The 230,686-nt window shown below is 56.9% G+C and carries 175 protein-coding genes, 5 tRNA genes and 1 other RNA gene (1 of these 181 cut by a window edge); 66 read left to right on the top strand and 115 right to left on the bottom strand.

The genetic code is table 11. The features are described from left to right. Positions 1-13 precede the first annotated feature (13 nt). Positions 14-1,462 carry a C69 family dipeptidase gene (locus HMPREF1121_RS05315; RefSeq protein WP_044115130.1) on the top strand — a complete coding sequence of 483 codons (1,449 nt, stop codon included), beginning with the start codon at positions 14-16 and terminating at the stop codon, positions 1,460-1,462. A gap of 85 nt (positions 1,463-1,547) precedes the next feature. Here HMPREF1121_RS05315 and HMPREF1121_RS05310 read toward each other — a convergent pair whose 3' ends face one another. After that, entirely contained in the window at positions 1,548-2,231 is a 684-nt protein-coding gene (locus tag HMPREF1121_RS05310; protein ID WP_044115129.1) for a pimeloyl-ACP methyl esterase BioG family protein, read from the bottom strand. Between the two features lie 3 nt (positions 2,232-2,234). Beyond that, positions 2,235-2,678, bottom strand: a complete 444-nt coding sequence (locus tag HMPREF1121_RS05305) for a DUF695 domain-containing protein (protein ID WP_044115128.1) — start codon at positions 2,676-2,678, stop codon at positions 2,235-2,237. A 612-nt stretch (positions 2,679-3,290) separates the two neighbouring features. On the opposite strand from HMPREF1121_RS05305, the gene HMPREF1121_RS05300 reads away from it, so the two are divergent. The 3 genes from HMPREF1121_RS05300 to HMPREF1121_RS05290 all read left to right on the top strand — a co-directional run bounded on the left by HMPREF1121_RS05300 (position 3,291) and on the right by HMPREF1121_RS05290 (position 6,785). After that, on the top strand, positions 3,291-3,878 hold the full coding sequence (locus tag HMPREF1121_RS05300) for a hypothetical protein (protein WP_156946055.1): 588 nt from the start codon (positions 3,291-3,293) through the stop codon (positions 3,876-3,878). Positions 3,879-4,151: 273 nt separating this feature from the next. Next, positions 4,152-5,534, top strand: a complete 1,383-nt coding sequence (locus tag HMPREF1121_RS05295; RefSeq protein WP_044115126.1) for a DEAD/DEAH box helicase — start codon at positions 4,152-4,154, stop codon at positions 5,532-5,534. 27 nt (positions 5,535-5,561) lie between these two features. Next, positions 5,562-6,785 (top strand): ROK family transcriptional regulator, encoded by a 1,224-nt coding sequence (locus tag HMPREF1121_RS05290; protein WP_044115125.1) that lies wholly within the window; start codon positions 5,562-5,564, stop codon positions 6,783-6,785. 122 nt (positions 6,786-6,907) lie between these two features. Here HMPREF1121_RS05290 and folE read toward each other — a convergent pair whose 3' ends face one another. The 8 genes from folE to HMPREF1121_RS05250 form a co-directional block, all read right to left on the bottom strand. Continuing rightward, positions 6,908-7,534 (bottom strand): GTP cyclohydrolase I FolE, encoded by a 627-nt coding sequence (gene folE, locus HMPREF1121_RS05285; RefSeq protein ID WP_369793549.1) that lies wholly within the window; start codon positions 7,532-7,534, stop codon positions 6,908-6,910. After that, a complete protein-coding gene (locus tag HMPREF1121_RS05280) occupies positions 7,518-8,054 on the bottom strand; it encodes an SPOR domain-containing protein (protein WP_044115124.1) in 537 nt (178 codons plus the stop codon). The genes folE and HMPREF1121_RS05280 overlap by 17 nt, the downstream gene beginning before the upstream one ends. A gap of 89 nt (positions 8,055-8,143) precedes the next feature. Further along, positions 8,144-8,902 (bottom strand): triose-phosphate isomerase, encoded by a 759-nt coding sequence (gene tpiA, locus HMPREF1121_RS05275; RefSeq protein WP_044115122.1) that lies wholly within the window; start codon positions 8,900-8,902, stop codon positions 8,144-8,146. 20 nt (positions 8,903-8,922) lie between these two features. After that, on the bottom strand, positions 8,923-10,215 hold the full coding sequence (locus HMPREF1121_RS05270; RefSeq protein WP_052353605.1) for a BT_3928 family protein: 1,293 nt from the start codon (positions 10,213-10,215) through the stop codon (positions 8,923-8,925). Next, positions 10,212-10,769: a DUF1599 domain-containing protein gene (locus HMPREF1121_RS05265; protein ID WP_044115120.1), complete on the bottom strand. Its 558-nt coding sequence runs from the start codon at positions 10,767-10,769 to the stop codon at positions 10,212-10,214. The genes HMPREF1121_RS05270 and HMPREF1121_RS05265 overlap by 4 nt, the downstream gene beginning before the upstream one ends. 17 nt (positions 10,770-10,786) lie before the next feature. Continuing rightward, positions 10,787-13,240: an endopeptidase La gene (gene lon / locus HMPREF1121_RS05260; RefSeq protein WP_044115118.1), complete on the bottom strand. Its 2,454-nt coding sequence runs from the start codon at positions 13,238-13,240 to the stop codon at positions 10,787-10,789. Positions 13,241-13,310: 70 nt separating this feature from the next. Continuing rightward, complete coding sequence (locus HMPREF1121_RS05255) at positions 13,311-13,817, bottom strand: gliding motility-associated lipoprotein GldH (RefSeq protein WP_009432599.1); 507 nt, start codon at positions 13,815-13,817, stop codon at positions 13,311-13,313. Next, positions 13,818-15,140, bottom strand: a complete 1,323-nt coding sequence (locus tag HMPREF1121_RS05250) for a PSP1 domain-containing protein (protein ID WP_232223738.1) — start codon at positions 15,138-15,140, stop codon at positions 13,818-13,820. Between the two features lie 930 nt (positions 15,141-16,070). On the opposite strand from HMPREF1121_RS05250, the gene HMPREF1121_RS05245 reads away from it, so the two are divergent. From HMPREF1121_RS05245 to HMPREF1121_RS05200, 10 genes are all read left to right on the top strand, one after another. Further along, complete coding sequence (locus tag HMPREF1121_RS05245; RefSeq protein ID WP_044115117.1) at positions 16,071-16,649, top strand: outer membrane beta-barrel protein; 579 nt, start codon at positions 16,071-16,073, stop codon at positions 16,647-16,649. 221 nt (positions 16,650-16,870) lie between these two features. Then, the gene (locus HMPREF1121_RS05240) at positions 16,871-17,449 is read left to right on the top strand and encodes an outer membrane beta-barrel protein (RefSeq protein WP_044115116.1); all 579 of its coding nucleotides are present in this window, start codon (positions 16,871-16,873) and stop codon (positions 17,447-17,449) included. Positions 17,450-17,566: 117 nt separating this feature from the next. Continuing rightward, positions 17,567-18,652, top strand: coding sequence for a phosphotransferase enzyme family protein (locus tag HMPREF1121_RS05235; RefSeq protein WP_044115114.1), 1,086 nt, complete (start codon positions 17,567-17,569; stop codon positions 18,650-18,652). 179 nt (positions 18,653-18,831) lie between these two features. Continuing rightward, positions 18,832-19,521: a tetratricopeptide repeat protein gene (locus tag HMPREF1121_RS05230; RefSeq protein WP_044115113.1), complete on the top strand. Its 690-nt coding sequence runs from the start codon at positions 18,832-18,834 to the stop codon at positions 19,519-19,521. An 18-nt stretch (positions 19,522-19,539) separates the two neighbouring features. Further along, positions 19,540-20,040, top strand: coding sequence for a 6,7-dimethyl-8-ribityllumazine synthase (gene ribH / locus HMPREF1121_RS05225; protein WP_044115112.1), 501 nt, complete (start codon positions 19,540-19,542; stop codon positions 20,038-20,040). Positions 20,041-20,071: 31 nt separating this feature from the next. Then, a tRNA-Tyr gene (locus HMPREF1121_RS05220) sits at positions 20,072-20,154 on the top strand. 21 nt (positions 20,155-20,175) lie between these two features. After that, positions 20,176-20,248, top strand: a tRNA-Gly gene (locus tag HMPREF1121_RS05215). A 144-nt stretch (positions 20,249-20,392) separates the two neighbouring features. Beyond that, a tRNA-Cys gene (locus HMPREF1121_RS05210) sits at positions 20,393-20,463 on the top strand. A 177-nt stretch (positions 20,464-20,640) separates the two neighbouring features. Continuing rightward, a complete protein-coding gene (locus tag HMPREF1121_RS05205; protein ID WP_044115111.1) occupies positions 20,641-23,142 on the top strand; it encodes a DUF4982 domain-containing protein in 2,502 nt (833 codons plus the stop codon). Positions 23,143-23,151: 9 nt separating this feature from the next. After that, complete coding sequence (locus HMPREF1121_RS05200) at positions 23,152-24,411, top strand: THUMP-like domain-containing protein (RefSeq protein WP_044115110.1); 1,260 nt, start codon at positions 23,152-23,154, stop codon at positions 24,409-24,411. A gap of 98 nt (positions 24,412-24,509) precedes the next feature. Here HMPREF1121_RS05200 and nagB read toward each other — a convergent pair whose 3' ends face one another. The 4 genes from nagB to HMPREF1121_RS05180 all read right to left on the bottom strand — a co-directional run bounded on the left by nagB (position 24,510) and on the right by HMPREF1121_RS05180 (position 28,450). Then, the gene (nagB, locus tag HMPREF1121_RS05195; RefSeq protein WP_044115109.1) at positions 24,510-25,295 is read right to left on the bottom strand and encodes a glucosamine-6-phosphate deaminase; all 786 of its coding nucleotides are present in this window, start codon (positions 25,293-25,295) and stop codon (positions 24,510-24,512) included. A gap of 55 nt (positions 25,296-25,350) precedes the next feature. Further along, positions 25,351-26,553, bottom strand: coding sequence for an FprA family A-type flavoprotein (locus tag HMPREF1121_RS05190; RefSeq protein ID WP_044115107.1), 1,203 nt, complete (start codon positions 26,551-26,553; stop codon positions 25,351-25,353). Positions 26,554-26,649: 96 nt separating this feature from the next. Further along, positions 26,650-27,516 carry a prolipoprotein diacylglyceryl transferase gene (gene lgt, locus HMPREF1121_RS05185; RefSeq protein WP_044115105.1) on the bottom strand — a complete coding sequence of 289 codons (867 nt, stop codon included), beginning with the start codon at positions 27,514-27,516 and terminating at the stop codon, positions 26,650-26,652. A gap of 37 nt (positions 27,517-27,553) precedes the next feature. Then, positions 27,554-28,450 carry a diaminopimelate dehydrogenase gene (locus HMPREF1121_RS05180; RefSeq protein WP_044115168.1) on the bottom strand — a complete coding sequence of 299 codons (897 nt, stop codon included), beginning with the start codon at positions 28,448-28,450 and terminating at the stop codon, positions 27,554-27,556. Positions 28,451-29,197: 747 nt separating this feature from the next. Here HMPREF1121_RS05180 and HMPREF1121_RS05175 point away from each other — a divergent pair. The 13 genes from HMPREF1121_RS05175 (at position 29,198) to HMPREF1121_RS05115 (ending at position 45,318) form a co-directional block, all read left to right on the top strand. Further along, entirely contained in the window at positions 29,198-29,887 is a 690-nt protein-coding gene (locus HMPREF1121_RS05175) for a hypothetical protein (RefSeq protein ID WP_044115104.1), read from the top strand. 191 nt (positions 29,888-30,078) lie between these two features. After that, complete coding sequence (gene proS, locus HMPREF1121_RS05170) at positions 30,079-31,557, top strand: proline--tRNA ligase (RefSeq protein WP_044115103.1); 1,479 nt, start codon at positions 30,079-30,081, stop codon at positions 31,555-31,557. Between the two features lie 21 nt (positions 31,558-31,578). Continuing rightward, positions 31,579-32,052 (top strand): preQ(1) synthase, encoded by a 474-nt coding sequence (gene queF / locus HMPREF1121_RS05165; RefSeq protein WP_009432540.1) that lies wholly within the window; start codon positions 31,579-31,581, stop codon positions 32,050-32,052. After that, positions 32,049-32,930: a diacylglycerol/lipid kinase family protein gene (locus HMPREF1121_RS05160; RefSeq protein ID WP_044115102.1), complete on the top strand. Its 882-nt coding sequence runs from the start codon at positions 32,049-32,051 to the stop codon at positions 32,928-32,930. Before queF ends, HMPREF1121_RS05160 begins: the two co-directional genes overlap by 4 nt. Before the next feature lie 21 nt (positions 32,931-32,951). After that, complete coding sequence (locus tag HMPREF1121_RS05155; RefSeq protein WP_044115101.1) at positions 32,952-33,173, top strand: hypothetical protein; 222 nt, start codon at positions 32,952-32,954, stop codon at positions 33,171-33,173. Continuing rightward, positions 33,173-33,622: a nucleoside deaminase gene (locus HMPREF1121_RS05150; RefSeq protein WP_044115100.1), complete on the top strand. Its 450-nt coding sequence runs from the start codon at positions 33,173-33,175 to the stop codon at positions 33,620-33,622. Before HMPREF1121_RS05155 ends, HMPREF1121_RS05150 begins: the two co-directional genes overlap by 1 nt. Positions 33,623-33,800: 178 nt before the next feature. Then, positions 33,801-36,671, top strand: a complete 2,871-nt coding sequence (locus HMPREF1121_RS05145; protein WP_044115098.1) for a M16 family metallopeptidase — start codon at positions 33,801-33,803, stop codon at positions 36,669-36,671. 168 nt (positions 36,672-36,839) lie between these two features. Continuing rightward, positions 36,840-40,310 (top strand): SusC/RagA family TonB-linked outer membrane protein, encoded by a 3,471-nt coding sequence (locus HMPREF1121_RS05140; RefSeq protein WP_052353604.1) that lies wholly within the window; start codon positions 36,840-36,842, stop codon positions 40,308-40,310. Continuing rightward, positions 40,310-41,857, top strand: coding sequence for a RagB/SusD family nutrient uptake outer membrane protein (locus tag HMPREF1121_RS05135; protein WP_044115097.1), 1,548 nt, complete (start codon positions 40,310-40,312; stop codon positions 41,855-41,857). Before HMPREF1121_RS05140 ends, HMPREF1121_RS05135 begins: the two co-directional genes overlap by 1 nt. 22 nt (positions 41,858-41,879) lie before the next feature. After that, positions 41,880-42,587: a hypothetical protein gene (locus HMPREF1121_RS05130; RefSeq protein WP_009432668.1), complete on the top strand. Its 708-nt coding sequence runs from the start codon at positions 41,880-41,882 to the stop codon at positions 42,585-42,587. 14 nt (positions 42,588-42,601) lie between these two features. Continuing rightward, a complete protein-coding gene (locus HMPREF1121_RS05125; protein WP_044115096.1) occupies positions 42,602-43,063 on the top strand; it encodes a hypothetical protein in 462 nt (153 codons plus the stop codon). Positions 43,064-43,075: 12 nt separating this feature from the next. Beyond that, a complete protein-coding gene (locus HMPREF1121_RS05120; RefSeq protein ID WP_044115095.1) occupies positions 43,076-44,389 on the top strand; it encodes a thioredoxin family protein in 1,314 nt (437 codons plus the stop codon). 266 nt (positions 44,390-44,655) lie between these two features. After that, positions 44,656-45,318, top strand: a complete 663-nt coding sequence (locus HMPREF1121_RS05115) for a M15 family metallopeptidase (RefSeq protein WP_044115094.1) — start codon at positions 44,656-44,658, stop codon at positions 45,316-45,318. A gap of 25 nt (positions 45,319-45,343) precedes the next feature. Here the strand turns inward: HMPREF1121_RS05115 and HMPREF1121_RS08665 are convergent, their stop codons facing one another. The 3 genes from HMPREF1121_RS08665 to HMPREF1121_RS05100 form a co-directional block, all read right to left on the bottom strand. Further along, positions 45,344-47,083: a phosphoethanolamine transferase gene (locus tag HMPREF1121_RS08665; protein ID WP_052353603.1), complete on the bottom strand. Its 1,740-nt coding sequence runs from the start codon at positions 47,081-47,083 to the stop codon at positions 45,344-45,346. A gap of 137 nt (positions 47,084-47,220) precedes the next feature. Then, positions 47,221-48,096 carry a deoxyribose-phosphate aldolase gene (gene deoC / locus HMPREF1121_RS05105; protein ID WP_044115093.1) on the bottom strand — a complete coding sequence of 292 codons (876 nt, stop codon included), beginning with the start codon at positions 48,094-48,096 and terminating at the stop codon, positions 47,221-47,223. 13 nt (positions 48,097-48,109) lie between these two features. After that, the gene (locus HMPREF1121_RS05100; protein ID WP_044115092.1) at positions 48,110-48,475 is read right to left on the bottom strand and encodes a nucleotide pyrophosphohydrolase; all 366 of its coding nucleotides are present in this window, start codon (positions 48,473-48,475) and stop codon (positions 48,110-48,112) included. 343 nt (positions 48,476-48,818) lie between these two features. Between HMPREF1121_RS05100 and HMPREF1121_RS05095 the strand changes: the two genes are divergently transcribed. Further along, positions 48,819-49,070, top strand: a complete 252-nt coding sequence (locus HMPREF1121_RS05095) for a hypothetical protein (RefSeq protein ID WP_044115091.1) — start codon at positions 48,819-48,821, stop codon at positions 49,068-49,070. Positions 49,071-49,158: 88 nt separating this feature from the next. On the opposite strand, the gene HMPREF1121_RS05090 is transcribed toward HMPREF1121_RS05095, so the two are convergent. From HMPREF1121_RS05090 to HMPREF1121_RS05080, 3 genes are all read right to left on the bottom strand, one after another. Beyond that, a complete protein-coding gene (locus tag HMPREF1121_RS05090) occupies positions 49,159-50,232 on the bottom strand; it encodes an AAA family ATPase (RefSeq protein ID WP_044115090.1) in 1,074 nt (357 codons plus the stop codon). Positions 50,233-50,328: 96 nt separating this feature from the next. Next, on the bottom strand, positions 50,329-51,207 hold the full coding sequence (locus HMPREF1121_RS05085) for a DNA adenine methylase (RefSeq protein ID WP_044115089.1): 879 nt from the start codon (positions 51,205-51,207) through the stop codon (positions 50,329-50,331). A 4-nt stretch (positions 51,208-51,211) separates the two neighbouring features. Beyond that, positions 51,212-52,576, bottom strand: coding sequence for a hypothetical protein (locus HMPREF1121_RS05080; RefSeq protein WP_044115088.1), 1,365 nt, complete (start codon positions 52,574-52,576; stop codon positions 51,212-51,214). A 567-nt stretch (positions 52,577-53,143) separates the two neighbouring features. Here HMPREF1121_RS05080 and HMPREF1121_RS05075 point away from each other — a divergent pair. After that, on the top strand, positions 53,144-53,764 hold the full coding sequence (locus tag HMPREF1121_RS05075; RefSeq protein WP_044115086.1) for an HU family DNA-binding protein: 621 nt from the start codon (positions 53,144-53,146) through the stop codon (positions 53,762-53,764). 15 nt (positions 53,765-53,779) lie between these two features. Here HMPREF1121_RS05075 and HMPREF1121_RS05070 read toward each other — a convergent pair whose 3' ends face one another. From HMPREF1121_RS05070 to HMPREF1121_RS05015, 13 genes are all read right to left on the bottom strand, one after another. Further along, a complete protein-coding gene (locus tag HMPREF1121_RS05070; RefSeq protein WP_052353602.1) occupies positions 53,780-56,395 on the bottom strand; it encodes a glycoside hydrolase family 2 protein in 2,616 nt (871 codons plus the stop codon). 130 nt (positions 56,396-56,525) lie between these two features. Continuing rightward, positions 56,526-56,935, bottom strand: a transfer-messenger RNA (tmRNA) gene (ssrA, locus tag HMPREF1121_RS08745). A gap of 273 nt (positions 56,936-57,208) precedes the next feature. Further along, complete coding sequence (locus HMPREF1121_RS05065) at positions 57,209-63,016, bottom strand: alpha-2-macroglobulin family protein (RefSeq protein WP_044115084.1); 5,808 nt, start codon at positions 63,014-63,016, stop codon at positions 57,209-57,211. A gap of 659 nt (positions 63,017-63,675) precedes the next feature. After that, on the bottom strand, positions 63,676-66,264 hold the full coding sequence (clpB, locus tag HMPREF1121_RS05060) for an ATP-dependent chaperone ClpB (protein WP_044115082.1): 2,589 nt from the start codon (positions 66,262-66,264) through the stop codon (positions 63,676-63,678). 222 nt (positions 66,265-66,486) lie between these two features. After that, a complete protein-coding gene (sufD, locus tag HMPREF1121_RS05055) occupies positions 66,487-67,704 on the bottom strand; it encodes a Fe-S cluster assembly protein SufD (RefSeq protein WP_044115080.1) in 1,218 nt (405 codons plus the stop codon). A 7-nt stretch (positions 67,705-67,711) separates the two neighbouring features. Continuing rightward, complete coding sequence (sufC, locus tag HMPREF1121_RS05050) at positions 67,712-68,464, bottom strand: Fe-S cluster assembly ATPase SufC (RefSeq protein ID WP_009432640.1); 753 nt, start codon at positions 68,462-68,464, stop codon at positions 67,712-67,714. 33 nt (positions 68,465-68,497) lie between these two features. Then, the gene (gene sufB / locus HMPREF1121_RS05045; protein WP_044115079.1) at positions 68,498-69,943 is read right to left on the bottom strand and encodes a Fe-S cluster assembly protein SufB; all 1,446 of its coding nucleotides are present in this window, start codon (positions 69,941-69,943) and stop codon (positions 68,498-68,500) included. 108 nt (positions 69,944-70,051) lie between these two features. Beyond that, positions 70,052-71,635, bottom strand: a complete 1,584-nt coding sequence (rny, locus tag HMPREF1121_RS05040; protein WP_044115078.1) for a ribonuclease Y — start codon at positions 71,633-71,635, stop codon at positions 70,052-70,054. Positions 71,636-71,682: 47 nt separating this feature from the next. Next, positions 71,683-72,042, bottom strand: a complete 360-nt coding sequence (locus HMPREF1121_RS05035) for a cell division protein ZapA (RefSeq protein WP_044115076.1) — start codon at positions 72,040-72,042, stop codon at positions 71,683-71,685. A 45-nt stretch (positions 72,043-72,087) separates the two neighbouring features. Beyond that, positions 72,088-72,426 carry a hypothetical protein gene (locus HMPREF1121_RS05030; RefSeq protein WP_044115075.1) on the bottom strand — a complete coding sequence of 113 codons (339 nt, stop codon included), beginning with the start codon at positions 72,424-72,426 and terminating at the stop codon, positions 72,088-72,090. Between the two features lie 455 nt (positions 72,427-72,881). After that, on the bottom strand, positions 72,882-74,447 hold the full coding sequence (locus tag HMPREF1121_RS05025; RefSeq protein WP_044115073.1) for a RagB/SusD family nutrient uptake outer membrane protein: 1,566 nt from the start codon (positions 74,445-74,447) through the stop codon (positions 72,882-72,884). 13 nt (positions 74,448-74,460) lie between these two features. Beyond that, positions 74,461-77,451, bottom strand: a complete 2,991-nt coding sequence (locus HMPREF1121_RS05020; RefSeq protein WP_044115071.1) for a SusC/RagA family TonB-linked outer membrane protein — start codon at positions 77,449-77,451, stop codon at positions 74,461-74,463. A 97-nt stretch (positions 77,452-77,548) separates the two neighbouring features. Continuing rightward, positions 77,549-79,678 (bottom strand): glycoside hydrolase family 97 protein, encoded by a 2,130-nt coding sequence (locus HMPREF1121_RS05015; protein ID WP_044115070.1) that lies wholly within the window; start codon positions 79,676-79,678, stop codon positions 77,549-77,551. A 759-nt stretch (positions 79,679-80,437) separates the two neighbouring features. On the opposite strand from HMPREF1121_RS05015, the gene HMPREF1121_RS05010 reads away from it, so the two are divergent. From HMPREF1121_RS05010 to HMPREF1121_RS04965, 11 genes are all read left to right on the top strand, one after another. Then, positions 80,438-81,733, top strand: coding sequence for a histidine-type phosphatase (locus HMPREF1121_RS05010; protein WP_044115069.1), 1,296 nt, complete (start codon positions 80,438-80,440; stop codon positions 81,731-81,733). A gap of 39 nt (positions 81,734-81,772) precedes the next feature. Further along, on the top strand, positions 81,773-82,945 hold the full coding sequence (locus HMPREF1121_RS05005) for a porin (protein ID WP_044115067.1): 1,173 nt from the start codon (positions 81,773-81,775) through the stop codon (positions 82,943-82,945). 386 nt (positions 82,946-83,331) lie between these two features. Continuing rightward, positions 83,332-83,793, top strand: coding sequence for a phospholipase (locus tag HMPREF1121_RS05000; protein WP_156795182.1), 462 nt, complete (start codon positions 83,332-83,334; stop codon positions 83,791-83,793). A 26-nt stretch (positions 83,794-83,819) separates the two neighbouring features. Next, on the top strand, positions 83,820-84,650 hold the full coding sequence (locus HMPREF1121_RS04995) for a metal ABC transporter permease (RefSeq protein WP_044115066.1): 831 nt from the start codon (positions 83,820-83,822) through the stop codon (positions 84,648-84,650). Further along, on the top strand, positions 84,602-87,289 hold the full coding sequence (locus HMPREF1121_RS04990; protein WP_044115065.1) for a type IX secretion system periplasmic lipoprotein PorW/SprE: 2,688 nt from the start codon (positions 84,602-84,604) through the stop codon (positions 87,287-87,289). The genes HMPREF1121_RS04995 and HMPREF1121_RS04990 overlap by 49 nt, the downstream gene beginning before the upstream one ends. Before the next feature lie 388 nt (positions 87,290-87,677). Beyond that, positions 87,678-90,245: a KAP family P-loop NTPase fold protein gene (locus tag HMPREF1121_RS04985; RefSeq protein ID WP_198019161.1), complete on the top strand. Its 2,568-nt coding sequence runs from the start codon at positions 87,678-87,680 to the stop codon at positions 90,243-90,245. 120 nt (positions 90,246-90,365) lie between these two features. Continuing rightward, the gene (locus HMPREF1121_RS04980) at positions 90,366-90,818 is read left to right on the top strand and encodes an NfeD family protein (protein ID WP_044115062.1); all 453 of its coding nucleotides are present in this window, start codon (positions 90,366-90,368) and stop codon (positions 90,816-90,818) included. 24 nt (positions 90,819-90,842) lie between these two features. Next, positions 90,843-91,820 carry an SPFH domain-containing protein gene (locus tag HMPREF1121_RS04975; protein ID WP_198019160.1) on the top strand — a complete coding sequence of 326 codons (978 nt, stop codon included), beginning with the start codon at positions 90,843-90,845 and terminating at the stop codon, positions 91,818-91,820. Positions 91,821-91,947: 127 nt separating this feature from the next. Next, positions 91,948-92,076 carry a hypothetical protein gene (locus HMPREF1121_RS08890; RefSeq protein ID WP_255327144.1) on the top strand — a complete coding sequence of 43 codons (129 nt, stop codon included), beginning with the start codon at positions 91,948-91,950 and terminating at the stop codon, positions 92,074-92,076. A gap of 39 nt (positions 92,077-92,115) precedes the next feature. Further along, complete coding sequence (gene rpe / locus HMPREF1121_RS04970) at positions 92,116-92,784, top strand: ribulose-phosphate 3-epimerase (RefSeq protein ID WP_044115060.1); 669 nt, start codon at positions 92,116-92,118, stop codon at positions 92,782-92,784. Continuing rightward, positions 92,732-94,387 carry a ComEC/Rec2 family competence protein gene (locus HMPREF1121_RS04965; RefSeq protein ID WP_084151963.1) on the top strand — a complete coding sequence of 552 codons (1,656 nt, stop codon included), beginning with the start codon at positions 92,732-92,734 and terminating at the stop codon, positions 94,385-94,387. Before rpe ends, HMPREF1121_RS04965 begins: the two co-directional genes overlap by 53 nt. 74 nt (positions 94,388-94,461) lie before the next feature. Here HMPREF1121_RS04965 and HMPREF1121_RS04960 read toward each other — a convergent pair whose 3' ends face one another. Beyond that, the gene (locus HMPREF1121_RS04960) at positions 94,462-96,195 is read right to left on the bottom strand and encodes a phosphoenolpyruvate carboxykinase (protein ID WP_044115058.1); all 1,734 of its coding nucleotides are present in this window, start codon (positions 96,193-96,195) and stop codon (positions 94,462-94,464) included. Positions 96,196-97,594: 1,399 nt separating this feature from the next. Between HMPREF1121_RS04960 and HMPREF1121_RS04955 the strand changes: the two genes are divergently transcribed. Both HMPREF1121_RS04955 and HMPREF1121_RS04950 read left to right on the top strand, forming a co-directional pair. Continuing rightward, positions 97,595-97,669: transfer RNA gene (locus tag HMPREF1121_RS04955), tRNA-Val, on the top strand. A gap of 47 nt (positions 97,670-97,716) precedes the next feature. Further along, positions 97,717-97,791: transfer RNA gene (locus HMPREF1121_RS04950), tRNA-Val, on the top strand. A 219-nt stretch (positions 97,792-98,010) separates the two neighbouring features. Here HMPREF1121_RS04950 and HMPREF1121_RS04945 read toward each other — a convergent pair. From HMPREF1121_RS04945 to HMPREF1121_RS04825, 24 genes are all read right to left on the bottom strand, one after another. Continuing rightward, positions 98,011-98,556 carry an OmpH/Skp family outer membrane protein gene (locus HMPREF1121_RS04945; RefSeq protein ID WP_044115057.1) on the bottom strand — a complete coding sequence of 182 codons (546 nt, stop codon included), beginning with the start codon at positions 98,554-98,556 and terminating at the stop codon, positions 98,011-98,013. A 41-nt stretch (positions 98,557-98,597) separates the two neighbouring features. Beyond that, positions 98,598-99,110: an OmpH/Skp family outer membrane protein gene (locus HMPREF1121_RS04940; protein WP_044115055.1), complete on the bottom strand. Its 513-nt coding sequence runs from the start codon at positions 99,108-99,110 to the stop codon at positions 98,598-98,600. Positions 99,111-99,186: 76 nt separating this feature from the next. Next, on the bottom strand, positions 99,187-101,907 hold the full coding sequence (locus HMPREF1121_RS04935) for a BamA/OMP85 family outer membrane protein (RefSeq protein ID WP_052353601.1): 2,721 nt from the start codon (positions 101,905-101,907) through the stop codon (positions 99,187-99,189). Positions 101,908-101,948: 41 nt separating this feature from the next. Beyond that, complete coding sequence (locus tag HMPREF1121_RS04930) at positions 101,949-102,704, bottom strand: isoprenyl transferase (RefSeq protein WP_044115053.1); 756 nt, start codon at positions 102,702-102,704, stop codon at positions 101,949-101,951. A 79-nt stretch (positions 102,705-102,783) separates the two neighbouring features. Beyond that, a complete protein-coding gene (locus HMPREF1121_RS04925) occupies positions 102,784-103,476 on the bottom strand; it encodes a DUF6089 family protein (RefSeq protein ID WP_156946052.1) in 693 nt (230 codons plus the stop codon). A 22-nt stretch (positions 103,477-103,498) separates the two neighbouring features. Further along, positions 103,499-104,905, bottom strand: coding sequence for a DUF6242 domain-containing protein (locus HMPREF1121_RS04920; RefSeq protein WP_044115050.1), 1,407 nt, complete (start codon positions 104,903-104,905; stop codon positions 103,499-103,501). Positions 104,906-105,207: 302 nt separating this feature from the next. Further along, positions 105,208-106,761 (bottom strand): hypothetical protein, encoded by a 1,554-nt coding sequence (locus tag HMPREF1121_RS04915; RefSeq protein WP_044115049.1) that lies wholly within the window; start codon positions 106,759-106,761, stop codon positions 105,208-105,210. Between the two features lie 162 nt (positions 106,762-106,923). Continuing rightward, positions 106,924-108,285 (bottom strand): SprT family zinc-dependent metalloprotease, encoded by a 1,362-nt coding sequence (locus HMPREF1121_RS08815; RefSeq protein WP_156946051.1) that lies wholly within the window; start codon positions 108,283-108,285, stop codon positions 106,924-106,926. A 785-nt stretch (positions 108,286-109,070) separates the two neighbouring features. Next, complete coding sequence (locus HMPREF1121_RS04900) at positions 109,071-109,559, bottom strand: S24/S26 family peptidase (RefSeq protein ID WP_044115046.1); 489 nt, start codon at positions 109,557-109,559, stop codon at positions 109,071-109,073. A gap of 1 nt (position 109,560) precedes the next feature. Further along, the gene (locus tag HMPREF1121_RS04895) at positions 109,561-110,451 is read right to left on the bottom strand and encodes a hypothetical protein (protein WP_044115045.1); all 891 of its coding nucleotides are present in this window, start codon (positions 110,449-110,451) and stop codon (positions 109,561-109,563) included. 16 nt (positions 110,452-110,467) lie between these two features. Further along, entirely contained in the window at positions 110,468-111,439 is a 972-nt protein-coding gene (locus tag HMPREF1121_RS04890) for a glycosyltransferase family 2 protein (RefSeq protein ID WP_052353600.1), read from the bottom strand. A gap of 119 nt (positions 111,440-111,558) precedes the next feature. Further along, entirely contained in the window at positions 111,559-113,949 is a 2,391-nt protein-coding gene (locus HMPREF1121_RS04885) for a GumC family protein (RefSeq protein WP_044115043.1), read from the bottom strand. Positions 113,950-113,961: 12 nt separating this feature from the next. Further along, positions 113,962-114,837 (bottom strand): polysaccharide biosynthesis/export family protein, encoded by an 876-nt coding sequence (locus HMPREF1121_RS04880; protein ID WP_156795179.1) that lies wholly within the window; start codon positions 114,835-114,837, stop codon positions 113,962-113,964. Positions 114,838-114,856: 19 nt separating this feature from the next. Further along, complete coding sequence (locus tag HMPREF1121_RS04875; protein ID WP_009432558.1) at positions 114,857-115,453, bottom strand: sugar transferase; 597 nt, start codon at positions 115,451-115,453, stop codon at positions 114,857-114,859. A gap of 8 nt (positions 115,454-115,461) precedes the next feature. After that, positions 115,462-116,583 (bottom strand): glycosyltransferase, encoded by a 1,122-nt coding sequence (locus HMPREF1121_RS04870; RefSeq protein WP_044115041.1) that lies wholly within the window; start codon positions 116,581-116,583, stop codon positions 115,462-115,464. 17 nt (positions 116,584-116,600) lie between these two features. Next, positions 116,601-117,752, bottom strand: a complete 1,152-nt coding sequence (locus tag HMPREF1121_RS04865; RefSeq protein WP_044115039.1) for a glycosyltransferase family 4 protein — start codon at positions 117,750-117,752, stop codon at positions 116,601-116,603. Then, on the bottom strand, positions 117,749-118,894 hold the full coding sequence (locus HMPREF1121_RS04860) for a glycosyltransferase family 4 protein (RefSeq protein WP_044115037.1): 1,146 nt from the start codon (positions 118,892-118,894) through the stop codon (positions 117,749-117,751). The genes HMPREF1121_RS04865 and HMPREF1121_RS04860 overlap by 4 nt, the downstream gene beginning before the upstream one ends. Continuing rightward, on the bottom strand, positions 118,885-120,063 hold the full coding sequence (locus tag HMPREF1121_RS04855) for a hypothetical protein (protein ID WP_232223737.1): 1,179 nt from the start codon (positions 120,061-120,063) through the stop codon (positions 118,885-118,887). The genes HMPREF1121_RS04860 and HMPREF1121_RS04855 overlap by 10 nt, the downstream gene beginning before the upstream one ends. A 113-nt stretch (positions 120,064-120,176) precedes the next feature. Then, on the bottom strand, positions 120,177-121,163 hold the full coding sequence (locus HMPREF1121_RS04850; protein ID WP_044115033.1) for a glycosyltransferase family 2 protein: 987 nt from the start codon (positions 121,161-121,163) through the stop codon (positions 120,177-120,179). 11 nt (positions 121,164-121,174) lie between these two features. Next, positions 121,175-122,044 carry a beta-1,6-N-acetylglucosaminyltransferase gene (locus tag HMPREF1121_RS04845; RefSeq protein WP_044115030.1) on the bottom strand — a complete coding sequence of 290 codons (870 nt, stop codon included), beginning with the start codon at positions 122,042-122,044 and terminating at the stop codon, positions 121,175-121,177. Between the two features lie 165 nt (positions 122,045-122,209). After that, complete coding sequence (locus HMPREF1121_RS04840) at positions 122,210-123,529, bottom strand: OmpA family protein (protein WP_232223736.1); 1,320 nt, start codon at positions 123,527-123,529, stop codon at positions 122,210-122,212. A 327-nt stretch (positions 123,530-123,856) separates the two neighbouring features. Then, complete coding sequence (rnc, locus tag HMPREF1121_RS04835; protein WP_009432610.1) at positions 123,857-124,654, bottom strand: ribonuclease III; 798 nt, start codon at positions 124,652-124,654, stop codon at positions 123,857-123,859. 45 nt (positions 124,655-124,699) lie between these two features. Then, a complete protein-coding gene (fabF, locus tag HMPREF1121_RS04830) occupies positions 124,700-125,956 on the bottom strand; it encodes a beta-ketoacyl-ACP synthase II (protein ID WP_044115026.1) in 1,257 nt (418 codons plus the stop codon). A 32-nt stretch (positions 125,957-125,988) separates the two neighbouring features. Then, positions 125,989-126,225: an acyl carrier protein gene (locus HMPREF1121_RS04825; RefSeq protein WP_009432584.1), complete on the bottom strand. Its 237-nt coding sequence runs from the start codon at positions 126,223-126,225 to the stop codon at positions 125,989-125,991. 165 nt (positions 126,226-126,390) lie between these two features. Here HMPREF1121_RS04825 and purN point away from each other — a divergent pair, with 165 nt between their 5' ends. The 12 genes from purN (at position 126,391) to recG (ending at position 141,868) form a co-directional block, all read left to right on the top strand. Continuing rightward, positions 126,391-126,960 carry a phosphoribosylglycinamide formyltransferase gene (gene purN, locus HMPREF1121_RS04820; protein WP_044115025.1) on the top strand — a complete coding sequence of 190 codons (570 nt, stop codon included), beginning with the start codon at positions 126,391-126,393 and terminating at the stop codon, positions 126,958-126,960. Positions 126,961-127,271: 311 nt separating this feature from the next. Further along, positions 127,272-130,031 (top strand): DNA polymerase I, encoded by a 2,760-nt coding sequence (gene polA / locus HMPREF1121_RS04815; protein WP_044115024.1) that lies wholly within the window; start codon positions 127,272-127,274, stop codon positions 130,029-130,031. 39 nt (positions 130,032-130,070) lie between these two features. Beyond that, positions 130,071-130,877 (top strand): Cof-type HAD-IIB family hydrolase, encoded by an 807-nt coding sequence (locus tag HMPREF1121_RS04810; protein WP_044115023.1) that lies wholly within the window; start codon positions 130,071-130,073, stop codon positions 130,875-130,877. Positions 130,878-131,458: 581 nt separating this feature from the next. Further along, positions 131,459-132,976, top strand: coding sequence for a bifunctional phosphoribosylaminoimidazolecarboxamide formyltransferase/IMP cyclohydrolase (purH, locus tag HMPREF1121_RS04805; protein WP_044115022.1), 1,518 nt, complete (start codon positions 131,459-131,461; stop codon positions 132,974-132,976). 26 nt (positions 132,977-133,002) lie between these two features. Further along, positions 133,003-134,022, top strand: a complete 1,020-nt coding sequence (locus HMPREF1121_RS04800; protein ID WP_044115020.1) for a rod shape-determining protein — start codon at positions 133,003-133,005, stop codon at positions 134,020-134,022. A 21-nt stretch (positions 134,023-134,043) separates the two neighbouring features. Next, the gene (mreC, locus tag HMPREF1121_RS04795; RefSeq protein WP_044115019.1) at positions 134,044-134,913 is read left to right on the top strand and encodes a rod shape-determining protein MreC; all 870 of its coding nucleotides are present in this window, start codon (positions 134,044-134,046) and stop codon (positions 134,911-134,913) included. Then, entirely contained in the window at positions 134,906-135,430 is a 525-nt protein-coding gene (locus tag HMPREF1121_RS04790; RefSeq protein WP_044115018.1) for a hypothetical protein, read from the top strand. Before mreC ends, HMPREF1121_RS04790 begins: the two co-directional genes overlap by 8 nt. Positions 135,431-135,439: 9 nt before the next feature. Then, positions 135,440-137,299: a penicillin-binding protein 2 gene (gene mrdA / locus HMPREF1121_RS04785; protein ID WP_044115016.1), complete on the top strand. Its 1,860-nt coding sequence runs from the start codon at positions 135,440-135,442 to the stop codon at positions 137,297-137,299. Positions 137,300-137,307: 8 nt separating this feature from the next. Then, entirely contained in the window at positions 137,308-138,780 is a 1,473-nt protein-coding gene (gene rodA / locus HMPREF1121_RS04780) for a rod shape-determining protein RodA (protein ID WP_044115015.1), read from the top strand. 80 nt (positions 138,781-138,860) lie between these two features. Next, positions 138,861-139,076, top strand: coding sequence for an exodeoxyribonuclease VII small subunit (gene xseB, locus HMPREF1121_RS04775; RefSeq protein WP_009432559.1), 216 nt, complete (start codon positions 138,861-138,863; stop codon positions 139,074-139,076). Continuing rightward, entirely contained in the window at positions 139,076-139,741 is a 666-nt protein-coding gene (locus HMPREF1121_RS04770) for a 2-C-methyl-D-erythritol 4-phosphate cytidylyltransferase (RefSeq protein WP_044115013.1), read from the top strand. The genes xseB and HMPREF1121_RS04770 overlap by 1 nt, the downstream gene beginning before the upstream one ends. A gap of 27 nt (positions 139,742-139,768) precedes the next feature. Next, positions 139,769-141,868, top strand: coding sequence for an ATP-dependent DNA helicase RecG (gene recG / locus HMPREF1121_RS04765; protein WP_044115012.1), 2,100 nt, complete (start codon positions 139,769-139,771; stop codon positions 141,866-141,868). Here recG and HMPREF1121_RS04760 read toward each other — a convergent pair. Then, the gene (locus HMPREF1121_RS04760; protein ID WP_044115157.1) at positions 141,865-143,031 is read right to left on the bottom strand and encodes a PepSY-associated TM helix domain-containing protein; all 1,167 of its coding nucleotides are present in this window, start codon (positions 143,029-143,031) and stop codon (positions 141,865-141,867) included. The genes recG and HMPREF1121_RS04760 overlap by 4 nt on opposite strands. Before the next feature lie 490 nt (positions 143,032-143,521). On the opposite strand from HMPREF1121_RS04760, the gene HMPREF1121_RS04755 reads away from it, so the two are divergent. Beyond that, positions 143,522-144,742 carry an S-adenosylmethionine:tRNA ribosyltransferase-isomerase gene (locus HMPREF1121_RS04755; RefSeq protein WP_044115011.1) on the top strand — a complete coding sequence of 407 codons (1,221 nt, stop codon included), beginning with the start codon at positions 143,522-143,524 and terminating at the stop codon, positions 144,740-144,742. 101 nt (positions 144,743-144,843) lie between these two features. Here HMPREF1121_RS04755 and HMPREF1121_RS04750 read toward each other — a convergent pair whose 3' ends face one another. The 46 genes from HMPREF1121_RS04750 to HMPREF1121_RS08810 all read right to left on the bottom strand — a co-directional run bounded on the left by HMPREF1121_RS04750 (position 144,844) and on the right by HMPREF1121_RS08810 (position 203,739). Next, on the bottom strand, positions 144,844-146,766 hold the full coding sequence (locus HMPREF1121_RS04750; protein ID WP_044115156.1) for a SusD/RagB family nutrient-binding outer membrane lipoprotein: 1,923 nt from the start codon (positions 146,764-146,766) through the stop codon (positions 144,844-144,846). Positions 146,767-146,785: 19 nt separating this feature from the next. Continuing rightward, the gene (locus HMPREF1121_RS04745) at positions 146,786-149,986 is read right to left on the bottom strand and encodes a SusC/RagA family TonB-linked outer membrane protein (protein WP_044115010.1); all 3,201 of its coding nucleotides are present in this window, start codon (positions 149,984-149,986) and stop codon (positions 146,786-146,788) included. A 478-nt stretch (positions 149,987-150,464) separates the two neighbouring features. Beyond that, on the bottom strand, positions 150,465-152,198 hold the full coding sequence (locus HMPREF1121_RS04740; protein ID WP_044115009.1) for a phosphoethanolamine transferase: 1,734 nt from the start codon (positions 152,196-152,198) through the stop codon (positions 150,465-150,467). Positions 152,199-152,253: 55 nt separating this feature from the next. Beyond that, complete coding sequence (gene rlmH / locus HMPREF1121_RS04735) at positions 152,254-152,727, bottom strand: 23S rRNA (pseudouridine(1915)-N(3))-methyltransferase RlmH (protein ID WP_044115007.1); 474 nt, start codon at positions 152,725-152,727, stop codon at positions 152,254-152,256. 140 nt (positions 152,728-152,867) lie between these two features. Continuing rightward, positions 152,868-153,278 (bottom strand): DUF3127 domain-containing protein, encoded by a 411-nt coding sequence (locus HMPREF1121_RS04730; RefSeq protein WP_009432536.1) that lies wholly within the window; start codon positions 153,276-153,278, stop codon positions 152,868-152,870. A gap of 34 nt (positions 153,279-153,312) precedes the next feature. Then, complete coding sequence (gene trpS / locus HMPREF1121_RS04725) at positions 153,313-154,302, bottom strand: tryptophan--tRNA ligase (RefSeq protein ID WP_009432657.1); 990 nt, start codon at positions 154,300-154,302, stop codon at positions 153,313-153,315. Between the two features lie 125 nt (positions 154,303-154,427). After that, positions 154,428-154,880, bottom strand: a complete 453-nt coding sequence (locus HMPREF1121_RS04720; protein ID WP_044115004.1) for a hypothetical protein — start codon at positions 154,878-154,880, stop codon at positions 154,428-154,430. A gap of 823 nt (positions 154,881-155,703) precedes the next feature. Then, entirely contained in the window at positions 155,704-157,053 is a 1,350-nt protein-coding gene (locus tag HMPREF1121_RS04715; protein WP_044115003.1) for an alpha/beta fold hydrolase, read from the bottom strand. Between the two features lie 36 nt (positions 157,054-157,089). After that, complete coding sequence (locus HMPREF1121_RS04710; protein WP_044115001.1) at positions 157,090-157,998, bottom strand: sodium Bile acid symporter family protein; 909 nt, start codon at positions 157,996-157,998, stop codon at positions 157,090-157,092. 18 nt (positions 157,999-158,016) lie between these two features. Then, the gene (locus tag HMPREF1121_RS04705) at positions 158,017-158,553 is read right to left on the bottom strand and encodes an NUDIX domain-containing protein (RefSeq protein WP_044115000.1); all 537 of its coding nucleotides are present in this window, start codon (positions 158,551-158,553) and stop codon (positions 158,017-158,019) included. A 95-nt stretch (positions 158,554-158,648) separates the two neighbouring features. After that, complete coding sequence (locus HMPREF1121_RS04700; protein WP_044114999.1) at positions 158,649-159,611, bottom strand: ROK family protein; 963 nt, start codon at positions 159,609-159,611, stop codon at positions 158,649-158,651. Positions 159,612-160,238: 627 nt separating this feature from the next. Beyond that, positions 160,239-161,369 (bottom strand): lipid-A-disaccharide synthase, encoded by a 1,131-nt coding sequence (gene lpxB, locus HMPREF1121_RS04695; protein ID WP_044114997.1) that lies wholly within the window; start codon positions 161,367-161,369, stop codon positions 160,239-160,241. A gap of 4 nt (positions 161,370-161,373) precedes the next feature. Further along, the gene (gene surE, locus HMPREF1121_RS04690; RefSeq protein ID WP_044114996.1) at positions 161,374-162,132 is read right to left on the bottom strand and encodes a 5'/3'-nucleotidase SurE; all 759 of its coding nucleotides are present in this window, start codon (positions 162,130-162,132) and stop codon (positions 161,374-161,376) included. Between the two features lie 18 nt (positions 162,133-162,150). Next, on the bottom strand, positions 162,151-162,681 hold the full coding sequence (locus HMPREF1121_RS04685) for a hypothetical protein (protein WP_044114995.1): 531 nt from the start codon (positions 162,679-162,681) through the stop codon (positions 162,151-162,153). A gap of 42 nt (positions 162,682-162,723) precedes the next feature. Next, a complete protein-coding gene (locus tag HMPREF1121_RS04680; RefSeq protein WP_044114994.1) occupies positions 162,724-164,265 on the bottom strand; it encodes a glycine--tRNA ligase in 1,542 nt (513 codons plus the stop codon). Between the two features lie 236 nt (positions 164,266-164,501). Next, positions 164,502-164,879, bottom strand: coding sequence for an ASCH domain-containing protein (locus HMPREF1121_RS08740; RefSeq protein ID WP_084151961.1), 378 nt, complete (start codon positions 164,877-164,879; stop codon positions 164,502-164,504). Next, positions 164,851-165,906, bottom strand: a complete 1,056-nt coding sequence (locus HMPREF1121_RS04675) for an N-acetyltransferase (RefSeq protein WP_044114993.1) — start codon at positions 165,904-165,906, stop codon at positions 164,851-164,853. The genes HMPREF1121_RS08740 and HMPREF1121_RS04675 overlap by 29 nt, the downstream gene beginning before the upstream one ends. 504 nt (positions 165,907-166,410) lie before the next feature. Next, positions 166,411-166,881: a hypothetical protein gene (locus HMPREF1121_RS04670; RefSeq protein WP_044114991.1), complete on the bottom strand. Its 471-nt coding sequence runs from the start codon at positions 166,879-166,881 to the stop codon at positions 166,411-166,413. A gap of 82 nt (positions 166,882-166,963) precedes the next feature. Continuing rightward, on the bottom strand, positions 166,964-167,710 hold the full coding sequence (locus HMPREF1121_RS04665) for a DNA alkylation repair protein (RefSeq protein WP_044114989.1): 747 nt from the start codon (positions 167,708-167,710) through the stop codon (positions 166,964-166,966). A 32-nt stretch (positions 167,711-167,742) separates the two neighbouring features. Next, on the bottom strand, positions 167,743-168,210 hold the full coding sequence (locus HMPREF1121_RS04660; protein WP_044114987.1) for a MoaF-related domain-containing protein: 468 nt from the start codon (positions 168,208-168,210) through the stop codon (positions 167,743-167,745). A 42-nt stretch (positions 168,211-168,252) separates the two neighbouring features. Beyond that, positions 168,253-168,684: a BT0820 family HAD-type phosphatase gene (locus tag HMPREF1121_RS04655; RefSeq protein WP_009432582.1), complete on the bottom strand. Its 432-nt coding sequence runs from the start codon at positions 168,682-168,684 to the stop codon at positions 168,253-168,255. A gap of 29 nt (positions 168,685-168,713) precedes the next feature. Beyond that, positions 168,714-170,192 carry a cell division protein FtsZ gene (gene ftsZ, locus HMPREF1121_RS04650; RefSeq protein ID WP_044114985.1) on the bottom strand — a complete coding sequence of 493 codons (1,479 nt, stop codon included), beginning with the start codon at positions 170,190-170,192 and terminating at the stop codon, positions 168,714-168,716. 27 nt (positions 170,193-170,219) lie between these two features. Further along, positions 170,220-171,710, bottom strand: coding sequence for a cell division protein FtsA (locus HMPREF1121_RS04645; protein WP_044114983.1), 1,491 nt, complete (start codon positions 171,708-171,710; stop codon positions 170,220-170,222). Then, positions 171,707-172,822 (bottom strand): hypothetical protein, encoded by a 1,116-nt coding sequence (locus tag HMPREF1121_RS04640; protein ID WP_044114982.1) that lies wholly within the window; start codon positions 172,820-172,822, stop codon positions 171,707-171,709. Before HMPREF1121_RS04640 ends, HMPREF1121_RS04645 begins: the two co-directional genes overlap by 4 nt. Next, positions 172,819-174,201, bottom strand: a complete 1,383-nt coding sequence (gene murC / locus HMPREF1121_RS04635; RefSeq protein ID WP_044114981.1) for a UDP-N-acetylmuramate--L-alanine ligase — start codon at positions 174,199-174,201, stop codon at positions 172,819-172,821. Before murC ends, HMPREF1121_RS04640 begins: the two co-directional genes overlap by 4 nt. A 227-nt stretch (positions 174,202-174,428) precedes the next feature. Then, the gene (locus HMPREF1121_RS04630; protein WP_044114980.1) at positions 174,429-175,112 is read right to left on the bottom strand and encodes an RloB family protein; all 684 of its coding nucleotides are present in this window, start codon (positions 175,110-175,112) and stop codon (positions 174,429-174,431) included. 3 nt (positions 175,113-175,115) lie between these two features. Continuing rightward, a complete protein-coding gene (locus HMPREF1121_RS04625; protein ID WP_044114979.1) occupies positions 175,116-176,384 on the bottom strand; it encodes an AAA family ATPase in 1,269 nt (422 codons plus the stop codon). 132 nt (positions 176,385-176,516) lie between these two features. Beyond that, the gene (locus HMPREF1121_RS04620) at positions 176,517-177,509 is read right to left on the bottom strand and encodes a DUF4852 domain-containing protein (protein WP_044114978.1); all 993 of its coding nucleotides are present in this window, start codon (positions 177,507-177,509) and stop codon (positions 176,517-176,519) included. A 63-nt stretch (positions 177,510-177,572) separates the two neighbouring features. Beyond that, the gene (locus tag HMPREF1121_RS04615) at positions 177,573-178,199 is read right to left on the bottom strand and encodes an HU family DNA-binding protein (RefSeq protein ID WP_044114977.1); all 627 of its coding nucleotides are present in this window, start codon (positions 178,197-178,199) and stop codon (positions 177,573-177,575) included. A gap of 407 nt (positions 178,200-178,606) precedes the next feature. Beyond that, positions 178,607-181,183 carry an alpha-glucan family phosphorylase gene (glgP, locus tag HMPREF1121_RS04610; protein ID WP_044114976.1) on the bottom strand — a complete coding sequence of 859 codons (2,577 nt, stop codon included), beginning with the start codon at positions 181,181-181,183 and terminating at the stop codon, positions 178,607-178,609. Between the two features lie 157 nt (positions 181,184-181,340). Further along, a complete protein-coding gene (locus HMPREF1121_RS04605; RefSeq protein ID WP_044114975.1) occupies positions 181,341-182,816 on the bottom strand; it encodes a CCA tRNA nucleotidyltransferase in 1,476 nt (491 codons plus the stop codon). Between the two features lie 157 nt (positions 182,817-182,973). Beyond that, positions 182,974-183,561, bottom strand: a complete 588-nt coding sequence (locus HMPREF1121_RS04600) for a sugar O-acetyltransferase (protein WP_044114973.1) — start codon at positions 183,559-183,561, stop codon at positions 182,974-182,976. 100 nt (positions 183,562-183,661) lie between these two features. Further along, positions 183,662-184,117 (bottom strand): D-aminoacyl-tRNA deacylase, encoded by a 456-nt coding sequence (gene dtd, locus HMPREF1121_RS04595; RefSeq protein ID WP_044114972.1) that lies wholly within the window; start codon positions 184,115-184,117, stop codon positions 183,662-183,664. 13 nt (positions 184,118-184,130) lie between these two features. Then, positions 184,131-185,954 carry an excinuclease ABC subunit UvrC gene (gene uvrC, locus HMPREF1121_RS04590; protein WP_044114970.1) on the bottom strand — a complete coding sequence of 608 codons (1,824 nt, stop codon included), beginning with the start codon at positions 185,952-185,954 and terminating at the stop codon, positions 184,131-184,133. Positions 185,955-186,607: 653 nt separating this feature from the next. After that, on the bottom strand, positions 186,608-187,450 hold the full coding sequence (locus tag HMPREF1121_RS04585) for a GLPGLI family protein (RefSeq protein WP_044114968.1): 843 nt from the start codon (positions 187,448-187,450) through the stop codon (positions 186,608-186,610). Positions 187,451-187,483: 33 nt separating this feature from the next. Continuing rightward, complete coding sequence (locus HMPREF1121_RS08660; RefSeq protein WP_052353598.1) at positions 187,484-188,338, bottom strand: GLPGLI family protein; 855 nt, start codon at positions 188,336-188,338, stop codon at positions 187,484-187,486. A 26-nt stretch (positions 188,339-188,364) separates the two neighbouring features. After that, a complete protein-coding gene (locus tag HMPREF1121_RS04575; RefSeq protein ID WP_052353597.1) occupies positions 188,365-191,013 on the bottom strand; it encodes a carboxypeptidase-like regulatory domain-containing protein in 2,649 nt (882 codons plus the stop codon). Positions 191,014-191,049: 36 nt separating this feature from the next. Further along, positions 191,050-191,895 carry a GLPGLI family protein gene (locus HMPREF1121_RS08655; RefSeq protein ID WP_084151959.1) on the bottom strand — a complete coding sequence of 282 codons (846 nt, stop codon included), beginning with the start codon at positions 191,893-191,895 and terminating at the stop codon, positions 191,050-191,052. A gap of 881 nt (positions 191,896-192,776) precedes the next feature. Then, the gene (locus HMPREF1121_RS04565) at positions 192,777-194,063 is read right to left on the bottom strand and encodes a hypothetical protein (RefSeq protein WP_044114965.1); all 1,287 of its coding nucleotides are present in this window, start codon (positions 194,061-194,063) and stop codon (positions 192,777-192,779) included. An 85-nt stretch (positions 194,064-194,148) separates the two neighbouring features. Continuing rightward, positions 194,149-195,648, bottom strand: a complete 1,500-nt coding sequence (locus HMPREF1121_RS04560) for a leucine-rich repeat protein (protein WP_044114963.1) — start codon at positions 195,646-195,648, stop codon at positions 194,149-194,151. Between the two features lie 77 nt (positions 195,649-195,725). Next, a complete protein-coding gene (locus tag HMPREF1121_RS04555) occupies positions 195,726-197,069 on the bottom strand; it encodes a leucine-rich repeat domain-containing protein (RefSeq protein WP_044114960.1) in 1,344 nt (447 codons plus the stop codon). Positions 197,070-197,104: 35 nt separating this feature from the next. Next, entirely contained in the window at positions 197,105-198,475 is a 1,371-nt protein-coding gene (locus tag HMPREF1121_RS04550) for a DUF5074 domain-containing protein (RefSeq protein ID WP_044114959.1), read from the bottom strand. 20 nt (positions 198,476-198,495) lie between these two features. Next, positions 198,496-199,527: a hypothetical protein gene (locus tag HMPREF1121_RS04545; RefSeq protein ID WP_044114958.1), complete on the bottom strand. Its 1,032-nt coding sequence runs from the start codon at positions 199,525-199,527 to the stop codon at positions 198,496-198,498. Positions 199,528-199,537: 10 nt separating this feature from the next. Next, positions 199,538-200,704, bottom strand: coding sequence for a YncE family protein (locus HMPREF1121_RS04540; protein ID WP_044114956.1), 1,167 nt, complete (start codon positions 200,702-200,704; stop codon positions 199,538-199,540). Further along, on the bottom strand, positions 200,701-202,716 hold the full coding sequence (locus tag HMPREF1121_RS04535) for a TonB-dependent receptor (RefSeq protein WP_232223735.1): 2,016 nt from the start codon (positions 202,714-202,716) through the stop codon (positions 200,701-200,703). The genes HMPREF1121_RS04540 and HMPREF1121_RS04535 overlap by 4 nt, the downstream gene beginning before the upstream one ends. Before the next feature lie 447 nt (positions 202,717-203,163). After that, positions 203,164-203,739: a hypothetical protein gene (locus tag HMPREF1121_RS08810; RefSeq protein ID WP_156946050.1), complete on the bottom strand. Its 576-nt coding sequence runs from the start codon at positions 203,737-203,739 to the stop codon at positions 203,164-203,166. A 931-nt stretch (positions 203,740-204,670) separates the two neighbouring features. Between HMPREF1121_RS08810 and HMPREF1121_RS04525 the strand changes: the two genes are divergently transcribed. The 7 genes from HMPREF1121_RS04525 (at position 204,671) to HMPREF1121_RS04495 (ending at position 211,120) form a co-directional block, all read left to right on the top strand. Beyond that, positions 204,671-206,293: a glycogen/starch synthase gene (locus HMPREF1121_RS04525; protein ID WP_044114953.1), complete on the top strand. Its 1,623-nt coding sequence runs from the start codon at positions 204,671-204,673 to the stop codon at positions 206,291-206,293. A 143-nt stretch (positions 206,294-206,436) separates the two neighbouring features. Then, positions 206,437-206,856 carry an RNA-binding S4 domain-containing protein gene (locus tag HMPREF1121_RS04520; protein WP_044114952.1) on the top strand — a complete coding sequence of 140 codons (420 nt, stop codon included), beginning with the start codon at positions 206,437-206,439 and terminating at the stop codon, positions 206,854-206,856. A 41-nt stretch (positions 206,857-206,897) separates the two neighbouring features. After that, positions 206,898-207,164, top strand: coding sequence for a PqqD family protein (locus tag HMPREF1121_RS04515; protein ID WP_044114951.1), 267 nt, complete (start codon positions 206,898-206,900; stop codon positions 207,162-207,164). Further along, positions 207,161-208,303 carry a nucleotidyltransferase family protein gene (locus HMPREF1121_RS04510; protein WP_044114950.1) on the top strand — a complete coding sequence of 381 codons (1,143 nt, stop codon included), beginning with the start codon at positions 207,161-207,163 and terminating at the stop codon, positions 208,301-208,303. Before HMPREF1121_RS04515 ends, HMPREF1121_RS04510 begins: the two co-directional genes overlap by 4 nt. Continuing rightward, positions 208,300-209,910: an ABC transporter ATP-binding protein gene (locus HMPREF1121_RS04505; protein WP_044114949.1), complete on the top strand. Its 1,611-nt coding sequence runs from the start codon at positions 208,300-208,302 to the stop codon at positions 209,908-209,910. Before HMPREF1121_RS04510 ends, HMPREF1121_RS04505 begins: the two co-directional genes overlap by 4 nt. Positions 209,911-209,987: 77 nt before the next feature. Then, positions 209,988-210,317: a metal-sulfur cluster assembly factor gene (locus tag HMPREF1121_RS04500; RefSeq protein ID WP_044114948.1), complete on the top strand. Its 330-nt coding sequence runs from the start codon at positions 209,988-209,990 to the stop codon at positions 210,315-210,317. A gap of 5 nt (positions 210,318-210,322) precedes the next feature. Beyond that, on the top strand, positions 210,323-211,120 hold the full coding sequence (locus tag HMPREF1121_RS04495; RefSeq protein ID WP_044114947.1) for a UDP-2,3-diacylglucosamine diphosphatase: 798 nt from the start codon (positions 210,323-210,325) through the stop codon (positions 211,118-211,120). 121 nt (positions 211,121-211,241) lie between these two features. Here HMPREF1121_RS04495 and HMPREF1121_RS04490 read toward each other — a convergent pair whose 3' ends face one another. Together HMPREF1121_RS04490 and HMPREF1121_RS04485 are read right to left on the bottom strand one after the other, a co-directional pair. Continuing rightward, entirely contained in the window at positions 211,242-212,936 is a 1,695-nt protein-coding gene (locus tag HMPREF1121_RS04490; protein WP_198019159.1) for a hypothetical protein, read from the bottom strand. Positions 212,937-213,486: 550 nt separating this feature from the next. Further along, positions 213,487-214,554 (bottom strand): hypothetical protein, encoded by a 1,068-nt coding sequence (locus HMPREF1121_RS04485; RefSeq protein ID WP_044114946.1) that lies wholly within the window; start codon positions 214,552-214,554, stop codon positions 213,487-213,489. A 906-nt stretch (positions 214,555-215,460) separates the two neighbouring features. Between HMPREF1121_RS04485 and gap the strand changes: the two genes are divergently transcribed. Next, the gene (gene gap, locus HMPREF1121_RS04480; protein WP_044114945.1) at positions 215,461-216,465 is read left to right on the top strand and encodes a type I glyceraldehyde-3-phosphate dehydrogenase; all 1,005 of its coding nucleotides are present in this window, start codon (positions 215,461-215,463) and stop codon (positions 216,463-216,465) included. Between the two features lie 112 nt (positions 216,466-216,577). Beyond that, the gene (locus HMPREF1121_RS08650; protein WP_052353595.1) at positions 216,578-218,059 is read left to right on the top strand and encodes a PepSY domain-containing protein; all 1,482 of its coding nucleotides are present in this window, start codon (positions 216,578-216,580) and stop codon (positions 218,057-218,059) included. Between the two features lie 91 nt (positions 218,060-218,150). Here the strand turns inward: HMPREF1121_RS08650 and HMPREF1121_RS04465 are convergent, their stop codons facing one another. The 8 genes from HMPREF1121_RS04465 to HMPREF1121_RS04430 all read right to left on the bottom strand — a co-directional run bounded on the left by HMPREF1121_RS04465 (position 218,151) and on the right by HMPREF1121_RS04430 (position 228,832). After that, the gene (locus tag HMPREF1121_RS04465; RefSeq protein ID WP_052353594.1) at positions 218,151-220,256 is read right to left on the bottom strand and encodes a TonB-dependent receptor domain-containing protein; all 2,106 of its coding nucleotides are present in this window, start codon (positions 220,254-220,256) and stop codon (positions 218,151-218,153) included. Between the two features lie 15 nt (positions 220,257-220,271). Beyond that, positions 220,272-221,306 carry an ABC transporter ATP-binding protein gene (locus HMPREF1121_RS04460; protein WP_044114942.1) on the bottom strand — a complete coding sequence of 345 codons (1,035 nt, stop codon included), beginning with the start codon at positions 221,304-221,306 and terminating at the stop codon, positions 220,272-220,274. Further along, entirely contained in the window at positions 221,293-222,327 is a 1,035-nt protein-coding gene (locus tag HMPREF1121_RS04455) for a FecCD family ABC transporter permease (RefSeq protein ID WP_044114941.1), read from the bottom strand. Before HMPREF1121_RS04455 ends, HMPREF1121_RS04460 begins: the two co-directional genes overlap by 14 nt. A gap of 3 nt (positions 222,328-222,330) precedes the next feature. Continuing rightward, positions 222,331-223,491: an ABC transporter substrate-binding protein gene (locus tag HMPREF1121_RS04450; RefSeq protein ID WP_044114939.1), complete on the bottom strand. Its 1,161-nt coding sequence runs from the start codon at positions 223,489-223,491 to the stop codon at positions 222,331-222,333. 514 nt (positions 223,492-224,005) lie between these two features. Continuing rightward, a complete protein-coding gene (locus HMPREF1121_RS04445; RefSeq protein WP_044114938.1) occupies positions 224,006-225,106 on the bottom strand; it encodes a hypothetical protein in 1,101 nt (366 codons plus the stop codon). 19 nt (positions 225,107-225,125) lie between these two features. Then, entirely contained in the window at positions 225,126-225,914 is a 789-nt protein-coding gene (locus HMPREF1121_RS04440; protein ID WP_044114936.1) for a hypothetical protein, read from the bottom strand. A 44-nt stretch (positions 225,915-225,958) separates the two neighbouring features. Further along, positions 225,959-228,298, bottom strand: a complete 2,340-nt coding sequence (locus tag HMPREF1121_RS04435; RefSeq protein WP_232223734.1) for a TonB-dependent receptor — start codon at positions 228,296-228,298, stop codon at positions 225,959-225,961. Positions 228,299-228,499: 201 nt separating this feature from the next. Then, a complete protein-coding gene (locus HMPREF1121_RS04430) occupies positions 228,500-228,832 on the bottom strand; it encodes a hypothetical protein (protein WP_044114934.1) in 333 nt (110 codons plus the stop codon). Positions 228,833-229,337: 505 nt separating this feature from the next. On the opposite strand from HMPREF1121_RS04430, the gene HMPREF1121_RS04425 reads away from it, so the two are divergent. Beyond that, a complete protein-coding gene (locus tag HMPREF1121_RS04425) occupies positions 229,338-229,607 on the top strand; it encodes a co-chaperone GroES (RefSeq protein WP_044114932.1) in 270 nt (89 codons plus the stop codon). 38 nt (positions 229,608-229,645) lie between these two features. Next, positions 229,646-230,686 carry the 5' portion of a chaperonin GroEL gene (groL, locus tag HMPREF1121_RS04420; protein ID WP_044114930.1) on the top strand. Its footprint extends 597 nt past the window's final position, so only the first 1,041 of its 1,638 coding nucleotides appear in the window; the start codon lies at positions 229,646-229,648; its stop codon lies beyond the right edge, outside the window.

Below are 230,686 nucleotides of genomic sequence, written 5' to 3'. Positions count from 1 at the left end.
AAAACAAAGAGTCATGAGACAGAAGACCCAACCACAGCAGCTACACACGGACTACCCATCCGAATGTACCACCATCATCGTCGGACGCCAGCACACCTCCGACGGCTCTATGATCGTCGCACGTAGCGAGGACTGGAACGCCGTCCTGGCGAAGAACCTTGAGATCTACGAAGACACCGACCATGGTCCCGAGCGCTTCGTCGCTCTCGACAGCCCCTTCCGCTGCGACCTCCCCAAGCGCGCTCTTGGCTACTCCGCCCTTGCCCCCTACCATCTCCACGGTCACTGGGGAAGCGCTGGCTTCAACAGCGTCGGCGTCGGTATGAGTGCTACCGAAAGTATCTTCAGTAGCGACCGCGCCCTCGAAGCCGACCCCCTCGTACCCGACGGCGTCGCTGAGAACTCCGTCTTCAACATCGTCCTGCCCTACATCCACTCAGCTCGCGAAGGTATCGAACGCCTTGGCTCGCTCATCGAGATGCACGGAGTGGCCGAAGGCTTCGGCGTCGGCTTCGTCGACAGCCACGAGATCTGGTACCTTGAGACCGCCTCGGGACACCGCTGGCTCGCTACCCGCATCCCCGAAGATCAGTACTTCGTCACGGGGAACCAGAGCCGCTTCCGCAAGTACGACCCCAAGGATCACGCGAACTATCTGGCTTCGGATGACCTCATTGAGTTCGCCATCCAGCACGGCTTGTACGATCCCGCCCGTGGTGAGTTCGACTTCCACGAGGCTTACATCCGTGATGTCAAGCTCGACACGACCTACAACTATCCCCGCGTATGGGGTCTGCAGGCACAGCTGAGCCCATCGATCAAGAACGATGTGACGAAGAACACCTTCCCCGTCTTCGCTCAAGCTGCCGAGCCCATCTCCATCAGCCGCCTCAGACAGCTCTTCCGCTTCCACTACGACGGCACGGACCACGACCCCTACCTCCATCAGAACCCCAAGGAGGTTTATCGCCCCGTCTCCATCTTCCGCACCACGCAGACGCACCTCCTGCAGGTACGCCCCGAGCTTCCTCAGGCCATCGGGTGCGTCAACTATGTGGCGCTTGGGATGGCTGACCTCAGCGTCTTCCTCCCCCTCTACGAAGGCATCCGCTCTTACCCCAAGGCCTACACGAAGGGGACGAACGAGTCTTCGCACGAGTCCGCCTACTGGAAGTTCCGCAAGGTCCAGGCCCTCGGCATGGTCGACTACAACCGCTATGCCCCCATCATCAAGAAGGTCTACGCCGACTTCGAAGCCGAGACGGACCAGCGTCAGCGCGAGATGGAAGAGCAGTATCTGGCTATCTACCAGACGCAGCCCCTGCATGCGCGCGACCTCCTGCAAGCCTTCTCCGACCACGTCCTTCGCTCAGCCCTTGAGGTCACTGACCAGCTCATCGAGACGCTCTTCACGCACCTGACGATCGACATCCAGGCCGAATACGAGTTCCACGGCGCTTAGTAGCTGAGGCACGATAAGCGATGAGCCGCCCTCTGCCAGCAGTGCAGAGGGCGGCTCATGCCGTTTATAGGATAAAGGAATTGGGCTACCAGAGCTCCTCCCAGCGGCGGAAGTGGCCGAGGAGGTAGTGCGGCGTCTTGGGGAGGTGCGTGAAAGGCACGCCCTGGATGCGCCAGTAGTTCTCTTGGTTCGTCGGGGGGACGACGCGGTCATCTTCGCCGATGAAGGCTTTGCTCCACAGGCCAAAGGCTGCGGGCTTAGGCAGTGGGCGGGGCTGATCGCGGTCGACGGTGAAGGGGCGGACGAACTCATCATAGAGCGCCTTCGTGGAGCGCTGGCGCACCTCCTCATAGAGGTGGCGGTAGGTCTTACCGCCAAGCATATGCCGGTCGAAGCGCTCACGATTCTCCTCCGTCAGCCCCTCGAGGGTCTTATGGAAGAAGGCTTCGGGGATACCCACAGCGTCATCGACTTGGTAGCCCGTCCCAGCAAGCGCCGTACCCGAGACGACACGACTGCGAAGCTCCTCGTGCTTAGCGAAGAAGCGGTCGGCTGCCCAGATACCCATCGACCAAGCGACGAGGCGGATCTCACGATAGGGCGAGAAGTCGAAGTCCAGCGCATCGGTGCGGTAGTCCCAGAGAAGTAGGAGATCCTGCCCCTCGGGGAGGCCGAGGTGCTCTACGGCGATGGGGCTGAGTGCCCAGCCATTGAAGTAGAGGACGAGGCGATCGGTAGGCTCCGAAGCGGGGCGGAAGAGCTGCTCCATCGCTTAGTCTTCGTCTGAGTCGTCGGTCTCAAGCGCCAGCATCTCGTGGTAGTCGCTCCAGTCGGGGTCCTCTTCGCAGTGGATCTCAAGCGGGAGCGTGGGATAAGGTGCGAGGCATTCATTCAGACGTTCGCCGAAGGAAGGGAGATGGCGCGTGTAGAAGGTCCAGTCCTTCTGCCCACCGCCGGTATAGTTCCCCGTGAGGATGGCGAGCTTATCCTTCTCCATAATGCGGCGGAGCTTGGGCTCGATGTCCTCGATGAGGCGTGCAGTCTCTTCGTCGGGCATCCCATCGGGCTCGGCGGTGTAAGGCCACGCTATATCCACGCGCACACGGAGCTTGCCGCTCTCGAAGAACTGAGTGAGGCCCTTGCGGACGGTCAGGAGGACGATCTCCCCACCCTCGGTATGGCTCACGCTGGTGAACCAGTCATCGGTAAGTATCATATATATATGTAAGTCGTTTCTTCCCCCAAAGGTACGCAATCTCCGCCCCTTAGCCTCCCCAGCCGCCATCATCCCACAACGCCCCTCTCTTCATCACCAAAGCTCCTCCCCGATATGCCCCTCCGAAGTGATACGCAAGCCCTTCGCCTTATCGCAAGTATTCCTCTTATCCAGCGGAGGGAAAAGCATCGTTCTCGTGAAGAAAAAAGCGCCTTCCCGTAGTGGTTTTCCTCTGTCTATGTACGTAGTCTTAAAGACCAGGCACGTAAACCCAAATATCCACGTACGTAGATATTAGAGCCACGTACGTAGTCCAAACTTTTCTACCACTCATCCGCAACTTTTATCCCTACGCGGAGCAACAACCTAATAGAGGTCACGTCACAAAAGCTATACAGCTTTCTTCGCCATACTATATAGCTCTACACGACACACCTATTCCACGGCCATTATTTTGTACATTCGTAGCGGAATACCACATCGGTATATGCTGCTGAGAGTGGTATGATCTTCATCCGACGGGCTCGATACTATGAAGAGCGAGCACGAACGTCATCACCTTCTTAGATAGCCCAGCTGACATTAAATTTTCTTCCTCTTATGCATCGGACAGTGAAGCGAATACTCTGTGGCATTGGGGTAGCACTTGCCATCCTCGTCATCGCAGCAGGCGGCCTCTATCTCACGGGGTACCTCCAAGTCTACGGGCTCACATCAGGCTACCAGTACTTAGACCGCGAAGAGCGCGCAAGGATCGTCTTCTCAAGGAATAAGCTTCGCGCTCTCGACGAGACCCTTGATAGGGTACATCGAGAGGGAAAGATCCTCTGCGTCAATGGTGCCGAGCTCCGAGCTGCACTCGCCTCCAAGCCCAAGGCCTTGGTCTACCTCTTTACCAACGGCTGCACCTCAAGCGCGTGTCTTCCCCTGAGTACCATAGGGGCGTATGCGCATAAGATCGGTGCAGAGCCCTACTATGTAGCTATTGACCTCACGCCTGGACTTCTGAAGCGCACCGAGCCTATTCTAAGTATCGACTACACGCACTACGGGACGAAGTGGCACGACAGCTTCTACGAAGCCTTCGTCAAGGATCTCACGGGGCGCTCGACCGACGAGGAGCACTTCAACTTAGTTCTCTTCGAGAAGGGGCGCATAGTGAGCATCTTTACTACGGAGAAGCTACTCCAGCAACCATAGCTCACTGCTGCTATAAGAGCGGCAAAGGAGGCTTCAACGAAGGAGCTATCGCGGGGTACCTCAATGGGGTGCCCCGCGACGCTTCTATAGGGATAAGGGCCGATCCTTACCCCACATAGAGCGCCCCAATGGCGCTGGCAGAGGGAAGGCACAGCGAAGGACTTTTAGAAATACGGGGCTTTTTCGGGATAATATTTTAGGATAGGGCGTAGACTTATTAAGATATTGGGGGAAAAGCTATATATTTGCTTCTAACTCAACATAGCAGCATCAATGTATTTCGACGAACTAGATCTTGAGGACGAAGTGCTGGATGGGCTCGAAGCGATGAACTTCTTCGAGACCACACCCGTGCAAGAGGCCACCATCCCCCTTCTCCTCGAACGCCGCGACATGATCGCTTGTGCCCAGACGGGTACAGGGAAGACCGCGGCTTATCTCCTGCCCATCATCAACCGACTGAGCCGTGGCGAGGGCGACCCTAAGAAGGTCAATGCCGTCATCATGGCTCCGACCCGTGAGCTCGCCATCCAGATCGAGCAGCAGGTCGAGGGCTTCGCCTACTTCCTCCCCGTCTCCTCAGTAGCTATCTACGGCGGTACGGACGGGATCGCCTGGGAGCAGCAGCGCCGCGGTATGGCTCTCGGGGCGGAGATCGTCATCGCCACACCAGGGCGTCTCCTGGCCCTGATGAACCTCCAGCAGGCAGACCTCTCGGGTGTCTCGTACTTCGTACTCGACGAGGCTGACCGCATGCTCGACATGGGCTTCCAGGAGGACATCATGCAGATCAACAGTGCGCTGCCGAAGGACTGTCAGCGCGTGATGTTCTCGGCGACGATGCCACCGAAGATCAAGAAGTTCGCCCGCACCATCCTGCACAATCCCGCCGAGGTCGAGCTGGCGATCTCCCGCCCGCCCGAGAGCATCGTGCAGTCCGCCTATGTCTGCTATGAGCGCCAGAAGCTGCCCATCCTGACGCAGCTCTTCCGCGAAACACCCCCTACACGCACGATCATCTTCTCCAGCTCCAAGCTCAAGGTCAAGGAGCTCACCGCAGCCCTCTCTCGTCTCAATATCCGCGTCGAGCAGATGCACTCCGACCTGACACAGGAGAAGCGCGAAGAGGTCATGAAGAACTTTAAGTCGGGCAATATCGATCTGCTCGTCGCCACCGACGTCGTGGCGCGCGGTATCGATATCGACAACATCCGCATGGTGATCAACTATGACATCCCCCACGACCCCGAGGACTATGTACACCGCATCGGTCGTACTGCCCGTGGTGGCAACGATGAGGGACTGGCGATCACCTTCGTCAGCGAGAAGGAACAGCCTGGCTTCGGACGCATTGAAGACTTCCTCGAAAAGGAAATCTATAAGATCCCAGTAGATGAGGCCTTCGGCCCCACACCCGCCTACGACCCCAGCCGTCGCCCCGAGCGCGGAGGCCGTGGTGGCTCTTCTCCCCGCGGGGGACAAGGCAACAAGGGCGGTGGTCGCGGACGTGGCCGCAGCTCCCAGCAGGGCCAGCGCCCCGAAGGCAAGACCGACGCCCACAAGGGCGAAGGCGCAGCCCAGGGTGCACGCAAGAAGAAGCGCCCCAACAACCGCCGCAAGTCTCAGGGATCTACGCCACCTAAAGGCGAAGCCTAAATAGCCCACCTCAGTACCAGACTCCACATGACACCCAAACTACTTGACGACCTCAGCCAGGAGACCAAGAAGGGGCTGCACAAGCTCCGTGTGATCAATTACCTGCTGCGCAACAAGACGGCCACGATGACGGACATAGCCAAGGAGCTATACGTCAGCGTCCCCACAGCTTCTAAGATCCTCCAAGACCTCCAAGACGGAGGCTGCATCCAGAGCCAAGGTAAGCTGGAGATCGGCGTCGGGCGCTTCCCCCTACTCTTCGGGCTCAACCCCGACGGGGGCTACTTCATCGGCGTAGACATCAAGCGCTCGGGCATGCACATCGGTCTGATCAACCTGCAGAGCGAGTTGATCTGTGCTGACTACGACCTGCCCTACACGCTCGAGAATACCCCCGAGGCCCTCGAGACGATCTGCCGTGAGATCCGTGGCTTCATCACGCGCCACGGCATCCAGCCCAAGGAGATCCTGAACATCAACGTCAACCTCCCTGGGCGTATCAACCCTGTCACAGGGCACAGCTATAGTCTCTTCAACTTCTTCGGCGACCGTCCCCTCTCCGAGATCCTCAGTAGTAAGCTCGCCCTGCGCGTCTCGATCGACAACGACACGCGCGGCATGGCCTTCGGGGAATTCACTGCGGGCTGCACCAAGGATATGGAGGTCAACTCCGTACTCTACGTGAATATCAGCTGGGGTCTCGGTCTCGGTATCATCCAGGACAAGCAGATCTACTTCGGTAAGTCGGGCTTCTCAGGGGAATTCGGCCATATATCAGTCTTCGACAACCAGATCCTCTGCCACTGCGGTAAGAAGGGTTGCCTCGAGACCGAGGTCAGCGGTCAGGCTATGTGCCGTAAGATCCAGGAGCGCATCCGTGCCGGAGAGAGCTCCATCCTCTCGTCCATCGTCCACTCGGGCCGTGAGCTCCGCATGTCTGACCTCATCAGCGCCTGCGCTCAGGAGGATATGCTCTGCCTGCAGGTCCTCAGCGAGCTGGGCCGTGAGCTCGGTAAGCAGGTAGCGAACCTCATCAACGTCTTCAACCCCGAGCTCGTCATCATCGGTGGTAGCCTGGCCGATGCCTCCGGCTACCTTACCCAGCAGGTCGAGGCCTCGGTACGTATCTATTCAATGAGCGTCGTGACGCGCGATACACAGATCCGCACGGCTACGCTCGGCGACCGCGCTGGGCTCATCGGCGCCTGCATGCTCGCTCGCTCACGCCGCTTCGCAGAGCCCAGTAAGTAAGCCTCCCTCCGCTACACACAGCTAATATAAAAGCGCTCGCCCCAGCGATCCCGTATGGATCGCTAGGGCGAGCGCTTTTAGCGTACCTATATTATATAGGAGATGCTACAGGGACTATACCTTTAGCGGCGGCTGTGCGTGATGAGCTGCATGAATTCCTCACGCGTCTTGGCCTCGCGGAAGGCACCGGTGAAGTCACTGGTCGTGGTGAAGGAATTCTGCTTCTCTACGCCACGCATCTGCATGCACATGTGCTGTGCCTCGATGACGACGATGACACCGAGGGGATTGAGTGCCTCCTGGATGCAGTCCTTGATCTGCGTCGTCAGGCGCTCCTGTACCTGCAGGCGACGAGCGAAGACGTCGACGATGCGGGGGAGCTTCGAGAGCCCCGTGATGTAGCCGTTGGGGATATAGCCGATGTGGACCTTACCGAAGAAGGGCAGCATGTGGTGCTCACAGAGCGAGTAGAAGTCGATATCCTTGACGATAACCATCTGGCGATACTCCTCACGGAACATCGCCGAGCGGAGGATCTCCTTCGGGTCTTTGTGCGCACCAGAGGTGAGGAAGCGCATAGCCTTAGCGACACGCTCGGGTGTCTTCACCAGGCCCTCACGCTCGGGATCTTCGCCCAGCAGGCGAAGGATCTCATGGTAGTGGTGGCGCAGAGCGGCTTCGGTAGCCTCTTCGCTCTCAGGGACGAAGGTCAGGGTCGACGGATCGGGGAGGCTATTCTTCTGAGGCATGGGGTTCGGTGTAGTTGAGGATGCGGACCTTCTCACGGACTACATAGGACTCACGACCCCAAGCGGGCAGAGCGACCATAAGACGAGCGCGAGCCGCGCGAGCCTCTTCCTGTGAGGTGAAGTTACCGACGGTCAGGCGCCAGAAGGGGGCGCGGAAGGTGATGTAGCTACTGAGCGTGGGGGCGACGCGGCGAATAGCTTCGGCACGTGCATAAGCCTCGCTCTTAGCGTTGGGGAGGTTACTATTGAAGACCTGGACACGGTAGCCGTAGAGGATGGAGTAGTTGCCATCACGAGCCAGCACCGAGGAGCCACGGGGAGCGGGAGCGCTACCGATGACACCACGGAGGTCGGGGTCTTGGATGATCGTCACGAAGCCCTCACCGGGATTGATCTGCTCGAGGGCTTCGAGGATATTGCGTGGTCTTAGCTTCTCAGGTGCGGTCTGCGCCGAGAGAGTCGCGGCGAAGGTAAGGCACGTGACGAGGAGCGCAAGCGTGAGCTGAATGCGTCTGAGCATAGGAGTTTCGCTGAGGGGTTGGGGAGCGTGTGAGGAAAGGAGTTAGCCACCCCCTCGCGGGGAAGGGGTGGCTAAAGAGAGAGGGAGCGTTAGTTGAACGCTTCGATGATGGGGAGGAACTTCTCTACGCTGAGTGAAGCGCCACCGATGAGGCCACCGTCGACGTCGGGCTGAGAGAAGAGTTCCTTAGCGTTAGCAGCGTTGCAGCTACCACCGTAGAGGATCGTGCAGTCTTCAGCGACCTGAGCACCGTACTTCTTAGCGATGAGGCTACGGATGTGAGCGTGGATCTCCTGAGCCTGAGCAGAGGAAGCCGTGAGGCCCGTACCGATAGCCCAGACGGGTTCGTAAGCGAGGACGACCTTACCGAAGTCTTCAGCAGAGAGCGAGAATACGGCTTCTTCGAGCTGCTGTTCTACGACGTCGAAGTGCTTGCCAGCTTCGCGCTCTTCCTTGACTTCGCCGATGCAGAAGATAGGAGCGAGGCCTTCAGCGAGAGCAAGACGTACCTTATCCGTGAGGATAGCACCATCTTCGTGGTAGTAAGCACGACGCTCAGAGTGGCCGAGGATGACGTAGCGTGCACCCGTCGAAGCGACCTGTGCAGCAGAGACTTCACCCGTGTAAGCACCTTCAGCCTTATCAGCGCAGTTCTCAGCAGCGATAGCTACGGGGCTACCTTCAGCTTCCTTAGCGATAGATGCGAGGTGGATGAAGGGGGCACCGATGATGACGTCACAGTGGAGGGACTTGCCAGCGAGGGCAGCCTTGAGTTCGCCGATGAAGGAGATCCCTTCGCTGAGGGTCTTGTTCATCTTCCAGTTACCGGCGACGATATTCTTTCTCATTGTTACTTTGATAAAGAGGATTATTTGGTTAAATGTAAACGCTTCTTGATGTGCAGATGGACGGTGAGGTGGAGCTTTCTCGCCCAAAAGCGGAGGAAGGCTAAGAGCTGCAGTGCAGCCCACGCCCAGAGGAGGTAGGTGCGCGTCGCAGAGGGGCCGTGAGGCTGCATCTGGGGCAGACTACGGAGGTAAGTACTGACGCCCTCGACAGAGGGGAAGTCAGCGTAGGCGCGCTTATCGATGATCTTACCGTCACGCAGGACGACGAGCCCTGGCTGTGAGCGAATGATGGTACGTATCGGAGTGGCATCGAGCTGGAGCATCGGATAGGAGGCTCCTGTAAGATAACGCCACTGAGCTATCTCTTCGCTCGTCGAGGCGGTGACGCCATAGAAGGGGTAGCCTAAGCGGCTGGCCTCTTCGTGGAGTTCGCTGATCTCGTCAAGCACGGCTTGGCTCGCCGTACGCCACGAGGGAGAGAGGAGAAGGAGCGTGATCCCCTCAGAGTCGAGGAGCGTCGAGACGGCAGGCTCACCCAGACTATCGATGGGATTGAAGTCGTAGCGAGGCTTGTAGCTTGCCAGGTCTGCTTCCTGGCGCGCCTCGACAAAGGTCCACGTGCTATCGGGGAGTGCCGAGGCTTCGAAAGCCTTCGTCTTGCCGTCCTTCGAGTAGATGTACTTCGTAGCACCGAGGAGCACACGCTGCAGGGAGGCTTCTTCCTTTGCGATGGCCTCACGGAGGTTCGTCCCTACGGCATAGGGGCGGAAGTCAATGTAAGGCAGGTGACGGTAGTTCTCCGCCATGAAGTAGATGATCCCGACGACAGAGAGCACGGCAGGCACCCAGCGCTCACGGCGCGAATAGAGGTGGCGCAGCGCTCGGGCATCACGCAGGACGAGGATGGAGAGCGGGAGGAGAACGACGTTCTTAAGGAAGCTCTCCAGGTGGGTCAGCTGGATCGCATCACCGAAGCAACCGCAGTCAGAGATGGGGTTCGCTATGAGCGTGTAGAGCGTCACGGCCGTCATCACCAGCATGAAGAGCACGGAGAGACGAGCGCAGAACTTGCGGTACACCCCCATAAGCAGGAAAGCCCCGAGCAGGAACTCGGAGCCACACAGCACGAAGGACAGTGCCAGCGTGATCGTCTCGGCACCCGCTGAAGCAGGGCTGAGAATCGGGGTGAGATACTGCGAGATCTTCAGCGCGGTCCCCACGGGATCGACGGCCTTCAGAAGGCCAGAGCCCACGAAGACGAGCCCCACGATGACGCGGGCTACTTCGGCGAGGGTATGACGCAGATTGATCACGCTGCGGGGAGGGTAAGCTTGATGAGGCAGAAGATGGCGTAGTTCACCATATCCATATAGTTAGCTTCGACGCCCTCCGAGACGAAGGTCTCGCCCTGCAGATCCTCGATCTGCTTGGTGCGATGGATCTTCGAGAGGATGAGGTCGGTCATAGAGGTCACCCGCATATTGCGCCACACTTCGCCGTAGTCGTGGTTCTTGGTGAGCATGAGTTGCAGGGTCTTCTCCGCACAGCGATCATAGGCCTCGAGAGCCTCCTCCACGCTCATATCTGGGCTGGAGACAGCTCCACGCTCGAGCTGGATCATGCCGATGAGCCCGTAGTTGACGATGCCGATGAACTCAGGCTCGATGCCCTCGTCGACGGCAGCATGCCCACGCATCTGGATACCACGGATGCGCTCAGCCTTGATATAGATCTGATCTGTGAGGGACTCTGGGCGTAGGATACGCCACGCCGCACCGTAGTCGTGGAGCTTCTTCGCGAAGAGCTCCCGACAGGTACGGAGGATGGTACGGCACTCCTGCTCGGTGCTATTGATACGGGCTTCCATAGAGCTACAAAGTTAGTCTACTTTGCCTTATCCACGATTTCGTCGAGCAGAGCGAAGTCGAGGACCTCGGTGATCTCGTCCACATAGTGGAAGTTCAGCCCCTCGAGATAGTGCTCGTTGATCTCAAGGATATCCTTCTCGTTCTCACGGCAGAGGATGATATCCGTGATGCCTGAGCGCTTAGCGGCAAGGATCTTCTCCTTGATGCCACCGACGGGCAGGACCTTACCACGCAGGGTGATCTCCCCGGTCATCGCCATGTGGGCACGCACACGGCGGCGGGTCATAGCGGAGACGAGTGAGGTGACCATCGTGATACCTGCGCTGGGGCCGTCCTTGGGGATAGCGCCCTCGGGTACGTGGATGTGGATCTCTTGATCCTTGAGCGTCTCGAGGTCAATACCGAGCTGGGTAGCGTGAGCACGGATGTAGCTGAGAGCAAGGGTGGCAGACTCCTTCATCACATCACCGAGGCTACCGGTGAGGATGAGCTTACCCGACTGCCCTGGCTGAAGGCTGCTTTCGACGAAGAGGATCTCCCCACCAACGCTGGTCCAAGCCAGACCGACGACGACACCAGCGTGCTCATTGCCCTGATACTTATCGCGCGAATAGACGGTCTTGCCGAGATACTCACGTACGAGCTCGGGGGTGATGGACTCGGGGAGCTGCTCCTCGGCAGCGGTAGCCCAAGCGAGCTTACGCATGACGGCAGCGATCTGCTTCGTCAGGGAGCGCACACCGCTCTCACGGGTATACTCCTCGATGATGAGGTCGAGAGCACCAGGGGCGAAGTGGATGTCCTCCACCTTGAGCCCGTGCTCCTTGGCTTCCTTGGGTACGAGGTGCTGCTCGGCGATCTTCAGCTTCTCCTCTGCGATGTAGCCCGTGACCTCGATGAGCTCCATACGGTCACGCAGGGCGGAGGGAATGGTGGAGATATTATTCGCCGTAGCGATGAAGAGGACCTTCGAGAGGTCGTAGTCGATATCGAGATAGTTATCGTGGAAGGCGGTATTCTGCTCGGGGTCGAGGACTTCCAAGAGAGCCGATGCGGGATCGCCCTTGTGGTCGTCAGCGAGCTTATCGATCTCGTCGAGGACGAAGACGGGGTTCGACGTGCCAGCCTTCTGCAGACTCTGGATGATACGGCCGCTCATTGCGCCGATATAGGTACGGCGGTGACCACGGATCTCAGCCTCGTCATGCACCCCACCGAGGGAGATACGCACATACTTACGGCCAAGGCTCTCTGCTATGCTACGCCCGAGGGAGGTCTTACCTACCCCTGGAGGGCCATAGAGGCAGAGGATGGGGGACTTCATGTCGCCCTTGAGCTTCAGTACCGCCAGGTGCTCGAGGATACGCTCCTTGACGCGGTCGAGGCCATAGTGCTCACGGTCAAGGATCTCCTTCGCCCCCTTGAGGTCGAAGTTATCCTGACTGAAGACACCCCAAGGCAGCTCGAGGATCGTGCGTAGATACTGCATCTGGATCGAGAAGTCGGGGCTCTGTGGATTGAGGCGCTCAGCCTTGCGAAGCTCCTTCTCATAGATCTCAGCGACGGCCTCGCTCCAGAGCTTTTCCTTGCCCTTCTTGCGAAGCTCTTCGATCTCGTCATCGGCGCTGGGGCCAGTGCCGAGCTCCTCCTGGATAGTACGCATCTGCTGCTGGAGGAAGTACTCACGCTGCTGCTGATCCATCTCACGGCGCGTGCGATTGAGGATCTCCTCACGCAGCGAGGACTCAGAGATCTGGTCATGCAGACGACCGAGCACATAGACAGCGCGGTCGTAGACACTATCCATCTCGAGGAGCTTCTGACGATCCTCCATACTGAGCTGAAGGAGTGAGCCTGCCAGATGAACGATATAGGCACGATTCTTCAGCCCACGGATCGTGTCGCGGAAGCCATTGGGGGCATTCGGCGCCAGACGATCCAAGAGCCCTAAGAGGCGCTCATGAATGAGCTCCACCGTCACCTTGTACTCCTCTTCCTTATCTGCTGCGGGGAGGCTATCCTCGAGCAGATGGACACGACCCATGAGATAGGGATCGTCCATGGTCAGGTGCTGGAGACTGAAGCGCTGACGACCACGAAGGATGGCAGAGAGCTCACCCGTGGGCAGCTCGACGATCTGGGAGACCTCGACGATAGTACCTACCGTGAAGAGGTCGCTGAGCTGGGGATCCTCGACATTGGCGTCACGCTGGGTGACGACACCGAAGCAGCGCTCACGTATCTCTGACTGTCGGATGACCTGCATCGACTTCCTGCGGCCCACGAGGATGGGCACCACCGTACCAGGTAAGATGGACATATTGCGTAGGGCAATGAGGGGAAACTCCTTGGCCTGCTCCTCAGGCTTTAGTGCGAAGGTCTCATCCTCCTCGTAGGTACCCAATATGGGCAGGGACAGTGCTTGCAGTTCTTCGGGTGACATTTCGTCAGATTTATTTTGTTTGCTCATTCTATGTGTAGAGGTGTGGAGGCGGTCGTCGGGGCATATTCCCCTACCGCCTATATCTAAATTACAGCTACTACTCGGCCCGTAGCTCTGCGGTGTGGAGCCCGATAGCAGCCACCCCACTGAGGGGAATGGTATCCAGCGGACGCACCTCCAGAGAGAAGAGGCCTGTGTAGGGAGCTTGCAAAGGGCGTGCCAAAGGCAGGACGAACTCGTGGTACAGCGCCCCTGGGCGCTTCCAATCTCCAGCCGTCGCAGCGAAGTCTACCTGCAGCGTGTCGCGCCGCAGGATCGTCTCATCCTGTCGGAGCCTTACCTCCATACGCGCTCGAGGGCGGTCGAGACGGCTATCCATACGCAGGACGATCTCACCAGTGAAGGTCGTCGTGCGATCGGGGAAGAGGAGGTCAAAGCTATAGGTCGTGCGGGGCTTCCACACGCCACCAGCGGGCTGCTCGAAGGCATAGTAATCCCTCGCTCCACCCGTCTCCTGCTCACACCCCACGAGGGGTAGAAGGAAGGAGAGGACGAGGAGTGCACGTCGCAGTGGACGCCCTATATATGACGAGGTAGCGCGCATCTATCCCTTGTCTTCGCCTGAGGTCTCGGGACGTGGGCGGCGGATACGCTGCTGCCCACCCTCACCTGTGGACTCCGTGCGAGGAGTGCGAGGGCTACGGAACTGCCGTACCTGTGGACGCTCTCCACCAGTACCATTATTGCTCTTACCCGCCTCATCACTGGGGCGAGCCGAGCGCTCACGGCGAGCGCCTTGGTCACCGCCACGACGGCTACCACGAGAGTCGCCACCACGGCGACCACCACGGCGCTCTCTGTCGAAGCGCGTCAGACTGTTGTCGGCAAGGATATCGCTGGAGCGGGAGGAACGACGCTCTTCGCCCGCATCGGCCTCGAGGTGCTCGGGGCGCTCGCCACGGCGGTTGAGGCTGATGACCTCAAAGGCACGCTCGGCGGAGATCGTCACCAGACGTACCGGCGCATTGCGCACCGTGCTATAGGTGACCTGACGCTGGAAGTGGTCGGTCTTGAAGTGATAGTAGCTGTCGGAGCTGGTCTCGAGGACGACCTCACGGTCGGGCAGGCTGCGCTGAGCTTCGGCATAGGCATTGACCTCGAAGTTCATACAGCACTTGATCTTCCCACACTGCCCCGTGAGCTTCTGCGGATTCATCGTGATATCCTGTACACGGGCAGCCCCCGTACTCACCGAGGAGAAGGTCGTCATCCACGAGGAGCAGCAGAGCTGGCGACCACAGGGGCCGATACCCCCGATGCGACCTGCCTCTTGGCGAGCACCGATCTGCTTCATCTCGATGCGCACGTGGAAGGTATCTGCGAGCACACGGATGAGCTGGCGGAAGTCCACACGTCCGTCAGCGATGTAGTAGAAGATCGCCTTGTTGCCATCGCCCTGATATTCGACGTCCCCGATCTTCATGTCGAGGCCCAGCGAAGAGGCGATCTGTCGAGCCTGGATCATCGTCGGCTCTTCACGGCGCTTGGCTTCCTCCCAGCGCTCGAGGTCACCCGGGCGGGCGACGCGGTAGACGTGGAGGAACTCGCCCTTGTCAGGGCGGTAGCGATGGTTCCTCATCGCCAACTCGGCGAGCTTACCAGTGAGGGTCACCTCGCCGATGTCGTGGCCCGTCGTCGATTCGACGGCGACGATATCGCCTTTATAGAGGTCGATTCGCTCCGTATTGAGATAGTAGCCCTTACGGGTATTCTTGAATTGCACTTCGACCAAGTCGGAGCTCTGCAGTGACTCGGGGATATCGTTCAGCCAGTCATAGGTGCTCATCTGGTTCCTATCACAGCCTTCACAGCCTCCGGGGGTCATCGCACAGCAGCCGAGATTGGCCGTTGTGGTCTTATAGTCCATTGATTATCGTTTCGCTTGTGGGGGAGCAAGGCCGCGCATCGGCGTCTACTCACCCATATATATAATGTATCGGAGACACTCCGAGAGGCGAAGGACTCGCCGGCGGAGGGTTCCTACGGAAAGGTGGTGCTTTATGGGTGGAGGAAGTCACTCTGCAGCCCGACAATAGGACTCACAGAAAGGGGCTTCTCTATCATCGAAGCCCAAGCTAACCACCTCCACGGATGTATAAGCACCCAAACAAAGGTACTCAAATTCTGCCCTTCGCCCCCTTTCCTACCAGCGCACGGCTCCCATATCGAGGCATAAGCGACTGATCGTCAATGTAGCTCCCCGATATACCTCTCCGAAGAGATACACAAGCCCTTCGCCTTATCGCGAGTATTCTTCTTATGCAGAGGAGGGAAAAGCATCGTTCTCGTGAAGGAAAAAGCGCCTTCGCATAGTGGTTTTCCTCTATCTTTGTACGTAGTCTTAAAGACCAGGCACGCAAATCCAAATATCCACGTACGTAGATATTAGAGCCACGTACGTAGTCCAAACTTATCTGCCACTCGTCCACAACTTTTATCCCTACGCAGAGCAACTACTTAAATAGAGGGCACTTCACAACGCTATATAGGAATCAGCTCAAAGCTATATAGCATTCTTCGCCATCCTATATAGCTCTACCCACGCACCCATATAGGTTGACTCAGCGACCTATATAGGTTCACACCTCTCCCCTCCCAAAGACACTCCTCCCAGAGGGCGCAAGTACCTCACCTCCCTCCCTTGATTATCCCAGCCGTCCTATACGATAGGATGACGCAAAGACGTTCTATCCGAGGCTGAATAGTTGAAGAATATTTGCACATTCGTTAAATACCTCTAACTTTACAGCTTGATTTCGGCCTGTTGCCGGGGTCCATAACATAGAAAGAAACGAATATGAAGAAGCTATTTTTCGCCGCCTTCGCTCTCGTTGCAGGCGTGCTCTCTGCTCAGGCTCAGACGGCCATCAATCCTCGTATCGAAGTAGGTGCTAACTTCGCTCGCGGTATCAGCAAGGTAGGTAGCGTCACCGCTGACTCTAAGGTCCGCACGGGCTTCCGCGCCAGCGTTGCTGCCGAAATCGAACTCGCTGCTGGCGTCTACCTCGCTCCTGGGGTGACGTTCCGTCAGGAAGGCTACAAGTTCGGCAATGGTAACGGCTATGGCCTCAACTACATCAGCGTACCCGTTGACCTCGGTATCCGCGTAGGTCTCGGCGACAACCTCGCTGTATCTGTAGAAGCTGGTCCTTCGTTCGCCTACGGTCTCTCTACCACGGGTAACGTCGATGCCTTCAAGGCTGGTGCTTACAAGCACTTCGACATGGGTCTGAACGCTTCTGCTGCTATCGAATACAGCAAGGTTTACCTCCGTCTCGGTACCGATATCGGTCTGGTCAACACTCTCAAGAACCCCGTTGCTAACACCAGCTACAAGAACTCTTCGTTCTTCGCTGGCATAGGTTACCGCTTCTAAGAGCGAGCCATCCGCTAAAGGCACCGGTCACAAAGACCTCGCCTAAATACACCTATCCCCACGTCAGTCCGCTGGCGTGGGGATAGGCTTTTTGTGGGGATAGGCTTTTTTCTGTACCTTCGCATATACGCGACATGAAGCACATTCATCTCTAATCCTACGGCTCCACTATACTCTGTCGCTGTAGTGCCGTAATTCACCACACAAATAGAATAACAAATATGAAGAAGCTATTTTTCGCCGCCTTCGCTCTCGTCGCAGGCGTCCTCTCCGCTCAAGCTCAGACTGAAATCCATCCCCGCATCGAAGTAGGCGCTAACTTCGCAAGTGGCGTCAATAAGGTAGTAGGCGTCACCCCCGAATCTAAGGTCCGCTTGGGCTTCCGCGCTGGCCTTGCTGCCGAAGTCGGGCTCGCCTCGGGTGTCTACCTCGCTCCTGGGGTGACGTTCCGCCAGGAAGGCTTCAAGTACATCTCTGAAGATGGCTACGGTCTCAACTACATCAGCGTACCCGTTGACCTCGGTATCCGCGTACCTTTCAGCGAGAACTTCGCGGTATCTGTCGAAGCTGGCCCCTACTTCGCCTACGGTCTCTCTACCACGAGCAAGATCGATGCCTTCAAGGCAGGTGTCTACAAGCGCTTCGATATGGGCCTGAACGCCTCTGCCGCTCTTGAGTTCAGCAAGGTCTACCTCCGTGTCGGTACCGACATCGGTATGGTCAATGCCCTCAAGAACAACATCGCCAACACCAGCTATAAGAACGCTTCGTTCTTCGCTGGCGTAGGCCTCCGCTTCTAAGAGCAAGCCATCCGCTAAAGGCACCGGTCGCTGAGACCTCGCCTAAATACGCCTATCCCCACGTCAGTCCACTGGCGCGGGGATAGGCTTTTTGTATATCTTTGTCTTTACCTACAAATGAATCATCCTAATATGGAGCATATTATCAGCAAGTTCATCTCCACTGCTAAGATCGGGGAGATGAAGCCTTTTGGCAATGGCCATATCAACGACACCTACGTAGTCTCTGACCGTGAAGGGACACCACGCTGGATCCTGCAGCGTGTGAACCACCTCGTCTTCCCCCGCATCGAAGTCCTGCAGCGCAATGTCGCCATCGTATCTGACACGATGCGCGAGCGCCTCGAAGCCGAAGGTGACCCCGAAGCAGAGCGTAAGTACCTCTACTTCTTCCCCAACCTCGAGGAACCCGAGAAGAACTACTACCATGATGGGGAGAACTACTGGCGTGTCTGCCGCTTCATCCCCGAGAGCATGAGCATGAGCGAGCTCACCCCCAAGGCCGCCCGCTACGCTGGTGCCGCCTTCGGTCAGTTCGAAGAAATCCTCTCCGTCATCCCCGAGGGTCGTCTTGGTGAGACTATTGAGAACTTCCACAGCATGCCCTTCCGCCTGCAGCAGCTCCGCGACGCTGTCGCTCAGGATGCTGCTGGCCGTGTCGCCGAAGTGCAGGATATCCTCGCCGAGATCGACCGCCGTGCTGACTCGATGCTCCTCCAGGAGAAGCTCTACGCTGAGGGCAAGCTCCCCAAGCGCACCATCCACTGCGACACCAAGGTCGACAACGTCCTCTTCGATAAGTCGGGTGCTGTACTCTGCGTCGTCGACTGGGATACCGTCATGCCTGGCTTCATCCTCAGCGACGTGGGTGACTTCATCCGCACAGGCGTGAACTTCGCTCCGGAAGATGAAGCAGACCTCTCGAAGATCGGCGTGAACATGGAGATCTACAAGGCCTTCGTCGAGGGCTATCTCTCCTCCGCGGGTAAGTTCCTCACCCCCACCGAGCGTAGCCTCATCGCCTACGGTGGTCGCCTGATGACCTACATGCAGACGGTACGCTTCCTCGTCGACTACCTCAACGGAGACACCTACTTCAAGATCCACTCTCCCAAGCACAACCTCCAGCGCACGCGCGCTCAGCTCCGCTACCTCGAGTGCCTCGAGGAGAAGGCTGCCGAGATGGAGGCCCTGCTGAAGTAAGCCGCCCCTATATATTATAGTAAGCCGCCCCTATATATTATAATGTATAGAGCCACCCAGAGCCCCGCACTCCCAGCGAGCTGCAGGGCTCTGGGTGGGGCGTGTCAGGTTGCATGAAAAGTCGTATCTTTGCCCCACTGATATAGCGGAATAACCAACAACAAATAAGATAAATACGTATGTCACATCACGAGCTCCCAGAGCACGACGCCCTCGACACCATCGATGAGAAGGTACTGAAGGGTGAACTCTTCTTCGAGCGCCACGGCAAGAAGATCATCATCGCAGTAGCGGCTGTCGTCATCGTCGCTCTCGGCATCTTCGCTTACCACCGCTTCGTCCAAGTCCCTAAGGCTGAGAAGGCTACCGCACAGATGTTCGTAGCAGAAGACAGCTTCATCGCTGGGCAGGACAGCCTCGCCCTCAAGGGTCAGGGTGCTGGTGCGCCAGGCTTCGAAGCTATCGCCAAGAACTTCTCCGGTACAGACGCAGCGAACCTCGCTCACGCCTATAGCGGTATCTGCCTCTATGACCAGGGTAAGTATCAGGAAGCATTGGCTGAGCTGAAGAAGTTCTCCGCTGATGAAGCCGTCGTCGCTCCCTCGGTACAGCGCATGATCGGTGACTGCCTCGTACAGCTCGGCAAGCTCGAAGAAGCTGTCAAGAGCTACGAAGCCGCTGCTAAGGCTGCTTCCAGCGAAGCGATCTCTCCCAGCTGTCTCATCAAGGCTGGTCACGTCTACGAGAAGCTCGGCAAGTACGACAAGGCTATCGCCCTCTACAACGAGGTCAAGACGAAGTACTACACCGCCCCCGAAGCTGAGACAGTAGAGGCTGACCTCCTGCGTGCTCAGGCTCAGGGCAAGTAGTCCGCTCGCACATAGACCATGTCTACGATAGACCATATCCAATCCCTCCACTACAGCCCCGTCCCCTCTGGGGAAGGGCTGCACATCGGCATCGCTGTAGCGGAGTGGAACAACAACATCACTGAACCCCTGCTCGAGGGCGCTCTCGAAGTGCTCCGCAAGCAAGAGGTGAAGAAGATCACGGTCTTCCGTGTACCAGGGGCCTTTGAGCTCGTCAATGCTTCCGCTCGCTTGCTGAACGACGGTGTGGATGCCGTCATCGCTATCGGCTGTGTCGTCCGTGGGGACACCCCTCACTTCGACTACATCTGTCAGGGTGTGACCTTCGGCATATCCCAGCTGAACATGACTATCACTGGCTTCCGCACGACTCCTGCACCCGTCATCTTCGGCGTCCTGACGACCGAAACGATGGAGCAAGCTGAGGAGCGAGCAGGCGGTCGCTTGGGCAACAAGGGAGCCGAGGCTGCAGAGACGGCACTGAAGATGTGCCGTCCCATTTGCACAGTTCAGAAATAGTTTGTACCTTTGCACTGCAAAGAACAGGTAAGGGCAGTTACCAGAGTGGCCAAATGGGGCTGACTGTAACTCAGCTGGCTTACGCCTTCGGTGGTTCGAATCCATCACTGCCCACTCCTTTCCGTCATCAGGAATGCGGAAGTAGCTCAGTTGATAGAGCATTAGCCTTCCAAGCTAAGGGTCGCGGGTTTGAGCCCCGTCTTCCGCTCTACGCTGACTAAGCAAGCTATAAGATGCGCGTCTCTCTGAGATGCGCATCTTGCTTTTTATACCACCCCGAGCACAGGACTCGGCGCCACAGGCTTGTGTATGTGGGAGGAATTTAGTTACTTTGCAAGCGCAAACCACACAGGGTTCCTTGGCCGAGTGGTTAGGCACCGGTCTGCAAAACCGTTTACGGCGGTTCGATTCCGCCAGGAACCTCAGAAGTAGAGCTCCGCTATCCGACAGGATGGCGGAGCTCTCTGCTTTTAGTCGCAGGGCATACGGGCGGCTGGGTCGGGGCTTTTTGCTTATCTTTGACTTTTGAGATCGTGCCCACTCTGGGCGCATCTTCTCTCCATGTACATTATTATATAGAAATACAGATACTCATCTCACATGAAGCGACTATCCGCATGTACCCTTGCGCTATGTGCCGCCCTCAGCCACCAGCTACAGGCCCAGCGCTCTGAGCTCCTCCTCGAGAAGGGGTGGCGCTTCACCCGCCAGGACCAGGCTTCCTTCTCCACCCCCGACTACAATGACAGCAAGTGGAGCCGTGTCACCGTCCCCCACGACTGGGCGATCTACGGGCCCTTTAGCTTTGAGAACGACAAGCAGCATCTGGCTATCGCGCAGGATGGTCAGAAGGAAGCTATGGAGCATGCTGGTCGTACCGGTGGCCTTCCCTTCGTAGGGGTTGGCTGGTACCGCCGCAGCTTGGACATCCCTCAAGACCTCGGTGACCGCCGTGTCTTCCTCCGCTTCGATGGCGCGATGAGCCACGCCCGCGTCTACGTCAACGGCAAGGAGGTCGGCTACTGGCCCTATGGCTACAACACGTTTGCCTTCGACATCACCCCATACGTTCGTCCCGGCGCAAGCAACACGCTTGCTGTCCGCCTGGAGAACAAGCACGAGAGCAGCCGCTGGTACCCTGGCGCAGGGCTCTACCGCAACGTGCACCTCACCATCACCTCCCCCGTCTACGTCCCTCTCTGGGGCACACAGATCCAGACCCCCACAGCCAAGGCAAGCCACGCCTATGTGGATGTCCGTACACGCATCGCAGGGATGAGCTCGCTCGCTGGCCGTCCTCTACAGGTGACGACCCAGCTCCTCTCCCCTGCTGGCAAGGTCGTCGCACAGTGCGAAGAGGAGATCCAGAGCTCTAGTGCTGAACACCTCTGCCATACGGGCTTCGAGCTCCAGAGCCCCCAGCTCTGGGACATCAACCAGCCTCACCTCTACAAGTATGTCGTCGAGCTAAGCGATGGCGGACGTGTACTCGACCGCGACACCACGACCTTCGGTATCCGCTCCATCGAACTGAAGGCGGGCGAAGGCTTCTTCCTCAACGGCCGTAAGCTGAAGTTCCAAGGCGCTTGCCTCCACCACGACCTTGGTCCTCTCGGTGCCGCTGTCAACGAGGCTGCTATGCGCCGCCAGATCCGCCAGATGCAGGACATGGGCGTCAATGCCATCCGCACCTCGCACAACATGCCCGCACCTGAGTTCGTCCGTCTCTGCGACGAGATGGGTATGCCCCTGATGGCCGAGAGCTTCGACTCATGGGCCCAGCCCAAGGTGCCCAACGGCTACAACCTGGACTTCAACGAGTGGCATGAGCGTGACCTCACGAACCTCATCCACCAGTTCCGCAACAGCCCCTCGGTCATCATGTGGAGCATCGGGAACGAAGTCCCCGAGCAGCCGAGCCTCGAAGGCGCTAAGCTCGCCTACCGTCTGCAGGAGATCTGCCACCGCGAAGACCCCACGCGCCCCGTCACCAACGGCATGGACAATCCCCTCGGCGTGCTGAAGAGCGGTATGGCTGGTACCCTTGATATCCCGGGCTTCAACTACCGTCCCTTCCTCTACGACACCGCACACAAGGTCCTGCCGCAGGGCTTCCTCCTCGGCTCCGAGACCTGCTCCACGGTGAGCTCGCGCGGTGTGTATAAGTTCCCTGTCGTACGCAAGAGCATGGCGAAGTACCCCGACCATCAGTCTTCGGGCTACGACGTCGAGCACTGCGGCTGGAGCAACCTCCCCGAGGACGACTTCATCCGTCAGGAGGACCACGACTGGAGTATGGGCGAATTCATCTGGACGGGTATCGATTACCTCGGTGAGCCTACCCCCTACTACAGCGAATGGCCCAGCCACTCCTCGCTCTTCGGTGCTATTGACCTGGCAGGGATCCCCAAGGATCGCTTCTATCTCTACCGCAGCCACTGGAACAAGGACGCTGAGACGCTTCACATCCTCCCCCACTGGACGTGGCCTGGGCGCGAAGGGCAGGTAACCCCTATCTTCGTGTACACCAACCACCCCGAGGCTGAGCTCTTCATCAACGGTAAGAGCCAGGGTCGCCAGAAGAAGGATACCAGCATCACCATCGACGCTACGGAGAACAAGGAGAGCCAAGAGGCCTTCACCCGTCAGAAGCGCTACCGCCTGATGTGGATGGACACGAAGTACGAGCCAGGTGAAGTCAAGGTCGTTGCCTACGATAAGTTAGGTAATGCTGTCGCAGAGCAGGTAGTCCGCACCGCTGGTCGTCCCCATCACCTTGAGCTCATCGCTGACCGCACGAGCATCGCCGCCGACGGCAAGGATATCGCCTTCGTCACGGTACGTGTCGTAGACAAGGACGGCAACCTCATCCCCGATGACGCACGCCTCCTGCAGTTCAAGGTCACGGGCGCAGGCTCCTTCCGCGCTGCTGCATCGGGCAATCCCGCCTCACTCGATGCCTTCCACCTGCCCCAGCACCACGCCTTCAGCGGTCAGCTCGTAGCCCTCGTACAGAGCGATGAGAAGGCTGGCGAAGCTATCCTCTCCGTCTCAGCTAAGGGCCTGCCCACGGCTAAGATCCGCATCCAAGTCACGAAGTAGCCACCCGTCGTGTCGCTACAGCTCGACTTCATACACCATATCCTCTCGCTGCAGGAGGCCTATCGGGGCACATCCCCCGATAGGATCCTCCTCGGCAAAGGATCCCTCTCTCGCGAGGAGCGCACTGCGCTTGCCCTGCAGCTGACGGCAGAGTCAGCCCTCCGAAGGAAGCTCCCCAGCTGGCACACGGCTGGGGTTTTCCTTCCCTCATCCCTGACGCTGGAGCAGTGCTCGAGCGAAGAAGCCGCCCGCTATAAGGCACGCTTCGCCACGCCTACCGACCGCCTCATCGACCTTACGGGGGGCTTCGGCGTGGACTTCTGGGCACTCACGAGCGTCACGGGGCAAGGGGTCTACGTCGAGCGACAGGCTGATCTCGTCGCAGCAGCACGAGCGAACCTCCCTCGCCTACTTCCCGAGGCGAAGCTCCAGCTCATCCACGGTGAGTCGATCCCCCAGCTACGGGAGCTCATCACCATGCACCAGCCTACCCTCATCTACCTTGATCCCGCCCGCAGAGAGGGCGAGGACACGACGCGTAGAGTCTACGCCATCGAGGACTGTGAGCCCAGCCTACACACGCTCCTCCCCGAGCTTCACGCCCTCTATCGTGAGCTCTCCCTCCCCTTCCCTCGCCTGCTTGTCAAGCTCTCACCGATGCTCGATGTGGTGCATACGCTCCGCTCCGTGGCTGGCGTGCGGGAGCTACACGTCGTCTCGGTACGTGGCGAAGCCAAGGAGCTTCTCCTCCTCATCGACCTCGCTGAGGCTACGGGCGAAGCAAAGCCCGAGGCGGTGACCTTCATCGCTCAAGACCTGCATCCCACGCAGCCTACCCCTGCCTTCGTCCTCCCCGAAGCACTACACTATGAGGAGAGCGCCCAGCTACGCTATGCCGTGAGCCCCCGCGCCTACCTCTTCGAGCCCCATGCGGCACTGATGAAGACGGGACTCTACCGCAGTATCGGTGCTGTCTACGGCCTCGAAGCCCTGCACCCCAATAGCCACCTCTACACGGCAGACACGCTCCCCGAAGCGCCCTTCCCTGGGCGTGTCTTCGCTGTCGAGGCGGTCTATCCCTTCGCTTCGTCCCAGCTCAAGGCACTCGGTCGGGAGATCCGTGCAGCGCAGATCACCTGCCGCAACTTCCCCCTGCGTCCCGAAGCCCTGCGCGCTAAGCTCCGCATCAAGGACAGCGCCGAGCAGACGCTCTTCGGCACGACAGCCTCCGACGGCTCGCACGTACTCATCCGCTGCCGCCGCGTCTAATTAGACGCTACGACAGCATACAAAGGCCTCACGCCCCACGACTACTCCGAGGATAGTCATGGGGCGTGAGGCCTTTTAAGTCAGGGGAAGCGAGAGCCTTAGAGGCGCTCGATATCCTTGAAGTAGTTGTACGTACCGACCTTCAGCTCGATGCAGGCTGCTTCGTCACAGACGATGATGCCCTTGGGGTGGAGCTGCAGAGCGGTGATCGTCCACATCTGGTTCACACAGCCTTCGACAGCCTGCTGCAGGGCACGAGCCTTGCCGTGCCCGTTGACGAGGATCAGTACCTCACGGGCAGCCATGACGGTACCGACACCGACGGTGAGGGCCGTCTTAGGCACCTTGTTCACGTCGCCATCGAAGAAGCGGCTGTTGGCGATGATGGTGTCGGTGGTGAGGGTCTTCATACGGGTGCGTGAGGAGAGCGAAGAGCCTGGCTCATTGAAGGCGATGTGCCCGTCGGGACCGATACCGCCGAGGAAGAGGTCGATACCACCTACGGCGAGGATCGCTTCCTCGTAGGCTGCGCACTCGGCCTCGAGGTCGGTGGCATTACCGTTGAGGATGTGTACGTTCTCCTTCTTGATGTCGATGTGGCTGAAGAAGTTCTTCCACATAAAGGTGTGGTAGCTCTCGGGATGATCCTGGGGGATACCTACGTACTCATCCATGTTGAAGGTGACGACGTGCTCGAAGGATACACGCCCGGCCTGATGAGCAGCCACCAGGGCACGATACATGCCGAGGGGCGAGGAGCCTGTGGGCAGACCAAGTACGAAGGGCTTAGCAGCCGTAGGAGCGGCAGCATTGATCTTCTGGACTACATAGTCCGCTGCCCACTGGGAGATGCCCACATAGTCGGGCTGGATGATTAGACGCATGCGATCTGTGTTTAGAAATTGATGGATTGATATGCAAATTGGAATTAGGGGGGGACTAAGCCTTGAGGCGCTCGGCCATCTGCGTGCCGAGGTCCCAAGCTGCGCCGATGACGGAGGGAAGGTCCGCCATCTTCAGCTCGAAGCCCTCACCGACAGCCTCCCACTTCATCTCTTCGGCGAAGGGACGGAGGCGCTTGAGGGCGGCGGGAGCCCACGCATAGGAGCCAAAGGCCGCGTAGATGCGGTCCTTGACATCGCGGATGCGGATGAGGTTCATGAGGTTCTCTATGGGGGGGAAGAGCTCACCACAGTAGGTGGGGCTACCGATGATGAGACCACGGTAGCGGAAGACATCACGCAGGATGACCGAGGGGTCGCTCTTGGTGACGTTGTGACAGACGATGGACTTCACGCCTGAGGCAGCGAGGCTCTGTGCGAGGATGTCGGCCAGCTGCTCGGTATTGCCGTACATCGAGCCGTAGAGGATGACGACACCCTCCTCGGTCTCGTTGCTCGAGAGGCGGTCGTAGAGTCCGCGAGCATCGGCAAAGCCCTCACGCGTCCAGATGACACCATGCGAGGGGCATACATACTCGATGTCGAGGCCCTGCTTGTCGATATTGGCCAGCGCCTTCTTGACGAAGGGGCCGTACTTCCCGATGACGCAGGCGTAGTAGCGCACCATCTCATCGAGGTAGGACTGGCGGTCGGTGAGGTGGCTATCGAAGATATGCCCACTCAGCGCGCCGAAGGAGCCGAAGGCATCAGCAGAGAAGAGGAGGCGGTTGGACTGCTCGTAGGTGAACATCACCTCGGGCCAGTGTACCATAGGAGCCATCAGGAAGGAGAACTCATGGCTACCGATACGCAGCGCATCGCCACTCTTGACCTCGTGGAGGCCCGTCGTGATACCATGGAAGCCACTGAGCATATCGAAGGCCTTCTTGTTCCCCACGATCTGCATGTCGGGGTAGCGCTGACGCAGGAGACCGATCGAGCCACCATGGTCAGGCTCCATGTGGTTGATGATCAGATAATCCACGGGACGGCCCTGCAGGATGAGGTCGAGCTTGTGGAAGAAGACATCCGAGTAGCAGACGTCGACCGTATCGATGAGGGTAGTCTTCTCGTCTACGATGAGATAAGCGTTATAAGCCACGCCCGAGGGGATCGACCAGACGTTCTCGAAGCGCTCTTTCATGCGGTCGTTCACGCCGACGTAGTAGACGGAGTCAGTGATCTGAGGTACTTGGTACATAGTCCGTAGTGTAGTGATAGGGTGTAATAGTATGGATAAGACAAGGAAGGGGCGCTCCCCCGCAGTCGTCAGGACTCGGGGAGCGCCTCTATGTTGTTAGCTTTTCTTTTTGTCAAGGGGCTCAGGACTGAGCGGATGGCGGTAGGCGTAGACGATGAGTGCGATGCCTGCCACGACGAAGGGGATGCTAAGCAGTTGCCCCATATTGATACCGTAGCTGGCGACCATATTGACCTCCCAAGCCTCCTGTACGTTCTTGATGCTCTCGACGAAGAAGCGGAAGCCGAAGACGCCCGTCAGGAAGTAGCCGAGGATGAGGCCCGAGTAGCGGCGAGCAGCGTCACGCACCCAGTAGAGATACATACACAGGGCGAAGACGAGGAGGTAAGCCAGCGCTTCGTAGATCTGTGTCGGGTGGCAGGCGGGGATCGCCATACCGCGCTCAGCGTAGCCAGCGAACTCCGAGGCGCGAGGGAAGATGAAGCCCCAAGGTGCATCGGTCGGGCGGCCGAAGATCTCGCTATTCATCAGGTTCCCCATACGGATAAGTGCCGCAGCCAGCCCCGTGGGGACAGCCAGACGGTCGAGCGTCCAGAGGATGGACTTCTTCGTCACACGGCGCGAGTAGATCCATACGGCGAGGATGATCCCGATGGTCCCCCCGTGGCTCGCCAAGCCACCTTCCCACACCTTGAGGATGTCCCCAGGGTGGGCAAGGTAGTAGGAGGGATTGTAGAAGAGGACGTGCCCCAGTCGCGCCCCGATGACGGTGCCGAGGACGACATAGATATAGAGGGAGTTCATCCACTCCTCCGGCAGGCGCTCACGCTTCCAGATACGCTCCTCGATCATCGGGCCGAGGATCAGGAGCCCAAGGGCGAAGAGGAGGCCGTACCAGCGGATACCGCGGCCGAAGATATCTATGATGACGGGATCGACGTCCCAAGTGATGGCACTAAGCATAGGCTAAAGGGGCTTGAGAGAGAGGGGAAATAAAGGATTAGCAGAGCTTGCCGATCCAGTGCTCGCGCTCACCAGGGAGCAGGTCGATGACAGGGATCTCCTGCATCGTGTAGCAGCCAGGAGCCAGACGGCGCGTAGCACGTGCTACGGCGACGAGGATCTGAGCGGTGAGAGCGGGGTTATTGATCTTCATGTTGAACTCGAGGAGCTGATTCTGCGTGGTGCCCGAGACGCCCTTGCGAGTCATGTGTACGCCGTGGCCCATATCGATGAGCTGGTCGACGTCATCGACGACGGTGACGTGCGTCTCGTCATGGACGAAGTACGCATCCGACTTGATCGCCTGGATGACCTCCTCGGCCTTGTAGCCAGACTCCAGCTCGATGTAGACCATACGGCGGTGGATACCCGTGCCCGTGGGGATCGTCATCGAGAGGGCCTTGCGGACACCTGCGATGGCCTTCACGGCGACGGTGTGGCCCATGCTCATACCTGGGCCGAAGTTGGTATAGGTGATCCCCTTGGGGACGATAGCCTCCATCAGCGTGCGGACGACCGAGTCACTCCCTGGGTCCCAGCCCGAGGCGATGACGGAGACGGCACCGTGGGCACGGGCGGTCTCGCTGAGGTTCTTACGCAGCTGCAGGATATCGGTGTGGATGTCGAAGCTGTCGACCGTGTGGATGCCCAGTGGGAGGATCTGCTGAGCGGTAGCCTCTACCAGACGCGTAGGGGTACAGAGGATAGCTACATCGACGTCCTCCAGCTCCTCGATGCGGCTGACGACGTGGTAGGGACGGAGTTCGTAGGGGACATTCGAGGGGTCACGACGCACGACACCTGCGATCTCAAAGTCGGGTGCTGCCTCGAGAGCCTCGATGGTGTAGCGACCGATATTTCCGTAGCCGACGACAGCGGCACGTAGCTTCTTCATCTCTGACATATTTCTGTTGTTTTTGAGGTGAGTAAAATGATTAGTACATCTATTATAATTACAAAGATACGAAAACCACCCTATGCCACTGGCCCCTCACTCCACGACGACAGACCGCCCTCCCGAAGGGGTGCGACGACAAGGCCATACAGTCCCCTTCCGAGTAGCTATACAAGGTAGCCCCCCGAAGGTGTAGAGGAAAAGGCGCGAAGTAGCACGGCCTTTCTTCGGAGCGCCGCGAGAATTTCACCCGAAGCACTACACCTATTCTTTCGTCTACGCACGTGGATTTTAGGGCCAGGCACGTAAATCCTATCATCTCGGCACGTAGTCTTTAAGTCCTCGCACGTAGACGAAAGAATAGGCATGGTGCTTCGCAACTTTCCCTCTACTCCTCCGCAACTTTTCCTCGCTTGTTTCAAGCTAATTACAGCACCACTTCGCCCCTCACAGCCGTACCAACGCAGGGCTTTCTCCGCCACACCACAGACCCGCTGAAGGGCGAGAATCCGCACCTCTACCCTATGCCCATCGTTTTGCGTGAGAAAAATCTCTACCTTCGCTCTCAGACGATACACTACTTCCCTTTCCTGAAGGCGCTATGAGGTCACCCACCAGAAGGACCGTGAGAAGCAAGCACCGCCTGCCGTTAACAAGTCATACGAACACCCCATCCCTACGGCACACACCGATGGGACTATGCAACCTCAGGTGACCTCATCACCAACCCTAATAGTACTCAATCCTATGAGAAAGCTCGTACTCCCTATGGCTAACTTCAAGAGATTAGCTGGAGTGCTCCTCGCTACGTCTGTAGTAGCTACCTCCGCAGCAGCTCAAGAGTCGCAGAAGCCTACCCTGACAACCGAGATCGGTCTCTCCACCGTGTGGAACACAGGGATGAATATCTCTCCCTTCGGCTTAAAGTATCAGTCCGAATACTTTGGCTTACGTCCCGCCCTACATACACAGCTCCTCCTACAGTACAAGCCAGGGGAGGCCATCGGCTTAGAAGCACAGGGCTTGCAGTGGCGCCGGTCGCTCGCAGACTTATCCGCAGAGACGCGTATCCAGCAGAGCTATGTGGGGCTGGCCTGGGCGAAGGTAAGCCCACTCAATAGGCCGAGCTTCTTCCTGCGAAATAGCCTCAGCGTGGGCCTCACCTACACCCACGGCTTAGCACAAGCCTGGGGGAGCCGAGACGAGACCAAGGCGAATGCCTGGGGGATAGGGCTCACCTACCGCCTGACACTGGGCTACCGCCTATCGCCCTACCATGCTATCGGCTTGCAGGTCGGGCTAAGCACCTATAGCTCCTTCGGCTGGCGGGGGACATTTAGCCCCGATGCCTACACAGGGAGCATACTCGGGAAGAATACGAATGTCGGGGTCTATCCCAGCGTAGGCCTTGTCTTCACCAACCCATTAGGGCGATAGGCGTACACCACACCAATCCGTCCTCCACTCGATCCCGTGAGGGGGTATGCTTGGCCCATCGGCTATAGCATACCCCCTCGCGGGTGGTTTGACCTCTGGTGAGACCCAGAGCGCTACCCGCCGCCACTCCCTTGGTTTTAGTATCTTTGTGAACTCATAAACATAGAGATAGATAACGACACATAATCATAATGGCAAAAGAACTCAAGGAACTGACTCCCCGCCGCGTGGATTACTCCCAGTGGTATCAGGATCTCGTCATCAAGGCAGACTTAGCTGAGAGCGCCGCCGTGCGCGGCTGTATGGTCATCAAGCCCTACGGCTACGCTATCTGGGAGCGCATGCAGCGCCAGCTCGATGACATGTTTAAGGAAACAGGTCACTACAACGCATACTTCCCCCTCTTCATCCCGAAGAGCTTCCTCAGCAAGGAGGCCGACCACGTCGAGGGCTTCGCTAAGGAGTGTGCCGTCGTCACCCACTACCGCCTGAAGACCAGCCCTGACGGGGGCGTCGTCGTGGACCCTGAGGCTAAGCTCGAGGAAGAACTCATCGTGCGCCCTACCTCCGAGACCATTATCTGGAATACGTACAAGGGCTGGATCCAGTCCTACCGTGACCTGCCGATCCTCTGCAACCAGTGGGCGAACGTCGTACGCTGGGAGATGCGCACACGCCTCTTCTTGCGCACCGCTGAGTTCCTCTGGCAGGAAGGTCACACCGCCCACGCTACCCGTGAGGAGGCCGAAGAAGAAGCAGTACGCATGGTCAATGTCTACGCCGACTTCGCCCGTGACTTCCTCGCTATCCCCGTGCATGTCGGTGTGAAGAGCGCCAACGAGCGCTTCGCCGGTGCCGTAGAGACCTACACCATCGAGGCACTGATGCAGGATGGCAAGGCGCTGCAGAGCGGTACGTCACACTTCCTTGGGCAGAACTTCGCCAAGGCCTTCGACGTCACCTTCACCAACAAGGACGGCCAGCAGGAGCTCGTATGGGCTACCTCATGGGGCGTATCGACCCGTCTGATGGGTGCGCTCATCATGAGCCACTCCGATGACAACGGTCTTGTCCTCCCCCCAACGCTTGCCCCTCATCAGGTCGTCATCGTCCCCATCTACAAGACGCTCGAGCAGCGTGACGAGATCGGCCGCCACGTAGAGCCCCTCATCGCCGAGCTGAAGAAGCGCGGCATCCGTGTGCGCTACGACGACGCAGACAACAAGAAGCCCGGGTGGAAGTTCTCCGAATACGAGCTCAAGGGCGTACCCGTACGCCTGGCCCTCGGTGGCCGTGACCTCGAGAACGGCACGGTAGAAGTCGCTCGCCGTGACACGCTCACCAAGGAGACCTGCGCCTTCGACGGCATCGCCGATCACATCGCTCAGCTCCTCGACGAGATCCAGCAGAACATCTACCAGAAGGCGCTCGACTACCGCGAGAGCCACACCATCACGGTCGATACCTATGAGGAATTCAAGGAGAAGATCGAGGAAGGTGGCTTCATCCTCGCTCACTGGGATGGTACTCCCGAGACCGAAGAGAAGATCAAGGCCGAGACGAAGGCTACGATCCGCTGTATCCCTCTCGAGGGCGACAAGACTCCAGGCAAGTGCATGGTCACCGGCAAGCCCTCGGCTCAGCGTGTCCTCTTCGCCCGCGCCTACTAACCCATCATCACAGACTACCCTATGGCCAGCATACGTGACGGAGAGAACGAACTCTCCCTCCTCGGATCGAAGACCACCCAGTACAGCCAGGACTACGCTCCTGAGGTACTGGAGGCCTTCACCAACAAGCATCAGGGCAACGACTACTGGGTGCGCTTCCACTGCCCCGAGTTCACCAGCCTCTGCCCCATCACGGCACAGCCCGACTATGCGACCATCTACATCAACTACATCCCCGATGTACGCATGGTCGAGAGCAAGAGCCTCAAGCTCTACCTCTTCAGCTTCCGCAATCATGGGGCTTTCCATGAGGACTGCGTGAATATCATCATGAAGGACCTCATCGAGCTTATGGATCCACGATACATCGAGGTCGTCGGGGACTTCACCCCACGCGGTGGTATCAGCATTCTGCCCTTCGCCAACTACGGGCGCCCCGGCACGAAGTACGAGGAGCTCGCCTTCCAGCGCTTAGCTAATCACCCCGTACGATGAAGAAAGTCCTTGCCATCATCAACCCCATCTCTGGTACGGGGTCGAAGAAAAATATCCCCGATCTCTTAGGCCAAGCCTACAACGCATCGGAGTACGAACTCTTCCTCACCTACACCAAGGCCGCGGGGCACGCCGAAGAGCTTGCCCGACGTGCCGCCAGCGAAGGCTACGACCACGTCATAGCCGTCGGAGGTGATGGCACGGTCAATGAGGTCGCACGCGGCCTCGTCGGGAGCCAGACGGCTCTCGGCATCGTACCGAAGGGCTCGGGCAATGGTCTGGCACGCACGCTCGGCCTCTCGATGAAGAGCGATCAGGTCATCCAGCAGCTCGTCAGCGGTCGCCGTATCGCCATCGACAGCTGCGAGCTCAACGGACGCCCCTTCTTCTGCACCTGCGGGATGGGCTTCGACGCTGCCGTCAGTAGGTCCTTCGCCGAGGCCTCCACACGTGGCCCCGTGACCTACCTGCGCACCATGATCGAGGAGTACCGCTCCTTCAAGCCCGAGACCTATCGCCTCGACATCAACGACGGTGAGCGCACCCTCGAGACGGAGGCCTTCGTCCTCGTCGTGGCGAACGCCACGCAGTACGGGAACAATGCCTACATCGCTCCCGAGGCAGACCTGTCAGACGGCCTGCTGGATCTGGCGATCATACGCCCCTTCCCCATCCTCGAGGCAGCTGTGGTCTTAGGTGACCTCATGCTCGGCAAGCTCGCTGACAACAAGCACTACGAGACCGAGCGCATCAAGTCGCTCCGCATCGAGCGCCCCACAGCAGGCGCCGTACATATCGACGGTGAGCCCCTCGAGCTGGGTACCACCATCGACATCAAGCTGCGCCCCCACTCGCTGCACGTCATCATCCCTCAATAGCACGCCTCCCCTCAGCACGCCATGGCCAAGAAACGGGCCTTGCCCCCACGCCCACGCCTCCGACGTACGCACCGCCTCACGCTCACCCTCAACGAGCGCGAGTACAAGGCGATCATCGACCACTGTGAGAGCCGACGTATCGTGAGCCGCACAGGCTGGATGCGCGAGGTCATCATGGCCGAGGTCATCACGGAGCATGAGCGCAATGCGCCCTTCCTCTTCGACGAAGCTGAGATGCAGTGATGAGCACCATCCTCCCCTATTCTGACGAATACTTCATGCGCCAGGCCCTCGATGAGGCAGCCTTGGCCTACGAAGCGGGCGAAGTACCCATCGGTGCTGTCGTCGTCTGCCGTGGGCAGATCATCGCCCGAGCACACAACGAGGTCGAGCGCCTCAGTGACCCCACAGCCCATGCCGAGGTGCTGGCAGTGACAGCCGCCACGGAGTATATGGGTAGTAAGTTCCTCCCCGACTGCCAGCTCTATGTGACAGTGGAGCCCTGCGTGATGTGTGCTGGGGCGCTCTTTTGGGCTCGCTTAGGGGAGATTATTTATGGTGCAGGAGAGGAGAAGTTCGGCTACCGACACTATGCGCCCGACCTCTTCCCCCGTCGTACCAAGATACGTGGAGGACTGCTTGCCGACGAGGCGCGCGAGCTGATGCAGCGCTTCTTCGCAGCACGCCGATAGCCTCTATTTATCGCATCTCATACCATATTAGTGCGCCTTAGTACGAGTATTGCGGCACTTTATGTACATTTGGAGCGTTTTATGAGTGGCGGGAGACCGCCTTACTCTGAACTCGGGGGAGGAGCGTCCTCCCACTATACTATACTGACGTAACCTGATCAATAGACCCGAATACGTGATGACGACTAAGACACCACGCGCGACTCGACTCGCTAAAAGCCTCCTGATAGCAGCTGCCTTGGGAGGGCTTTCTTACACCCAACTATCCGCACAAGTATCTACCCTCCGCACAGGCCGTCTCCCCAACGGGCTGACGTACTACATCAGCCGTGATGCGGGTGCCTCCGAGGGTACGGCACACTTCTTCCTCCTACAGAATGTCGGGGCGATCCTCGAGGATGACAAGCAGAATGGTCTTGCCCACTACCTCGAGCACATGGCCTTCGAAGCCACCGAGCACTTCCCTGGGGGCGTGATGAACTACCTGCGTACGCGTGGGCTCTACAGCTTCGACGCACGCACGGGTACGGACGACACGCGCTACAGCATCATGGATGTCCCTACGACAGAGAAGGGCCTCACCGACTCCGTGCTCCTCATCCTCAAGGACTGGTGCAGTGGCATCTCCATTACCGAAAAGGATACGGAGAAGCAGCGCGGCATCATCATCGAAGAGTGGCGCCAGCGTGGCGGCATCGACAAGCGTCTCAGCGATAGTATCGCCGGCGTCATCTACAATGGCTCGCAGTACTCCAAGCGCAATGTCATCGGTAGCCTCGACGTGCTGAAGACCTTCAAGTATCCCGATATCCAGGCCTTCTACAAGACGTGGTACCGCCCCGACCTGCAGTGCGTGATGATCGTCGGGGATATCGACCCCGCCGTCTATGAGCAGAAGGTGCAGAAGCTCTTCGCTTCACTCCCCGCTCCTCGCAATGCTAAGGCACGCCCCCCCTATGCGATTGACGACAATGCGCAGCCCCTCTACTATCGCTTCACTGATAAGGAGAACCGCTCACACTCCTACGGGCTCTACCAGCGTGTAGCCCCCCCCACGAATCGCCCCACGGCAGAGGCTACGAAGGACTACCTCCTCGGACAGCTCTTCAACACCCTCGCACCACAATACTTCGCTCGCCTGCGCAACCGCGGTGAGGAAGCCTATATCGCTGCCTCGGTGAGCTACTCACCGCTGGTACGTGGCTATGGGCAGTTCGCTTGGGACTTCGTACCCTACTCGGGTCAGGACAAGACTGCCCTCCAGCAGATCCTCGCCGCTCGAGCTCAGATGCCCTATGGCTTCTTCAGCGATGATGCCTTCGAGGCTGAGAAGCAGAAGCTCTATGATGGCATGAAGGAAGTACTGAGCGATGACAAGGGCCTCGGTACTCCACAGAACTTCATCGACATCTACCGCAACAACTACCTCTACGGTACGCCGATGCGCGAATTCCGCCAGCAGCTCGAGGACAACCTCGAGGCACTCGTCGAGCTGGAGGCTGACGACCTGCGTGCATGGCTCAAGCAGCGTGCGATGGGTGACCGCAACCTCGCCTTCGTCGCCTACACCAATAGCCCCTCCGTACCAGCGATCTCCGAGCAGGAGTTCCTCAAGGAGCTCTCAGCCTACAACACTCCCGTACAGGCTGCCGAAAGCAGTGAGCCTGCACCTATCACGAAGCTCATCGACTTCAAGCTCCCCGCAGGGAAGATCGCTCGTGAGAAGAAGATCCCTTCACTCGATGCTACCGAGTGGACGCTCTCCAATGGCATGAAGGTCATCTATAAGAATCTGGCCAAGGAGCTCAAGGGCGAAGTCCTCTTCCTCGCTTCGGCTAAGGGAGGTCAGTCCATCGTCAAGCCAGCCGACCTTCCCTCCTTCTCGGCTATGCAGAGCCTCATCATGGCCTCAGGTCTCTATAAGTACGACCGCAACCAGCTCGCCCAGTGGCTGCGCAATCGCCCCATGGAGGTCAACCTCTCCATCACCGAGTACATCGATGGGATGCAGGCACGCAGTAAGACGGACGGCGTAGACGACCTCTTCTCCTACCTCTACCTCGTGCTGAATAAGCAGCGCTTCGATCAGCAGATCTTCGACAAGTGGCTCCAGCGTAAGCGCTACATCTACGACTCGAAGCCCCAGCAGGGCCGCGAAGCCGTCGACCGCGAGATCAGCGAACTGCTGAACCCCATCACCGAGGCCAACCCTCGTGAGGACAATACCTTCTACGATAAGATGAAGCTGAGCGACCTGCCCCGCCTCTACGCTGAGCACTTCGGTGACGCTTCACAGCTGACGGGCTGTCTCGTCGGTGACATCAGCGAAGCAGAAGCTAAGCGCATCGTCACGACCTATCTGGCTGCCCTGCCTGGCAACCCCAAGGCACCACGTCGCACCTACACGATCCGCGACCATAGCTCTCGTGAGCGTGTAATCGAGCGTACCTTCGAGGTCGACACCGAGGGGGATCTGGGCGAAGTAGAGCTCTCCTTCCTCGGAGATAAGAAGCTCACCGACCGCGAGCGCATCGCCCTCGGTCTGCTGGAGCCCCTCCTGCAGAATCGTCTCTTTGACGAGCTTCGTGAGAAGGAGCAGGGTACCTACAGCATCGCCGTCAAGACGAACTACACCGATGACCCTGTAGCCAGCACGAGCCTCTCGATCCACTTCATCACCTCACGTGCTAAGGCCGACCACCTCAAGGCCCGCACCTATGAGATCCTCCGCTCCATCGCAGCAGGTCAGATCGACCGCGACGAGTATAAGAAGGTCCACATCCCTCAGGTCCTCGACGAAGAGGCTGAGGCGAAGGAAGCCGGTGACGGCATGGGCCTCGGCGTATGGATCGCCCTCCTGAATGCCTACGCTGAGACAGGCAAGGCCCCCGACCTCTCCAAGAAGACCGCTACCGGTCAGGAGGTCAAGGTCTCCGAAGTCACAGCTCAGGACGTCTCCTCCCTGCTGAAGAAGCTCCTCGACGAAGGCAAACGCCGTGACATCGTCGTCAAGAGCCTCGCCCCCGAAGCAAAGACCTGGGAGCACTAAGCCCTCTCTTGATATGTATCATATGCGCAAGCACCGCTGACACCGACAGTAGACTCTCAGGGCCCTCTCTCACGGACTCTGAGAGTCGCTGCGTCAGCACCACACACCGCAGCGCCTCTGATATATCCCTACACCTCGATAGATAAGTCATACCTATACCTATCCTCCATGCGACAACCATTAAGAATACGCCGGCGTCTGGCCCTCGGGCTTTGCCTGTGCGCGCTGGGACTCTCCACCCCCACTGAGGGCTGGAGCCAGACCCCTGCGACGCCGACCGTCTCGGTCTCCTTCAAAGACAAGGACATCGCCTCTATCCTCGACTTCATCGCCCAGAACTCAGGCTACAAGATTGAGTACGAGCCTGAGCTTCGTACCGCAGGCTACAAAGCCACCGTATCCTTCGACGAGGTAACTCCCGAGAAGGCGGTCGAAGGCCTGCTCAAGGGCACTCCATTCATCTATGCCGTCGATGGCAAGACCATCCGTATCTTCCGCCCCCAGCAGCAGGCTACCGCTAAGGGCCAAGTCACAGGGGTCGTCAAGGACTCTCGTGGCGAAGGCATCATCGGCGCCAGCGTCCGCATCAAGGGCACGAAGCTCGGCGCCCAGACGGGCATCGATGGCGCCTTCACCATCAATACCGACAAAGCCTCTGGCGAGCTCCAGATAAGCTACGTCGGCTACTACGACAATAGCGCCACCTTCACCGCAGGACAGCCCGTGACGGTCGTCCTGAAGGAGAACGTCAAGTCCCTCGACGGTGTCACCGTCATCGCCTACGGCCGACGCAATACGCAGGAGCTCGTCGGGGCTGTCAGCTCCATCAAGGCTGACCAGCTCAAGGACGCTCCCGCACCCAGCCTCCAGTCCCTCCTGCAGGGCCAGATGTCGGGTCTGTCGGTGACGAACCAGTCGGGCTCACCTGGTGGTGGCGGTACGCGTATCAACATCCGCGGTATCAGTTCGCTCAACGACCAGGGGATCAACGACGGCTCACCTCTCTTCGTCGTCGACGGAGTACCTCTCTCGAAGGTCTCTGCTGAGTCTACCGGTGGTATCAACGCCTTAGCTGGTCTTGACCCCTCGACCATCGAGTCGGTCGAAGTGCTGAAGGATGCTGCCTCCGCTTCGCTCTACGGCTCCCGCTCGGGTAACGGTGTCGTGCTCATCACGACGAAGAAGGGTAAGTCGGGCAAGGCAGAGTTCGGTCTGAACTTCTCGCAGTCCGTCTCCTTCCTCCCCTCCACGCCTCTGCAGATGCGTGGTCACGGTGAGCGCCGTGTGCACAACATCCTCGCACAGCACCAGCGTATCGGTCACAACAACTATAAGACCAACCGCTACATCCTCCCCCGCCGCTACGGAGAATCCTACGGCTGGGAACCTACCCTCGACGGGGCTTACGACTACTTCTGGGGTAACGGGAATGTACTGACGAAGGACAACCAGCCCCCCGCCTCCGCACAGGACTCGCTGAATACCTTCTATAACAATGACACGAACTGGTGGAAGTACATCTTCCAAGTAGGCCGCGTGACCTCGGGTGACTTCTATGCCTCTGGGGGTAACGACAACGTGCGCTACCTCGTCAGCACGGGTCTCTATGACGAGCGCGGTATCCAGATCAACTCGGGCTTCAAGCGCCTCAGCTTCCTCTCGAACCTTGACCTGCGCCTCACGCCTAAGGTCAATGCCTTCACGCGCCTCAACCTTGCTTACAACAAACAGCAAGCTATCAGCGGCTCCAACATCCAGGGGCTCGATGTCGACCCTAAGGAAACGCCCACGGTCTACCCAGGTCGTGGCTCTATCGCTGAGCAGCTCACCCTACAGAAGATCCGTGATGTACGTGCCCGCAACGGGATGTTCAACGCCCGCCTCTCCGTCGGTATCGACTACAGCCCCATCGCGGGGCTGAAGTTCGCCACCTCCGCTTCGGGTGACGCGTACTTCTCTAACAACCACGTCTTCCGCCCCTCCTACCTCAACAGCAACAACCTCTCCTCCGTCGAAGCCTCTCGCTCGATGGTCGCCATGATCCAGTGGGAAAACATCCTCTCCTACCGCTTCAACCTGCGTGACCGTCACAACTTCGACCTCATGGCAGGGATGACCACGACCTACGACCTGATGGAGAACATCAAGGGTAAGGCTGCTGGTGGTCCTACCAACAAGATCTATGAGATCGGTGATGGCTGGCCACAGGCTCGCAATGTAGAGGGTCGTGACGAATACCTCCAGCGCGTGACGACCGACCGTCAGGAGCAGATCATGCTCAGCTACCTCGGTCGTGTCGCCTACAACTTCGACAAGCGCTACATGCTCGAGGCTTCACTCCGCTACGACGGCTCGTCGGTCTTCGGCCGTGACGTCCGCTGGGCAGCCTTCCCCTCTATCGGTGCTGCATGGGCCTTCTCCAAGGAGCAGTTCATGAAGGACTTCTGGTTCCTCAGCTTCGGTAAGATCCGTGCCTCATGGGGTAAGAGCGGTCAGAAGTTCCAGGAAGCCTACCTCGCCCACGGTCTGATGGAAGAGTCGAACTCCTTCCTCGGTCAGCCCGGTCTCCAGCCCAGCGCTATGGCCAATAGCCACCTGACGTGGGAGAAGAGCGACCAGTATGACCTCGGTCTTGACCTCGACCTCTTCAACTACCGCTTCAAGGTCAAGGTAGACTACTACTACAAGCACTCCTATGACCTCCTGATGCAGGTGCCCACCCCAGGTAACTTCTTCATCTCGAAGACAACCTGGACGAACGCTTCGGCTATCTCCAACGAAGGTCTTGAGCTGGACCTCTCGGCTGACCTCATGCGCCGCAAGGACTTCTCTTGGAACCTCCGCTTCAATATCGCTCGCAACTGGAACCGCTTCCTCGCCTCTTACGACGGCAAGGATCTCGGCGATAAGGTACTCGGCCGCCCCATCTATGGTATCTACACCTACAAGGATGAAGGCCTTGTACAGGACGAGTCGGCTATCCCCTACTACTACGACCAGACGGGTCTGCGTGTACCCCTCTCCTTCGGTTCGCTCGCTTACCCACTGCGTGTCGGTGGTCGTAAGATCAAGGACCAGAACGGCGACGGCTACATTAACAGCGAAGACATCTACTACGCTGGTAGCGCACTGCCCAAGGCCTACGGGGGTATCACGAATACCTTCACCTACAAGCGTCTCGCTCTGAATGTGCTGCTGACCTATACGATCGACCAGCGCATGATGAACATGGTGAAGAACGGTGCCTTCCTCTTCAATAAGAAGTTCGGCGTCGTGATGAACGACTTCTCCCGCGCCACCTTCTGGCAGAATCCTGGCGACAAGACCGAGTACCCCTCACTCGAGTTCGCTGATGACGGCTACACGGGTCAGTTCGATGGCGACATCGATACCAACATCGAGCGTGTGAGCTACCTCCGCCTCAAGCAGCTGAGCCTCTCCTACTCTCTCCCCGAAACGTGGACGAAGCGCCTCCGCATGAAGGATGTGCGTATCTACTTCGCTGGTGAGAACCTCCTCCTCTTGACGAACTACTCTGGGCTTGACCCCGAGATCGTCGACCCTGCTACGGGTAAGGACACGGGCCGTATGTACCCCCTCAATCGCAAGCTTACGCTTGGTCTCAATCTGAAGTTCTAATGAAACGCTATATCCTTCCCGCCCTGGCGCTCACGCTCCTGGCTTCCTCCTGTAAGCTGGACCTGACGCCCGAGAATGCCATCACTTATAGCAATGCATTCTCCACAGAGGCTGAGCTCAACACGACGACGACCACCATCCACTTCTACCTCGACAACTGCATGGACGCCTTCACGCCTCTGACGAAGGTCGGCCTCCTTGCGGACGAGACGCAGGATGATGGGCAGCTCCGCGAGGGTAATCCTCGTAGTATCATCCAGGCTTCCGCCGACTGGGAATACGTCTATCGTATGATCTTCGAGGCAAACCTCCTGCTGGATAATATCGACAAGACCGAAGGCCTCTCCGAAGAGCGCTACGCCTACCACGCAGGTCAGGCACACTTCGCTCTCGGCTTCGGCTACTTCATGCTCTCCCGTGCCTATGGTCAGGCAGTCATCACGGAGAACGCTAAGGAGCTGAAGACCTACGGTCTCTCTACGCAGCAGCAGGTCGTCGACGCAGGTATCGAGCATGCCCTCAAGGCCTTCGAGCTCCTGCCTACCTACGACAAGCTCCGCACGACTTCTGGTAACGTACCCGCCTCCAAGCAGTACGGCAGCAAGGGGAATAGCGCCACGCTCCTAGCACACCTCTATGCCTGGAAGGGGAGCATGGCCGAGCTCTACGGCGAGTCTTCGGTAGACGCTACTGAGGCCTACCGCAAGAGCGTCGAGTATGCCTCTAAGGTCATCAACGGCGAGGTCGGCACCTACAGCCTCGTCTCGACCCCCGAGGAACTATGTCAGCTCCTCTCTGACCCCAGTGCTACGAACCCCGAGGAGATCTTCTCCCTCGTCTACGATAAGAGCCGTGGCAATGAGTCAACCTCTAAGAACGAAGTCGCCAACCTCTTCGCTACGTGGCCTGTCAATACCACGCTCACCGAGGGGGACCTGGCACAGGCTTCCTTCCGCCTGAAGAAGTCCACCATCCAGAAGCTCTATCCCGACGCGAATGACGCGCGCCGTACGGCCTTCTTCTATGAGTTCAATACCGACCACACGGTCTCTGGCGTGAGCTACGCTGTGCCCTACAAGTTCCGCAACGCAGTCTTCGCTATCGACCAGAGCGCTGAGTCTGGCAAGAGCTTCCTCAGCATCAATGCCAACTACGTCTACTGGCGTCTGGCAGATGTCTACCTGCTTCGTGCCGAGTGTGCGAATAAGCTGGGTGACACCTCCACGGCGATCTCGGACCTCAATAAGATCCGCTCACGTGCTGGTGCGAAGACCTACCCTGCCTCGGGTGAGAGTGACCTGAAGAAGGCCATCTTCCGTGAGCGCGAGCGTGAGTTCATCCTCGAGAACGATAGCCGCTACTACGATATCCTGCGCAACGGCTACGTCAAGACTGAGCTCACGGGTAAGTTCCCCACGCTCTCCACGGCGGATATCGCTGGTGGTGCCCTCTGCCTGCCTATCCCATCGAGCGCCCAGCGCGACAAGGATGGTAAGGTCATCAACGGCCTCATCCTGCAGCGTCCCTACTGGTTCCGCTACATGTAGTACCCTCTAAGATCTATCCGTTATGCGTACGATCAAGCATCCAATATATCTGCTCGCACTACTCGTCCTCAGCCTCTTCTCCTCGTGTACGAAGTATGACTTCGTCGAGACGGGCAAGGCTACGTCCTACCACGACACGACGATGTGGGAGTACTTCCAGACTGATAGCTACAACTGGAGCTACCTCGTCTATATGACCAAGCGTGCTGGCCTCGAAGATCTCTTCCAGGGGACGAACACGCAGTATGGCCCGAACATCACCTTCCTCGGGATCACGAACCACAGCATCCGCCGCTACCTCTACCGCACCTATGGTATCAATGAGGACGGCACCTCTCCCGCTGATGCCGTCGATCCCAGCACGCTCACCGACGAGGAGACGATGAAGCTCATCGACCGTATGAGCGTGGCCACATGCCGCAGCATCATCCTCGACTGCGTCATCCCACAGGAGAAGCTCCTCCTCGAGGACTTCCCCGCAGGGCGTAAGGCCGCCGACGGGAGCACCATCGGTACGGGTGGTAAGACCTACACGATGGCCTCGGGCAAGCAGCTCTGGCTCTACACCTTCCGCGACACCTACGCAGGGGTAGCGGGCTCAGGGGCGAACCGCCTGCACATCGTCTCCCCCACGACCAGCATCTCGCGTGATATCGCTTCGCACGATATCCAGACACGTACGGGCGTCGTCCACTCGCTCCAGTACGACTTCACGCCTACGGACTTCTAAATACATCTCATCCGATGACTGCAAGATCTATATATAGCCTGCTCCTCGTGATCCTCGCCCTTGCGCTGCCCTCTTGCCGCAAGATGGCCGTGGGCTACCTCGATGCGACGCACGCCACATTCTCCGCTAAGGAACTGAACGTCTACCGCACGGTCGACGATGACAATCCCCATAGCTTGACCCAGACCTATCCCGCCCCCTGGACCTCCCAGCGTATCCAGGGTGTCTCGGGCACGAACCCCGTGAACTATGAGTTCCTCAGCGTCGATGTCGCTGATGGGGGCGATGCCGAGAAGTTCGCTGCCGCTGTCAAGGAAGGTACGATCACCGTCAATGGTGGTACCATCAACCTCTTCCCCGCTGCGGTGCAGAACCTCCCCAATGGGCGCTATACCGTCAATCTACGGGTCTACAACGAAGGCTACAGCCGTGAGCTCCGTGGCCTCTTCACCTTCATTATCCAAGACGCTGCCTAATACACGCTCCCTATGAGATACCTCAAGTATGTGACCTCTCTGGTCGTAGCACTCCTCGCTTTCTCCTTCGTCTCAGCTCAGGAGGCGGGCATACGCTTCTTCAAAGGGACTTTCGCCGAAGCCCTCGCTGAAGCTCAGCGCCAGAATAAGCCCCTCTTCGTAGACTTCTACGCTACCTGGTGTGTACCCTGTAAGAAGATGGAGAAGACCATCTTCACGCAGCCCGAGGTCGGGAAATTCTTCAACGAGAAGTTCGTCAACCTCCAGATGGATGCCGAGGCTCCCGAGAACGTCGAGATCGCTAAGAAGTACAAGGTCGAGGCCTTCCCCACCCTCGGGATCATCGCTCCCGACGGCAAGGCTATCCAGATCAACGTCGGCTTCATGAAGGCCGAAGAGCTGCTCGAGATGGGTAAGACCGCTATCGGTGAGGTCAAGGGCTTCGAAGAGCTCTATAAGGAGCACCGCGCACAGCCCAACGATCTGAAGATCCAGCAGGAGCTACTGACCATCGCCCCACGCTTCCTCACCACGCAGGACGGCATGGACGCTGAGAAGTGGGTCGTACGTGTCCGCAAGCTCTACAAGGACTACCTCGCGAAGAAGATGGCTGACAACAGCCTCATCAACAAGAAGGACTACCTGATCATCAGCAACCTCGGTGGTGATGACGCTGACGAAGTAGCACGTGTCGTCGAGTACATCAACTCCAACCTCGACGCATGGATCGCTGCTGTCGGCGAGCCCGCTGCCTACTACGTCATCGAGAAGAACGATGAGCGCATGCTCGACCTCGTCAAGAAGGGCGACGAGTCCTACAAGACGTACCTCGAGAAGATCCGCACGGACTACAAGAAGGCCTACGACGTGATCAAGTTCAAGACCGTCACGCCCTACCAGAAGTCCGTCGACTACTACGGTGCGCTCTTCGCTATCTACAAGAATAAGGACGTACCCCAGTACATCAAGCTCATGTCCAGCTACCTCAATGGCCTCGGCGAAGACGCCAACGCTGCTGACTACGGTATCGCTGCTCAGTCCCTCTACAACGCTGCTGGCAAGAAGCTCACGGCCGCTGACCACAAGCAGGCTATCGCTTGGCTCCAGAAGGCTATCCCCAACGAAACGACCCTGATGAATAAGATCAACTTCCTCGTCATGGTCGGGGACTCCTACCGTGAGCTGAAGGACTACAAGCAGGCACGTGAGTACTACAACCAGGCTTATGGCGAATCACTCCAGATGGGTGCTGCTGAGCAGGCCCAGCAGATGATCCAGGCCTCGGTCGTCTACAAGCTCTCTACCCTCGAGCTCCTCGAGAAGTAAGCCACACCTGACGACTACATCATAGGGGAAGCCCCGAGAGTCCGCTCGTGACTCTCGGGGCTTCCTCTTATCTTTGCACCCGACGCCCGCCCTGCGCTCGGCACTATAAAGTAGCATCACGCAGGGGAGGGCATCCCGACCTATATTGGTCACTGAGTCGACCTATATAGGTCACCTATATGTACCTATATTGGTCCGTGAAGCAACCTATATAGGTCGACTCAGTGACCAATATAGGTTCGCATCACCCCCTCATAGACTTAGCAATGTATCGCCTCCTACTCGCCCTCTTCCTCCTCACTACGACGAGCCTCTCGGCTCGCAACCTCGACTCCCTTATGCAGGCCTATGGCCTCGTCGAGGTCACCAGCCTCGCTCCCCGCATCCGTGTCGAGCTGAAGTACGCCACGCGCGACAACTTCATCGGGGCGAATATGTACGGCTCGCTACGCAAGGCTTACCTCCACCCCAACCTCGCCCGTGCGCTGGCTCGTGCCCAGCAGGCTCTCGAGCACGAGAAGCCCGGCTATGCCTTCCTCATCTATGATGCCGCACGCCCGCAGAGCGTACAGCGCCGTATGTATCAGGCCGTGGCAGGCACACCGAAGAAGATCTACGTCGCCGCCCCCGAGCGTGGTGGACGCCACAACTACGGCGTGGCGGTAGACCTCACCATCGTCGATGCCGCAGGCAAACCGCTGGATATGGGAAGCCCCTTCGATCACTTCGGTGAGGAGGCTCACCTCGGAGATGAAGGGGCTTTAGTGAAGAAGGGCGTCTTTGCCCCAGAGGTCCCTACGAACAGGGCGTTGATGAAGCGACTCTTAGGTGCCGAGGGCCTGCGCCCTTATGACAAGGAGTGGTGGCACTATCAGGAGCGTATGTCGATGCCGGAGGTGCGTAAGCGCTACCGCCTCTTAGACTTCTAAGGGCACGCACCCACTCGCTCACGACTTAGAACTCACGCATCTGCCCGTCGTATGCCTGCACCAGGCGTCGGCGGGCATTGTCGTACTCGCTGGAGAAGAAGTCCTGACGTGCGTTGTAGTACTTCGTCTTGACGCCCAGGAGACCGCAGATAGAGTTCGCCAAGAGGTCGGTCATGATCTTGCGACCCTTCGCCGCTACGATCTGCTCGTAGATCTCGGGGTGCTCCTTGCGCAGCGCAGGCGAAGCGTACACCATAAGCGGGATCATCAGCCCCGCCTGCGATACCTCATGCTCGTAGTAGTCGGGGCGCTCGGGATTCTCGAAGACGGCCTGCCCGTGGTCGGAGAGGTAGATGACGATGGCGGGCGTCTGGCTGTAGCGCTGGAAGATCTGCGAGACGACCTGATCGTTGTAGTGGATCGAGTTCACATAGTCGCAGATGATGCCACGGCGCTTAGCATCGGTGGGGGTAGGCTTCCCGTTGGGGAGCGTCTTCGGAAGCTGGTCTACGGTGAAGGGCGCCTTCTCGTGGATGTAGCGATCGGAATAGGGGGTATGCGAGCCCATCAGGTGCACGACCTCAAAGAGATCCTTCCCTGCGGGAGTCTTCGTGCGGTCAAAGAGGAGCGGGAGGATATCGCTATCGGGAGAAGCGTTCCAGTCACCAGCCGTGCGGATACGGACGAAGCGTGTGCTATCGGACGTAGAGGCGAGCGTGGGGATGGGTTGGATACCCGTGCCCTGCTTCTCCTGATTGCTGACCCAGTAGGTATAGTAGCCTGCCTTGGAGAGCACGAGGGGCAGTGCGGGGTACTTGTACCACTCTTTCTCAGGACCCTCGAGGGTGTAGAAGCTCATGCTCTGTGAGATCGAGCCCGTCGTCCAGGCTGCCGAAGAGATGGCATCGGAGAAGAGGACGAGGTCGCCCGTCCTGACAAGGGAGTCCTGCTTAGGAGTATTCTCCAGTGGATAGCCGTAGCAGTGCATATAGTTGCGGCGCATGGATTCGCCGAGGACGACCACGACGGTGACGCCCTTCATATCACGTGTATGCTCGATGGCACCCACATCGAAGTTGCGTGCATTCGCGCTGTACTTGGCCAGTAGCTCCGCATCGGCGATACAGCTCGTTGTACCGATGTAGATACGCTCGACGGGCGCCATGTAGAGGTAGCTCATCGTGGAGAGTTGCGCCGGACGCACGACAAAGCACGAGATAGGCAGCGTCACGAGCATCCCACAGAAGAGGAGACCACGGCGTAGCGACGTACCCACTTCCTTCCCCCAGCGGCGTGTGAGCGCATAGGTGAGTGTGAAGAGCACGAGAAGCACAAGGAGCGGGAGGAGGAAGACCTTATAGTTGAGGTTCTCCAAGAAGGCTGAGGCCTCCCCTGGGTTGGTCGCCAGGATATTCAGCGCGATGCTGTCAGTATAGAGCGAGCTATAGGAGAAGACGAGGAAGGACTCGAAGAGGAGCAGGTAGCTATAGGCGAAGATCGTGAGGCCCTGCAGCACCTTCCTCAGCCAGCGATAGGGGAAGAGCGCGATGATTAGCGTGGGGATAGAGGCCCAGGTAGCAAGGCTCAGCGTCTGGTAGATGACCTCTCCGAAGTAAGGCCAGCGCCCTTGCCCCACGTAGTAATCTCCCGCAGCCCATATCTGGAGCAGGAAGAGTAGAAGCGCAAAGAAGCGCAGGCTATAGAGGCGCTGCAGGTAGCGCCCAAGGAATGAGCCCTCGGAGGAGGAGGAGGTATTGAATGCCATAAGTGGTGGGATTGTCAAATGCTTATCGGTAGGCAAACGTACAAAAAATGCCCTACATAGCACGACAGGCTACCCCCTCCGCAGGGTGCGGAGCAGGGGTAGCCTGTGTGCAATATTAGAGGTAATGATAGCGGAGCTTAGCCGAGGATCTCCTGCTGGAGACTCCCCACGAGGCTACTTGCCCCGATGCGGAAGAGGCGGTTGTCCAGCCATTCCTCCCCGAGGATAGCCTCGACGAGGCAGTAGTACTTCACAGCTTCTTCGGCTGAGCGAATACCGCCGCTGAACTTCACGCCACGCACTTCGCCGTACTTCTCACGGTACTCACGCAGCACCGAGCAGAGGATGTAGGCAGCTCGCAGGTCGGCGCCAGGGAACTCCTTCCCCGTCGACGTCTTGAGGAAGTCAGCTCCAGAGAAGAGTGCGAGGATGCTGGCACGACGGATCAGCTCGGGATCACGCAGAGCACCCGTCTCGAGGATGACCTTGAGGTGTGCGCCACGAGCCGTAGCCTTCTGCTCCTCGATCTCGGTAGAAGCCTCAAGGTAGTCACCAGCGAGGAAGGCGCCGAGGTTGAGGACGATGTCGATCTCGTCAGCACCAGCAGCGATAGCCAGCGCCGTCTCGGCGATCTTCACCTCAGGGAAGCTCTGCGAAGCAGGGAAGCAGCCACTGACGCAAGCCACTTGCACGCCTTCGGCAGTGAGGATCTCACGGACGGTCTTGACGAAGTTCGGATAGACGCAGATCGCTGCGACGGAGGGGACGTCCTCCGTGCCCTCGAAGTCATTGACAGAGGCGACGAGCTGAGCGACCTTCTCCTCGGTATCGGTACCAGAGAGCGTCGTCAGGTCGATCGTCGAGTGGAGGAACTTCTTGACCTCACGGGTATTGTTCTTCTCGAAGCGCTCCTCGAGGATCTTAGCGATACGGCTGTCGAGCTCCTCGACAGTGAGAGCAGGGGCGAAAGCACCGAATGCCTCGGTGTACTTAGTTTGATTTGTTTCTGCCATCAGTATGTGGGTATTATGGTTGAGTCTCTGGGGGAGTGTCGGGGGCGAGCTTGGGATTGGTGCGGTGGCGCTCGCTGTCCCGCTGGGTCTTCTTCTCGATATTTGCCTTGAGGGCTGCCTCGAGGTCGACGCCCGTCTGGTTGGCTATGCAGAGGACGACCCACAGCACATCAGCGAGTTCGTCGCCGAGGTTATGGCCTTCGTCGCTCTTCTTGAAGCTCTGCTCGCCGTAGAGACGAGACATCAGGCGAGCCACTTCGCCGACCTCCTCGGTGAGGATAGCCATATTCGTCAGGGGTGCGAAGTAGCGCACACCATAGTTCTGTATCCATTCGTCGACGAGGCGCTGCGCCTCCCCGAGGGTAAGTTTGCTGTCCATTGGCTGGGAGAGAAGAGGGATAAATTCGGCTGGGGCTAAGGTCTCTTGGCCCACTCCAGCCTATACAAAGATACGCCAATACCAGTAGTCATCATAGCCTCCGTACGCCTCAGCTTGGGAGGGGAGCGTACTCTACCTTCGGGGACTTAGCTCCGCACGTGTGGGGGCTTGTCGAGAAAAATACTTGTACATTTGTTTAGCCAATGGGTAGAGACCCTGGCATTGCACAGAATACGGGAGCCTCACACACTCCCTACACCCGACAGACGCACGCTGCTGCAAGCACCAACGCCCGCCGTAATACCTCGCTATCGTGTACCCCAAACCAACCCTCCTCACGCTGATGGTGATCTTCACCCTCACGCTGCTGTCATTCTTCATCTCGCTCTCGATGCAGATGATGAATCAGCTCTTCTTGGGCCAGAGTATGGGGGTCGCCATCGCCGCAGTGATCCTGCCACTCGTCCTCTCCCTCATCCTCTCTCTCTTCGCCTGCCAGCAGTATGGTCAGTCTCGCTGGATCGTCGTCCCGACGACACTCCTTCTGACGCTCGCCCTGACGCTCTTCTTAGCGACCAGCCTCTACTGCTGCTAAGGCGCACCTCCTACCCATCTGATACCACATCGGCCCCGCGAGACACTCGTCTTGCGGGGCCGATGGCTTATGGGGAAGTAGCGAAGGACTACAAGCGTCCGTAGACGGGATCGCCTGTGACCTCCTTGATGACCTCAATGAAGGGAGGGAACTTCACCTCCTGATCCGGTGCGCACGAGATCTCGAGGACCTGGTAGTCGCGCTTGGGCTCGATGAAGTCGTCCACCTCGAAGTACTGCTTTGCCCAGACGAAGTTGCGACGGAGCTTATGCACCAGCACCTCGTCAGGCGAGGGGATGGAGTTGAGGTAAGAGATATATTCGTCGGGGCCGATCTGGCGCTCGGTGATGATGGACTGCGATTCGATGGGGCTCTTGCGCGTCATGAAGTACACGTAGTTGCCACGCAGACCGCGCTTACGGATGCGGACACTCGAGCCGTCCTCCATATCGATGTAGGCCTGATAGAGGTCGGTCTCTACGCCGAAGGGGATCTCACCGCGCACCTGCACGAGGAAGCGACGGCGGATATCGGTGAAGGTAGCGGGATCGTCGCCCAGCGTCTCATGGATGGCTTGCAGGACGTGGCGGATCTTCTCCTGGAAGTCCACATTGTTCTCCACGATATGCAGATGGGGATGTCCCGTCCAAGCCTTGAGGATGCGGGCATCAAGGTCACGTGCCTCCTCTACGGTCTCGTGGCGCGAAGCATTGTTCTCCAGCGTGTAGAATTCCTCCGCGCCTTGTGCTGCGGTGACCATGTGAATGACGGCGTCGTAGCGAGCATCACGCAGCTTGATCTCCGAGAGACCCAGCTCGTCGAGGAGGGCTTGCCACATCGTGCGCTCGATATAGTTCGAGATGTCCATCGTCCCTCTATCGGAGATGATGAGCACGGGGTGCGGAGCGGTATGTGCGAGCTCGAGGAAGGTATCCTCCATCTGCAGCTGGTACTTCATCACAGCCTTCTCGATGTTGTAGAAGTACTGACGGTCGGGCGTGCCAAAGTTGATCGACGCATTGCTAAAGAGCGTCGGCGTCTCGGGGAGTGCGTAGACGAGGTAACCGAGGTCACTAAAGTGCTCGATGATCTGCGCCAGGGCGGTGGTCTTACCTGCGCAAGGGCCACCGGTGAGGGCGATGCGGGTGATATTCTTATTCATCTGTAATCTTTTAGGGGGACAAAGCCGCACAAAGATACGCCTCTTCGGTGTAATCGGAAGGATCGCAGGCGAGCAAAGTGGCTCGCTTCGCCGAGCCTAAGACGGGACTTCCTTTGGTGCGATAGTCTGAGGGCTCTTGAGGTGTGCAAGAGAGCCATCTGCATGGAGAGGTGTACTAAGGACTATCACCTCTTCTCCCACCCTATTAGAGGTGCACTGAGATAGTTGGTAGCTAATCCTTGCATAGTTCTCATAGAGGTTGAGTATAAACTCATTGTTATCATACGACACTATCCAAGGCTTATTGATCGTACGGAGTGCATCCCTTAGTTTCACGTGATCCCGCTCCTGAAAGTAGTTCATATATAAAGAAGAGCCCTTCTTATAGTATGGCGGATCTAAATAAATGAAGATATCTTTCGCTTCTTCATTGAGCCTCTTTATGAATTCTACTCCGTCAAGATTGGAGATATGAATGTCGTCGGATCTTCGAGCGATACATTCAATTCGATCAATCAGAGCTTCCCGATTAAATCGCACATCCAGCTTGTACTTCCCTGCTTGAGCATGTCCACCAATTGGCCCTCCCTTGATGATCCCCGATACATTCGTCCGATTCAAGAAGAAGGTCGATTTTCCAAGCTCCAAGAGGTCTACTGTATCCTTGTGCTCTTGCACCTCGTGGAAGTATTTCCACTGAGCCATATCAATGCTTACATGACTGAGCCAATCGCAAAAGGTATCGGTCTCGTGAAGGATGCTATACCAGAAGGCATATATAGACCGATCCAGATCATTTAGATGAATCGAATCGACTGCATTCTCCACGAGAAGCCTCAAGGCCAAACCACCACCACCAGCATAAGGCTCCGCATAGCTAAAGTGCTGGAGCCTGTTTTCTTTGATAAGTGACGAGATAAACGGATGGATACAACTTTTCCCTCCAGGATATCTTAGCGGGGATATATGCCTCATCTAATTATTCCTTCCCATGAGAACACGATAGGATAGCTCCTACTAAAACTGACATTGCTATAGTTTGCTTGTAGTTACGCGCAGATTCATCATAAGTATGAGCGGAATCTTGTAATAAGCTGAGCAGTTGTTCGTGATTATGTGCAGCTTTGGGATCTACCTTCGACAAATTATGAGACAAGAATTTTCTCTCTTTCCCGCTGAGGCTTTTCCTTGCTTCTTTAAAGTATTCGGATAGATACTCAGCCAGCTTATTCATCCCGAGATCTTTCAGAGCCGTCTCACATAATAGCCTTAATGCCATTCGTGTCACCACATGCGCATTTACAGTGACTCCCTTCCTCTGAGACTTATTCTTTTCGCTCTTCTTTATACTTTTTGAGATGAGTAGATCTAACTCTTCAATCTCCTTATATAAGTTGTTAACAGAGCCCGATCTTAGGCATAAGACCTTCCCAAACAATGGAGTTTCATCCTCTTCTACTCTTCTTGTTCTCTTTTGGGGGACTGTTTTCTCTTCTCTCGCCCCCTCTTCGATGGGTGCAGGCTCTATTGGCACATATTTCTCCGTGTACACTCTTGGTTGATCCTTCTTACTTGAGCATAGCGCTTGACTCCTTTCGCTGAGCGAGCTCGGAAGCTTTCCAAGGGCAGGTCGCTTTCGGGTGGAGATGTCTCTCTCCTCAATCAACTTAAAAATATCTCTAAGAATACTTACTAGCTCCTCCCTCGTATAAGCACTCTTGATAGAATCACCTTCGACAGATATGCCTAAGCTTTCCAGGTGACCTTTTATGAAGACTTCTTCTTCGACAAATCGCTGATTGAGCATTTTACTCTTCTCAATGGCCCCATCTGTAAGTGAGTTGATCTGAAGGAGAATACTTGGACTTTCCCCCATATACCTCATTCTAAACAGCCCCTGCTGAATAGGCTTCCAGCTACCAGAATCAGCATGCTTTCTAATGATTAATTTCAGCGCCGTAGCTTCGGTACAAACATCACAGTATAGTTTCTTATCAACGTCAAAACCCTCAAGTTTTCTCCTTGCACTGCTGGGAAGCAACTTGAGATATTTTTCGTTATGCTTGATCATAGCTAGAATAACTCGACGATTGCCATCATATACGATCGGATGCCCGTCCTTCATCACGACTATGGGCAGATCACTAGAATCATACATCTCCCCCATAGTCTTAAGTAAAGACAAGAGCTTCCAACTTTTGTCGACATCCTCTATCGCCCTGCGAATGATTCTATCATTCTCTCTCCCAATTTTTCGATCGGGAAGTGGATCTCGGGGATTTTCTGACCAGAGGACTAACCTGGAGATGGATAGCTCTTTGACCTTTTGCTTGTCTGATTCCATAAGGGCAGGTAATTGAAGCGCTTAGATGAAGTATTTGTTTCGAACAAAGATACTTCAATTCTCTTTGTCATACTCGTTAATGGGCATCCTCTCTACACATTACCTATGATCATCTGCATTCGTATGGAGACTGATAGCGCTATGGAGTAGTAGCTCTTGGATAGAGCATTGATGCGTGGGTGCTCATTAGGGAAAATAAGGGGGAAGCTCTTCAAAATAAACCGTAAAGGAGAGGGCGAAAAGTTGGGAGAGCGCTGAGAAATAGCTTAGACCTCAGCCGTCGGCTTATGCGCCTTCGCTCGTCGGCGTGCGCAGTATCGTCCGAAGGCGAATAAGCCGACGAGCGAAGGCGTAATTTTTCTTCGGAGGGATCGTAGTTTTCTTGCGAAGAGTTATGTACTTTTGATCATGAAGAACGGGAGTTATTTCGCTCGCAAACGCCTTACACCATAAAGCATTAAGCCCCACCTCCTCAGCTGGGAAGTGGGGCATTCAACAGGCAAAGCACCTCGACGCAGAGCATTTCGCCCCGCCTTCATCAGGACATTACCTTCTAAAACACAGCGTATGGCAAAGTACATCATGAGAGAGCTGCCGAAGGCCTTCGGGCGTGGGAAGCGGCTTCATACCCCTCGCATCCTCATCGAGGGCACGACAAACCTTCGGGATCTGGCGGAGCAAATCGCGCGTGGCACGACCTTCGCCGCCGCCGAAGTCGAAGGAATGGTCGGCCTTCTTATCGACGCCATGAGCGACAGTATCGCCGCTGGCTATGCAGTCCGCATCGAAGGCCTCGGCTCCTTCCGCGCCAAGCTCGGCTATCGCAAGGACGTCACGCCCGAGATAGAAGCCGAAGAGCACCGCAACGCCGTGAGCCTTCGCGTCGCTGGGATAGCCTTCCGCCCCGACAAATCCTTCCTTCATGCCACGGGAGAAGCCTGCCGCCTGAGCCGACAGAAGCGCCAAGTCTACGCAAGCCCCCACACTGGGCAGAGCGAACGACTTGCCGCAGCGCAAGCCTTCCTGCGCGAGCACGGCGTCCTCCGCGTCAAAGAATACAAGCAACTCGTCTCGCTCTCCCACACAGCAGCCTCTGCCGAGCTGCGCTCCTTCGCCGAAGAGGGCCTGCTTGTGCGTCATGGCGCGCGGGCCCAACTCGTCTACACGCTTCCTCCGACAAAGGATTAAGCGGGGAAGTCCTCGCTACTCCGCCGTCGTGATGGAGCGGAGGGTGACGGTGGGAAGGGCTGTCGTCGTGCGGGCAGGGGCGTTCTGACGGCGCGTAGCACGCAGGCGGTAGCGACGACCTGGGAGGATGTCGAGGAAGTTGTCCGAGAGCTGCCAGCCCGTCTCTCCAAGGTCGATGTAAGCGTCCTTCAGGAGCGTCTTGCTCTGAATATCGATGAAGAGCGTACCAGCACGTCGGGTCGTCTTGATCGTGAAGTCCCCCGCCTTCGTGCGAGGTAGGCGCAGCTCCTTGGTGCGTGCAGCGTAGTCGGTAAGCTGGGTGATGAGCGCCTTCGTCCGTGCATCACGCAGCTCGTAGTGCACGAAGGCTCCCTTGCGCTCGGTATCACTTGTGAAGAGCTTCTCCATAGGAAGTGCGACCTCAAGGCGACCGACCTGGCGCGCTGGGAGCGTCTCGGGGGCGAAGGTATGACGTCTTACGAGGCGACCCGAGAAGTCACGCACCTCAGCGGTGAGGCTTACCTGACGCTGGCGAGGTAGCGGATCGTAGGTGAGTAGCATCTTGCCCCGTGCGGTGTCGGGGACGAGGATGATGGGCGCAAAGGCACGCTTCGCCTCGTACTGCAAGCCCTTCCACTCGCCATAGTAGTCGATGCTCGACCAGGAGACAGCGGGCCAAGCGTCATTGAGCTGCCAGTAAAGGCTACCCATACAGAAGGGCGCTGCGGCACGCTGAGCACGGATGCCAAGGGCAATACCACGCCCCTGCATCACCTGCGAGAGGTAGACGAAGTCCGCGAAGTCACGGGGCTCGGGATAGTCCTGACGGATGTAGTGGAGGATGACATCATTGCCGATACTGCTCTTCTGATGCGCCTTCATCACGTCACTCTCAAGGTCATAGTCCGTCTCAGGGCGGGCAAAGCGGCTGATGCTCGGGAGCATAGGGAAGGACTGCACACCAAATTCGCTCATGAAGCGGGGCATACGCTCACGCAGGATCTCGAAGGGCTGACGGCCGTACCATACGCCCCAGTAGTGGCTTTCGCCGAGACCCATCTCCTGTGGGCGCCCCCAGTTCACCGTGTCGGGACTACTCTCGATATAGGGACGCAGGGGATCTTCCTCACGCAGCGTCTCGGGGATGAGCTTGCAGAAGAGGGCTTCGTAGTCGCGCCAGAACTTCTCATACACCTCCTTCGGGTAGCGCTTCGCCCAGCCCCAGTACTTCAGCGCTTCACGGATCTCATTGTTGCCACACCACGTCGCCACCGAGGGGTGCTGACGCAGACGGCGGATGTTGTACACCAGCTCACTGTGGACATTCTTCAGGAAAGCACTATCGCCAGGATAGGCGGTGCAGGCGAACATAAAGTCCTGCCAGATGAGGATACCGCGTGCATCCGCTTCGTCGTAGAAGGCATCTTCCTCGTACGTCCCCCCACCCCAGACGCGGAGCATATTGAAGTGCGAGCCAGCGACGTCGTCGAAGAGCTGCTTGCGATCGGCCTTCGTGCGGGTCGGGAGAAGCAAGGTGCCAGGGATATAGTTCGCACCCTTAGCGAAGAGCGGCTGCCCATTGACACGGAAGAAGAAGCTCTGCCCGTCCTTATCCTTCTCTCGTACCAGCTCAATCGTTCGTAGCCCGACAGCGCACTGTGTCGCGTCAAGCACACGGCCACGCTCGCCTTCGAGGAGCTCGAAGCGTGCCTTATAGCGGTAGGGCTTCCCTAAGCTATTGGGCCACCACAGCTGGGGATTAGCCAGAGCGTGCAAGCCCCCACGCTCAGTCGGGGTGATGAAGTCGGCAAGGGGTGCCGTACGCTCGAAGACCAGTCGCCCCGTAGCGTCATAGAGGTGGTAGCTGAGGTGCGTCGCTTCGCTCCCTCGGACAGCACCCTCGGGGAGGCGCACCTCGATGGGCAGGCTTCGCTCGGGGTGATAGGTCACGACGGGGCGCTCAGCGAAGAAGGTCGCCCCACGCAGGAGCACTCGTACAGGGCGCCAGATGCCGATGGTGATCATGCGCTCGCCCCAGTCCCAGCCGTAGTGATAGGGTGCCTTGCGGGTGAAGACCGAGAGGTGCTTCTCCGCATGGTCGTTGTCCGCGGGATAGTTGATGCCCGCAGCTTCGTAGAGCGGTAGGGCAGCGGTGAGAGGAGAACGGAAGCGCACCTCCAGGCGGTTCGATGCCGTCACATACGGGCGGATATCGACTTCGTGCGCTACGAACATATTCTCCGCCTCGAGGATCTTCTGCCCATTGAGGTAGACCGAAGCGTAGGTATCCAGCCCCTCGAAGAGGAGGTGAATCGACGGACGCTGGAGCTGCTCGGGGCTGAGGGTGAAGGTGCAGGCATAGTCCCAGTCACGCTCACCGACCCACTGGATAGAGTCTTCGGCGAGGCGGTAATAGGGATCGGGGAGCTTGCCCAGACGGATGAGATCCTGCTGTACGACACCAGGCACCGTCGCAGGATGCACCTCGGAGCTGCCGTGCTCGCTGAAGGTCCAGCCACGGCTAAGGGTCAGCGTATCGGAGGGGAGGGCAAGGGCAGCAGTCTGAGTCATCATCAGGGTAAGGAGGACAAGGGCGCAGCTATAGAGCGCACGGTGTAGCGATCGGTTCATATACGTGGGGCACTTTGTGGGGCAAAGGATTAGTAAGAAGTGAGTGTACCTCCGACAAAGGTAGTCTATACAAAGAAATCAGGCGACAACGGGGCGGGTGCCACCATTGTCGCCTGATCGGATCCTTAATGAGTGGAGATGCGGGGGTTCGAACCCCGGTCCAAACATGGAACTAATCTGCTTTCTACATGTTTATCCTCACTTTAGATTTTCGTGCACCGCCCGCGGCTGAGGCTACCATAGGCAGTGCCTTATCCCTCTAAATACACTCCCAAGCCAAGGGCAAGCATTGGGCCAGTCTCCGATTTTCCGGCACCACTATGATCAAGTCGCCTCGGTGAGAACGGCTACCTGAGTGATGTCTCGTCACAACAGTCTGTCGTCGTGATGAAGCGTCGAACCTACTCTATTCGGTTACGCAGCGAGAGCGTAGTTATTTTCGCCAGTTGAATTTTTGCTCTGTGAGATTAGAGTGCTCACAAGCCTTGCACTACATGCTTACAGACCACTTCTTCATGCTGTCAAAGCCAGGTCATCCCCGTAAGGTCTGTACTGCAAAGATAGTGAAAAGGTACTGCATCACGATATCGGGGGTGCGTACCCGTAGTGGAGGGTGGTAGAAACCAGTAGTGGTCCGCGAGCAAACCAGTAGTGGTCACGAAGCGAAGCAGTACTGGTCACTATATGCAACCACTACTGGTCGGAGCACGAACCACTACTGGTCGCTCTCCCCCCTTCGTAGAGTACAAAGAAAGCCCCCCACAAGCTCGCATGAGTGAGCTCGTGGGGGGCTTAGCTATTCGGCTGGGGGAATTACTTCTTCAGCGGTAGGACGCTCGTCACGATACCAGCTGACGTGTGCGCGCTGTAGTCAGGTGCGTAGCACGAGACGATGCGGGCGACGGTGCCAGCGAAGCGGCCTGCACGTGCCACATACTGGTCGTAGCTGAGGAGGTACGTACCGCGGTTGAGGTGGTCGATGTAGAAGTTCGTCTCCGTATCCTTTGGCTCGACGTAGTAGCCCGTGCCTTCGCCCCACTCATAGCCGGGCTTCTGGATGATGGGCTCCGTGAAGCCTGGACGGGGGTCGATGACTTGGACGAAGTCGAGAGACTGCTCAAGGCGGATCGTGAGACGCGTGCGGAGGCGGTCACCGACACGCAGCTCCTGCCCTTCGGCGAGTGGTAGGAGTTCGTCGCCATTGCTCCCTCGACGCAGGAGGAAGGTCTCACGCGTGATCTGGATTTGCTTGCCACGTGCCTCGATCTCTGCCGTAGGCAGGGTGTAGGTCGCCGTAGCACTCCCCCAGAGGACGGCAGGCTGTGACTGCGAGAGCGTCAGGACGGTATCGGGGTGGACGGTGCTCGTGAAGGGCATCTTCACCTGCAGGCGGTCGCCCTCGAGGCGGATGGCTTCGCCCCCTACGACGGGCAGATCGATGCGTGCCTGTGCGTCCTTATCCAGCTCGTGAGCGATAGGATCGCCGAGCGTGAGGCCGTAGACGGCTTCGGCCGTCGGGAGGTCACGCCCCCATGAGTTGGTGCGCTTCTGAGCGACGATCCAGCGCTTGATACCGCTGATGCGCTCGATATCCATGATGGCGGGGTCGGAGAAGAGCTCCAGCGTCTCGACGGCAGCGGGCAGTGCACGGCTGATCCACGAATAGCTCCCTGACTGCAGGCGGGCGAAGAAGAGCCCCGTCTCATCCTCGACGAGGTAGTCACGGATGCTCTCGACAAGCTCCATGGCGAGCTTCTTCTCCCCTGCACGGAGGAAGATAAGTGCTGCACGAGGCTTATCATCCAGTGGCATATCACGGAGATCCGCACGCAGCTCGCGGAGGAAGTAGCTCTCTGCCTTCTTGGCTTCTTCGGAGGCATCACGCAGGCCGCGCGTCTTCGCCAGAGCCGCGAGGTAGAGGTAGTCGACGTCGGTGTAGACGTAGACGCTCTTCCCTGCACGCTTAGCCTTGACGAGCTCAGCATGATCGCGTACGGCCTGCTTGTCCAGTGCCTTCATCCCTCGGCGGATCATCTCCTCGAGGCGCAGACGCAGGGCGGACTCCAGATCGGAGTAGGCGGCCATACGCAGTAGCGTACGCAGGACGTACTCGGTGGTATAGAGGCTACCCTTCATACCAGGGTACCACGCCCACAGGCCGTCGGAGGTCTGCAGGTCGCCGAGACGCTTGAGGAGCTGATCGCTCGTAGTCGTATGATCAGGACTGAGGAGGAAGCGAGCCAGCTCACGCTCCTGCTCAGCTTCCTGCTTCAGGCGACGCGCCCAAGGGCTCTTTGAGAGCAGGCTGTCACGCCCGACGAGGGCGCCGTAGCTGGTACCCTTCTGCGTGGACTCGGGAGCATTCAGCACGCCCTCTGCCCACTTATGTAGGGGCTCATAGCCGACGAGGAGGCGGGCTACCGACTGCCCGAAGAGGGCCGTCGCAGCAGCGAAGGCGGAGGCCTCCTTGTTATAGGTCATCACGGGGAGTGCCGTGAGTGCCAGACGCGAAGCGTTGGGCTGAAGGGTGACGGAGAAGAGACCCGACTCAGGCATCTTCCCTGTCGAGGGGAAGAGCGGAGCCAGCGAGATACGCTGCGTCCCCTCGGAGTGGGAGGAGAAGGCGATCGTCTCGGTGATGGTCTCACGGTCGGAGAGGACGGGCAGGATGTGCTGCTCGCCGTCGGAGGAATGGTTACCACGGGCGATGACACGCACGCCGACGGAGTCCAGACCACGATAGCCCTCCAGCGGGAGGCTCAGGGTCGTAGCTGACGAAGCGGCGATGTCGAAGGTCTGTTGTTGGGTCGAGCGCACTGCACCACTTGCGGGATCGAAAAGCTCGAGGGTCAGCGTACCATACTGTGCCTCGGGGCTCTCATTGCGCACCTCGGTGACGAGGGTCGCAGCATCGCCCTCACGGACGAAGCGAGGGAGCGTGGGGCGGATACTGAATTCGCGAGATGTCTCTACCGTGCGGCGCTCGATATGATGATCCAGCGTACGGCTGTGGGCGTTGAGGACGAGACGCCAGCGGGAGAGCTGCTCAGGGGCATTGAAGCTCCAGCTAACCTGTCCCTTGCTATCGGTCTTTAGCTCGGGGAGGAAGAACGTCGTCTCGGAGAAGTCCTGGCGAAGCTTCACTTCAGGGGCGCTCACCTCTGGATCCCAACCCGCGGGACGAGCGGACTTCGCGCTGCGAGGGACAGCAGCTGTGACTACATGATTGACGAATTTAGAGTCAGCAGCGAGCCCCAGAGAAGAGCCATACAGCATAGGACGTGCGACTGCAAGCATCTCCTCGAGATACTCAGGGGAGGCTTCCTCCTTATCATCCCCGGACTTCTTGATGAAGGGTGAGCGGAATTCCCCACGAGGCTTATCCCCCAGCCAAGCCGTCCACCACGCTCCATCAGGATAGCGCCCATGATTCTGCTTACGGACAGAGGCGGAATAGTTACCGAGGATCCCTGAGAAGCTGGTATTCTTCAGGCGCAGCGCAGGGTACCATGGACTCAGCTTCCCAAAAGCTTCGAGGGCGGCATCGTACATCCAGACGGCCACCGCCACACCTTCAGCAGGACGCCCCTTATCGTCACGGAGCGTGAAGCTCCACGTCTCCTTATCGCCTGCCTTCAGTCGGTCACGGAAGCTATCCCACGTGATCTGAAGCTCCTTCTCGGGTTGTGTGCGCTGAAGCGTCACTTCTTCGTGGAGGAAGCGGCCGTCACGCACGGTATAGAGCTGTACCTTGATCTCTTCGGGCTCGGTGGGCTCCTTGGAGATATCTATCGGGAGCGTACACAGCGCACCAGCCTTCGGACGAAGGACGCCCGAGGCAATGGGGCCACGCTGACTATATACACTATAGTAGATGTAGGCATCGGGGAGGCTCGTCGCATAGTAGACGACGGGCTTCTTCCCGCCACCATACTTCCCGTCGCCGGCGGAGAGGAGAAGGGGCGCACGCAGGTCGCTGACCTTGCTATCATGCACATCGAAGAGGTAAAGAGCCATCTGCCCGACATAGGAGAGCGAGTCGCGGTACTTGACGCTATAGTCCAGCTCATAGCGTCCCGAGGGAAGGGACGCTAAGCGAGGAGCCAGCTCAATGAGGCTATCAGTAAGGGTCATCCCCTCCAGATGTACCTTTCCACCACTCATGAGGCGATAATGAACGGTCGGAGCCTCGGCACGGGATCTGTAGGTATCGTTCGAGAAGTGGAGCGTCGTGCTCGCACTCTTGCGGTCGATGAACTGGGCGAGTTTCACTCTCACCGCACCCACAGGCTGACCGATGGGGATATTCAAGAACTCCTGATGGCTCTCACCAGCACCGTCCGTCGAGGTGACAGTCAGCACATAGTGGTACCACGGAGCGAAGTAATCCCCCTCACGCTGCGTGAGCTTCTGGGGATCCTCGGGAAGAGGCACCGTGAAGGAATAGCGACCCGAGGCATCAGTGACGACCTCCGAGGTGATCTTCTCCATCTTGCTACGATCGCTATAGTCGACGCTCAGCCCTCTGAAGCTCCAGAAGGTAGCATGACGCTCGAGCGTATAGTGCACACGAGCATCTGCCACGGGGCTACCGCTCAGCGTGCGCACCGAGCCCGTGATGGGGAGCGTGCCTCCATACTGATAGGGAGGCTGAGGCATGTCGACGGTGAGCTCCGTACCCTCGCGCTTATACTCGAAGACCGCGAACTTACAGCTGAACTCAGACGAAAGCTCTTGATCACGCTCCGATGCCGCCCGAGCCTCGATACGATAGTCACCCGTGAGGCCATCCTTCGGCAGGGTGATGCTGGCCGAGAAGCGCCCAAAGGCATCCGTCTTGACCGTAAGCTCCTGCACCTTCTCACGCGAAGCATTGATGACCTCGAGCGTGAGGGACTTCGAAGCTGCTACACGAGTATCCTCGGCGTGCATACGCACCTCGGAGTACACCCCATAGATATGAGCCGTCTGTCCAGGACGATAGGCAGGACGGTCAGTGGTCACATAGCCTTCGTAGGCATAGAGACGTAAGGGGTCAGCAGGCCCCTCGCCCTTTCTCCACCCGCGGGAGTGGTAGGATTCGGCGATGAGTGGGTCCTTCCCCGATGCCAAGAAGTAGCGGTAGGTCCCCTCCTTGAGGTGATAGAACCCGAGAGCATCGGTCTTCACATCCCCCTTATAGGCAAAGTCAACCATATCAGGGGATATCTGATAGGAGTGGAAGGACTGATCAGCTACAGGCGCCCCAGTACGGGCATTCAGCCACTGATGCGCCCCTGCGTTCCCTATCTCATGCCCGAGATAGACGTACTCTGTACGCATCAAACTATTCGTCGCATCCAAGTCCTTGGACGAAGCCTCGGGAGAGTACTCGAACGTGGTCGTTAGGAAGTAGTTGGCTGCCGTAGGGAGATCCAGGCTAAAGGGCTTAGCTCCCTTGCCTTCGCCCAAGTCATCGAGCTGGAAGGTCACCTCCTTCGTCGCTATGGGCTTGTCTTGGCTACCAGGCTTCCACTCCTCACGCGTATCGGGGCGGATAATCGTAGGGACCTTATAGAGCCGCACCGTGGCCTTCGTCACGAGATAGGGTGCCTCCAGATGGACGCCTACTCTGTCGAGGTAGCTACGGTCAGCCCTCTGTAGGAGCTCGGGGCGACGACACTCCTTGGCCTCTTCACCCAGCTGCTTGCGCATCTCTGGAGTAAGCCCCGTCACACGCTGGATGACCGACTCAAGGAAGCGGGCACGGCGCAGACGCTGGTAGGGATAGAGCTCGAGGAGTGAGCCGAGCTGCACACCGACCTCCGGATGGGTCGCGTACTTCTTCAGATGCCCCTCAAGCGCCTCGATGCGCTGGGCCTCTGTCATGTGATCCTTGTCAAGAAGGATCTGATGGGCGTCGATGAGCGCACGATAGTAGACGCTCTTGCTCGCCTCAGCGGCAGGGCGAAGGGTCTTCAGCACCTCACGATGCAGGGGGCCAAGGGCTTCGATCGGGGGGAAGTTGTTGAGTAGCTCCGTGCCGAACGTAGGCTCTCCGATCACCCGTTCATCAATAGAGAAGGCGGCGGAGTAAGGCTTCAGCGAAGCCGACAGCGCTGCGGGCTCGCTGATGAGCTCACGGATACGGGTCGTGTAGAAGGTATTGTAGTCCTGCTGGCTCCAGCTCTCGGGATTCACAGGATCAACATGCTTCGCCACGATCTCCTCGGAGCGGTAGCGATAGCGATCCTGATGATCGGAGTAATAGCACAAGGTGAAGAGCTTGAGGGCCAGGCGGTCCGTCGCCGTCAGCCAAGGTAGGCTCTTCAGCTCATGAAGGGTCTGGTAGGCATTGATCTTCGCCTCGGGATCTCGACCTACCGTGCGTAGCCAGAGCTCCGAGTAGCCCTGGAGGAGGATATTGAGGTCGTGCTTCTTCATGCCGTAGTCGATGAGTTCGCGGGTGAGCGGGATATTAATACGATTGCGATCATTCTGTCGGCTCGTATTGGGCTTGAGGATGCGCTGGATCTGCTGCACCCGCTGGATCTGAGGGGTAGCCTTAGCGCTCTGCTTCCTCTGCCCATAGCTGGGTAACGAGAGCGAGAGAACCACAAGGAGGGCGTATCTGATCTTCATAGGAGGGAAGGGTATGTGGTGGGGATCAGGTGATTGACTTATACAGCAAAGATAGCAAGCTCTTCACAATACTGTATCTCACGGGAGCAAGCTTATTGATTTCCCCGTGCGAAGCCGTGCTTTTCTGGTGACCGCTCGGGTGAAGAAGGTGCACTCCCACAGGCCGTAGCGAGCGCCTCTCGGGGAGGAGCGAGTGACGCCCAGCTCCCCGATATGCCTCTCCGAAGTGATACGCAAGCCCTTCACCTTATCGCACGTATTCCTCTTCTCCAGCGGAGGGAAAAGTGTCATTCTCGTTAAGAAAAAAGCGCCTTCACATAGTGGTTTTCCTCTGTCTACGCACGTAGTCTTAAAGACCAGGCACGTAAATCCAAATATCCACGTACGTAGATATTAGAGCCATGTACGTAGATCAAACTTATCTGCCACTCGTCAGCAACTTTTATCCCTACGCAGAGCAACAAACTAATAGAGGTCACTTCACAAAGCTATATAGCTCTCTTCGCCATCCTATATAACTCTACCCACGCACCTATAGACCTATATACCCTCACTATATAAAAAGGGAAACTCCTCTGCAGGCAGGATGCAAGCATCCAGACCCACAGAGGAGCAACCCCTAACAACTAAACTAACAATATCACGTGGGACGTGCGCCCTTAGCGGAAGCGCAGCTGTCCATCTTCTACGTCAAGCGTGATGACGCTGGAGCGGTCGACAGCACCCGAGAGGATACTCTTCGAGAGCTCATTGAGCACCACATGCTGGATGACACGGCGTACAGGACGTGCCCCGAACTCGGGGTCGTAGCCTTCCTTGCCTATCCATTCGACGGCCTCGGGCGTATAGTGAAGCTCGATGCCATTGACCTGCAGGAGGCGGGCCGTGCTGTCGAGCTGGATGCGGACGATCTCGTCGATCTCGCTGCGACCCAGCGGGGTGAAGACGATGGTCTCATCGATACGGTTGAGGAACTCAGGACGGATCGTCTTCTTCAGAAGGCCGAGTACCAGCTCACGCGTCTCGTCGATAGCAGCCTGCTCACCGCCCGCGGGGACGTCGGAGAGACGCTCACGGATGAGGTCGGAGCCCAGGTTGCTCGTCATGATGATGATCGTATTCTTGAAGTTCACCAGACGACCCTTATTATCCGTCAGACGACCGTCATCGAGGACCTGCAGGAGGACATTGAAGACGTCGGGGTGAGCCTTCTCGATCTCGTCGAAGAGGACAACGGAGTAGGGCTTACGGCGGATAGCTTCGGTGAGCTGACCACCTTCGTCATAGCCTACATATCCAGGAGGTGCACCGATGAGACGGGTGGCGGAGAACTTCTCCTGATACTCGCTCATATCGATACGGGTGAGCATCGTCTCGTCATCGAAGAGGATTTCAGCCAGCGCCTTCGCCAGCTCGGTCTTCCCGACACCGGTGGTACCGAGGAAGATGAATGAGCCGATGGGACGCTTGGGGTCCTGAAGACCGGCACGGCTACGGCGTACGGCGTCAGCGACGGCACGGATAGCCTGCTCCTGACCGACGACACGCTTGTGCAGCTCTTCCTCGAGATGCAGGAGCTTCTCACGCTCGCTCTGGAGCATCTTCCCGACGGGAATCCCCGTCCAGCGAGAGACGATGTCGGCGATATCCTCGGCAGTGACCTCCTCACGGATCAGAGCGCTATCGCCCTGAGCCTCGGTGAGCTCCTGCTGGATAGAAGCGATCTCGGCTTCCTTCTCCTTGAGTCGGCCGTAGCGGATCTCAGCGACGCGACCGTAGTCACCGCTGCGCTCAGCGCTGTCGGCCTCGATCTTCAGCTGCTCGACCTCGATCTTGCACTGCTGTATGCGGTTGATGAGCTCCTGCTCACGCATCCACTTAGCCTTGTCGCCAGCTTCTTCTTCGCGCAGCGTGGCGATCTCTTTGTTCAGCTCTTCGAGCTTCTCCTCGTCGTCTTCACGGCGGATAGCCTCACGCTCGATCTCGAGCTGGGTGATACGACGTGCGATCTCGTCGAGCCCCTCGGGGAGGGAGTCAATCTGCATCCTCAGACGTGCAGCAGCTTCGTCCATGAGGTCGATAGCCTTGTCGGGGAGGAAGCGGTCGGTGATGTAGCGGTCGGAGAGGCGGACAGCAGCGATGATGGCATCGTCCTTGATACGCACCTTGTGGTGGTTCTCATACTTCTCCTTCAGCCCACGGAGGATGGAGATCGAGCTGGCTTCATCGGGCTCGTCGACCATAACCATCTGGAAGCGGCGCTCCAGAGCCTTGTCCTTCTCGAAGTACTTCTGATACTCGTCGAGGGTCGTAGCACCGATAGAGCGGAGTTCGCCACGTGCCAGAGCAGGCTTGAGGATGTTAGCAGCATCCATAGCGCCCTCGCCCTTACCAGCACCTACGAGGGTGTGGATCTCGTCGATGAAGAGGATGATCTCGCCTTCGCTCTTTGTGACTTCGGTGACGACGGACTTCAGACGTTCTTCAAATTCGCCCTTATACTTCGCACCAGCGATCAGGGCACCCATATCGAGGGAGTAGACCTGCTTGGAGCGGAGGTTCTCGGGGACGTCACCACGGACGATACGGAAGGCCAGACCTTCTGCGATAGCCGTCTTACCGACACCTGGCTCCCCGATGAGGATGGGGTTATTCTTCGTACGACGTGAGAGGATCTGCAGGACGCGACGGATCTCATCGTCACGACCGATGACAGGGTCGAGCTTACCGCTACGAGCACGCTCACAGAGGTTGATAGCGTACTTGCTGAGGGCGTTGTACTGCTCCTCGGCGTGCTGGCTGGTGACGCGGTTGCCCTTACGCAGCTCGTCAACAGCCTTACGGAGCTCTGCGATCTGCAGCCCGAAGTCACTCTTGAGGAGTCGAGCGACCGAGGTGTCGACCTCAGCGAGAGCGAGGAAGAGGTGCTCGAGAGCTACATACTCATCCTTCATCTCGGTGGCGATGTCCTCAGCCTTGTCGAGTACCTTCGTGGCATCGGAGCTGAGATAGGGTTCGCCACCAGAGACCTTAGGCAGAGCCGAGAGCATACGCTGCAGGCTCTCCTCAAGACGGGCACGCTGGATAGCGAGCTTAGAGAGGAGGAAGTCTGTAAGACTATCTCCGAGAGTCAAAATACTTGTAAGCAGGTGAACGGGCTCAATGGCCTGATTGCCGGCCTTGCGAGCAAGCTCGATAGCGCTCTGCAGGGCCTCCTGCGACTTGATGGTATACTTATTAATGTTCATTTTTATGTCAGGGGGTGGACCTTAGTGCCCACGCTACCTACCCTTCTGCAAAGCACGTACCCAGCTCGAAAAGCACGCCATTATGACCGAAGCAATGAGGAAATATCGTATAAACGGCATTATTTTAAGCTATTCTGTCATATGCATAGATAATAAAAGACCCGCACCCATAGCTCACTCGGAGCCATGGGCGCGGGTCGTATATCTTATATGTAGGGCGGGCTACTTACGCAGCTGCTCCTCGATGCGGGCACGCACGTCGTCAGCGATCTCCTCGACGGGGATACGCGCTACGACGTCTTCGGCGAAGGCATTACTCAGCATCAGGCGGGCTTCCTCGAGGGAGATACCGCGCTGGCGCATATAGAAGAGGGCATCAGCGCTGAGCTGCCCCGTGGTCATCCCGTGGGAGCACTTCACGTCGTCAGCGTAGATCTCCAGCTGGGGCTTCGACTGCATACGAGCCGTAGGCGAGAGCAGGAGGTTGCGGTTGTTCTGATAAGCCTGCGTCTTCTGCGCGTCTTGCGCTACAAGGATACGCCCCGTGAAGACACCACGGCTATCATCACGCAGCACATACTTGAAGAGCTCATCCGAGGTGCAGTGCGGTACTGCATGCTCGATGTAGGAGAAGTTGTCCGCATGTGCCTTCCCTGCGGTGAGGACGAAGCCAGAGACCTTGAGGTCGGCACGCTCTTCGGAGAGCGTGACGGAGTAGTTATTGCGCGTCACACCATTGCGTAGCGTGACACCGCTGAGGTCGACGACGCTATCCTGCATCTGACGGACATAGAGCGAGGAGATACGCACATTCGCTTCGGCCGACTCCTCACGCTCGATGAGCGAGAAGCGGGCACGGCGCCCGACGTGGACCTCGCTGGTACGCAGCGCCATAGCGCGCTCCGTCGTCTCGGGGCAGTCACGGAAGTGAAGCGCTGCCTCAGCGTCATCCTCGAGGATGATGAGTGCACGCTCTACGGAGATATGATCCGCCAGGCGTGGTAGGATATAGCTCAGCTCGATATGCCCAGGGATCTTCGCGCCACGAGGCACGTAGATGACGAGCGCCTCGGCAGCGAAGAGGGTGTTCAGCGCGACGAGCCCGTCAGTAGCGATGGGCGCAATGCGGCCGTAGTACTCCTGTGCCAGCTCAGGATGCAGGCGTACGAAGTCAGAGAACGCACCGATAAAGATCTCCGGTGCGAAGGCCTGCGATGCCCAGTAAGGAGCACCGTCCAGCACGTGGAGCTTCCAGTCCTCGGCGAAGAGGCTGGGCAGGTCGGTACGCTGGTAGTCCTCGCTCTTGAAGCGGGGTACCCCCAGACGAGCGAAGGCGTCATAAGCCGCCTCGCGGTAGTGATTGAGTAGCTGTGGACGCTCCTGTAGCTCCCCACTAAGGGCAGCGTAGAGGTCAAGGTACTTCTTGGTGATCGCTTCCATGGTCAGACTACTCTCCTACCTCTTCCTTGATCCAGTCGTAGCCGCGCTTTTCGAGTTCGAGAGCCAGCTCGGGGCCACCGCTACGTACGATACGCCCCTTGTAGAGGACGTGCACGAAGTCGGGGCGGATATAGTCCAGGAGACGCTGGTAGTGCGTGATGACGATGGTAGAGTTCTCGGGGCTACGGAGCTCATTGACGCCCTTAGCGACGATACGCAGGGCGTCGATATCCAGACCACTATCCGTCTCGTCGAGGATAGCGAGCTTGGGCTCGAGCATAGCCATCTGGAAGATCTCATTGCGCTTCTTCTCACCACCGGAGAAGCCTTCATTGACCGAGCGGCTGGCGAGCTTGTTGTCCAGCTCGACGAGTTCGCGCTTCTGCTTCATCAGCTTGAGGAACTCAGCAGCGGGCAGCGGATCAAGACCAGCGGCCTTGCGACGCTCGTTGAGGGCAGCACGCATGAAGTTCACCATGCTGACGCCTGGGATCTCGACGGGATACTGGAAGCTGAGGAAGAGGCCGAGGTGTGCGCGCTCCTCGGGCTCGAGCTCGAGGATATCCTCACCCTCGAAGGTCACGGAGCCCTCCGTCACCTCATAGGTGGGGTGGCCGACAAGGACCGATGAGAGGGTGCTCTTCCCCGAGCCGTTGGGGCCCATGATGGCGTGCACCTCGCCCTTGCCTACGGTGAGGTTGATTCCCTTGAGTATCTCTTTATCTCCAATGGATGCGTGGAGGTTCTCTATCTTAAGCATATCTGTATGATTCGGAAATGGGGGTGATGGGGATTAGCCTACGGAGCCTTCGAGGGAGATGCTCAGGAGCTTCTGAGCCTCGACAGCGAACTCCATCGGGAGCTTATTCATGACTTCCTTAGCGTAGCCATTGACGATGAGGCCCACGGCCTCCTCGACACCGATACCACGCTGCTGGCAGTAGAAGATCTGGTCTTCGCTGATCTTGCTCGTCGTGGCTTCGTGCTCGATGATCGCCGTGTCGTTGTCGACATGGACGTAGGGGAAGGTGTGCGCACCGCAGCGGTCGGAGAGCAGGAGGCTATCGCACTGCGAGTGGTTGCGGGCATTCTCCGCATTGGGACCGGCGTAGACCAGCCCGCGGTAGCTATTCTGGCTCTTGCCAGCGCTGATACCCTTCGAGACGATACGGCTACGGGTATTCTTCCCGAGGTGGATCATCTTCGTACCGGTGTCGGCCTGCTGGAAGTTGTTCGTGACAGCGACGGAGTAGAATTCGGCTACGGAGTCATCTCCCTCGAGCACACAGCTGGGGTACTTCCACGTGATCGCCGAGCCCGTCTCGACCTGAGTCCAGGAGAGCTTAGAGCTGGCACCACGGCAGACGCCACGCTTGGTGACGAAGTTGTAGACACCGCCCTTACCCTCCTTGTCGCCAGGGTACCAGTTCTGCACGGTGGAGTACTTCACCTCAGCCTCCTTCTCGACGATGATCTCAACGATGGCGGCGTGAAGCTGGTTCTCGTCACGCTGGGGAGCGGTACAGCCCTCGAGGTAGCTGACGTAGGCACCCTCGTCGGCGACGATGAGTGTACGCTCAAACTGCCCCGTGTTGATAGCATTGATACGGAAGTACGTGGAGAGCTCCATCGGACAGCGCGTACCCTTCGGGATGTAGACGAAGGAGCCATCGCTGAAGACGGCGGAGTTCAGCGCAGCGAAGTAATTATCAGTATAGGGGACGACGACGCCCAGGTACTTCTTCACCAGCTCGGGGTACTCGCGTACGGCTTCGCTGAAGGAGCAGAAGATGATACCCTTCTCGGCGAGGGTCTCGCGGAAGGTCGTCTTCACCGATACGGAGTCCATGACCGCGTCGACGGCAATCCCTGAGAGCATCTTCTGCTCCTCGAGGGGGATACCGAGCTTCTCGAAGGTGCGCAGGAGCTCCGGATCTACCTCATCGAGGCTCTTCGGGCCCTCCTTCTTCTTCGGAGCGGCATAGTAGATAATGTCCTGGTAGTCGATAGGGGGGATCTTCAGCAGTGCCCAATCGGGCTGCTCGAGGGTCAGCCAATGGCGGTATGCCTCGAGACGGAACTGCAGGAGCCACTCTGGCTCACCCTTCTTCTCCGAGATCAGGCGGACGGTCTCTTCGCTGAGCCCCTTGCCGATGGTCTCGGTGTCGATGTCGGTGGTGAAGCCATATTTGTAATCGCTCGAGGTGACCTCGTCGATGATCTGATCGTTATCTTGCATGCAATAAATATGGATGGTTATTCCTCCTACGCTGTAAACACGGAGTGAGGGAATTTGGTTGCCATACGCCACCCATTTGTGCGGGAAGGAGCTCCACACCTCGGGAGACTACTTGGCGTAGCTGACGCTGCGGGTCTCGCGGATGACGGTGATCTTGACCTGCCCTGGGTAGGTCATCTCGTCCTGGATGCGCTTAGCGATCTCAGCTGAGAGCGTAGCGATGCTGCTGTCGTCGGTGTTCTCTGCGCCGACGATGACACGGAGCTCACGACCCGCCTGGATAGCGTAGGTCTTCACGACACCAGGGTAAGAGAGGGCGAGCTGCTCGAGGTCATTGAGACGCTTGATATAGGCCTCGACGATCTCACGGCGAGCACCGGGACGTGCGCCACTGATGGCGTCACAGACCTGGACGATGGGGGCGATGAGGCTCTCCATCTCGACTTCGTCGTGGTGTGCCCCGACGGCATTGCAGATGTTCGCCTTTTCCTTGTACTTTTCACAGAGCTTCATCCCCAGGAGTGCGTGTGGCAGCTCGGGCTCGTCATCGGGTACCTTACCGATGTCGTGCAGGAGGCCAGCGCGCTTAGCGTGCTTGGGGTTGAGACCGAGCTCACTGGCCATGATGGCACAGAGGTTAGCAGTCTCGCGGGAGTGCTGGAGGAGGTTCTGCCCGTAGGATGAGCGGTACTTCATCTTACCGATGAGGCGGATGAGCTCGGGGTGCATACCATGGATACCGAGGTCGATGACGGTGCGCTTCCCCGTCTCGATGATCTCTTCCTCAATCTGCTTACGCACCTTCGAGACGACCTCTTCGATGCGGGCGGGGTGGATACGGCCGTCTTGGACGAGCTGGTGCAGTGCCAGACGTGCTACCTCACGGCGCACGGGGTCAAAGCTGGACAGGACGATGGCCTCGGGGGTATCGTCGACGATGATCTCAATACCGGTAGCGGCCTCGAGGGCGCGGATGTTACGCCCCTCACGGCCGATGATACGGCCCTTGATCTCATCGCTCTCGATGTGGAAGACAGTGACGGAGTTCTCGATAGCCGTCTCCGTAGCCAGGCGCTGGATCGACTGGATGACGATGCGCTTGGCCTCCTTGTTGGCGGTCATCTTCGCCTCCTCGACGATCTCGTTGATATAGCCCTGAGCTTGGTCCTTGGCTTCGGCGCGAAGGCTCTCGATAAGACGCTCACGCGCCTCGTCTGCAGAGAGTCCGCCGAGGGCTTCGAGGCGCTTCTGCTCGCTCTGGCGAAGGAGCTCCAGCTCAGCCTTCTTCTCCTCGTACTCGGCCTTCTTGACGTCGTATTCTTCCTTCTTCAGCTCGATACCCTCACTCTGTAGGGCGAGCTTTTCCTTGAGTATATCGATCTCTTGGTTGCGCTTCTCTACCTCATTGTGGCGCTGCGTGAGCTCCTGCTCTCGGGTCTTCAGTCGGCCCTCGATCTGCTTGAGCTTATTATTGCGCTGTGCCACCTGCTGCTCGAGGTCGCCCTTGAGCTGCAGGAACTTCTCCTTGACCTCAAGGAGCTTCTTCTGCTTGAGGACTTCAGCTTCACGCTCTGCCTCACTGAGGATTGCACGGGTCTTCTGCCCGAGGAGCTTCTCCGAGACGACCCATGAGAGAGCCGCACCGAGGATCAGCGCACCGATGCAGATGATAATGATCGTAATTGTTCCCATTCCTTTGTCTGAAATAAATGTAATGCTGAAGGAAAGGGACGCTGTGGTTATCGGGACGAGGTGGGGGGATCGTCAATGAGCTGTCGAGCCTGACTAATCAGCGCCTCAAGCTCCTCATTGATCTCCACCAGACGTGGAGTCAAGGTCTGCTTACGCGCTTCCAGAGCAGTGTGTACCTGCTTGTAGCGCGTAGCGATATCGATAGCAGCCATCGCCAGATATCCCTCTGCGGGGACCTCGGAGCGATTGGGGTACTTATATCGGTAGATACGCAGCGTAGTGGCAATCTCCTCACCTGCATCGCGGTAGAAGCGTTCCTCGGAGCGAGGGACGTGGAGCGAGAGGCGGGTGTGCTCAACAGCGAGTGTGATACGCTGCAGGGCCTCTGGGCTGGTATTGGTATCCATATATCGGTAGCGGGGCGGGGTGGCCCCAAGCTATTCGGTCTCTGACTATATCTCGGGCTCAGACGCTGCGGTGGCCTCGGGCTCACTGGTGAGCTGGCTGATGCAGCGGTCGAGCTGACTGATGATCCCATCAAGGAGCTCCCGGGCATCCCTACGGCTGACATCTCCCATATCAGGAGAGACAAGTGCCGAGGCAGTGGCCAAGGTCGCTTCGTGTCGTCGCACTGACTTGAGTTCTTCTTGCATCGCATGAAGAGCTTCATCCCGTTGCTGAAGGAGCATCCTGAGCTGAGCGAGCTTCTCGTTCTGCTCTGCGACAATACCGGCGAGACGTCGGATATTGACTTGTAATCGCTGGAGCTCTTGGTCTTCGGCTTGGGTCATAGCGTCGTTATTCCTTATGTATGCAAAGGTACGCTTTTTTAGCCTCTTCCCAGCCCCCGCTCTATATATAAGTAGAGTGCTACTCGAGAAAGCCCTCCAAGCGGTCCTCCTCTACCCCCACCCGACACCCTCGACGGAAGCCCCAAAAAAGGGAGCTATCTGAGAGGCTCTTAGCAGGGAGAGAAATCAACCTATATTGGTCACTGAGTCAACCAATATAAGTCCGCGTCGTGACCTATATTGGTCGGAAGAGCGACCTATATAGGTCAGCCCGATGACCAATATAGGTTCATACCACCCCCTTCTATTGGACAGTCTCATATAGGCGTGCAAGGAGACGATATAAAGCAGCTTGCCCTCGGGCTCCACAGTGGAAGTTCGAGGGCAAGCCTTCTATAGGGATCGCCCGTGTGGGGCGAGGCAGTCGGAGGGAGCGAAGTGCGCCCTACGCTGGATTAGTAACCCGTGTTCTGCTTGAGCTGCTCGGGGTTCGCCTGGATGTCGTCCGCAGGGATTGGGTAGAGCGTGCGGTAGGCCTGCGAAGCAGCACCAGCCTTCACGCCAGCCTTCCAAGGCCAGACATAGTCGCCGGAGATGAACTTCCCGAAACGAATCAGATCCGTACGACGCTGTCCTTCCCAGTAGAACTCACGACCACGCTCGGCGAGGATCTCAGTGAGCTCGGGAAGTGCTCCGTAGTTGCCCACCGTCGAGCCGTAAGCACGAGCACGGACAAGGTTGAGGTAGGTGAGACCCTTTGTTACGTCGGCCTTGCCACGAGCGGCAGCTTCGGCGAAGTTGAGGTAGAGCTCAGCCAGACGGAAGAGTGGGAAGTCCGTGTCTGCATGATCCCCGTTGCTGCCGTTAGCGCCAGCGCTGGTGACATTGCGGAACTTGTAGACGTAAACACCCTGATTGAAGTCCGTCACCGTATTGATCTCGCCCGAGCCTACAGCCTTGATGAGGGCACGCTTGTCAGTAGCTAGGTTACCACCGAAGAGGTTAAGCAGGCCTGCCGTAGCACGATTGCCGTTCCAGCCACCATTGACACCCATGTTCACACCCGTTGCCTTCTTAGCATCGCCTCCGGTAGAGGAGTTGATGAGGAAGGTCATACCGCCCCAGTTCTGCGAGCGCTGTCCGTCGTAATTGATGGAGAGCAGGACCTCAGGATTATTGAGGTTGTTGTCCGCTAGGAAGAGACGAGCGTAGTCCGTGTGGAGACTGTACTTGCCCGAATTGATCACACGCTCAGCGTACGTCGCTGCGTCTGCGTAGCGCTCCGTACCAGTGTAGACCTCAGCATTGAGGTAAAGGCGGGAGAGCAGCGCCCAAGCCGTAGCCTGGTCAGCACGACCGTAGACATTAGCCTTAGGAGCCTTGAGGTCGGACTCAATAGCCTTCAGTTCAGACTCGACGTAGGAGAAGAGCTCCTTACGGCTGATCTGACGAGGATAGACCTTACCCGTGGGGGTGGACTCGTCGATGAAGGGAGGATTGCCGAAGAGATCCATCAGCACCCAGTACTGATAAGCTCTTAGGAAGCGAGCCTCAGCGCGGTAGGCGCGGACGGTGGCATCCGAAGCTTGGTCTTCGGTATTCTTGAGGAACTCCGAAGCAAGCTTGATCTGGTAGATGGAGCGGTAGTAGAAGCCTCGTATGATCGGGTTAGAAGCCGACCATGAGAAGGCATGGAAGTCGGGTACCCCGCCGTCACCCCAAGCACAGATAGCTGTCTCCGTTGGGAGTTCTTGGAGGTTGAACAGGCCACGAACGAAGTCGCTCGTACCTTCGTCGATCCCTGCGATATCGCCTCCGTCGCCATTACCTGTGAGACCAAAGGCTCCGTAGACCTTAGCAAAGGCCTGAAGGGTCTTCTCTGGAGAGGAGTAGATCGTCTTATTTGTATCGCCGTTGGTGGGGAAGCGGTCAAGGTCCTTGACACAAGAGCTAAGGCCGAGCGCACCGATAAGCCCCAGCGCCGTGAAGCTACGGCGAAGCATCTTCTTATTTGTACTCATGATTAGCTAGCCATTAGAGTGAGAGAGAGAGGTTGAGCGTGTAGGTGCGTGGTATGGGGTACAGGCTGAAGTCGATCGCCCGCTCAGGGTCAAGACCCTTGTAAGGAGAGAGGGTGAAGACATTCTGCACCGTAGCCGAAGCACGGAGGTTAGCTCGACCGAGGATACGACCGAAGTCATAGGCGAGCGTGAGGTTGTCCATCTTGAGGTACGAAGCTCTGTGGAGGTAGTAGTCCGAGATGATCTGCTTATCGCTATTCGTCTGGAAGTCTGAGACGTTGATCTCAGGCGTCGTGTTGCGGAAGTACTGACCCGAGTTGAGCACAGCGGTGTGCGTAGCCATGTAGGCCGAGACATTGTCGTAGATATAGTTCCCGAGGCCCGAGCGGAGTGAGGTCGAGAGCGTCCAGCGGTCGAAGGCCAGGCTCGTAGAGAAGCCCATCGTGACCTTAGGCTCAGGGTTGTGCGTGCGGTACTTATCCAGCTCATTGATGACGCCATCCTCGTGGCGGTCTACGAACTGACCTTCCAGAGGCTTACCATTAGCATCATACTTCTGCTCGTAGACGAAGAAGGTACCAGGGGCATAGCCGACGGAGTGGATCTGTACATTCGTACCCGTACCACCCGTGACGCCCCCCGTGGGGACACCCTGATAGCCGGGGACTTCGACAGCGTTGAGCTTGGTGATGCGCGTGCTGTTGGAGCTGATGTTGTAGCTCACATCCCACGTCAGGTGCTTGGTCTGGACGGGGGTAGCATTGATGCTGAACTCAAAGCCCTTGCTGGAGATGTTACCGACATTCGTGAGGATGCGGTTAGAGAAGTTAGCCCCTGCAGGCGTGGGGATCTCGTTCAAGAGGTCGCTGGTCTTCTTCTGATAGAAATCGAGCGTACCAGAGAGACGGCCCTTGATGAAGCTGTAGTCAAGACCTACGTTGTAGGTAGCCGTCTGCTCCCAGTGGATATTCGCATCGTAGGCAGCGGGGCGGAGCATGTTGTGATACTGGTCGCCGAACTGATACGTCGCCGTATTCGTGCTGAGCGAGTAGAAGGGGAGGTAGGTGTAGTTCCCGATACCATCCTGCTGACCCGTGACACCGTAGCCGAGACGGAGCTTGAGGTCATCGATCCAAGAGACATTCTTGAGGAAGTTCTCCTGATTCATACGCCAAGCCAGTGCCAGAGCGGGGAAGACACCCCAGCGGTTCTCCTTGCTGAAGCGCGAAGAGCCGTCGGCACGCACCGTAGCAGTGAAGAGGTAGCGGTCCATGAGGCTGTAGTTCAGACGGCCGTAGAAGGACACCAGCGTATTCTGTGGGTAGTCGTACTCGTAGACGGGAGTCGACACGAGCGTCTTGTCGTAGGTGTAGTCAGGCGTGTTGTGGACGAAGGTCTTCCAGTCCTGATAGGAGTACCCTGCCATGACGTCGACGCGGCTCTTCAGCGAGCGAAGCTCCTTGACGTAGTTAGCGTAGAAGTCGAAGAGGAGGCTGCGCTTGCGCTGGTCGTAAGCGTTGTTCGTACCGCTCTTATAGACGTCGGGCTGGCCTGCCTGCTTGAGGGTGTAGCGCTGCCATCCGAGGGAGGAGTTCTCGGGGATGACGACCGTACCCTTACCCGAAGCGTAGTCGTAGCCGAGGTTCACGTTGAGCTTCAGCTCGGGGAGAAAGTGGAGCTTATAGTCGATCTTCAGATTGCTGATCGTGCGGAAGACATCACTGATATCCTCCTTCTGATTGAGGAGAGCGACAGGGTTCTTAGGAGCGAGCTTCTGGAGGCCTGTCCCGTCTAGCTGTGTCCAGTAGCCACCGAAGGGCACGTAGGCAGGGTCAGCATCACGGACCGGACGCGTGGGGTCGAACTGTACAGCAGCACCGATAGCTTCCTTGTTAGCGAAGCGATTGTGCGTAGCGCTGAGCTTCACGCTCGCATCGATAGAGAGGTGATTGTCGAAGAGACGGGGATTGAGGCTGATGTCACCGCTGAAGCGATTCATCTTGTCGGTCTTCAGTACACCCTCCTGGTGGTAGAAGCCCGTAGACACGCGGTAGGGGAGCTTGCCGGCAGCGCCGCTGACGCTGACGTTGTAGTCACCACCGTAGGCGAGCTGATAGATCTCGTCTTGCCAGTCGGTATTAGCCGTGCCGAGCTTAGAGGCCGTAGCGGGGGAGATACGCTGGATGAGTGAGCGGTACTCGTCAGCCGAGAGCACGCGCACACGGCGAGCAGCTTCGGAGAGGGAGCTCTGTACGGAGACAGCGATCTGGGTCTTCTGCCCGACCTTACCACGCTTGGTGGTGATCATGATGACCCCGTTAGAGGCGCGCGAACCGTAGATAGCGGTAGCGGAAGCGTCCTTGAGGACGTTCATCGAAGCGATGTCCTGAGGGTTGAGTGAGCTGAGGATGCTGGGTGCACCAGATACAGCGGTGTTCTCGATGGGCACACCGTCGATGACGATAAGCGGGTCGTTGCTGGCATTGAGCGAAGCACCACCGCGGATACGGATACGGCCACCAGCCCCAGGAGAGCCCTCGGGCGTGATCTGTACCCCCGCGATCTTACCGACGAGGAGGTCGCTGGCCGTGGAGATAGCGCCCTTCTGGAAGTTCTTCGCATTGAGGGTGCTGACGGATCCGGTGAGGTCCTTCTTCTGCATGGAGCCGTAGCCGACGACGACGACTTCCTTGAGGTTCTCAGCACTCTCGGAGAGGACGATCTTCAGCGGGAGCGCAGCACCACTGAGGGCCACGGTCTTCGTGGTATAGCCGACGCTGGAGACGATGAGGTGCCCATTCTTGGGGGCACGTACGGAGAAATTCCCGTTGATATCGGTGATGACGCCCTGAGGGGTCTCCTTGACCTTGATGGAAGCCCCGATGACGGCTTCGCCCTTGTCATCTACTACCTGACCCTTGACCTGCACGTCCTGTGCGGAGGCTGTGAGGGAGAGGAAGAGTAGGGATAGACAGAGGTAGGTAAGGCGCAGAATCGCTTTCATATGAAGTGCTCTGTGTAAGTGAAAAAGGAGAGGCCCCGCCCACACTCCAAGACTCTCTGTGAGTAGAGCTGTGGAGGGCGGTCGGAGACCTCGGTGTTTACTTCTTATTAGGTAGGATAGAGATCGCGAAGCCACCACCAGGAGCAGAGGTGAGCGAGAGCTTGCTGCCCTTCTTCACCTGTACCTTGCGGATGGTGTAGACCTCGGGATTGGTCTTGTAGTTTGCGCCCTTACCATCAGCGTAGATGGTAGCGGTGTAGGTCTTACCCGCATCGAGGAAGTCGAGCGTGAGGGTCGTCTTGTGGCCATCATAGCCAGCGACATTACCCACGAACCACTTGTCGGAGTCCTTTGCCTTACGAGCGATGGTGATGTATTCACCTGGCTCCGCTTCGATGATCTTCGTGTCGTCCCAGTCGACAGCTACGTCCTTGATGAACTGGAAGGCATCCATGTGCTTCGCATACACCTCGGGCAGGTCAGCTGCCATCTGCAGGGGGCTGTACATCGTGACGTAGCAAGCCAGCTGATTGCAGATGGTGGTATTGACGTGAGAGTTGTTGTCGGGGTTGTACTTGTTGATATCCATCTGGAAGATACCAGGCGTGTAGTCCATCGGGCCACCGATGAGGCGGGTGAAGGGCAGTACGGTGAGGTGGTTAGGCTTGCTACCACCGAAGGCCTGATACTCCTGACCACGTGCCGACTCCTGCGCGATGAGGTTGGGATAGGTACGGCTGAGACCCGTCATATGGACGGACTCGTGGGCATTGACGGAGATCTTATGCTTAGCAGCCTCCTTGACAGCGTGGAGGTAGTGGTTCACCATGCTCTGACCGTAGTGGTACTCACCGCGAGGGATGATGTTGCCTACATAGCCACTCTTGACAGCGGAGTAGCCGTTGTCGACCATGAACTTGTAGGCCTTCTCCATGTGACGCTCGTAGTTCGTGACCGAGCTGGAAGTCTCGTGGTGCATGATGATCTTCACGCCCTTAGCCTTAGCGTAGTCACGTAGCTCGGCGACATTAAAGTCGGGGTAGGGGGTGACAAAGTCAAAGACACGATCCTTGCTGTGACCAAACCAATCTTCCCAGCCGATGTTCCACCCCTCGACGAGGACGGCATCGAAGCCGTGCTTGGCAGCAAAGTCGATGTACTCCTTGACGTGCTGGGTGTTGGCAGCGTGCTTGCCATTAGGCTTTACCTTGGAGTAGTCGGTCTTACCGATCTTTACATAGGGCAGGTCATCGGTGTAGGCCCAGGTGCTCTTGCCCGTGATCATCTCCCACCAGACACCTACATACTTAATAGGCTTGATCCAGTCGGTCGTCTCATAGGCGCAGGGTTCATTGAGGTTATAAGTAAGCTTAGAAGCTAGGATGTCTCGAGCATCACGGCTGACGATAACTGTACGCCATGGGGTGTTGAAGGGTGCCTCGATGTGCCCACGATTGCCCTGAGGGTCAGGGGTAAGCTCTACGTGGAAGACCATGTTCTTGTCATCCAGATCGAGGTTAATCGCAGGGAAGTCAATCAGTGCAGCTTCGTGCAGGTTGATGTACACACCCTTATCTGTCTTGAGCATCAGTGGAGTCTGAACGCCAGTCTTAGAGAAGGCCGTCTGGGAGCAGTTCTCCGTGAACGCCTTGTCGAAGAGCCCACGGATCTCAGAGAGACGGCTGTGCTGGTAGTCGTACTCCTCGGTGTCGTAGTCACCGGGGATCCAGTGCGCCTTATGGTCGCCCGTCATAGCGAACTCGGTGAGCTCGCACTTGACGACGTAGAAGTTACGATCCTTGCCACCAGGGAACTCATAGCGGAAGCCGAGCCCGTCATCGAAGAGACGGAAGCGGATAGCTATGGGATCACCGTTGCTCTTCTTCTTGAGCGTGACGAGCAGTTCGTTGTAGTTGTTGCGGATCGACTTGACCTCGCCCCAGACAGGCTTCCAAGTCTCATCGAAGGTCGACTCCTTCGTGTCCGTGACCTCGAGGCCCTTGTCGAAGGACTTCTTCGCATCGGTCATCTCCAGACCGAGATGACTGGGACGGATGATCTCCTGCCCATCAGCGAAGGAGAGGCGATACATAGGTGCCCCGTCCTGACTCAGCGAGAAGTGCAGCTGAAGACCCTTATTGGGCGAGCTGATCGTCTGAGCCAAGGTGCTCCATCCAGAGGCCAGGACCAGCGCGAGGGCTGCAGCCCAGTGCTTTGCTTGCTTCATGCGGTAGTTAATTAACGATATATAATTATATGAGTGATCATGCTTGTGAATCCCTTCACAGGACGCCAATTCGTAGCCCTCAGATCCTCCTCTGAAGAGCGTGCAAATATAGAAATATTCTCAAACTACGGAGGGTGGATTTTATTAAGATTTTAAGAAAGCAGCTGACTTTCTCTGTGAAACTTATGAAAACCCTCCCATTTCACACCCCCATCCTCTACCCATAGGCTCCTCAGAGGAGGCGTCTTCATGGCATCAAGAAAGGCTGTGCGCCCTTAGCAAGAGCGCTGATCCTTATACGCTATCCCCATACAAATAGTATATACTCATACAGCCGCCTCCGCAAAGCCCGTATCCAGGGGGCTTTGCGACCAGTACTGGTCACTCATCCGACCAGTACTACTTCGCGCGGTGACCAGTACTGCTTACTATTGGTGACCAGTACTGGTTCGATCGCTGACCAGTACTGGTCGCAATCACCCTCCTCCGAAGCTTCTCACAACTACCTATATATAAGAGCGATACCCCGATCTGATTTAGGCACATCACTCGCCCAAAAGAGACTTAAAGATAGCGAGAGAACAGCCATACATATTTTAAAAACAAGGGCATTCCAAATACAGAAAGGTCAAATATCACTATATTTGTCAAGTCTCGATTTAGGAAGGGGAAGATCTATTTCCCTGCCCACTTAGACAGAGCTACTACAGGTGCATTCGGTCACATCCTCGCGAAGAGGACTTATTTATATCATATCGTATGAGACAGTTCAAACACTCAGTGGCGCTACTTTTGCTACTCGCGGTCGCGCCCTCCCTCTTTGCTCAGAAGCAGAGAAGTCAAGAATTCAAGGACAAGTACACGCTCTCTGAGGCGGTCATCTTGAGCCGTCACAACATCCGCGCCCCACTCTCCACCAAGGGAAGCCTTCTCGAGAAGGTCACCATGCACCCCTGGTTCGCATGGACTGCTGGCGCAAGCGAACTCACCTCACGAGGTGGCGCACTGGAAAATCAGTTCGGCCTCTACTTCCGTAAATGGGCCGTCGATGCAGGCCTATTCAAGGAAAACGCAAACCCCACAAAAGACGAAGTAAACATCTACGCTAATAGCATGCAGCGCTGTATCGCCACTGCACGCTACTTCACCACCGCCTTCCTCCCCGTAGCAGACATCCAGGTCAACCACCGCTACGTCCCCAGTAAGATGGACCCCGTCTTCTTCCCCCGTCTGACGAAGATCAGCGAGTCCTTCAAGAAGGAAGCCCTCAAGCAAATCGCAGCTATGGGCGGTAAGCGCGGCATCCGCGGTATCAACGAGGACCTCAAGAAGGCCTACGAGATCACGGCCTCGACCCTCGACCTCAAGGACTCCCCCGCCTGCAAGGAAGGTAAGCTCTGCGCCTTCGACAACTACAACACCGAGATCCTCCTCGAGCGTGGCGAAGAGCCTCGCATGAAGGGCTCACTCAAAGACGCTAACACCTGCTCCGACGCCTTCATCCTCCAGTACTATGAAGAGCCCGATGCCAAGAAGGCTGCCTTCGGTCATGACCTCTCGCTCGAGGACTGGACGCAGATCGCACGTATCAAGGACGTCTACGGTGATGTGCTCTTCGCTGCACCCATCGTCGCTGTCAACGTCGCTCACCCTCTCCTTACTTATATGTATGATGAGCTGAACGCCAAGGGCCGTAAGTTCTCCTTCCTCTGCGGGCACGACTCCAACATCGCTTCCGTCACGGCAGCCCTCGACGTAGAGCCCTACGAGCTCCCCAACTCCATCGAGAAGAAGACGCCTATCGGTAGCAAGGTCGTCATCGAGAAGTTCGAAGGCAAGGACGGCAAGCTCTACTGCGACATCAACATCGTCTACCAGACGACCAAGCAGCTCCGTGGCATCGAGCAGCTCAACCTGCAGAATCCCCCGATGGTCTACCCGCTCCAGCTCAAGGGTCTCAAGCGCAACGCTGACGGTCTCTACCTGATGAGCGATGTCAACGCCCGCTTCCTCCAGGCTATCCGCGCCTACGACAAGATCGAGGACAGCCTCTAAGCCCTACTCTATTTATCCTAAGCAAGAAGTTACTAACACATGAATATCAAGCATAGTCTTCTCATCGCAGTCACTTCGCTCTCTGCCCTGACTGCGGCAAATGCACAGGAGAAAGTCGAGGTCAAGGTCACGGGTCGTGCCCTCTTCGACGCTGCGACCTACTCGCAGAATGATGCCGCCAAGACGCAGGATGGCACGATGAACGATGGGATCGGTATCCGCGATATGCGTATCGGCTTCAAGGCGTACTACGGCGACAACTGGTACTTCCGTGGAGATGCTTCCTTCACGAACAACAAGGTCTCCCTCAAGGACGTCTACCTGCAGTATAGCTTTAACAAGAATAACTTCATCCGCGCCGGTCACTACACCGTGCCCTTCGGTCTCTCCTCGGCCTACAGCTCTGCCAGCAAGGAGTACCTCGATGAGCCCGAAGCGAACGTCTACCAGCCAGGCCGTCGTATCGGTATCATGCATACCATCTCCAACGACCACATCTGGTGGCAGTATGGTGCCTTCGCTGACAACTCCGCTCTCACCACCAGCACCGACAAGGGCGCACAGGGCTACACCGTAGCGGGCCGCCTCGTCTGGCGCCCCGTGCTGACTGAGGGAGCTGGCTTCCACATCGGCTTCAGCGGTATGCACGTGAAGTCCGAATCGGACCTCAAGGGCGGCTCGCACATCGCCTACGCGAAGAAGTACCTCACGGCCGTCGACAAGCGCAACGCTATGTCGCTCGACCTGACGGACGCCCGCTGGGAGAATAAGTTCACAGCGGAGTTCCAGGGGATCTTCCACAACGTCCAAGTCAGCAGCCAGTACTACTGGTCGCACGTGAACCGCGTCGGGGGCAATGCCTACGACACCAAGGGCTTCTATGTCTCTGCCCGTGGGATGATCATCAACCCCGTAGACTATAAGTACAACTACGTCACCTCGGGGGTCGACTCTCCTAACTCCGGCAACCTCGAGCTCATGGTCGGCTACGGCTTCCTCGACCTCACCGACAACAATGCGCTGACGAACTCAAACATCGCAGGCATGGCTGGTGCAGGTAAGATGACCGACTACAGCGCTGGCCTCTCCTACTACTGGAATAAGTACGTCGCACTGCGTCTGAACTACCACCACATGCAGGTCAAGCAGTGGGGCCAGTCCGACACGAAGAAGGTCAACGCACTGCAGCTCCGCGTACAGTATATGTTCTAAGTGCGTAGCTGACTACACACGATACCGCAGCGGGGCGGGGCAACGACTCAGTTGCTCCGCCCCGCTCTCTTTCTCTCCACATAGGAGCATAGCCCCCATCTACAGGGCTTTACGCCAAGCTCTCATCAGCTATGGAGTCTGCATTGGCGTGAAGACGATTCTGCGACCTATATTGGTCAGCGGGCGAACCTATATTGGTCGCGACGACGACCTATATAGGTCGCAGCGTCATTCTATATAGGTCAGCCCACCGACCAATATAGGTTCATACACCCTTCCTCACGGAGAGGCTCAGTCCTCACGAATGAACTATCTTTGCATAGATATACTTATGCTTAAGCATAGTTTACTCACGAATAGATTTGATTTAACTCTCAATGGGAAGTATCCTCGTCATAGTCATCGCTCTCGCCGTCCTCGGCGCCATCGCTGCTCTCGCAGCCACCATACAGTCGTACCTCAAGGCCCGACGCATCGCCCGTGGCGAGGTCATCGAGCCCGAGCCTCAGGAGCTACCCCACGGAGAGGGCTGCTGTGGCAACCACCTGACCTGCGAGACCGATAGCCTGCTGGCTGCCGTCAGCAAGCGTATCGAGTACTTCGATGACGAGGAGCTGGACCGCTTCAAGGGTCGTAGTGCCAGCGCCTACAAGGAGAGCGAAGTCGAGGAGTTCCGCGACGTCCTCCTCACGCTCGATGCCGACGAAGTGCCCGCCTGGGTGCGTAGCCTCCAGCTGCGTGGCGTCGAGTTCCCCGAGACGCTCCGCCCCGAGCTCTACCTCATCGTCGGGGAGAACCGCGACTACCACGCCATCGTCGGCCGTCACGAGCCCAGCCCCGCAGCCTAAGTCCCCAGCGCACCGACCTCGACACCATGCCGAGTATCTTCGCCTATCAGTTCTTCCAAAACGCCCTTGCGGCGTCCCTCCTTACCGCCATCGTCTGCGGTATCGTGGGGGCATATATCGTCGTGCGACGCATCGTCTTCGTCAGTGGCGGTATCACGCACGCCTCCTTCGGTGGGATAGGACTCGGCATCTACCTCGGCATCAATCCCATCCTCTCTGCTGCGGGTGCAGCCATCCTCGCCGCCTTCTCTATCGGCAAGCTCAGCCGTACCGAAGGCATCCGTGAGGACTCCGCCATCGCCAGCATCTGGGCACTCGGCATGGCCCTCGGCGTGCTCTTCATGACGCTCACCCCTGGCTACGCCACCAGCCTCCCCGCCTATCTCTTCGGGAATATCCTACTGGTCACGGCGGGCGACCTCATCGCCCTCGCCCTCCTTGCCGTCCTCTTGATAGCGCTCTTCAGCGTCGGCTACCGACAGATACTCTATACCGCCTTTGACCGCGACTTCGCCCGTGTGCGTGGCATGAATGTCGGGCTGTGGGAGCGCGGACTACTCATCCTCGTCGCCGTGAGCCTCGTGCTGACGATCCGCTCGGTGGGTATCATGCTCCTCCTCTCCCTCCTGACCCTTCCCCAGACGACTATCGGGCTCTTCACGGCGGACTTCCGCAAGATCATCTACGGCTCCATCGTCCTCTGCCTCATCGCCAACGTCGGCGGCCTACTCCTAAGCTATTACCTCATCAGCGTCCCCTCAGGTGTGCTGATCATCCTCCTGCTCTTCCTCTTCCTTGCCCTCGGCAAATGTCTCAGCGCCATCACACGACGCAGGGCCCAGCACGCCCGAGGCTAAGCCCCCGCGCACTCGGCTCCCTTCTCCTTCTCCTTGCGCTCCTCGGGGCATGCTCCCGACGCGTGAATACCGCGAGCTCCCGCACGTGGCAGGCCTTCGTCACGCGCTACAACGTCCTCTACAATGCTCGCGAGGCGTACCAGACCACCTACCAGACCGCACTCGATGGCACGACCGACGACTATACGCTCCGTCTGCCGGTCGACCCCGTCCTCGCTCGCGCCACGACACCCGGCGCTGCCCCCCGCTTCTCCCGCACCATAGAGAAGGCCACCAAAGCCATCGAAGAGCATAGCATCTCCCGCAAGCCCACTCGCCCTGCCCACTGGAGGCAAGACCCTCGTGCCGTACGTATGCAGGAGAAGACTGAGTACAATCCCGCCCTCGCCGAGGCGTGGCTCCTCATCGCCCGCAGTCAGCTCTATGGCGGTGATCTCCCCGCAGCACACACCACCCTCACCGACATCCTCCGACGCTACGCTACCGAGCCCGAGGTCGGCGACGTCGTCCGCCTCTACCTCTGCCGTCTCTACACCCTGCGTGGCGAGCTCTTCGATGCCGAGGAGGAGCTGCAGCACGCCACCCGTCATGAGGGAGAAGTCCTCCGCCAAGCACCCCTACTCTACCATACCGCAGCGGCCGAACTTGCTCTTGCCCGTGGAGAAGACTCCACCGCCCTCACGCACCTCACCGTCCTTGCTCGCTCGGAGAAGACCGCCCTACAGCGTGCCCGCCTCTCCTTCTTCATCGGGCAGATCCTCGAAGCTCAGGGCGCGCGAGAGGCCGCAAAGGCGGCTTTTGCCCGTGCGGAGCGCACAAGCCCCCAGCCTGCCCTTGAGCTCGCCGCCCAGCTCCGCACGCTTGCCCTCACCACCGAGAGCGAGGCGGGTATCCATCGCCTGCAGCGTTTGGCACGTCTACGCCGCTATGCCCCCCACCGCTCCGCCATCTACCTCGCTCTGGCCGAAGCGCTCCTTGCCTCCGACCAGCGCGAAGCCGCCCGCACCGCCCTACGGCAGAGCATCGACTCGGCACAGACCTTGCACGGCGCCGCTACCGAAGCCTACACCCGCTTAGGCCTGCTGGAGCTCGAAGATCAGCACTACGTAGAGGCTGCCGAAGCCCTCGAGAAGGCCTTCCCCTTCCTCCAGCGCCAGCACCCCCACTACGCTACGGTGGAGCGACTCCTGCCCGGACTTCGCCTCCTCGCCCCCCACGCACGCACCGCCCATCGTGCCGACAGCCTCCTTCGCCTTGCCGCTCTCCCCACCGACCAGCTGGAGCGCCACATCGATAGCCTCATCGCTCGTGCCGAAGCCTCGGGGGAGAAGGCGCACGATCTCGGTGATGCCGTTCGCTCGCCCTTCGACGAACCGACCACGACCTCACGAAGCACCTCCGCGGGCTTCTACTTCGACGACCCTCAGCAGATCGCTCTCGGCCGTATCGCCTTCCGCCAGCGCTGGGGGAGCCGTCCACTCACCGACGACTGGAACCGCAGTCTGCGCGCCCTCGATGCCGCACTCGTAGCCCCCACTACTACCGAGGAGACAGGCGCCTCCGATGCCACTTCACCCGATAGAGGCCGAAGCCGTGAAGCCTACCTCCGTGCCCTTCCCCTCACCCCCAAGGCACGCAAAGCGCTGACGGACACCCTCGCCAGCGCCCTCTTCCGTATGGCATCCGTCCTCGACGACCCGCTCCAGCGCCTCGATGAGGTGGGCGCCCTCTACACGTGCCTCCTCAGGGACTTCCCCCACTTCGCCGAGCGGGAAGAAGTCGCCTACCGTCAGATCCTCCTCGCCCTCCGGCAGGGTCGTGATGCCAAGGCCGAAGGCTTACGCAGGGAATACCTACGCCTCTTCCCCAACTCTCCCCGTGCGAAGCTCCTCCATTCTCCCGAGCTCAGACACTCCCTCCAAAGGCTTGCCAACCGCTCCACCGAGCTGTATGATGCCGCCTACGAAGCCTACCGCACGGGCGATGTCAGCCGTACTCGCGAGTACCTCACCGAGCTGGACACCCTCCCCTATCACGACGAAGACCTGCGCCCGAAGGCACTCCTCCTCACCGCCCTCACCGAGGCGCAGGCAGGACAAGAGGCCCAGCTACGCAAGCGCCTGGAGGACTTCGTCCAGCGCTATCCCGAGACCCCGCTGATGCCCTACGCGTCGAGCCTGCTCGCCGCCCTACGCGCGGGACGCACCCTCACCACTCCGCCCCTCCTCACTCGCCCCGTGACGGGTAGCACCGAGGGGATAAGCGAGACCGAAGGGCCTGCCACGACCTTCGCCCCAACCACAGCGGGAGAAGTCGTCAGCCTCGTGCTCCTCTACCCCGAGGGGAGCCTACCGCGCCACGAGGTGTACTTCGCGCTGATGAGCTTCGCCTATTCACACTTCACGCAGTGGACGCTCCAGGTCAGCCCGCTCCCTACGGAGACGGGGCTCAAGGGCTACCTTATCGAAGGCTTCCCCACAGCAAGCGACCTCAAAACCTTCCGTGAGCGCGCTACCTCTGCGACGGGACTCCTTCCCGCCCTCCCCGAAGGCTCGCTCCTCCTTCCCCTCAGTGCGGCCAACCGCCCCCTCCTCACCCGCGAGACCCTCGCCGACTACCGCGCCTTCCTCGGCGAATAATCCCCACCTTTTCCCTCCGCCTCTTCCCCGCCCCCTCACGGTTCGAGGTGGAAGGCCTGCGCCCTCAAAAATCAACCAGTACTGGTCACTCGTCTGACCAGTACTACTTCGCGCAGTGACCAGTACTGCTTCCTATGGGTGACCAGTACTGGTTCGATCGCTGACCAGTACTGGTCGCAATTCCCCTCCTCCACGCCTCCTCCCACCTTGCTCTACAATAAGCACTTACAGCCCCTCTATTTTTCACCTCCCGACCGCCCTTCCGTCCCCCTCTTCCACCGCGAAAGCGAAGAAGCTTCACCTATATCCGGAAAGCTGATAATTCGCTAATTTTACCCCACATAATACCCCTCATCACCCGCCCCTCCAGCAGATAAACCCCATGCCTATGGTATCAAAGTCTACGCCCTCTTCCTCCCCAAAAACAAAGATTAACCAAGTCATAGACAGGCTATTTGCCTACCTCCAGCGCCAGTGGCGGCTCGTTGCCTTAGTTATCCTCTATATCTTCTTTCATCCCACCTTTGAGAGTAAGCTCGTAGCACTCCTACAGTCTTTTGCACCCAGCTGGGGGAGCTTCATCGTATGGTGTGGGATAATTGTGACTGCACTAACCTATACCTATGTCCTTTGTCGGAGGAGATATGTCATTAGTGAAGGTGTGCGTGCTTGGACTGCCGTCCTACTTGTGGGCTGGGCATACTATCGGTTTATTGGAGTCGAAGACTACGTAGCTACTCCAACCCCCATACCAGGGATCTGCTATGTAGATCTCCTCCCTATCTTGGGGAGCTGTGTAGCATTGGCAGCATTGGTAGCGTGGTGGTCACGGAAGTACCCAAAGCATAAGCAAGAAGGGGCAGAAGACTCTATATTAGGGTATGCAGTAGAATGCCCTTGGACCCCAGAGGATGAGGATCTTCTTGGACGAATAGAAGAAGCAAAGAATTTATCTAAAAAGATATTTCAAACGGACACCTCGAACGCTGCATTTACGCTAGGCCTCACAGCTCCTTGGGGATCAGGGAAGACCTCCTTCATGCTAGCTATGCAGCAGTATCTAAGAGAGCACCATCACAAGGAGATAATCCTATTGGACTTCAACCCTTGGATGTACCGCAAGTCGCCCAATCTGACACAGATCTTTTTTGAGGAACTCAGCCGTACGCTAGCCCCCTATAGCTCTGCATTAGCCTCGGGATTTATGCAATATGTTGATTACATCTTGTCTAAAGAAAACAATTCCTGGATACAACTTGGAGCGCGTCTCTTACCTCAAGGCTTCAAAGCAAAGAGTACAAGTGAACAGTACGAGTTCTTGAAGAAAAAGATCTGTAAGCTCGGAAGGAAGATAATGATCTTCATCGATGATGTAGACCGTCTTGATGGAGAAGAGCTAACAGAACTCTTTAGTTTGGTGCGCAATATCTCATCCTTCCCTAACATGAGCTACATCCTTGCTTATGATAAGGAGTATGTTGCCTCCCAGCTACAAAAGAAGTTTGACAAACATACCGACCGCTATATGGAGAAGATCCTGCAGGAGGAATATTCTCTAGCAAAGATCACCCCCGAGCAACTAGAGGAGGCTCTTAGAGAGGGGCTAAAGAGGATTGGATATGGTGACCTTTGGAAAACTATTAAAAGCTCTGGTTTTCAGCTCACCTACCATCTTCCCACACTCCGAATAATTAAGCGGATCTGCAACACCCTATCATCACATCGTAGGGAGCTTGAGGGCAATGTCGCTCTCTTCGACTGGTTCATTATAGAACTGATACGCATCCAATATCCCCGTGTATTTGACCTATTGCGAGTGAACTACAAACGAATCTTCAGGATAGGAGAAGATCGATATGTGCTCGATATACTTGGGAAGGGAGAAGAACAGAGCTCTTCAGCAACAGCCCCCCTACCAGACCATCCACTATATGGCGGGACAATTCACCCCAGCAGATACCTTTCAAAGCATCAGGACAGTCTTCAGATTAAGAATGTAGGTCTAGTAATCGAGCTTATGGGAATGGTGTGGGGAGAAAACCGAAAGGCAGCCCCTTTACAGGCGAATCACAGTGACTACATAGAGAGATACTTTTATGGAACACTTAGAGAATGCGAAATTGACGAGACTGAATTCCGTGAGCATATGAACCTTTCTTTCGAAGAGATAAAGGCCTATATCCAGCAGAAAAGAGCCAGTCAAATTACTGATCTCATCCAGAAAGTAAGAAGAGAACCTGCTGAAAGCCAGGAGAAGGCACAGATCCTGCTACAAGTCCTTCTTTATCTATGTTCAGATCCCAGTCGCTACTTTCACACAAATCAAGTAACAGAAAAGATAGACTCCCTCAAGCAGCAGCTCAAGGAGGCTAATCTCAAATCCATATTCCAAGAGATCTTTGAGCATCCAGATACTAGAGTGGGGGCACTACGCTATCTGAGCTGTATTGCTGGTGATGAAGATAACGTCAACAAGCTCCCATTTACTCAAGACGAGATTGAGGCCATTAAAGAGGCCCTATTCCTACGATATGTTGAGGAATCAAAGCCTCTCGATCTTATCACCTGCTACAACCTCTGGAGGCTAGCGCATATCAACACTGAACCACAATCCAATGTTGGAATGTGCCACCCTAAAATGGACGAGAAGATGAAGCAAATTATAGTGGAGAATATAGAAAGTTTCATTCCTATTTTTATTGAGCAATATCGAGAAGATGAAAGGAGATATAGGCTTCTCTATCCTAAGGCTATTTGGAGTTTGGATGTGGATAGGAGGAACCCTGCGATAGGTTACTTTCCTGAGTTTATCTTTGGTCTAGATGGCGACTCATCTCCCATCATCAGAGAGTTCCAAGAGTTCCTTGGGAAATGGTTGGAAAGCGAGGAAGCTTCAATTACGTTTGAGTTCAAGTACATTACTCCAGCAAATGTCTGGTGGAAGAAATCATCGTGAACGACCTCTAAAGTAAACTGTTCCATCCCTTCCTATCTTTCTCATGGAGGGAGATAGGAATAGTAATAGAGTTTGGCTAACTTTGCTACAACACCTCTCTTACTAAGGACCGAATCGATTATGCCCGAATTCATCTCCCTCCTTCCAGTATGGCAGCTGTGGCTCGTCGCCGCGCTCATACTCTTCGCCCTCGAGGTCATCACGCCAGGCTTCATCTTGGCCTGCTTTGGTGTGGGTGCCCTGCTGGCTATTGTCCCTGCACTCTTCGGCGGAAGCTGGCTCATCCAAGCGATCTTCTTCGGCGTCGGTAGCCTCCTTGCCCTGTGGCTACTGAAGCCCCTGATGGCACGCTGGTTCGCAGCCCGCGACACCAAGACGGGTATGGATGCACTCATCGGCCGCAAGGCCTTCGTGAGCGAAGCCATCAAGGTAGGTGATGGTGGTGGCCGCATCGCTGTCGATGGCGATAGCTGGCGTGCTGTCTCCTCCGTCGCCCACGACCTCCCCGCAGGGAGCGAAGTCCGTATCACTGGCTATACCAGCCTCGTCCTTCAGGTCGAGCCTATTCAATAAATCACCTTCATACTCTTCTCTACCATGCCTATTGAGTTCATTATCCCCATCGTCGTCGGTGTCCTGGCTATCGTCACCATCTACCAGGGGCTGTGCATCGTCCAGCAGTCTCAGACGGTCATCATCGAGCGACTCGGCCGCTACTACCGCACGCTGTCCTCTGGGGTGAACATCATCATCCCCTTCATCGACCGTCCACGTCCTATGCGCTGGCGCTACACGCTGCCAGGAGCCAACGGGCAGACCCTCGTGCGCTTCACCGAGATCACGAATATCGACCTGCGTGAGACCGTCTATGACTTCCCCCGCCAGAGCGTCATCACGAAGGATAACGTCGTCACTGAGATCAACGCGATCCTCTACTTCCAGATCGTAGACCCCATGCGTGCGATGTACGAAATCCAGAACCTCCCCGACGCTATCGAGAAGCTCACCCAGACGAGCCTGCGTAACATCATCGGGGAAATGGACCTGGATGAGACGCTCACCAGCCGCGACACCATCAACAACAAGCTCCGCATCATCCTCGACGAGGCTACGAACAAGTGGGGTGTGAAGGTCAACCGCGTCGAGCTGCAGGATATCAATCCTCCCCGCGACATCCGTGACGCCATGGAGAAGCAGATGCGTGCCGAGCGTGACAAGCGTGCGCAGATCCTCAATGCCGAAGGGCAGAAGGAAGCCACGATCCGTGAGTCCGAAGGGCGTATGCAGCAGGCGATCAACCACGCAGAAGGGGAACGCCAAGCTCAGGTGCTCCACGCTAAGGCCGAGGCCGAGGCCAAGCTCCTCACCGCCGAAGCCGAAGCTCAGGCCATCCGCAAGATTGCTCAGGCTGTCGAAGGCTCAGGCGCCAACCCCGCCCAGTACCTCATCGCTGTCCGCTACCTCGAGACCCTCAAGGAGATGACCTCTGGGCAGGACAACAAGACCGTCTACCTCCCCTACGAAGCCTCTGGCGTACTCTCCTCGCTCGGCGGTATCAAGGAGCTCCTCAAGTAACTCTCTCAGACGTCCATCGGGGGATAATAGACCTCGAGGACACTACGTTATATCTATGCCCTGGGGTACGCCCCAGCGTGGTGCTACCCCAGGGCATCCATTATTCATTCATTATTCCAAACTGCTTATGCAACAAGCCTACCCCCGTACTGACAAAGAAAAACTCAATCTTATTGCCCGTACAGCCTTCGAGCGCACACAGCCTCGGCACCAAGAGACGCTTCGTCAGCTGCGCCTCTTAGCTGCGCTCTTCTAACCCCCCTCCCTTCCCTCACCCCCCTTTCACTCCAGACCCATGAGCAAGAAGCAGGCGATCATATCGCCTTCGCTCCTCTCGGCGAACTTCCTTCGCCTGGAAGAGGACGTGCGCCTCATCAACCAGAGCGAGGCCGACTGGCTCCACATCGACGTCATGGATGGCGTCTTCGTGCCCAATATTTCCTTCGGGTTCCCCATCCTTGAGGCCATCCGCCCCATCATCGAGAAGCCGCTGGATGTGCATCTGATGATCGTAGAGCCGATGAAGTTCGTCCGCGAGCTGGCAGCTCTGAAGGTCGACACGATGAACGTCCACTACGAAGTCAGCCCACACCTGCACCGCTCCATCGGTGCGATCAAGGACGCAGGGATGAAGGCCGCAGTGACCCTCAATCCTCATGTACCTGTAGAGCTCCTCGGCGATGTGCTCGCTGACCTCGATATGGTCCTCCTGATGAGTGTCAACCCCGGCTTCGGCGGTCAGAAGTTCATCCCTCAGACGATCGACAAGGTCCAGCGCCTGCGTCGTATGATCGATGAGCGCGGACTCTCTACCCTCATCGAAGTCGACGGCGGAGTGAACGTCTCGACGGGTGCCGCCCTCGTAGAGGCTGGCGCCGACGTCCTCGTGGCAGGGAGCTACGTCTTCTCGCATGAAGACCCCAAGGCCGCTATCCATAGCCTCAAGGAACTCTCTCGTCCATAGGCTTCGTCTAAGCTACGAGCGGGGACTCGTCGCCTCGGTGGTCACGGCCGTGAGCCGTAGCTACACCACCCTCGCCCTCGGTATCCTCCTCCTCGGCTATCTCTCCACAGAGCTCCTCCCCCATAGAGCGCTGAGCCTCGGCTTGGCCCTCTGTGGCGGAGGAGCTTTCCTTTATGGGGCGCTCGTCTCCTTCGCCGAAGGCACACGCCTCAGCCACTATGTCGCGCAAGTAGGCCGCACCCACGCGCTCCGTCTCGGGCTCACACTCCTACTGCTTCTGGCAGCACGCCTCTACTACACCCACAGCGTCGAGGCAATCACCGAAGTGAGGCTACCACTCCACACGCCCCAGCGTGCCGTCCTCACCGAAGAGGAAGAAGTCCAGGACGCCACGCTCCGCCTGCGCATCCGCCTTTTAGGCGAAGGCCATACCCCCACTGCCCTACTCCAACTCACCTGCAGGTGCCCCGATAGTGCTTCTATTCGGGTGGGCGATACCCTTACCCTCAGCCTTGACAGGCTAAGCTATGTCCGTGAGCTACCCGCCGAGCGGGAGGGCTACGCCCGCTACCTCCTGAGCGAAGGCGTGACCGCCCTTGGTCGTGCCCATATCCTTGCCTACCAGCCGACACCCAGCGCTACACTCCTCCTCCACGCCCCTACATGCTATGCCCGCAGGCTCCGAGATGGACTTACGGCACATATCCGAGCGAGCGCACTCAGCCCCTATGCCCAGCATCTCCTCATCGCGATGGCGCTCGGTGAGAAGCGCCACGATGCACTCGGCAGGGAGGTCAGTGCGAGCTTCGTGCGGGGCGGTGTAGCGCATCTCTTAGCGGTGAGTGGCTTCCACTTAGCCGTCGTCATCGGGGCGCTGACCTTACTTCTACGCTACATACCCTACGTGAGGCGGAGAGACCGACTGCGGTGCGCCCTACTCCTCGCTGCCGCATGGGCCTTCACCCTCCTCACGGGAGCGAGCATCCCTACTCTACGTGCTGCGGGTATGCTCGCGATGTATCTTGGCTTTCGCCTCCTGCGTCGCCCAGCCTGCCTCCTCGAGGTCTTCACCCTGCCCGCCCTCCTCCAGCTCCTCTATGCCCCGACGAGCCTCTTCAGTGCGAGCTTCCTCATGACCTATCTTGCGATCATCAGCATACGTCTCTTCTACCGCCCCATTGAGGGCTTGCTTGGCGAGCTACGCCAACCCCTCCTACGCTATCTGTGGGCGCTCCTTGCGATGACGCTTGCCGTACAGCCCCTCCTCCTACCACTGAGCCTCTATCTCTTCGGTGAGAGTTCGCTGGCCTTCCTCTGGACGACGCTCCTTGTCGTACCACTCTCGGCGCTCCTTATCCCTACGAGCCTCCTCATCTTCCTCCTTCTCCCTCTCATCGGGACGGCACCGAGCGGACTCCTTGCTCCGCTGGAATGGGGCGCAGGGCTGATGCGGGAGGGTGTGGCACTTGCCGAAGGGATCCCTGCACTCATGCTCCACTATCCGCTGGCGCTCGGCGCGCTCCTCCTCTATTACCTTCTCCTTGCCCTTGCCTTCTTCGGCTACCGCCTCTATCGGGAAGAGCTCCCAGCAGTGGCCTACTAATAAAGCATACGCCCCCGCAGACCGACGATGCGTCTGCGGGGGCGTATTGTATATAGGAGATCAGGCGGAGCGCCTTAGTCCTCGTTGATCATGCTGAAGAGCTCTTCGGCAGCGGCGCGAGGGCCAGTCTTCGACAGGCCTTCGACAGCCAGACCGGTGTGCATCTCCCCGACCTTGACGTGGTGCTCGAAGAGTGAGGCGAAGAACTGGCGAATCAGCTGACCGGCCAGCTCCTGCTCCTGCACAGGACCGAAGGGGTTGGCGAAGTACGAGGTGACCAGACCTTGCTCGGTCGTCGTCCCCTTGGCACGACGTGCACCTGCTTCGAAGACCTTGATAGCCTCCTCCATATCGCTGAAGAGGCTGATCTTCTTCTCTACATCCTCGTAGTTATTGGCGTAGAGGAAGTAGTCGACGGGGAAGCCCTTCGAGATCAGCTCGTACGTCGAGATGGGGATGGTCACGCGGGCATTGACCTTATCGGGGTTCGTGTAGATCCCGCGGTCCAGCTGGCTGAAGGCGTAGGTAGGATCGAGGTCGTCGGTGCGGACGAAGGCACCGATCTCCGTACCGTAGGCACGCACCACACCATCATCACCGAGGCGGAGGTAACCCATGTCGTCAAAGATGACGCGCATGTGGCGGATATACTTCTCGTTGAGCGTGCGGAAGGCTTCGAGGCTTTCGCTCTTCCCAGCGCCGCTGTCGCCCATGATGATGATATTTGCCTCACGGCCATTCTTCAGGATGATATTGACCATAGCCCCGTGGATGGGGAGGTTGCCACGGCTCATCTGCTTGAGGTTGTGCAGCGTGAGGAGCATCTTCTTCATGTAGCCGAAGTAGTCGATCTCATCGCAGTAGTTGGCGTAGCCGATGAGGATATCGTTCTTCTTGTCCTTGTAGTAGAAGGTACGCTTCTCATCGTGTCCATCGGGATAGCCGAAGATATAGATCATATCGGGCTTCTTACCGATGTACTCATCTTCCTGCGCCAGCTCGAAGAGGTTGGCCAGCCCAAGGCCGTGGCACATGAAGTCCTTGTGGAAGTAGACGAAGGCCAGGAGATCGCCGACCTTAGCGGGGTATAGGAACCACTCGTCCTCGTTGAGGATCATGTTCGCTACGGGATTCAGCGTATGCTCGCGGAAGATGCCGTCGCGCGTATTCTTCTTCGTGTAGGTGACGTAGGGAGGGTTGATGACGATGGAGTTGATGAAGGGGATCGCAGAGAGGCCCTTATACTCCATGGGGTAGTTCCAAGGGGCATCCATGAGGATAAGCCCAGCGTTGGCCCCAGCGGTCGTCTGGCGGTAGACCTTACTTGCGAAGCCATTGACGACCTCCTTCGTGCGGCGGTAGATCGAGAGGATCAGCTCGTTGAAGAGCTCATAAGCCTGGACGAAGCGGACGTTCTGCACACCATCTCCCTGACGCTGGTTGTGGACGACGGCGATGCGCTCCATACGGCGCCAGTAGTGATAGAGGAGCTCGACGACCTCGAGGAAGAGGTCACGGTCCTTGAAGAAGGGGGCATACTTATTGTTCACCTCGAGGATCTCTTCGACGCTGCAGACGCTCAGTAGGCGGATGACCTCCATGAAGTCACGTATCAGCTCGTCCTCATCGCGGAAGCCCTGGATGAAGGCCTCATAGATGACGGGGTTATCTCTGCGCAGATGGGCGATGAAGGATTCGACGACCCGGCTATAGGCGTAGCTGGTGAGGATCTTACGGCGGTTATCGCAGTACTTCGAGGTAAAGTTGATGATCGCTCTACCACGGTTGAGGGTGAATTCCTGTAACATGTTCTCGATTGGTTTAGAGCGGAGCTACGGCGTGTAGGACCACTACAAATATAGATAAAGTTCCCTAATCAGGGGTTGCTCGTAGGCGCTCCGTAGCGGAGGCTCAGAGAGGGGAGAAAGAGGTGAGATAAGAGGAAGGGGAGCACCACTACGAAGCCCCACAGATAGGGGCTCTGGTCGGTGCAGGATTACGCTCGCTTGTGTAGTACAAACGTACACAGAAGGATGAAGAAATACAAGCCTTTATACCCGCCCAAAGCAAAATACCGAGCAGTAGGTATCTGCCCTCTTACCCGATCCGCTCTCTCACCGAATGATGCGATATGCTGTCTGTCCGCGGCATCTCGTCCCTATCCAGCACTGGGGGATATGCCTCTCCGAAGAGATACACAAGCCCTTCGCTTTATCGCGCGCATTCCTCTTATCCTGCGGAGGGAAAAGTGTCCTTCTCGTGAAGGAAAAAGCATCCTCCCGTAGTGGTTTTCTTCTGTCTATGCACGTAGTCTTAAAGACCAGGCACGTCAATCCAAATATCCACGCACGTAGATATTAGAGCTACGTACGTAGCCCCAACTTATCTGCCCCTCGTCCGCAACTTTTATCCCTACGCGGAGCAACAACCTCATATAGGTGCACCCGCTGACCAATATAGATGCACACCACCCCTTCGGGGAAAGGGGATACCAGCAAGGGGCTTGCTCATATGCAGCCTACGACGTGCGAAGCTGGGCAACATCCTCTGCTTGGCATACCACAGCACCTCTCGCCCCAAGCCACACACTCACAGATCAGCTAAAAGCAGTCGACCGACGGGGCTTCGTAGTGAAGCTTGTTCGTGGGTGTATTCATACATCACAATGAGATTAAGACAATAGGGAGGTGCGCTGGTGATGCCCATGCGAAGGTGAACGGCACGGCTTAGAGGCAATGGCGGAGTGCTCGAAGGGCACGAACTCCTCCCATGGCAAATATTCGCACAAATATAGTGAAAACCAATATCATAGCACCACTCCTTGCGCCCCACCCTGTCCATCAGACCGCCCCCTTCTCAGGCAGAGACGGACGCACCTCCTGCACACAGCACCCTCCTCTCCCCACACCCGCCAGGAGCACATCTTCGTGAGGGTAGAAAAGTGACCAGTACTGGTTACTCCCCGAGCCCTATATAGCTTCGCTCCCGCATACCAAGTACGCCCTTATATATACGGTATAGCAAGCCCCCTCCACCGCTACGATGAACGTAGCGATATCAGGGGAGGGAAATGCCCTGCCCCCGCCAAGCAGCCCCAAAGAGAAGGGGGCTTCCGTGGCGAGGCCAGACGAAAGACTTGGCTCTATCAAAAATAATTCCTAACTTTGCCGAGCAAAAAGGACAGCTCCGTCCTCCTAAACCCTAAGCGGGCCTATAGCTCAGCTGGTTTAGAGCACCTGCCTTACAAGCAGGGGGTCATAGGTTCGAATCCTATTGGGCCCACACCGCCGGGTAATCGGGAAGGAGCATGTCTCAAAGCACAGCACTTAGGGCCTATAGCTCAGCTGGTTTAGAGCACCTGCCTTACAAGCAGGGGGTCATAGGTTCGAATCCTATTGGGCCCACCTAAGGAACATCCAATGATGTGAATCAATCTGCAAGAGCGGCGATCACCGAGAGGCGATCGTCGCTCACTTTTTATCCCCACATGAGGGCGCACTCCTGCACTGCACGCCTTCTCCCCCACCCCATACAAAGAGCAAGCCCCAGGCACTCATCGCGAGTACCTGGGGCTTATTACCGGTCTATCGCCGAAGTGCCGGAGCGATCAGCGACGACGCTGATTACTTGCGGCCGGTAGCCTTAGGAGCGGCAGCAGCTGCAGCCGTAGCCTTGATGCCGAGCGCATCCTTGACAGCCTGCGTCAGGTCGAGAGCGCTGCTACCCATAGCGAGGAGCACACCTGACTCGAAGACGTAAGCGCAGCCGTTGGCTTCACAAACCTTGTTGATAGCCGTGGTGACCTTCGTGCGGATAGGAGCCATGAGCTTTTCCTGCTCCTTCTGGATCTCTTCCTGCATCATCTGATAGCTATTCTGCGTGCGAGACTCCATCTCCTGGAGCTCCTGCTGACGGCGCTTCTTGATGACGTCGGTCATAGAGGCTTCTTCCTTCTGATAAGCTTCGAGCTTCACCTTCAGCTCATCCTGCATACGCTTGATCTCAGAGTCGTACTGCTTAGCGAGATCCTGGATCTTCGTGGTAGCAGCCTTGACATCGGGCAGGGCTTCCATGATGGCGGAGGTGTTGACGACCCCGATCTTCTGCTGAGCGTTAGCAGAGAATGCCAGAGGGAGCATCAGGAGGAGGGAAATGAGGAACTTCTTCATTGTCTTGGGTTATTACGTTTAATTAGTTGATTTGACTATTACTATCGGTCAAGACCGAGGGTCGAGACGACGGCTTCGCTGATATCCAGACCTGGGTCAGCGTAGACGATCTTAGAGGAGGAGCGGTCGATGATGAGCTGGAGGCCACCGCGACGAGCGAGCTCCTTCATAGCGGCCCATACGCGATCCTGAATGGGCTTCATCAGCGACTCGCGCTTCTTGAAGAGCTCCCCTTCGGGACCGAAGTACTTACGCTTGAGCTCATAGGCCTGCTTCTCGAGCGCCACGATAGACTCTTCACGCTGCTTCTTCTGCTGGGCAGAGAGCAGGGCAGCCTCGCTCTGATAAGACTGGTAGGCCTGCTCGGCTTTCTTCTCGTAGCCAGCGACCTCAGCCTGCCACTTCTTCGACAGGTCTTCGATCTGGCGGTTCATCACCGCATACGAGGGGTCTTTCTTGAGGATGTACTCCATATCGACGAGTGCGATCTTCTGGGCCTTGGCAGCTCCGAGAGGGAGCAGGAGCAGGGCCAGAAGGAAAAGAATCTTCTTCATACTGCAATCTTAGGATTTAGTGTGAGACATCACCTTGGCGCGTAGGCTCTACGCACCGAGGCCTTGACTTATGTCACTACAGGTCACGCCCGAGGACAAAGTGGATGTTGCTACCGCCACGCTCGTTATAGCCGTTGGGTCGGTCGAAGCCATAGCCCCAGTCAAGCCCGAGGAGCCCGATCATAGGCATCATCACACGCACACCGACACCAGCCGAGCGCTTGAGGTCGAAGGGATTGTAGCGGCTGATATCCGACCAAGCATTCCCTGCCTCAGCAAAGCCGAGGACCCAAACGGTAGTCGACTGCTCGAAGATCAGCGGATAGCGGAGCTCGAGCGAAGCCTTCATATACGAGTAGGCGTAGTCGTAGTTAGCCCCAGCGATGGAGCCGTTCTTATACCCGCGCAGCCCGATGGTCTCGTTCATATAGTTGCCCATAGAGCCAGACATCATATCACCACCCATGTAGTAGGTACCGAAGGGCGAGCGCTTGTACTTGTTGTAGCTATTGATGATACCGCCCTCGATGCGCGCCATCAAGACGGGAGTACGCTTGACAGTCGTGGGGTTCATGAGCGGCAGGAAGACCTTACCAGAGTACTTCCACTTGTGATACTCCAGGAAGCGGTATCTATCCGAGAGGGGAAGAGACGGATCGGAGTAATCCTTCTTATCGAAGAGCGAGTAGGGGGGCGTGAAGCTGACCGAGAAGGAGAAGTCCGAGCCACGACGCGTATAGACGGGGTTGTCCACGGAGTTGCGGTCGATACGGAGCTCCAGATTGAGGTCATTAGCCGAGCCCTGGTGGTAGTTCTGGAAGGTGTTATACGTCCAGTTATTGAGTCGGTAGTGGGTGAAGTTCAGCGAAGCGGTGAGCTGGAACCAGTTGTCGGGCCAGTTCAGACGGCGACCATTTGCGATGGTCAGACCGAAGATGCTGAGCGACTTATCCGAGTCGTAGGAGTCTTCGTAGAGTGAGCTCTGAGCCTGACGCGTCTGATCGTAGTAGTTGCCATAGCCACCATAGCCGTAGCCACTATAATAGGGATTGTAGTAGCCCGAGCCGTAGTAGTTGCGAGCCTGCCCCGAATAGAAGCGCTGGTTGATCGCCGTCATACGCGAGTAGAAGGCACTTACCGAGAGGAGGTTCGGGCGCTTACCACCAAACCAAGGGTCACTGAAGGAGACGCTGATCTGATTGTAGTAGCGGGCATTCGTCTGACCGTTGATCGAGAGCTTCTGACCGTCCCCCTGAGGGATGATCCCCTTATACATACTGGGGCGGAAGAGGTTCTGGATCGAGAAGTTCGTGAAGGTAAAGCCGATCGACCCGATGATACCCGTCTGGCTCCAACCGATGGAGAGGTTCAGCTGGTCATTGCTCTTAGGCGTGAGGTCGTACTCGATGTCTACCGTACCGCTCTGAGGATTGGGCACAGGCTTAGGCACGGACTTCTCCGCGTCGAAGTGACCGAGCTGATTGAGGATACGGAAGGAGTTCATAAGGTCCTCCTTACTGAAGAGCACACCGGGCTTCGTGTAGAGCTCACGGCGCACGACATCTTCATAGACGATGTCATTACCGCGGATCTTCACCTTATCGATGGTCGCCTGAGGTCCTTCGGTGACACGCACTTCGAGGGAGACAGAGTCGCCCACGATGTTGGTCTCCACGGGATCGACGCCAGCGAAGATATAGCCATTATTATAGTAGAGGTTGCTGACAGCATCCTCATCTACGGAGAGACGGTTCTCGAGGCGCTTCTGGTCGTAGACGTCCCCTGGTCGGATAGCCAGGAGCTGCGAGAGAAGCTCGGAGGGGTACTTCGTGTTCCCGACGAAGCGGATATCCTTGATATAGTACTTCTGCCCTTCGTTGACCTTGAGGTAGATGTCTACCTTGCGGGTACCAGGGACGGGTACGATACTATCGCTCACCAGCTCGGCGTCGCGGTAGCCCGCTGCTTGATAGCGCTTGATGAGGTTCTGCAAGTCCTCCTTGTAGTCCGCGTCGACGAACTTCTTTTGCTTGAAGATCTTCAGCAGTGAAGACAGACCACGGCCACGCGAGAGTGCGAAGCCTTCGTTCGTCTTCCCCATCGCCATACGCAGCTGGTAGTCCGTGAGGGAGCTATTCCCCTCGAAGTAGATGTTACGCACCTTCGTCTTACCGCTGCGGTCGATGTCGAGGGTGAGGTTCACATAGCCAGGCTGGCCAGGAGCCTCGGTTTCCTTGATTGTCATCTTCATCTCGCGGAAGCCCTTCTCATCGTAGTACTTCTTGACGAGCTGGCGGGCACGGTCGAGGGTATTGGGAGAGATGAGCGCCCCCTTCTTCAGGCCCGTGCGCTTCTCGAGCTCCTCACGATCCCCCTTAGAGACACCCGTGAAGGTAGCCTCAGAGAGACGTGGACGCTCGGTCAGGGCGATCTCCAGGAAGACCTTATCCCCCTCGTACTTATTGATGAGGACGCGGACATTGGAGAAGTAACCCGACTGGAGGAAGCGGTTCACCGCAGAGGTCAGTGCGGCCCCTGGGATCTGGATCTCGTCCCCCACATTGAGGCCTGAGAGGCTGCTCAGGACGAAGTCATCATAGCTCGTCGAGCCCGTGATCTTGACCTCAGCGATGGTCTTCGTCACGGGGCGCTCGTAGCTGATGGAGGGCGCGATGACGACCGACGAAGTGGTCTTCGTCGTGTCAGCGGCCAGCTGAGGGGCGGTATGGGGTGCGGCTTCCACTGCACCTGCCGACAGGAGTGCGGCAAGGAGTAGGAGTGCGGGGATTCTCTGCATAGGATCTTATTATCGTCGTACTGGAGTGGCCTTAGCGAAGGCTAATCCTCCAGTTGTATTTGTTCGCTTGTCTTGCCAAAGCGGCGCTCACGTGCCGTGTAAGCCTCGAGGGCTTCACGCAGGGCCTCTCGGCCGAAGTCGGGCCAGTAGACCGAGGAGAAGAAGAGCTCAGCATAGGCGGCCTGCCAAAGCAGGTAGTTGCTGATACGCTCCTCGCCCCCCGTACGGATCAGGAGGTCGGGATCGGGGAAGGCAGCCGTGTCAAGGTGAGCGGAGATAGTCTCCTCGGTAAGGCTGTCTGCCGAGAGGCGACCTTCGGCGACCTCACGGGCTATCTGGGTGGTGGCACGCAGGATCTCGTCGCGCGAGGAATAGCTGAGGGCCACGACGAGCGTGATGCGCTCACAGGCAGCCGTCGCCTGGATACTCTCACGGAGGGCCTGCTGAGCGGCCTCGGGTAGACGACTAAGATTGCCAATGGCCTCCAAACGCACCCCTTCCTCGATGAGGCTTGGGGTCTCGGAGTGAATCGCCGAGACAAGCAGGCTCATCAGGGCATCGACCTCCTCCTGAGGGCGGGACCAATTCTCCGTACTGAAGGCGTAGACCGTCAGATAGCGGATACCGAACTCCGCCGCAGCACGCAGGGTCGCTCTCAGAGCGTCCTGGCCACGGATGTGCCCGTCGGTACGCGGCAGTCCACGCTGCTTGGCCCAGCGGCCGTTCCCATCCATGATGATAGCCACGTGCTCAGGGATGCGGAGCTCCGTGGAGGGCGCAGAGGGCTGGGGGGACATTGTCGTTGACACGTTATTCTTATCGTCTTATTAGGCCAGAGGCTATGCCCCTAACCTTATACAAATATAGCTATATCTTTTAGTCACAGCTGTACCGCCGCTCTGGCGAGAGGCTGTAGTGCACCCCGACGGACCAGTAGCCGTAGCTATCATGGCCCTTGAGGCTACGACCTCCATCGAGTCTAAAGGGGTCAGCCATCCAGCTTACCGAAGGCTCCAGCCCCTCCAGTCGGTCGGAGAACGTACGACGCAGCGACCAGCTTGCCGTGAGCCCCCAGCGCGTACTGAGGCACAGCTTCAGTCCGAGACGGGCATACACACCAGGCAAGAGCTGTAGGCGATGATCACTCATCCCGCCTGCGAGCCCCAAACCTGCCCCGAGGAAGGGCGTCCAAGAGCGCGTGCCGAGGTAGCGCTCGCGTGCGCTGTAGGGGAAGAAGTTGAACTCTCCTCCGAGAGCCAAGTCCAGCAGGGTGCGATGGAACTCACGGCTCCCTACTCCCGATGAGGGGAAGGCATCAGCGGCATAGTCCGCCTTACCACGCAGCCCTCTTAGGGCAAGCTCTCCCATAAGCGCCCAGCGCAGCGACATCGGGCGTCTAAGCTCTAACGCTATCCCCGGCGCTTGTGGTGCTATGAGTCCCCGACGTCCAATATCTCCGAGATAGTAGCTTGAGGAGACGCTCCCTCCCAGTTCGTAGCGATAGTCCTGCGCAGTGAGGCGAGCCGCGAGGCCTACCAAGAGGAGGACTAAGCCGAGCGGGCGGAGCATACGGCCGAGGGGCGGGATGGGACTATTCGGTGACAGTCTTCAGACCACCGAACTTCCCGACGAAGAGCTTTGCAGACTCTCCAGCGGTCTTAGCCCCACGCAGGAGGTAGACCGTCTCGCCATCCGATGAGGGGAAGGCGACGACGGGATAACCAGCGAAGTCCGTGCGGGTCAGCCCCGAGAAGGCTACCGTACGAGCCTCCTGCCACGTAGCACCGCGGTCATCCGAGATGTAGAGCTCCAGCGTCGATGCCGTCGAGACGAAGTGATAGATACGCTTCTGCGACTCGACGTAGGCCTGACTCTGGGAGACAGCGCTGACACCAGCCTGGGTCTTACCGCCAACGATGAGCCAAGCGGTACCGTTGGTCGTCGCCCAGAGGTTGGGGCTTGCCTTGCCGTCAGCCGTGCGGCCACCCGACACATAGAGGGCAGCGCCGTCATAGCTACTACCGGTGAGCTCGTAGCTCAGCGTACTACCAGCCGTGGGGAAGGACGTGCTGGGCGTCTCTCCGATCGTGGAGATCGTACCCGCAGATATGTTGTAGCCAAGGAAGGTCGTCGCACCTGCCGCAGTCTTCCCTACGAGAGCGAGGGTGGGCTTACCATCGACAGAGAGCCCGCCGAGGAGTGTCTGAGGGGTAGCCGTCGTGGGGAAGGTCTTCGCTGTGAACGCCGTACCGAGTGCCGAAGCCTCATAGAGGCGCGAGCCGCTCGTCGTAGCGTAGAGCTTGCCTCCATAGGTGAGGAGCGAACTGAGACGCTCACCCGAGCCGAGGCCCGTGAGGCTGGAGGTCGTCCAAGCCCCCGTAGGAGTAGTGAAGCTGCTCACCGCATTCGTCCCGTCAGCCTTGACGTAGTAGAGCGCACCGCTATTGCCCGAGAGCTCGACCTGTGAGAAGGTGGAGCTGAAGGCGGGAAGTCCCGTCACGGAGGCCTCTGACCAAGCGAAGGCATGGGGATCCTGCTGATAGCGCTTGAAGGTCACCTTATAGGTATAGGTGTTCGTCGAGGTGCCACTACCAGCCGTCGTGATACGCAGCTGGATACCCTTCAGAAGGTCGCTGCTCTTGAAGGTCTGCTTAGCATCCTTCCACGTCACCTTCGTGCCGTCAGCGAGGATGACCTCTACGGTCGCATTGGTGGCTGCCTTCGACAGGCGCAGGTGCACATTGTAGTCGGCACTGCTATAGGGGAGCGCCTGAGTATTGTAGATCGCCCCAGTAGCCGTATTGCGGATGACGAAGGGGATAGCAGACACAGCCTCCTTCAGCGTAGCCTCATCGGTCGAGAGGGCGAAGGCCGTGATCTGGTTGTCGTAGATCTGGAAGTCCTCCAGCTCTACCTGCTTGGTCTTACAGCTTGTCGTACCGAGCGTGAGTGCCAGAAGGCCCAGGGCTGCGGGGACAAGGGTAGTGATACGTCTCATTGCTTCTATATATATGGAGCGAAAGATACTTGCTCGGATCATCAGAGCTATGCGGAGCGCCTTACTCTAAAGCCTACCCTGCACTATAACTCTAAGTCGCAAAGGTATAAAGAATAACGCAAGTCTCGTGCGCGCAGGTATCCAGCGCACGGACTTGCGTCTAAGCCACGCCCCCTGCAGGGGCTACAAGCCATTAGCGAAGCACATACTACGCACTCCGACGATGGGGATTCAGTAGCTGATCTTATCAGCGGAGCAAGGCACAGAGTAGTACCCTACTCCTTTATCCCCATCGTTCCTCCTCAATCGGATTCTACGGCATAGCGCCCACCTTCTTTGCTCGTACGGTAGGAAAGCCACTTCAGATCCAAGCCCAACTTCTTCAAGCGACGACTCTGCTCCAAGGCCTCCTCACTCACAGCCGAAGGCACATTCTCCGCACAAGGGATATAGCCACGAGTATTCAAGAGCACGGGGTGCAGGGCCTCGGGGTTGATGGCATCACGAGGAGCCGTATAGTAGAGGCCAAAGACATTTAACTGACAGTAGCGTGTGTGGAACACTGGATAGACCCGAATGCCCTCGTTCGTCACCCGCACGATATAGATCTGCTTGGGTAGACACCTGAGGTCATAAGTGTAGTCACGCACCAGCTGATCCAAGTGCTTCATCGAGGTAAACTTCACTCCACGAAGCCACTCTTGCGAACGCTCTACGGGCTCCTCCTTCACATAGAAGGCAAGGAGACGCGGATTGGCACCCGAATAAAGTTCGTCATCAAATGAAGCATAGTAGTAGCGGAAAGCTGGGTAGGCCGCGGAGTCCTGCACCCCACGCCAAGCTGGAGCGAGGAACTCCCACCCGGCATTAATCATCTCCTTCGGATCACGCTTGCGTAGCTCCTCAAAGAGATCATCCAAAGATTTGCGACTCCAATGGCGACTCTCTTGGTAGTGGTCAAGGAGATAGATCGTATCGGGGAGAGAGGTAATGCCCTTGCGCTTACGATTCGCAGCAAATTCTTCATCAGAGGGAGGAGACGAGACGTACGCAGGATCGCACTTATCCTCCGTATGATACTCCCCATCTTCATAGCATATATAGTAGCTAAGCCAGGGCACAGTAAGATTATGTGCCCTCAAGCGACGGCACTGGCCGAAGGCTTCTTCACACGCCGCCACCGAGGAGGCGCCCTCCGTACCTGGGGCAGCTGTTCTATCCCAGAAGCCCACGACCTGCAAGGATTCGGGATTAATTGGAGCACCACCTATACTCAGCACACAGTAGTCCGAGCCCCCTCGGCTACATCCCGTGTGGAATACCGAATACAGCCGAACAGAGTCACCCGTCACCCGCACAATATAGATTTGCTTAGGCAAGCGACTGACATCACTCTTCTCGTAGTCCACCAGCTGATCAAGGCGATTCATCGGGGTAAACTTCACCCCGCGAAGCCATTCTTTCGAGCGATCCACAGGCTCCTCCTTCACATAGAAGGCAAGGAGGCGCGGTATGGCATGCGAATAAAGTTCGTCATGAAGCGAAGCATAGTAGTAGCGGAAGGCGGGATAGCTCGCTGAGTCCTGCACCCCGCGCCAAGCGGGAGCGAGGAACTCCCACCCAGCGTTAATCATCTCCTTAGCCTTACGCTTAGCCTTAATAGCGCGCTTGATCTTATCAAGATCGCGCGTCCAGTGTCGGCTCTCTTGATAGTGGTCCAGCAGATAGACCGTATCGGGGAGAGCTGGGAGAGGAGCGGTAGCCCGACGCTTACGCTGCGCCGCGAGAGGTAGCGCCGTAAGAAGGATCAGAAGGGCACATAGTAATGCTCCCTTTTGCTTGAGAATATGCACCATGGTTATAGCTTGTTAATAGAACTTCTGTTTACTTAGGAGGGGAATAAGATTACTTGGATGGCCATCCATTATCTCATACCTCCAATACGAAACAGGCAGAGGGAGATTGCTATCGCTCCAGCCTTACCTCACAAAAACAAGATAAACGCCATCGGCTTGCAATCATTGCCTGTTTTTTATCCCTTTGCTAAGCTCTTGGAATTTTACCTTGAGTGAGTCCTGAAGCTTTATCCATGGCTCAGACTGCTCTACCCCCTCCCAAAACAAAGCTTCACATTGATCTTTAGTAAGTTCCGAGCCGTAGAGAGAAAACAGAACGTCAATAAACTTCTCTTTGTAGCGCATAAAGCCCTCATGACCAAATCGGGGAACTAGATCTGGATATTTTTTCTTCAACTCTTTCTCCGAAAGAGTATTCCGTTGTAGCCAGACCCAAGCATGAACCATTTCGTGTAAAACAGTAGCAGCAAGACGTGCCTCGTGTAAATGCTTCATAAATATCACGTCAAAAGTCACAGTAATAAGCCTTCCTCGAGGAGTAGTTTCCCCTAGCGTAATCGTAAAAGGTCTTTGTGGGGAAAGATGAGCTAGAACAAGTTTAAGATCCCCTTTTGAGTTCTTACCGCCAACAAATCCCTCTTGCAAGATTTGCAACAAATCACCAACCGACCCTAGCTTCTTATACATAGAGTCAGTACGAGAGCCTTCAAACTCTTTTGTCTTATCAATCTTATCAAAATGCCCCTTCAGTGGTTCAGGCGTGGGTGTCGGAGCAGGATTAGGAGAGCCTCCATTCCCTCCGCCTCCGCCACTACCAGGGATGGGACGACTACCCGTAGGAGGTGTACCACCACCACCACCTGTATTCTGATCATCGGGATTTGATCCATCTGCCCCTGACTGGAGGAAGGCTGTCCAACATCTTGTCCGGGGAATCCAACGAGTCACAGGTGGCGGACCTGCATAATAGTAGTTTGTAACACAGTTCTCAACATAATACCCATATCGTGGAATCTGTTGCCCCTCGGGGGTTGTAAAACGAGCACCACTCTTAGGGGTTTTCCCCAAAGCAAATGTCGTAAAGTAATCAAAGCGCCATAGATCCTCATCTTGGACTTCATTACTATGATAAAAACTGTAAGTAAATGTCGTATCACCATGAATATAAAAAGTCCAGATAGTCTGAATTTCCTCGGGAGTACGCTTACTTTGAATTGGAACAAAGAGTAACGTATCAATCCCCTTTTCAGCTAGTATGCCACAATCCCATAGCGGGGTAGCTTGGACATCTACAAATTTCTGAGCTAATCTCGTCTGGTGATCCATAGCACGAAGCTCCCGTATAATATGCTGTATACGAGGATCTTTCCCTAACATCTGGGGATATGCCATTTCCATGCTAAGATCGTGCTTAGGCTTATTAACCCCTTCTTGACGACAAGAGTAGAAGGACAGAAAGAGGAAGAGTAGGATATAACAGCTTAAATAAAAGCGGTTCCGAGTGGAAGTACGATGTGTCATCATACAGAGTTGTGTTTTAGTGGTTAGTATGCGCTTATGTTATATGGCCTGAAGCCCTACTACCATAGACAGAAGGACTCCTGCATCAAAGATAGCAACTTATTGGATATATCCAAACTTATGTGTAAGCATATCGAGATATTCCAAGCACTTACGTCCCTTTTCAAGGAGATACGAGATATAAGCTGTATGATACGTAGCTTCGTTTTTAGTCTGTGCTGCGTGGTGTGAAGCCTTGCATTTGGAAGGGCAACGACTTCATCCTCAAAGGTAGTGATTTTCTCCACCAAACAAGACTGCCTACCAAGCCATTCAAGGCAATAGTATCCAGCCGCTTGACCCTCATTCATCCGAAGGCGTACAAAGCTGACTTATCGAGGGGGCGGAGTGGGGCAATAGTCGGACGGCGTCAGACCAATAGTGGTATCGGGTACAAACGAGTAGTGGTATGCATACGAAACGAATAGTGGTTTTTCTGCATCTACGCACGTAGTCTTAAAGACCAGGTACGTCAGTCCAAATATCCACGTACGTAGATATTAGAGCCACGTACGTAGCCCAAACTTATCTGCCACTCGTCCACAACTTTTCATCCCTACGCGGAGCAACAACCTAATAGAGGTCACTTCACAAAGCTATATAGCTTCGCACCGAAAGCTATATGGAACCATTGCGCAAAGGCACTAAGAATGAAGACATAAAGAGGGCCCGTAGAGCGAATCATCTACGGGCCCTCTCGTGTAATAGGAGCCTATCGGTAAGCAGTCAAGTGGCCGACTGCGATCGTATCACCAGCCCCAGCGAAGGAGCGTACGGCGGTAGAGTGCCAGCGCAATGCGGCGGAGCGTGTCATTCTCGGGCCAGAGGCGCTCATAGCGCCACCAGAGCTTGTCCCCGACTTTGATGACCTGCTTGCCACGGTGGACTGTCGTCACTTCGGCCAAGATCTCCTCCTGGGTACACTGCTCACGCTGGTAGGGATTGCCGTCGCCACGCAGGGTGAAGACACCTCCGTCGATACGCACGATGCGGTGCACCAGATAGCCACGGGCGATGCGCGCTAGGATGACGCGCCCCACCTGATAGGAGTCTTCGGTGAGAGGTGAGAGGACGATCTGATCCTGCCCCCCACGGATGAGGGGGCGCATACTCGAGCCACGAGGCAGGAGACGAGGGCGCTTGCCCTCAGCGATACGGCTAAGGATCTCGGCGAAGAAGAGCTCGTTGTGTATCTGCAGCTCGCGGTGCGTGGGCATAGCCTGGTGAGGATGACCCATCTTATGAGGCGGATTGGGCGAGGAGAGCTTCGGTCAGACGTACAGCCTCTTCGTCAGGACGGCAGTCGAGGCGGTACACGGGCACACGCTCCAGCACGTCGACTACGGTATCGAAGGTAGCCAGATGGCGGACCTTATCCGAGTGGAGGAAGGCCGAGGAGGAGTAGATCGAGTCGAAGCTATCACGGCCTCGGAGCTTCGTGAGCTTGTTCTCAGAGCTCTGATAGAGATGGACGAAGGCGACGACATGTGCCGAAGCATTGTGGTAGCAAGGTGTGCTGCCACTCCATGGGCAGCCGTAGACGCGCACTTCGCCGTCGTCATTGATACGCACGATGGGCTCGTCGTCATTGAGGAGACGCGCACCAGGGACGAACTGGCGCCACAGACGGCTATGCGTGCTCTTACCCGTACCGCTGACCCCGAGGAAGATCAGGGCACGACCATTCAGCTCGGTGACCGAAGCATGGACCTTGAGCATGTGCTTAGGTGCGATGGCCACACCGTAGGCGATCATGATCAAGCGGTTGATGAAGAAGAATGCCGAGGGGTCATTGAGCAAGACATCTGAGCGCACCTCCTTCCAGCCACGATCGACCTCGATAGCATGGGAACCTTGGCGCGTAGCGATCTCGAGACGGCGCCGGCCATCGACGAGCTTGTACACACGGGCACGTACGCCCTCGGAGAGCTTATCTTCGAGGAGGGTCTTGGGCTGGTCCGACGAGAGGCTCTCGCCCCCACGGAAGGTAAAGAGTGGTTCACAGCCATCGGGAAGCTCGGGCACCAGGAAGGGCTCGTAGTTGGGGAGGAGTTCACGGGTAGCCTCGGCCGATGGGGTATAGAGCAGGATATACTCTTCAGCGATGCGATAGATGAGTTGTTCGTCCATAGTGATGTAGAATTTATTAGCTATGAGCAGGAGTATAGCGCTTCATAGCGAGGAAGAGTCGAGGGGCGGTGAGGAAGAGCGTACGACGGAAGCGCTCTCCAAGGGGTGCCGCAGGGTAACGAAGGCCCCGAAGGCGGCGGGTGTAGGGGCGAAGGGCTTCGAGAAGCCCAGGAGCCTCCTTCTCGTGGCGCATAGCCCACAGCGAGAAGATCAGGAGGCGGCGGTAGAGCGTCTCATGCAGGAGCGGCAGGGCCTCGGGCGAGGTCGCCCCAATGGGAGCCTCGAGGTCCAGGAGATTCTCAAAGAGGTAGACAAGGCGCTTGTCATAGACCTCGGTGATGCTCCCCACACGGGCTACGCGGTAGCAGTAGCCGAACCAAGAGAGGTAGCGGTAGCGTGTAGCACGCGTAAGTGCCTCAAAGATAAAGGGAGTGTCTTCGTAGGGGCGCCCCACAGGGAAGCGCAGTGCCCCCATCGTAGCGGTGCGGAAGATCTTCCCCCAAGCCATCCCCGTGACACCGGAGAGGGCTGCGAGGCTTTGGAGGGCTTCCTGTGAAGAGAGTTCCCTCCCAGCAGCCAGCACCAGGCGCTCAGCGCCCGTGCGGCAGTTGATCTCGGTATAGCCGAGCTCGAGGATATCAATGAGCGGGTTCGCCGACAGGACATTCATCGGCTGCTCCAGGGCATCCTCGGGCAACCAGTCGTCAGAGTCCACGCAGACGAAGAAGTCCCCACGCATCACGTCCATAGCAGCGTTGCGCGCTGCGGAGAGCCCCGCATTCGCCTGATGGATGAGGCGAATACGAGCATCACGCTCGGCATAGGTATCACAGATCGCCCCACTACCATCGGTAGAGCCGTCATCGACGACGATCACCTCCAGCGCCGTATAGGACTGGCCGAGGATTGAGTCGAGGCACTGCTCGAGGTAGGGCGCTACGTTGTAGACGGGGACTATGACCGAGAGAAGCGGCGTGGGTAGACTCATTGAATAAGATAGGTGAAGGGGCTCCCTAAGGCTCACCCTTCGGCTACTCAGAGTAGAGTAGCAAGGAGTATGAGAGAGCCCACCCCCGTCCTCTTGGATGGGGTGGGCTCTTATGAAGATTAGCGGAGGCCTAAGCGGCGCAGAAGACCCTTTTTCTTCTTCTTGTTGCCGTAGCCGTAGCCGTAGCCATAACCGTAGCCGTAACCATAGCCGTAGCCATAGCCGTGACCACTCTCAGTAGCACCGTTGAGGACGATCGACATATTCGTCAGGATGTTCTCATCATAGAGGTGCTGCAGCTCAGGTAGAGCACGGCGGTCGAGACGGCCTGCGCGCAGGACGAAGATCGTCAGGTCGGCGATACGGTTGGCGATAGCTGCGTCAGCTACGCTACCGAAGGGCACGTTGTCGAAGAGGACGAAGTCAAACTGCTCAGCGAGCTTCGCAGCCAACTCATCAAGACGCTCTCCGAGAAGAAGCTCAGCAGGGTTGGGAGGTACCGCACCCGAGGTGATGACCTGAAGCTTCGGCGCATTGGGATCCTTGCGGAGGATCTGATCAAGGCGTACGTCGGGGTTAGAGAGATACTCGGTAGCCCCCATACCAGCCAGACCGATACGACGCGAGAGCGTACCCTTACGGAGGTCAAGGTCGACGAGGACGACGCTGTGACCAGCGAAGGTGAGCGTCTGAGCGAGGTTGTATGATACGTATGACTTACCAGCCGATTCCCCGAAGGAGGTGAAGATAACCTTCTTCGCTTTCTTACCTCCGGTGCCGATCATGAAGCGCATGTTCTCACGCAGGACACGGAAGGCCTCGGAGGTTTCGTCACCACCCTGCTCACGCACACCACGAGGCTGGGACTTCTTGCCACCACGCTTCTCTTCTCTGGGGATATCACCAAGGAAGGGAATCGAGACGCGGTCCATAACGTCCTTACGCGAGCGCACCTTATTGTCTGCCAGCAGACGGATGATGAGATAGACCGAGGGAAGGACAAGACCTATGAGGATCGCAATGAGGACAACACGCAGCGTGTTGGGGCTGATGGGCTTCGAGGGAGCATCATCCATATCAAGCACGTAAGCACTATCCTGCGTCATAGCTTGACGGAGAGCGTACTCCTCACGCTTGTTCAGCAGCTCCGTATAGAGGCGCTGACGGATCTCCAGACGACGATCGATATCAGCCTTTTCGCGACCCTGGTTAGATACCTCGGGGAGCTTAGAGAGGAGGCTTGACTGCTGACCCTGGATATCCTTGAGGCGCATACGCAGTACAGCAGCCTGCTGGTTGAGGCTTTCGATAGCATTCTTACGCAGCTGAGAGAGAGCGTTATCGTACTCAGTGATGACGGGATTCTCCGTACTACCGCCAGCACCTTCGACGAGCTTATCACGCTGCGACTTGAGCTGGTTGTACTGAGCGATATAGCCATCCAGCGCCTGATCGGGTACCCCGACGTTCAGCGGGAGGTAACCGTTCTTACGGTGCGAGTTGGAGAACTCAGAGAGCATATAGGAGATGAGCTTCAGCTGGGTCTCAATCTGTAAGGCCTCTGCTTCGCTCTCGAGAGAACGCGAATTATAGACACCGACCTTACCTTCAAAGTCAAGGGTACGGTTGTTCATAAGGAAGCGCTCCATATCCCCTTCGACAAGACCAAGCTCCTTGCCGAGAGCAGCAAGACGCTCATTGACGAAGTCAGCGGTGTTCTTAGACACCTGATTACGCATATCCATCTCCTCCTGATTGTAGGCCGAGACCTGAGCGAGGAGGATATCAAGAGCACGCTTCTTCGTACGGTCTTGCAAGCGGAGAGTTAACGTAGATGCACGGTTCTCTGGTTCAGCAACAAGAATCGCGTGCTGGTAATAACGCACCGTCTGAGTGAATGGCATGCGATTAACTTCAATGTGCTTATACTCCCAAGGGGTATTGAAGTTCTGATGAGGCTCAATAATGAAGCGCTCATCGCCCAGCTGCACTGGGACGTTAAGTGGCACCACCTGGCTCTTACCCGTGTGTACAGGAGTGACACGCACATGGCCTGCATCTTGGAAGGCTACCTCGTAGGTGCTCTTGCGCTCTGTCGTATCAAGAAACTTCATCGAGAATGGAGCATCGGAGTAGAGCTCAAGGGTGCGTAAGCCACTCTTCACATTATAGAAGACGTTGGCATTGGCCATCTTGACCGTACGCTCAAGGACGCGACGAGATACCAGCTGTACATGCTCATTGTCCATATTGAGACGAGCAGCACGGGCATAGCGTAGCATTTCTGTATCCATCATCGCACGCTGGGAAGCATCCTTAATAAAGATCTTCACCGAAGACTCATAGACATAGGGCTGCTTGGCATTTCGATAGAGAGCTACCGCCAGTACCACTCCGACGCTTAACAGATACAGCCACCAAAAGCGAAGGAGGTAGAAGAAAATATCAAGCAGATTGACCTCCGCTGCCTTTTCACCAGCCTGATTTGACCGATTCGTTTGTGTAGACATAGGGCTTATGGACTAACGCTTGAAGAGGGCAATAAGGGCGGCAGCAGAAAGTGCCGTCGAGAGAGCCGTCGTCACATACCCGAGGGTCGTGAGGACCTTCTGCTCGGTATCACGCTTACGATAGCGGTACTCGGCATAGATAATATCATTCTGCTGGAGGTAGAAGGCGGGCGACTCGAAGATATTCTTTGACTGCATGTCGAGTCGGTAGTAGACATACTCATTGCCCACGCGGCGAATGACATTGAGCTTGCCGAAGTCAGCCTGCTCAGAGAGCCCTCCGACAGTAGCGATAAGCTCAAGGATATTCGTTTGAGCATTATCTAGGTGGAAGGAACCACGATCGGTGATAGCCGCACTTGCAGCACTCTGATTTAATCCCTCGAAAGCCCCAAGGAGGTAAACGCGGAGGTTAGCAAACTTCGTGATGACGTGAGCATCCGTCAGGTAGCGACCAGCCGTGAGCTTGGTACGAATCACTTCACTCACCTGCTCTAAGCTAAGCCCCAAGACGGGAACATTCCCGATGATAGGAAACTGAATATTCCCCTGCGCATCGACCAAGTAAGAGGAGCTGGTATCAGCGGGAGCTACATTCGTCGTGTTCAGGGAAATACCACCAACAACGGTGGTAGGAGCAGTAGCCTGAGCCACCTGACGGGTATTGAAGGGGACCGTCAGCTCAGGGTTACGTATGCTCGTCACGAGGATACGGAGCTTATCGCCCTTCTGTACAACGATGCCAGTGTCATGCTTGACACCATAGGCCTTGGCGATCTCAATATCCTGCAGGTAATTCGTCTTCTTTGCCGAATCACAAGAGGAGAGCGCACAGAGCGAGAGGACACCGAGGGCTAGTGTCCAGGCATGAGAGAGTCTCTTGATCATTATCATAGGGGTATATTACTCAGAATTTCTTACCAAATATAATAGAAAAGGCTGTAAGGAAGATAATCTTAACGTCCGTAAAGAGCGAATAGTTATCCAGATACTTGAGGTCGAGACGCAGGCGCTCCAGCATCTTCTCAATGGTGTCGGTATATCCATTGTAAAGAGTAGCATAGGAGAAGAGCCCTGGACGGACCGCATAGAGACGAACGTAGTCAGGGTTACGCTCCATAATCTGGTCAATGAAGAACTGGCGCTCGGGACGAGGTCCGACAAACGACATCTCCCCCTTGATTACATTCCAGAGCTGGGGGAATTCATCGAGATGGTGAGCGCGAATGAACGCACCAACCTTCGTCAGACGACTATCCCCATCGGTGAAGAGCTGAGGACGATTCCCAGCCTCTGCATCCATACGCATAGAGCGGAACTTATATAGCGTGAAGGGCTTACCCTTGTAGCCAATACGTTCCTGGCGATATATGACATCCCCCTTGGAGTCTTCCCACTTGATAAGCAGGGCGATCAGAGCGATCAGGGGGGAGAAGAAGATCAGCGAAACCAAGGCTAAGGTAAAGTCAAAGGCTCGCTTGATGATGCGTTCGAAAGTATTCATTACTCGATCTATTTTGAAGGATTTAGGAGTTCGGTATAGATATTGATCAGACTATTGATCATCTCATCTTTAGTAAAGACATCATAGAAGCGACGACGAGCGCCCTTGCTATAGGTCTTCCAAAGCTCTGGATCATCACATATCTTATGGATAGCCTCCGCCAAGGCTGGTGCATCCTCAACTGGGACATTGATCCCAGAGACCCCGTCTTCATTGACCCAAGAAACCCCTGATTCGGGAATCTTTGTCGCCACGACTGGACGGGAGAGAGACATTGCTTCAACCAAAACAATGGCATAAGCCTCCGTTTTGACCGTAGAGCTGAGGCAGAAGACATCACAAGCTGCAAAGTAGGCTGGCTTGAGCTTATCTGAGATAAAGCCAAGGAACTTTACTCGCTCTTGCAAGCCAAGCTTCTCGGTCAAGGCCAAAAGCTCTGCACGCAAGGGACCATCCCCTCCAATGAGTAGGACATAGTCATCGCTAAGATGCGTCATAGCCTCAATCAGATGATGGTATCCCTTATAAGGGACAAGACGTCCCATATTGAAGATAATCTTCTTACCTGGATATTGCGCACGTATTGCTTCGATCTCATCCGAGAGCCAGGGGTAAGGGTCTACGCCGATTGGGAGAAAGGACGTTTTCTCCTGTACCTTACGGAGGAAGGGTGACTCCTCCACATAGACAGGCGTTGTACCCAAGATCAGATCAGCACGACGAATCAGCCAGCTCTGGAAAGGCGAGAAGAAGCGTAGCAGGAACTTCTGCTTTAGGATATCACTGTGCCAGTGTAAGACCACCTTCCCTCGGTATCCAGAAAAGAAGAGGGCCAATGTAGCCATAGGATCGGGATGGTGTACATGGATGATATCATATTCCGAACAGATACGCCGAAGGCGGAAGATCATCTCGGGAGAGATCATCGTCGCAGCCAGCTTTGTCAGAGTCTTTGTACGAAAGATTCGTGACTCCTCGGAGAAGACGATATCAGTCGTCTCCCCATTATGTGAGGCACAGAGCATATCTGAGGCAAAGCCTCGCTCAGCAAGGCCCTCAGTGAAGATCTCCATAACCTTCTCCACTCCACCTTTGATGGGGTAGAACTTACCAAGTTGTAGAACTTTCATCTTACAATATCTTGTGCCTAAGGAGTAGGCTGGGTAAAGCTATTTGGTTGGGTAGCACCATCGTTCGACAGGAGGAGCTCAAAGAGCTCTGCCCATGATCGTGCACTAGGGGCCTGCGAGGGACGCTGTGGGACAGGCTGTAGCTGAGTATGATCTCCTCGAAGAACTCGCTCCATAGCATCAGCTAAGGCTACGGCAGAGCTCGGATCAAAGAATCCCACAGCACTAGCACCGGCTGCTGTCTCGTGAGCAAATGGGAGGTCCGACAAGAGCATTGGCCGATCATAGGGAAGGAATTCCGAGATTGGGAGTCCCCAAGTTTCAATCCTTGAAGGGAAGACCAGGCAGTCTGTACTGGCATAAGTATCCTGGAGCTTATCGCGGGACATAAATCCAGCAAAATCAAGACTGCTCACATTGCCCCACGTAGAGTGAAGCCACTGTGCATACTTATTTTCTGTCCCATCAATGGTGAGGACCGTACGGAAGGCTCCCACACCTACACGCTCTTCCAAAATACGAGTAGCCTCGGTGAGCAACTCAAAGTTCTTATGCGCATCAGCAGTCGCAGCAAAGAGGAATGTGAAGCGATGACCATCTGAATGAATCATAGACTCCTTGGGTGGCAGCAGCTCTCGCTGAGGTGGTGCTACTATGAAGCGATCTTCCGAAAGGCCAAACATCTTGCTAAAGCCCTCTCTCAACCACTGTTGCTGGACAATCAAATAGCGATTACGACGAATCCCAATTTGGTAGGCGAATCGGGTAAACATCGCAAAGAGAGGGATCTTCTTATCGAAGCGAAAGTCTCTCAGTCTCCATCGAAGGAATGGGAAAGAGGTCTGGCAGTAGACAGCCTGACGATGAGCTTGAACCCGTGGAGTCGTATCGTGCAGGGAAAGCCACAAGTCTATTGATCCCAGCTCTCGAGAGATTTTTCCCATAGTCACATACTCACACCAGAGGCGCTTCCCCCACCCATCGATTGCCCAGGGTAACTCAATATACTGGATGTTGGGGTAGTCTGCGAGCTCCTGCTTGTGCACCAAAGCCGTGACATGATAACCGTGCTCAGGAGCCCATTCTGACAGGAAAGCGAGGCACTGACGAAGGATCGTCAATGTCCCCCCCTTGCGGAGATTGACTGCGGAGATAACGATCTGCTTCATACCGAAGAGGATTTATTGGGGACAAGTGATGAGAAGAGGTCCAGCCACTGCCCCATCACAGCATCTACTTCATAGCGAGCAGATGCCTTACGAGCATTAGCTCCCATTCGGACGCGCTCAGCCTCCGAATCCATCAGCTGACGGAGGGCTGTGAGGAAGCCTTCCTCATCCCCCTGAGAGATGAGATAGCCATCTTCTCCTGGATGAATCACATCCTTGGGGCCACAGGGACAAGCAAACGAAACAATTGGAAGCCCCATATGCTGCGCTTCAATAAGGACCATAGGGAGCCCCTCATAGCGAGAGGTCATCGCATAGATTGACGCACTTTGGTATACATCCTTCATCTGATAAGTTGGCTTAGCCAGCGTGACAGACGAGGAAAGGCCGAGACGATTCACCTGCAACTCAAGCTCTGGTCTCAGAGCTCCATCCCCATAGATTTCAAGCGACCAGTCTGGATATGCAGGTGCAATACACGCCCAGATATCAAGCAACTTAGAGAAGTTCTTCTGGAAATCATAGCGTCCAACAGCAATAACCTTGTGTGAGGTACAAGGTGAAGTCTCTTCAGACACAAAAGGCAGAGGATTCGGAATTACTCGAATATTGGGTAGCGCTCCCCAGTAGCCAGCATCTTCCTCAGTCAATACTACAAAGCTATCATAAGGTCTCACCGTACGCTCGTCAAGCTTTGTGCGAAGGATGTCAACGAGACGCCATAGACCAGTGCGACCATATTGTAGGCGCTTTAACTTTGAGAAGTGGTATTCTAAGACCTTGCGACTACCATCCTTCATCTGGGGAAGAAGTGTCGCATCCTCCCCAAACATCGAGACAACGATATCCGCACGGAGCTGCCCCAAGAGTTCGCTCAAACGTTGACGATGAAGACGCTTCTTCTTGGGATAAGCCGAGAGCTTAGCCAAGATCCCTTGACCATTGTTCTCGTCATAATTAATGCCGAGGTCATATTGCTTGACTGAACCTTCAAGCGAAAAAAAAGGCTTAGCACCCTTTTGGTCTGTAGTAATGATAATGAGCTCGTGGCCCTGCCCCACCAGATAATTTACCTTGCGCGTCAGAACACGCTCCATCCCCCCTGAGTTGGAGGTCGCTGGTATACAATAGACTATTCGCATAACTCAGCTGTTGCTTCGGGGAATATCCCATTAATATGATCACTCTCTTCGGCCGTGAACCAGAAGAAGAAGGCATAAATCATCAAGATATCCGTAGACACCTTTATCCATACGAGGAAAGTCATTGCTAAGAAGCTCGCAAAGAGCCAAACATAACGAGGATATTTGCGAGCAAAATAGTAGGCATAGTATACAAAGCTCAAGGCAAATGTCACAAATCCGATAAGCCCTGAGTAGAGGATTAATCGGCAATAGCCAATGTCGGTACTGTAAACGAAACCACCATACCATCCCGACCCAATGATCCAGGTCTTATCATCTTCTGGCCAACGCCACATTGTCTGAAGGACCTCCGTTGAACCCGTCGTGAACTCTCCCTTATTGAAGAAGTTAAAGAATCCTTCAAAGGCAAACATCAGCTGTTCTCTGAAATATTCACTGGTATTATAGAGGATAATCCCTGCACCTGAGAAGACGGCAAGCAGCAGGCTAAAAGTTGCCATTGTTTGGACCATTTCCTTACGTATTCTGAGCCCAATCGCATTACTCCGTAAAAGTAAGAGAGCAAGCCCCATAGCCATCCCTGTAGAGGTAGTACGAGCCACCATATTTCCGATCGCAGAGATGAGGATATAAGACAGGAGGAGCAAAAATACAATCCTCCGACTCTTCTGTACCTCTGTATCAGTGCATACGACTGCTGAGATAAGAATCAAGACGAGTGAGAAGCGTACCCCTGCTGGGTCAAGAGCCACACTAAAGCAACGTATTCGGTCGATACTTTCATAGAATTCACTCGCTGTGAATACAATAGAGTCTGTGAAACTCTGCATCACGGGGAAGTTATCATTCAATAACCCTGTGACACACTGGAAAACAGTCACGCCGACTAAGTAATATGCTATACGGGGGATCGTGACCTCTCCATGGACAATACGTATGCACCGTATCGCAGGGTAGACCGAGAATACCCACACCAAGAAGGTGGTGATATAGTTGGCATAGCTATAGTCATCCGTATTATTTACTTCTACAGCTACTAAGTTGACTAGCGAATATAGAATTGAAAAGATAGCTCCACCAAGGAGTACGCGCGGGATAGATACGCCTTTACCACCACGCCACGAATCATAGAGGAACCACAGCAATCCGAAGAGTGCTAGGATCATCTTCGTGTTGGGTCCAGAAGCCCAGAACGCAAAGTCGAATGAATAGTAAGAGCAGTTAACAAGAACAGCTATGGTCAGGATTTGAATAAGCCTCCACATATGCACTACTATCCTTAGCGATAAAGAGCTTTATAAAGCCACTGCATAACGACCTTGTCATAGAGCCGAACGAACCAGAACTGGCCTCGCGAGGCCATCCACTGCAACAGCTTCGTGCGAAGCGGAAGATGCTGATTCTTCATAATATACTCGTTGCTCTCTGGATACATACTACTCCAGCGCTCATAGTCTTGAGCGTTGTGCGAGAGCAGAAGAGGGAGCTTGAGATTAAGCTTCAGATAGTGGATAAGCTCCAAAGACTCCATAGAGGCTTGCTGTGCAAGATAACGCTCAAGCTCCTGAACGTTTGCCTGGACTTGCTGCCAGTGCTCTGGTCGATAGGTATTGGTGATCTGACTATCAGAGCGAACGTAGGTATAGAAAGGCTGGTGGACGATAGCCACACGCCCAGCTCGCTGGAGTAGCTTTCCTATGAGCATCAGATCCTCACCCATATTCTCTCCGGGGAGGAAACGGAGCGTAGGAAGCTGCTCTATCAAGCTGCGACGAAGGAGGAAGAGCCAAAGATTCCATTTCATTCGCCCATAGCATATCTGAGCAAATGCCTCTTTCCCTGTCTTGACATCGGGCTGTGTAATAGGCCGCTGACTCGTTCCTTCTTGTAGCAGGTACTCACATCCAACGATATCTGCTTGGCTCTCTTCGGCTACTTGCACTAAGGTTCCAATAGCTGTTGGCTGCAGAAGATCATCAGCATCAACTGAATAGATATATTCACCTTGCGCCGCATTAAGTCCCGTATTACGAGCAACGGCAACCCCACGGTTAACCTCATGGTGTAGGATCGTCACCTCGATACCCGAAGCCTCTAAGCCGGAGCGCTCACGCTCAAGGTATGCGAGACCATCGTCGGGACTACAATCATCAATAAAGACGAGCTGGAGTGGCCGATAGGTCTGAGCCTTCAGCTGAGCAAGACATGCTGGGAGTGTCTCAGCAGCACGATATACAGGGATAATAATGGAGACTAGCGGACTCATCAGCCTAGATTTCAAGGAGTAGATAGGGCTAAAATCTCTTGAAGAAAGCCCCTATCACGAGAATTGAATTTTCGAGCAAAGATATACTCTGTCTGCTGGAGCGCAGGAAGATCTTGGGGGGTAAAATCAATAAGCTGTCCATCATCCCGCCAGCCGATATAGCGCATTGCCCCTCGACTTTCATCAGTCGCGTCAAAAAGACGCTCTATGAAGGGAGTACCCCAGATGAGGGTGGGAATGAAGTATTCGTCTGCACCAAAAGTGTGAGCAAAGATAGTGAGCGCACGCTCCTCTTGCTCCAAGAGATAGTCTACAAGCTCACGGGTGATACTGACCCACTGCCCCCCCTTATGGAATGGAATCCTGGTATTACGTCGGATTCCCAAAAGAACCTGGCTACGGACAGCCAAGAAGCGAAATATGCGCTTGACCTCATAGATAGCCCCACTCCCTCGGAATGAACGAGCGAAGGGATGCCAATAATGCAGCGCCCGATCAGCACGGCTATTCATCGGGCGTTGATGTAGCCCTATAAACTCCTTTCCCTGGTGCTGAGCAAAGAAGCTGTGGATATAGTCTTGATTCTTCAGGGGAAGATCCACCCCAGAGATGAGATGATGATGGCTGTACTGACAGCCAGAGTCCACGACCGCATGGAAGAGCTTATACTCTGCCTCAATCATGCTTACGTCAGCCCAGCGAACATCTACCCTATCCTTGAGAATGTAGAGGCCGGCATGCCGGGTCTTAACGTCAGGTAAGACTGTTAGCTTACGGTCAAAATGGATATAGATATCATTGCGCGCATCATCCAGTCTCTCGATGAGAAGCGAGAGAAGCTCAGGCTCATTATGAGCCAGTATGAGGTAAGCGTGTTTCATACTGAAATGACGCAAAGAGCAATAGTGTAGTGTAGCTAAAAGCAAGGGCCTCCCCCTTAGTAGAGACTATGAATAGCTCAGACTAAAGAGGGAGGCCACTTAGGGGCTGACCCTGGAGAGCAACCTATAGCTGCCTACCCAAAGTCAGTAGGGGAGTAAGGAGGATTACTCAGCGACCTTCGACAGAACTGAGCGGCTGCAGCGGGGGTCGTTGTAGTACATATTAGCAACACCACCGTGCGAATCCTTCTTCAGCTGAGACTCAGATACACCGAACTCGTTAACGAGGCAGTTGTAAACAACTTCAGCACGCTTGCGAGCGAGGAAGATGTTACGCTTTGCGCTACCCGTACCCTTGTCAGCATAACCAGAGACAGAGTAGACGAGCTTGGGGTTAGCCTTGAGAGCTTCAGCAAGGAAGCCAAGGTTTACACGGTCCTTGTTGCTGAGCGTCCAGCGGTTGATGGGGAAGGTAACCAGAAGAGGCATACCAGCAGCAACGTTCTCGGGGGTAACTTCGCGGTTGAGCGCTTCCTCGAGCTGACGACGGAGGTCGCTGTTCTGACCTTCGAGGTCGCTCAGACGGCCACGGAGGTCGTTGAGGACATTTTCGTTAACGCGGATCGCGGTGACCGTGCTACGATCCCAGCCACGCTTGGGGAAGTTGTAGCTAACACCTACAGTTGCAGTCACAAGACCTTCACCCCAGTGACCAGCCGTGTTGACAGCCTGACCAGAGAGCGTAGAGGCAACGTCCTCCTGATCGAAGTGGTCACCTACGTAAGCACCACGGATATCGAGGTTGATATCCCAAGCGCGGTTGATGCGGAAGCGGTTGAGGATACCAACGCTTGCAGTCACTTCATTGGAGTGACGACCCGTCGTAGAAGCACGCTCGAGAGTCGTAGCGAAGCCAAGACCAGCGTAAGGGATCAGCGAGTAGAAGCGATCTTCGTTGTAACCGCAGACCATCTGCGTAAGGTTGAAGAGCACGTCAGCGTGAGCGTGGATGTACTGCTGTTCGGTTTCATAGAGAGGATAACCCACGTTAGCGTGCTGGTAAACCTTACCAGTGTGCGTAGCGGGATTCCAATCCGTGATGAAGCCACCGTAGTTACCGCGGTTGAGGTTAGGGGCAACAGCGAGGTTGTGACCCGTCCAACCAGAAACACCCTTGATCTTATAACCATTAGCACCAAGACGGATACCAATACCAGGGGTGAACCACTTACCGAAGTAAGCTTCGAAGTTAGGGGTGATACGATCGACAAAACGCATCTGCTTGTCGTGGTCACCAAAATACATCTGTGCACCAGCACCAATACCAGCGAACCAGTTAGCGCCGAAGCGATTCGTTTCAACACGATACTTGTCAGCATCCTTCACCTCTACCGTATATACGGAATCGGTCGTCTGCTGAGCACGCAGAGCAGGAGCCAGTGAGAGGCATGCAACTGCAGCAATTAAACTCTTTCTTAACATCATATTCATATTTAATTATTGAGTATACGTTCTTTTTCACACTCGCAGATGGGCTACGGCAAACAGCGTAAGGCGCACGCAAAGTCCTTCAGAGAGGCGACCTTGAGCTGTTTTACAAGGATCTCTTATTCACCTATGAGAGGCGGAGTAAGCCCCTAAAGCAGCAAGCCGTAAGTAGGGACACACCTTGTGGCCCTTCGCATAGAGCCACATTTACACACGGCAAAGATAACGTTTTTATACGAAAACGCAATGAATCCCAATTATTGACCTTCATAATATCAGCAGATTGCACCGACTTCTGAAGGCAAAGGGCTGGCTACGCTTCGATCAAGGTAGGTCAATAAGCACCTGCTCTCCCTGGGGGATACTCAGCTCTTCTGCTACCGAAGGGTCAGCCTGACAGAGAGCCAAGAGCGCACGATGCGCAGCATCCTGGTGGGCGACCTTTTTATTCGGACCACTCCCGACGCCGACCTTGCGCTCATCGACGTAGACCCCACAGACGAAGGGTGCTCCACTGCGCTTCGGCTCCTGAAGCATACGGAAGTCAAGGGTAAGGTGGTGCTTCTGCGTCCACTCTAAGAGCAGCGACTTATAGTTCGTAGTCTGCTCTCGTAGGCTTGCCTCAAGCTCCATAAAGAGGGGCACCATACGCTGGTGGACGAACGCCTCGGCACGGGCATAGCCCTGATCAAGGAAGATTGCCCCGATGAGCGCCTCCAGCGTATTACCATATATGTCGGTACTACCCTGACGTGCCTCGCGGCGGATCTGAAGCAGGCGATCAAGGCCCATGCGCTGGGCGACAGCGTTGTTGACCTTACGCCCGACGATAGCACCACGACGCTTACTCATCTCTCCTTCATCCCAGTGTGGGTGACGCTGGTAGAGGTAATGACTCATTGCCGTGGCCAGCACCGAGTCACCGAGGAACTCCAGGCGCTCATTATTGAGCTTGAAGCCCTCCTTATCGGTCTTACTCACCGAGCTATGGCGGAAAGCCAAGTCATAGAGCTCTGGGTCACGTGGCTCGAAGCCGAGGAGCTCGACGAGTAGGAAGAGAGGCTCCTTGGGCTTACGCCCAAAGAGCCTCATAAGTCCGTCTCGCACGATACGTATAATCATAGAGCTATAGAGGGAGTCTTGATAATACGTGGCTGTGGAGCCGTATTACTTCTCGTACTTCTTGAAGATGACACTCGCGTTGTGCCCACCGAAACCGAAGGTGTTCGACAGGGCAGCACGGACGGTACGACGCTGAGCCTGGTTGAAGGTGAAGTTCAGCTTGTAGTCGATCTCGGGATCTTCGTCGTCGGCAGCATGGTTGATCGTGGGGGGGACAATGTCCTCCTCTACGGCCTTGAGCGCGAAGACAGCCTCGATAGCACCAGCAGCACCGAGGAGGTGACCCGTCATAGACTTCGTAGAGCTGATATTCAGCTTATAGGCAGCGTCACCGAAGACTTCCTTAATAGCCTTGGACTCGGAGATATCCCCGACAGGCGTAGAAGTCCCGTGTACGTTGATGTAGTCAATATCTTCAGGGGAGAGCCCTGCATCCTCGAGTGCATTGGTCATCACCAGCTTAGCACCCAGCCCATCAGGGTGAGTAGCCGTGAGGTGGTAAGCATCAGCCGAGAGGCCGGTACCTACGAGCTCAGCGTAGATGTGTGCACCACGAGCGAGAGCGTGCTCAAGCTCCTCGACGACGAGGCAAGCAGCACCTTCGGCCATGACGAAGCCATCGCGCGAAGCGCTGAAGGGGCGGGAAGCACCCTGAGGATCGTCATTGCGAGTGGAGAGGGCGTTCATCGCATTGAATCCACCGACACCAGCAGCGCAGATCGAGGCTTCGGCACCACCAGTGATGATGACGTCAGCCTTACCGAGGCGGATGAGGTGGCAGGCATCGATCAGTGCGTTCGTAGACGAAGCACAAGCCGAAGCCGTGGAGTAGTTGGGCCCGTGGAAACCATACTTCATCGACACGTGACCTGCGGAGATATCCGAGATCATCTTGGGGATGAAGAAGGGATTGAAGCGAGGGCCCGACTCTTCGTTGTAGCCGCGCACTTCCTCTTCAAAGGTCCCGAGACCACCGATACCGGAGGCGATGATGACCCCGACACGGTTCTTATTTACTGTCTCTACGTCAAGCTTGGAATCGGCGATACTCTCTTCGGCTGCCACCATGGCAAACTGAGCATAGCGATCTAAGCGGCGAGCCTCCTTCTTATCGATATACTTGCTGACGTCAAATTCCTTGACTTCGCAAGCAAACGTGGTCTTGAACTTTGAGGCATCGAAGAGGGTGATGGGGCCTGCCCCACTCTTCCCCGCTACGACAGCCTCCCACGTCTCGCGGGCCGTAGCCCCGAGAGGTGAGATAGCGCCTATTCCAGTGATGACGACTCTCTTGAGTTCCATCAGCAAATTCCTTTATCTCGACGAGAGGGCTATTAAGCCTTCTTGCTTTCGATGTAGTTGATAGCGTCGCCGACCGTCTTGATCGTCTGAGCGTCCTGATCGGGGATCTGGATGTCGAAAGCCTTTTCGAATTCCATGATGAGCTCTACGGTGTCGAGAGAGTCAGCACCGAGGTCGCTGGAGAAGTTTGCTTCAGGAGTTACTTCGCTTGCTTCGCAGTTGAGCTTTTCGACGATGATTTCGACTACCTTTTCGTTGATCTGTGACATGATTCTTTTTCTTTACTTAGTTATGTATTCTTTCTTTACACTGCATTGCTCTACCTTTGTACCATATAATGAGCGGCACTCAGGGGGAGTAGCTCGGAGTATTCCCGTGTGGCGCTTACGCACTGCACAGATACGCTCCATTTGTGCACAAAGATACAACTATTTATGAAACAAATAGCAATACTTGCTTCTGGCAATGGCTCAAACGCCGAAGCTATCGTCCATCATTTCCGCGCTACAGGCGAGGCGGAGGTGGCTATGATCATCACAAACAAGCCTCAGGCAGGGGTCATCCAGCGGGCTGAAAGACTGGGTGTACCTTGTCATTATTTTACAAACGCAGAGCTTCGTGAAGGCACGCGCCCGATAGCTCTGATGAAGGAGCACGGCGTCGAGCTCATCATCTTGGCGGGCTATCTCTGCCTCATCACTCCTATATATATAATGGAGTACCCCGAGCGCATCATCAACATCCACCCTGCGCTCCTCCCCTCTTTCGGCGGTCAAGGCATGTACGGCGACCGTGTGCATGCTGCCGTCATCGCCTCGGGAGCGAAGGAAAGTGGTATCACCATCCACCTCGTCGACGAAGACTATGACCACGGGCGCCACCTCCTACAGGCGACCTGTCCCGTGCGCCCTGATGACACCGTCGAGACGCTCGCCGCACGCATCCACGAGCTGGAGCACCGCTTCTTCCCCACGACTATCGCCCAATACCTGCGCTTCCTCTAAGGAAGCTCTCCCATACATCACCCAGCCGCCCCACAGCGAGTCACCGACGTGGCCTGCTGTGGGGCGGCTCTTTTTCTCTCGCGTGGCGCGCGGGCGCACATATACATATAATGTATATGCGGGGGCTAAGGGGACGAGAAAGCACGCCTGCGGAAGGCGGGAAAAACGCCCGTTTTTCGCAGTACGGGCTAAGTAAGTACTTTTGTATACCTATATAATAGGTCCCTGTGAGCCGACTGCATTCCCCGCAGGCGCGCCGTCAGACAATCCATCATCTCTCCCACCCCACAAGCCCCTCACATCCCACCGATATGGCTCAGCGACTCTTCCTCCTCGATGCGTACGCCCTGATCTACCGCGCCTACTACGCCTTCATCAAAGCCCCACGCTTCGACAGCAAGGGGCGCAATACCAGTGCTGTCTTCGGCTTCGTCCTTATGCTGGAGGATCTCCTCTCGAAGGAGAATCCCGAGGAGATCGCCGTCGTCTTTGACCCCGCAGGTGGCACCTTCCGCCACCGCGAGTATCCCGCTTATAAGGCGCAGCGCGAAGAGACGCCCGAAGGGATCCGCATCGCCGTACCGCTCATCCGTGAGCTTCTCAGCGCCTACCGCATCCCCGCTGTCGAAGTCCCCGACTTCGAGGCGGACGACGTCATCGGCACGCTGAGCGATCTGGCAGCCCGTGCGGGCCACGAGGTGCTGATGGTCACGCCCGACAAGGACTACGGGCAGCTCGTCACCGAGCACGTCCGTATGTACCGCCCGATGCAGGGCGGGGGCTACGAGATCTGGGGCGAAGCCGAGATCCGGGAGAAGTTCGGCCTCGACTCCCCCGCACAAGTCATCGACTACCTCGCACTCCTCGGGGACAAGGTGGACAACATCCCCGGCTGTAAGGGTATCGGTGAGAAGGGCGCACAGAAGCTCCTCAGCGAATACGGCACGGTAGAGAACCTCCTCGCCCACACCTCGGAGATCAAGGGCGCTACGGGCAAGAAGCTCATCGAGGGCGCAGACGATATCCGCCTCTCCTACTATCTGGCGACGATCCGCCGTGACGTGCCCATCAGCTATACCGCTGGCGACTACGCCCGAAGGGAGAAGGACGAAGAGGCGGTGCGCCGACTCTTCGAGGAGCTGGAGTTCCGCACGCTCCTCTCTCGCGTCCTCGGCACGGCTCCCGCACCCGCACCAAAGAAGGTCGCTCTCCCACCCGATGACCTCTTCGCTGGACTTGAGGAGACTGAGGAAGCCGAGACGCCTGCCCCCACGGACGTACCGCAGATGCGCATAGAGGTACTCACCCCGACGACTCTCCCCGCCTTCGTCGAGCGAGCTGCCAAGGCTCAGGTCGTCACCTTCGACACCGAGACCACAGGCGCCGATGCGCTGACAGCAGAGCTGGTAGCCATCACCTTCGCCCTCGACAGAGAGACGACCTATTACCTCGACGTACCCGCTGAGCGCGAGGCTGCTACGGCACTCCTCGACCAGCTCCGCCCCATCTTCGAGAGCACGACCTCGCTGAAGGTCGGGCAGAACCTCAAGTACGACCTCCATATCCTCCTCTCCTACGGCATCGAGACGGCTGGCGAGCACTTCGACACGATGATCGCGCACTACCTGCTCTACCCCGATATGCGCCACGGGCTGGACGAGCTGGCGGAGAAGTTCCTCAGCTATAAGATGATGCCCTTCGAGGAGATGATCGCCCCGCAGACGACGAAGCAGTTTGACCTGCGTCAGGTCGAGCCCGAGCGCCTGCAGTTCTACGCTGCGGAGGATACGCACATCACCCACCTCCTCTATGAGTACTTCGCAGAGCGCCTCGAGAAGGCAGGGCTTACCGAGCTCTTCCGCACCATCGAGATGCCACTGATGAAGGTACTCCTCGGTATGGAGCGCGAGGGAGTACGCCTTGACAAGGCCTGCCTCGCACGCCAAGCGGGCGAGCTACAGGGTGAGCTGGAGCGCCTCGAGACAGAGATCAGCACGCTCATCGGCCACCCCATCAATGTCAATAGCAGCAAGCAGGTCGGCGAAGCCCTCTTCGACGAACTCCAGATCATGGAGAAGGCGAAGAAGACCAAGACGGGGGGGTACACCACGAGCGAAGAAGTTTTAGAAAAGCTCCGTGACAAGCACCCCGTCGTGGGCAAGATCCTCGACTACCGTGGTGTGAAGAAGCTCCTCAGCACCTACATCGAGGCGCTGCCCGACCTCGTCTACCCCGATGGAAAGATCCATACGTCCTTCAACCAGACCATCGCCGCCACCGGTCGCCTCTCCAGCAGCAACCCCAACATCCAGAATATCCCCATCCGTACGCCCGAGGGTCGTGCCATCCGCGAGGCCTTCGTACCCGATGCAGGCTGTACCTTCCTCAGCGCCGACTACTCGCAGATCGAGCTGCGTCTGATGGCACACTTCAGCGAAGATCCCGCCCTCATCGAGGCCTTCCGCTCTGGGCAAGATGTCCATCAGGCCACCGCTGCGAAGATCTACGGCCTCACGCCCGAGGAGGTCACACCCGATATGCGTCGCCGCGCGAAGACCGCGAACTTCGGTATCATCTACGGCATCTCCGCCTTCGGCCTTAGCGAGCGCCTCTCCATCCCCCGCAAGGAAGCCAAGGAGCTTATCGACGGCTACTTCGCCTCGTACCCTGGGGTGGCAAACTATATGTCACGCGTCGTCGAGGAGGCCAAGCATCGTGGCTATGTGACGACCCTCCTCGATCGTCGCCGTAGCCTCCCCGATATCAATAGCGCGAACGCTGTCGTACGTGGCTATGCCGAGCGCAATGCGATCAATGCGCCCCTCCAAGGCTCAGCTGCCGACCTCATCAAGATCGCGATGATCCGCCTCGACGCCGCAATCCGCGAGCGGGGTCTCAAGAGCCGTATGATCCTGCAGGTACATGACGAACTGAACTTCAACGTCCCCACCGACGAGCTCGCCGAGATGACCGAGCTGGTCCGCAGCACGATGGAGTCCGTCTACCCCGACCTACGCGTACCCCTCGAGGTAAGCATCGGCCATGGCCCCACGTGGCTCGATGCGCACTAAGCCTCTCGCCCCCGATTTATATTCCACAACGACTGAATAATGAAACTATTAGCACTTGATATTGACGGCACGCTGATCACCAAGGAGCACGTCCTCACCGAGGGCGTCCGCTCGGCCCTGCTCCGTGCCCAGAGAGACTACGACACCCGCATCATCCTCGCTTCGGGTCGCCCCACCCCAGCCCTCGGCGCCCTGGCCGAAGCTCTGCAGATAGCGGACTACGGTGGCTACCTCATGCCCTTCAACGGCGGGAAGATCCTTGAGGCGGGCTCCAAGCGCCTCCTCAGCGCCCAGCTCCTCGATGCCGACCTCATCCCCCAGCTCTACCACCTCGTGCAGGAGCATGGGGCAAACATCCTCACCTACACCGAGGAGCACATCCTCACCGAGCGCGAAGATGACCCGTATGCAGAGAAGGAAGTCGTCATCACGGGCATGCCTCTCAAGCGTGTACCCAGCTTCGTCGAGGCTGCTACGGAAAGCCTCCCGAAGTGCCTCGCCGTCGGCCCGCTGGAGAAGCTCATCCCGCTCGAGGCTGCTGTCAAGGAGCAACTTGGCACGCGTGTCGGCGCCTTCCGCTCCAGCGACTACTTCCTCGAGCTCGTCCCCCTTGGCGTGAATAAGGGTAGTGCGCTCGCTCGCCTCCTCGACGTCCTCGGCATAACCCCGCAGGATCTCATCGCTATCGGCGACAACTACAACGACCTCGAGATGATCGAGCTGGCCGGCACAGGCGTCGCCATGGGCAATGCACCCGAGGATATCCAGCGCCGTGCGGACTTCGTCACCCGCTCCAATGCCGAGGACGGTGTGGCCTATGCCCTCGAGCAGCTCCTCTTCGTCTAAGCCCCCCACCCCCTTCAGCGCGCGGGCTGCAGTACACCTTCGGTACTGCAGCCCGTGCGCTTCTATAGGACTTGCACCCACAAATCACTATAGGAAAAACCCTTATCCTCCGCGAGAAAAAGCTCCGAAGTCGTATTCCTCTCCCTCGATCTACGTACGTAGACGATAGGACAAGGCACGTGGATTTTAGAGCGCTCGTACGTGGACAGATGATCCACGTACGTAGACCGAACTTTTCCCATAGATGAGCCAAAGAATCTCCCCTCAAGGGACGAAGTATAGGAGTAGTGCTCTGCGATAGTTCTCGCGCTGAATGAAGGCATCTATCCGTATAGATGTAAGCGACTTACCCGACAAGGAGAGCAAGAAAACAAGCGGGGGTAGTAGAGCCTAAGCAATAGTGCGACTCGGGGCGTACTCACAGGCAAGATAGAAGCCCTCACGATACGCGCGAGATAGGTACACTGCGGGAAAATCGTTATTTTTGTGTGGCTTAGTAGCTTAGCACGTATAGCCTCCGAGCGGAGGCGAGGTGCTGATCGCCGTATTTTACATCACACTTTGACTTAGCTTAGTAACTCATGGAGAAGGTCATACGTCGAGCACTTGTCTCGGTATACCACAAGGAAGGATTAGCAGAAATCTTAAAGCTCCTGCACGAGCAGGGCGTAGAGTTCGTCTCCACGGGGGGCACCAGCACCTTCATCGAAGGGCTCGGATACCCTTGTGTTGCCGTCGAAGATCTGACTAAGTATCCCTCGATGCTCGGGGGGCGCGTCAAGACCCTTCACCCCGCTATCCAGGGCGGTATCCTCGCCCGCCGCGGACACGAGACCGACCAAAAGGAGGTCCTCGAATACGGCCTATCCCTCATCGACCTGGTGATCGTAGACCTCTATCCCTTCGAAGCTACGGTAGCCTCGGGCGCCAGCGAAGAAGATATCATCGAGAAGATCGATATCGGCGGTATCAGCCTCATCCGTGGGGCAGCGAAGAACTTCGAGGACGTCGTCATCATCCCTTCGCAGGCAGACTACGCTACACTGCTTGAGATCCTCCGTGAGCGTGGCGCTCGCACGACCCTTGAGGAGCGTCGCCACTTCGCTCGTCGCGCCTTTGCTGTGAGCTCGCACTACGACTCAGCTATCTTCCGCTACTTCGACGGCGAGGAGCGCTCTGAGCTCCGCCTCACGGCAGACGAGGCTAAGCCTCTGCGCTACGGCGAGAACCCCCATCAGAAGGGCGTCTTCTACGGCGACCTCGACCGCTACTTCGAGCAGCTCCACGGCAAGGAGCTCTCCTACAACAACCTCCAGGATGTCGAGGCAGCCGTCTCACTCATCCAGGACTTCTCTGAGCCTACCTTCGCCATCCTCAAGCACAACAACGCTTGTGGCTGCGCCTCTCGCCCCACCCTCCTCGAGGCGTGGACGGATGCGCTGGCAGGTGACCCCGTCTCCGCCTTCGGTGGCGTACTCGTAGCCAACCGCCCCATCGACGTGGCGACGGCGCGCGAGATCGACAAGCTCTTCCTCGAGGTACTCATCGCTCCCGACTTCGAAGCTGAGGCCCTCACCATCCTCGAAGGCAAGAAGAACCGCATCCTCCTGCGTCAGAAGGAGGCCATCGATGCCCGCTGGTCTTACCGCTCGATGCTCGGTGGTGTGCTGGCTCAGGAGACCGACCGCGCAGTAGAGACTACGGCTGAGATGAAGCCCGTTACTAAGGTAGCACCCACGGCTGAGGAGCTTACGGATCTGGTCTTCGCGACCAAGCTCGTCAAGCACAGTAAGAGCAACGCTATCGTCCTGAGCAAGGGCGGTCAGCTCATCGCCTCGGGTGTCGGACAGACCTCACGTGTCGATGCGCTCAAGCAAGCCATCGAGAAGGCACGTCACTTCGGCTTCGACCTCAAGGGCGCCGTACTGGCGAGCGATGCCTTCTTCCCCTTCGACGACTGTGTCACCCTCGCTGCCGAAGCTGGTATCACCGCTATCGCCCAGCCTGGTGGCTCGGTACGTGACGCTGACAGCATCGCCGCTGCAGATCGCCTGGGCGTAGCCATGGTGATGACGGGGGTGCGTCACTTCAAGCACTAAGAATACGAATCGACTAATAGATAAGCATGGGACTATTTTCCTTTAGGCAGGAGCTGGCGATGGACCTGGGTACTGCCAATACCATTATCATCAAGGACGACAAGATCGTCCTCGATGAGCCCTCAGTAGTAGCCTTCGACAACCGCACGGGCGAGATGATCGCCGTCGGGACTAAGGCTCGTGAGATGTACGAGAAGGGCAACGCCAACATCCGCACGATCCGCCCCCTGCGCGAAGGGGTCATCGCAGACTTCGACGCCGCTGAGCACATGATCCGCGGGATGATCCGCATGATCAGCCGCCGCCGTGGGTGGTTCACCCCCTCACTGCGCATGGTCGTCTGTATCCCCTCAGGGAGCACGGAGGTAGAGATCCGTGCCGTACGCGACTCCAGCGAGCACGCTGGTGGTCGTGACGTGTACATGATCTACGAGCCTATGGCTGCAGCTATCGGCGTCGGCATCGACGTCCTCGCCCCCGAAGGCCACATGATCGTGGACATCGGTGGTGGTACGACGGAGATCGCTGTCATCTCGCTCGGTGGTATCGTCGAGGATCAGTCCATCGACACCGCTGGTGACGAGCTGACGCAGGACATCATGGACCACATGCGCGAGAAGCACCAGATCAAGGTCGGGGAGCGTACCGCTGAGCAGATCAAGATCCAGGTAGGCGCTGTCTATGCCGACCTCGATGACGCTCCTGCAGACTTCACCGTCTGGGGTGCGAACATGATGGATACCATGCCCCGCAAGGTAGAGGTCAACTATCGTGAGATCGCCGAGTGCCTCGACAACTCGATCGGCAAGATCGAGAGCGCTATCCTCCGCACGCTCGAGGCTACGCCTCCCGAGCTCTACGCCGACATCGTCGCCAATGGTGTCGTCCTCACCGGTGGTGGTGCCCTCCTGCGTGGTCTTGACAAGCGCCTCTCCAAGCGCTTCGGTCTTGACTTCAAGATCGCTGAGAACCCCCTGCACTCTGTTGCTCTTGGTACGGGCATTGCGCTGAAGAACATCCACAACTTCAACTTCCTCTTCCGCTAAGCCCCGTAGCCTACTCCGCCCGTGGATAAGCTCTTAGAGTTCCTCCAGAAGTATAGACACTGGTTCGTCTTCCTCATCTTGGAGACGATCGCTCTCGTCACGTACCTAAGCGGCTCCCTCTACTCGAGGAGCCTCGGCTGGTACGCGACGAGTGCCGTCTTTGGGCGGGTCAATGAGCTGATGACCGAGGGCTGGAGCTATGTAGGCCTACGCCCTCGCAATGAGGAGCTACTGAGGGAGAATGCACGCCTACGTACGGCCTATACCCTCTTGGCACGTCAGATGCAGGATGCCGAAGCCCACGGCCTGCTGCCTCGTCTGCACGCTACCGACAGCCTCCCCATCGACCCCTCGGCGGTCATCATCGCCCGTGTGGTCAATCGTGTGGCGCACACCAGTGAGGTCTACTACACCATCAACAAGGGGCGCCGTGACGGCATCGAGACCGACATGGGCGTGATGAGTGCCACGGGCGTCGTCGGCGCCGTGATGGCCGTCTCCGACCACTACGCGCTCGTCATCCCCGTCCTCAACCCGAAGATTCGCCTGGCATGTACCCTCCTCGGGCAGGAGGTCAGTGGCACCCTCGCAGCTCCCTCGAGCCCGAATGCCAATGAGGCGATCCTCAGCAACGTCCCCCCACACGCCCACCCCCAGATCGGTGACACCATCACCACGAGCGGCTACTCCTACCTCTTCCCCGAGGGGATGATGGTCGGTACGATCGCCGACTCCGTCCCCGCTCGCGTCAAGGGCAGCGCTGGGACCTTCGCCAACTATCCTGTGCACCTCTCCACGGACTTCCAGGGTCTACGCTACGTCTACGTGATCCGCGAGAAGCCCACCCACGAGGTACGCGCCCTCGAAGACTCGATCAGACCCAATGAATAGCTCTACCTATCTGCGCTTCATCCTCTTCGCCCTCCTTATGGTGGCCCTGCAGGTGTGGGTACTGAGTCCCATCGCCCTCTTCCGTGTGGCGACCCCTTACCTCTATCCCTTCGTGCTGCTGCTCCTGCCGGTAGACACGAACCGCACCGTACTCTCGATCTCGGGCTTCGCCGTAGGGATGCTCATCGATATCTTCAGCCTCACGCCTGGCCTGCACGCCTCGGCCTTCACGCTGACAGCCTTCATGCGCCAGCCCATCCTCTCACTGCTCACGGACAAGAACACGATACCGCACGCCCTGCCCCTCTTCCCCACGCTGCGTGGAGGCTCGGTGATGCTCATCACGCTGCTCCTGCTCGTGCACCACGTCACGCTCTATATCCTCCAGGCCGCAGGGATGCGCATGGGGGGTCTACATATCATCATCAGCTTCGCATCGGGCTATGCCTTCTCATGGGTGCTGGCGGTGATGACCCTCTTCTTCTTCGGCACGGGAGAAGGGGCTCGCTCGAAGTGATGCTCTCCTATGGTCAACGACGAGCTCTTCCGTAGACGGTGGCTGATCATCGGCCTCACCTTCGCCATCGTCACCATCTTCATCATCCGCCTCTTTACCCTGCAGGTAGCCAGCAATGACTACAAGCGCCGGGCGGAGAATAATGCCTACTTCATCCTCTCGACCATCCCCTCGCGTGGCGTCATCTACGACCGCAAGGGGCAGCTCCTCGTGGCCAATCGCCCCATCTACGACCTGATGATCGTGAACCACGAGGCGAAGGGGAAGCTCGACACCACGCTACTTGCCAATACCCTTGGCCTGCCTCGCGAAGAGATCGTACAGAAGCTCACCGCCGTACGTGACCGCAGTATCAACCGCGGCTACAACCCCTACACCCCGCAGGTCTTCCTCTCACAGCTTGAGCCCGAGGAAGTAGGGCGCTTCGAGGAGCAGCTGTATAAGTTCCCAGGCTTCTCGGTGCGCTCCCGTACCGTCCGCCAGTACAACTACCACAATGCCGCCCACCTCTTGGGCTACCTCTCCGAAGCCAGCCTCACCGACCTCGAGCGTGACAGCACGATCATGCGTGGGGACTTCGTCGGCCGAAGCGGGGTAGAGCGCACCTACGAAGAGGTACTGCGTGGCGTCAAGGGTGAGGAGATCTTCTACCGCGATGCCCGTGGCCGTATCCAAGGACGTCTGGATGGCGGTTCGCACGACCGCGCTCCCGTCCCTGGGCGTGACCTCACGCTCTCCATCGATGCTGGTCTGCAAGAGCTGGGCGAGCGCATGATGCGCGGTAAGCGTGGCGCTATCGTCGCCATTGAGCCCGAGACGGGTGAGATCCTTGCCCTCGTCACGGCGCCGAACTACGACCCCGAGCTCCTCGCAGGCAAGAGCAAGGGGACCAACCACCGTATGCTCGAGGAGACCTTCGGTAAGCCACTCCTCAACCGCGCTATCCAAGGGAACTACCCTCCCGGATCGACCTTCAAGCCCTCACAGGGTGCTATCTTCCTCGAGGAAGGTGTCCTCACTCCCTCTACAGCACTTGCCTGTCATCACGGTTACCCACCGCTGGGCAACCGACCCAAGTGCCACAGCCACGGCTCGCCCACCTCACTCATCCCCGCCCTCTCCACTTCGTGTAATGCGTACTTCAGCTGGGGCCTGCACTTCATGCTCGACGACCGCCGCCATTACCCCTCGGCAGCCATCGCTCTGGAGCACTGGAAGCAGCGTATGATCTCCCTCGGTTTCGGCTACCGCCTCGGTATCGACCTGCCGGGTGAGAAGCGCGGATATATCCCCAATAGCGGGGTCTACGATAAGTTCTATAAGGGTGCATGGAACGGCCACACCATCATCTCCATCGCCATCGGGCAGGGGGAAGTGCTCGCCACGCCCCTGCAGATAGCGAATCTCGCCGCCCTCATCGCCAACCGCGGCTACTACATCCGCCCGCACGTCGTGCACTCTATCGGCGGTGTGCCTCTGGACTCGATGTACCGCAACCACCAGCCCTCAGGGATCTCCCGCGAGAACTGGGAGTATATCGTCGCAGGTATGGCTGGTGCTGTCACGGGCGGTACGTGTCGTGCTGCGAACTTCGCCCCAGGTGAGATCGAGGTATGTGGTAAGACCGGTACGGCAGAGAATCCCCACGGTAAGGACCACTCGGCCTTCATCGGCTTTGCGCCTCGCTCCAAGCCACGCATCGCCGTCTCGGTCTACGTCGAGAACGGGGGCTTCGGGGCGCAGTTCGGTGTGCCTATCGGCCGTGTGATGATGGAGTACTACCTCCGTGACGGCAAGCTCTCGGGCAGTGGCGAGGCCATAGCCTCCTCGATGGAGCACCGCAGTATCTCCTACCTCAACGATATATAGCGCCCGCCATGCGACAGTCTTCTTCACAGCCATTCTATAAGTCCATCGACTGGGTGACGATCTTGATGTACCTCATCATGGTCTTCTTCGGCTGGCTCTCTATCTGTGGCGCCTCGTACAACTTCGAGACGGAGGCGCTGCTGAGCCCTGGCGGTCGCCCGATGATGCAGCTGCTGTGGATCGGACTCGGGCTGGTCTTAGGCTTCGCTGTCATCTCGCTCGACACCGATATCTACGAGGTGGGAGCCCCGCTCTTCTATGGGGCGATGATGCTCCTCTTGATGGTGACGATCGTCATCGCACCGGATATCAAGGGCTCACGCTCGTGGCTCGTCTTAGGGCCGGTGCGCCTACAGCCGGCGGAATTCGCGAAGGTCGCTACCGCCCTCACGCTGGCGTGGCTATGCAATCAGTATGACTTCAAGATCGAGTCGATACGCAGCTATCTGAAGATCTTCGCTATCATCTTCTTCCCCATCGGGCTCATCCTCCTGCAGCAGGAGACGGGCTCGGCGCTCGTCTTCCTCGCTCTCTTCCTTGCGCTCTTCCGCGAAGGCTTCTCGGGGCTCTTCATGGGGCTCAGTACCTCGGCAGCGGTGTACTTCATCGGGGCGCTCGTCTTGGAGGACACGCTGTGGTGGAGTGCTACGGACGCAGACCTCTTCTTCGTCTCGAACGCTATCCTCGTCTTCACCGCCGTACTCTACGTCGTCTACACCCAGGACTGGCGCAACCGCTGGCGCTACCTCCTCTATGCCGTAGGTGCTGTCCTCGGCGTGTATCTCATCGCAGGAGTGGTGAACTTCTTCGTCGCCTTCAACCTCGCCTATGTGGCTGTAGCCCTCGTCGTCATCGCCGTAGGCACGCTCTTCTACCTCGCCCTGCGCGAATACCTCCTGCGCTACCTCTTGATGGCCATCTTCGCCATCGGATCGCTCGGCTTCTTCTACTCGGTGAACTACGTCTTCAACGATATCCTCCAGCCCCACCAGCAGGTACGTATCAAGATCGCCCTCGGCATCGAGAGCGACCTCAAGGGGAAGGGCTACAATGTCGACCAGTCGAAGATCGCTATCGGATCGGGTGGGCTCACCGGTAAGGGCTTCCTCAAGGGCACACAGACGAAGCTGAACTACGTGCCCGAGCAGGAGACGGACTTCATCTTCTGCACCGTCGGGGAGGAGTCGGGCTTCGTAGGCTCGACGGCGCTACTCATCATGTACGCCGTCTTCATCCTGCGTATCGTGGCGCTTGCCGAGCGGCAGGTGACACGCTTCGGGCGGGTCTATGGCTACTGCGTGGCCTCGATCTTCCTCTTCCACCTCTTCATCAATGTGGGGATGGTGCTGGGGCTCGTCCCCGTCATCGGTATCCCCCTACCCTTCTTCAGCTACGGGGGCTCCTCGCTGTGGGGCTTCACGTTCCTGCTCTTCATCTTCCTCGGCATCGACTCCCGTCGCAAGCAGCACACCGCCCGCTAAGGCGAGAGTGTGCCGCTCTGGATGCCGTAGACGCACGTATCCCCCGCCACCATCTCGTGGCACCAACACATAGACATACGATGAAAAAAGACTTGACCTATAAGGAAGCTGCAAGCCGTCTCGACGAGATCGTCCGCCGCATCGAGAGCGAAAGCCCCGATGTAGACGAGCTCACGGGCCTCGTGAAGGAGGCTGTCGAGCTCTCGAAGCACTGCCGTGAGAAGCTCACGCAGGCCGATAAGCAGCTCACGAGCCTCATGGCACAGCTCAGCGAAGACCCTCAAGCCGAAGGCTAATGGCACATCGCTACGCTATCATCGTCGCTGGCGGGCGTGGCCTGCGTATGGGTGCCGACCTGCCGAAGCAGTTCCTCCCCTTGCGTGGTGAGCCCGTCCTGATGCACACGCTACGGCAGTTCGCCCCCGAGGTCGAGGAGCTCATTCTCGTGCTCCCCGCCGAGCAGCAAGACCTCTGGCAAGAGCTTTGTACCGAGCATCACTTCACCCTCCCACACCGCATCACTACGGGTGGCGCCACGCGCTTCGACTCCGTACGCTCGGGGCTGAGTGAGCTCCCCACTGAGGGCCTTGTCGCCGTTCATGATGGAGTACGTCCTCTCGTCTCGCGCACACTGATTCGCCGCACCTTCGAGGTAGCCGAAGAGACGGGCGCCGCTCTACCAGCCTGCCCCGTCACCGATAGCCTGCGCCTCCTCGGGGAGGACGACGGTAGTGAGGCTGTCGATAGAGCCCGCTACCGTGCGGTACAGACCCCGCAGACCTTCGACCTCGAGCGCCTACATCGTGCCTATGAGCAGCCTTTCAGCCCGCAGTTCACCGACGACGCTTCGGTCTACGAAGCTGCTGGCCTCGGTACTATCACCCTCGTCGAAGGCGAAGAGACGAATATCAAGCTCACCACACCGAGAGACCTCCTCTTGGCTGATCTCCTCCTGGACTAACCCCGCCCGAGAAGGGCAGGTGCTACGATGGCTAAGGACTTCCTCCTCACCCCACTGACCTACCTCCCAGGTGTCGGACCACGGAGAGCGAAAGCGCTCGCCGAGGAGCTGGACCTATATACCTACCTTGACCTCCTGCATTACTTCCCCACGAAGTACGTCGACCGCTCGCGCATCTATCAGATCCGTGAGCTCCGAGGTGAGATGCCCCACGTGGAGCTGAAGGGCTATATCCGTGACTTCAAGGAGGTAGGTGAGGGGCGTAAGAAGCGCCTCGTCGCGTACTTCACCGATGGCACGGGCACGATCGAGCTGGTATGGTTCCGCTCCATGCCCTACATCCGCCAGCGCTACATCCCGGGGCAGTGGTACCTCGTCTTCGGCAAGCCTGTCTTCTTCAACGGCGCCTACAGCATCAGCCACCCCGAGATCGACGAGGAGTCAAAGGCCGCACAGGTCAGCGGTGGCCTCATGCCCGTCTATCCCCTCACCGAGAAGCTCACCCGCGCTGGGCTGAATAGTCGTCAGATGCGCCAGCTCCTCTACGTGCTGAAGGAGGCCTGCGTCCCCCACATCACCGAGACGCTCACCCCCGAAATCATCGAGCGGGCACGCCTCATGTCCTACGCCGAGGCCATCGAGCAGATCCACTTCCCCGTGACGAAGGAGGGACTGGAGGCAGCACGCAGACGATTGAAGTTCGACGAACTCTTCTTCATCCAGCTCCGTCTCCTCGGTATGAAGCGTGACCGCAAGGCCGCTTCTCCTGGGCTTCTCCTACCACGTGTCGGCGATGCCATACGCGGGCTCTATGGAAGTCTGCCCTTTGACCTGACGGGTGCGCAGAAGCGTGTCATCCGCGAGATCCAAGCCGATGTCATCAGCGGCCGTCAGATGAATCGCCTCATCCAAGGGGATGTAGGGAGTGGTAAGACCCTCGTAGCGCTCTTCTCCATGCTTCTCAGCGTGGACAACGGCTATCAGGCGTGTATGATGGCGCCCACCGAGATCCTCGCCCGTCAGCACTACGCTTCTCTCTGCGAATACCTCGCACCGCTGGGTATCGAGGTAGGCCTACTGATCGGGAGCACGAAGAAGAAGGAGCGCACACGCCTCCTCGCAGACCTCAGCACAGGCGCGCTGAAGATCATCGTCGGCACGCATGCCCTCTTAGAGCCCGTTGTACAGTTCGCCCATCTTGGGCTGGCAGTCATCGACGAGCAGCACCGCTTCGGTGTCGTGCAGCGCTCGGGGCTGTGGCAGAAGGGCGAGCAGATCCACCCGCACATCCTCATCATGAGCGCTACGCCCATCCCACGTACGCTCGCCATGACCCTCTATGGCGATCTCGATATCTCCGTAATCGACGAGCTCCCACCCGGGCGCAAGCCTATCGAGACCTACCACCAGAGTGAGAGCGAGATGTATCGGGTATATCAGTTCCTCGAGCGCCAGATGGAGGAGAGCCGTCAGGCCTATGTGGTCTTCCCTATGATCGAGGAGAGCGAAGAGGAGTCGATGCGCACGCTCGACGAAGGCTTCCGCCGCTACAGCGAGCACTTCGCCCACCGCAAGATCGTGCGTGTACATGGTAAGATGAAGCCCGATGAGAAGGACGAAGCCATGCGTAGCTTCGTCTCGGGCGAAGCACAGATACTCCTGGCGACCACCGTCATCGAGGTCGGTGTGAACGTGCCCAACGCCTCGGTCATGGTCATCGAGGGTGCCAACCGCTTCGGGCTCTCCCAGCTCCATCAGCTCCGTGGGCGTGTCGGCCGTGGCGCCAGCCAGAGCTATTGCATCCTCGTCACGGGCAAGGACCTCGGCGAAGATGCCAAGCGCCGTATCGCTATCATGGTAGAGACGAACGATGGCTTCGTCATCGCTGAGGAGGATATGCGCCTGCGTGGCTTCGGGGAGATCGACGGCACACGCCAGAGCGGTCAGCAGCTGAGCCTACGTATCGCCAACCCTGCCCTCGATGGCGCCATGGTGCAGTACACCCGCACACTCGCCGAGGAGATCCTCAGCGAAGACCCCGACCTACAGCTCCCGAAGAACGAGATCCTGCGCCATCGCCTCCACGAGATCTACTACGAGCGCCCCTCCTGGAGCCAGATCTCCTAAGCCTTACTACCGCTCTTCGCCTTACGCTTCTTCCCCCACTTACGCTGGTAGAAGATATAGTAGCCCGTCAGCGGGAGCGATGCACCGAAGAGCGTAGCTAAGACGTAGCAGATACGTGTGAAGAGACCGCCCCAAGCCCCCGTGTGGACCGAGTAGATCCAGCCGCGGAGCTTCTTATCTCGCTTGGCCTCACGATAAGCCTTGTACTCGGTCACCTGCCCCGTCTTTTTGTCGAAGCGATAGCTATCCGCAGCACGGATATTGCCCAGCCCAGCAAGGGGTACTTCGACCTCCCCATCCTTGACCGTGATCTCTGGATAGTCTGCTTCGGAGACCTCTCTGACATAGCTCACGACCTCTTCCCAATAGATATGGGAGGCTGGGAGCTTCGCCTGCTCGGCGCCCTCCTCACGGGGGGCATCCTTACGCTTATCCTTCTTGGGACCCTTATCACCCTTGCCCCCCTCGGCCATCTCTGCACCAAAGACCTTATAGAAGCCCGTGCGATACCACTCGAAGGACCACGTAAGCCCCGTCATAGCCATCGCCAAGAGGAGTACGAAGACATACACCCCACCGACAGCATGGAGATCATAGAAGAGGCGCTGACGCCCCTGACGCAGTGAGATCTTCAGGCGCTTCCCTACGCCCTTGAGCTTCTTCGGCCACCAGAGGAAGAGCCCCGTGAGGAGGATGAAGACGAAGAGGAGGGTACTTGTCCCCACGATGACGCGCCCCCAGAAGATCCCTTCGCTATCCGGCTTCATACTATCGAGTAGCCAGCGATGCAGCTCGCGTACCGTAGTGAAGAAGGCGAGGCGTCCACTCGGGCCGATGATCTTCCCCGTGTAAGGATCGATGAGCACCCCTGCTCGGCGGGGTTTGGAGAGCCCTACGTTATAGGCACGATGAGGGGAGGTGGGTATGGTGATACTCGTGATCTCTACACTATCGGGGGTCTTCTCTGCGACGCGCTCCAGAAGCACGCTGAGCGGCAGAGGCTCTTGGTCGGGTACAGATGCCACGCTCTCGTGCTGGACGAGCGCGGTAATTTCCTTCTCGAAGACGAGCAGAGCCCCCGTGAGGCAGGTCGTCATAATGATAAGCCCAAAGGGCAGGGAGAGCCACAGATGGAGCTTCTTGAAGAGTTTGCGTACAGTCATAACTCGGTTATCTAAGTAAAAGGCTCCCTCCTCAGGGAGCTGGGGAACCTGATCGAATGCACCTCGCTTATGCGCCTCACGGTGCATATCGAGGAGAGAGAGCTATAGGCATAGCCTCTCCTTGAGGCCCAAAGATATATATTATACCTATTCCACCCCCTACTGATAGAGCTGAGCTGGAGGAAGCTGTACTGGAGGGTAAATCATCCTATATTGGTAGATGAGTCAACCTATATAGGTCCGTGAAGCGATCTATATAGGTCGGCGTGATGACCTATATAGGTTGACTCATCTACCAATATAGGTTCGCATCACCCCCTCCCGAAGTTCACTCAGGATAGGCACTATTTAGCACGGAGCAAGAAGCCTTTTCCCCTACTCCTCATCACGGAATAGTGTGGGTATCTGTCCCGCAGTCAGAGGCACTTGGGGCGCTTTTGCGTACTTTTGTGCCACCCACATCAGGGATATTTCCCCCTAAGAGAGTAAGATGAATATACGACCCCAAGAGATCCAGATAGCCGACTACGACTACCCCCTGCCCGACGAACGCATCGCCAAGTACCCCCTTGCCGACCGCAGCAGCTCCAAGCTCCTCCGCTACCAAGCTGGCGAGATCGAGGAATTTACCTTCCGTGACCTGCCCCGTCTCCTGCCCGAGGGTGCCGTACTCGTGCGCAACAACTCCAAGGTCATCCGTGCCCGCCTCCTCTTCCACAAGGACTCAGGCGCACGCATCGAGATCTTCTGCCTCGACCCCGCCTCCCCCACCTCCTACGAGCTCTCCCTCGGGGAGCGCCACCGCTGCTCCTGGCACTGCCTCATCGGCAATGCCAAGCGCTTCAAGGAGGGCACACAGCTCACCCGCCTCCTCCACCGCGAGGGACAGGGCGAAGTGACGCTGACGGCTGAGCGTGGCGAGGAGGGGGTCATCCACTTCTCTTGGGACAATGATGCCTATACCTTCGGCGAACTCTTAGAGCTGATGGGTATCCTCCCCATCCCGCCCTACCTCGGGCGTGAGACGGAGGAGCAGGATCTGACGACCTATCAGACGGTCTATGCCGAGACCGAAGGCTCGGTAGCAGCCCCCACAGCGGGCCTGCACTTCACCCCCGCAGTCTTCGAAGAGCTACGTGCTCAGGGCACGCCCGTGCTGGACGTCACGCTCCACGTAGGCGCTGGTACCTTCCGCCCTGTCAAGGCCGACCACATCGGCGATCACGAGATGCACGCGGAGCTGATCAGCGTCAGCCGCTCGACGCTCCTTGCCCTTCGTGAGCATATAGGGCAGATCATCGCCGTGGGTACGACGAGCGTCCGCACGCTGGAGAGCCTCTATCATCTGGCTATCGCCCTACGCCGTCAGCCCGACACGCCCCCGACGGCCCTACATGTAGAGCAGTGGCTCCCCTACGAAGAGGGAGCGGACGAAGAGCTGACGACAGAGGAAGCCCTCGACACGCTCCTCAGCTATCTCGATGCGCAGGGAGAGGACACGCTCGTCTTCCCCACGAGTATCATCATCGCTCCCAGCTACCGCTACCGCGTGATCCGAGGTATGGTGACGAACTTCCACCAGCCCCACAGTACGCTCCTGCTACTCATCGCTGCCCTCATCGGTGACGACTGGCACCGCGTCTACGACTGGGCACTCACCCACGACTTCCGCTTCCTCAGCTACGGCGACAGCTCGCTGCTCCTGCCTTAGCGAAGCCAATACCTATATAAAGCAGAGCGCCTCCCGCCTGAGTCCTCGGACTCGTAGGCGGGAGGCGCTTGCCTTATAGGTAAGGGGTGGAGGAAGCGAGCTTACTGCTTCTTCTTAGCCCAGTAGATGGGCGTGAAGACCTTATCCTCGCCACCGAGCGCCTTGATAGCAGATTCATAGCCGGGCTTATTGCCGTTGACGATGCTACTGGGCAGGGGCAGACGCTGAGGATAGTAGTCGACCGACACCGTAGAGTAGGTAGAGGCGGTGAGCTGGGGCATGTTGTCCAGCGCCTTCTCTACCGCAGGCGTTTCGAAGAAGGGAAGACCCAGACGACGGTGGTCACTCCACGTCTCCAGAGGCAGCCAAGGCGTGTTGGCGATGAACTTCTGCGTGATGATCTTCGTCAGGTGGTCGTTCATAGCTGCCTTATAGAGGCGGCTCTTCATCTCAGGATAGCGGTAGGTGTAGTTCTCCATCTGACCCGTGTAGCCGTTCGTGCACTTCATCGTCACGGTAGCAGCAGGCTCCGTGGTGTGATCCCAAGCGACGGACGTCCCTACGCGGTTGTAGGTCTGTGAGGTGAGGTAGCTATCGACGGAGCCAGCACCCTGATAGGCGAAGCTCGCGCGGATACCCTTCTCATAGGCGTCCTTACCCGTCAGAGGCACCGTCCAGCCACGTACAGCAGCCTCAGCGATGAGGAAGTAAGTCTCCCATTCGCCGAAGAAGACACGCTTATTCGTACTGTTGCGGTACTTCAGACCAAGGCGGGGCATCGTACCGACCTGCACGAGGTCGTTGATGGCATTGAGGTCACCCCAAGAGCCACCTACCCACGCATTCCACGTGTACTTAGCATTGATCGTCTTGAAGTCCTTCTCCTTGTCGGTAGCATCCTTCAGCTTGTACTCGGTCGTCGTAGCGGCCTTACTCCACGAGGGATAGAAGCAGAAGTCGGGGTTCTCCGTATCGCCAGCGATGATGAAGGTCTTATAGGCACGAGGGTCGATGACGCCTGGTAGGCCGTCCATATAGAAGCCAGCCGAGGGGTCAGTCGTCGTCAGAGGGAAGTGCTTATCGTAGCGCACGCCGAGGTAGTCAGCAGGCTTGATATGGCTCGAGTAGCGGCTGTCGGTGAGCTGCGTAGCAGAGCTGACACCACCCAGACCGAGGACGAGGTTGCTGTACGTAGGAGAGAGGATCTGGTGATTCCACTGACGGCTCATGACACCCGTCAGGTCGTCCCAGCCATCCTTCTCCTGGACCTCGAAGCGGTCGCTTGCAGAGGTGATACCCCCTGCAGCAGCAGCTTCCTCGAAGTGCGTCTTAGCCATCGTAGGGTCGACCTCAGAGAGGCGCATCGCGAGACGCATACGCATCGAGTTGGCATACGCACGCCACTTAGCGGTGTTGTAGCCATAGGCACGGTCGAGCTTATTCGTCTCGCCGTTGTCCGAGCCAGGAGCGGTAGCGAGGATATCAGCGGCCTCCTTCAGCTCGGTGAGCATATAGGCATAAGCCTCCTTAGCACCTACGTAGGTGGGGTTACCACCCTGATAGCCGTCGATGGAGACTACACCGAAGTTGTCACAGAGCTCGGAGAGCATATAGACACGCCAGATACGAGCTACCTGCTGGAGGCTCTTGTCATAGGTGCGTGCCGTGCCGTCCTTGATACGCTTCTCGCACATAGCGATAGCGTCGGTGAGGGGCTTGAGGCATTCCTCAGCCATACGGCTGTAGTAGTCGGAGCTCCAGCCGTCACTGAAGCCACCTACGGCAAGACCACCACCACGGTGCTGATGGCCGCCCGTCTTCCAGTAGAGGACGAAGGCACGCTCTGCCACGTGGGGATTCTGCTGAGCAGCTATGATCGCGCGGTTGATGAGGTACTCGGGGAGCACCTGATCCTGCGAAGCGGCAGTGGGGTTAGTATTGACTTCGTCGAAGTCGCGGCACGAGGCGATACCCATCGTAGCGCACAGGCACAGACCCCAGAGGAGAATATTCTTCTTGTTCATGATATACATGGCTTAGCGACTAGAAGCCGAGGGTGATATTGAAGAGGAAGGAGCGGGTCGTGGGAGAAGAGGCGAACTCATACCCCGTAGCGTTGGAGCCCGTAGCGAAGACCGACTCAGGGTCGATGCCGTTCATATAGCTCTTGATCATCCACACATTGTTGCAGGAGATACCGAGCTTAGCCTTCGTGATAGGCGTGTTCTTCAGCAGGCTCTTGGGGAGCGTATAGCTGAGGGCGATGTTACGCAGACGTACGCTCGTAGCGTCGTAGATGTTCGCCTCGTTAATACCGAGGTTCCCGCTACGACCGACGATAGCACCCCAGTAGTCCTGAGGCGTGACTTCGGTAGTATTCTTCGTGTAGACCGTCTTACCAGCGACTTTGCTCTCGACGGCGCCGTCGACGACGAACTTATCACGAGCACCATTGACGACGGTAGCAGCAGCGGCACCACCAGCCTGCAGGGCGTGGTTCGTACCAGAGAACATCTTACCGCCGAAGCGAGCATCAATAAGGAAGCTCAGGTCAAAGCCAGCGAAGGAGAAGCTGTTCGTCAGACCAGCCAGGAGGTCAGGCTGCTGGTCACCGAGCTTCTTCTCGTCGCCTGCGATAGGCAGACCGTTCTCGTCGGTGATGATCTTACCATAGAGCTCGCTCGTCTTGTCCTCGACGCGCTTGTAGCTTGAGCCCCAGATCTCACCATACTTACCGCCTTCGCGAGCGAGGATCTTCAGGTTGTCATACGTACCGAGGTTGTACTCCGTCACGGGGGACTCGATACCACCGCCATCGTAGAGCTTGATGATGCGGTTCTCGTTGTGCGAGAGGTTCAGCTGGGCATTCCACTTCAGCCCTTCGCTGCGGATGATATCAGCGGTGACCATGAACTCAATACCTTCGTTCTGGATGTTACCTGCGTTGATCATCTTAGCATCGTAGCCGCTGGCAGGGTCCATGCCGAGGCGGATGAGCTGGTTGGTAGCATTGGTGCGATACCAAGCGAAGTCTACACCGAAGCGGCTATCGAAGAAGCGCATCTCCAGACCCAGCTCGTAGGACTTGATGAGCTCACTGCGGACCTTCTCGTTGTAGAGGACGTTGTCGATGTTGGCCATCGTACCGCCGAGGGGATCCTTCTCGATGCGGTAAGCGCTGTAGAGCTGGTAAGGCTCGAGGTCATTACCCACCTGAGCAGCCGAGGCACGTACCTTAGCGAAGGAGAGCCATGAGGGAGCGTTCACATCCATCTTACGGAGCATGTCGGTGATGACCAGCGACGTGCTGATAGAGGGATAGAGGAAGGAGCGGTTAGCCTTCGCCAGCGAAGACGACCAGTCATTACGCAGCGTACCATCGAGGAAGAAGTACCCGTCCCAGTTCAGCTGTGCCGTACCGTAGAGTGAGTTGATCTTCTTGTGGCTGTAGGACTCAGAGTTGTCGGGCTTGTCGGTACCGTTGGTCAGCGAGAAGAGGTTAGGTACAATGAGCTGGCTGACGCTGGCACGAAGGCCATTGTGCTTGCGCTCCATGAGGTTCCCCCCGACGGAGCCCGAGAGGCCGAGCTTACCGAAGACGTTGTCACGCTGTGCAGAGACGAGGAAGCTGTAGTTGTTCTCATAGAACTTGATCTGCTCCGTCTCATACTTCCCCCCACCACCTGCGATAGGTGAGCCAGCGTAGGTCTTACGCTCGATGCGCGTAGAGTACTGGTCAGAGCCCACACGCAGCTCTGCATTGAGCCAGTCGGTGATCTTGTACTTCAGCGCTGCACTGATGAGGAAGCGGTCACGCGTATCATTATTGAGGTTGTACTTGCTTGCCCAGTAGGGGTTCGTCTGATTACCTACACCATACCAGCGCATAGCACCCTGAGGCGTACGGGCTTCCTCGAAGTCGCGGATGTCCATACTGCGGGGCAGTGAGTACATGGTATAGAAGGCATTGGAGGCATTAGCACCATTGAGTGGACGGTTCTGTACGAAGGAGCGGATGTACTGGACCTTCGTATCAGTGCTCCAGCGGTCGCTGGGGCCGAACTTCGTCGTGGCGCGCAGCGTCATATTCGTACGGCCGAGCGAAGCGCCAGGGATGTGGCTCTTATTGTCGGTACGTGTCAGAGAGGAATAGATGGACGTGCGGTCGTACATCTGAGAGAAGGCGATGTTCTCCGTCAGGTCGATCCCAGGAGACTTGAAGTAGCTGGCTACGTTGTCATAGGCCTGCATATTGGTCTTCGTGCCGTCCCACTTCGTGTACTCCTGCCCTTCGATGCGAGGACCCCAGCTGGAGGAGACGTCGTTCTTATAGGCACCGTTAGTACCTTGACCGAACTGACTCTGCAGTCTGGGCACCATAAAGAGGCGCTCTACACCTACTGAAGAAGAGATCGTGACACCGAGGCCATTGTTCTTACGCCCGCTCTTGGTGATGATCTGAATGACCCCATTACCAGCGCGAGAGCCGTAGAGGGCAGCTGCCGAAGCACCCTTCAGCACGGTCATGCTCTCGATATCTTCGGCATTGATATCGGAGAGACCGTTACCCATGTCGGCTGCGGGATTCCAGAAGTCATTGTTCGTAGCACCTGTCGTGTTGTCCATAGGCACACCGTCGATGACGATGAGGGGCTGATTGCTGCCCGAGAGTGAGCTATTACCACGCAGTACGATCTTCGAGGAGGAGCCGGGGCTGCTGGAGCCCTTGATGATCTGGATACCAGATACCTTACCCGAGAGTGCGTTGGTGATGTTGGGCTCGCGTACAGCCATGAGCTGGTCACCCTTGACCTCCTGCATGGCGTAGCCGAGGGCTTTCTTTTCACGGCGGATACCGAGTGCGGTGACGACGACACCACTGAGCTGGGTCATCTCATCCTCGAGCGTGATGGAGAGGGGCGTACCCGTCCAGCGGACGGTCTGGGTCTTATAGCCCACACAGGAGATGACGAGCTCGGACCCTACCTTGAGTCCGCTTAGGACAAAGTGTCCCTTGGGGTCGGTCAGTGTCCCCTTGCCCTTAGCCTGGCCTTTGACCAGGATAGTAGCACCGACAATTGCCTCACCCTTGGAGTCCTGTACGGTCCCTGTGAAGGCGACCTTACGATCCTGAGTCTGTGTCATGGCGGTCTCTACCGGCGTAGCATAGGCATTTTCTAAGGCGAGTCCTGGCAGCGAAAGACCCACGAGGAGCACGCTGCAGACTGTCTTCATTCGTTTCATAGGCTTATATCGTGTTAGTGATAAAAGGTCTATAAAGATAGATATTCTTTTAGCAAAGCAATGGTGTAATTGCCTATAACTAAAAACTTTACAAATGAATACACTTAACTAATCCCTAAGGAAAATATCCAACTCCTTATAGGTCGGTGGCTTACACCTGCGATGGATCGACCACTGCCCTACCCAAAGTGCGCGACCGAGGCACCACGCTCGCCCCACACTTCTCCCCCGAGAAGCTATGTCTTAGCACCAGCTACTCTACCCCACTCCACGGAGATGAAAAAGTAACCACTACTGGTCGCTGATGGAAGCAGTACTGGTCACCGCGCGAAGCAGTACTGGTTGGTAATAGTGACCAGTACTGGTCAGCCGACGAAGTAGTACTGGTCGCTTTACCCCATATATAAAAGGACTCCCCCTGAGGAAGGTACGCCAAGACGTACCACCTCAGGGGGAGTAGTATATGTAGCGTGTGAGGCTACTCGTTCGGCAGGGGACCTAAGTGCAGTCCCTTTGCACGGAAGAGGCGGATATCCTCCTCGGGCAACTCGAGTGCCTCGATGGGCACGCATTCGTAGCGGTCATTGAGGTAGAAGCGCACACCGCCCTTGAAGCGCGAGCTGACGACCGAGAGGTCATCACGGCGATAGCGTGTGCGGATACCCGCCAGCTCGAGGAGCGTGTGGAAAACGGAGTTCGACGAGACGGCCTCACGACTATTGGAGCGCCCCTGAGCGAAGAGCTGCGGGTGGGCATCTCGCCAGCGCTTGTCGCCCCAGATGAGGAGCGGTACGTGGAGCTGGTAGTAGGAGACGTCGGGCGAGGAGTGGAGGAAGCGCTCGCGGTCGTCATCATAGACGTCCTCCCCGTGGTCGGAGATATAGACCATCGAAGCGGCACGATCGCCACCCTCGAGGACGCGGACGACGGAGTCGACGAACTTATCCGTCTGGCGCACGGCATTGTCGTAGGCATTGCGCAGGACGAGGCTGTCGGCCTCCGATCCCGAGTAGTGCCCTTTCACAGGGAAGAAGGTATCCTCCTTCGGATAGCGGTCACGGTAGCTGAAGTGACTACCATAGGTGTGCAGTACGACGAAGAGCTTCGGGTGCTCACTCGCCATGAGACGCTGCAGATAGGGGATCATATCGCTATCGTAGAGACGGCGCTTCTCACGGCGAAGCTCCTTACGGATGGGGTGATGCTCGTCTCCTTGCATAGCGAAGAAGTCCACATAGCTGTGGTTCCCTGGCTGATTGGAGATGAAGGCTGTATAGAAGCCCGCTTCACGGAAGGCCGAGAGGATCCCCTGCACACGGGGTAGGTTCTCCGCCGAAGACGCATCGGCAGGCGAGAGGATGATGGGGATACTCTTATACGTCGTATTCGACTGAGTCAGTACGTCAGCAAAGGCGATAAGCCCACCATCACGGTGGAGCGAATCGATATGCGGCGTCGTCTCACGGGGATAGCCGTAGAGGCTCCAGCTGTGTGCACGTGACGTCTCACCGAGGATGAGGACGTAGATCTCACGCTCGTCCTTGGCACGCTCGGAGGTAGCCTTGTAGCAGAAGTCCTGGCTGGTGCGGTCGTAGTGCATCACCTCATAGAGCTTCGTCGTCGCCAGATACATATTGTAGAAGACGCTCATCGGATAGACCTCCGCACGCAGATGCACGTAGGGGAAGCGCTTCTTCGCCCCTATATATATAGGTAGGGCGACGAGAAGGATGAGCACAGAGACGAGGGCCATACGGCGACGAAAGCGTGGCGAGAGGCTCTCACGGCTACGAGCCGAGAGCGTCGCCACGACGAAGGTCAGGGCGTAGAATCCCCCGCTGGCGAGGATGGGCCAGAGGATGTTGGAGAGGAGTTCGCCCGCTTCATCAGGCTCCGAGGTGAAGATATTCAGGAGCATATCCACCGCGACGACGGAGCCACTGAATATCGTCAGGAGCACGAGCTGGAAAGCATGGAGCAAGACCAGCACGAAGAGCCCCCAGTAGACACGCCCAGGACGCTTCGCCGAGAGCAGGAGAAGCATGTACACCGGTAGCATCAGCAGGATATTCAGCACACGCCCTACGGCAGGCTGCTGCATGACGACGGAGAGTACGACATTGGGCAGGAGAAGCGCCAGCGTCAGTATCCAGTAGTAGCATCGCTGGTCAGCACGGCTTACCCAAGCCTGGAGCCGATCCCATATACGCATATAGAGAGAAATAGAATCTTAGTGATATGTGTAGAGATAAGACATAGGCACTACCCTACTCGTGGTGATAAGGTTCGCCTCTCAAGATCGTCTGCGCGCGATAGAGCTGCTCCACAGCGAAGAGGCGTACCATCTGATGAGAGAAGGTCATCTGACTCAGCGACACGCGGTCATCCGCCCGCTTATAGACCTCCTCCGAGAAGCCGTAGGGGCCTCCTATGACGAAGACCAGACGGCGCACACCCGATACCATCACCCGCTCGATATACGAGGCGAAGGCGGTACTTGAGAACTCTCGTCCGCGCTCATCGAAGAGCACTACCCTATCCGACGTACTGGTCTGGCGCAGGATCTCCGCTCCCTCCATCTGCTTCTGCAGCTCAGGGGTGAGCTTGCTGGAGCGGCGGATATCGGGGATGATCTGCAGGGTGAAGGGCAGGTAATGGCCGAGGCGATCAGCGTAGAGCTTCGTCAGCTCTTCGATCGCACGGCTATCGGTCTTGCCCACAGCGAGGAGAAGGAGGTGCATCGGCTATGAAGTAGCGGGGTTCAGGCGAGGGGTAAGTGTCTATATCCACCAGACCCATTAGACTTCACTCTTGGGCACAGGGCTCGACGGGATCGTCTAATGGGTCTGGCGTCTACAGGCGGTAGTCTACCACCAGTAGCTTAGAAGGGCAGGTCATCTGCAGCACCAGCGGGAGCTACAGGCTGAGCAGCAGGAGCGGCGGCAGGTGCCGCTGCGGGAGCTGCGGGAGGCTGAGGTGCGCTATAGGCAGCAGGAGCGGGAGCAGCTACACCGGGGAGCTGGATGCCCTGGACTACGTTCCAAGCGCGGACAGACGTGTACCAGCGGCCATTGAACTCACGGCTCTCTACGTCGATAGATACCGTCACTTCCTGACCCACCTGCATGGGGAACTTATTCACATTGTCGCCGAAGACTTCGAAGCAGACCTTGCGGGGGTACTGCGTGCCGAGCGTCTCGAGGATGTATTCTTGTACTTGCCAGGGGTTGCCAGCCTTGCTGGTACCCGTGCGCAGGGGGAGTACCTGGACGATTTTACCGATTAATTCCATGGGGAGTATCTTATCTAAATTGAATGATTCTTGCTTAGCGGGGGCGGAAGCCGATGATGTGACGGACCTCGTCGATCGTCTTCGAGGCGGACTCACGAGCCTTCTCAGCACCGATGCGAGCCACACGGGAGAGGAGCTCCTTGTCGCCCTGGATGTCGAGGATGCGCTCACGGATAGGCGCGCAGAAGGCGTTGATATCGGCAGCGAGCTGCTTCTTCATATCGCCGTAGCGGATAGCACAGTCGTTGTAGAGACCGTCGAAGTGCTGGTAGACCTCAGGCGCAGAGACGATCTCCATCAGCGTGAAGAGGTTCTGGATAGGCTCGGGCTTCTCGCTGTTAGGCTCGGTAGGACCAGCGTCCGTGACGGCACGCATGACCTTCTTCGAGATCGTCTTCTCGTCGTCGATGAGGTAGATCGCATTGCCTTCGCTCTTGCCCATCTTCCCTGAGCCGTCGAGGCCGGGCACCTTCAGTGCACGCTCTCCGAGGGAGAAGGACTGAGGCTCGGTGAAGAAGTCCACGCCGTAGATGGTATTGAAGCGGCGGGCGAACTTACGCGCCATCTCCATATTCTGCTCCTGGTCCTTACCGACAGGTACCTTAACGGCCTTGTGCATGAGGATGTCAGCAGCCATGAGGGAGGGGTAAGTGAGCAGACCAGCGTTGACGTTGTCAGGCTGCTGGCGTGCCTTGTCCTTGAAGGAGGTCGTACGCTCCAGCTCACCGAGGTAAGCGTTCATATTGAGGTAGAGATAGAGCTCCAGCACCTCACGCACGTCGCTCTGCACATAGATCGTAGCCTTCTCGGGGTCGATACCACACGCCAGGTATTCAGCGAGGATGGTATTCGTACTACGGATGATATCATCGGGATGCGGATGAGTCGTCAGCGAATGCCAGTCAGCGATGAAGAAATAGCAGTTATACTCATTCTGCATCTGCGTGAAGGCACGTACAGCACCGAAGTAGTTACCTAAGTGAAGATTACCTGTGGGACGGATCCCGCTGACTACTGTTTGCATCGTCTACTAACTATGATCTATAATGTGGTCCTATATAGGTTACGAAGATAGCTAATAATTCACAATCCTGCCCCTTTTATATAAAGCAACTGGCTCTCCATCGGGGTGGAAAGCCAGTCACTTTGCTAAGACTTCTTATAGAGCGTTATCGGTGTAGTTTTCGTCGCTCCAAAAACATTAACGTAGGAGCTAAGATCAACCCCTTGAGGAGTAGGATCCCAGACCATAGTCTTCTCTGTCCTCTTCCTTATGACCCAAGTATACATTTCTGTACCGGTTAGAAGAGCGAAGGGATTTTGTAGACGGACTTTATACTCTAGGATATTCTTATTCAATGAATAATACCCTATAAGTCCATCGTATGTTAATGGCCCAACAGAATAAATTCTCATCTTATCCTCGGTGTCAAAGTAGAAAGTCATCTTCACTGGGATTTGCCCTTTTTTCGACTCAACATTGAACTCTGACTCCCAGATCGTACCAGACAGATCCTGAGTTGTGGGGATAGGAAGCTCCTTCTCGGTACATGACACGCATGCCAAGAGGAAGAGTATGATACCAGATAAGTAAGTACGCATAATGATTACTATTTAGAGTTAGACAATGGTACACTTCGTCGGTAGCTCGAGACCAGCTGATCCACGGGCTCGTTTGGAGTTTCATAGGACAGCGCATGTCCTTTTGCTTGAGAAAGGTATGAATTATTTTTCAGAGAGCAAGTGAAGCACAATATCCCCAATACAACCGCACCCAAGAACAGCCAATTAGTACTACACACAGCTTACCAACCGAAGGGGTACGGATAACTCTTACCCAAGGAGGTGGCGTGAAGCAATAAGGGGGGCTACGGATAATCAATAGTGGTTTGCAGTCAGACCAATAGTCGTTCGGATGCAAACCTATATTGGTCGCTGAGTGAAGCTATATAGGTCACTGCGACGACCTATATTAGTTCGTTGCTTCGCGTAAGGATAAAAGTTGCGGACGAGTGGCAGATAAGTTTGGACTACGTACGTGGCTCTAATATCTACGTACGTGGATATTTGGATTTACGTGACTGGTCTTTAAATCTACGTGTATAGACAGAGGAAAACCACTACGGGAAGGCGCTTTTTTCTTCATGAGTAGGACACTTTTCCCTCCGCAGGATAAGAGGAATACTTGTGATAAAGCGAAGTGCTTGCGTACCGCTTTGGAGAGGCATATCGGGGAGCCGCGTGCGATGCCTTAGCACTCTAAATAGAGGGCAGAACTCTCGGCAACAGTCTCCAAAGAAGGACTATACTCCCCCACTCCATCTCGTAGAAAGGTACGGATACAAAGCGGGCTGAGCACCCGACACCTCCTGCGAGAGATGTGAGACGCTCAGCCCGTCTATGATTTGTCTTGTGTAGGAGGAGGCTACTTCAAAGCAGTCAGCGAACGCACCAAGAAGTCAAGCGCATCGGAAGAGAAGTGCCCTCTCAGCGTAGTATATTCCATAGGCGAGCCCGTAGAGGAAGGCAGGAAGAGATGATTGAGCTTAGGCAAGACCTGCACCTGAGCCTTGGGCTGGAGACGCAGTAGCTCCGCCGCATTGGAGGGTAAGACCTGCTTGTCCATATCGCCGAAGAGCCCGATTACGGGGCACTTGACGGCACGCCACGTCCCTGCGACATCCAGACTAAGGAGCTGTCGGAGGTAGGGCGTGAGCTGGCTCATGATCTGCGTACGGATCGCCTCGTGGGTGCTCTTGTCGGGGCTGAAGACGGGCAGGAGTGGATCGATCACCTTCGCCGCACGTGCCTTCACTTCGTCCAGCGAGAGGCGCTTATCCTGCATCAGGCGATAGATCTCGCGGTTGGCTTTGCTGAGCGTAGCACACTCACTCTCGCTCTTCCCCGCGAGGATATTGAGGGCATCCATCTGATCCAGAAGGATGCGATCCATAGAGAAGGCGGGGCCCGCCAAGGACACGACCCCAGCTATCGAGCGGTCTTGGCCAGCGACCTTCGCAGCGATATAGCCCCCTTCGCTATGCCCGACGAGGAAGATACGCTGCGCCTGGACGCTCTTATTCCCCCGAAGGGCAGCGACGACAGCCTCAGCATCGTGCACGAAGTCCGTGATACTCGAGGCGAGAAAGACACCCGTGCTCTTCCCCACTCCACGGTCGTCATAGCGGAAGACAGCGAAGCCCGCCTCGGTCAGTCGGCGGGTGATATCCAAGAAAGGCTTACAGCCGAAGATCGTCTCATCACGATCCTGCGGGCCACTTCCCGTGATCAGGACGAGCGTAGGATAAGGCGCCTGCCCCGTCTTAGGCAGGGCAAGGCTACCCGAAAGCACAACAGACGAGCCCGAAACGGGGATGCTTAGCTCCTCCTCCATATAGGAGGTAGGCGCTTGGGGAGCGTCTTGCTTCTCGATCGAGCGCTCCATATCCAGCGGGAGACTCATACCTCCCTGCTGGAAGTTGCCCGAGAGCTTGTCATCCGCCGTGTGCACGGCGGTATAGGTCAGGCGTAGACTACGAAGCTCCATACGCAGGCTATCGCCCGAGACATGCACCTCATCGGCACGTAGCCCGTAGGCTCCTTGGTCTGGGCTATCCAGGGTAGCCGACCAGCGCCCCGCCTCTTCGGTGAGGTGAATGACCATACGGAGCTTGCCCATAGGGAGCGAGAGCTTACCCGACCAATCCCCACGGAGGCCCTGTGCGCTCACGACGAAGGGGAGAAGAAGAAAGAGGGAGAGAAGGAAGCGTCTCATAGTGGTAGAGATAGTAGTGCGTAGTGGTGTGGGGCCTCAGCCTTTGAGACGGCGTCGGCGATTCATGTAGTAGGTGAGGAAGAAGTTCTGCCAAGCGATATAGCCGGCTATACCTGGAGCGACGAGCGGATGCATGAAGGTGATGCATAGCCAGAGCGTCAGGGCGGTATTCTTCTGCCCCATGGACTGACGGCATGCGACCTCCTCGACGCCTATACGACGCGCCAGATGACTTCCGAGTGTGAACTGGATAGCGCACGCCAAGAGCCCGACAGCGAAGGAGGCGATGAGTAGCCCGACCTGCTCCGAGCCTTCCTTCAAGACGAAGGAGACGCTCTTCCCCAAGATGAAGAGCAGCGAGGAGAGCCACAAGAGGTAGGTGAGTTTCTTCGGTGGGTGAGGGGTCTTCCCCATGCTCTTCATCACACCGCGCACGAGCCATGCCAGCACGATAGGTAGCATGACCATACGGATCACCAGGAGCGCTATCTGCCCTGAGAGCGTCCAGAAGGGCAGATGGCTGTGCGAATCAAGTAGGGGGAGTAGGAAGGGTGCTACTAGGCAGATCAGCCCGTGTGTGACGATAGTGTAGCCCGTAGCGAAGCCTGTATCACCATCCATGAGGCTCGTCATCGCCCCCGCAGCGGCAGCCGCTGGTGCGAGGAAGCACATGAAGAGACTCGTAGCGATGACGTGATCCCACGCCGAGAGGAGAAGATAGAGCGTGCCCCCGATAGCGAGCTGGAGGACGAAAAGAAGGAGGTGCTTCGGTCGTGGAGCGGCAGCACTGGGTGGCATATTCAGCACAGCGAAGAAGAGCATCGCCGAGATGATCCACGGCGCCAGCCAACCATAGGGCGCTGTGATACGCCACGATACGAGCCCTACCGCAATGAAGAAGAGCGGTGCAAAGCCCTTCAGCCGACTCCAAAGGCTACCGAGCATAGGACAAAAATAGGTACGTTATCCGATGAGCTTAGGATCGGCTACGATGCGCTCTACACCGGCACGTATCGAGCGTAGACCAAAGGCCTCGGGACGGAGGTCTGCTGGGTCGACGATGACCAGCTCACCAGCATCATCCATAGCCGTCGCCCCGTCGAAGCTCTTCACACGCGTCAGGTAGAAGAGATCCGCCGTATAGACATCGACACCCGAATAGGGGTAGACATTGGGGATCGAGAAGAGTAGACGCACCTCCTTTGCCTCGAGACCCGTCTCTTCGCGCAGCTCACGACGCACGGCATCATCCACCGTCTCCTCGGGGTCTACGAAGCCCCCTGGAAGGTCCAGCGTGCCCTTCTCCGGATCACGTGCACGGCGCACAGTGAGGAGACGCCCCGCCTCGTCAAGGACAAAGCAAGCGACAGCAGAGGCTACATTATGGAAGTAAGTGAGGTCACAGCTCGGGCAGTGGATAGCACGGCCGTGTACATGCTCCAGCCCCTTCTGCCCGCATCGGGGGCAGTAGCTGAAGCTCGATAGTGGATGTATGTGCATAGGAAATAAGGGGTAGGGAAGTCGTATGGGGGGAAAGACAACAGACGAGCGCGGCAGTGCACCGGCTCGTCTGTCATCATAGGGATCGAAGGAGATTAGATTTCCTTGGCTTCCCAGCCGAGAGCGCTGGCACCGAGGACGGCAGCGTCGCTCTCCTTGAGCTGAGAGACGAGGAGCTTGGTCTTGCCTTCGTAGATCTTGAGGATGTTCTTCTCCATGTGGTGACGGATGGGGTTCATCAGGAGGTCACCAGCCTTGGTGAGACCCCCGAAGAAGATGATCGCTTCGGGAGAGGAGAAGGTGACGAAGTCCGCGCAGGCTTCGCCGAGGATAGCCCCCGTAGATTCGAAGATCTCGAGTGCAAGAGGATCGCCAGTCGAAGCAGCGTCGAAGACATCCTTACTCGTGATCGTGTCGATATCCAGCTCGCGGAGCTTACTTGCATCAGAGCGGATGGTGAGGTATTCGCGAGCCGTACGTGCTACACCCGTAGCCGACGTGTAGGTCTCGAGACAACCCTGACGGCCACAGCCACACATACGGCCATTGCGACGGACGATCATGTGACCGAGTTCGCCAGCGAAGCCATCGTGCCCGTAGACGAGCTGACCACCGACGACGATACCACTACCGACGCCCGTACCGAGGGTGATGACGATGAAGTCCTTCATACCACGTGCAGCACCATAGGTCATCTCACCGATAGCGGCAGCGTTAGCGTCGTTGGTGAGTGCCACGGGGATACCGATACGATCCTGGATCATCTGAGCCAAGGGGATCTTACCCTTCCAAGGGAGGTTGGGTGCGAACTCGATAGAGCCGTTGAAGTAGTTACCGTTAGGCGCACCTACACCGATACCACGGATCTTGTCCTTGCCACCGACCTGCTCGATGAGCATGTTGAGGCCTGTGACGAGGTCATTCAGGTAGAGCTCAATATCGTTGTGTGTACCAGTCTTGATCGAGGCATTGACGACGACATTACCACGGGCGTCGACGACACCAAAGACGGTGTTCGTCCCACCGAGGTCTACACCTATTACATAGGGCTTTTCCATTAGCTGTGCTTGTGTACTGTGATGTGAGATATTCTTGTTATTGAACAAAGATAGTTTTTTTCACCGATCAGTTGGCTCCGTCCCCCACGCATTCCCCGCGTGGAGTACCAGAAGTCGGTACCATAAGACACCAGCGTAGGGTAGTGGAGTACCCTACATCCAGGCCTCCCGACCCCGACGGCTCGACTTATCCCCAGTGCTTAATATAAGTGAAGTATATAGAGGAAGAATAAATTTTTTTCTCTCTATCTCCTATTGTTATTATAGTCGGTGGAATCGTGGGTAATCTGCTTACACCTTCACTTCCTCCACTCGGCTCCTCCACGGACTTATCCTAATGCTTTGCGCTTCCTGCCCACAGGGTATTCACAAGTGACTTCCCACTTATAGCTGGGCTTTGGGCGTAGTCGAGGGGAAGGCATCCACATCTCGGGGGATTGCTTTCCCTTTTCTCGCGTCCCTCGGTATGTGTATTGGAGTGGGATAATCTCGTGAGTTATCTACACCTTGAGGGAAGGGGGGAGAGGGGAGTAAGGTCGTCGCTGGAGGGGTGGGGATGAGTCTACTATTTATCCCACGCTTACCCACTTGTTTTCCCCAGCTCACAGAGGGGGTGGAGTAGGGTGCTTATCGCGCTTCGTGGAGGTAGCTCAGGATAGCCCTTGCGGCGCGTGGGGCGCTGGGCTCCGTGCCCATCAGCTCCTGCAGCTGGGCGAATGCCTGCAGCTGGTCCGTGCGGCGATGGTCCTCCTCAGGGATGAGGCGGGAGAGGATCGAGAGGATCTGTACGGAGTGGGCACGGTCGGCGAGGAGCTCGGGGACGGCAGGGCGATCCAAGATGAGGTTGACCAGCGAGAAGTAAGGCACACGGAAGAGGTGCTCGAAGACGAGACGAGCGATACGCTTACCGCCCATACGATAGCAGACGACCATAGGGATACCCCATAAGCCTGCCTCCAGCGTCGCTGTACCCGAGGTGACGAGGGCAGCGTGCGCACGGCGCATGAGTCCGTAGGTATCTCCGAAGAGGATGGGGGTATCGCTGTACTTACCGAGGTGTGGGGCGTAGTCTGCAGCGGTGAGTCCTGGAGCACCAGCGATGACGACACGCCAGCCCAGATTAGAATAGGCAGCGGTAGCTGCGAGCATCTCGGGGAGGTTGTTCCGCAGCTCAGACTGACGGCTCCCCGGTATGAGGAGGAGCATCTGTTCACGCTCTACGGGCTCGGGATGCTCGGCGAGGTAGGTGAGCTTAGCATCTACACAAGGGTTACCTATATACTCGGTGCGAAGGCCTCTGTCGCTGAAGTAGTTCGTCTCAAAGGGCAGGATACTTAGCCCGAGGTCTACATAGCGGCGGAGCTGGCGTATGCGCCCTGCTCTCCACGCCCAGAGCTTGGGGAGGATGTAGTAGATGACGGGGCAGCGTAGCTCCTTCTTGGCGTAAGGGAGGATGAAGCGGAAGTTGAAGTCTGCGTAGTCCACAGGGATCACCACATCGGGGGCGAAGTCACGCATAGCAGCTTGTATCTGCCGGCCGATGCGGGTGAGCTTCCCGAGGTTCTTGACGACGCTGACGATGCCCATGAAGGCGACCTCACGGTAGTGGACGATGGGGGCGACGCCTGCTGCGGCCTCCATCTTGTCTCCACCCATAAAAGCAAACGAAGCCTCTGGATCCTCAGCCCGCAGCGCCCGTATGAGCGCCGAGGCGTGGAGGTCGCCAGAGGCTTCGCCTGCGACTAAGAAGTAGCGCATAGTGCTATGCTGAGCGTTCGGTCAGGGCTTCGAGTTCCTCGAGCCACTGATAGTTCGTGCAGTCGAGCTGGAGAGGCGTGAGTGTCGCCCAGCTATCCTTGAGGTAGTGCCAGTCGGCTTGCTTGGTATCCTCGGCGGGATCTTGGCGACCCGTGAGCCAGTGGATACGCTTGCCCTTGCCGTCCTCTGAGTGGACGAACTCCTCGACGAAGCGCCCTACAGTCATGGGGCATACCTTCAGACCCTTGGGCTTCGTCTTGGGGACGTTCAGCGAGAGCATCGTCTGCCAGGGTAGGGGCTTCTCAAGCATCATCTTCACGACACGCACCGTGTAGTCGATGCTGTCGGAGAAGTCGGGGTGCCAAGCGGTGTCATCGAGCGACACGGCCAGCGATGGGATGCCGTAGATACAGCCTTCGCGGGCAGCACCGAGCGTACCGGAGTAGCTCACGCAGATGCCCTCGTTGCTCCCGTGGTTGATGCCCGAGATGATGAGGTCGGGGCGCTGGTCTACGAAGAGGGTATTTAGTGCGAGCTTGACGCAGTCCACAGGCGTACCCTCGCAGCTATATACAGCGAGGTTGCCTTCGGTGGTGCGGTGCTTGAGGCGAAGAGGTTGGGTCGTGGTGATAGCGCCAGAGAAGCCCGAGCGGGGCCCGTCTGGAGCGACGATAGTCACCTGACCGAAGGCGAGCATCGCCTGAGCGAGCTCTTGGATACCTGCGGCGCGGAAGCCGTCGTCATTGCTGAGGAGTATATGCATCTATAGGGTATAGGATCCTTACTTCGTCGAGGGCTTGATGACGCTCCCGAGGCGGACACGGTAATATAGTGAGGTATAGCTCTCGGTACGCTCCACCATATTGTTGGTATTGAGGTACCAGGGTACTACGATAGAGGCTTCGGCTCCCTGATGGAGGTTCTGCACAGCGATCTGCAGGCCTACGGGGAGGCTGGCGACGGTCTCCTGCTGGACGGAGTTGAGGTCAAGGGTCTGGCGCACACGCATGGCCTTCAGGTTATCCTTGATCCATTCGCTCGTCGAGTAGGCGTCACGGAAGAGCGTGACGGCATCGGTATAGTCGACCCCGACAGACGCATCGCCTGCCTTGGTGACCTTCATATAGATGAAGCCACTACCCGTGATACCGGGTACGGTGACGCGCTGGAAGTCCGTGCTGTCGGCGAAGGCGCGGAAGGCCCGCTCATTCGTGGCACGGCGCTCCTTGGCGACGTCGATAGTGCTATTGCAGCTCGTGAGGCTGAGGAGCGTAAGCAGGGCGAGGCCTGTGGTGATCTTGCTTATCATCATTGTCTCTTAGATGAAGTGGTGGGCACCTCTCTTGGGTGGGGGTTAGATCTTGCGCAGCAGGCTCTTCAGCGAAGTAGCCTCGTAGAGTACGCGGGAGAGCTCGCTGATAGCGACGCGCTCCTGCTGCATCGTGTCACGGTGACGCAGGGTGACGGTACCATCCTCCATCGTCTGGTGGTCGATGGTGACGCAGTAGGGCGTACCGATAGCGTCCTGACGGCGGTAGCGCTTACCGATAGAGTCCTTCTCATCGAGCTGGCAGTTGAAGTCGAACTTCAGCTCGTCGTAGATCTCCTGTGCCTTGGCATCAAGGCCGTCCTTACGCACCAGGGGCAGGATAGCGAGCTTGACAGGAGCGAGAGCTGCGGGCAGGCGAAGGACTGTACGCTTGTCACCACCCTCGAGGGCTTCCTCTTCGTAGGAGCCACAGATGAGGCTGAGGAACATACGGTCGACACCGATAGAGGTCTCGATGACGTAGGGCACATAGCTCTCACCCAGCTCGGGATCGAAGTACTGCATCTTCTTGCCGCTGAACTCCTCGTGACGCTTCAGGTCGAAGTCCGTACGGCTGTGGATACCCTCTACTTCCTTGAAGCCAAAGGGCATCTCAAACTCGATATCCGTAGCAGCGTTGGCATAGTGCGCCAGCTTCTCGTGGTCGTGGTAGCGGTACTTCTTGTCGCCGAGGCCGAGGGCCTTGTGCCAGCGAAGACGCAGGTCCTTCCAGAAGTCGAACCACTTGAGCTCCTCACCAGGGCGGACGAAGAACTGCATCTCCATCTGCTCGAACTCGCGCATGCGGAAGATGAACTGACGGGCAACGATCTCATTGCGGAAGGCCTTACCGATCTGTGCTATACCGAAGGGCACCTTCATACGGCCCGTCTTCTGCACGTTCAGGAAGTTCACGAAGATCCCCTGAGCCGTCTCAGGGCGCAGGTAGACCTTCATCGCACCGTCGGCCGTGGAGCCCATCTCGGTGGCGAACATAAGGTTGAACTGACGGACCTCCGTCCAGTTGCGCGTGCCGCTGATCGGGCAGACGATCTCGTAGTCGAGGATGATCTGACGCAGCTCCTCGAGGTTGGTATCGTTCATAGCAGCAGCGAAGCGGTTGTGCAGCTCTTCCCACTTAGCCTGATACTCGAGTACACGGCCGTTGGTAGAGCGGAACTGTGCTTCGTCGAAGCTCTCGCCGAACTTCTTCGCAGCCTTGGCTACCTCCTTATTGATCTTCTCCTCGATCTTCGCCAGCTGATCCTCGATGAGGACGTCAGCGCGGTAGCGCTTCTTCGAGTCCTTGTTGTCGATGAGGGGGTCATTGAAGGCGTCGACGTGGCCAGAGGCCTTCCAGATTTTGGGGTGCATGAAGATCGCTGAGTCGATCCCTACGACGTTAGGAGCCAAGAGGGTCATCGCCTCCCACCAGTAGCGCTTGATGTTGTTCTTCAGTTCGCTACCGAGCTGTCCGTAGTCGTAGACAGCGCCGAGGCCGTCGTAGATTTCGGAGGAGGGGAAGACGAAGCCGTATTCCTTACAGTGGGCGATCACCTTCTTAAAGAGGTCTTCTTGCTGTGCCATGAGAGCAGTTGCTTATTCTATTATCTATTTGGATTGTATCGATGTGATAGCTGCGACGCACCGATGCGAGGCGCGCACAGTCCACAAAGTTACACATTCTCCTCTACTTACGTACGCTACGGATCGGCTCCGAAAGGCCCGCTCGCTGACCGCACTTCGGGCGGGTGACTATAATCAGCAAATAAAAGAACAAGCCTCGAATACAAATCTGTACTTCGGGCTTGCTTGTTATTACTCTACAGGTAGCAAAAGGATTGCGGAGGGGATGTATTTGGATATTTGTCAGAGAGCTTTTCGGGAGTTCGATAGGGGTGAAAGGCTTTTATCTCGATAGCATGCGCATGTGCTCGTTCGGCAAAGTATGAGAGGAAAAAGTCTTCGCTGATACCAGCTTTATCTTTCGTTCTCTCCCAAAGCGCTTTGGGTGTATCTGTAAGAAGATTGCCTACTTCTATTTCTCCTACGATGCGACAAACTGGGCTTGAAGCATAGACAACAATACGTTTGATATCGGTTCTCTTGTACAAGACACGACGATATTCGAAGCACTTATTTCCTAGTATAATTTGTTCTACAAACTCGGGTTTAATAGATAATAAGACCTTGGCTGACATTTCCTTTATTTAGAATATACTTGAACTGTTGATCTGTGAGGGGAATGAAACTCCAGCGCTGTGTGCAGTCAACCCCTGCCTCTTCGATAAGACTTCCTCTAGTAACTCTTTCTTTGAGAGCGCAGTTATAGAGCATATGAATGACATAGAAGTTTGTCTTTTTATAGAAACTGGTTAGTTCTTCCTCTGAGAATACACTGTAAGGAAGTACATCCTTAATGAAGTCCTCACATGAACTCCAATAATTGCTTTTGATCACTTTACTTACTGTGCAGATGGAGGTCACTACGCTTCTGTAGTGTGCAGGACCTTGCTCGTCACTCGTTCTATAGATGGTAATGAGATCACCTTCTTTCAAGGTGCTAACATTTTCATTCCATGAGATGTATACCTTCTGTATGCTGTTTGTATGTGAGCAATCCTGAATAAGTTCTTTTGAGTGAGCCTGCTCATTATTCAAGATAGAGTCAGGAAATAATCTCGTATGATATGTTGGCATAACCGAAAGAAGAAAGGCTTTTCTCCCGGCATTAAAACGTGGGTAATCAAGCTTAATATCTCCAACAGAAGGGGAGGTTAATCTTTTGATGAGTACGAGTTCCTCGTTCTTTTTCCCATGCTCTTCAAATCCATAGCTGTGAAGTAGCTTAATAAGAGGTGTATGCTTTGGGAATACGGTCAGATAAATCTCCTCGAAACCATAGAGAATAGCTTGGTCAAAGATTAGTTTCAAAACGCGTTCTCCGAGTTTAGTTTGATGCGCTTCTATCTTCAGAGTCCCTACTTTGAGTCTTCTACAAGGCTCAAGAGGAGGTTGTATATCTTCACAACGCTCATTAATTTCACTTTTTAGGAAAATGAATGCAAGCAGCCCTTGGTCTCCGTAGAGAACAAATGCCTTCCTTTTTTCACTCTCCTTTCGTTTGTACCAAGCGTTAAATCCATCATAGTCCTTTCGAAGGCTATCAAAGAAAGGATCTTCTAGATCTATATCTGTTAGATACTTGTATTGAAATATCTGGCTCATATATGCCGAATGATTTATACAAAGCTAGCAAAATAGGAGATAGAGTGTACTTACAAAAGTCACGGGATATTGGTTCTATATAAATACCTTTCTCATTATATCATGGAGGTTTGCTTGTTTTCAGCAGAAGACCATGATGATAGTATTCAGTCGGAAGTTCTTTGTATCATTTAGAAATTCACCGCAGGAAAAGTCGTCGATATCTACGGGAAAAGCCACGCACTACTACGGCTAAGGCTTTATCTCGGTACGCGGCTCTTAGGACTACGTAGGTGGATGATAGGGGCTACGTGCAGGGTCTATAAATCTACGTACCGAGATCAAGCTTTGGGCGTATAGAAGGCGACTTATAGCACTATGGAGATAGCATCATTTCTTGCATAGGGAGGGGAGAAGTCCCGTATAGCTTGCTACGTCATCGCCGTAGTGGATGGGTATAAAAGTCGTGCGGGACGCCCTCGGCTTAGCCGAAAGCGTCCCGCACAAGGTAGGGGGTATGCGCTATCAGTACAGTATGCTGATCTCGCCTTCTCTGGTGAAGAGATCCCACATACCTTCCTGTCCATTCGGGGATGGGTGGGCATTGCAGATGAGCATAAATTGCTCGTAGAATGGGATCTCACGTGGGCGATAGATAGAGAGGGAGCTGACCCATACGCGCCCAGTGGTATCATCCGAATCGATGACGCATTGGGCGGATTCACTCAGCTTCGTATTGATCTTAGGGGAGACGAATAGCTTCACAGCTTTATCCAGCGTGCTGATGGCCTTCTCTTTGCTCTTAGCGTCGGTGGGGTCATACGTGGCGGTGAAAGCGCTGAGCTCGCTTTCGGAGAAGTTCTCCAAGCTGGATAGATGCCCTCTCTTTGCTTCTCTTTGGGAGGTAGGTAGGGCTTGCTTTGCGCTCTTCTCACAGCCCAAGTTGGGGAGAAGAAGGAAGAGAGCAAGTCCCCCTATAAGGAGCTTACTATTCATAGGTTCGTCAGAGTTAGGTAGTGAGTATTGCTACTCCAAAGATAGAGAATCGTAGGAATCTCTACGCCTTCGCTGAAGGGCGCTATTTCGAGGCCTTTATGCGCAGGGCCTTGAGTAGGGTCTTGGTGTCGGGATCGATGCGGCGCGACTCGCAGATCTTCTGGATGGCCTTGTTGTGCACCCACGGCTCGAAGCGCTTCTCAGCGAGGTAGGGGTGGGTCTCGGTGGGGTAGAAGGTGTAGCACTCAGCGATAGCCCACGCCAGCGCCATACGCACGTAGTAGCCCTCGTTGCTCACGGCGAGGTAGTGGCGGAGTAGCTCGTCTATATGCTCATCGTCGATGAAGTACTGCATAAGGGCGACGATGCCGAAGCGCACCTCGTACTCCCCGCTGCGCTGGAGGTAGGGGAGGAAGAACGCCCAGAGCTCGGGGCCATACTCACGGAGGAGCTTCTTCGGCTGGGGGAGGCTGAAGGAGTCGCAGACCGACCACGAGTGGATGACCCGCACCCAGCGCGAGAGGTGGGTGAGGTAGTCGGAGAAGTCATTCACGGGGAGCATACCGAGGACGAGGCCCTGCAGGGTACGTGCCTCCATAAAGTCCTCCTCTCTGGGGTGCTCTCCGCGTTCAGCTTCCTCGAGGTAAGCAGGCCAGCTGCCACTACGCACGATGCGCCGAGCGAGCGCACGTAGATCGGGCAGACGTACACCGAGTACGCCTGCTATATCGGGATGTAGTCGCTGGGTAAAGGGCTGATTGCCCCGCTGAGCAAGCTCCAGAAGGTGCTCTGTGATGCTTCGCTCGTCGATGCGGTAGGGGCTGGACATAGGCCTTGTACAGCAAAGGCCCCCGTGGGGAATTAGTCTAAGAGTAGGTGATTGGCATCCTCTATCTTCTCGATGGTGCCAGAGAGGACGGAGGTACTACGCGAAGCTTGGTTGCGCGAGTAGACATTTGAGGTGATGAAGGCCTGACAGGTGCGCTCATCGAGGTCAAGGACCTGGCTCACGGTCGTGCCATCGGCCTCGACCCAGTTGACGAAGAAGACACTCGCGCCGATGCGTATGACGCTGTAGTTGTCTTCGCCTTCCTTGCTACCGTGGACGGAGTCCTTACTCCTCCAGAAGAGGTGCTTGTGCGATAGGTACTCGACGGTAGAGACGTTCTCAGGGAAGCGCAGGTGTAGGCGCTTCCCGACGAGTGTCGTATCCGTAGTCTGTACGGGAGGTGCGTCCTCTTGGCTCGTCTTGGTGCCTGAGGAGTCCCCACTGCATGCTGTGAGGAGCAAGAGCGCAGCGGCAAGGGTGAAGAGAGGGCGTAGATACATGATAGATCTATGGCTAATGTGTAGAGTGTAGTGCGGTGCGGCTTAGTCACGTGAGAAGAGACGCGAGAAGAAGCCGCGCTTCTCCTCCTCCTCTTCGTAGAGCCCCAGTCGGTGCCACTCGCCATCGAGAGCCTTACCGGCCTGGATGCGGTGGTAGATCGTGCCCCAGTCGGGCAGGCCACCAAAGCTGCGGTCATCGAGGAAGAGATCAGCCTTGAGCTTGCGCGAGAAGCCCGACCCCGTAGCATCTTCCTCTGGGAAGTCTCTATTGATGGCGTAGAACTCCACGCCACGCTGACGGCACCACTCCACGGCTTCGTCCAGTAGAGCGCCCTCACGGACGGTCCAGAGGATGAGACGATGCCCATCACGGATCAGCATCGCGAGGGTCTGGGTGGCGAAGGGGATTTCCTCGCCGATCTTGGGATAACGGTGACGCACGATCGTGCCGTCGAAGTCAACAGCTATAATCATCAGTAGAGTGGGGAGTATAGGATAGAGTTTTAGAATCCAGAGAAGCGGATGACGTTCTCAGGCGTCTCCTCGGTCTTCTCTTCTTCGGGCTGAGTGGCCTCCTCTACGGGCTCTGGACGTGATGGCGTAGAGGTGGTGAAGGTCGTCGAGCTCGTCGTGTACTGCGAAGGCTCGGGGCGGGGCGTATGCAGGTCGAAGGCCGACAGCGTGCTACGCTCACGAGCGCTCTGGCTGGCCGTACCATAGTTGTTGATACGGATCGCTCTATTGCTACTCTTATCGACGCGCTTGCTCTCGAAGATGCGGTGATCTCGGCGGAAGGAAGGCGTCTCCTCGAGGATGATGATAAGCTCTTCGTCATCAAGCTCATTGATGCTCAGGGCGACAGGCTCGGCCTTTGTGCGCTTGGTAGCGTGCTCCCCGTAGATACGCTCGATGAGACGGTGCTGCTCGTCGCGCTCCTTATCTTCGTTGATCTTAGTGAGCGGATCGCGCTTCTTTACGGTCTTGGGGATGAAGATATCTTCGTCGAAGCCAAAGCCCGAGGCAAGGATGGTGACACCGAGCTTGGTGCCAAGCCCCTCCTTGCGAGAGATACCATGGATGGTATTCACCTCGTCGGAGAACTCGCTGGTGAACTCGTGGATCTGACTAAATTCGTCGACCGTCAGCGGAGCTTTATCGTCATAGTAGACGTTGATGAGGAGCTGGCGGGCCTTGCTGATGTTGTTGTTATTCAAGAGGGGGGAGTTCAGCGCCTCTTGGATAGCCAGAGTCATACGATCTTCGCCTTCAGCATAGCCGGTATTGATGACGGCCACACCACCACCACGCAGGACGGTATCGACGTCGGCAAAGTCGAGGTTCACTTCCCCTGCGATATTCACCAGCTCGGAGATACCACGAGCGGCATTACTCAGCGTATCGTCGGCCTTGGCGAAGGCTTCGGATACGGTGAAGTTCTTGTACACCTCGATGAGGCGCTGATTATTGATGACGAGGAGAGCATCTACACTCTCGCGCATCTGCTTGACCCCTTCGAGGGCTTGGAGGATCTTCGCCGTCCCCTCAAAGAGGAAGGGGATCGTGACGATACCGATGGTCAGCAGACCTGCCTGCATAGCGATCTTGCCGATGACGGGGGCTGCACCCGTACCCGTACCACCACCCATACCAGCGGTGATGAAGACCATACGCGTCTCTCCAGCGGTGAGAGCAATACGGATCTGCTCCCCACTCTCTTCGGCTGCATCTTTGGCGCGCTGAGGCTTAGCTCCAGCACCGAGACCCTTAGTGACCGTAGGGCCGATCATAATCTTATCCTCTACGGGGCTATGGTCAAGTGCCTGCTTATCGGTATTACATAGGAGGAAGGATACGCCAGGGACAGAGCCGCTGGTGTACATCTTCGTGACGGCATTACCGCCACCACCTCCTACGCCCACTACCTTGATGAGCTGCTTGACCTCACTCTCAGAGTATTCGAATTCAATGCTACCTCGTTCCATTGTATCTATCTTATCTAAAGGTATGGGCTAAAAATCATCACCACCATCATTCGCACCGAAGAGCCCGTTGATGCTGTTTATGAAGGAATTGAGGCTCCACGACTTCTTCTCCTTGCGCTCGCGCTTCGTCTCGCGCTTGGTGTCCTCCTCCTCTTCGTCCTCCTCCTCTTCGCTGTGGTCGAAGTAATCATCTTCATCATCGTCGAGAGGGACGCGCTGAGCTTCGCTGATGGTCGTGTAGGTGTAGGACTCTTCCTCGCTCTCCTTGGGCTCTTCTACGGGCTCAGTAGGCTCGCTGCTACGCACCTCGGGCTGCTCCTGCAGGAGGGACTCAAGGGGGCGGAGCTCGTAGCTTACGCCAGGCTCGGTGGCCTGAGCTGCGAGAGCGATCTCGGTGATATACTCTGAGAGGAGGTCTTTCTGAGAGACGTCCTCATAGATGTCTCGGCGTAGGGAGACTTCGCGGTACTCGGGAGAGAGCTTGCGCAGCGTCTCAAAGAAGTGGTCAGTCTTCGTCACGCCACCAGCGAAGACAAAGCCCTTGGGGATGCTCTCGCTGCAGCCTGCTTCGTGGATGATGCTCACCACGTTGCTCAGGATCTCGAGGATACGTGCGCTGATGTAGCGGTTCACCTCGAGCTGGCTGAAGCGCTTGGTAGTGCTACCATCAGCCGACTTAGCCTCGATCTCTTGGGTGCGAGATACGGAGAGGTTCATCGATCCTCGCTCGATCTTCAGCTTCTCAGCGTCAGCCTCGAGGAGGGGTACGGAGAGCTGTGTGAGGTCGCGCGTCACATTGTTCCCACCAAGGGGCAGGACGTAGAGTGCGACGGGGAAGCGCTCCTGATAGATAGCGATGGAGGTCGTACCACCGCCGATGTTGACGTAGGCACAGCCGAGGGCCATCTCTTCGATCGTCATCGTAGCAGCAGCCTCAGCGATAGGCGTGGGGAGGATGCCCAAGAGGCGTAGACCCAAGCGATCTTCGATGGTCTCGCGGACGTTGATGATGATGTTCTGGCGGGCTACGATGAGCAGGTACTGGGCCTCCAGACGACGGCAACGCACTCCTCTGGGGTTGGACTCACGCTTGCCATCGCAGCGGTAGCGGGGCTCAGTGATGGAGAGGATCGTCATGCCGGGATAGCTGGCATCACTGACCTGATCCTTGAGGGTGAGTAGGTGCTCGGGGGTGACGACGCTACCTTCTTCACCGAGCTCGATGAAGGAGTCATAGCGCTCGGAGCGCATGGAGCGGCACTCCAGCCCTACATACACGCCGGAGATCTGAGCCTCCTCGGGTAGGGCGGTGCTGAGCTTATCGAGGAGTGAAGAGATACGCTTGGCAGCCTCCTCGATGTTGTGTATAGAGCCTTGGCGCACGCAGCCTGCCGTGGGGACACGGTGGGCGGCGATGGGCACGACGCGTCCCTGTGGGGACTTCGTGGCGAGCATCCCAGAGAGGGAGGTGCTGCCTATGTTGATGACGGCGTATATGCTATCCCTACGATCGTTCATTTCTTCTGTGGCTTGTTAGGTTTGCCCTTCTCGGCGGGCTTATTGGGTTTCTTGGGGGTGGGGGCTTGCTGAGGAGCGGGCTTCTTAGTATCCTTCTTGGGGTCCTTCTTCGGCTCTTTCTTATCGGTCTTTGCCTTGTCGCCTGGCTTGCTCGCAGGCTTATCCTTGGGCTTGTCCTTAGGGGCTTCCTTAGCCTTCTCGCGGGGCTTCTCCGTGGCGGCAGGCTTCTTCGGAGCGGGAGCCGCAGAGACTGCTGGCGCAGGCTTGGGGGAGGGAGCGGGTGCAGGTGCAGGCGCTGGTGTTGGTGCAGCGACGACTTCGCCTTCTTCGTCGAAGGTCTCGCCCTCGGGGGCATAGCGGCTGCGGGCGATGATCTGCGTGCCGTAGTCGAGGTTGACATAGCTGAAGGCATTCATCCCGCGCTTGGGGAGTACGCTCTCAGCGAAGATGCGCCACTTACGGAGCTTCTCACTCCAGTTCGACTCGCGACCCATGATGACGCGTGTCGTGCCGATGCGTGGGATGAGGACGATACCATCGGTCTCGTCGACGTAGACCTGCCCGAAGTAGTCGGTGAAGTAAGGGTCTTCGCGCAGGGCGGCCATGAGGTCGTAGACGGGACCCGTAGCCATCTTGAGGTCTACAGCACCGCTGACGATGGGGAGGTAAGCTGCGAAGGTGGGGTTCACCGTGATGGTACCCTTACCCTGCGTGACGTAGTAGCTCTTACCCGAGGCTTCCTGCACGATGTAGAGGGGGTGCTTCTCCGTCAGGCGGATCTGCACGGAGGAGGAGGAGGGGGCGATGAAGGCCTCAGCACGCTTGTAGATAGGCATACTGAGCAGGGTGCGCTCAATCTTACGGAGGTCGATGGAGTCAAGGCGCTTCCCTCGTAGCTGGATGCCACGGCGGGCGAGCTCATCGGTGATGCGGTCACCTGTGAGGAAGAGCGGTTCGCCACCTGCCTCGGTCTTCACCTCGACGGTGACAGCCTCGCAGCGGTCGGTGGAGGTGACGCGTGGGGAGCGAATGAGTAGGTACGCGATACCCCCTATCAGTGCGACTGACAGGAGGAGCAGGAGTAGGTTGCGTACGAAGGCTCTATTCTTCATAGCCTGCGGCGGATCTCATCTGCTACCTGGGGTACCAGGCGGTCAATATCTCCAGCGCCGACCATCAGGATGACTTCGGGGAGCTCCTGGCGCTTCTTGAGCTCGGGGAGCAGGCCTTCCTTAGGCAGGACAAGCACATCCTTATGCTTCATCACGTCGGCGATCATCTGCGAAGTGACGCCTGGGATGGGGAGCTCGCGAGCAGGATAGATGTCGAGGAGAATGACTTCGTCGAGCTGGTCAAGGCTCGCGGCGAACTCTCGATAGAAGTCCTGCGTACGGCTATAGAGGTGCGGCTGGAAGATGCCGAGGATCTTACGGTCGGGATAGAGCTCACGTACCGAGCGGATGCTGGGGTCAAGCTCATTGGGGTGGTGGGCGTAGTCATCGATGAGCACGCAGCGGGGATCATCGATGAGGCGGTCAAAGCGGCGATAGACCCCACGGAAGGAGGTGACACCTGCTGCCAGCTCCTCGAGGGTAGCTCCACAGAGGTAGGCTACGGCCATAGCAGCCACAGCATTCTCCACATTGATGAGGAGGGGCACACCGAGCTCGACGTGGAGCGTACCAGCAGGGCGCCCTTCGATAGCGGGATAGTGCCAGTCGAAGAAGAGGTGCCCATCACGGATCTCGATGCCGTCGGCACGGAAGTCCGCTTCGTCAGCTCCAGCGGTATAGGTGAAAAGACGCGTACCTTGCTTGAGACGGGGCGTCACGGGGATACCCTTCTTCATCACCAGAGCACCCTCTGCGCTGACGAGTGAGGTGAAGTGCTCGAAGCTCTCCCGATAGGCCTCGGGCGTGTGGTAGATGTCAAGGTGGTCGGGGTCCGCGGAGGTGATCACCGCGATGTATGGTGAGAGATGGTGAAAGGAACGGTCGAACTCATCAGCTTCGATCACGGCATAGTCGCTGTGGTCGGAGATGAGGCAGTTGGTCTGGTAATTATTTGAGATACCGCCGAGGAAGGCGTGGCAGTCGACGTGGCTCGAGCGCAGGAGGTGCGCCAGTAGGGTAGAGGTCGTCGTCTTGCCGTGGGTACCAGCGACGCAGAGCCCGCGCTCACGGCGGGTCAGTTCGCCGAGGAGCTCAGCACGCTTCATCACACGGTTGCCCTGTGCGCGGAAGAAGGCCAGCTCGTGGTGGTCGTGGGGAACGGCTGGAGTGAAGACGACGAGGGTATCCTTCGTGCGGAAGGGCTCGGGGATTAGCTCGGGATCGTCTTCGTAGTGGATGGTAGCACCCTCTTCGCTCAAGGCGTGTGTGAGGGGCGAAGGTGTCAAGTCATACCCTGCTACGCTATCTCCCTTGCTGAGGAAGTAGCGCACGAGAGCGCTCATACCTATGCCACCGATACCAATAAAATACAGCTTCATACACTATCTCTATTTTACCATTTTACGCAAAGGTACAAAGAAAGTAAGACCGAGCGCCAGCGTACTTATATAAAGCGGGTAAGTCGGCTCCTCCCGTGAGGTGTAAAAGCTCAAAGGGGCGCAGTGTAACTATGCACTGCGCCCCTTCTACTTATTTCCGTTGAGGTGCGCTACACTTAAAAGGTTAGATACATAAGCCCTCTTTGTGTAGGTCGGTCTTGTGGGATTTACTTTTTCTGTAGGATCTTCTTGCGTTCTTCTGGATCAGTGATCTCTCTGATCAGCCGATCTACATGCGTACAGGGATTGTGACTACTGTAGTCGGTGTCTTGGTAGGTGTTTCGGAGCTTCTCAGCATACTTTATGGCTTGACCTTGATCTCCATGCTCAGCGAGGATGGAGTGCATGGAGGAGTTACCCTTATCGTACCTAAAGCTGGGCTTGTACTTCTGTATTTCTGCCTCAAGGGCTTTTGTACACTTATCCCGAGGAATAGCAGTGTGATGATATCTGAAGTGAAGGAGATACCAGAGCTCGAAGCTCTCATTTGACCAGGCAACATCAAATCCTGCGTCTGTTGCCTCCTTAATAGCTCTATTGAAATCGGAGAAGTCATCCTTATCAAAGACGAGCCAGCAGCGGTCAAAGGATATTTGTCTTCTGCTCTTGATACTTTTAGCTTCTTGTAGAAGGCGACTTGTGCTCATTCCACAGCCTTCGACTACAGAGTCTTTAGATATACCTACCACTTCACTCCCTGAGCAGGCTGCTTGCACCTCCTTGATGAGAGCTTTGAAGTAGTCTGTGGACGACTTCGTATCCTCAGACACGATAAGGAAACGAATTGCGATCTCACGTGTGTCAATACTACGCTCCCGAGGGAATCTCTGAGAGTGATTATTCCTTCCCATACCTTATCGCTGCACTTTTATACGGGGTATTGCTCCGTAGCGTCCATTCACATACTGCTCTGTGATGTCCATAGATGGATCAAAGTCTTTGAATTCGATGTGGGAGTACAATTCGGTAGCTTCAACGGGGCTCTTCTCGGTAAACCAGATCTCGTCTCGACGTACGTAGTCTAAATGGAGCTGGTTGGTATCGTGTGTAGTGAAGACCAATTGAGCTCCATGCTGATTGATCTTAGGACAAGTGAAGAGCTGGATAATAGCTCTTGTTAGCAGAGGATGGAGCTTGGCATCTAGCTCATCAATCACAAGGAGTCTACCGCTTGATAGAGTTATAAAGATAAGACCTAGAAGCTCTGTAATCTTCTGTGTTCCTTCAGATTCGTTGTGCTCTATACTGAAGACCTCTTTCCCTACAATGTCTCCATCCTTATTGTACCTGTTATGTGTAGATTCGATTTTTAGGGATGCTGTATTAAATATACTTCTGAGATATTCGGGGAATTCATCGGGTTCCTCCGTTATAGATAGATCCTTGATTCGTGTGTCTATATCGGAAAGGAACGTTAGTGCCATCTGCACATACTTATCTACCTCGTCCTCTACCGTATCTCCCTTTTCCTTAAAAAGGTTGGATGTTAATGTTAGATATTGCTTTGTCTTCAAAGCTGTGGCAAAGGTACTTCTATTGAACCAAAAGATAATCTCTTTCGATTGTACCCCATTCAGCTGTGCTATGAGTGAGAGGAAGAGTCGGTTATTATTTAGTGTGTCCTCCTTTCCTTTTCCTTCAGGAAATTCCTTTTCGTTAATTTGTATCTTCCCTCCAGTTCTGACAAAGAGTTCAATTTCGTTGGTATCCTCCTTTTGCCGGTAAAGCCACTCTTCGGAGATGAGCTTACCAGAGAACGAGAAGCCATAGCGATAGTGTAGCTCCACGTTATATCCAGTATCAACAATGAATTCAGCCTCGAACTCCGTATCATTATTCCGAGATTCCTCATCTAAGAGGAATGGCTCATACTCATCCAGAGTATCGTCTGGGTTGAGACGAACAGAATTAAGTACCATCTGTCGCATCGTACCAAAGGCTCGAAGGATATTGCTCTTTCCGCTGGCATTGGCTCCAAAGATGAGAGCCACAGGAAGGATGGAGATACCGTCTTTGCTGTGAATCAGGGATTCTTCGTGGGGGAGGCTATCTACAGCCAGCATACTGAATACCTGACGCTCTTTGATGGATCTATAGTTGGTTACTGCAAAGTTGAGGAGCATAGTCTTTGTTTCTTTCGGCTGAGTACATCTGCTTATTCTATTGCAAAGATACGATAAGCCCTTTATTTACTTCTTCCAATCGCGAGGAGAACAAGTCTCGGGGCTATAGCTTTTACGGGGATGATGGTACGCTTACTCCGCCTTACCTGAGCCTATGTGGTAGTAGGCGCAGTGGGGGAATTCGTAGGCATCGAGGCCAAGGTAATCTACCTCCATCTTATAGAGACGGCTACCATCTTCTTCGTACTTCTGCCCAGGGGCTATACGAATATATGCCCTTATATAGAAGGTCTGCAGATCCAATCCCAGTGTATTCTTGTGCTTCTCAAAGCTCTCTGCGCGGTCCGCGGGGACACTGATGAAGGGAACTTTCTTCTTATATGTGAGGAAGGGGGTGATTGGGAGATCTCCCTTTGTGGAGAGGAAGGGTAGTGCATATCCCAGCCGATCATCCCAAGGATATCCTGAGCGAGTGAAGTCATATCCCTTGGTATGGAGCTTATGTCGCACATAATAGACTCGGTTCAGATCAAACTTCTCGACGGCTGCTTTCAGCTTCTCCAGTAAGGTTGCTCGCTGTCTCTGATACTCGAAGGGGTTGCTTGTCGCATCCGCCAGCTGCTCTGTGCTTCCCATATATTCGGCGTATACCTTGATGGCTTGATCCGTGTAGGTTAGGCAACCAGCCTTGATAAGTGCGGGTATATAGTCCTCTTGGAGTAGCTCTACAGCTTCAGGATAGAGTGTCTTGTGCTCTATGGGGGCCGTTATAATTTCCCCCTTTTGTATGGCATGCTCGGGATAAACTATGAGGCTATCCTTTGGGAATTGTGGCAGGCTTAGGAAATATATGATCTGTGGTTGACCGATGGGATCTCCGAAGAAGTCCTTCTCTGCTGGGATGATGCGCTTCTGGAGCTTGCCTTTTGCGAAGGCGGGGATCTTCATATCCCCCTTACTCCAAGCCATAGTTTGGTACCCTTCGCCCGGCTCATACGGCAGGCCGATGGTGAGGCTATCGCCGAGATGGAAGGTGTGTCCATTGATGGTGGCGATGGGCTCTTGGGCAGCAATGGAGCCCGCGCCAAACAGGAGGAATAGGATGAAATAGAGGTGGTTACGCATGTTAAAAATCCTGTATTTATGTGAGTTTACACTGGGAGATGATGTCCTTTCTCGGGGGTAAAGTTACTCGTTTTCTGAAGAGTCGGGTAGGCGATAGGTCGAGTGCGAAGCGATGCCCTTTCGTGCGATATGACCTGCTGTGACAAAGGTTTTTAGCTCTGAAGAGGCGGCCGTCGGGGAGAGCCCCGTGAGCTTCACGTATTCGCTACGTGCGAGGACGTGGTGGGTGCGTAGATAGCTGAGGAGCTGGCTAAGGCGCCGCTCACGTCCCTCTTGAGGGCGTGTGTAGCTGCGATGTGGAGCGCGCTGGAGCCTGCAGGCCCTACGGGTGCGTTGCACGAGCCTGCAGTCAGCATGGAAGCGCACATCGGCGAGCTCCAGGCTGGCGGCATTGCGCGTCGCGGTCTCTTCGCCTTCGGGGGGAGACACCTCCTTGCGGTAGCCGAGCTTGGGGCGGAAGATCCCTACGCCATTGATATGTACGATATAGCCCTCTGCAAGCCTCTTAGCGAGCTCTTCGCCGAGGAGCTGGAGTACGCCTTCAATTTCGGCGCGTGAGAAGGTACAGCCCTCGGCCATACGCTCGGAGAGATCCTCGGTGCTGAGTCGTCCTTCGCTGATCAGGCGAGGGTGCTGGCTGGGATGCTTCCCAAGGCCTTGAGGAACTTGCCTCATTGTGTACTTTGCCATCGTCGTGTCGTGTATTGGATTACTTGTCTTACTGATAGGAGAAGCTCTCTGCTCTTCCTGAGGCAAAAGTACGGTGGGGCGGAAAGAAAGGGCAGCACCTTTAGTGCTATTTGGTCGGCTATGTGCGTAGTCCTGTCATCTACGTGCCTAAGTCCAAAGATCCACGCACGTGGACGATAAGACTACCGACGTGGACGGAGCTTATCTCCCGCTGCTTCGCAAGAAGCGCACCGCTGGGGTAGGGGAGTACTTGTATTGGGTGGGGATTGTCCCTCAAGAAGGGGTAGCTTGCTCCCCGTAGATGTGCGGGGCGTAGTGAGCTACAAGAGCCGCATATATACGACACGTCCCGACAGTCAGATGACTGCCGGGACGTGCTGTATAAAGTGATGGGGTAGGGGAGACCCTTACTGAAGGGCTACCCAGCGCACGAGTGCGAAGTCCATACGATGTGGGAGCTCGGGGTGCGAAGGCAGGATACGCAGAGCGCGCTTGTAGTGCCCAGGACGAGCCTGCTTGAAGCGGAGCTCGTAGACCTCACGTGAGCCATTGCGCTCGACGAGTGTCAGGGCAGTCTTCGCTACGAAGCGGAGGCTACCCTGAGCGTCTTCGCGTGCGTCGACGAGCTCGACCTCGAGATCCGAGGTGAGTGCACCCTTGTCGAGGACAAGGCGTACCGTCTCTTCGTCGCCTGTGTGGCGCTCGTTGGACATGTATGCTGCGCTCTCGGACCCGTCGACAGAGACGACCTGCATGCTATCCCAAGCCTCGGCGGTAGCGCGCTTCCACTCGGTGAGTTCGCGGGCGATACGGTTCGAGTCAGCGTGCAGGCGAGCTGAGCGCTCGGCAAGCTTCGTGTAGAAGCGCTCGTAGTAATCGTCCATCATGCGGCGCATAGTGTAGTGAGGAGCGATGAAGTTCATCGAGTTCTTCATCGTCTGTACCCAACCATCGGAGTAGGGCTTGCCGTCGCGCTGGAAGTAGAGGGGTACGATCTCCTTCTCGAGAAGGTCGTAGATCGTCGTGGCGTCGAGCTTGTCCTGCAGCGACTGATCAGCAAAGGTGCGCTTGTCGGTGAGCGCCCAACCAGCACCCTTGCGGTAGCCTTCGTACCACCATCCGTCGAGGACGGAGAGATTGAGGACACCATTCATCTCGGCCTTTTCGCCCGAGGTCCCCGAGGCTTCGAGAGGACGAGTAGGGGTATTCATCCAGATATCTACGCCAGCGATGAGCTTGCTGGCAAGGCGCATATCGTAGTTCTCGAGGAAGATGATCTTCCCGAGGAACTGGGGCAGGCGGCTGATCTCGAGGATGTGCTTGATGAGGCCCTGACCACCACCATCGGCAGGGTGTGCCTTACCTGTGAAGAGGAACTGTACGGGGTACTTGGGGTTATTGACGATACGCTCCAGACGCTCGAGGTCGGTGAAGAGGAGGTGCGCACGCTTGTAGGTAGCGAAGCGACGACCGAAGCCGATGATCAGAGCGTTGGGGTTGATACCTTCGAGGACGGATACCGTCGTCTCGGGGTTGCCGCTGTTGCGGATCCACTTCTCGCCGTAGAAGGTGCGGATATGCTCGATGAGACGGAGCTTGATAGTCTGGTGCGTCTCCCAGATGGTCTCGTTGGGGAGCTGCTGGATCTTCGCCCAGGTAGCTTCCTCGGTCTGCTTCTTGAGGAAGTCCTTGCCGAAGTGCTTCGTGTAGAGCTCCTGCCACTCGGCGGAGGCCCACGTAGGCAGATGGACGCCGTTGGTGACGTAGCCGACGTGCAGCTCTTCGGGGAAGAAGCCCTTCCATACGGGGGCGAACATCTCCTGCGAGACGCGGCCGTGCAGCAGGCTCACACCGTTGGCTTCCTGACAGGTATTCAGTGCGAAGACGCTCATAGAGAACTTCTCGTTGCTCTCGGGATTCTCACGACCGAGGCTGATGAAGTCGTGCCAAGAGATGCCGAGACGCCCAGGGATGTGGCCGAGGTACTTGCCGAGGAGCTCCTCGTCGAAGTAGTCGTGACCAGCGGGGACGGGCGTGTGGCAGGTGTAGATCGAGGAGGCGCGGACGAGCTCAAGAGCTTCGTCGAAGGGAAGACCTTCACCCTCGACGTAGTCCAGGAGGCGCTGTACGCTCATGAAGGCTGCGTGACCTTCGTTCATGTGGTAGACGTCCTTCGAGATGCCGAGGCGGTTGAGGAGGAGCACACCACCGATACCGAGGAGGTACTCCTGCTTCATGCGGTTCTCCCAGTCACCGCCATAGAGCTGGTGCGTGATGGGGCGATCCCATTCGCTATTCTGTGGGATGTCGGTGTCGAGGAGGTAGAGACTGATACGGCCGACGTTGACCTTCCAGATGTGGCTGTATACAGTGTGACCAGCATAGGGCACCTCGAGGATGAGGGGCGTCTGTCCATCCTCTTCGAAGATCTGCTCAATGGGAAGCTGAGTGAAGTCCTGAGCTTCGTAGTTCGCCTGCTGCTGGCCTTCGGGGCTGAGGCTCTGGGTGAAGTAGCCGTAGCGATAGAGGAAGCCGACGGCGGTGAGGCGGACGTTGCTGTCGCTGGCCTCCTTGAGGTAGTCACCAGCGAGGACGCCAAGACCGCCGGAATAGATCTTGAGGATATTCGTCAGACCGTACTCCATGCTGAAGTAGGCCACGGAGGGGCGTACTGCATCTGCAGGCTCGTTCATATAGGCCTGGAAGTCGGCATAGACTTCGTCCAGCTGCGCCATGAAGTCCTTGTCAGCGACGAGGGCTGCCATCTCCTCAGCGGAGAGCAGGCGAGTGAGCGTGATAGGATTGCCTTCGGTCGACTCCCAGAGTTCGGGAGAGATGCGGCGGAAGAGATTCTGTGCCTTGGGGGTCCATACCCACCAGAGGTTGTGCGCGATCTCGTCGAGTCTACGCAGCTCAGCGGGCAGCTGGGCATAAGCATAGATGTTCGTCCAGACGGGATCGTTGGCGCGCTTTGTTACGATCATAAATATATTCCTTCTTCTAAGCAATCGAGACAGTCGGTCGACTATCATTTTTTTAAACGCTGCAAAGGTACTGATAATAAACCACTGCCCCTTACTTTACGACAAGATCATAAAGTAACGGGCAGTGGTATCTCTGTGAGGTGGGGTAGGGGAGCGCCTATTTCTTCGCAGGGGTGAGCCCGAGGGCGGCTGCTTCGCGGAGCATAAATTCGTAGGCGGGCTCGTATTCATTGGGGATCGTGCCGTCGAGGATAGCGTCCTTGATAGCATCCTTGATGAGCCCGACCTCGCGGCAAGGCGTGAGGGCGAAGGTGTCCATGATGAGCTGCCCCGAGATGGGCGGCTGGAAGTTGCGGATGCGATCCTTCTCCTCGATGTCGACGAGCTTCTGACGAACGACCTTATAGTTGTCGAGGTACTTGCGTACGCGCTGGGGGTTCTTGCTCGTGATGTCGGCTTCGACGAGGAGCATGAGGTCGTCGATATCGTCTCCCGCCTCGAAGAGCAGACGGCGCACAGCGGAGTCCGTCACGCCCTCATCGACGAGGGTGGCGGGGCGCATGTGCAGGTCGACGAGCTTCTCCACGTAGTGCATCTTGTGATCAAGCGGAAGGCGGAGGCGGCGGAAGATCTTCGACACCATCTTCATACCGATGAAGTTGTGGTTGTGGAAGGTCCAGCCGAGGCGCTGGTCAAAGCGCTTGGTGCGGGGCTTCCCGATGTCGTGTAGGAGTGCTGCCCAGAGGAGCCAGAGATTCATCTCGTGCCCAGGGCGGGCGGTGGAGAGTGCCTTGGCCATATTGTCCACGACCTTGTAGGTGTGGGTGAGGTTATCCTTGTGGCCGATGCCGTCACGCGTCTCGGCGCCCTTGAGCTCGAGGAGCTCGGGGAAGACGAGCTTCATCAGACCGGTCTTCTCGAAGAGCTCGAGGCCGATGGATGGGCGAGGGGAGAGGAGGATCTTATTGAACTCCGTGGCGATGCGCTCGGCGGAGATGATCTCGATGCGTCCTGCATTTCGCCCGATAGCAGCGAAGGTGTCGGGGTCGATGAAGAAGCCGAGCTGCGAGGCGAAGCGTATGGCACGCATCATACGCAGCGGGTCATCGCTGAAGGTGATGTCGGGATCGAGTGGCGTGCGCAGGGTGAGCGCCTCCATATCGTGCAGGCCGTCGAAGGGGTCGACGAGCTGACCGAAGCGGTCGGCATTCAGGCAGATGGCCAGAGCATTGACCGTGAAGTCACGGCGCTCCTGATCTTCCTCCAGCGTGCCGTCCTCGACGAAGGGCTTACGACTGTCGGGTGTGTAGCTCTCGCGACGAGCGCCTACGAACTCGATCTCCAGGTCGCCCTGCTTGACCTGTGCCGTGCCGAAGCGAGCGAAGACTGATATGTGTGCACCACGCCCGAGGCGCCCCGCTACCGCCTGCGCCAGGTCGATGCCGCGCCCGATGGAGACGACGTCGATATCCTTCGAGGGGCGGTAGAGGAGGAGGTCTCGCACATAGCCCCCGACGATGTAGGCGTCTACACCGAGTTCGTCCGCGGCTTCGCCGATGAGGTGAAAGAGGGGTGTGTCTACCTTGTCGTAGATCTCATCTTCCTTTTCGTAGAGCAAGTCTTCGCTGAGCATCCTTTCTTAGTTGGGTTTCTTCGGCTGCAAAGATACGGGTTTCTTGCGTGGGGCGTGCGGTCACCCACGCTTTGCGAAAGAAAACATCGGGTGTGTTTCCACGTGGAACTGCACCCGATGTCCTCTCGCGCTTCGTGCGCGTACGTATTATATATGCTTAGGGCTCGATGTCGTGGAGTACGCGATCGGCATCGGTGATCTCGCGAAGAGGGCGGCAAGGATTGCCGATGGCGATGACGCCTGCGGGAATGTTGCGTGTGACGACGCTGCCTGCTCCGATCACGGCGCCCTCACCGATGGTGACACCACCGAGGATCGTTACCGAGCCGCCGATCCACACGTTGTCACCGATCTTCACGGGCTTGCCTTGCTCGTAGCCTGTGTTGCGCTCCTCGGCGAGTAGCGGATGGGTTGAGGTGTAGATGCTGACGTTCGGGCCGATGAAGACGTGGCGGCCGATGTCGATACGCCCCGCATCAAGCGCGGTGAAGTTACTGTTGACGAAGCTGAAGTCTCCGATGTGGACGTTCGATCCGTAGTCGAAGAAGATGGGTGGTACGAAGTGGCAGCGCTCGCCCATCGTACCGAGGAGCGAGTGGGTGATCTCGCCGGCTTCTTTGTGTTGGTCGGGGTGTAGGGTATTGTATCGCTGGATGAGGTCTTGTGCTCGTAGTCGCTCCTCGTGGATCTCGGCATCGATGGCGCAGAAATATAGTCCTGCTTGACGTCGCTCTCTCTGGGTCATGGCGTGTGTGGCTTGGTGTAGTGGTGTGGGCGGAGAGAACGAGTGTTCCACGTGGAACACACCTCTGTTTTCTTCGCTTTCCTGCGGTGCGCTTCGCTGTTTACTCGCGTGCCTTGCTGTCGATCCAGATGGTCACGGGGCCGTCGTTCGTTAGAGATACCTGCATATCGGCGCCGAAGCGACCCGTACCTATGGTGCGTCCGAGTCGCTCCTCAAGGGCGAGGACGACCTCGTCGTAGAGGGGTTTGGCGACCTCGGGGCGGGCGGCACGGATGTAGGACGGGCGGTTGCCTTTCTTTGTCTCGGCCATGAGGGTGAACTGCGATACGGCGATGATGTCTCCGCCGACGTCGAGGATGCTGCGGTTCATCACCCCGTCTTCGTCGTCGAAGATACGCAGCTGTGTGGCCTTCTTCACGAGGTGCTCGATGTCCTCTGCGGTGTCTTCGGGGGAGATGCCGATGAGGATGAGCATGCCGAGGCCATGGCTCTCGGCGACAGCTATTCCGTCGATGTGGACGGCTGCGGAGCGGGTGCGTTGGATGAGGAAGCGCATGGATATGAGTGGGTTATCCTTCGGGGTGGAAGGCGGTGTAGATGATGCGGGCCTTGGCGGGGCCGATGACGGCGGTGAGGTCATCGAGGCTCGCGGAGGCGATGGCTTGCACGCTGCGGAAGGCCGTGAGGAGTTCGTCCTTCGTCTTCGGGCCGATGCCCTTGATGTAGTCGAGGCGCGAGGAGAGCTGGCTCTTACTGCGTTTGTCGCGGTGGAAGGTGATGGCGAAGCGGTGCACCTCCGCCTGGATCTGCTCGAGGAGACGGAAGGTCGGGCTGTGGTGGCGCACGGGGATCTCGTCGAGGGTGTCCGCGCCGAAGAGGAGCCCTGCCGTGCGGTGGCGATCGTCCTTCACCAGCCCCGCTACGGGGATGGCGAGGCCCAGCTCAGCGAGGGCTTCGCGTATGGCGCCTATCTGCCCCTTACCTCCATCGGCGAGGATGAGGTCGGGGAGACCTTCGCCTCCTGCCTCTTCGCTCAGGCGGCGGTAGCGGCGCGTGACGACTTCTCGCATGGAGGCGTAGTCGTCGGGTCCTTCGACCGAACGGATGTTGAACTTCCTGTAGTCCTTCTTCGACGGGCGCCCACGCTTGAAGACGACACAGGCGGCTACGGGGTCGGAGCCTTGGATATTCGAGTTGTCGAAGCACTCGATATGTAGGGGGAGCTTGTCCAGATGTAGGAGGTCCTTCAGCTCGGTGACGATCTGCATCAGGCGCTGGTCGGGGTTGAGCCGCTCGGCACGCTTGTACTTGTCGACCTTGTACTGGCGGACGTTGCGCTCGGAGAGCTCGAGGAGCTTCTTCTTGTCGCCACGCTGGGGGATGGTGATCGTCACGCTGGCATCGTCCTGCCACCCGGGGTCGAAGGGCAGGATCAACTCCTTGGCGCGTGAGGCGAAGCGCTGGCGTAGCTCGGTGATGGCGCTGGCGAAGAGCTCTTCGCGCGTCTCGCCCTCGATGAGGCTACGGTACTCGATGGTATAGACCTGCGTGACCATCCCTTGGGTGAGGTGCATGAAGTTCACGTAGGTCGCGCCGTCTTCGTCCTCGTCGAAGCTGAAGACGTCGACGTTGTGGATGTGGTGCGGGGCGACGGTGTGCTTGACCTGATAGTTCTCGAGGTACTGAAGGCGCTCCTTGTAGATCTGCGCTTCCTCGAAGCGAAGCTCCTCGCTGAGGCGAAGCATCTCCTCGCGATAGAGGTCGATGACGTCACGGAGGTTCCCACGCAGGAGGCTCGTGATCTCGCGGATGTTGTGCGCGTAGTCCTCGGCGGTCTGGTAGCCGACACAGGGCGCCTTGCACTTCTTCATGTGGTACTCGAGGCAGACCTTGTACTTGCCCTGGGCGATCTTGTGCGGGGAGAGGTCAAGGTCGCAGGTGCGGATAGGGTAGAGGTCGCGCACCATGGCTACGGCGGCGTGTGCCATACCGACGTTGGGGTACGGGCCGAAGCGCACCGAGCCATCGTGGGCGGGGCGGCGCTCGACGCGGACGCGGGGGAAGGGCTCATGGCGGATGACGACCTCAGGATAGGTCTTGTCGTCCTTGAGAAGGATGTTGTAGCGGGGCTGATGCTCCTTGATGAGGGAATTCTCGAGGATAAGGGCCTCAGCTTCGGAGCCCACGACGACGTACTCGATACCGCGGATCTGGCGCACCAGAAGGCGGGTCTTCGAGCTGGGTACGTCGCGCTGGAAGTAGCTACTGACGCGACGACGCAGGTTCTTCGCCTTCCCGACGTAGATGATCGTGCCCTCCTGGCCGATGTACTTGTAGCAGCCGGGGGCTTCGGGGAGCGTAGGGAGGATCTTGCGTATTTCGTCGAGCGTCATCGTGTCTTATCTGAGGGAGGTGGGGCACAGTCGCCTCTATTACAACAAAGATAAGGGAAAGATGGTGCGCTCCCGCTCCCGTACGAGCCGTCGGCTCGCAAAGCGCCTAAAGGCGGGACTTCTTCGCTATCAAAGTTAGCCCTTTCGGCGGGGAGTATGGTGGGGGCGCTATGGGAGGGAAGGATGTGGGCTTGCGGATGGGGGGGGTATGAACCTATATTGGTCGGCGGGTTGACCTATATAGGTCGTCATCGCGACCTATATAGCTTCGTCGTCGGACCAATATAGGTCAGCCCTCCGACCTATATAGGTTGATTTATCGCCCTGTAGTAGGGCGGTGGCGCAAGCGATGTCTATCATAGATAGAGCTATAGCGAAAAGCTTCCACGACAAGAAGGGGAGGGGGTATGCGAACCAGTACTGGTCGCCGACGTGACCAGTACTGGTAACTGATATCAACCCATACTGCTTCGCGCTGCGACCAGTACTGGTCAGACGAGTGACCAGTACTGGTTACTTTTCCTCCTTGTGCAGGTGTGTGGTATGGGGCTGTAGTACAGTGCGTTGTGGTATGTTCGCTCGTAGTGCCTTTTCTCTGCTGAGAAAAAGAAATCTCCCCGAGGTGGGGTTGTCGGCTTGGTGTGAGGTGGAGGCTACTCCAGCTCGATGGGATTGAAGGGGATCGTCCAAGAGAGTGTTTCGGCAGCCGTCAGGAACTTCCCCTGCGCATCCCGTGGATGTACCCGCTGGCCATTGGCCTCAAAGGTCTGAATCGGATGCTTGTGTAGCCGCTGATAGTAGTCTCTGAACTGTGCGCGACTGACCGACTTCACCAAGCGAATCTTCCACTCCACGATGTCCGCACTACGCTGACATAGGGCGTCGAGTACGAAGTGATGCGTTCCATCCATGCTGTGCAGCTCGAGGATCAGCCCAGGGAGGCCGCCAAAGAAGTTCGGGCCAGCGGAGATCGGGATGCTGGGAGTAAACCAAGCTTCGTAGCTTCTCCCGCGGAACTGACACGTGGCACGCTGTGCCTCGTAGCCAGAGATGACCTTCTTCGCACCCGTCAGCGTCCATGAGAACGTCGGGGTGTCGGTGTACTTCAGCGTGGGGCCTGAGAGAGGCGTCCTGTAGTAGACCTGCGTCGTGCCATTGGTCAGATCGCGGTAGTAGCAGAAGGGAGACAGACCGTCTTCGGGGATCAGCATCGGGCCATATTTATTGGCATCATGAGTAAGAGCAGAGTCTGCCTGCCAGAGTCTGTAGCTGTAGGACTTGACAAGCGCCTTGCCCAGCTCCACGCGGATGATGTCTTCTCGGAAGTCTTTACTCTCGGCAGGTGTCTTGTGGCGGTAGGTGTAGTCCACGAAGTACTCGGACTTCCCGAGGATCTTCCCTGCTTGCAGGCGCATCGGTATAGCAGGGAACTGTGCGAGCAGGCCGAGGGGGCTGATGCTCACGAAGGTGAGTAAGAGGAGAAAGAGGTTTCGCATAAGGCAGTCTGATATGATGTGTTATCCCATCAGCTACTCCAGCTCGATGGGGTTGTAGTAGAAGGTCGGGTTTTTGATTTGGATGCCTGCGCCAGGGAAAGATGTCGTGAGCGTCTGCACGATATCGGCATGCATGCGCCTACATAGATCACGGACTTTGCTCCGATCTGTGCGCTTGTAGTTGTCTTTATACTTGACGATGGGCAAGGCCTTGGGGAGCTGTGATACACTTGTTGCCTCGAAGATGTACTCCCTCTTGGCATCGTAAGCCTCCAAGATCAGGCCAGGAGCGCCACCCAAGAGCCACGGGCCATTAGAGATGGGGATATCCGTCGCTACCCAAGCGGTATAGTCACGGCCTCGGAAGCGTGCCGTAGCCTTCTGACATGAATAGCCGAGTACGTCCTTGCGCTCATCGGTGAGTGTCCATGACTGGGGGTGTAGCTCATCAGAGTAGATGAAGGTATATCGGTAGGAGTAGACGAAGAGCCTAAAGGTAAGCTCGCTATAGGGCTTGGTGCCGCTCAGGTACTTATAGACCTCCATACCTCCCATTCCCCGCGCCTCGATACCAGGTCCAGCCTCTTGGCTCTCTGCTGCGATAAGCTCCTGCTGGTTGTCCAGGACGCAGACGTGTCCGAACTTCGAGATCTTCCGCCCGACGAGGAGGTACATCTCGTTCGTCACTTTGTCGTGCTTCTTCGGATCGAGGAGGCAGGTCGTCTTGTAGTCAATGCGATAGTTCGCTGAGTCCAGGACGGTGTATTTCCTGATATCGAAGGGGTGTATACTGCCGATAGGGCTCTGAGCTCGGGAGGAGAGGCTTAGTCCGAGGCTCAGTAATAGTGCATAGAGCGCTATTGACTTCATAGAGATGGTGTCCTTCATACGTCTGTAGGGTCTTGCTATGCGTATCAGAACAGCTTGAATCGCGCCTTGAGCATGATCGCCGAAGGGCGGATGTCGTAGTAGCTGTGCGAGGCGACGAGGTCGGAGAGCGTCCCCGAGCTGTAGAGACGCGCACCGAGGATATTCGTCCAGTCGAGGGTAAGGCGCACCTTCCGCCACGTGTAGGCGAGTCCGAGGTCCGCGAGTGTGAAGTGCCTCCCTTGAGTCACTGCATCGTTGTAGTAGTGCTCGGCGGTGAGCTTGATCGCTACATCCTCCAGGACATTCACGTGCGAGATGACCTTGTGGCTGAGGCTCTGTATCGGTGTGAGCCAGCTCCTATTCTCGAGGCGACTGCGGTGCAGGCCCCACGCGACGTTGTACTCCATCGTGAGCCATGATAGCGGCTTGAGGGAGCACCTCCCGCTGGCGCTGGCCCACTGACTCGTATAGCCGAGGAGCTTGCCTTCGAGGTAGCTCTTACCCTCGCTCTGGCCGAGGGCTGCATCCCCAGACACCGAGAGGGAGATCCAGTCATAGCCTTTGCTGAAGCGTGCATTGGCCGAATAGCTCTGCCCCGAGTGCGGCAGGGGAAGGCGCTCTACGACGGTGAGTGGGGGCTCGATCTTCAGCGAAGAGATGTCTTCACTGCGGTGGTGGCTGTAGCTGACCCCCGCGCTGAGGAAGAGCATCGAGAAGATATCCTTGTAGCTGAGGGTGAGCCCTGTGCTGGCCGTGCGCGAGCTGAACTGACGCATCTCGTGGCGTGTCAGGCTGCGGTAGCTCTGCATGATATACCCTGCGTAGAGCGAGCTGAGGGTGGGCTGTGTGAGGGCTATCGAGCCATTCAGCTGGAGTGTGAAGTCCGAGGCGAACTTATAGCTCACCCAGCCCCGCGGCTCGAAGTATAGCTTCCCCTCCGAGAGCCTTTCGCTTGGGCGGAAGCCGTCCTGCATCAGCGTGTGGTAGTAGAAGAGCGGGAGTACGGCGTGGAGGTTGAAGACCTCGGACTTGTAGCTCAGCTCATGACCCAGCCCAGCGCCAAGGCGAGTGAAGCTGATCCCGTTGTGCATATCCCGCGAGGGGAGTGGCTGATAGGTACCCGTGAGGCTCGTCGCTCCCAGCTCGGTATCCAGCGCCTGATGCTGGGCTTGGAGGAAGAGCCGTGGGCTGATGCGTAGCCCCCCGATATGCCATGCGGAGAGCAGGGCGAGTTCGGCGAAGCTGAGGAAGGTGCGGTGCCGTACGTCTTGCGTGAGCTCGGCATAGGGCGATCCGCTATTGATGCGGGGAGCATAGAGCCCTGGCTGGATGCTTAGGCGGTGCGGGGAGGTCGCTATGGCATTGCGCCAGAGGATCTCACCGCCCTTGCCGTCTGCCTTCGTCCGCACCCAGTGTGAGGTGTTGGTCGCTGAGAGGTAGCGCTGGCGCATCTGCTGTGTGAGGTCCTCTCCTGCTGAGACGATGCCATGCTCTTGCTCCCACGAGGCCTTGAGCTCGAGGAGGTTGTTGAAGTAGAGCTGCTCCTTATTGATGTTGTAGCGTAGCTCGCCCTCGAGCTGGTCGATCGTACCGCGATTGCGCAGGTCTTCGCTGATGACCTTCGTACCCTCGGGGAGGAAGTAAGTCGTCTGCGAGGCGCCATGTGTGCGCTCTCGGTCGTGGAAGAAGATGAGGTTGGCGTTCAGCTCCGCTTCATTCTTCAGCTTGTAGAGGTTGTTGGAGGAGAAGGCGTGCGTGTCGTTGTCATAGTAGCGAGGGCGAGAGATGCGGGGCTCGTCGGGCTGCTGTAGCGAGGTCATCGTGAGGCTGGGTAGGGGAGAGTCCGCGGTGAAGGAGCGCAGCTCGCGGCGTATGTCCTCCCCGTTATCATTGCTCTTGGCGGTCAAGACGTGCTGTCGCAGCTTGGCGAAGTATAGCCCGATCAGCTCTTCGCTGCGCCTCATCCTGCCGTCATAGCCGAGGCCGAGCTGTGCCGTCATACTGAAGGTGCCCTTGACTTCGTCCTTCAGCTTGAGGTTGATGGCGGCCTCGCTGCTGGGCTGGGTCTTCTCGAGCGCCTTGACGGGCTGGTGGTTCTCGAGGACCTGCACGGTGGCGACGTCCTTGGCCGATATGTTGTTCGTCGCGATGCCGTAGCGCCCTTGCAGGGCATCCAGCCCCTCGATGTAGAACTTATTGATCGGTTTCCCTTGGTACTTGATGAAGCCGTCCACCGAGACCTCTATATTCGGGAGCTTACGCAGGACGTCGGCGATGACTACATCATTCTTCCCGATGAAGGCGCCGACGGAGTAATTGACCGTGTCCTTCTTCCCCCAGATCTTACGAGCCTTCACCTGTACCTCTCTTAGGAGGGTGCGTGACTCCTTGACTCGGAAGTCGCAGGTCTGACTGACGTTCTCCACGCGGCGGTCCATGCGCTCGATCTCCATGCTCGCTACGCTGATGAGGAGCTGGGGCTGCGTGCTGCTGACGCTTAGGCGGTAGCTGCCGAGGGCATCGGTGAAGGTGTAGGCTAAGATCGTGCTGTCCGTCGGCACTAAGGCCAGCACGCGTGCGTACTCTACGGGCGCCCCTTGGAGGGTGCGTACGTGCCCCGTGATGATACTCTGCCCGTAGGAGGATGACAGGCTGAGTAGGAGGGCGAGGAGGAAGAGGATGTGTCGCTTCATGATAGCGCTGGTAGTAAGGTGAGTGAAGGGCGGGAGCTACTCTGCCTCCAGCCACAGCCAAGGGAAGGAGAAGTCTCGATTCTTATTGGTATTCCCAATGTAAATGTTGATGCCAAGCGACTGCTCGCAGAAGAGGATCGGCTGCTTGTGCATGCGTAGGATGGTCGCACGTAGCTTCTCTCGCGTAGACTTGGTGTGCGGGTAGGTCCAGAAGCGGATCGGTATGCTCTTATTCTCAACGTCTATGCAGGTGAAGACAAAGTATGCCTCCGTATCTTCTACCGCCAGGATGAGTCCCGGCAGTCCGCAGAACTTCCACGGGCCGTCAGAGAGGGGAATGTCTGAGGTGAACCAAGCGATGTACTTCCTCCCACGGAATTCCCCAAGGGCTTTCTGACACGTGTAGCTGAGGATCTTCTTGGTCTCCGACTGGATCTGCCACTTGAAGTCGGGCAATGGCTCGGTATATTGCCCATAGCCCGCGCCGAGGAAGAGGCGGTAGGAGGTCGTCAGTGCGCCTGGCTTGGGGTAGCCCTTGAAGACATCTTCGGGGAAGGTAATACCACTAAAGTCATCGACCGTCTCCGCGCCCTGCTTTATCTCGGCATCCGCTTTCTCGCGGGCTTTTAGGAGGTCACGGCTATAAGTCGCAGAGATACGCTTGCCGATGAGTAGCGTCTGCGTGTCCTTGTAGGCGACGTGGCTATACTTAGGGTTGGGGTTGAGCTTGGCTGCGATCTGATAGGTGATCTCATACTTGGCGGTATCGACTACTTGGTACTTGTCCGATGGCCCGTAGGTGGTCGGGAATATGAACATCTGGGCGGACAGCGTCAAGGCTTGCATGGATAAGCACAGCAGGAAGGCTTTTACGAGTCTCATAGTGTCTGATGGGGTCGGGTGATAGTGAGTTAGCGTGGTATGGTGTGGCTCTCGTCGTGGCGCACCTTAGGCGGTTGTAGCGTGGTGTATTGTCTTTGAGGTATGAGGGTGGAAGGCCCTTCGTGCGGGAGGGGAGGCGGGTGATGCGTTAGGTGAAGCCTCTCGAGCCGAAGGCTCCCTCGGACTCTGTTATCTACCACAAACTTAGTAAAACACCCGCACACAAGAAAGGCGCAAAGCAAGAGCCCCCTGACGCACGGCTATCCGCATACGTCAGGGGGCTTGCTGGCTATACTTATAGGAGGGTGGGGTGCAAACCACTACTTGTTCGTGGTGCAACCCAATAGTGGTACGGGTGCAAACCACTACTTGTTCGTAGTACAAACCAATAGTGGTACGGGGTGCAAACCTATATTGGTTCACGAGTCAACCTATATAGGTCGTCATCGCGACCTATATAGCTTCGTCGTCGGAGCAATATAGGTCAGCCCGCTGACCAATATAGGTCGATTTATCGCCCTGTAGTAGGGTGGTGGCGCAAGCGGCGCCTATCGCAAATATAGCTATAGCGAAAAGCTGTCACGGCAAGAAGGGGAGGGGATATGCGAACCAGTACTGGTCGCCGACGTGACCAGTACTGGTAACTGATATCAACCACTACTACTTTGCGCTGCGACCAGTACTGGTCAGACGAGTGACCAGTACTGGTTACTTTCCCCTCCTTGTGCCGGTGTGCGGTATAGGGCTGTAGTACAGAGCGTTGTGGTATGCTCGCTCGGAGCGCCTTTCCCCTGCTAAGAAAAAGAAATCTCCCCGAGGAGCAGGAGGCACATCCTCGGGGAGATCCTAAAGCACAAGTAAGAAGTGAGCCTCCTGCGGGGCTACTTCGTGGAACGGGGACGGATGACGCTCAAGAGGCTGACGTCCGAGGCGTAGTGGAGGTCGAAGGTGCGTAGCTCCTTCACGCTCTCGCTGGGGCTCGTGGGGAGCTGGAGCAGGAGGAGCTTCGTCAGGTCGTGCAGGAGGGGACCCGAGCGGCCTTGGTCGAGGTAGGAGACCAAGAGCGCCTTGAGGTCGGGGTGATAGCCTACCTGCATCTTGAAGCCCTGGCGGTTGTCCGCCTCGGTGCGCCCTGCGATGGTGTAGAGGAGCTGTGAGGTGAGACCCTGTACTTCACTTGCGGGACGGCTGGTGTCAATGGTGGCGGTGTAGACACTGCGCTCCTTGGCCTCGGCGCCGTTGAGATTGGGCGTACCCCCCGAGTAATAGATACGGTGCGTGGCGGGGTCGATGGTGACGCTGCGGCCGATGGGTTCGCTGAGCGTGAAGACTGCGAGGACCTTCCCCGCAGCGAGGTCGAAGAGGTAATAACGGTTCGCCGTGTCGCGTAGGATGACCTGAGCGCCCATACGGAAGATGTCCTTGATCTGCGCTCCCGAGAGGGCAATGGGTACCTTGTGTGCGGCGGTACTTCCCTTGTCGAAGGCAAAGGCCGCGGATTCATAGGGCACGAAGAAGTAGCCCTTGTCCTGCCAAGATGCTGCGCCCGTGGGGTAGCCGAAGATGCCCGTGAGGGCGGTCATCTTCCCCGTCTCGGGGTCGAGGCGGTAGAAGTGCTTCTTGTCGAAGGAGAGGTAGGTCGTGCCGTCGTCGAAGGTGAAGGAGTGGCGCACCCATTCATCGCCGTCGGGCTGGGTGATGCGTAGGTTCTTCGTGAGGCGCATCGTCTTGCGGTCGAAGAGGAGGAGGCGTGAGGCGTGCTCGCTGTCGTCGGTGAAGTCGTACTTCGCCATGTAGGCCAGATAGTCGCCCGCTTCGCTCAGCGTGCCTTCGCAGAGGTAGCCTTGGCCTTCGTACTCCTTATTAAGCGGTGTGGCCTTGTCGGAGAAGACGGGGAGGAGGGTCTTCGCCTCACGGTCGAGGAGGCTTAGGCTGGAGGCCACGCCCACGCCATCGGGCTGGCTCGTCAGGACAGCGGCAAGGCCTTGGTTGAAGATCAGGGTATAGCCCTCATAGTCCTTGTAGGCGGGCGGTGTGGGCTCTGGTGTAGGTGTGGGTACAGGCGTTGGTGTCGGTGTCGGTGTCGGCTGGGGGAGGGGCGTAGGCTTATCACCGCAGGCCGTGAGGAGGCTGAGGGCAAGGGCTACGCTGTAGATGCGGTAGTTCATAGTCGGCGTGTATCTAAGGGTCGGGGAGGAAGAAAGGCGAGGCAGCCACGGGTGTGGTACTGCCTCGCCTTTGCTTATAGGGGGATTACTTCAGTTCCTTGACGGTGAAGTTCTTCCACTTACCGTCGGTGATCTGATAGCTTGTCTTATTTGCAGGGGTCACGTAGAGGATGGGGTCCTTCATCTGACCAAAGGCTACGCTACCATCGTGGAAAGGGTCATCATCGCTGTAGGGGTTGAAGTCTACCTCGGGCATAGCACCAAGGAGGACAGCGACACCAGAGTTCTTATAATTGCCGTGGAATGCTCCGCGACCGATCTTCTTCACAGCTGGTAGGCTGATGTAGGAGATTTTGAGACCATTCCCACTGATGTTAGAGCCACCATTGAAGCAGATATGTCCGATCTCCTCGAGGAGGGGGAAGTTCACAGCCGTCAGCGAAGCGTTGTCGGTGAAGACTGCTTCGCCGAGCTTCTTCAGCTTGGGCAGGTGAGCGAAGTTGAGGCTACCCGTCTGCTGGAAGGCGAAGCTACTTACCTCCGTCACCCCTTCGGCGTAGATCGCCTTGAAGTTCTGGAATCTCTGTGTGAAGACGCCATTGTCGATACGCGTGATGCTCGAGGGGAGGACGAGGACACCATTGCGGCCCTGACCAGCGAGGTAGCTCTGACCAGCGCTCGTGATATCCGTCAGTACGCTGCCCTTGACCTTGAAGTACTTGCCGTCGAGGCTCTTGGGGATGGTGATACCGTCGAGCTTAGCGAAGTGGTGGCGTGCGATGAACTCGAAGTACTGCAGGAAGTTCGGGCTCTTGCTCTCATCGAAGACGAGGACCTTCTCCTCGGGCGTACCCCAGAAGGCATCTTCAGCCGTGCCGTAGGTCTTGTCGGTCTCGTCAATGGCCAGCGGTGGACGCTGTGCACCACCGAAGTCAACGGTCATAAGAGCGGAGCAGTTCTTGAAGGCTGCCTTACCGATCTTCTTCACACCAGGGGCGTGGATAGCCGTGAGCTTCGTATTGTCGAGGAAGACGCCATCAGCGATCTCCGTGACGGTAGCCTCGAGGGTGACGACACCGTCTGCGGGGGTCTTGTCGATAGGATAGGTGACGAGTACGCCATCCTTGATCTCAATCTCGGTACCAGGGATGGGCGCACCGTTGATGGTCTTGAAGTGGTGCTTCTTCGCGAAGTCTGTGAAGTCAGCGACCTTGTCAGCGGGGACGATGAGGTCCTTCTCTTCGGACGTGCCTTCGAAGGCATCATCGCTCGTCGTGGGGACGGTAGCACCGAGCTCGAGGCTGGTGAGTGCCGAGCCCTTGAAGGCTGCATCACCGATCTTCGTGAGCTTGGGTGCCTTGACGGTCTTCAGCGTCTTGTAGCCCTCGAAGACCTTGGCAGAGATCTCGGTGACTTCGGGGAGGGAGACGAGGCCCGTAGCTGCGATCTCCTTCTCGGGATAGGCTGAGAGGACGCCGCTCGTGATCGTGATACCGCTCTGAGGTACGACGGGCGTGTCGGTCTTGCTACATGAGGCGAGACCCAGAGTGAGGGTTAAGGCAAGGGGGAGAAACTTCTTAATCATAGTTGTGGGTTGGGGTGAAATATAGAGGCACGCCCGCCCTCGTGCTGCGAGAGCTAAGGGCGGGTGTGCGGGAGGAGTTACTTAGGCTCATTAGAGAAGCCGTAGCCAGCCTGCTGAGGCAGGAGGAGCTGCAGCGTCTTGGGATAAGCGAGGTATTCAGCGGGGATCTTGCCCGTGAGCTTATTGCCTGAGAGGACGAACATCGTGTAGCCGTAGTCGGGCAGACCATGCAGGCCAGCGTACTTAGCTGCATCGGGCAGATAGCGCTTGATGCGTGCGGGGATCGTGCCCGTGAGGTCGTTGTCGCTCAGGTCTACCGAGATGAGCAGGCTCTGCTGTGCACCACCGAGGTCCGTGGGGATCGTGCCTGAGAGCTTGTTGCCCTTGAGGTCGATGACATAGATACCCGTGAGGTGTGCGAGCTCAGCAGGGATAGAGCCCGTGAGCTGGTTGCCTGCGAGGTTGAGCTGCTGGAGCGTCTTCAGCGCACCGAGCGAGGCGGGGATAGCACCCGTGAGCTTGTTGCCCGAGATGTGGATCTCGCGGATGCGCTTCAGACTGCCGAGGGAGGCGGGGAGGCTTCCCGAGAACTCATTGAGGCCTGCGGAGAAGTACTCGAGCTGAGCGAGTGCGCCGAGCGAGGCGGGGAGCTCACCTGAGAAGTGACAGCCATAGAGGGAGAGGTACTTAGCGCTCTTCAGTGCGCCGATCTCCGTGGGGAGCGTACCCGTGAAGCCCTGGAAGGAGAGGTCGATATAGCGTGCCTTCGTCAGCTGACCGATCTCGCGGGGGAGCGAGCCGGTGAGGGTCTTCCCGTTGGGGCGGTGCTCCTTGGCGGTAGCGGGATCGCCATTCCACCACATGCTGAGGTCGTAGCGGCTATTGCTGAGGTCGAGGGTATCAAGCTCGGTGAGCTTGCCGATGGCGGGAGATACCTCGCCCGTCAGGCTCGTGAAGCGCAGACGCAGCGAGCGCAGGTGGGTCAGCTGATAGAGCTCGGCGGGGATGGTACCCGTGAGCTCGCGGTTGTACTGCAGCTGGAGCGAACGCAGAGCGGTGAGCTGTCCGATGCTCTTAGGCAGGGTGCCACGGAGCTTGTTGCCGCCGAGGTAGAGGGCGGTGACACGAGGTGCGCCTGCGACGTCGCTTACCTGGACGCCTGCCCAAGTAGCTACGGGGCGAGAGCTATTCCAGTTGTTGGAGTGCGACCAGTTCATCCCGTCGAGGCTCTTGTAGAGGTCTACAAGGGCGAGGCTGTCGGTCTGGATCGACCCCGTGATCGTCTCGCCTGCGGGGAGCTCCGTAGCGCGAGCGCTGGTGTTGCCAGCGGGCTGAGGCGCATCCTTCTGCTCCTTGCCGCAGCTGGTGACGACTCCACCGAGGGCGATAAGCGCGAGGGTAGAGAGGAGAGTTTTCTTCATTTTAGGTGAATATTAAGTGAACTAATTAGGATAAATCATCGGTTGGCCCCAGTGCGGCTGGCCGCATTGGGGATGAAGTAGAAGCCTGCGGGGAAGGAATTTACCTTCTCCTTCAGAAGGAGCTTCGTGCCGTCGGCCTTGAGGACCATCGTCACGTTCTTCTTGTTGTAGGTGCCGTCGTCCTCGAAGGCAGCGTAGTAGAGTTCGCCCGTAGCAGGGTCGACGCCGAGGCTGTTGTAGTACTTGTTCGCCGAGGTACCTACGCCATCTATCGTCTTGACATCGATGACCTGAGAGGTCTTGCTCGTAGCGAAGTCGTGGCAGTAGATGACGGAGCTTTGGCCCGTGAAGTAGAGCTTGTCGCCGTGAGCAAAGAAGGCGGAGGAGGTGGTACGCTCCCAACTTTGGGGGCCTGTTGCTGAAATGGACTTGTCAAGGATGTGGGTGCCGAGGGCGACGAAGTTGTCAGGGGTGGGATCTACCTTGAGGATCGCATTGGGGCTCGTCGTAGATATCCAGAGCTTACCATCGTGGCTGACGGCTATACCCGAAGGCTTGGCGGGTGAGAGGTCCAGCTCACGGACGACCTGAGTACCCTGGATCATCAGGATCTTGTTGTCTTTGGTGAGTGCAAAGATGCGTTCGCCGATCTGTGCCATACGCTGCTTCAGCGCCTTCTTTGTCCCAGTGATAGGTGTGAATCCTCCCTCTGAGGAGCCACGTAAGATCCCATCACGCTCAGTGCGAATGTAGATGTGGTCGCGCAGGACAGCGATATGTGTAGGGGTGCTCTGTGCGAGAGCCTCGTCGTTGTAGACCTTGACCTTCTCGAGGGAGTTGCTACTCGCGATGGTGAGGAGACCTTCACCGCCGTTCTTAGGACCGAGTTGTGAGAGGATATAGATCTGGTCATTCCCGAAGGCGAGGTCCTGGCAGACGTTCCCGAGCTTCGTGCCATTGACGCGGTAGTAAGCCTGATCGATGACGAGCTTCTTGGAGGGGTGGATGTAGGTCAGTGAGCCCGTCTCATTGCCGAAGTTCCCTTCGTTGAGGAGGAAGGCGCCTTCGGAGAAGCGGGGAGCAACAGTGTAGGTCTGCTTAGCGCTCTTGCCGTCGACAGTGAGCGTGACTTCATACTTACCTGGGTGAGCGGTGGTGAAGTCGAAGGTAGCACCTTCGGCAGCCTTCGCGCCGTTCACTGCCCATACGGCTTTGGCAGCAGCGTCCTTCGCTACACCAGCGACGCTCAGGTGAGCGGTGTCGAGCTGGTAGAACTCTAAGTTGCTTGCTACTCCGTCGATCGTCAGACTCGAGGGAGGATTAGGGCTTGGTGTGGGGTCATCCTTCTTACAGGAGGCGAGGCCAGCGATGAGAGCGAGGCTGGCGATGAGAATCTTCTTATACATGGTGGAGGAGGTTAGTGAAGTTAGTTAGGGATGTCTTCCTTGAGGAGATGGAGGTCCGTGATGCCCGAAATCTCCGTAGAGCATTCGCCGAGGTTGCCGTTCTCTTGGTTGACACCCGTATAAATCTTGATGAAGTCTACCCCAGGGAGGTACACCTTGCGCCCCTGCTTGTCGACAGCCCAGTCGATGTCGATGGTGGCATCCTTGCTGTCGCTCGGTGCATTGTCGGCGTAGCCATAGCTGAACTTACACTGCACGTAATAGGGGCTTTCGCTACTTTGGTTGTAGCCATTCTGTGGGAGGCGCGTCCCGCGGAAGGTGAGCTTGTCGCCCTTGACCCACTGCGGGAAGTAGGGCTGTGCGTGAAACGGGTTCTTGACCTTGTAGCCGGAGTTGCCCTTGTTGTCCTGCCAGCGGATGTAGGTGCTCCACACTTCGTTGGACGCAGGTTCATTGGCTGGACGGTAGTAGGTCATCTCAAAGTCTCGATAGCAGTTGAGGTCTGCTTGTGGGGCGTGACTTTTGAGGAAGGCATACCATGGCTCTTGGGTGGGATCGACGTGTGCGCTCCCTGCGATTTCGTACCACTCGTCTTCATCGGGGCGGCCGTTGTGATTGGCATCGTAGGCGACCATAATAATCCCCGGCTCACAGCTCCCAGCTTCGAAGGCTTCCTTCTTGCTACTGCTGTAGAAGGCATTGCCGAGCACACGGAAGTCGCGCTGCCCAGCTACGTTCGTGATGGTGTGGTCAAAGCCAACCACGATATATCCGCCCCAGCCACCGAGAGTGACCAAGCCTCGTTTATTATCCTTAAGCTCATCCAAGGCCTTTCGGTTCATATCCTCCTGCGTGTCGCCTGCTTCATACTTGGGGAGTTCGTTCGTGAACTGTCCCACGGCTGGGAGGTACTCGAGGACGCGCGTAATGTAGGGGCTATGCGTGGTAGGTAGAGGCTCAGGGCGTGGTGTCTCCTTCTTGCACGCTACGAAAGCGAGGACGATAAGGAGGGTGAGCGCCGTGAAGGTACGCTGGATATAATGCGGTGTCATTGTCGTATCCTTAGTGATGAAGGGGGTGAAGTGGCTGGGTCGTGAAGGCGATGTGCGCAGGGATGTCTCCCGTCTTGACACTCCACTTACGGCGCCCCGTCTTGAGGTCATAGCAGTGGAGTTGTCCTGGGTGGACGTAGTCCTGAGCGTCGGTGAGGTAGAGTTCGCCCTGCTCGCTATTGATGGCCAGGCCATAGGGTAGCTGAATCTCCTTGTCCGTGCCGTCCTTGATGAAGTTGCGGTCGATGACCTCTTGCTTCTTGGTGTCGATGACGGTGTAGCTGATGGTGTTCTTCCCCGTGAGGTAGCTCCACTCGGAGCTGTAGACGAAGAGGGAATCACCTGAGAGAGCCATATTGGAGCAACCGACCTCGAGCGTCTTGGTGACGTGCTCGGTCTTGGGGTCAAAGACAAAGAGGCGGGAAGGGACGCCCTTATAGTCACCGCGCGAAGATGCCCAGATCTTACCGTAGTTATCCAGCTGAAGGCGGTGAAGGTTGATGGCGACATCGACCTGCTTCTCCTCGGTGAAGGTCTTTAGGTCGATGATGGAGATGGTCTTGTCGTAGTTGGGGGCACGGTAGCCGCCAGAGTTGGCGACGTAGAGCTTGTCTCCATGGATGAGAAGCTCTTCGGGCTGGTAGCCTACGGGGCATTCGGCTACGACCTTGAGGGTGGCGGTATCTACCTTGGCTACATAGCCGAGGCGTGCGTTGGGGTCGATCTTGACGGGACCAGCGTAGGAGGATACGTAGGCGAAGCCATCCTTGAAGGCGATGTAGCGACAGTTAGGGATGGAGAGCTTGCCGATGTGCTTGGCGGTGCGCACGTCCATGACCTCGATGAGTCCTGAGACGTTGATGACGGCATAGAGACGGCTACCGTGGATTTGGAGATCGTTACCGACATCGCCCAGCTCCTTGACGACATTGGGGTTACGCTCGGCGTAGATGTTGCGTGTATAGAAGGCTGTCGTGTAGTCGTAGTAGTCGAGGGTGGCCTTGTTGGAGCCCATGTTCGCCTCGTTGAGGAGGAAGAAGCCCTTGATCTTTCCTGGGCGGCCTGGTGCTCCGACACGCACACGGGACGAAGGAATGATCTCTTCCTCTTTGCGGCAAGATGAGAGAGCGACCATAGCCACGAGGAGGCTCAGTAGGAGGTCTCGGAAGCGGTTCATAGGGTGTATTCGGCTTTCAGCTTGAAGTTCGTCCCGGGCATGGGGTAGGAGCGTACGACTTCGTACTGCTGGTTAAGGAGGTTGCTCACCTCGGCGGTGAGGCGTAGCTGGTGGCGACGGAGGGCAAAGGGGCGCGAGAGCGTCAGGTCGCTGGTGTACCACGGGCGGACATAGTTCTCGCGGATGTTGGCACTGGAGTCATAGCGTTCGCCCGTGTAGATGAAGCTGTAGTTCAGCTCCCAACCACGCCAGCCGAGGGTGACGATGGCCGAACCGCTGTGCCAAGGGATATAGGGTATCTGCCCACCATAGTAGCTGTCGGAGGGATCGGTGAGGTCTTGGGCCTTCTGATAGGTGTAGGTGAGGCGTGTCGAGGCGGTGACGGCACCCAGTAGCCACTGCGTCTCGAGGGTGAGGTCAATACCACGGATGCGGACGTGCCCGAGGTTGATCATCGTCCACTGGAACTGGTTCGAGGTCGGTACGGCAATGATCTTGTCGTCGACATAGTTCAGATAGCCGTCGGCTTGCACCTCGAAGCGGCGCAGCACCCCACGAGTAAACGCCTTGGCATAGACCGCCCCGAGGTCGTACTGCGTAGTATACTCGGGGTGTAGGTACTTATTGCCGATGAAGGTATAGTAGAGGTCGTTGAAGGTGGGCATGCGGAAGATGCGCTTGTAGAAGCCACGCAGGCTGAGGTCGTGCTCAGCCAAGGGCTTGTAGCTGGCGATGAAGGTGGGGGTCCATACGCTCTTCTCGGGGGCTTGTCCATCCTTAGCCTTCGTCCAGTCATGGACGTAGGTATGCAGGAGGCTGGTCTGCGCCTTGAAGCCCCCGTGCGTGTAGTCTGCTGCCGCCGAGGTCAGCAGGGTGAGGCGTGTGGGATAGGCAAAGTCACGAAGGTCAGCCGTGAGGGTATTGTACTGCACATCCGAAGCTAACGCAATGCGCCAGTCGCTGCCGAGGGCGAGCTGATGGGCGGTGGAGAGGTAGCCTTCGTGCTGGTGGTAGTGGTTATTGACGTACATCGTCGTCACATCCAGACGCGGGTCGGAGAGGTAGTGCAGATAGTCGTAGGCATACTTCGCATTAGCCAAGAGGGTGTATCTGCCGAAGGTCTTCCGCAGCGAGCCTTGTGCTAATATATCGGTGTCCCACTGACGGTCCTCGTGCTTGAACTTCCCCGGCTCTTCGCGCACGAAGGCTCCGGGATAGCCACGCTCAGAGCGATAGAGGTACGCCTTGGCACGCCACTCCCCTTCATCCAAGCGACCGAAGAGCCCCGACTCGAAGCGCAGAGAGTGTACATCGCCATTGTGACGCACGGCGGTGGTGTCGTAGCCGTCTTTCTTCCGATAGGAGAAGGGGTAGCGTCCCGAGGTGTAGAGGTATTCGCCACTCACCGAGAGGTCGAGCTGTGGGGAGAGACGTTGCTCGTAGAGGAGGGTGGGATTGAGGGTGGTGAAGGAGCCCACCTTAAGTGCCGCCTTGAGGTTGGTCTTACGCTGGGGAGAGAAGGAGGGGCGACGCGTGGTCATATAGAGTGCAGCCGCCGAAGAAAAGCTCTTGGCAGGCTGGAGGATGGTGCTACGCTGACCATTATATATGGAGACGGTCTCCATATTGTCGAGGGAGAAGCGCCCGAGGTCTATCTGCCCGTTCTGTGCATTGCCCAGCTGCAGGCCATCATAGAAGACGCCCACATGCTGGGAGCCCATGCTGCGCACGTTCACCGTCTTCAGCCCCCCGATGCCGCCGTAGTCCTTGATCTGGACGCCGGCGAAGTAGCGTAAGGCATCAGCTACGCTCACGGCACTAAGGCGCTGGAGGTCGCGCCCGCCCAAGACTTGTGCGGGTATGACATCCTTCGGGATCAAGCGCTCCGTGACGACCACGCCCTCGAGGACATGGATACTGTCAATATGCCCAGCAGCCCAAGCCTTAGTCAGAGGAAGTAGCACGAGGCATAATAGCAAGAGCGCACGCTGTCTGCTATGATGAAGTTTCATTAAGTCGGTTTCAGTTAGTAGTCAGAGGGGGGGCTTGTCTTGGTAGCGTCTCTCTGACACTAGCTATTGGGTACAAAGGTAAGGCTTTTGGTGGGCTTGCCCGCGAGAGTGATGATGCGAGGGCTGACGGTCAATCTTGACAGCCACACCAGCCGTCAGCTTACGAATAGCCTAAAGACGGGGCTTCTTCGCTGTCAAAGTTAGCCCTTTCAGCGCGGAGTACGGCGGGGGAGCTATGGGAGGGAAGGATGCTGTCTTGCGGATGGGGGTGGTGTGAACCTATATTGGTCGGCGGGTGGATCTATATAGGTCGTCATCGCGACCTATATAGCTTCGTCGTCGGACCAATATAGGTCAGCCCGCCGACCTATATAGGTTGATTTATCTCCTTGTGGTAGGGGGGGGCGCAAGCAGCGGAGGTAAGCTCCTGCCTGCTACCCTTCTCCACTAATGGAAGAGGCGATAATCAGAGGTATAGGTGAGCCCCAGGGAGAGCTGGGTGAAGGGGTAATCTCGCAGCCCGTGCTCTAAGCCACAAGAGGCAGCGAGATGACGGTTGATGCGGTAGCTACATCTTGCCGAAAGGTGCATCGGCTCATCGCCATACTCCGAGCCGTAGCTATGCTTCATCCAACCGTTATATCCACCCAGCTGGATCGCAAGATGCCAGTTCTGTAGCTGAGAGGATAGTGCGAGGGCATACGTAAAGGCATCATTCTGCTTCTGGACAGTCTCCCAGCACATAAAGCCAATATGTCCGCTTAGCCTTAAGCTGACAGGCGAAGCATCTGGGGACAATAGATTGCGCCCGACTTCCAAATGGAAGAAGTAGCCAGGCGTATCAAAGAAGCGCATACTCTCATTGGCTATCGGCTTAGGAGAAGCCGTCTTCAGCGTATAGTTCAGCACCACATTAGGTCTCCATCCAGCATTCTCCGCCAGCAAGCGCACTCGGGTCTGAAGGTATATATCCCCTACGATCAGCCCCTTTTGATGGTCGCTTGTAATACCTCTTTGGCTCATACTCTCAGGCGACCACTGGAAGTACTCCGCTCCATATCCATAGATTCTCACAGAAGCCCGCTCGGAGATGATCGGTATTTCCAGATCGGTAAATAAGGTAGCCGTCTTATCCTTTTGCGAGAGCTGGTACAGCAAGCTGTTATGAAGCCGAAGTCCTTGGGGGATCATTGCCTCACGTGCCTCTGGGATGGGATTGGCATTCGGCCCATACCACCGCGGGCTATAGCCCATGAATTGCTGAGCCTGCACCTCGACTATAGAGGTCCATAGCAGGCTACAGGCACAGAGCCATCTAAATATAGCCAGCGATCCCTTACTCATCTTCCTATCTAAGCTTACTGATTTGTTGTTTGCGTCCAGAGACATAATTAAAGATATTGCGCCCAAAGATACAGCGTAAGTTGCATATCCCTGAGGTTCAGGGCTGAGGCAGAGGGGACTCTTTACCCTAATGGAGGGGATGCAGGGCAAAGTGGCGTGCTTGCTAGAGCTACATAAGGGAAGGCTACCACACCCCAAAGGAGGGGGATATACGAACCAGTACTGGTCGCCGAAGTGACCAGTACTGGTAACTGATATCAACCAGTACTGCTTCGCGCTGCGACCAGTACTGGTCAGACGAGTGACCAGTACTGGTTACTTTTCCGACTTCGTAGGGTCCTGAGTAAAAGTACGATACGAAGTACCTCTTGCGAGTCGTGAGAAGTAGCTCAAGTGATGGGTGCTCTTCGTGCTGATAGCACTGGTGTAGAGCGCGTTGCGCACGATAGGGTAGGGCGCTCCCCGTGGGTGGGGTGGGGCTTGCTAAGGAAATGTAAAAAGGAGATGTGGTAATTTGGGGGCGAATGCTTAACTTTGAGACAAAGGTTACAGCCTGGCTGGCTGGGACCTCACGGCAAGATACATTCATTACCTTCACTGTACTACGATTATGATCCTCGAGACCAGTTGGGAAGTCTGCAATAAGATGGGAGGGATCTATACCGTCCTCTCCTCACGTGCAGACGTGATGACCCAGCACCACCCCGCACAGGTATGCTTTATCGGGCCACTCCTCGCCGACGAAGGTGCGGCGTTGCCCCTTGACTTCACCCCTGGAGAGATCCCCGAGCTCCAAGGCTGGCTGCGAGAGGTCCTCCCGAGCCTCGGTCTGCGTGTCGTAGCAGGTCGCTGGGGTATCGAGGGTGAGCCCCCCGTACTCCTCGTGGACTTCAAGCCTCTGTGGCGAGAGAAGGATGATCTCTACTTCGAGCTGTGGAAGGCCTATGGCCTCGAGAGCGACAAGGGCTATGGGGACTATGACGAGAGCAGTCTCTTCGGTATCGCCGCCGCACGCCTCATGGCCAGCATCGCCGCCTGGCGCAGCGATGAGCGCACCATCGCTATCTTCAACGAGTGGCAGACCGCCATGGGGCTCCTCTACCTACGACAGCAAGCCCCCAGCGTCCGCACGCTCTTCATCACCCACGCCACGACCGTCGGCCGCTCTATCGCGGGGAATGACAAGGAGCTCTACACCTATATGGATGCCTACGATGGCGACCAGATGGCACGCGAGCTGGGTGTCGAAGCCAAGCACGAGGTAGAGAAGCTCGCCGCACACCAGGCCGACGTCTTCGCTACCGTCAGCAAGCTCACCGCTCGCGAAGCCAAGCAGCTCCTCGGGCGCGAACCCGTCGTCTTGCCCAATGGCTTCCACGTCGGGACCTCCCCCCTCGCTGCTCCCATGCTCTCGAAGCGCGGTAAGTCGCGCCGTCTCCTCGGTGCCGTAGCTTCGCGCCTCTACGGGCAGCATATCGATCCTGCACGCTCCTTCTTCATCTCTCTCGGCGGACGCTATGAGTACCGTAATAAGGGGATCGACCTCTTCATCGAGTCCCTGCACCACTTCGCCGAGAGCTATACGGGTGACCGCGACATCGTGGCCTTCCTCCTCGTGCCTGCATGGCAGGCTGGCCCCCGTGCCGACCTGCAGTACCTCCTCTCACATCCACAGGATGAGCAAGAGAGTCCCCTACAGTACCCCATGCTCAGCCACTGGCTCTACAATACCGAGCATGACCGTGCCGTCTGCCACATCCGTCATCGTGGCCTCGACCGCACCGACCGCCGTGTGAAGGTCGTCTTCGTGCCCTGCTACCTCAATGGGCTCGACGGTATCCTTGACCAAAGCTACTACGACCTCCTCGTGGGTATGGACCTGACCATCTACCCCAGCTACTACGAGCCCTGGGGCTATACGCCGCTGGAGAGTGTGCGCTATGGCGTGCCTACGATCACGACGACGCTGGCGGGCTTCGGCCTGTGGGCTGAGGAAGAGCAGACGAAGAAGCCCTTCGCCTCCGCCCCTCACAAGCCTGTGCATATCGTCGAGCGCACGGATACCAACATCCCCGAGACCATCGAGGCGATCTCCCGTCTTATCGGCGAGCAGCTTGCGCTGACGCCCGACGAGCAGAAGGCCCAGCGCAAGAAAGCCTACGAGCTGGCGCGCTGTGCTGACTGGAAGCTCTTCTATCAGCACTACGAGGACGCCTACGCCCTCATGCCGTAGCCTACACCTTTATGTATTATCCTACACCTTTATGTATTATAAGGAACTGGGCGCGTGCGCACGCGATAACGCTGGGATAACACCACTTATGTTACTTCTTCAAAGAGAATACATATCTTTGCTGTAATTATATACGACAAAGCATGGGAGAAGTACGTGTCGATAAGTGGCTCTGGGCCGTCCGCATATTCAAGACCCGTTCGCTGGCCACAGACGCGTGCAAGAAAGGGCGCGTCAGCATCGGCGGAGTGACTGTCAAGCCCTCACGTACCCTCCAGCGAGGGGACATCGTCTCGGTGCGTAAGCCACCGGTCGAGTACTCCTTCCGCGTGGTAGAGCTTCTGGCGAGCCGTGTCGGTGCTAAGCGTGTGCCTGAGTTCATGGAGAACGTCACGCCCGCTGCACAGTACGAGCTGCTCGAGCTGCAGCGCATCTCGGGCTTCGTCGATCGGGCCAAGGGTCTCGGGCGTCCTACGAAGAAGGACCGCCGCGACCTGGATCAGTTCGCCGAGGACATGCCTGAGGATCTCGACCTCTTCGACTGGGATGAGGACTGGGATTAGCCACCCCTACAGACGACTAAACGACAAACGTATCACAGATAATGAGAATTAAGGACCACATCTCTCTACGTAAGATTGCGGATGAGTACATCATGATCGCAGGCTCGGGAGATAGCTTGGACTACACGCAGGCGGTGAGCCTCAACGATAGTGCAGCCTACCTCATCGAGAGCGTGCGTGAGCGCGACTTCACCCTTGAGGACTGGGTCGAGCTACTCACCGACCGCTACGAAGTGAGCCAGGAGCAGGCACGTGCAGACGTCGAGCTCCTCTCGCAAATGCTCAAAGAGGCCGGGATCATCTGTTGAGCCAAATAGCCCCGCTCTCGCATGACGAGGAGCTCTTCCTCAAGCTCCTGAGCTGTGCCCTGCACTCAGAGCTCCCCGAGGCACGTGACTTCACGGGTCTGGAGGAGGCATCGTGGCGTAGGATCCACCGCTTAGCAGTATCGCATGCAGTGCCGGCCTTCGTCGGGGACCGTATACTTACCCTGCCGAAGGAAGCCCTGCCCAACCGCGACATGCGCCTGATGATCTTCTCGGAGATCGAGCTCACACGGCGGGGCAATGCCTATCTAACCAAAGCCTTAGGCCAGCTACAGAAGACCTACGAAGCCGCAGGCCTGCCCTTCATCTTACTCAAGGGGCTGAGTCTTGGCTGCTTCTATCCCGATGCCACCCTCCGCTCTGGAGGCGACTTGGATATTCTCTTCCATTCGGATGCCGACTACGAGCGGGGCAATGAGCTCCTGCGCAAGGCCGGTCACAAGCTCCACGACGACTCCGAGGTGCGCTATGGCCATACGGCCTTCACCTACGGCCGTACCATCGTGGAGAACCACGCTCGTGCCGTCTTCTTCGACCACAAGCGCCACAATAGACACTTCGATGCCCTCGTCCAAGAGGCTATCAGCAGTGGGAGCCTCATCACCCAGCATCATGGGGACTACACCATCAAGACGCTCCCCCACGAGCTGAATGTCGTCTATATCTTCATCCATCTCTTCTTTCATTGGCTTCACTGGGGCGTTGGCTTCCGTCAGTACAGCGACTGGCTGCTGATGATGACTAAGCTCAAGGGCCAGCTCGACGAAGAGAAGATCCTCAGTATGGCGAAGGATCTCGACATCCTCTACCCCATGCAGCTCTTCGCGCAGGCCGCTATCCGCTACCTGCGTGTCTCGCCGGAGATCTTCCCCTTCCCCCTGCTTCTTCAGGATGATCCGCACACCGAGCAGATCATCCGTGACGTGATACATAGTGGGAACTTCGGCTTCGCCCAGCGCCCCATCAAGGCGCAGAATAAGTGGGTGACCAACTGGCGTAAGTTCCGCTTCAAGATGCGCCGCTCACGTCGCCTCTACGACATCACGCCGACCCATGCCTCGCGCATCATCTGGGGTTCTGTCTTTGGGCACCTCATGCTTATGATCCGTCGGCGGAGATGATCGACCTCGTACGCTTCATACTTAGAGGGCATAAGTGGGGCATCCTGCTGATCCTCCTCTTTGGCTTGGGGACGGTCTCCACGAACCTGATCTTCATCTGGCTATCGAAGTGCGTCATTGATATCGCCGTACACCAGCGCGGTGGCTCCATACACACCTATTCGGTAGCGCTCATCCTCACACTCGCTCTGCAGGTCCTCTGCCGAGTCATCACCGTCCGTCTCTCGAACTATACCGCTGCACGCATGAGCAATGCCGTGCAGTCGAAGGTCTTCGCACACCTGCTCTACACACGCTGGTCGCACCTCGGGCAGATGCATAGCGGTGATATGGTCGTGCGCATGCTCAAGGACACCGATAGCCTTGTCGCGCTCTTCGTCACGTCCCTGCCGTCAGCTCTCATCGCCTTAGCACAGCTCGTCGGCGCTCTCTGTCTCCTGTATTACTTCAGCCCACCGCTGGCCCTTATCCTCGGCGTGGGGATGCCGCTGCTCGCAGTCTTCAGCAAGGTCTACTACAAGCGTATGCGTCGCTACACCGATGAGATGAAGCAGTCGGAGAGCGAGATCACGGCGCACATCCAGGAGTCGCTGCTGAACCAGACCGTCATCCGTACCTTCGAGCACCAAGCCTCCTCCATCGACCATCTGGCGATGCGCCAAGGGCAGTACCTCGGTGCGGTGAAGCGCCAGACCTTCGTCTCGGTCTTCGCGAACCTCATCATGCAGGGAGCCTTCTCGTGTGGCTACCTCGTGGCATTCCTCTGGAGTGCTCGCGGGCTTTATGGTGGCACGATCTCCTTCGGGCTTATGACGTCGTTCCTCCAGCTCGTGGCACGTATCCAGAGCCCGCTGACGACGCTTATCAGCCTCCTGCCGACACTCATCTCTGCGAAGAGCTCGCTGGATCGTCTGGCGCATCTCCTTCAGTTCAAGACCGAGCAGATCGGTCGCAGTGTCCAGCTCACTAGCCCTATCCGCCTCGCTGTCGAGGATATGGGCTTCCACTATCCCGACGGTGAAGAGTGGATCTACTGCCACTTCTCCCTCGAGGCTTCGACGGGCGAGATGGTGGCACTCATGGGGCGTACGGGCGCTGGTAAGACCACGCTCCTGCGTCTACTGCTTGGACTTGTCTCGCCTGTCGAGGGGGCTATCCGCCTCTATTCCGGTGGCAGTAGCTATGTGGTGAGCGAGATGACGCGCTCCAACTTCGTCTACGTCCCGCAGGGCGGATCGCTCTTCAGCGGGACGATCCGTGAGAATCTCCTCCTCGGCGATGAGTTCGCTACGGAGGCCGACCTGCATAAGGTGCTGCATCTGGCTATCGCGGACTTCGTGCTTGACCTGCCGAAGGGCCTTGATACGACCATCGGTGAGCGTGGGCTGGGCCTCTCCGAAGGGCAGGCACAGCGTATCGCTATCGCCCGCGCGCTCCTTCGTCCTGGGCGTATCCTCCTCCTCGACGAAGCCACCTCGGCGCTTGACCAAGCCACGGAAGCGCAGTTCCTCAGGAACCTCCGTGAGCACGCCTCGGACCGCCTTATCATCTTCATCACCCACCATCCTGACGTCGCGGCGGCCTGTGACCGAACGCTACAGCTGTAGCAAGACGTCCGTTTCCCTACGTTAATTGTTTATACTACGGAGGAGCATTACCCTCCCCTCAACGATAACGATATTTTATGGCAGAAGAATTAGAGAACGAATACCTCCGTATAGAGGAAGATATAGTAGCTGCACTACGCACCGTCTACGACCCCGAGATCCCCGTGAATGTCTATGACCTCGGGCTGATCTACTGCGTGGAGCTCACCGATGAGAAGTTCGTCACCATCACGATGACCCTCACGGCACCCAACTGTCCCGCCGCCGACTTCATCCTCGAGGACGTGCGTATGAAGGTCGAGGACGTCGAGGGCGTCACGGGTGTCGAGATACAGCTCACCTTCGAGCCCGAGTGGAACAAGGATATGATGAGCGAAGAGGCGATGCTGGAGTTAGGCTTCCTTTAGCAGCGATGAGCGAGCGTAAGAAGGTCTTTTTCACCAGTGATGCCCACCTCGGCTCGGGCTATCATGCGGATCCTCGTGCCGTAGAGCAGCGCCTGGTGCGCTGGCTGCGAAGCATCGAGGATGAGGCGCGTGCGGTCTACTTCCTCGGGGATATGTTCGACTACTGGTTCGAGTACCGTGCGGTCGTCCCCCGTGGGCACGTGCGCTTCCTTGGCCAAGTCGCTGAGATGAGCGACCGTGGTATCGAGATTCATTTCTTCGCGGGCAACCACGATGTGTGGTTCGCCGACTACATGCAGACGGAGCTGGGGGCGAAGGTCCACCACCACGCCGAGGTCATCGAGCTTGATGGGAAGACCTTCCGTCTGGCACATGGCGACGAGGAGTACTGTGGCTACCGCCGCATGGATAAGTTCCTCTACCGCCTCTTCCGCTGCCGTCTGGCGCAGGTGCTCTATGCCGCTGTCCACCCCCGCTGGACGGTAGGCTTCGCTCTCTCCTGCTCGCTGCGTAGCCGTAAGAAAGGCCTCAAGCGTGCGACCCTCGGCGAGGTGCCCCACGCCTATCAGAATGATTACTTCGATGTCGAGAAGGAGTGGCTGGTGCGCTGGACCAAGGCCTATGCTGCCGAGCACCCCGAGATCGACTACTACCTCTTCGGGCATCGTCACCTCTTGATCGATCTGGCGCTGCGTGGCGACAAGCGTATCGTCATCCTCGGCGACTGGCTCCAGTACAATTCGTTTGCGGTGTGGGACGGCACGTCGCTCTTCGTGGATCAATTCATCGAAGACGAAGCGTAGCCCCGCCCTTCACCCCTCTCACCAAAGCGCCCACGAGATCGGTAGCATCGGCTGCCGAGCCCGTGGGCGCTTTGTGCTTTCTCGGTCGTAGGTGCTACTCCCGCTGGTAGATGCGCAGGGCTTAGCGTCCACTTTTTATTCCGAGTTCTTCACACTTGCTCGCATAGAGCTCCTGAAGAGAGTAGTAGTGGCTCACGGCGGAGAAGATGTGATCTATGCGATCGAATCCCATGCCAGGGCTCTGGAGCTGCATATGATAAATGTATGTACTATCCTCCCGCATTATCACTCCGATCTCACCTACTTTATCCTCGAGGCGCTCCGTCTGCAGGAAGTAATAGACCTTATAGTGAGGGTAGCGACGTAGCGTGTCGACTGAGATGTTGCTCCAAAAGATCTCTTCGATCTGCCTCTGCCTATTACGCATGAAGTAGGGGGCTTCTTTGAGAAGCACTACCTGAGACTTTGTGTCTTGAGTTATGATCAAGCTACTTGCTAAGGTGGAGTGTTCGTGAGATGGAGAGAATATATCCAGTCTGAAGTGCCAGATAAGCATCCCCAGAAGCAAGACGATAAGGTACGGTAGCAGTCTGGGTATCTTTTTGCACAGGCTTATGATGAATAGAGGTGTAGGCCTATCTCCCTCTGTAGGCGGTGGGGTAGCAGATACGGCTGGGGTGATGTACTGTGCAGCGGTGGAGATCACCTCGCTCTGTGGACGTAACTGCGCATGTAAGCGCCATTGCTTTTGGTAGATATGCAGAGTGCTCTCAGCATCCTTGATGTAGAGCTTATCTCCTGCCATCTGCAATGGGAACTCCGCAAGCAGGTGATTACCTATAGGCTCTTCCTCCGAGATTATATCCCCTATCCAATAGAACTTGCGAGCCTTCAAGTCAAAGATCCCAGCGCAGCGATATCCATCGAGTGCGTAGTGTCGCTCTGCTATGAATGTAAGGTGCTCTCCGTATAGTTGTGGAGCATTGAGGGTATCAAAAGCCTTTCTACCATAGGGGTCTACTTCTGATAACCCATATCTCTTGATGATCCTGGCAGTAGCAGCGTTGATGATGCATATTCCCCAATTACTGACTAATACGATGTCCTTTTCAGCTTCACGGAAGAAGCACCACCTCAGACTGTCGATGATAGTATAGTTGGAGGAATAATCTTCAATACAGACTCTCCCCGAGAACTGACGGATAGGCTTACCCGTCTCCAGATCCAGAGCTATGAGTCGGAACCAGCGGGTACAGATCCAGAGTCGGCCTTGTGCTATACCCAGCACCTTTTCAAGGTGGTCAAGGTTGTCGGGGTCATTGCTACTACTATCACGCAGGGGTAGGTCGAAGGTCCAAAGCGCTTCTCCCGAGGAATTCAAGCGACTGAGTTTAGACTCGAAGTCCCTATAGCCGATGATCTCCTCTCCCATTTTATACAAGCGGTAAGGGACGTTTTGTGCTAAGAGAGGTTGCCCGTCTGGGACTGAAAGGATATTCTCACCCGTCTCTAAGGTTTTAGGATTGCAAGTATGATGCCCAATGTATGCGCCTGCATCTCCATCAAGTAGGCGAACCTCCTGCTCAAATACTTTCAGCAAGGTATGTCCCGAATAGACTTCTATGCAGCCATAGCTATACCAAGCGTAGGTGTATTCGCCCACGGAGACAAGCTGACTTGCGGGCCTCGCTTTCTCAAGCAAGACACCATCAATATAGAGGTAGCCCCGCCCATTCTCCTCATAGGAATAGTCTCCCGTGATGGGGTTAATGCCCTTCACATTCTTGATTTGGGCGATCTCTTTGTAGGCTATCATTGTCGTCTGAATAAGCTATTTCTTTTGGGGGATGTGGGGGAGTTCGCTGTCAAAGTTAGCCCTTTCGGCGGGGAGTACAGCGGGGCGCAGAGGCGCGGGCATGCGGGCTTGCGGAGGGTGGGATGCATACCACTACATGTTCGTGGTACAAACCAATAGTGGTACGGGTGCAAAATACTACTCGTTTGTAGTGCAAACCACTATTGGTCTGTAGTAGTAACCACTACTGGTATGCGCGTTGACCAGTAGTGGTTGCTTTATCGACCTGAGGTAAAGGGGGAGGTCAAGTGAAGCAGTGCCCCTCGGAGTTTCTGGGCAAGACGCGTTAATCGGCCTACTCGCTGGTAGATGCGCACCTCGTCATGGGAGTGGGCGATCATTCGGTCTCCGACAATATGCACGGAGTCGATATCCCAACCTTCTCTCATCAGCTACGATGTCGTATACACGGACAACGATTCCAAGTAAGAGTGAGCGATGAAGAATACCAATCTTACATTGATATATATCTACTTATATATTAGAAACGATGCAAAATCGTCTACACCATCTACTCTCTCTGGAAGATATGTAGGGTATCTTTCACATCTTTAATGTACAGCTTATCGCCTGATATATAGAGTGGTTGGGGTGTGACCAAGTGATTACCGGTTGCCTTTCTTTCCTCAAAGGGAATTATCTCCTCTGTCCAAAGTAGCTTGCGAGCTTTCAAATCAAAGATACCCACTCGACCTATGCCGTACCGATCTGTTTTCATCTCCGCCAGAAAGGTAAAGTGATCACCCTGAAGATTGGGAGCGTAGATATAATCAAACCTACCAATACCATCGGGATCTTCCTCTAAAAAGACACGACTCTCTGCAAGGTCACCTGTAGTGGCGTCAATCACCTGAAAGCCCAAGTAACTAATACAAACAATAGATCTATCAGACTCCCAATAAAAACAATCTCCGAGTCCTGCTACTTGAGTGTATTCTACTTTGTCCTGATCTGCAGGATTGCCTGAAAGCTGATATACCACTTTCCCTGTAGCTACATCAAGAGCAACTAAACGGCTAAACTGAGTGGAGAACCAAAGCAAATTCTCAGTAATACCTAATATTTTGGAGATGCGATCTACTTCGTCCGGCGTATAGATATTATCCTCACCAAGATCCTCAAAGGAAAAAGACCATAGAGCCTCAGTCCTATTATCAATGCGCCTAATCTCTTTCTTATAAAAATCATCGTATGCTATTAGCACATCATCTTCCACATATAGCTCATAAGGGATATGGGAACTTAGCGAGAATTCTCCTGTTATGGGATTCAATAGATTGTACTCATCAAAACCAGAGCTATATCCAACATACAAGGATTTTCCATCAATCAAATAAGTGTTCTTTTCCACTGAACTTAATACTCTCTTATTCAAATAGACCTCTAACTTACCAACCGAAGCATACCATAGGTACAGAAACTCTCCTTTGGTCCTTATCTCTAAGGGTGCCTCATCTTTCTGAAAAAGTTCATCACACAAGCTAAGGTATTCCCTTTCATCTTGTGTAAAAGAATAACACCCACTTTGTGGGTCAAATCCACAAACATTCGCCAGTCTATTGGTTTCCTTATACTTCATGTCTATGTTATTCGGTTATCACAACAACGTGTCTGCATCCCTGGAATAGCTCACTTCTTGACAATCCCTTAGCACTGCATTTCCCGAAAAGACGGAGACTATGCCTGAGGCGATACATGAGACTATTATTATTGAGCTGTATAGCTTGCTGAGCTTACACGACATAAGGCGGACAATCAGTCTCGCCCTAGTTCGAGCTGTCGGCGCATGAAGAGCCTAAAGGCGAGGCTTCTTCGTCGTCAAAGTTAGCCCTTTCGACGGGGAGTACGGCGGGGGAGCTATGGGGGGAAGGGTGCGGGCTTGCGGAAGGGGGTGGTGTGAACCTATATTGGTCGGTGGGTTGACCTATATAGGTCGTCATCGCGACCTATATAGCTTCGTCGTCGGACCAATATAGGTCAGCCCACCGACCTATATAGGTTGATTTATCACCCTGTGGAGGGTGGTGGTGCAAGCGGTGTCTATCATAGATAGAGCTGTAGCGAAAGGCTGTCACGACAAGAAGAGGAGAGGGGTATACGAACCAGTACTGGTCACCGACGTGACCAGTACTGGTAACTGATATCAACCACTACTGCTTCGCGCTGCGACCAGTACTGGTCAGACGAGTGACCAGTACTGGTTACTTTTTACCCTTCGAGAAGGCGCGTAGGCAAAGGGCAGGAGAAGGGGGACAAAGGAGCATCGGGGAGCGGGTCGTCGGCAGGTCGTTGGTGAGGCTTTGTGGGGTGGTTTGCGGGGCAAAATGGGCGGTAAGGGCGCACTTACCAAAATATTTTCGGAAATAAACCATAGGTGTGGATAAATTTCTGTAATTTTGTATCGCAAGATGTTCCCCTCACCAAGGGGCTATCATCCAGCAACAGAGAGATTCAGTAAATCAGTTTAACGAAACGAATAATAAAGATGATTAAAGTAGGTATCAACGGCTTCGGACGTATCGGCCGTTTTGTCTTCCGTGCAGCCCAGAAGCGTAGCGACATCGAGATCGTAGGTATCAACGACCTCCTCGATGCAGAGTATATGGCTTATATGCTCAAGTATGACACGATGCATGGTCGCTTCGACGGTACGGTCGAAGTCAAGGATGGCCACCTCGTGGTCAACGGTAAGACGATCCGCGTCACCGCCGAAAAGAACCCCGCTGACCTCAAGTGGAACGAAATCGGTGCTGAGTACGTCGTCGAATCAACGGGTCTCTTCCTCTCTAAGGAAAAGGCTCAGGGTCACATCGACGCTGGTGCAAAGTACGTCGTCATGTCTGCTCCTTCTAAGGACGACACGCCTATGTTCGTCTGCGGTGTCAACACCGACAAGTACGTCAAGGGCACGCAGTTCGTATCTAACGCTTCTTGCACGACGAACTGTCTCGCACCTCTGGCTAAGGTCCTCCACGACAACTTCGGTATCACCGACGGTCTGATGACCACGGTTCACGCTACGACGGCTACGCAGAAGACTGTCGACGGTCCTTCTGCCAAGGACTGGCGTGGTGGCCGCGCTGCTGCTGGCAACATCATCCCTTCTTCTACGGGTGCTGCTAAGGCTGTAGGTAAGGTCATCCCCGAGCTCAACGGTAAGCTCACCGGTATGAGCTTCCGCGTACCTACCCTCGACGTCTCTGTCGTTGACCTCACGGTCAACCTCGCTAAGCCTGCTACCTACGCAGAGATCTGCGAAGCTATCAAGAAGGCTTCTGAAGGCGAACTCAAGGGTATCCTCGGCTACACGGACGAAGATGTCGTATCAAGCGACTTCCTCGGCGACACGCGTACGTCTATCTTCGACGCTAAGGCTGGTATCGCTCTGACGGACAAGTTCGTCAAGCTCGTCAGCTGGTACGACAACGAAATCGGCTACTCCAACAAGGTCCTCGACCTCGTAGCTCACATGGCTAAGGTCAACGGCTAATCCCCCGACCGAGTTCATAAACCTCTTATCAGCCCCCCGCTATGCCTATGGTATGGTGGGGGGCTGATGCCTTATCTATCCCTACCACCACCGCACAGACCTCGACCTAACTATGCCCTTTCGCTCCTTCATGACGCGCACGCACCGCTTCCTCGGTGCGCTGATGAGCGTCCTCTTCGTGGCCTGGTTCGTCTCAGGCCTCGTCCTTATCTACCACGCCTATCCCAAGTACTCGATGGACGAGGAGCTGAAGCACAGCGCCCGTCTCCCCGAGAGCTTGCCCACGACAGATAGCCTGCACGCCCTCTTCACCTCCCTCCAGATTGACACCGTGCCGCTGGAGCGCCTGAAGATCTCTGGCGGGACGTATGCCGACAGCCGTGCGCGTCTCGTCATCCGCCCCGTAGAGGGGGAGCGGCGTGAGCTGGCCTTCGACGGCGACAGCCTGCGCTCGCTCCAGCTCGACAGAGCGTATCTGGAGACCATCGCCGCACGCTGGGGGCAGCGCATCGAGCGCATCGACACCATCACGGAGCTCGACCAGTGGACGCCCTTCTCACGCCTCACGGAGGACCTTCCCTTCTATCGTCTCCTTCTCACCGGAGGCGCCGGGCATGAGGTCTATGTCTCGAGCGTGACGGGCGACGTGCTGCAGGAGTCCACCCGCAGCGAGCGTCTCTGGGCCTGGGCTGGTGCTATCCCGCACTGGATCTACTTCACCTACATCCGCTCGCGTGCCGACCTCTGGCGCTGGGTCATCATCGTCCTCGGCGCTATCGGTACGTTCATGGCGCTGACGGGCTTCTACCTCGGCATCGTGCACTACCGTAGCCGTGCGAAGAAGAAGGCCGCGAAGCTCTTCTCGCCTTTCCCCCGCAAGCGCTACCAGTGGCACCACTTCTTCGGCACCGTCGGAGGTGTGCTCATCATCGCGTGGGTGCTGACGGGCCTGCTCTCCGTCGTGCACTTCCCCCACACCGAGACGACGGACTACCCCGTGGAGCAGCTCGAGGGAAGACCGCTCGGTATGACGGACTACTGCACCGACCTCACGGCCCTGCGTCAGGCTGAGCCCGAGCTACGTGCTCTGACCTTCACCTCGCTGGGGCATATCCCTGTGCTGAAGGCTGATGGGCAGGAGGCGCACTACTATGATGGTCGCTCCGTAGCACCCAAGCGCCTCAGCCTCGACAGCGCCGAGATCATCACCGAGCTCCGCACGGTCTTCGGCGAAGGGCATCACTACACGGCTGAGCTGATGGACAAGTACGACACGTACTACATCCACCGCGCTGGCAAGCTCCCCTTGCCCGTCTGGCGCATCGCTATCGACACGAAGGACCACCACACCTACTACGTCGATCCCAAGACGGGTATGTGGCGTATGTATGCGGATAGTGAGCGCATCGACGCATGGATGTTCATGAAGCTCCACCGCCTGCAGTTCGCTCCCTTGGTGAATACCCCAGGGGCATGGCCCGTCGTGATGTGGGCATTCATGCTCATCGGGCTCATCACCTCGCTGACGGGGCTGATGCTCGCCTTCGACTATGTGCGCCGTCTCCTGCGCCGTCGCGGGAAGAAGAAGCACTAAGCGCCTCACCCACCTATATACACGTATCCCCCACGACCCGAGCGGATCGTGGGGGATACGTGTATATAGGGGAAGTCCTTAGCAGGGGGGCTTAGAACTGGTAGCTAAGCTTGAAGCGTACCGTACGGCCAGGCATGTGGTAGCCGTCCTTCTCGGTGTAGTGCTCGTCGTAGAGGTTGTCTACATTGACCCCCAGACCGAGGCGCTGCTTGATGGTGTAGTGCAGCGAAGCCCCGAAGATCAGTGCCGAGGGGTGCTGGAGACGACCGCCCCAGTCGGGCTGCTCAGCAGCTACGCGTGCAGCGAGCCCCGTGCGGATATTGGGGTAGTAGCCGAACCAGTTGTCCTCCCAGCGCTGGCCGATGTAGCGACCCGAGAGGCCGAACTGCAGGCCTTCGCGTGTGGTGAAGTCGAGGCCGAAGGTGACGTTCTGCGAGCGCACGTACTTGATAGGCGTCCAGTCGCTGGCGGCGGCGAGCTTCATCTTCGAGTGGAGGAGGAGCGTAGCGTTGGCATAGGCCTTCAGCGAGAAGGCGTAGTCCACGAGGCTACCGAAGTCGTAGGCGGCCATCAGCTCGAGGCCGTGCATGCGAGCCTTGTCGCTATTGATGAAGGTCTTCGTAGCCGTCTTGTCGGGATTCGTCGTGACCTTGTCGACGATCATATCCTTGTGGTCGGTGTAGAAGTACGTAGCGTCGAGGTCGATACCCTTCTCATAGTTGGTATAGCCGATCCCCCCGTCGATGGTCAGTGAGCTCTCGGGGCGCAGGTCACGATTCCCTACGGTCGTCGTCTTGCCGCTGGTGTACTGACCGGCCTTGCGGTAGGCGTCAGGAGCAGCGAAGGCCGTCCCAGCAGAGGCGTGCAGACGCAGGCCGCGAGCGAGCTCATACTTCAGACCGAGGTTGGGGCTGAAGACGAGGTGCTGCTCGTGCTTAGCTTCGCTCTTGAGGCGGCTATCGGCGCTGAGGTCGAAGCGCATGAGGTCGAGGCGTGCACCAGCAGAGACGATGAAGCGCTCGGTGACGCTGAGATTCGTCTGGGCGAAGAAGCCGAGGCTGGAGGTCGAGTAGTCGGGGTTGTAGCTCGCCTTCTGGGCACCCTTAGCGTCGAAGGACTTGGTCTTCGTGTCGCTCTTCTTGTAGTCGGCACCGAGGGTCAGGCGGTGTGCGCCGAGCGTCATGTCGTCCTGCAGGATAGTCCCGTAGTCCTGACCATTGCGGCGGTAGTTGATGATAGCACCGCTACCGGCCTTGTCGTAGTTCTGCGACACCTCGAAGGAGTAGTAGGGGCGCAGTGCGAGGCGATGGATGCCGACCTGCCCGAGGACTTCGAGCGAAGTGAGCGAGCGCGTGATGTCCTTCTGCGAGAGGCCGTAGACCCCGTAGATGCTACCGCCCGTGCGGATAGCGTCGCCGATGAAGAGGTTCTCGTAGGCGTTCACCGACCAGTTAGGCGAGAAGTCATAGCCGAGGCGAAGGCTACCCGTGTAGACACCATAGGTGCTACCAGGCATCGTAGCGCCACGCGTCTCGGGGTCTACGATAGCCTTGGCGAGGCTGTTGTGACGGAGGATATCGTTGTTACCCGCCTTGTAGTTCGTGTGCTCGCTGGTGTAGCCGGCGCTGAGGTCGAAGGACAGACCCGAGACGATGCGCCCACCGAGGGCGAGCGTGCCGGCATAGTTGTCGTAGCTACCAGCCGTAGCGGAGACGCGGCCCGTGAGCTGCTCCTTGTGCTGTACAGTGACGATGTTGATGACACCACCCATAGCATTCGTGCCATAGACCGAGGAGAAGGGACCCTTGAGGATCTCTACCTGTGCGATATCCGAGAGGGCGATGGTGGAGATGTTCTCCGATGCCGTGGGGATCCCATTGATGAGGACGGTGGTATAGGCCTTACCAGGCTTGAAGCCACGGATACCGACGGTAGCGTTGAAGCCAGGGTACTGGATGACGTCGACGCTGCTGTAGTTCTTCAGGAGGTCGGGCAGGCTGGTGAAGCCCGAGCGCTGGATGGTCTCGGCGCTGATGACCTCGATCTTGCTGGGCACCTTCTTCAGGGGAAGGATGGAGCGCGTACCGTAGACGAGGACCTCGTCAATGTTTGCGGTACGGAGGCTATCCGTGGTGCTTGCTGAGAGCGGGAGGGCCAGTGAGGCCGCCGCGATGAGAAGCGTTAGCTTTTGTTTCATACGTTGTTTGCTTGGTTAATATACAGATGCACTGCGCTCTCCGAGGGCGGAGAGGAGTGCGGTGATAGAGTGATGCTGGGTCGTGATCCCCGTAGGGGTGCGGAGCGTCCAGCCTGCTTCGCTGATGGTGATGCTGCTGGTCTCGGGCGGCAGGTCGCCAGAGATGATGCCGTAGCCGAGGCGGTGAAGCGCACGGCACGTCCAGCTGTAGCGTAGGCCTTCGCCCGTGAGATGGATCTGCTGACCGGGCTCTTCGGCGATGGAGAATTCCCCTCGCTCCTGGTCAAAGCGCAGACGTGGGTCGCCGAAGACACGCTCGATATCGCCATCGAGGATGAGGTCTTCGGGGGCCTTGGCTGTGATAGCTCCCGAGCGGTCTAGGAGCCAGATCGTGTCTGCCCAGCCGAGGGCCAGATCGAGCTCGTGCGTGGAGATGAGGATGCTCTTGCCGAGCTTGTGGGCGAGCGTGCGGAGCATCGTCGTCACCTCCAGACGGGAGGGGAGGTCGAGGTGCGCCGTGGGCTCGTCGAGGAGGATGAGTGGAGTCTCTTGCGCTAAGGCACGGGCGATCATCACGCGCTGCTTCTCGCCGTCACTCAGCGTGTCGAAGATACGCTCGCGTAGCTCCGTGAGGCGGCACGTGGCGAGCGCCTCTTCGCAGATACGCTTGTCCTCGGCACTGAGCACACCACGGAAGCCCGTATAGGGGTAGCGACCGATGGTGACGACCTCCCAGACGTCCATGTTGCCTGCGGGGATGCGCTCGGTGAGTACGAGGCTCAGCTGACGGGCGACCTCCTTCATCGTGAGGCTGGAGAGGGGCTTTTCTCCCAGCTCTACTTCGCCAGCAAGGGGTGGTAGCAGGCCTGCCATGGTGTGCATGAGCGTGGACTTCCCACTGCCATTGGGGCCCATGAGCATGACGATCTCGCCAGGGCGAATGGAGAGGCTGAGGTCGGGGGAGATGACGACGCTACGGCGACGCTCCGTGTAGCCTGTGCGCAGGTGGCGGAGCTCGATCGTGAGGTGCTGTGTCTTACTTGAAGGCATCGCGCTTACGCTTATTACCCAGGACGACGAGGATGACTACGGGGGCGCCGAGGAGCGAGGTGATCGCATTGATCGGGAGGACGAACTGATGGCCTGGGGCCTGCGTCAGGAGGTCACACACGAGGAGGAGGAAGGAGCCCGAGAGGATCGTCGCTGGGACGAGGATATGGTGGTCGGCCGTACGGAAGAGTAGACGTACGAAGTGCGGGACGGCCATGCCGAGGAAGGCAATAGGCCCCGTGAAGGCCGTGATACAGCCCGTGATGATGCTGGTGATGACGATGAGTAGACGACGTACCAGACGGATGTTCGTCCCGACGGAGCGCGCATAGTTCTCCCCGAGGCCGAGGGCATTCATCTGCTTCGGCATGAGGAGGGCAGCGATGAGCCCGACGAGGACGACGGGGAGCATGAGCTGCAGCTGGCGCCAGGTCGTGCCCGCCACGCTACCGAAGCTCCAGATGAGGTAGGTCTTCAGCGTATCTTCGTCACTGAAGTACTGCAGGATGGAGATGACGCTCGAGGCGAGGAAGCCGATCATCACCCCGACGATGAGCACCGAGACGATGTCGTGCAGACGGCTCGAGACGGCGGAGATCATCAGGAGGACGCTGAGTGCGCCGATGCAGGCAGCGAGGATGATGCCCCACGTGTCCGCCACGCCTGCCGTAGAGAGGAGCGAGGGGAAGAGCGTATAAGCCATCGTATAGATCGCTACGCCCACGCCTGCACCGCTATTGATCCCGAGGATCGAGGTATCGGCCAGGGGGTTGCGGAAGAGCGTCTGCATCTGCAGGCCAGCGATAGAGATCCCTGCGCCAGCGATGAGCGAGGTGAGCGCCTTCGGCAGGCGGAAGTTCAGGACGACGTAGCTCGTCGTCGTATGCTCACCGTGGCCGAGGAGCGTGTCGATGACATCGCTCGCAGGCAGAGAGACGCTGCCCCACATGATGTCGAGCACGAAGGCCACGACGATGCCGAGCGAGATGAGGAGGAAGAGGATCGAGTGACGTGCGCGCATGGGCTACTGTAGCTTGACCCAGTAGGTCGTCTCGTAGTCGGGGAGGAGGTGCGGACGCGTGATCTTGATGAGGTCCTTCAGGATGAGGTGCGGGTTGTAGGGCCCGCTCTCCCAGTAGTCATTACCCCCGTACTCATTGACACGCTTGCGGTCGATCCAGACGTTGCCCGCCTTGGCTGCATCGAAGTGCTGGTAGCGCTCGTTCATCGAGAGGAAGTCCTTCAGGGTGATGTCCTTGCCGACCATCATGCTGAGCCATACGGGAGCATGGCGGTGACGGCTGAAGACGTATTCGAAGCTCATGGGCTTATTCGTCACCTGCCCAGGGATGAAGTCATACTTGATGTGTGCGTCGGTGAGCATCGAGGTGACGTAGGAGTATTCGCCAGGGACGTACCACGAGCCTTTGTAGTCCTGCCCGTAGAGGACGGGGCGGAAGTCGGGCTCTTGCGCAGCGATCTTCTTGGCCTCGAGGTACTCACGCTCGATGCGCTGGAAGGTCTCTTCGGCACGGACATTGCGCCCGAAGAGCATCCCGATGAACTTCATCCACTCAGCACGCCCGAGGAGACTCTGCTCCTTCCAGTTATTGAAGAAGACGATCTCGATACCTGAGGCGCGGATGTCCTCGTCCTTGCCATCGGAGTCCTGTAGACCCTGCATGATGATCTCGGGGTGGGTGGCGATGATCTGCTCGACATTGCGCCCCATGCCACGGCCGATCTCGGCGATCTCGCCACGGCGCGTGCGCTCGGCGAGGATGCTGTCATTGATGTTGCGTGGGTCGCTACATGCTACGAGGACATCACGCAGGTCGAGGAGCGTCAGTGCACCGATCTCCGTCGTGGAGAGCGTACCCATGGTGCGCACGGGTACAGCGATGAAGCGTGCGCCAGGGGCATTCACCTCGGGCTTATGATCGCGAGGGTAGAGGATGTAGCGGGCGAGGGTATCGGGCTCGTCGGGGGTGAAGATAAACACCTCCTTGTAGCCAGGATGGTTGGCTACTTGGATGCCCTTGGCATGGTCGAAGTGCACGGCATGCGCGAAGTCCGCACTATCGGCGACGATGCTATCTGTGGCAGCCGTACGCTGGCTGGAGTGTCCTGTGCAGCTCCCTAAGAGCATGAGGAGGCACGCAAGGAGAAGTAAAGGCTTGGTCATGCGTAATTACATTAGGATACGTGTGCCTCCAAAGAGGCACGGGGAACCGAAATTCCAGCACAAAGGTACAAGAAGAATACGGCTTCTTCATATAGAGCGCTTTGCGCCCTGCGCTGAATGCCCCGCATAGCTCCCCGATGCATGGCTCTTCCGCTACGATGGCGGGGGAGCGAGCTATATTGCCTTTTCCCCGAAGAGTAGGAGAAAAACGGCCGTCCCCGTAGTGCTATAAGTCGGCTCCTATATAGCTTTTCCTTCGTCTTGGTACGTGGATTTATAATCTCGGTGCGTAAATCCTATCATCCACGTGCGTAGTCCTAAGATCTACGTGCGTGGACGCCGCTTTAGGCGTAGTGCTACGCCGCTTTTTCTCGTAGAGGTCGAGGCATTTTCTCAAAGAAGACGTACAGCTATCATATAATGAGCGGCGGCAGCCCCCATCGGGGGCTGCCGCCGCTTGCTTATGGAGTGGGATTACAGCGTTGTCTGTATCTGATACGAATGGGAGAGAGTGCTAGAAGTAGCCCTTATTGCTCCCTTCGTCGCCCGTAGAAGAGTAGTAGCGATAGAAGTCCATAGCTACACGCTCCCAGTCCGTCGTACCGAGGAGCTTCATCATGCGCTGAGCGAAGGTACGCATCTCTTCGTCCGTGAAGTAGCCATTAGGTGAGGTCAGCTGATCGAGTGGAACAGCTTGATACTGCACCTTGTCCTTGTCCTTATCCTCAGCTTCGCGTACACGACGGCTGTAATCGTTCAGGATGCCCTCGATGACCTCATCCATGAAGCGCTTCTGTGCCGCGATATTGACGGGGAGAGTGAGGTGGAGGAGTCGCTTGCCTGACTTCACTGTAGCGTTGGGGGCGAAGAAGGGCGAAGCCTTACCACCCTCAAGCTTCCCCTTGGGGCTATGCCAGAGGTCGATGTTCAGGAGGAAGTGGCCTGTCTCGGGGAACTGGTAGTAGCCCTTGATGCCGATAGGCTCCGTCTCGGGGAGGAAATAGTAGAGCTTCTTCCCAGCATTATCTGTGGGGCTCTTAGAGGCAGACTGATTCCAGACATTGGTGTCGCAGTAGACATAGCGTAGGATGCTGGTGGGGTCAGCAGCATTGACTGCTATGGGCTTGCCATCAAAGTCTGTAGCTTCTGTGGGGTAGAAGAAGAACTGATATTGTGAGCGAAGCTCCTCAGAGGTGTATTGGTCATTGAGCAGCTTGCCCTCGGCATCGTAGAGCTCAATGACAGCTCCATAGTCGGGAGCGATAGAGGAGTAGACCTTAGGATCCCAGGCAAAGAGCTGGAAGGCGATGAGGTCAGAATAAGGTGCCCCTGGTGCTAAGCTCCAGGTATCGCCATTCTTGACGAAGGTGAACTCCTGGCTATCATAGATATTTCGAAGGTCATACTTGCCTGACGAGGGCACGAAGTGGAAGTCCTGTTTCCCATGTAGATGCCCCATGCTCAGCTTGATAGTGACTCGAGCGATTTCTCCAGATGTAGAGGGAGAAGGGGTGGGTGGGACATTGGGGGTATCATCTCCCTTACAAGCAGAGAGGCCCAGCGTCACTACTGCGAGGAGGCTGAGGGCGAGGGTCTTGATGAATGTTGCTTTCATAATGGATGAAGTCGAGAGGTTAGTTGGTGGCGACGTCGAAGTGGATCGTCATATTGATATCCGAGTCTGCACCTGGCAGGACGGTAGAGTAGAAAGGACGGATGCTCTTGGAGCCAGCGGAGGTGAACTTCGTATTGAAGAAGTGCCCCAGCGTGATGAGCATAGTTACTTCCTTGGGTTCAGCTCCATTGGCGGGCTTGACGAACATGAGGAAGCCCGAGAGCCCGACGGGATTGGCGTCGAGATATTCCGAGCCATTGCTTTGCTTCCGGGGGATGCGGTCGCAGTAAGCGTAGTCGTAGCTCAGCGCTTCCTTGTAGCGGGCGAAGATGGGGGCATTGCTCCCGTCGGTGCTGTAGCCGAGGATCTGCTTGAAGAAGTGCTGATGGCGGTTGATCTGCTCATCAGATACGAGCTGAGCATCCATAGATTCGCCCGTAGCAGTCTTATAGTTGATGGTCAGGAGGTAGACGCGGTTAGGCACCTTCGTCGTGCTCTCTACCGAGAAGCGTCGTACGTAGCCCGCACCTTCGGTGTACTTGATCTGACCGCTACTTTGGTCAAGCTCGATGGTTTGATGTACACGGTCCAGCTCGACATCGTCTGGGCTCATCTGAGCGGAGAAGGTCTTGCCAGCCTTGAGTGTCCCTTGGGTGAGGGTAAGCTGGGCGATAGTGGGCTGGTCATGCCCCTTGTTCTGTCGTTCATCGGTGGGGACCTTAGGGGTAGTCTTACCACAGCTGCTGAGGATAGCTACGAGGAGGACGGCGAGTGCTCCGAAGCGGAGACGTAGAGGGAATCGGTTCATTGTTTTAATTGGAGATTAAGTGTGGAAGTCTTGTTGTTGATCAGTTAGAAGTGCCAGTGCAGTGCCAGGCGGACATCGCGACCAGCATCGTGAGCGTAGTAGCGTGCACGGTTCGTGTACTCCTTGTACTCTGTATTGAAGAGGTTATCTACGCCGAGGGTGAGGCGAAGAGCCTGACGGCCACGGAGGGGCTTTGAGAGGCTTGCTTCAAGGCCGAAGAGGTGGTAGGGGCTGGGGCTATCCGTAAGATCCGTGCTCCTATCGAAGCGGTGCTGTCGGTCGACGAAGAGATGACTGACCGACAGCTCGCTCTGCCAACTCTTGGGTAGGTCTATGCGTACTCCCACTTCCTCCGACAGACGGAGGGCAGGTATGTAGGGGAAGTAGCGACCGGTCTTACGCTCTTCGGCCCAGACCATAGAGCCCTTGACACGAGCATAGAGTCGCTCGGGTAGTATGTAGTAGCGGGTATCGATATCGAATCCACGGAAGAAAGCATCCCGCTGGCGGTAGCGGAAGATGGGATATTCCCCAGCAAGTGTCTGGGCAAACTCATTCGAAGGTTCCTCGTAGATATATCCGTCCATCCACTGGAGATAGCCATCGATGTTCAAGTCCCATCTATCGGAGTGGTGCGTGAGTGATGTCACCCACTTATATCCGCGCTCCGAGCGGAGTGTGCTGTCTCCGTAGACGAAGATTGCAGAGCCGTGCTGGCTACCCAGGCTGTAGAGCTCCTGTACATGTGGTGCACGGAAGGCGAGTCCTACGTTGCTCGTCAGCTTGCCGCCCTTCCACAGGTGTAGGTGTCCACCGAGGGTGTAAGTGAGATTGGTGAAGTTGTGATCCCCAGAGAAATACTCCCCTGCGATGTTGTAGCCTGCGACGCGCATCTTCGTCTGCTCGAGGCGAAGCCCTGCTTCAAGGCCAAAGTGGTCAGCTTGGTAGCGCTGTAGAGCATAACCACCCCAAGAGGTCTGGGTATAGTTCGGGATCGGCGGCGTGAAGCCAGTGCCAGCGTTACTGTAGTTGTCAAGGTACTCGCCGTGTAATCCGACTTCGCTATCCCAGTGGTGGTAGTGCTTGCGCCATGAGGCATCGGTCTGAAGGGAGGTTAGAGAGAGTGAGAGGGTCGGTACTGCGGAGTAGGCACTGTTTCTGCGGATGGCGTACTCCTCTCGGCGGTCTCGCTGGAGGGAGCCTTGGAGCGTGAAGAGCCCGAGATGCTCATTGCTCCAAGTCCCCTTGAGTCGAGCTAGATAGTGGACGACGCTATGGTAGGGGCTACTGATCTCACGGGAGAAGGGGCGGAAGAGGTCAGGCTTCCCTCGCTCAAGGAGCTCCGCCATGCCTTCTCGGCTACGCAGATGGCCGGAGGGCAGAAGGCCCGTCTTATTCTGATATCGGCTGAAGAGACCTTCGATCGTCAGCTGGTCTTTTCTCCATCCCAGCGTGAGGGCATTGTTGAGCTCACGCACCCCGGTATTCATCAGCCGGTAGTGGGCTGAGGATCGGTCCCCTGCATTGGTGTAAGATGTCTGCAGGCGGTAGGCTAAAGGCGTGTAGCCTGGGAAGGTCCCTTCGAGGCGTACGGACGAGCTCAGGCGGTGCCCATTCGTGGCGTACGCTCCTGCTATGCTTCCTCTCAGACCAGCTTCATCGTAAGGCAAAGAGCTCTGATTCATGACTATCACACCAGCGATCGCCTCTGCTCCATAGCGTACCGCTTCGGCGCCCTTGACGACGTGGACCTGGTCGTTGGCGTCGACGCTGACCTCGGGGGCGTGGTCGTCGCCCCACTGCTGGCCTGACTGACGGACGCCATTATTGACGATGAGCACACGCGTGCCGTACATGCCGTGGATGACGGGCTTCGCTGTCGTCGTGCCCGTCTGCAGGCTCGTGACGCCGCTGACCTCGGTGAGGAGGGAAGCGAGGTTGCGCCCGAGGTTGCGCTCGATGCGCTCGGTAGAGACCTTCGTGGAGACGACGTTGGCGGAGACGGGACGGCGGTTGCCGACGACCTTCACCGAAGAGAGGTCGCGGTCCTCAGGGCGCAGACGCAGGGTGAAGGGGCTGGGGGTGCTGCGGAGCTTGTCCTGAGGGATGAAGCCTTCGTGATAGCCGACGAGATGGACGTGCAGGCCGTCCTCCTCGCTCCCCGTGAGGGCGAGGGTCAGCTGGCCCTTGAGGTCGGTCTGCATGGAGCGACGGCCGATGTGGCCGACGGCGCCTGGGAGAGGCTCTCCAGTTCGATCGTCGAGGACCTGGATGATGAGGCTACGGCTCTGGGCATGCACAGGGTATGCACCCAGGGCAAGGGCGAGGAGCATCCCCAGAGATAGGAGGACGCCGCGCCATCTTGCCAGTGATAGATAGCACATAGGTAGGAAAAGGATGATATGGATGAAGGGTCGGGAAGAGGCTATAGCATAGCGGTCCTCTTCGCGTATATAGCCAGCTGTAGCCACGAGCTACACGGCCAAGCGTAGCACTCCCATACAGGCAGGGAGCACGCTATAAGTGATGCATAGGGGGCAGAGGCAGGGCAAAGATTACCCTACAAGTGGCCTCTGGTAAGCGATTTAGGCGAAGGTGGGAGGAGCCCGTAGCTGTACCGCATCCCTGCGGATCGAGTGGGCCAGGCGCACCAGGCGCACCCCGAGGAGGCACACGCCGAGAGCCACTGCTGCGAGCAGCGTGCCGATGGCGAGAGCTAAGAACGGGGTATGGACGAAGTGACAGATCGAGCAGTCGGTCTTCGTCACGTGGGAGGTGTAGCCCTCTGTAGATACGACATCCTGCACGGCGTCAGCGCGGTGGCTGAAGTCGTGTAGGCTGACCATCGCCAGGAGACTCAGGAAGAGCCCGAGGAAGAGGGTCGCCAGCCGACGGGTATATCGCTCGTTGGTCTGCATAATCTTGTGCGAGGTGCTACTGCCTGCAAATATAACGAATTCAGACCGAAGGCTTATATCATAGAGAAGAGGACCCACCTAAGAAAAAGTGGTCTTCCCGTGGAGAAAAAAGCAGCTCCCCGTAGTGATCTTCCTCTGTCTACGCACGTGGTCTTAACGACTACGTACGTAATTCCTAACGACTACGCACGTAGATATTAGAGCCACGTACGTAGATGAAGCTTATCTACTATTGCTCCGCAGCTTTTCTTCGTGCGGGTAAGAGATCCTTCCCTTGGTCTTCACTCCTTTATACCCCTTTCTTCACCCGCTCGATATATATAATGTCGTACTCGCTGACAGCTGTAGGTGGGGGCGGTGTGTCATATTGGTAAGAGGACCTTGGAATGGGGCTTTGCAACCTTTTATCTACCTTTGGCATACTCTTTGCTTAAGAAAATAAAGAAATATGCACTTGGCTCCAGAAAGTCAAGAGCGCTAGAGTAATCAAATAACGACTTAGATCATGAGCATTAAACCATTGGCAGACCGCGTACTTATACGCCCTGCAGCCCAAGAAAAGAAGACAGCCAGCGGGATTATTATCCCTGACTCTGCTCAGGAAAAGCCCCTGCGTGGCGAAGTCATCGCCGTAGGTGGTGGCACGAAGGACGAAGAGATGGTCCTCAAGGCTGGTGACATCGTCCTCTACGGTAAGTACGCTGGCACCGAGATCGAGCATGAAGGAGAGAAGTTCCTCATCATGCGTCAGTCCGATGTCCTCGCTACAGTCTAAGGTCTACCTAAGTATGTTATAGCAAATCCTAAACTCAAATGGCAAAAGAAATCAAGTTCGATATAGAGGCACGTGAGAGCCTCAAGCGCGGCGTTGACGCTCTGGCTAACGCTGTCAAGGTAACCCTCGGCCCTAAGGGTCGCAACGTCATCCTCGGTAAGACCTACGGCGCACCCCACATCACCAAGGACGGTGTCTCCGTAGCTAAGGAGATCGAGCTCGAAGACCCATTCGAGAACATGGGTGCTCAGCTCGTCAAGGAGGTCGCTTCTAAGACTAACGACGATGCTGGTGACGGTACGACCACGGCTACGATCCTTGCCCAGAGCATCATCGGTGTCGGGCTGAAGAACGTCACCGCAGGTGCTAACCCCATGGACCTCAAGCGCGGTATCGACAAGGCTGTCGCTAAGATCGTCGCTGAGATCCGCTCTATGGCGCAGGAGATCGGTGACAACTTCGAGAAGATCGAGCACGTAGCTAAGATCTCTTCAAACGGAGACGAACAGATCGGCCAGCTCATCGCTGAAGCTATGCGCAAGGTCAACAAGGAAGGTGTCATCACCGTCGAAGAGGCCAAGGGTATTGAGACGACTGTTGGGGTTGTCAAGGGGATGCAGTTCGACCGCGGCTATATCTCTCCTTACTTCGTCACTAACTCTGAGAAGATGGAGGCGTCGCTGGAGAACCCCTATATCCTTTTATATGACAAGAAAATCTCCACGCTGAAGGAGATTCTACCCGTCCTCGAGCAGATCATACAGACGGGGCGTCCCCTCCTCATCATCGCTGAGGACATCGACAGCGAAGCCCTCGCTACCCTCGTCGTTAACCGCCTGCGTGGTAGTCTGAAGCTCTGTGCCGTCAAGGCTCCTGGCTTCGGTGACCGCCGCAAGGCTATGCTGCAGGACATCGCTATCCTCACCGATGGCATCGTCATCAGTGAAGAGACCGGCCTCAGCATCGACGCTGTCAGCCTCGACATGCTCGGTAAGGCTGAGAAGATCAGCGTGACGAAGGACAATACCACCATCATCAATGGCGCTGGTAATCAGGATGCGATCCTCAGGCGAATTTCA

Source organism: Porphyromonas sp. KLE 1280 (assembly GCF_000700805.1).
Taxonomy (GTDB): Bacteria; Bacteroidota; Bacteroidia; order Bacteroidales; family Porphyromonadaceae; genus Porphyromonas; species Porphyromonas pasteri.
This window is presented reverse-complemented; position numbering and strand designations above follow the sequence as displayed.

What these genes read in the sequence shown, in the direction of transcription:
- HMPREF1121_RS05315 (WP_044115130.1), top strand. Translation starts at nt 14, where the DNA reads ATGAGACAGAAGACCCAACCACAGCAGCTACACACGGACTACCCATCC.
- HMPREF1121_RS05310 (WP_044115129.1), bottom strand. Translation starts at nt 2,231, where the DNA reads ATGGAGCAGCTCTTCCGCCCCGCTTCGGAGCCTACCGATCGCCTCGTC.
- HMPREF1121_RS05305 (WP_044115128.1), bottom strand. Translation starts at nt 2,678, where the DNA reads ATGATACTTACCGATGACTGGTTCACCAGCGTGAGCCATACCGAGGGT.
- HMPREF1121_RS05295 (WP_044115126.1), top strand. Translation starts at nt 4,152, where the DNA reads ATGTATTTCGACGAACTAGATCTTGAGGACGAAGTGCTGGATGGGCTC.
- HMPREF1121_RS05290 (WP_044115125.1), top strand. Translation starts at nt 5,562, where the DNA reads ATGACACCCAAACTACTTGACGACCTCAGCCAGGAGACCAAGAAGGGG.
- folE (WP_369793549.1), bottom strand. Translation starts at nt 7,534, where the DNA reads ATGCCTCAGAAGAATAGCCTCCCCGATCCGTCGACCCTGACCTTCGTC.
- HMPREF1121_RS05280 (WP_044115124.1), bottom strand. Translation starts at nt 8,054, where the DNA reads ATGCTCAGACGCATTCAGCTCACGCTTGCGCTCCTCGTCACGTGCCTT.
- tpiA (WP_044115122.1), bottom strand. Translation starts at nt 8,902, where the DNA reads ATGAGAAAGAATATCGTCGCCGGTAACTGGAAGATGAACAAGACCCTC.
- HMPREF1121_RS05265 (WP_044115120.1), bottom strand. Translation starts at nt 10,769, where the DNA reads ATGGAAGCCCGTATCAATAGCACCGAGCAGGAGTGCCGTACCATCCTC.
- lon (WP_044115118.1), bottom strand. Translation starts at nt 13,240, where the DNA reads ATGAGCAAACAAAATAAATCTGACGAAATGTCACCCGAAGAACTGCAA.
- HMPREF1121_RS05255 (WP_009432599.1), bottom strand. Translation starts at nt 13,817, where the DNA reads ATGCGCGCTACCTCGTCATATATAGGGCGTCCACTGCGACGTGCACTC.
- HMPREF1121_RS05250 (WP_232223738.1), bottom strand. Translation starts at nt 15,140, where the DNA reads ATGGACTATAAGACCACAACGGCCAATCTCGGCTGCTGTGCGATGACC.
- HMPREF1121_RS05245 (WP_044115117.1), top strand. Translation starts at nt 16,071, where the DNA reads ATGAAGAAGCTATTTTTCGCCGCCTTCGCTCTCGTTGCAGGCGTGCTC.
- HMPREF1121_RS05240 (WP_044115116.1), top strand. Translation starts at nt 16,871, where the DNA reads ATGAAGAAGCTATTTTTCGCCGCCTTCGCTCTCGTCGCAGGCGTCCTC.
- HMPREF1121_RS05235 (WP_044115114.1), top strand. Translation starts at nt 17,567, where the DNA reads ATGAATCATCCTAATATGGAGCATATTATCAGCAAGTTCATCTCCACT.
- HMPREF1121_RS05230 (WP_044115113.1), top strand. Translation starts at nt 18,832, where the DNA reads ATGTCACATCACGAGCTCCCAGAGCACGACGCCCTCGACACCATCGAT.
- ribH (WP_044115112.1), top strand. Translation starts at nt 19,540, where the DNA reads ATGTCTACGATAGACCATATCCAATCCCTCCACTACAGCCCCGTCCCC.
- HMPREF1121_RS05205 (WP_044115111.1), top strand. Translation starts at nt 20,641, where the DNA reads ATGAAGCGACTATCCGCATGTACCCTTGCGCTATGTGCCGCCCTCAGC.
- nagB (WP_044115109.1), bottom strand. Translation starts at nt 25,295, where the DNA reads ATGCGTCTAATCATCCAGCCCGACTATGTGGGCATCTCCCAGTGGGCA.
- HMPREF1121_RS05190 (WP_044115107.1), bottom strand. Translation starts at nt 26,553, where the DNA reads ATGTACCAAGTACCTCAGATCACTGACTCCGTCTACTACGTCGGCGTG.
- lgt (WP_044115105.1), bottom strand. Translation starts at nt 27,516, where the DNA reads ATGCTTAGTGCCATCACTTGGGACGTCGATCCCGTCATCATAGATATC.
- HMPREF1121_RS05180 (WP_044115168.1), bottom strand. Translation starts at nt 28,450, where the DNA reads ATGAAGAAGCTACGTGCCGCTGTCGTCGGCTACGGAAATATCGGTCGC.
- HMPREF1121_RS05175 (WP_044115104.1), top strand. Translation starts at nt 29,198, where the DNA reads ATGAGAAAGCTCGTACTCCCTATGGCTAACTTCAAGAGATTAGCTGGA.
- proS (WP_044115103.1), top strand. Translation starts at nt 30,079, where the DNA reads ATGGCAAAAGAACTCAAGGAACTGACTCCCCGCCGCGTGGATTACTCC.
- queF (WP_009432540.1), top strand. Translation starts at nt 31,579, where the DNA reads ATGGCCAGCATACGTGACGGAGAGAACGAACTCTCCCTCCTCGGATCG.
- HMPREF1121_RS05160 (WP_044115102.1), top strand. Translation starts at nt 32,049, where the DNA reads ATGAAGAAAGTCCTTGCCATCATCAACCCCATCTCTGGTACGGGGTCG.
- HMPREF1121_RS05155 (WP_044115101.1), top strand. Translation starts at nt 32,952, where the DNA reads ATGGCCAAGAAACGGGCCTTGCCCCCACGCCCACGCCTCCGACGTACG.
- HMPREF1121_RS05150 (WP_044115100.1), top strand. Translation starts at nt 33,173, where the DNA reads ATGAGCACCATCCTCCCCTATTCTGACGAATACTTCATGCGCCAGGCC.
- HMPREF1121_RS05145 (WP_044115098.1), top strand. Translation starts at nt 33,801, where the DNA reads ATGACGACTAAGACACCACGCGCGACTCGACTCGCTAAAAGCCTCCTG.
- HMPREF1121_RS05140 (WP_052353604.1), top strand. Translation starts at nt 36,840, where the DNA reads ATGCGACAACCATTAAGAATACGCCGGCGTCTGGCCCTCGGGCTTTGC.
- HMPREF1121_RS05135 (WP_044115097.1), top strand. Translation starts at nt 40,310, where the DNA reads ATGAAACGCTATATCCTTCCCGCCCTGGCGCTCACGCTCCTGGCTTCC.
- HMPREF1121_RS05130 (WP_009432668.1), top strand. Translation starts at nt 41,880, where the DNA reads ATGCGTACGATCAAGCATCCAATATATCTGCTCGCACTACTCGTCCTC.
- HMPREF1121_RS05125 (WP_044115096.1), top strand. Translation starts at nt 42,602, where the DNA reads ATGACTGCAAGATCTATATATAGCCTGCTCCTCGTGATCCTCGCCCTT.
- HMPREF1121_RS05120 (WP_044115095.1), top strand. Translation starts at nt 43,076, where the DNA reads ATGAGATACCTCAAGTATGTGACCTCTCTGGTCGTAGCACTCCTCGCT.
- HMPREF1121_RS05115 (WP_044115094.1), top strand. Translation starts at nt 44,656, where the DNA reads ATGTATCGCCTCCTACTCGCCCTCTTCCTCCTCACTACGACGAGCCTC.
- HMPREF1121_RS08665 (WP_052353603.1), bottom strand. Translation starts at nt 47,083, where the DNA reads ATGGCATTCAATACCTCCTCCTCCTCCGAGGGCTCATTCCTTGGGCGC.
- deoC (WP_044115093.1), bottom strand. Translation starts at nt 48,096, where the DNA reads ATGGCAGAAACAAATCAAACTAAGTACACCGAGGCATTCGGTGCTTTC.
- HMPREF1121_RS05100 (WP_044115092.1), bottom strand. Translation starts at nt 48,475, where the DNA reads ATGGACAGCAAACTTACCCTCGGGGAGGCGCAGCGCCTCGTCGACGAA.
- HMPREF1121_RS05095 (WP_044115091.1), top strand. Translation starts at nt 48,819, where the DNA reads ATGGTGATCTTCACCCTCACGCTGCTGTCATTCTTCATCTCGCTCTCG.
- HMPREF1121_RS05090 (WP_044115090.1), bottom strand. Translation starts at nt 50,232, where the DNA reads ATGAATAAGAATATCACCCGCATCGCCCTCACCGGTGGCCCTTGCGCA.
- HMPREF1121_RS05085 (WP_044115089.1), bottom strand. Translation starts at nt 51,207, where the DNA reads ATGAGGCATATATCCCCGCTAAGATATCCTGGAGGGAAAAGTTGTATC.
- HMPREF1121_RS05080 (WP_044115088.1), bottom strand. Translation starts at nt 52,576, where the DNA reads ATGGAATCAGACAAGCAAAAGGTCAAAGAGCTATCCATCTCCAGGTTA.
- HMPREF1121_RS05075 (WP_044115086.1), top strand. Translation starts at nt 53,144, where the DNA reads ATGGCAAAGTACATCATGAGAGAGCTGCCGAAGGCCTTCGGGCGTGGG.
- HMPREF1121_RS05070 (WP_052353602.1), bottom strand. Translation starts at nt 56,395, where the DNA reads ATGAACCGATCGCTACACCGTGCGCTCTATAGCTGCGCCCTTGTCCTC.
- HMPREF1121_RS05065 (WP_044115084.1), bottom strand. Translation starts at nt 63,016, where the DNA reads ATGAAGATCAGATACGCCCTCCTTGTGGTTCTCTCGCTCTCGTTACCC.
- clpB (WP_044115082.1), bottom strand. Translation starts at nt 66,264, where the DNA reads ATGAACATTAATAAGTATACCATCAAGTCGCAGGAGGCCCTGCAGAGC.
- sufD (WP_044115080.1), bottom strand. Translation starts at nt 67,704, where the DNA reads ATGGAAGCGATCACCAAGAAGTACCTTGACCTCTACGCTGCCCTTAGT.
- sufC (WP_009432640.1), bottom strand. Translation starts at nt 68,464, where the DNA reads ATGCTTAAGATAGAGAACCTCCACGCATCCATTGGAGATAAAGAGATA.
- sufB (WP_044115079.1), bottom strand. Translation starts at nt 69,943, where the DNA reads ATGCAAGATAACGATCAGATCATCGACGAGGTCACCTCGAGCGATTAC.
- rny (WP_044115078.1), bottom strand. Translation starts at nt 71,635, where the DNA reads ATGGGAACAATTACGATCATTATCATCTGCATCGGTGCGCTGATCCTC.
- HMPREF1121_RS05035 (WP_044115076.1), bottom strand. Translation starts at nt 72,042, where the DNA reads ATGGATACCAATACCAGCCCAGAGGCCCTGCAGCGTATCACACTCGCT.
- HMPREF1121_RS05030 (WP_044115075.1), bottom strand. Translation starts at nt 72,426, where the DNA reads ATGACCCAAGCCGAAGACCAAGAGCTCCAGCGATTACAAGTCAATATC.
- HMPREF1121_RS05025 (WP_044115073.1), bottom strand. Translation starts at nt 74,447, where the DNA reads ATGAGTACAAATAAGAAGATGCTTCGCCGTAGCTTCACGGCGCTGGGG.
- HMPREF1121_RS05020 (WP_044115071.1), bottom strand. Translation starts at nt 77,451, where the DNA reads ATGAAAGCGATTCTGCGCCTTACCTACCTCTGTCTATCCCTACTCTTC.
- HMPREF1121_RS05015 (WP_044115070.1), bottom strand. Translation starts at nt 79,678, where the DNA reads ATGAAGCAAGCAAAGCACTGGGCTGCAGCCCTCGCGCTGGTCCTGGCC.
- HMPREF1121_RS05010 (WP_044115069.1), top strand. Translation starts at nt 80,438, where the DNA reads ATGAGACAGTTCAAACACTCAGTGGCGCTACTTTTGCTACTCGCGGTC.
- HMPREF1121_RS05005 (WP_044115067.1), top strand. Translation starts at nt 81,773, where the DNA reads ATGAATATCAAGCATAGTCTTCTCATCGCAGTCACTTCGCTCTCTGCC.
- HMPREF1121_RS04995 (WP_044115066.1), top strand. Translation starts at nt 83,820, where the DNA reads ATGCCGAGTATCTTCGCCTATCAGTTCTTCCAAAACGCCCTTGCGGCG.
- HMPREF1121_RS04990 (WP_044115065.1), top strand. Translation starts at nt 84,602, where the DNA reads ATGTCTCAGCGCCATCACACGACGCAGGGCCCAGCACGCCCGAGGCTA.
- HMPREF1121_RS04985 (WP_198019161.1), top strand. Translation starts at nt 87,678, where the DNA reads ATGGTATCAAAGTCTACGCCCTCTTCCTCCCCAAAAACAAAGATTAAC.
- HMPREF1121_RS04980 (WP_044115062.1), top strand. Translation starts at nt 90,366, where the DNA reads ATGCCCGAATTCATCTCCCTCCTTCCAGTATGGCAGCTGTGGCTCGTC.
- HMPREF1121_RS04975 (WP_198019160.1), top strand. Translation starts at nt 90,843, where the DNA reads ATGCCTATTGAGTTCATTATCCCCATCGTCGTCGGTGTCCTGGCTATC.
- HMPREF1121_RS08890 (WP_255327144.1), top strand. Translation starts at nt 91,948, where the DNA reads ATGCAACAAGCCTACCCCCGTACTGACAAAGAAAAACTCAATCTTATT.
- rpe (WP_044115060.1), top strand. Translation starts at nt 92,116, where the DNA reads ATGAGCAAGAAGCAGGCGATCATATCGCCTTCGCTCCTCTCGGCGAAC.
- HMPREF1121_RS04965 (WP_084151963.1), top strand. Translation starts at nt 92,732, where the DNA reads ATGAAGACCCCAAGGCCGCTATCCATAGCCTCAAGGAACTCTCTCGTC.
- HMPREF1121_RS04960 (WP_044115058.1), bottom strand. Translation starts at nt 96,195, where the DNA reads ATGTTACAGGAATTCACCCTCAACCGTGGTAGAGCGATCATCAACTTT.
- HMPREF1121_RS04945 (WP_044115057.1), bottom strand. Translation starts at nt 98,556, where the DNA reads ATGAAGAAGTTCCTCATTTCCCTCCTCCTGATGCTCCCTCTGGCATTC.
- HMPREF1121_RS04940 (WP_044115055.1), bottom strand. Translation starts at nt 99,110, where the DNA reads ATGAAGAAGATTCTTTTCCTTCTGGCCCTGCTCCTGCTCCCTCTCGGA.
- HMPREF1121_RS04935 (WP_052353601.1), bottom strand. Translation starts at nt 101,907, where the DNA reads ATGCAGAGAATCCCCGCACTCCTACTCCTTGCCGCACTCCTGTCGGCA.
- HMPREF1121_RS04930 (WP_044115053.1), bottom strand. Translation starts at nt 102,704, where the DNA reads ATGTCCCCCCAGCCCTCTGCGCCCTCCACGGAGCTCCGCATCCCTGAG.
- HMPREF1121_RS04925 (WP_156946052.1), bottom strand. Translation starts at nt 103,476, where the DNA reads ATGCTCCGCCCGCTCGGCTTAGTCCTCCTCTTGGTAGGCCTCGCGGCT.
- HMPREF1121_RS04920 (WP_044115050.1), bottom strand. Translation starts at nt 104,905, where the DNA reads ATGAGACGTATCACTACCCTTGTCCCCGCAGCCCTGGGCCTTCTGGCA.
- HMPREF1121_RS04915 (WP_044115049.1), bottom strand. Translation starts at nt 106,761, where the DNA reads ATGGTGCATATTCTCAAGCAAAAGGGAGCATTACTATGTGCCCTTCTG.
- HMPREF1121_RS08815 (WP_156946051.1), bottom strand. Translation starts at nt 108,285, where the DNA reads ATGATGACACATCGTACTTCCACTCGGAACCGCTTTTATTTAAGCTGT.
- HMPREF1121_RS04900 (WP_044115046.1), bottom strand. Translation starts at nt 109,559, where the DNA reads ATGGGTCATCCTCACCAGGCTATGCCCACGCACCGCGAGCTGCAGATA.
- HMPREF1121_RS04895 (WP_044115045.1), bottom strand. Translation starts at nt 110,451, where the DNA reads ATGGACGAACAACTCATCTATCGCATCGCTGAAGAGTATATCCTGCTC.
- HMPREF1121_RS04890 (WP_052353600.1), bottom strand. Translation starts at nt 111,439, where the DNA reads ATGAGTCTACCCACGCCGCTTCTCTCGGTCATAGTCCCCGTCTACAAC.
- HMPREF1121_RS04885 (WP_044115043.1), bottom strand. Translation starts at nt 113,949, where the DNA reads ATGTCTACACAAACGAATCGGTCAAATCAGGCTGGTGAAAAGGCAGCG.
- HMPREF1121_RS04880 (WP_156795179.1), bottom strand. Translation starts at nt 114,837, where the DNA reads ATGATCAAGAGACTCTCTCATGCCTGGACACTAGCCCTCGGTGTCCTC.
- HMPREF1121_RS04875 (WP_009432558.1), bottom strand. Translation starts at nt 115,453, where the DNA reads ATGAATACTTTCGAACGCATCATCAAGCGAGCCTTTGACTTTACCTTA.
- HMPREF1121_RS04870 (WP_044115041.1), bottom strand. Translation starts at nt 116,583, where the DNA reads ATGAAAGTTCTACAACTTGGTAAGTTCTACCCCATCAAAGGTGGAGTG.
- HMPREF1121_RS04865 (WP_044115039.1), bottom strand. Translation starts at nt 117,752, where the DNA reads ATGAAGCAGATCGTTATCTCCGCAGTCAATCTCCGCAAGGGGGGGACA.
- HMPREF1121_RS04860 (WP_044115037.1), bottom strand. Translation starts at nt 118,894, where the DNA reads ATGCGAATAGTCTATTGTATACCAGCGACCTCCAACTCAGGGGGGATG.
- HMPREF1121_RS04855 (WP_232223737.1), bottom strand. Translation starts at nt 120,063, where the DNA reads ATGATCCTAGCACTCTTCGGATTGCTGTGGTTCCTCTATGATTCGTGG.
- HMPREF1121_RS04850 (WP_044115033.1), bottom strand. Translation starts at nt 121,163, where the DNA reads ATGAGTCCGCTAGTCTCCATTATTATCCCTGTATATCGTGCTGCTGAG.
- HMPREF1121_RS04845 (WP_044115030.1), bottom strand. Translation starts at nt 122,044, where the DNA reads ATGAAACACGCTTACCTCATACTGGCTCATAATGAGCCTGAGCTTCTC.
- HMPREF1121_RS04840 (WP_232223736.1), bottom strand. Translation starts at nt 123,529, where the DNA reads ATGATGTTAAGAAAGAGTTTAATTGCTGCAGTTGCATGCCTCTCACTG.
- rnc (WP_009432610.1), bottom strand. Translation starts at nt 124,654, where the DNA reads ATGATTATACGTATCGTGCGAGACGGACTTATGAGGCTCTTTGGGCGT.
- fabF (WP_044115026.1), bottom strand. Translation starts at nt 125,956, where the DNA reads ATGGAACTCAAGAGAGTCGTCATCACTGGAATAGGCGCTATCTCACCT.
- HMPREF1121_RS04825 (WP_009432584.1), bottom strand. Translation starts at nt 126,225, where the DNA reads ATGTCACAGATCAACGAAAAGGTAGTCGAAATCATCGTCGAAAAGCTC.
- purN (WP_044115025.1), top strand. Translation starts at nt 126,391, where the DNA reads ATGAAACAAATAGCAATACTTGCTTCTGGCAATGGCTCAAACGCCGAA.
- polA (WP_044115024.1), top strand. Translation starts at nt 127,272, where the DNA reads ATGGCTCAGCGACTCTTCCTCCTCGATGCGTACGCCCTGATCTACCGC.
- HMPREF1121_RS04810 (WP_044115023.1), top strand. Translation starts at nt 130,071, where the DNA reads ATGAAACTATTAGCACTTGATATTGACGGCACGCTGATCACCAAGGAG.
- purH (WP_044115022.1), top strand. Translation starts at nt 131,459, where the DNA reads ATGGAGAAGGTCATACGTCGAGCACTTGTCTCGGTATACCACAAGGAA.
- HMPREF1121_RS04800 (WP_044115020.1), top strand. Translation starts at nt 133,003, where the DNA reads ATGGGACTATTTTCCTTTAGGCAGGAGCTGGCGATGGACCTGGGTACT.
- HMPREF1121_RS04790 (WP_044115018.1), top strand. Translation starts at nt 134,906, where the DNA reads ATGAATAGCTCTACCTATCTGCGCTTCATCCTCTTCGCCCTCCTTATG.
- mrdA (WP_044115016.1), top strand. Translation starts at nt 135,440, where the DNA reads ATGGTCAACGACGAGCTCTTCCGTAGACGGTGGCTGATCATCGGCCTC.
- rodA (WP_044115015.1), top strand. Translation starts at nt 137,308, where the DNA reads ATGCGACAGTCTTCTTCACAGCCATTCTATAAGTCCATCGACTGGGTG.
- xseB (WP_009432559.1), top strand. Translation starts at nt 138,861, where the DNA reads ATGAAAAAAGACTTGACCTATAAGGAAGCTGCAAGCCGTCTCGACGAG.
- HMPREF1121_RS04770 (WP_044115013.1), top strand. Translation starts at nt 139,076, where the DNA reads ATGGCACATCGCTACGCTATCATCGTCGCTGGCGGGCGTGGCCTGCGT.
- recG (WP_044115012.1), top strand. Translation starts at nt 139,769, where the DNA reads ATGGCTAAGGACTTCCTCCTCACCCCACTGACCTACCTCCCAGGTGTC.
- HMPREF1121_RS04760 (WP_044115157.1), bottom strand. Translation starts at nt 143,031, where the DNA reads ATGACTGTACGCAAACTCTTCAAGAAGCTCCATCTGTGGCTCTCCCTG.
- HMPREF1121_RS04755 (WP_044115011.1), top strand. Translation starts at nt 143,522, where the DNA reads ATGAATATACGACCCCAAGAGATCCAGATAGCCGACTACGACTACCCC.
- HMPREF1121_RS04750 (WP_044115156.1), bottom strand. Translation starts at nt 146,766, where the DNA reads ATGAACAAGAAGAATATTCTCCTCTGGGGTCTGTGCCTGTGCGCTACG.
- HMPREF1121_RS04745 (WP_044115010.1), bottom strand. Translation starts at nt 149,986, where the DNA reads ATGAAACGAATGAAGACAGTCTGCAGCGTGCTCCTCGTGGGTCTTTCG.
- HMPREF1121_RS04740 (WP_044115009.1), bottom strand. Translation starts at nt 152,198, where the DNA reads ATGCGTATATGGGATCGGCTCCAGGCTTGGGTAAGCCGTGCTGACCAG.
- rlmH (WP_044115007.1), bottom strand. Translation starts at nt 152,727, where the DNA reads ATGCACCTCCTTCTCCTCGCTGTGGGCAAGACCGATAGCCGTGCGATC.
- HMPREF1121_RS04730 (WP_009432536.1), bottom strand. Translation starts at nt 153,278, where the DNA reads ATGGAATTAATCGGTAAAATCGTCCAGGTACTCCCCCTGCGCACGGGT.
- trpS (WP_009432657.1), bottom strand. Translation starts at nt 154,302, where the DNA reads ATGCAAACAGTAGTCAGCGGGATCCGTCCCACAGGTAATCTTCACTTA.
- HMPREF1121_RS04720 (WP_044115004.1), bottom strand. Translation starts at nt 154,880, where the DNA reads ATGCGTACTTACTTATCTGGTATCATACTCTTCCTCTTGGCATGCGTG.
- HMPREF1121_RS04715 (WP_044115003.1), bottom strand. Translation starts at nt 157,053, where the DNA reads ATGAGACGCTTCCTTCTCTCCCTCTTTCTTCTTCTCCCCTTCGTCGTG.
- HMPREF1121_RS04710 (WP_044115001.1), bottom strand. Translation starts at nt 157,998, where the DNA reads ATGCTCGGTAGCCTTTGGAGTCGGCTGAAGGGCTTTGCACCGCTCTTC.
- HMPREF1121_RS04705 (WP_044115000.1), bottom strand. Translation starts at nt 158,553, where the DNA reads ATGCACATACATCCACTATCGAGCTTCAGCTACTGCCCCCGATGCGGG.
- HMPREF1121_RS04700 (WP_044114999.1), bottom strand. Translation starts at nt 159,611, where the DNA reads ATGGAAAAGCCCTATGTAATAGGTGTAGACCTCGGTGGGACGAACACC.
- lpxB (WP_044114997.1), bottom strand. Translation starts at nt 161,369, where the DNA reads ATGCGCTACTTCTTAGTCGCAGGCGAAGCCTCTGGCGACCTCCACGCC.
- surE (WP_044114996.1), bottom strand. Translation starts at nt 162,132, where the DNA reads ATGCATATACTCCTCAGCAATGACGACGGCTTCCGCGCCGCAGGTATC.
- HMPREF1121_RS04685 (WP_044114995.1), bottom strand. Translation starts at nt 162,681, where the DNA reads ATGATGATAAGCAAGATCACCACAGGCCTCGCCCTGCTTACGCTCCTC.
- HMPREF1121_RS04680 (WP_044114994.1), bottom strand. Translation starts at nt 164,265, where the DNA reads ATGGCACAGCAAGAAGACCTCTTTAAGAAGGTGATCGCCCACTGTAAG.
- HMPREF1121_RS08740 (WP_084151961.1), bottom strand. Translation starts at nt 164,879, where the DNA reads ATGTCAGCCAAGGTCTTATTATCTATTAAACCCGAGTTTGTAGAACAA.
- HMPREF1121_RS04675 (WP_044114993.1), bottom strand. Translation starts at nt 165,906, where the DNA reads ATGAGCCAGATATTTCAATACAAGTATCTAACAGATATAGATCTAGAA.
- HMPREF1121_RS04670 (WP_044114991.1), bottom strand. Translation starts at nt 166,881, where the DNA reads ATGAATAGTAAGCTCCTTATAGGGGGACTTGCTCTCTTCCTTCTTCTC.
- HMPREF1121_RS04665 (WP_044114989.1), bottom strand. Translation starts at nt 167,710, where the DNA reads ATGTCCAGCCCCTACCGCATCGACGAGCGAAGCATCACAGAGCACCTT.
- HMPREF1121_RS04660 (WP_044114987.1), bottom strand. Translation starts at nt 168,210, where the DNA reads ATGTATCTACGCCCTCTCTTCACCCTTGCCGCTGCGCTCTTGCTCCTC.
- HMPREF1121_RS04655 (WP_009432582.1), bottom strand. Translation starts at nt 168,684, where the DNA reads ATGATTATAGCTGTTGACTTCGACGGCACGATCGTGCGTCACCGTTAT.
- ftsZ (WP_044114985.1), bottom strand. Translation starts at nt 170,192, where the DNA reads ATGGAACGAGGTAGCATTGAATTCGAATACTCTGAGAGTGAGGTCAAG.
- HMPREF1121_RS04645 (WP_044114983.1), bottom strand. Translation starts at nt 171,710, where the DNA reads ATGAACGATCGTAGGGATAGCATATACGCCGTCATCAACATAGGCAGC.
- HMPREF1121_RS04640 (WP_044114982.1), bottom strand. Translation starts at nt 172,822, where the DNA reads ATGAAGAATAGAGCCTTCGTACGCAACCTACTCCTGCTCCTCCTGTCA.
- murC (WP_044114981.1), bottom strand. Translation starts at nt 174,201, where the DNA reads ATGAAGCTGTATTTTATTGGTATCGGTGGCATAGGTATGAGCGCTCTC.
- HMPREF1121_RS04630 (WP_044114980.1), bottom strand. Translation starts at nt 175,112, where the DNA reads ATGGGAAGGAATAATCACTCTCAGAGATTCCCTCGGGAGCGTAGTATT.
- HMPREF1121_RS04625 (WP_044114979.1), bottom strand. Translation starts at nt 176,384, where the DNA reads ATGCTCCTCAACTTTGCAGTAACCAACTATAGATCCATCAAAGAGCGT.
- HMPREF1121_RS04620 (WP_044114978.1), bottom strand. Translation starts at nt 177,509, where the DNA reads ATGCGTAACCACCTCTATTTCATCCTATTCCTCCTGTTTGGCGCGGGC.
- HMPREF1121_RS04615 (WP_044114977.1), bottom strand. Translation starts at nt 178,199, where the DNA reads ATGGCAAAGTACACAATGAGGCAAGTTCCTCAAGGCCTTGGGAAGCAT.
- glgP (WP_044114976.1), bottom strand. Translation starts at nt 181,183, where the DNA reads ATGATCGTAACAAAGCGCGCCAACGATCCCGTCTGGACGAACATCTAT.
- HMPREF1121_RS04605 (WP_044114975.1), bottom strand. Translation starts at nt 182,816, where the DNA reads ATGCTCAGCGAAGACTTGCTCTACGAAAAGGAAGATGAGATCTACGAC.
- HMPREF1121_RS04600 (WP_044114973.1), bottom strand. Translation starts at nt 183,561, where the DNA reads ATGACCCAGAGAGAGCGACGTCAAGCAGGACTATATTTCTGCGCCATC.
- dtd (WP_044114972.1), bottom strand. Translation starts at nt 184,117, where the DNA reads ATGCGCTTCCTCATCCAACGCACCCGCTCCGCAGCCGTCCACATCGAC.
- uvrC (WP_044114970.1), bottom strand. Translation starts at nt 185,954, where the DNA reads ATGACGCTCGACGAAATACGCAAGATCCTCCCTACGCTCCCCGAAGCC.
- HMPREF1121_RS04585 (WP_044114968.1), bottom strand. Translation starts at nt 187,450, where the DNA reads ATGCGAAACCTCTTTCTCCTCTTACTCACCTTCGTGAGCATCAGCCCC.
- HMPREF1121_RS08660 (WP_052353598.1), bottom strand. Translation starts at nt 188,338, where the DNA reads ATGAAGGACACCATCTCTATGAAGTCAATAGCGCTCTATGCACTATTA.
- HMPREF1121_RS04575 (WP_052353597.1), bottom strand. Translation starts at nt 191,013, where the DNA reads ATGAAGCGACACATCCTCTTCCTCCTCGCCCTCCTACTCAGCCTGTCA.
- HMPREF1121_RS08655 (WP_084151959.1), bottom strand. Translation starts at nt 191,895, where the DNA reads ATGAGACTCGTAAAAGCCTTCCTGCTGTGCTTATCCATGCAAGCCTTG.
- HMPREF1121_RS04565 (WP_044114965.1), bottom strand. Translation starts at nt 194,063, where the DNA reads ATGAACTACCGCATCTACAGCGTAGCCCTTGCCCTCAGCCTCCTCACG.
- HMPREF1121_RS04560 (WP_044114963.1), bottom strand. Translation starts at nt 195,648, where the DNA reads ATGATTAAGAAGTTTCTCCCCCTTGCCTTAACCCTCACTCTGGGTCTC.
- HMPREF1121_RS04555 (WP_044114960.1), bottom strand. Translation starts at nt 197,069, where the DNA reads ATGAAGAAAACTCTCCTCTCTACCCTCGCGCTTATCGCCCTCGGTGGA.
- HMPREF1121_RS04550 (WP_044114959.1), bottom strand. Translation starts at nt 198,475, where the DNA reads ATGTATAAGAAGATTCTCATCGCCAGCCTCGCTCTCATCGCTGGCCTC.
- HMPREF1121_RS04545 (WP_044114958.1), bottom strand. Translation starts at nt 199,527, where the DNA reads ATGACACCGCATTATATCCAGCGTACCTTCACGGCGCTCACCCTCCTT.
- HMPREF1121_RS04540 (WP_044114956.1), bottom strand. Translation starts at nt 200,704, where the DNA reads ATGAACCGCTTCCGAGACCTCCTACTGAGCCTCCTCGTGGCTATGGTC.
- HMPREF1121_RS04535 (WP_232223735.1), bottom strand. Translation starts at nt 202,716, where the DNA reads ATGAAACTTCATCATAGCAGACAGCGTGCGCTCTTGCTATTATGCCTC.
- HMPREF1121_RS08810 (WP_156946050.1), bottom strand. Translation starts at nt 203,739, where the DNA reads ATGAGCCAAAGAGGTATTACAAGCGACCATCAAAAGGGGCTGATCGTA.
- HMPREF1121_RS04525 (WP_044114953.1), top strand. Translation starts at nt 204,671, where the DNA reads ATGATCCTCGAGACCAGTTGGGAAGTCTGCAATAAGATGGGAGGGATC.
- HMPREF1121_RS04520 (WP_044114952.1), top strand. Translation starts at nt 206,437, where the DNA reads ATGGGAGAAGTACGTGTCGATAAGTGGCTCTGGGCCGTCCGCATATTC.
- HMPREF1121_RS04515 (WP_044114951.1), top strand. Translation starts at nt 206,898, where the DNA reads ATGAGAATTAAGGACCACATCTCTCTACGTAAGATTGCGGATGAGTAC.
- HMPREF1121_RS04505 (WP_044114949.1), top strand. Translation starts at nt 208,300, where the DNA reads ATGATCGACCTCGTACGCTTCATACTTAGAGGGCATAAGTGGGGCATC.
- HMPREF1121_RS04500 (WP_044114948.1), top strand. Translation starts at nt 209,988, where the DNA reads ATGGCAGAAGAATTAGAGAACGAATACCTCCGTATAGAGGAAGATATA.
- HMPREF1121_RS04495 (WP_044114947.1), top strand. Translation starts at nt 210,323, where the DNA reads ATGAGCGAGCGTAAGAAGGTCTTTTTCACCAGTGATGCCCACCTCGGC.
- HMPREF1121_RS04490 (WP_198019159.1), bottom strand. Translation starts at nt 212,936, where the DNA reads ATGATAGCCTACAAAGAGATCGCCCAAATCAAGAATGTGAAGGGCATT.
- HMPREF1121_RS04485 (WP_044114946.1), bottom strand. Translation starts at nt 214,554, where the DNA reads ATGAAGTATAAGGAAACCAATAGACTGGCGAATGTTTGTGGATTTGAC.
- gap (WP_044114945.1), top strand. Translation starts at nt 215,461, where the DNA reads ATGATTAAAGTAGGTATCAACGGCTTCGGACGTATCGGCCGTTTTGTC.
- HMPREF1121_RS08650 (WP_052353595.1), top strand. Translation starts at nt 216,578, where the DNA reads ATGCCCTTTCGCTCCTTCATGACGCGCACGCACCGCTTCCTCGGTGCG.
- HMPREF1121_RS04465 (WP_052353594.1), bottom strand. Translation starts at nt 220,256, where the DNA reads ATGAAACAAAAGCTAACGCTTCTCATCGCGGCGGCCTCACTGGCCCTC.
- HMPREF1121_RS04460 (WP_044114942.1), bottom strand. Translation starts at nt 221,306, where the DNA reads ATGCCTTCAAGTAAGACACAGCACCTCACGATCGAGCTCCGCCACCTG.
- HMPREF1121_RS04455 (WP_044114941.1), bottom strand. Translation starts at nt 222,327, where the DNA reads ATGCGCGCACGTCACTCGATCCTCTTCCTCCTCATCTCGCTCGGCATC.
- HMPREF1121_RS04450 (WP_044114939.1), bottom strand. Translation starts at nt 223,491, where the DNA reads ATGACCAAGCCTTTACTTCTCCTTGCGTGCCTCCTCATGCTCTTAGGG.
- HMPREF1121_RS04445 (WP_044114938.1), bottom strand. Translation starts at nt 225,106, where the DNA reads ATGAAAGCAACATTCATCAAGACCCTCGCCCTCAGCCTCCTCGCAGTA.
- HMPREF1121_RS04440 (WP_044114936.1), bottom strand. Translation starts at nt 225,914, where the DNA reads ATGAACCGATTCCCTCTACGTCTCCGCTTCGGAGCACTCGCCGTCCTC.
- HMPREF1121_RS04435 (WP_232223734.1), bottom strand. Translation starts at nt 228,298, where the DNA reads ATGTGCTATCTATCACTGGCAAGATGGCGCGGCGTCCTCCTATCTCTG.
- HMPREF1121_RS04430 (WP_044114934.1), bottom strand. Translation starts at nt 228,832, where the DNA reads ATGCAGACCAACGAGCGATATACCCGTCGGCTGGCGACCCTCTTCCTC.
- HMPREF1121_RS04425 (WP_044114932.1), top strand. Translation starts at nt 229,338, where the DNA reads ATGAGCATTAAACCATTGGCAGACCGCGTACTTATACGCCCTGCAGCC.